The sequence below is a fragment of the Natrononativus sp. DTA114 genome (assembly GCF_059736515.1).
In genome coordinates, this window is record NZ_JCASSN010000003.1 from 326,065 (window position 1) to 540,705 (window position 214,641).

Consider the following 214,641-nt stretch of genomic DNA (forward strand, 5'->3'; position numbering starts at 1 on the left):
TCCCGCGCTGCTCGCGCCGCCGGTCTGGTACGGCGTCAGCCCCCACCACACATTCAAACCGGGAACGTTCACCGTTTCCACCGAGACGTTTCAGCGCTACTTGATCGACATCTGCGCTTCGGCGGGCGAATGGGGCGTCGAGCACGTCGTTCTGCTCAACGGTCACTACCTCGCACAGGATCCGGAGCTCGAGATCGTCGTTCGCGAACTCCGGTCGTCACACGGAATCGAGGCCTTTCACGCGCCGCTGGTGAACCTCTTCGCCGAGGTTGCCGCCGAGATTCGCACCGGCGAGATCTCGTTTCACGCCTCGGAGTTCGAGACGAGCATCATGCTCGAGCTGTTCCCCGAACTGGTCCGAATGGACAGCGCGGAGCGGGTCGACCCCCCGGACGAATCGCTGCCGTTGACCGACTACGACGCGCTGGGCGAGAACGCCGTAGGGTGGGCGCTCACCGCCGCGGAGATGGCCGAACTCACTCACACCGGGAACGTCGGCGATCCGACGGTTGCCACCGCCGAGAAGGGCGAGGCCCTCGTCGAGGCGGCGGTTTCGAGTCTCGTCTCGCTCGTCGAGGCGCTCGAGAACGAGTGATCGTCGGCGCGTGAAGCCGCTTTCGGTACCGACGACTGTCGGACCCTCGGCGCTGTCACGGGTAGCGGTCGGCCGGCTCAGTCGCTCTCGTCGCTGGCGGTGAGACAGTCGAGTCGATCCTGGTTGCGTCGTCGCCGCCGTTTCGTCTCTCCCCGAAGCGGTCGCGCGTCGGCGATCTCGCCGCCCTCGAGGGTCAGGAGGAAGACGCCCCTCTCTTCGAACACCGGATACTCGGCGAGCGTGACGACCAGCTGGTCGACGGTCTCACCGTCGTCCTCGAGAAGGAGGACGATATGTTCGCCGCCGACGATGCGATCGACGGCCGCGATATACGCGTCGTCGTCCCGCGCCAGTGCCTCGGTCGCGGCGGGCGGAGCGCCGTGGGCCTTCCGTTTGCAGCGACCGGGTGGCGTCTTGTCGGAACCGGCGGAGCCGACGGATGCCACGCCACCGAGACCGACCGCACAGAGCGTTTGTAACACCGTTCTACGGGGGACAGTTGGTTCTGCCATACGCCGGTTGGCCGCCCCTTCCGATATAAACTCTCGCGCGACCAGACCCTACACTGGTAGGCAGTCGCGTTGTCACCGATCGTACACTATACACGCCTGCCGTCCGCTGTCGGACGGCGGCCCCGGGGGCGCACGTGGAAAAACGACGGGGCCACTTTTACCACGCATCTCTCCGATACGGACGCCTTGCCGGTTTCCGGAGCGTAGTGTCGCTGCCGTCCGTACCTCCGCAGGTGACACCATCTCAGCTCCCCGAACCCGGTTTCGGCACGTCCGGTCACGAAGGCGATTCCTGTACCGAGAGCGTCGTTGCGGCGCTCGAGGCGGGCTACCGCCACGTCGACACCGCCCAGATGTACGACAACGAGGCGGCCGTCGGCGAGGCGCTCGAGCGCGCCGACGTCCCCCGGGAGGACGTCTTTCTCGCGACGAAAGTTCACCCGTCGAACCTCGCGCCGGAGGACGTCCTCGAGACGACCGAGGCGAGCCTCGACCGTCTCGGCGTCGATACCGTCGACCTGCTGTACGTCCACTGGCCGACCGACGCCTACGACGCCGCGGAGACGCTGCCCGCCTTCGACGAGGTTCGCGAGCGCGGACTGACCCGTCACGTCGGCGTGAGCAACTTCACGACCGAGTTGCTCGAGGAGGCGGCGGAGATCCTCGAGTCGCCGATCCGCGCCCACCAGGTCGAGAGCCACCCGTGGCTCCCACAGGACGACCTGGTGTCGTACGCCCGCGAGCGCGACATCACGACGGTCGCCTACTGCCCGCTGGCTCAGGGCGACGTCGTCGACAGCGACGAACTCGCCGAAATCGCCGAGAACTACGACGCCACGCCCGCGCAGGTGACGATGGCGTGGTTCGCCGCGCGCGAGGGCGTCGTCGCGATCCCGAAGGGGTCCAGCGAGCACATCACGGAGAACCTCGAGGGTCACGGCCTCGAACTCGACGCTGCGGATCTCGACCGGATTAACGCCCTCGCGGACGGGACGCGACTCGTCGACCCCGACAGGGCTGCCTGGAATCAGTAACCGGGGGGATTGATGGGTTCCCGACGGTTTATACGCCTCTCCACGAAGGATGGGGTATGGCAACGGAGCGCAGTGCCGACCCGGCCGGCGACGCCCGCGCGAACTACGACTACGCGAGCGACGACGTCGACCGGCCGGCGCTCGTCGAGGACCTGAACCGCCTCGTCGATGGCGAGGTTCGCTTCGATTCGTACTCGAGACAGCTGTACGCGACCGACGCGAGCGCCTACGAGGTGACCCCGATCGGCGTCGTTTTTCCCGAGTCCACGGCCGACGTCGTCGGCGTGATGGAATACTGCGCCGAGCGGGAGATCCCGGTCTTGCCCCGCGGCGGCGGCACGAGCCTGGCGGGCCAGACGGTTAACGAGGCGGTCGTCCTCGATTTCACGGCGGCGATGGACGAGATTCGATCGATCGATCCAGCGGAGAGGACCGCCACCGTCGAACCGGGGGTGATTCTCGGTGACCTGAACGAGGCGCTGTCGCCCCACGGACTGAAGTTCGCCCCGGATCCGGCCTGGGGCGACAAGAGCGCCATCGGTGGCGCGATCGGCAACAACTCGACGGGGTCTCACTCCCTGCAGTACGGCAAAACCGACGCCTACATCGAGGAGGTCGAGGTCATCCTCGCCGACGGCACCGTTACCCGATTCGGCGAGGCGAGCCTCGAGGAGATCCGCGAGCGGGCGAACCCGGAGGGTGACCTAGAGGCCCGCATCTACGCCGAGTTCGACCGCATTCTCGAGGAAGAGGCGGACGCGATCGACGCGGCGTACCCCGATCTCAAGCGCAACGTCTCGGGGTACAACCTCGACAGGCTCGTCGCTGAAGCCCGCGGCGAACCGCTCCCGGGCGGTGAGGGGACGGGTGAACCCGGGACGGTCAACCTCGCGCGGGTGCTCGCGGGCAGCGAGGGCACCCTCGCGATCGTTACCGAGGCGACGGTCTCACTCGAGACCATCCCGGAAACGAAGGCGGTCGCGCTGTGCTGTTACCGGGATCTCCACGACGCGATGGCCGACGTCGCGCCGATCCTCGCACACGACCCCGCGGCTGTCGAGGTGCTCGACGACGTGCTGATCGACCTCGCGCGGGGGACCGCCGAGTTCGCCCCGGTCACGGAGATCCTGCCGGAGGGGACGAACGCCGTTCTCCTCGTGGAGTTCTACGCCGACGATCGCGACGAGGGTCGCGAGCGGGTCGCGGGACTGCTCGCCGATCGAGTTCCGGGGGCCGAATCGGCCGGAGAGTCGGCGACAGACGCCCCGAAAACGGACGCGGAGACGAGCGCGCTCGAGGCGCTCGAGGCCTACGACGCCGAGGAACGCGCCCAGTTGTGGAAACTCCGGAAGTCCGGTCTGCCGATCCTGCTCTCGCGGACGACCGACGAGAAGCACATTTCCTTTATCGAGGATACGGCGATCCCACCCGAACGACTCCCGGAGTTCGTCGAGGCGTTCGAGGCGATTCTCGAGTCCCACGACACCTACGCCAGCTTCTACGCCCACGCCGGCCCCGGCGTCCTCCACGTCCGGCCGCTCGTGAACACGAAGACGGTGACGGGGATCGAACAGCTGTACGGCATTGCCGACGACGTCACCGACCTCGTGGTCGAACTCGGGGGATCGGTGTCGGGCGAACACGGCGACGGTCGCGCGCGCTCGCAGTGGAACCACAAGCTGTACGGCGACCGGGTCTGGGAGACGTTCCGATCGCTCAAATCGGCGTTCGATCCAGACTGGCTGCTCAATCCGGGGCAGATCTGCGGTTACGACGAAACGGAGGCTCGGCCGGACGACGCGCCGAAACACACCGAAGTCGCCGACCTCACCGAGAACCTGCGATTCGATCCCGACTACGCGTTCGAATCGGGGTTCGAACCGACCCTCGAGTGGGAGAACGACAACGGTTTCCAGGGGATGGCCGAACTCTGTCACGGCTGTGGGGGCTGTCGCGGCGGCCAGTCGACCACCGGCGGTGTGATGTGCCCGACCTACCGCGCCAGCGGCGAGGAGATCACGAGCACCCGCGGGCGGGCGAACGCGCTCCGTCAGGCGATGAGCGGCGGCCTCGAGCCCGGCGAAGCCTTCTCCGACGAGTTCGTCGAGGAGGTAATGGGCCTCTGCATCGGCTGTAAGGGCTGTGCGATCGACTGCCCGAGCGAGGTCGACATGGCCAAGCTCAAAGCCGAGGTGACCCACGAGTACCACCGGCGAAACGGTTCGACCATCCGGGACCGACTCTTCGCCCGGGTCGACGACCTCTCGCGGTGGGGAAGCGCGCTCGCGCCGCTCTCGAACCTCGCGCCGAAGGTTCCGGGCGCGCGGCGGGTACTCGAGGCCACCGTTGGAATCGCCGCCGACCGGCCGCTGCCGACCTTTCACGCCCACACGTTCCGCGACTGGTTTGACCGCCGTGGTGGTTCGATGGTCCCCGAGTCAGAGGCGACGCGCCGGGCGATCCTCTACCCCGACACGTACACCAACTACAGCCACCCCGAGGCCGGGAAGGCCGCCGTCCGGGTGCTCGAGGCGGCGGGCGTCCACGTCGACGTCCCCACTGACCTGGGCGATACGGGCCGGCCGGCGTTCTCGAAGGGCTTTCTCGACCGGGCGCGCGAGACGGCGAAGGACAACGTCGCGGGGCTCGAGCCGGCGATCAACGAGGGGTGGGACGTGGTCGTGATCGAACCCTCCGATGCGGTGATGTTCCAGTCGGATTACCTGGATCTGCTCGGTGAGAACGCCGCGGCGTTAGCGGCGAACAGCTACGGCGTCTGTGAGTACCTCGACACCTTCGGACTGGACGAGGGGATCGCCTACGATCCCGACGCGGCCGACGAGGCGCTGACCTACCACGGCCACTGCCATCAGAAAGCGACGGCGAAGGACCACCACGCCGTCGGCGTCCTCCGGCGGGCGGGGTACGCTGTCGATCCGCTCGATTCGGGCTGCTGTGGGATGGCCGGCTCCTTCGGCTACGAGGCTGAACACGCCTCGATGAGCGACGCCATCGCCAGCATCCTCTTCGAGCAGGTCGAGACGAGCGGCGGCGACCGTGTTATCGCACCGGGTGCGTCCTGTCGCACACAGCTCGAGGGCTACCACGGCCTCGAGGCGGCCCCCGAGACGCCGATCGAGCGGCTGGCGGCGACGCTCCCGGAGCGCGATCGGGGGGCGAGCCAAACCCGCGAATCGAAGTATTAAAGGCCGAATCGTGGGGAGTATCGTACAGGAATGATCGAGGTACCTCTCCAGACGATCGACAACATTCTACTCGAGTTGCACCTAGGGCACCTCCTGCTCGGCGGGCTCGTGCTGGCGATTCTGGGCTCGCTGCCCCTGAAGTCCATGAAGATCCTCGGGCTCAACATCATCCTGTTCGGAACGATTTTCCTGCTCGCGCCGGTGTCGATGACCGGCGACGACATCATGTATCGACTGATCGGCGTCGTGCTGATCGTTATCGGTCCGATGCTGTACGTCGCCGGTCGGTGAGGCCCGCGGCGACGTCGACGTATCGAACGAATCAGTATCTCGAGTCCGTTTCGCCTCGTTTTTAGAACCCGGTTCTCGGGCGCTCCCCGACTCACTCACCGCCGACGAGTTCGTCGTAGCGCGCGCCGGTCTGTTTCAGCGTCTCCGTAGAGTACAGGCGCTCGTGGGTGACCGGCAGGTAGTCGGCGGCCAGTTCGTCGATCTTCTCGTCGACTGCCTCCGGATCGCGCCCGTGAATCATCGTAAAGAGGTTGTACGGCCACTCCTGGTCGGGTCGGCGCGGCCGGTGATAACAGAGGGTGACGTACGGCAGCGATCCCGCCCGCTCGCCCCACTCGTCGAGGCGGTCGTCGGGAACGTCCCAGACCACCATACAGTTGGCGTCGAAGCCGGTGACGACGTGGTTGACGATGCAGCCGATGCGTTTGATGCAGCCGTCGTCCTGCAGTCGGGAGATCGCCTCGAGTACCTCGCTCGTCTCCGCCTCGAGGCTCTCCGCGAGGTCGCGGTAGGGCGTCACGGAGAGCGGGAAGCCGTCCTGGATCTCGAGCAGTAGCCCCGCGTCGAACTCGGAGAGGTCGCCCGCGGCGTCCTCGCTGATCCGGGTGGCGGAGGCGTCGGTGTCGGCCTCGAGGGATTGGCTCGCGGCGTCGCCGCTCGCTTTTTCCGCGGAACCGTGTTCCGCGCTCTCCCGCGCGAATCTGTCGGCGTTGACGACCGGAAACTCGAGGTCGATGTAGTAGTCCGTGAGCATCGGCAACACGAGCACGTCACAGCCCGTTTTCTCCTCGATTTCCTCGAGAATTCGGTCTCGAGTGTCCCTCGAGCCGGCGGTGACGACGAACCACATGTTCCACTCGTGGTCGCGCCGGTAGTTGTGGTTGACCTGTCGGTAGCCGTTGATCACGTCTGCGATCTCCTCGAACCGGTCTTCGGGAGCCGTGACGGCGGCCAGCGTCGAGGAGCCGATCACCGGCGGGTTGAGGACGGCACCGAAGCGCCGGAAGACACCGCTCTCGCGAAGCGCCGCAACGCGGTCGAACGCCTCGTTCTCGTCGATTCCCAGCGCCTCGCCGACGGTCCGGAACGGCCGTTCGGCGATCGGGAAGCCGCTCTGGTAGCCGTCGATGATCGCGGCGTCGACGTCGTCGATCTCCTCGCGCCAGTCGCCCGACAGGCTGCTCATTGGCGGCCCTAGGGAAAGGGGCAAGGAATCGCTTTCGGGTTTCAGGCTCGACGCGTCACGGTCGGCAGGATAGTTTATAGTGCTCGCGCCTCCGAAGCGACGGTATGGGTGAAAGGCTCGAGGAGTTCGTCGCCGAGGACCTCTGGCTGCTGGTCGCGATCGTCACCTTCGGCGCCATCAGCCTCGCCGGGTTAGCTGGACTCGAGGGTCTCGCGGGTGTGCTCGCGATCGTCGGCTGGTTCGTCCTCACACCGATCTTGCTCTTCTGGGGCGAGGAGATCGCGGAAATCGCCTTCGAGAGGGACGATGCGCCGTCGGTGTCGTCTGCAAACGACGAGGACGACGCGTTCGCCGAACTCAAGCGCCGGTACGCAGCCGGCGAGATCGGCGACGAGGAGTTCGAACGGCGCCTCGAGCGTCTCGTCGCCGTCGAGGACCTGCCTGAGGACCTCTTCATCGGTCGCGAGGGCGGCAGTGGTCGGGAGCGAACGCTGCGGGACGATCCGACCACGAACCGATCGACCGATCCCGGGTCGCGGGAGTTCGAACGCGAACGATAGCTCCGGCCGCCGACCTCGAGCCGGTCGCGACGCTCGTCGAACCGAAGCGAGGAAACCGCCCGTTCGTCCGGATATCGGACGGAAGCGGGACGTTTTTGCGCCCGCCGACCCAACCCACGTCCATGGCGAAGGCAACCCAGGAGTTCGGCGAGTGGCCGCTGAAACGCCTGATGACGGAGGTCGTCGGCTCGGGGCACAAGTCGGCCGACGACATGACCCGCGAGCAGGCTCGAGAGGCGTTCCAGCGTATCCTCGCGGACGAACCGGATCACACGACGCTGGGGGCGTTCTGGCTCGCGAACCGGTGGAAGCGAAACAACGCCGAAGAGCTCGCGGCGTACACCGACGTGATGCGCGAGGAGTCGGTACTCACCGCGGAACCGGACTGCGACCCCGTCGACTGCGGAGCGAACTACGACGGCAAGCACACTACCGCAGTGCTGGGCGTCGGCGCCGGCCTCGTCGCCGCCGCGGCGGGGACGCCGGTCGTCACCCACTCCGGGGACCGGGTTCCCACTCAGAAAGCGTGTGCGTACAAGCACGTCTTAGACGAACTCGGCGTCCGGACGGAACTCGAGCCCGCAGAGAGCGCCGAGATGGTCGACGAAACCGGCTTCGGCTTCTACTACCAGCCGAACTTCAACCCCGGGATCCACGCGCTGTGGGAGCGCCGGGACATGATGGGGGTCCGCACGTTCGTCAACACCATCGAGACGGTGGCGAACCCGGCCAACGCCGACGTTCACCTCGGCTCCTTTTACCACCTCGCGTTCGCGAAGAAGGTGAGCGATCTCGTCGCCGAGAGCGAGCAACTGCCGTTTTCCCGCGTGGTGATGTTCCAGGGAATGGAGGGCTACGACGACATCCGGCCGGGCTACACCAAGGTCGCGGAATGGGAAGATCACGACGGCGAGGAGACGTTCGAGGACTACGAGATCGAAACCGCGGAGTTCGGGATGGACCTCGAGAGCGAGGACCTCGAGGTCGAGGATCTCGAGGCCGACTCGGCGGCGATCACCGAAGCGGTTCTCGCGGGGGAGCGCGAGGACGGCTTCGCCGACGCCATCGCGCTCAACGGCGCGTTCCGGATGTACGTCAACCGCGATGTCGAGAGCCTGGAAGCGGGCCTCGAGCGCGCCCGCGAGGTCATCGCAGACGGGAGCGCCGAAGCGGTGCTCGAGGAGCTCCGGGCGTTCTGACCCTCGAATCGCACTACTCCTCGCGGATCAGCGCGACGTTTGCCAGCTTCCCACCCGCGGTGACCGTCGCCTCCTGCGTGAGCGCGTAGAGAAGCCCCTCGCGGTCGGCCGTCGCTTCCTGGAGCACCTCGTAGGTCGTCGGGTCGTAGAGGGTGCCGACGCCCAGCCCCTCGGGGACGAACTGGCCCATCTCGAGGTCGGGGTTCGCCCGGAACAGCCCCGACTCCGTCGCCGTGACCTTTCCGAGGTGATTACGCGCGAGGGTCTGGTCGTGGTCGGTCACCTCGCCGGGGAGCATCCCGAGGTGGCGCAACACGTTCAACAGGCCGTCCACACCCTCCTCGACGACATCCTCTATGATCTGCTTGTTGTAGGCGAGCTCGGGCGTGATCGACGGAATCCCCTCCTTTGCGGCGGCCACCCGCAGCTTACCGTCGAAACTGCGTTTGTGCCACTCCTCGGAGGCGTCGTCGTCGGCCTCCTCGGAGAGCAACAGCTCGGTGCCGAACGCCTCAGCGAGTCCCCGCGAGTCGGCGTCCCCCTCTAGGAAGACGACGTGGGGCCACATGTCGGGGCTCCCCGTGTGGAGATCGACCAACGCGTCGGCGTCCTCGACGTACTCCCAGAGGGTGGCAGCCATGCGTTCGTGGATGCTGCCGCCGTCGTCGCCGGGCCAGACGCGGTTCATGTTGGGGTTGACGCTGTCGATGATCTCCGGGGTGGTGTAGGAGACGTGATCGAAGGTGAGCGGATCGGCAACGGGGACGGCGATCACGGTGCCGGACAGCGAGTCGAGCGGGAGCCGGTCGTGAAAGCGCCGGAGCACTTCGGTGCCGTTGATCTCCCGGCCGTGTTGGGCGGCCTGGACGTACAGCGTCGGGCCGTCCTCGGTCCCGTCGTAGGTGTGGACAGTCGTGGAGATCGAGACGCCCGAGGGGAGCCGGGCGAGCTCGAGTTCGTTCGCGGTGTGTGTTCCCGATGGTGACATCGTTGCCCCGGGATTCGAGAGGGTCGCTAATGAAACTGCGGCAGGCGGCAGGCTGCCAGCACTCCGCCCGTGTCGTGTCCGCCGCCGACGGGCGATACCACCATCGTTTTCACGTCGCTCCCCGTCGACCCCCGTATGGGTAATCCGACTGCGACCCTGCACACGAGCGAGGGCGATATCGAGGTCGAACTGTTCGAAGAGCGCGCGCCGCGAACGGTCGGCAACTTCATCGGCCTCGCGACCGGCGACCGGGAGTGGACCGATCCCGAATCCGGGGACCGCGTCACCGACGAGCCGCTGTACGACGACGTGCTCTTTCACCGGATCATCGACGGCTTCATGATCCAGGGCGGGGACCCGACCGGAACCGGCCGCGGCGGCCCCGGTTACCAGTTCGACGACGAGTTCCACGACGAACTCACCCACGACGGCCCCGGCATCCTCTCGATGGCCAACTCGGGTCCGAACACGAACGGCTCGCAGTTCTTCATCACTCTCGACGCGACGCCTCACCTCGACGGCCGCCACGCCGTTTTCGGAGAGGTCGTCGATGGGATGGGCGTTGTCGAGGAGATCGGAAGCGTCGAAACCGGTCCCAACGACCGCCCGAAAGAGGACATCGTCCTCGAGTCGGTGACCGTCAACCGGGACGACTGAGACGGATCGGCGTACCGCTTTCCCGGTGATCGCTCGACCGGACAGTGATCACCAGGGAAAAACTCACAACAGACCGTGTGAACCGACTGCGAGGGTCGATAGAAATCTTCTTGATGGACTGTCGGAAACAGTGATAGCACCTGACACTCGTCAGGGGCGGGGGAATCGTGGAACCGATGGGGGTCGGTACGCCATCGATTCGCTTCGCCGACGGACAGAATCCGATGGGGAATTCGGATGGCGGCCTCCGGGGCCACCACCAGTATCGATCCGACGAGGCCGCCGCCGTCACGATTCGCGCCACTGGAACCGTAACCTGAAAGAGCGGTCGCCACCGACGACCGAGTAATGAGCGACGGCATCAAGCGGCCGAGCGACGTCGGCTCGAGCACGGGCGAGCCCTCCGTCGAGGAGAAACCGTACAAGATCATCTTCGAGGCGAACAAGTGCTTCGGCGCGGGCAAATGTGCGGAGGTCGCCGATAACTGGACGATGGACCTCGAGACGGGCCTCGCGCGGGCGGCCTCTTACTTCATCGGCGAGGACGAACTCGAGGAGAACGTGCGCGCGGCGGAGGTTTGCCCGGCGAAGAAAGGCGAGGGCTGTATCCACGTCGTCGACCGGCGGACCGACGAGGAGATCGCCCCCGACCCCCACGGCGACGGGACGTTGAGCGTCGACTGGTAGCCGCGCTGTCACGGGAGCACTCGAAACGGACACCGAAACGCACAACCCCACGGGGTGGCTACCCTCGAATGCATTCTGTGCGAGGGTAGCCAAGCAGGCCAACGGCGGTGGGCTTAAGACCCGCTCCCGTAGGGGTCCGAGGGTTCAAATCCCTTCCCTCGCATGTCACCGCGAACACTCGTGAGCGGTGACTGCGAGACGGGGAGATTTGAACGAGACTGAGGTTCTGCGCTCCGCGCAGGTTCTCGGACGTTGTTCAAATCCCTTCCCTCGCCCTCTAGATCCGTTTCACCCGGACCTCGAGTCTGCAGGTCCAACCGTTTTTGTGCTTGAGGCTCTCTAGCATATGGGGTGGGCAATCTGGAACGCGACCGCTCGCGGATCGAAGAGAACTGGCTGGCGATCAGCGTCGCTGCCGGTTCGCTGGCGGTTCTGTTCGCCCTCGTCGCGCTCTACTGGACGAGCGGACTCGAGGTCCTCGTACCGCCCGGCAGACCTGCGGCGGACTCCCTTCCGCTGTACCTCCTCTTCGGTGCGGTCCTGATCGGACTCGTCGTCTGGAGCTGGGGCCGCCTGCTCTCGTTTTTCGAGTGATCACGTGCGGATAGATCGACCCCGGTCAGAACGGGTATTCGCGGGGCTCGCGTTGAATCGAGATCCACTTGGTCGTCGTGAGTTCGTCGAGTATCTCCTCGCCGTTGTACCGTCCCAGTCCGGACTGTTTCGTCCCGCCGAAGGCGATGTGGGGTTCGTCGTTGAGCGGCTGGTCGTTGATGTGGACCATGCCCGTTTCGATGCCGTCGGCGATACGGCGGGCCTGTGCGAGGTCCTCCGAGTGAACGGAGCCGGAGAGGCCGTGGATCGTGTCGTTCGCCAGTTCGATCGCCTCCCCGTCGCTCGAGTAGGGGATCACCGGTGCCACGGGACCGAAGTGTTCGTTACAGGCGGCGGCCATGTCGTTGTCCGCATCCGAGAGCACCGTCGGCTCGACCACGAGGCCGTCGTGGTCGCCGCCGGTTTCGAGCGTCGCGCCCGCGTCGACGGTCTCATCGACGTACTCGAGGATCTGATCGCGCTGGCTCTCGTCGATGATCGGTCCGATGACGGTGTCGTCGTCGGTCGGATCGCCGGCCGGGAGTGACTCGGCGCGGTCGGCCAGCGCGCTCACGTAGTTGTCGTACAGCGACTCGTGGACGAGGTGGCGGTTGATCGAGATGCAGGCCTGTCCGGAGTGGAGAAAGGAACCGAAGACGCCGCCGTCGACGGCGCGCTCGAGGTCGGCGTTCTCGGTGACGACGTGGACGTTGTTCCCGCCGAGTTCGAGCGCCGGCAGCGCGCAGTTCTCTGCGGCCTGCTTTGCGACCTGTTGACCGATCTCGGTCGACCCCGTGAACGCCAGCACGCGCGCGGTCTCGTGGCCGGCGATCGCGTCGCCGATGTCCGAGCCGCTGCCGGTGACGACGTTGAGGACGCCGTCGGGGAGCCCCGCTTCCTCGAAGATCTTCGCGAGCAGGAGTCCGCCCGTGATCGGCGTGTTCGAGGCGGGTTTGAGGACGACGGCGTTGCCCGCGGCGATCGCCGGCGCGACGGCGCGCATCGAGAGGTGGAACGGGAAGTTCCACGGCGAGATGACGCCGACGACGCCGACGGGGACGCGCTCGACCACGTTCTCCTTGCCGGGGACGATCGAGTCGTCGTGCTCGCCGGCCATCCGGAAGGGGTAGCTCGCCGCCTGCTGCATCATCCCCTTCGCGGTCTGGAGTTCGGCGACGCCCTTGACCCGTGTGCTCCCCGACTCGAGGGCGAGCAACTCGAGGATCTCCTCCCAGTGTTCGCCGAGGGACTCGAGCGCCGAGTTGACGACGCCAGCCCGCCGCTGGGGCGGCTGGTTCGCCCAGTCGGCCTGTGCCTCGGCCGCGCTCTCGTAGGCCGCGTCGACGTCGTCCGCCGTCCCCGCGGGCACGGTCGCGATCTCTTCGCGCGCGTAGGGGTTCTCGACGCCGATCGGTTCCCGCTCGCCGGCGTCGACCCACTCTCCGTCGAGGAAGAGCGCGTTCCAGCCCGATTCCGGTGTCAGTGGTAGCTGGTCGGTCATGCGGGCGTGCTACGACCCCGAACTGAAAAATGGAGACACCCGCAGGTGCAACCCGCCCCGAGCGGGAACCGCCGGTGTTTTTCTCGCCGCCTTCGAACCGAAAGACCGTGACGGCCGAAATACAGATCCGTCCCGCAACGTCCGGGGACGCCCCCGATATCGCCGCCCTCTACCGCGGTGCCTACGAGAGCGCCGCCGCGCTCGGCTTCCCCTCCCGAATGACCGAGATCGACCCGGAGACGGTCGGAGAGTGGCTCGCGAACGACTCGACGACGCTCGTCGCCCTCGATGCGGACGACGACCTCGTCGGAACGGTGCGGCTACTCTACGAGCGCGAGGAGCCGTACCTCGAGCGGCTGGCGGTCGACCCCGACTGTCAGGGCGGCGGCGTCGGCAAGCGGTTGATGGATCGAATCGAACGTATCGCCCGTGAGAGGGAGTACGACTGCGTTCAGCTGACGACGTTCGACGATCACCCGTTCCTGCTCGAGTGGTACGAAGAGCGGGGGTACGAGCCGACGAAACACCACGAGCGGCCCGAGCGGCCGTACGACTTCGTCTCGATGGAGAAACGGTTGTAGTCTCGGTCGAGTCGTGTCAGAATCGCCCGCGTACAGCGGGACTCGAGCGACAGTACCGAGCGGGTGAGCGCCTACGGCTTCCCGGGCCGCTGCGGGTGCCGTGCACTCCTGATAGTGTAGACCCGCTATTAATTTCTGCATAGAATTGGTCTTCACGTCTCGTGCTGGTAACCGGGCGGTTTCGAAGATGGTAGACAGTCCGTTTGATTTTCACAGTGTCCCGACCGTCTGGACCGACCGAACGGGGAACTTAGATGTTTCCTATCGTAGAACGCACATGGCTCTCGAGGACTACTTCAGAGATTTCACCCGGCGCGACTGGGAGGAGGAATCGGTAGACGAGACGGTCCGCCTGGCGATCGTCGGCGTCGGCGGCTTCGCCCGCGACCGGGCGCTCCCCGGCATCCGGGCGGGATCGTACTGTGAGGCGACCGTGCTTGTCAGCGGCTCTCCCGAACGAGCGAACCGGACTGCCGCGACGTTCGGCGTCGACTACGTCATCGACTACGACGCCTTTCTCGAGGGGGAGTGTGCCGACTGCTACGACGCCGTTTACATCGCCGCACCCAACGCGCTCCACGGACAATACGCCACGAACGCGGCCGAACGAGGAAAACACGTCATCTGCGAGAAACCCCTCGAGATCACCGTCGACCGAGCACGGGAGGTCGTCGACGCCTGCGAGGACGCCGGCGTCACGCTGATGACCGCGTATCGGCTGCAGACGGAGCCGACGGTGCGTCGCACCCGCGAGATGCTTCGTGACGGGCTGATCGGAGAGATCGTCCAGGTCCACGGCGGATTCTCGAACCCCTTACTGGAGTACGCCGGCCCCGACTCCTGGCGGCTCGATCCCGATCTCGCCGGCGGCGGGGCGCTCGTCGACCTCGGCGTCTACCCGCTGAACACGACCCGGTTTCTGCTCGAGTGGGATCCGGTTTCGGTGTACGCTGCGACGCACTCGAGCGGCCCGCCGTTCGACTGCGTCGACGAACACGTCGCCTTCCAGCTCGAGTATCCCATCGGCGCGACCGGCTCGTGCACGGCGAGTTTCAACGCCCACGCGAGCAGCCAGCTCGAACTCGTCGGCACGGACGGGATGATTCGGATCGCCTCGCCCTTCGGCGGCGTCGTCCCCCACGAGATGGAAATCGAGAGCGGGGACATGCGGATGGAGTACACCGGCGCGCCCACCGACGAGGTGTGTGAGGAGTTCGACTACTTCGGCTACTGCGTGCTGACCGACGCCGAACCGGAACCCGACGGCGCGGACGCGCTCGCCGACCTGCACACGATCGAGGCGGCCTACGAATCCGCTGAGACGGGCGAGCGGATCACCCTCGAGTGAGTCCGGAACGGTCCGCCGGTGAGCCGCATTAGAGCCCCAGGATCTCTCGCGCCTGCGCCGGCGTCGCCACCTCCCGACCCAGTTGCCCGGCGATTCGGGCCGTCCGCTCGACTAGCTGGGCGTTGCTCTCGGCGAGTTCGCCCCGGCGGTAGTAGACGTTGTCCTCGAGGCCCACCCGGACGTGGCCGCCGAGAACGATTCCCATCGTCGTCAGTGGGAGTTGGTGGCGACCGAAGCCGAGCGTGTTGAACAGCGCGCCATCGGGGAGGTTCTCGACCGCGTTGAGCAGGTTCCGCGGGTGCGGCGGTGAGAGCGTGCCGCCGCCGAAGATGAGCGTCGCGTAGACGGGGTCGGCGAGGTCCCGACGCTCGAGCAATCCCAGCACCTCGTTCAGGTGGCCGTCGTTGAACACCTCGAGTTCGGGTTTGATTCCCAACTCCTGCATCTCGTCGTACAGTTCGTTCACCATTCCGCGAGTATTCTCGCTCGTCAGGTGGTCGTATCTGTTGAGCGGCCCCATGTCCAGCGACGCCATCTCCGGCGCGGGGTCGGTGTGAAGGGGCTGACGGCGGGCCTCGATCGGCGCCCCCGTCCCGCCGGTCGAGTGCTGGACGATCACGTTCTCAGTTCGCTCGCGGACCGCGTCGGTGACCTCCTGGAACCGCTCGGCCGAGAACGCCCGCTCGCCGTTTTCTTTCCGGGCGTGCAGGTGGACCACCGCAGCCCCCGCCGCCTCGGCCTCCGCGGCGGCTCGGCCGATTTCCGCGGGCGTCTCGGGGAGATTCGGGTTCGCCTCCTTCCCGTGGACGCCGCCGGTGAGTGCCGCGGTGATAATGACGGGGTCGCCCGCGAGGTAGTCCTCGTAAGCCATCTACGCCCCCTCGTTGTCGCCCCGCCCGTCCGCTCCTGGCCTCCCGCCCTCGTGGGTCAGGTAAATCTCGCAGTCACGCGAGTGCTCGAGGGCGAACCGGTCGGTGCAGACGTCGGCGCGCATCGGCTGGACGAACTCCTCGGCGGCGGTGCAGTAGGCGCGGGCGGCATCGAACGTCTTCCCGTCGCCGGCGTCGCGGTACTCGAGGTACGGGCAGGTCATACGCCGGCTACGACCGCCCGGGTCAAAGCCGTTGGTTCGCTCGAGGGAATGGCCGCGAGCACAAACGCCTTGGAACGAGAGTGAGACCACGAAGTATGACGAATTCGAACCCAGACGGCGTGGAACTCGAGACGTACACCTGGCCGGAGGTCGAGGCGGCTCTCGAAGAGGGGACCCGAACGGCGGTCGTCGGCGTCGGCTCGGTCGAGCAGCACGGCCCGCACCTCCCGCTAATCATGGATACCCTCGCGGGCGACGAACTCGCGCGCCGGATCGCCGCGAAACTCGGCGACGCGGTGGCCGCGCCAACGATTCGGCCCGGCTGTTCGGGTCACCACATGGCCTTCCCCGGGACGATCACGATCCCCGCCGAGACGCTGATGGACCTGATCCGCGGCTACTGCCGGTCGCTCGACGAACACGGCTTTGAGCACATCGTCCTCGTTCCCACTCACGGCGGGAACTTCGCACCCGTGGACACCGTCGCTCCCGAAATCGCCCGTGAGATCGACGCCACCGTGATCGCCCTCACCGATCTCGAGGAGAAGATGGGACTGATGAACGAGGCGATGGCCGAGGCCGGCGTCGAGTACGAGGAGCCGGTGGTCCACGCTGGGGCCGTCGAGACGGCGATCGTTCTCGCGGTGAACGAGGGGCTCGTCCGCACCGACGAACTCGAGGTCGGCCACGAGGGGCCGGTTTCGGTCACGCGGCTGTTGAGCGACGGCTTCGACGCGATCTCCGAAAACGGCGTGCTCGGCGATCCGCGGGAGGCGACGCCGGAAGCGGGGGAGGCGATCCTCGAGAAGATCACCGAGGCGTACGTCGAGCGGATCGAGACGGAGCGAGAGGCGATCTGAGTCGGGCGGGCTACCCGCTCGTCGTACCGGGACGGCTACCGGCCGTCGTAGACGACTTCGCCGTCGACCAGCGTCAGCGCGACGTCGATTTCGTCGATGCGATCCACGTCCCAGGGCGACTCCTCGAGCACCACCAGATCCGCCCTCTTTCCGACCTCGACGGTGCCCAGCCGATCCTCGTCGAAGCCGGCGTAGGCCGCCCCGTGCATGTACGCTCGGAGCGCCTCCGTCACCGAGAGCCGCTGGGCTTCCGTGGGTGCGGTGACGGCGTAGTGAACGCCGAGCAGTGGGTCCAGCGGCATGCAGTCCGAGCCGAAGGCGAGCGGGACGCCCGCCTCGAGCATCGTCCGCAGCCGGTTCGTCCGCGCGCTGCGCTCCTCGCCGAGGCGCTGATCGTAGAGCCCGCCCTCGGCGGCCCACTGGTGAAAGTTCGGCTGCATCGAGGCGACGATCTCGGCCTCGGCCATCCGCTCGATCTGTTCGTCGGTCGCGAGTTCGGCGTGCTCGACCCGGTGGCGGGCGGACTCGCAGTTCGGCGTCTCCTCGAAGGTGGCGATCGTTTCCTCGATCGCTTCGTCGCCGATGGCGTGGACCGTAAGCTGGAAGCCGGCATCCGTCGCCGGTTCCGCGATCTCGGCGAGTTCGTCGGGGTCGACGACCCACTGGCCGCGCCCGTCCTCGCTCGCGCCGTCTCCGTCCGCCGGTTCCGGCGCGTCCGCGTACGCCTCGAACAACTTTGCCGTCCGGCCGCCGAAGCTCCCGTCCGTGAAGGACTTGATCGCGCCCGTCTCGACGAACTCGCTGCCGGCGTTCGTGGCGAGTCCGACGTCGAGAACGCTCTCGAGGTGGTCCGCCCAGTAATCCAGTCGCACCCGGATGTCGAGGTCGTCGTCGGCCTCGAGATCGCGGTACACGCGCGGGGCGTGGGACTCGCGAACCTTGTCGTGGACGCCCGTCACCCCCAGGCTCGTCGCGTGATCGATCGCCGCGGTGACGAGTTCGCGGGTCTCGCCGTGGTCGGGTTCGATGGCGTCCCAGACCGCCTCAGTGGCCTCCTCGACGACGACGCCCGTCGGCTCGCCGTCCTCCGTTTCGACGTCGCCCTCGGGCATCGATCCGCGCAAGCGCTCGAGCGCGACCGAGTTCAGCGAGGCGGTGTGCATGTCGACGCGCATGGCGACGACTGGCCGCTCGCCGCTCACACGGTCGAGGTCTTCACGCGTGAGATATCGTTTCTCTCCCCACTCGCTCTCGTCGTAGCCGAAGCCCAGCAGCCACTCGCGGCCGCTCTCGGCCTGTTCTCCGAGAACGTCGACGGCCTCGTCGGGACCCTCGACGCTCGAGAGATCCGCGTGAACGAGGTACTGGCCCAGGTTCTCCATGTGGGTGTGAGCGTCAATGAACCCCGGCAGGAGAACTCGCCCCTGACAATCGATCACGTCGGTCTCGACGCCCTCGAGGAACTCGATCTCGTACTCTCGGTCGACGCGGACGATCTCGCCGTCGCGGACGGCGACGGCCTCGGCGGTTTCGTCCGGATCGGTGAGCGTGTGGACCTCCGCGTTCACGAGCAGGAGGTCGGCGGCTTCGGTCATGCGAGAGAGCGCGCGTGCGAGCGCCAAAACCGTTGGGAAAGCGGGTCGCGTGGACGGTGTGACGATCCGCCGTGTTCACGACGCGTTCGTGTTCGGATTCGCCGTCACGAGCGACGCCTTACTCGGCTTCGACGTCGGCCTGCCGTTCGTACTCCCGAACGTCGGTCTCGCGCGCCCAGACGGCGCTCAGGCCGGCACCGACGATCAGCCCGGCGACGAACCCGATTCCGCCGGCGACCGCCGCACCCGAGAACCCACCCAGAATCGCCGCGGCGATGACCACCAGGTCCTTGTAATCCATACCTCCTGTCTCTTCGCCGAACGTGATAAACATGTGCCATCTCCGCGGGTTACCGTTCCGGGAGACGGTGGAGCGAAGCCGGGAGCGAACTCCGGGTCCGTACGGTCCGAGTTCCGCCTCCCGTGATCCGTGATCGAATCAGCAACCCTTAGGAACCGCCGCCCTGACCTCTCGGCTATGACAGACGCCGACGCTCTCGCCGACCGGGTCCGAGACGGCGACCTTCGCCTGCACGAACTCGAGGACCACGCCGACCACGAGACAGCCGCCGCGGCCCGCCGCCGGCTGCTCGAGGACGAAACCGACGCCGGCCTCGAGACCGTCGGCGACTACGCCTTCGACGCGGCAGAGGCCGAGTCCGCCATCGAGAACATGATCGGCGCTGCCCAGGTGCCGATGGGCGTCGTGGGGCCGGTCGTCGTCAACGATGGGGCGGGCGAAGACGACGCTGACGATTCGGAGGGCGCCGGCGCCGCCGCTCGCGGCGAGTACTACCTCCCGCTTGCGACCACCGAGGGGGCCTTGCTCGCCTCCGTCAACCGCGGGCTGTCGGTGATCCGGTCGGCCGGCGGCGCCGACGCCAGGGTCACGAAGTCGGGGATGACCCGCGCCCCCGTCTTTCGGGTGCAGGGGGTCGCCGAGGCCGCGGAGACGGTCGAGTGGGTGGAGTCGAACCTCGAGGCGCTGCGCGAGGCCGCCGAGGCGACGACGAGCCACGGCGAACTGCTGGGGATCGAACCGTACGTCGTCGGCGACTCGGTCTACCTCCGGTTCGCCTACGACACGAAGGACGCGATGGGGATGAATATGGTCACCATCGCCACCGAGAACGCCTGTGAGGTCGTCGAAAGCGAGACGCCCGCGGACCTCATTGCGGTCTCCGGCAACCTCTGTTCGGACAAGAAGCCCGCCGCGATCAACGCCGTCGAGGGCCGCGGCCGCTCGGTGACGGCGGACGTGGTAGTCCCCGGGGAGGTCGTCGAGGAGCGACTACACACTACGGCGGAGGCGATCACGGAGGCCAACACGCGAAAGAACCTCATTGGGAGCGCGAAGGCCGGGAGCCTGGGCTTCAACGCCCACGCCGCGAACGTCGTTGGCGCGGCCTTCCTCGCGACGGGCCAGGACGAGGCCCAGGTCGTCGAGGGGGCCAACGCGATCACGACGATGGACGTTCGTCAGCGAAACGGGGCGAGCGCGGAGGGCGACGCCGACGACACCGGCTCCGGTGACCTCTATGCCTCCGTCTCGCTGGCCTCGCTCGAGGTCGGCACCGTCGGCGGCGGCACCAAACTGCCGACCCAGCGGGAGGCGCTCGAGGTGCTCGGCCTCCGCGGCGGCGGCGACCCTGCGGGGAGCAACGCCGACGCGCTGGCGGAAGTGATTGCGGTCGGCGCGCTCGCCGGCGAACTCTCGCTTCTGGCCGCACTGGCCTCGAGACACCTCGCGAGCGCCCACGAGGATCTCGGGCGGTAGCGAACCGCCTCTTACTCCTCCGTTTCCTCGTGGAACTCGACCAGCAGCGTGATGCCGTCGTGTTCGATGAACGTTCCGGTCGGATGCCCGCCGGTTCGTTCGGACGGAAGTGTTTCGATCGCGGCCTCGGCGTCCGACGCTTCGTCGGTTTCGTCGCGGGCGACGTCGCTCATAATCGTCTGGTACTCGCCGTGTTGGGTCAGGTACGTCGTGTCCCACTCTTCGACCGGTTTCGCCTCCGCTTGCTCGAACAATTCTTCGAAAAGCGCGACGCCGTCGAGTCGCTCGTCGTCGGAGGGAACGACCGTCGCGTCGTCCGGAACGGATCCGACGTGCAGGGCTCGGAGATAGACGTACGTCGTTCCCGACGGGGTCGAGTCCATCTGTTCGTCGTTACTCTCGTTCGTTTCGTTGCTTTCGTTCTCGTCGTTGGAGTGAGTGCGTTCCTCGTCGTCGGACGATAACTCGTCGAGACAGCCGGTAAGTAGCACCACGGCTACCACGATGATTGACCGACGGGTAGCAGCTTCCATCATAACAAATTGCGTGTTTTGTGTAATATATTTGTTGGACGGTTTCAGAACCTATCGAACTTCCACACCGAACTCGTCTTCGATGGCTCCAGCGAAAACACCACGTGCGTAGTGTTCTACTACCCCGTACTCAGGCCATCGTCTCGTTAATCCGGTACGGTGGATGCCGACGACGAGTCGCTCGCCGTTGTCCTCAACGAAGTATGGCCCACCAGAGTTTCCGCCGCCATCACTGTAACCCCGCACCATTTCAATGTGACCATTGTCTTCATTTAGCTCACTAATGAGCCCCTCACATCGTCCGGAACGGATTCCTTGACGACATATATAATCAAACTCATCTTTCAGTCGATCGAACCCGATTCGATCAGTTGCTAACTCTCCAGCTGACGCTCCTGCACTCTTCGCCGCCAATCTGTTGCTGGCATACACCGACGAGTTCATATCGATTGTGACCGCATCCATCGGCCAGTCTACGTTGCTGTCAGTGATATGAAATACGGCATCGTCAATCTCGCCAATATCGTACGGATCGTCGTGCTGATAAACTTCTCGTCCAATTGCGTCAGAACTGTGATCATCACCCTCTTCCTCATCAATTGGGCAGTGAGCATTAGTTACGAACTTCGTTTGTGTTCCATCCGAGACTCGGATACCTAGAGTACACGCACCGTATACGTCACTGCCACGGTTCCACCTGATCCTGCTACCGGTCATGACCCCGGATGGGAAGGAGCCGCTGCTGCTTTCGCGATATATTGAGTCGTAATGGTACGAATCGGAAAGGTAATCACACTGTTCGTCACCACAACCCTCTTGTACTTCGCTCCCTTCGGAAAGGACGATCGGTATATCCTCAACAGCACCGACAGTTTCTCCTTGGGACTCAACCGCTCCTTCTGCAGTATCAGGCAAAACGTCTTTTAGATCGTCGGTCGTTACTGCAAATTCTGTGTTTGGTTTATCAAGTCCTGTTACCGACACTGCATACCGCTCGTGGCCGCCTCGTTTTGTCTTTGTTACAGAAACATTTACTAATGTAGGATCGAGCTTATCTTCAAGCTGGTTCCGAATCCTCCGTGCGGCATCAAACGCGCTCTCAACTTGAATCCACTTATCCCGAGAAATTGTATAAAATTCCGGTTCACGTTCCTGTAGCTCTGATGGAAATGGCGGTTCGTTCCACCGGTCCGGATCGGGAACACGGAGAGCTCGCAGCCGAGGTACCTCTTCAGTTGGATCTCCTGTAAGATCCTGTAATCGATCCTTAGTCATATGCCGTACGGTTTCTCCGGAAAGGCCGATAGCCGATAGTGTTTGTAGGAATCGGCGACGACCCATTTTAGTCAATTTAGCAGTTTTATCCACCATAAAACACTATTTTCTGACACCAGTATATATATATTTTCTGTATTAACTTGATAACCTATAATAGTATAGTGGAATTTAGAGAGGTGATTTTGGCGCTTTCGGATATTAGCAGCCTCGGTATGATTTCGACTTGTCATATAGAACAACGTGATGAGAAATAGCTGCTTTAGTAACTGGTAATTGACGTACTGTCAGTAACCTGGTCTAGTAAGCTGAATTAGTATTCCTTCTCATATTCATGTCTGAAAATAATGTTGGCTGTTTACTCTGCTTACAGGAATAGCGCTAAAATGCGCCACAAATGTGTACCGTGCCTCGGACGTTGGACTCATCCAATTCCGATACGCACTATACATCGGACCGTTCATTCTTTGCGATTATGATGTAAACTCGATAGTATTCCGTGATATTCCGAAACGACGTTAATCCGTTCAAGAATCGGGAAATCGATTCGATGCCGGAGACATCTGTCGCCCGAGCGGATTCCGAGACGGTCCAGGCCGAGCACAACGAACGACTTGCGAGCGCGACGATTCCGGAATTCTTGGCCTGAAAGGATCGGTTGGAAGTCGGTGCATCCTCGATCGCGATACGTTGCTACGATCGAGTGGTAACTCGTTCCAACCGATCCCATGACTCAACGACGAAGACCAACTCCGCGGTAACCCTGACCGGCTGTTCGACTGTGGAATCCGGGCGACGGACGAATCTTACTGCTCGTCGGTGCTCTAGACACGTCCGTGCCCTGCCACACCTCCTCATTGAAGCGCGAATGTTCTGTCCAGCAAGTCTTCGCCCGTACGTTTAATCGAACGGGCGACCGGTCAGAAAACCACGGCTGTCTCGACGAAATGAGGACCTTATCTAGCAAATTCTGGCACTCCGTCTCGAGTCCGGATCGTCTTGACGGCGACGTATCCCTGCCCACGGCGAGCAACAGATCGCGCCGAGCATCTGCAGCCAGCCGGAACTGCTCGGCCTCCGCGGTGGCGGCGACCCGGCGGGGAGCAACGCCGACGCGTTAGCGGAAGTGATCGCCGTCGGCGCGCTCGCCGGCGAACTCTCGTTACTGGCCGCACTGGCCTCGAGACACCTCGCAAGCGCACACGAGGATCTCGGCCGCTAGCGCTAGATCACTTTCACTTCCGCTCCGGGGTGTTGGCAATGGTATTTGAACCGATAGCCGGTAGCCATTGGTGCGTCCGTTCGGCGAGCACCGGCGGACGCTCCAACCCATGTCGTCTGACTGCACCGATTCCTCGCTCGAGTCGCATCGCGCGTACCAGTACCTCCTGCTGGTCGAACTGCTGTTGACGATCTGTACGCTCGCGCTGTCGGTCGCGGCCGCGATGGGGCTCCTCTAGCCACCGCCTCCGCCCGTGCGTGCCCGCAGCGTCTTGACCGCGATGTAGCTCCCGGCTGTGACGAGCACGAGAAGCCCGACGGGGAGCAGTAGCGGAGAGCCCTGCAAAACGAGAACCAACCCGATCGCTGCCCCGCCGTGTGCCACAGCGAAGTCACGACGGCCGTACGCCCCGTGGAGGAGCCCGACGATCAGAAACGTCGCGGCGAACACCCACGTCGCCGCCGCCGTCGCCTCGAGGCCGAACACCGTCTCGCTGACGAACGAGCCGTACAGCAGTGCCCCGAGCGCGAGCAGGCCGCCGAGACCGATCACCGTTCCCTGTACGTCCACCGTTTCGTCCATTTCCACGGAATTTCGGCTGGCGGGTGAAAACTGTGGCGCTCACTGCTGTCGTGGCCCGTTGCGGTGTCTGTTTCCCACCCGCTCAGAGCTGCCGATACCGCCCGCCGCTCTCGCTGACCTCGCCGCTTCGCACGAGCTTTTCGAGCGCTTTTTCCGTATACCCCGCCGAGACGCCGCGGTCGCTCGCGTAGGCGATCACCTCGTCCTCGGTGGGCCGCTCGAGTTCCGAAAGCGCTGCCTCGACGATCTCCTTCTTGCTCCCGCCGCGGGCGGGCTGGCGGGGGTCGCGCTCGCCCGCCGCGTCGACCTCCTCGACGTCGAGTCCGGCGGCCTCGAGGTACTCCGCGTCGTCGACGACGCCGTCTTCGACCTGGGACTCGAGGTCGGCGAACGAGTCCACTGCGGCGAACGCGTCGCCGTGGCCCTGGCGGTTCGCGAGCATCGAGGCGCGGACCTCGCGGGCGTGGTCGGCGTCGTCGGTTTCGACGAACTTCTTTCGCTTCTCGTAGGCCTTCCGCGAGCCACAGCGGGGACACTGGGTCGTCTCCGAGCGCCCCTCGATGAGCCAGAGGTTCGAACAGTCCGAACAGCCGACGACGGCGTACATGTCCGTTTCTGAGTACCGCTCGCAAGTTAATCTTCGCCACCCGTGGCGTTCGGCTGGAGGCGCGGAGAGTCGTTCCTCGAGTCTCGTTCTATTCGGAAAAAACGTCCCGGCGGATCGATCAGGCGTTCTGTTCGGGCTCGAGCCGACAGACGGTGTGACGGCCGCGGTTTTCGGCGACATACTCGTACACTCGCTCGCCGACCGCTCTGACCGGTGGCAGCGCCATCACGAGCGTCAGCGGTGCGAAGATGCGGAACTGCCTGAACAGCTGTCTGAACGCCTCGTAGCCGCCGTAGGGCTCGCCGTCCCGGAGCAGGTACATCTCCGCCTCGAGGTCGACGTCGTCGTGCGTGAGTCGCTCCGGCAGCCCGTCGGACTGCGAGGAGAACTGCACCGAGTCGTTGATATCGAGGTGTTTGAAGAGGTAGAGACTCCGCGCACAGAAGTAACACCGCTCGTCGTACACCACCCGGACGCTGTCGTCGGCGTCGGCGGCGAGTCTGCGGTAGGCGACGTCCCAGGCGAGAAACAGCGAGAGGACGACGATCATGTCGATGAAGTAGAGCCCTAGCATCACGATCACGGCGACGTGGAAGCCGATCAGCCCGAGCACCGACGGCGTGATCGTCAGGCCGAGGACGGTCACGATGATGAGCGACACCTGGGCCAGTGCGGTGCCCACGAAGCCGATCCAGGCGAGTTCGCTGTGCTGGACGAACGGTTCCGCGAGCGGGCGGTCGACGCCGGTGATGACCTCGCTGAAGAGGATGTCTCGCTGGAGTTCCGCCCCGGAGAAGTAGATCTCGATCGGCCCGTGGAGCATCTTCCCCCAGGCGGCACCGAGATACATCAGCCCGACGATGAGCAGTCCCCATTTGAGCGGGCGCATCCGGAACTCCCGGTCGGTCCCCTCCTTCAGGAACGTGTTTAGCTGCTCGAGCGAGCGGTCCTTGGTCCGGATCACCGCGTCAGCAGACAGCACGTCGTCGTCGTAGAAGAACGCAAAGAGGAGGATGAAGTAGGCACAGACGAACAGCGACTCGACGGTGCCCGCCAGATAGATCGTCGACTTCACCGCGAGCATGTGCATCAGCGTCAGGCTGGCGATCCCGCCGGTCCAGCGGATCTTGTAGCCGAGAATGAACGGGATCAGTAACGCGGCCACGAGCCACTGCTGGTAGGGAAGCAGGGTCAGGAAGATGTCCTGGTGGAGGAACGCCAGCGGCGGGTTGAAGTGGCGAGGCCACTCCTGGTAGAACCCCCAGTCCAGCGAGACGACGCGCCAGAGGACGTACGTGCCCAGCAGGACGCGGACGACCGCGAGGTTGATCGGGGACGAACGAGCGTCGTCGGCGAAGTAGTTGATAAATACGTTCATGAATCGTCGTGCTCCGTGATACTGTCGTTAGCCACGTCCACCGTCAGTCGGAGTCGGTCCTCTATCGGCTCGAGTTCGGTGTTGTCGTCGGACGCCCGTATCGTCCGCTCGTAGATCCGTATCGATTCGAACTCTCCGAACTCCTCGAGTTCGTCGGCGGTCCACTGTGCGTCGTCGACGTAGCGCGGCGGCTGTAACCGTTCCGTCACGCTGCGATCACCCGACTCGACTTCCGTCCGATACTCCTTCGCGTTCTCGAGGTAGAACTCACCCATCTCCATTCGCTCCTCGTCGGAGTACTCGTCGACCATCAGTCGGGCGACCGTCGACGTTCGACTTCCGGTCGTCGGCGGTATTGCGCGCGTATCGTACGCGAGTTCGTTTCCGGCCCCGTCGACGACCCGGATCTCGTGGTGGATTCGCTCCTCCTCGTTCGGATGCGAGAACTTGTGCATGTCGACGACGGGCATCAACGGCATCCCCACGACGGTTACCGCTAACAGGGTAGCCATGAACGCCGCAACCCAGACCTGCCTCGCGATCCGTCGATTCGCGAGCACGAGAAGGAGGATCGTTCCGAGAAAGAACGCCACGTAGTAGGCGGGAAAGATGATATCGGTGAACTCCGAGAGAAACTCAAGCATGTCGACCCCGCAGTCTCACCGCTCCCAGTTGCGACTCAGCCATGTCGCTACTGTCTCTGCTAACCCGCTATAAATTTGTTTATATTGCCAGTTTCCGGCCACGTGAGCCTCGAGAACGTGTTCCACTCCGAGCACTCGGCGGATACTTTCGGATCAATACTTAGGTGGACTGCCCGCGTTCTCCCCCGCATGGAACGGACCGCACTCGAGGACCTCGAGTCCGCCGAAGCCGCAGATGGCGTCCACCTGGCGCTGATGGCCGGGACCGAATCGATGAACGTTCAGCACTTCGAAATCGAACCCGGCGCGTCGGTCGAGGAGCACAGCCATCCCCACGAGCAGACGGGATTCATCTACGAGGGAGAGCTGACCTTCCTCACGGACGGTGACGAGATCGTCTGTGGTCCCGGAGACGCCTACGGTCTGCCGAGTGACCAGCCCCACGCGGCGGAGAACCGTGGCGACGAAACCGTCAGGGGCGTCGACATCTTCAGCCCGCCGCGGGAGAACCCGAGCTGGCAGGAGTAGCTACTCCGGACGCGCCAGGTCGCCGGTCGACTCGCGGCTGACGACGTTTCCGACGAACTCCTTCGCCCGCAGGAGCAGTTCGTCCTCGTCCGCGTAGGCGTACACCGTCGCGTCCCAGCGACGCGTCACGCCGCCGAGCATCGCGCTTCGAACCCCCTCCTCGTGGATCAGCACGATCCGTTCGGCGCGGTCGGCGTCGTCGGACTGGTAGACGTCCTCGAGCACCGAGCCGACCTCGACGCCGACGCCCAGGTTGTCCCCGTCGAAGGGTAACACGAAGACGACCGCGTTGCTCGCGCGGGCGAAGGCGATGCTCTGGGTGGCGGCGTCGACCTCCTCGAGCGGAATCTCCGGATCGACGGCCATGAAGGCGTTGACGCCGGATTCCGTCCGGAGGCGCTCGCGAACCGTCACGAGGAGGTCGAACAGCGCCTCGTCCGCCTCGGAGCCGGTCGATTTGTACGGTCCCATGACGTAGACGAGGAACTCGTGGCGAGGGACGGGGGTGAGCTCGTCGAGCAACCGGTCGCGCATACGGCGAGTCACGGACGGGTGGTATTTAAATTGTAGTCCTTTCAGCGACTCTTGAGTCAATAACGACTAAGCCGCTGCCGACCGTAGCCGCTCCCATGGCAGGCGCACCCGACAGCGACGCCGGTCGGCGCGAGGAGCGATCGCTGCTCCCCGAACACAGCATCCTCCCGCTCGAGGCGTACCTGGAGATGCAACGGTCCATCGGGAACGAACACCGGTTTCGCATCCTGAACGCGCTCGTCGAAGGGGGCGACATGAGCGCGACCGAACTCCGGGAGGCGCTCGACCTGCGGGGGAACACGCTTCACTACCACCTCGAGGAACTGGTCGATGTCGGCCTCGTCGAGAACCGAAAGCGGAAGACGACCGACAGCCGCGGCCTGTACTCCTACTACCGGGCGAGCGCCATGGGCGAAGCGATCCTCGAGCACGGCATCCGCGAACTGCTCCGGCGAGAGTGGGAGTCACTCGAGGAGTACAGCCAGTAGCGCTCGTCGACGGCGCGGCGCTCTGCGTCTCCGACAGGGACGTCGTTCAACGACACCCCCGGGAACTCGTGGCAGCGGCCCTCTCCCGGCTCGAGTACGGCCTGCTGGACGGGCCACCCGGATCGGCGTTGGTGGGGTGGGCGTGCGCTCGAGTCCGCCCGGAAACGGCGGGCGGCCGCGATGAGTCGGCGTTCGATGTCCCGTTCCTGGTTTCGAGCTACGGAGCGTCGCGGTCCCGCTTTCGCCCGAGGCCGAGCGCCTGCGCCGTCGGAAGCGACCAGCCGCACGTGACCGCCGCGAGCCGCGTTCCGACCGTCACCGCCGCACACGCGGCCGCGGCGGTGCTTCCAGTGGCCCCGGCGGTTATCGCGAGCCAGTAGGCGGCGCCGCCCAGCACCGCACAGCTCGCGTAGATGTCCTCGAGCAGGACGAACGGCGAGCGGTTCAACAGGATGTCCGCCATCGCACCGCCGCCGACCGCGTTGATGGTCGCGACGGCGACGACGCCGAACCCCGAGACGCCGGTGTCGGTCGCGACGATTGCGCCCGCGGTGGCGAACGCCGCGAGCCCGACGGCGTCGGAGAACTGCACGATCGGATGCTCATCGGCGTCTGCGAGGAGCGCGCTCACCCCCACCGCCAGGCCAACACCGAGCAGTCCGAGTGTGATCTCGTCTGCGGATCTGAGCGCCAGCGGGACGCGGCCGACGAGGACGTCGCGGGTCACTCCGCCGGCGAACGCCGTCGCGAGTCCGACGACCGCGACGCCGAACAGATCGAACTCTTCGCGGACCGCTTTGGTCGCCCCGACTAACGCGAAGGCGACCAGCCCAACCGCGTTCATCACGGCGAACGGGTCGCCGAGCAACTCCTGAATCACTGCTGGCAGCCACGGGATGGCCCGTCTTGAGTACTGCGCATCGGCGTGAGTCGATGTCTATCCGATCGGTCCGCGAACGAAGCGCGGCCGGTCGAACTACCCTCCCGAAACGATGGGGCGACCGCTCAACGGTTGATTCCTCTAAAACGCGGGACGAGAAGGACGAAAACCGCGTCGGTTGAAAACCGCGTTTACCACAGTTTCCGAACGCGTCGGAACTGCGTTCCGACAGCCCGAGAAGCACTCTACGAGAGCTTCTCGAAAGCGTCAGGCCGCGGAGCGGCCTGACTGTCCGAAAAACTGGCTTATGCCAGTTTCTCGATATTGCTGACGACTTCGTCGGCGTACTCGCTCGTGGCGAGCTTCTCTGCGTCCTCGAGCTGGCGCTCTAAGTCGTAGGTGACTTTGCCCGAGGAGATGGTCTCCTCGACGGCGTCACGGACGAGGTCAGCGGCGTCGTTCCAGCCGAGGTACTCGAGCATCATGCGGCCCGAGAGGATCATCGCGGTCGGGTTGACCTTGTCCTGGCCCTCGTACTTGGGTGCGGAGCCGTGGACGGGTTCGGCGAGCATGCGGCCCTCACCGAAGTTTCCGCCGGGGGCGATGCCGAGGCCGCCGATCTGGGCGCCGGCGGCGTCGGACATGTAGTCCCCGTTCAGGTTCATCGTCGCGATGACGTCGTACTGGTCGGTGCGGGTGAGAAGCTGCTGGAGCATGTTGTCCGCGATGCGGTCGTTGACGACCACCGCGTCGTCGGGCGCGTCGCCGTCGCGCTCCTCCCAGAGGGTGTCCTCGGTGATGACCTCGTCGCCGTACTCCTCTTCGGCGACCTCGTAGCCCCAGTCGCGGAACTGGCCCTCGGTGAACTTCATGATGTTGCCCTTGTGGACGAGGGTAACGGAGTCGCGGTCGTTCTCGAGGGCGTAGTCGATGGCTTCACGGACGAGTCGCTTCGTTCCGAACTCCGTGATCGGCTTGACGCCGATGCCGACGGGACCGTCGTGGATGATGTCGGTCTCTCCCATCTCCTCTTCGACGAACGCCTTGACCTGCTCGACTTCGTCGGTGCCGGCTTCCCACTCGATGCCGGCGTAGACGTCCTCCGTGTTCTCGCGGAAGGTGATCATGTCCATCTGCTCGGGTTCGGAGACCGGCGAGGGGACGCCCTCTAAGTGGTAGGTCGGCCGGACGTTCGCGTAGAGGTCGAGCAGTTTGCGCAGTCCGACGTTCAGCGAGCGGAAGCCGGCGCCGACGGGCGTCGTCAGCGGCCCCTTGATCGCGACGCGGTGTTCCTTGATCGCCTCGACGGTGTCGTCGGGCAGGTTCTCGTCGTAGCGCTCGCGGGCGGACTCACCGGCGTAGACGCGCATCCAGTTAATCTCGCGGCCGGTTGCGCTGGCGGCGGCGTCGAGAACCTTCTGTGCGGCGGGGCCGACGTCGCTGCCGACTCCGTCGCCGTAGATGATCGGAATAATCGGGTTGTCGGGCACCTCGAGGGCGGTTTCCGAGCCCTCCTCGAGCGTGATCGTCTCCCCGTCGTCAGGAACCTCAACCTGGTCGTAATCGTAGCTCATCTCGTCTGTAGGGTTCTCAGTGAAGCCTAAAAGGGCTCTCATTTCCGATTCGAGATGGTCGCTATCGCGCGGCCGCTTTCCGGTCGGAGTGGCACGTGGTCATCACCAGCCCCGGGCGAGCATGACGATGCCACCGTAGCTGCTGAGCAGTCCCACGGCCGCGAGTACGGCGAGGGCGGCCGCGGGAATCTCGAGTTGGAGGGCGATCCAGATGAAGACGAACGTCGCGATAGCGAGGACGAGTAGCGTGGTTCCGATATCCACCGCCTGTCGTTCTTCCGCGAGTACCAGTCTAGACATGGCGAGAACTACCATGACCGTACAGAATCCCGCGAGCAGAACGACCGGCATCATCGTCGTCGCCGATACACAAGCCTGCGTGGTAAGTGTAGGGGTTCACCGCCGCGACCCGAACCGGGACGATTATCCCGACCCGGGAAAAGCCGTCTCTCATGCAGGTAATCGTCCACGGCGGTGCCGGTGGAGAGCCAGACGAACCGGAACCTCGACAGGAAGTCCTCGATGAGGCCGCGCAAACGGGTGCGAACGAATCGACGCCGGTCGATGCCGTCGAAACCGCGGTGATGGTCCTCGAGTCCTCACCCCGGTTCAACGCGGGCGTCGGCGGTGCAGTCCAGAGCGACGGCGTGATCCGTACCGACGCGGGAATCATGACCGACGACCGCGCGGCCGGCGCGGTGTGTTCGATGCCCGGCGTCGAACACGCGGTCAGTGCAGCACGAGTCGTGATGGAGGAGACGCCACACGTGTTCCTCGCCGGCGACCGCGCCGTCTCGCTCGCCGAGAGCTACGGCGTCGAGACCGAGGTGGATCTCTGGTCCGAACGCACCCGCGAGAAGTGGGGGGAGCTCGAGCCGCCGACGGGCGGTCCACGGAGCCAACTCGAGTGGATCCGCGAGGAGTTCGGCCGGACGGACCCGGGCGGGCGCGACGAGGAGGAGGCGGCCCCGGGCGTCGGCGACGAGATGGACCACGACACCGTCGGTGCCGTCGCCTTCGACGGCGATCGGTTAGCAGCAGCCACGTCGACCGGCGGGCGGTGGCTCGCTCTCGCCGGCCGGGTCGGCGACGTCCCCCAGATCGGTTCGGGCTACTACTGCTCGCCGGCCGCCGGCGTCAGTGCGACCGGTGCCGGCGAGGACATCGCCCGGGTCACCCTCTCGAGACGCGTCGCCCGCCACGTCGAACGGGGCCTCGAAGCGCAGGCGGCGACGGATCTCGCGATCGAGGAGTTCGCCGAACTGACGGGGTCGACTGCGGGTGTCATCGCGATCGACGCCCGCGGAACGCTCGGCTCGTCGTTCAACAGTTCGATGATGCAAACAGCACGCGCGAACAGGTGATCGAAAGCTGACGGGCTGCCGGCCGTACGCCGTCTGGCCGAAACGAACCGGGAACGGTGGCGCCTCTCGTTCCCCCGGTCCGTGCCGGTGTGCGATCGTTGCCCCGCCTGATCGCGACCGTCGATTCCGGTGTTCGGCTACCCGGATGGCGTCTCTCACGCCGAATAGGTGCTCTTCCGGCCGCCGTATAAACCATCCCTGCCGTTTCGTGACGTTACGGAGTCTATGACTCGTTTCTCCGGGAACGGTTGCACCGCTTTTTCCCGGTATGCGACGGCATCTCCTCCTGGTTTCGACGATCGTCGTAGTAATGTTTTATTATCGTCGATCCCCATGAGTGTGCCAATGCTCAGACAACCACAGTATGCTGCACGACGCTGTCCACACTGCCGGACGACGCTCTCGAACGTTCAGGGGGTCGCCGCCTGTCCGGAGTGTGCGTGGACGGCCGCCGAACGGGAGCGGTAAGACCGCTGGGCGTGGAGTCGGAGGCGCAACCTCTTTTTATCGACCCGGTCAACCCCGCTGTATGACCGAATCAGAGGTCGACCTCGAGGCCGAGAAGTACGAGAAACACCGCGAAGCGGGGGAGATCCTTTCGCAAGTCCGCGAAGAAACCGTCGAGCGCGTCGAGGTCGGCGCGAGTCACCTCGAGGTCGCCGAGTACGCCGAAGACCGCATCCGGGAACTCGGCGGCAAGCCGGCGTTTCCGGTCAACATCTCGATCGACGAGGAGGCCGCCCACGCGACGCCGTCGATCGACGACGAGTCGACGTTCGGCGAGGAGATGATCAACCTCGACATCGGCGTCCACGTCGACGGCTGGCTCGCTGACACCGCGATCACGGTCGATCTCTCGGGGAACCCCGAACTCGCCGAGGCCTCCGAACAGGCGCTCGAGGCCGCGATCGACGTCATCGAACCCGGCGTCGACACCGGCGACATCGGCGCCGAGATCGAGGACGTCATCGACGGCTACGGCTTCAACCCGGTCGTCAACCTCACGGGCCACGGGCTGGGCCACTGGGAACAACACACCAGCCCGAACATCCCGAACCGCGCGGTTTCACAGGGGACAACCCTCGAGACCGGCGACGTCGTCGCCATCGAACCGTTCGCGACCGACGGCGGGGGGAAGGTCACCGAGGGCGCGAGCGAGGAGATCTACTCCCTCGAGCGCGAGGGGTCGGTTCGCAACCGTCAGGCTCGCGAGGCGCTCTCACAGATCACCGAGGAGTTCCGCACGCTGCCGTTTGCGACCCGCTGGCTCGACACCGGTCGGCCGGAGGTCGCGCTTCGCCGACTGAAACGACAGAACATCGTCCACGGCTACCCGGTGCTCAAGGAGGACGATGGCTTCCTCGTCAGTCAGAAGGAACATACGATCATCGTCACCGAGAACGGGTGTGAAGTGACGACAGATTGAAAATGTAGAAGAGGTGGTGAATAGTGCGCCCTCGGTGGACCGGTTCGACGGTATCGGTTGGCGGCGAACTCAGGCGTTGTTCATCCGCTGGCTGTGACGGGTCCCACAGCGCTGGCACTCTGCGACGCGGTAGGGTTCGCGGGAAAACTGGGCGTTTTCCTCCTTGAGGCTCTCGGTTCGAATCTGTACCGTCACCTCGTGAAGGGTGTCGAGTCCGCACTCCTCACAGTGTTCGGTGAGGCCGTTAAACGAGTTATCGGTTGTTGCCATTATCAAGACATTCTTTCTACCACTACCTTAAATCCACCTATCACTTCTCAAGGGTGATAGCCAGACTCACGATCGTCCCCTCCCGAGCAGCCGCCCGCTTTCGGCGCTCGCTGCTCTGACACCGGCGGCGAAACCGCAGTCCGTGCCGAGTACACACGCTTTTGAATCCGCCTCGAGTCCATCCGGTATGGAGCAGGTGTTCGCCCCGTGGCGCATCGAGTGGATCAGGCGCGAAGAGAAGAACCCGGACGTCGAAGAGTGCGTCTTCTGTGAGCTTCCCGACTGGGAGGAAGACCGGGAGAACCTGCTGGTCGCCCGGAACGAGCACGCCTTCGTCCTGCTGAACAACGCGCCGTACAACCCCGGTCACGCCATGGTGATCCCCTTCCACCACACGGGCGACTACACCGACCTGACCGACGAGGAACTACTGGGTCACGCGCGACTGAAACAGCGAACTCTCGAGGCACTCGAGGTCGCCTTCGATCCGGCGGGGTTCAATACCGGGTTGAATCTCGGCGGCGGCGCCGCGGGCGGCTCGATCGACGACCACCTCCACACCCACGTCGTCCCGCGCTGGCAGGGCGACACGAACTTCATGCCGGTGATCAGCGAGACGACGGTGATCGTCGAGGCGCTCGAGGAAACCTACGACCAGTTACACGAGGCGTTCGCCGCTCAGAAGGGTGCCACGGTTCCGGACGACCGGAGCGCGGTCGCGTTCACCGATTCGTAACCGGGCGCCGGAGCGGTTGCCGGGCGAACTTTTGTACGACGGTCTGTGGTACCTTCGGCAATGGCAGTGGTCGTTCGCCTCGAACGCCTGTTCGTCGAGTACGCCGTGATACTCGAGGACCTGGCGGTTCTCGTCGTCACGTTCGCTCTCGCCTACGCTATCGGCCGGTACCTCCTCGAGCCGCTGGCGGGCTGGGCGCTCGACGTTCGGATGAGCGATCCGACGCTTCGTCGCGGGCTGCAGCAGGTCGTCGCCGCCGGAACCGTAGTTCTCGCGGTGCTCGTCGCACTCTCGGTAGCCGGGTTCGACCATCTGCTCCAGCGGTCCGCGATCATCGTCGCCGCGCTGACGGTCGCAGTCGGGTTTGCTGCCCAGAACGTCGTCGGAAACTTCGTCAGCGGGGCGTTCATCGTCACTGACCCGAAGTACAACATCGGCGACTGGATTCGGTGGAACGACCAGGAAGGCGTCATCGAGGACATCAGCTTTCGGACCACTCGCGTTCGGACCTTCGACAACGAAGTCGTGATGGTCCCCAACTCGACGCTGACTACGACGGCCGTTACGAACGCTGTGCTGAACGACCGAATCCGTCTCGAAGTTCCGGTCGAAATCGATTACGACGACGACCTCGAGACCGCCGTCCGCGTACTGGCGGACGTCGCGGCCGCCCACCCCGACATCCTGGAGGAGCCGGAACCGCAGGTGTTCGTCACGGATCTCGAGGGCGCGGTCCGGCTCTCCGCCAGGTTCTGGATCGCAGACCCGAGCAGACTGTCGTTCGCGAGGGTTCGTTCGACGTACGCCCGGCGCGTCCTCGAGCGCCTCGACGACAGTGGGATCGACCTCGGTGCACCCGCGACACAGGAGTTGCAGGGTGGACTCGAGGTAACCCCGCGTACCGGAGACGAGACGGTGCGATGATCGCGTTCGGATCAGATCGGTTCGCCGAAGGCGTACATCGTCTCGTGGGCCGTCACCTCGAGATCGACGAACTCGCCCGGCTCGAGACCGTACTCGCTCGCGTTTCGGACGATGAGCTGGCGGTAGGCCGAATCCCGGCACTTCACGGAGTCGGCGGTTCCCTCCTCGACCACCAGGACACCCTCCCGAACGTCGCCGACCATCTCGGCGTAGGCCTCGCCGACGATTTCACGCTTTACCTCGCTCATCTCCTTCGAGCGTTCCTTCTTGATCGTGCCGCCCAGGCCCTTCATTGTCGCGGCATCGGTGCCCGGCCGCTTCGAGAAGCGGGTGACGTTGAGCTTCTCGGGGCGGGTCTCCCGAAGGAGCGCCATCGACTGGGCGTGGTCGTGGTCGGTTTCGGTCGGGAAGCCGACGATGAAGTCCGTCGAGAGGGTCCAGTACTCGAGGGCCGCATCGAACGTTTCGATCACCTCGAGATACTCGCTTACCTGGTGCTGGCGGCGCATATCGCCGAGCACGTCGTCCGAGCCGGACTGGACGGGCGCGTGCAGGAAGTCGTACAGCTTCTCGTTGTCGGCGAACACCCGCGCCAGTTCCTCGCGGATGCCGTGGACGCCCTTCGGGTTCGCCATCCCCACCCGAACCCGGAACTCGCCGTCGATGGCGCAGATCTCCTCGAGCAGTTCCGGCAGTTTCCGCTTGCCCTGTTCCCAGCCGTAGACGCCGGTGTCCTGACCGGTGATGCGGATCTCCTTCGCCCCCGCGTGGACGAGCGCGCGGGCCTTCTCGACGTTTTCCTCGACCGGCGGGGAGTCGATCTTGCCGGTGGCGTGTTTGGTGATGCAGTACGAGCAGTCGGACATACAGCCCCGCGCGATGGGGAGAATGCCGACGACGCCGTCGAGCACCGGCGTCGCGTCGGGAGTCGTCGTCGGGCACTCGCCGTTCGTCACCGCCTCGGGGACCTCGTCCCAGTGGAGCACCTCGGCGTCCACGTCGGCTGCCGCGAACTCCTCGCCCTGGGCGAGGGCCATACAGCCAGTGACGTACAGATCCGCGGTCTCCTCGCTCAGCTCCTCGGCTCGCCGGAGCATGTTTCGCTCGGTCTTCTCGACGACGGTGCAGGTGTTGAGGATCGCCACGTCGGCTTCGTCGGGACCGTCGACCCGGTAGTGGCCCGCGTCACGGAGCCGTCGCTCGATCTCGCGGCTCTCGCCGCGGTTCGACGTACAGCCGTAGGTTTCGATGTGATACCGGGCCATCGCGTACCGTTTCGTGGGGGCCGGTCGGGGAAAAGCGCGACGGATTCCGCTGCGGAGCGAACCGGCTTCGGCGTTCAGCCGGCGGCACCCGAGCCGTCCTCGAGCCGGTGATAGTGTTCGTCGACGACCGAGAGGACGGCCTTGAACGCGCCGAGGACGACGGGACCGAAGAACAGCCCCATGATTCCGAAGGCGTAGATGCCGCCGAGAACCCCGAGGATGATCACCGCGGGACTGAGTTCGGCGTAGCGGTCGACGACGATCGGCCGCAGGTAGTCGTCGGCGACGCCGACCACGACCGCGCTGTAAATGAACAGCGCCACCGCGAGCACGGGTTCGCCGGTCAGTGCGAGATAGGCGACGGCCGGTCCCCAGACGAGGAACGCTCCGATCAGCGGCACCAGCGAGAGGATGACCATGATGAACGTCCAGAAGGCGGCGTTCGGTATTCCGGTCGCGAACAGTCCGAGACCGGCGATCACGCCCTCGATGAGCGCGATCAGTACGTGTCCCAGCAGGACGGCCCGCGTGACCTCGTCGAGTTCGCCGTAGAGGTCGTCCTGGACGTCCGATGGAAGGGGCGTCGTCTCCCTGATCCACCCCATCAACTCGGCCCCGTCCTTGAGCAGGTAGTAGATGAGGAACAACGCGAGTCCGAGACCAACGAGAACGTGGGTTAACGTGCTTATGACCTCTGTCGTCCGCTCGAGGACGAACATCCCCGCCTCCTGGCCGGCGTCGGCGGCGGTCGACGCAAGGTCGACCTCGAGCCCGGTGCGCTCCTCGAATTGACCCTCTATGTCGGCGAGTCCGATCGCGTCGGCGTCGAACTCCTGGAGCAACTCGAGGGCGTCTTCCGCGATGACCGCGATGACGACGAGAAAGGGGATCAGAAAGCCCGCGATCGCCAGCACCACCATCGCGAACGCCGATATCGTCGGCGAAATGCGGGGAGCCAGCCGCCTGTGGAGCGGGAAGAGAATGTAGGCGAGCAACACCGCCGCCAGAACGTACTGGAGAAAGGGAAGAACCAGTAACAGCGAGAGAACGGCGAAGAGCCCTACCAGAACGAGCAGGTACCCCTTGCTGAGATTCATACAGGCTGTTCAACGGATCGTCGTATAAGTCCGGGCGTTGCGTGAGACGGACCGACCTGTCTTCGGTGACGACAGTCGGTTCAGCCGCCCCACGGGTTCAAGTCGCTGGTTGGCCAAGTATGCCACTGAATGTCGACGCAACTCGACCCCCTCTCGGTTTCTGCTGACCTCCTCTACGTGGTCAAAACGGAGGGCACCGCGACCGAGTTGCGAGAGTATCTCGCGAGGTTCGATCGCTCCCGTCTGGAGCGGGCGCTGTCGGGGCACACCCAGCGACTATCGTTCTGGCTCAACTGTTACAACGCCTACGCCCAGTTGCTGCTCGAGGCGACGCCGACGCTCCTCGAGGGCGGCGTCCTCGATCGATGGAAGTTCTTCGCTCGCGATCGGATCCCCGTCGCGGGCGTCTGGCTGAGCCTCGACGACATCGAACACGGCATGCTCCGGGGGTCGAAGCACCCCTGGGGGATGGGGTATCTCCCCCGACCGTTCCCCTCCTCGTTCGAGCGAGCGTTCCGCCTCGAGCGCGTCGACCCCCGGATTCACTTCGCGCTGAGCTGTGGCTCCGAGAGCTGCCCGCCGATCGCCGTCTACAGCCCCCAGGACGTCGACGCCGAACTCGACGTCGCGACCGAGTGGTACCTGGAGGAAAACGTCTCCTACGATCCGTCGACGGAGGTCGCGACGGTTCCCCGTCTGTTTCTCTGGTACCGCGGCGACTTCGGCGGCAAACGCGGCATCGTCGACTTCCTCGAGCGCTACGGCGCCGTCCCGGAGGGGGTCACACCCTCGCTCGCGTACGACGAGTACGACTGGTCTGCCGACATCGGCGATTTCCGAAACTGAGTCCGTTGGTCAGTCCTCGAGCTGTTCGATCCGTGCGGTGGTTGCGCTCTTGCTGACGCTTCTGGCTGCACGCGTCGCGTTGTACCGCGAGGCGTATCCCTCGCCGCTGTCGGCGACGACGTTCCCGTTCCAGTGGACCAGCCGCCAGCGCCACTCCTCGGCCCGGTCGCGGTAGACCTCGAATCGGGCGGTCCGCCCCGCATCGGTCCCGTTTCCGGCGCTTCCCTCAGTACCGACGGTCGTCGAGTCGGCGGGCATCGTTGCTGAGGCGGGATCCGGCGTCTCGTCCGCATCCGCGTCGACGGGCGACGCGTCCGGCGGGAGTTCGGCGTCCTCGAGCAGAACGGTCGAGGACGCTGACGCCGGCCACTCGAGTTCCAGTTCCAGTTCGACCTCCTCCGCGTCGGCCTCGGCCTCGAGATCAACCTCGATCGTCTCGGGGAACGCGATCGACGCGGTTCCCTCGTTGACCGCGATACGAGCCGGTCGATCGCTCTCGAGCGCGCCAGCCAGTTCCGTGAACAGCGCCGCGAGTTCCGCGCGGTCGTGTGTCGCCTCGAGTTCGAACTGTGTGTGTTCGTCCGCCATACGACCCCTACGAGGGCCACGGGGCTGAGAATACGCGTGGCGCCTGCAAGCCGACCGTTTTGAGGCGCGGTCTCAGAGCCAGTACAGCGCTCCCAGGTATAGTAGTCGTTCGACAGCTGGTCGACCAATTATATACCAGCTGACGTGCTACGGTGAGACCGATGGGTGAGATTTTCGCAGTAGGATTTTTTCTCGCTGTCGCAGTGGTACTGTCCTTCCTCCCGAGCTGGGCCGGTAACTGGTGGCAGTCTCGAAACGAAGACGAAGATCGGACGGGACGGCGTTAGAGCCGAGTCGCCGCCTCGAGCGTGATGTCGATCGCTCGCCCGACGTTGTTCTTCGCCTTCTCGGGAAGTTCGTCGTCCTCGGTGTCGGTCCCCTTCTGGGTGCCCTTCACGAGGTTGCCGTCGACGGTACAGATCGCACCGGCGCGAAGCCCCTTGCGGCGAGTCAGCGAGAACACCGCGGCGGCCTCCATCTCCACCGAGAGCAGGCCGGCGGCCTCCCAGTCGGCGACGGCGTCGTCGCTCTCGGCGTAGTAGGCGTCGTCGCTCGCGATCGGGCCGACGTGAACGTCCTCATCGTTCGCTTCGGCCGAGTCGACCAGCGCCGAGAGCACGTCGTAGTCGGGGACGGCGGGGTACTCGACGGCCTCGTAGCGCTTCGAGGTCCCCTCGTTCTTTGCGGCGCCGGTCGCGACGACCATGTCGCCGATCTCGACGTCGGCCTGGAGCGCGCCGGTGGTGCCGACGCGGACGAACGTCTCGACGCCGACGTTCGAGAGCTCCTCGACCGCGATCGCTGCGGAGGGACAGCCGATACCCGTCGAACAGATCGTCAGCTCGCGGCCGTCGTAGGTGGCGTTGACGACCTTGTACTCGCGGTTCTGGGCGATCGTCTCGGCCTCGTCGCAGTGGCCGGCGATCCGATCCACCCGGCCGGGGTCGCCGGGGATGAGTGCGATGTCGTGAACGTCACCGTCGTCGACCAGCAGGTGGGGCTGAGTTGCCATACCCGCCGGTTCTGCGGGCGGTGGGAAAAAAGGTCCGTTCGGCCGCGGATCCGACCGTCAGGCGTTCGGATACACCTGGACGCTTTCGTCTCGGACCACGACGGTCAGCTCCTCGACGTCGAACCGGATCCGGCCACCGGTTCGGGACTGGCCGTCGTACCTGTCGGCGAACAGCGCGTCGAGGGCCTCCGGATCGATGTAATCGTACAATCGCGTACTCGAGGCCGTTACGTCGATACCACGGAACTGTGCGAGCGCGGAGGCGACGGCAATACTCGCCGGCTCGTCCTCGCTCCGCTCGTATCGGACCCGTCTCCGGAACTCGCCGCGTCCACCGTCGAATCCGCCAGTAGCTTGCTTGTTCATGGCTCTCCGTCACGTCTCCGTGACTGTCTATTCGAGTTACCAACGTCACCGCCCATATAGCTACCGTCAGACAACATCCGGTGAGAACGAGAGCCGCCGCTGGAGGCGTACGTATCATGATCCTCGGTAAGCCCGTTCCGATCAGTTTCGCTCAGTGAGAAACCCACGGACGTCCGCAGCGGTTGGTGCGCTCCGGGCGCCCTCTCGACTGGCGGCGAGCGCCCCGCAGGCGTTGGCGTACTCGAGGGCCGTCTCGACGTCGTCGGTGCGAAGCGTCGTCGCGATGAAGCCGGCCGCGAACGCGTCGCCGGCTCCCGTCGTGTCGACGGCGTCGATGTCGAACCCCGGGTGGACGGACGAGCCTCGAGGCGTGTGGACCTCCGCGCCGTCGCTGCCGTGTTTGACGACGACGATCCGGTTGCTGAAATCGGAGTCGGCGTACTCTTCCTCGAGCATCGCCTCGACCTCGAGCGTGTTGGCGAAGACTATGTCGGCGTATTCGAGAGCCCCGCTGTAATCGCGTTCGCCGAGGCGACGGCCGGGATCGAAGCTGACCGTAATTTCGGCCTCGGTCGCCGTGCGGGCGATTCGAGCGGCCGTATCCGGCCGCTGGCTGGTCAGGTGAACGTGAGACGCAGACCGGACCCAGTCGTCGTCGACGTGTTTCGGTTCGACGGCTTCGTTCACCCCGTCGTTACCGAGAACGGACACCTCTCCGTCGTCGTCAACGAGCAGGTACTTGACCGCGGTTTCGGCGTCGTCTACGACTCTGAGGCCGTCGAGAGAAACGTCCGCGGCCTCGAGTTCGCGTCTGGCGAGCAGGCCGCTGTCGTCGTCGCCGACGCTGCCGATGAGACCGGTTTCACACGAGAGGGAGGCGAGCGCAACGGCGACGTTGGCGGCGCTGCCGCCGCCGGACTGGCGCTGTGAGCGGATCGACGCTTCCCCATCGGGTTCGGGCAACCTGTCGACGCGGAGCGTCACGTCCCAGTTGACGTGGCCCGCAGTGAGCACGGTGACCATGCAGCGATACCTCGAGGGGTCTACCTCCGGAGCAAAAACGTTGACGTCTACGTGACCGTGAACAGGAGCACGTTGTGAACGCCGGGGCCGAGGCCCACGGCTGCGACCAGCGCGAGCAAGGCGCGCGCGCGGCGAGGCTCCTCCCGGACGAAGTCGGTGAACAGCCAGATGACGAACACCGCCAGACCGACTTTGAGCAGCGCGAACAGCCAGCCGGCGCCGATGTACTCGTAAGTCGGGAGCGATTCGGCGGCCTCGAGAACCAGCCGGGAGGCGGGTACCTCCTCGGCGGCACCGAGCCGATCGTAGCCGATCGCCGTCGAGACGCCGTCGAGGGCCTGTCCGAAGACGACGAGCGCACCCGTGAGGCTCGTGACGGCGGCGATCTCGGTCGCCCAGAGGCCGAGCGCGATCCAGACGAGCGCGGTAAGGATTCCGGCGACGACGACCGAAATCACCGGCCAGAACGGCGTGAACGACCCCATCTCCCAGCCGATGAACAGCACGAACATCGCGAACACCGAGAAGAAGCCGGTGCCGACGATGCCGACCACCCGCTCTATCGAGCGCTGGAGTCCCGCCGCGTACAGGAAACAGGCGAGTATCCAGACCAGTCCGGCGACGACCGCGGTCGTCAGATACACGGTCGGCGAGCCGAACAGGACCTCGAGATGCGATGGATAGGCCTCGAGGCGGTAGAGGACGTGTAACGCCGAGCCGAGCATCATCCAGGGGGCGAAGGCGATCACGGTCCGGTCGGTGATCGGCGGCTCGAGCACCCACAGCAGCGCGACGACCCCGATCAGCACCAGCACCAGCGGCACGAGGACGTACCACGGTGGGAGGAGAAACCCGTCAGGTAGCACCATAGGCCGGAATTGCTCAGGGCAGTGACTAACCGTTTCCGGTTACTCGTGGACCAGGCCGCCGAATACACCGCCAGCGTGTCCGGTCATCGCTCCCAGGGCTCTGCGGTCGTCTCCCCGAACAGTTCGCGCATGAGCATCACGATGCTCTCGGGCGGGAACTGCCCCCGTTCGGTGACGATGGCGTCGACGTGTCGCGGCGGGGTGACGTCGAAGGCGGGGTTCTCGACGACGAGGCCGTCCTCCTGGAGGTCACCGCCGGAGATCTCCCGTCGTTCGTCTTCCGAGAGCACCTCCCGCTCGTCGCGCATCTCGATCTCGACGGTGTGACCGGTCATCGTGTCGGGGTGGAGCTTGATCGTCTGGGCGGCGACCATCACCGGCACGCCCCGCTCGCGGGCGTTGACCGCCAGTCCGCTGGTGCCGATCTTGTTGATGACGCTGCCGTCCGCGGCGATGCTATCGGCACCGACGAGGACGTGATCGGCCTCGTCCAGGTACCGCCGGCCCGCGTTATCGACGATCAGGGTGACCGGGACACCCATCTCGCGGAGCTGTTCGGCCGTGATGTGACCCTGCTTTCTGGGCCGGGTTTCCTTGACGATCGCCTCGATGTGCTTGCCGTCCTCGAGGGCGGCTTCCACGCAGGAGAGGGCGTCCGTCGAGTGACAGTGGGTCATCACGACGTCGCCGTCCCGGAGGCGGTTCGCCCCGACCTCGCCGAGGGTTTCCTGGGCCTGCTCCAGATCCCGCTGGAACTGCTCGGCCCGTGTGATCGTGGTCGACCGGAGCCCCGAAACGGTGTCCCCCTCCATCCCGCGCAGGATGTACCGCAGCGCGTTGGGGAGACTTACCGCAGTCGGGCGGGTTTCGTACAGCGCCTTGGCGGCGGCACGCACCTCCGCGTGAAAGGCCGCCGGCGTTTCCGCCTCGCTCGCGGCGGCCTGCGTCGCGAGCGCTCCCGCGGCGGCGTCGGCGATCGTCGCCGCGCCGCGGACCTCCATCTCGGCGATATCCGTCGCTACCTCCCGAACCTCGGGTGCGATGGCGGGCTGGTCGTCGGTCATACTTCGGGGTTGGTCACCGAGGGGTATAGTAGCAACTGAAAGTCACGGAACACTCGCTCACGAATCCGGGCCTCGCGACTCGCGCTGGCCCCCTACGAGCGGATGTGATCCGTTTCAGCGGCTACTAAGAACAACCGGACGGATTTTTACCGGTCCGGTGAGTCGACAGCCACATGCACAGCGAGGAACTCGCGCCGATGATCGACCACACCGTTCTCGGGCCGGAGACGACGCCGGCGGACGTCGAGGCAGTTCTGGACGCCGCCGCCGGGTACGGGATGAACGCCTGTATCCCGCCGTGTTACCTCGAGGAAGTCGCCGAGTACGCCCCCGACGTAACCATTGCGACCGTGATCGGCTTTCCCCACGGCCAGAACGACCACGACGTCAAGCGCCGCGAGGGCGTCCTCGCCTGGAAGGCGGGCGCGGACGAACTCGACGTCGTGATCAACGTCGGCCGGCTCCGGGCGGGAGAGGACGAAGCCGTCGCAGCCGAACTCGAGGAACTGGTCGCCGCCGTACCGATCCCGGTGAAGGTGATCATCGAGACCGCACTGCTCTCCGACGACGAGAAGCACCGCGCGTGCGAGGCCGCGGTCGAGGCGGACGCGGCGATGGTCAAGACCTCGACCGGCTTCGCCGACGGCGGCGCAACCCTCGAGGACGTCTCCCTGATGAGCGAGTATCTCCCCGTGAAAGCCAGCGGCGGCGTCGGCAGCTACGAGGGGGCGCTCGAGATGATCGACGCCGGCGCCGAGCGGATCGGCGCCTCGAGCGGCGTCGCGATACTCGAGGGCGCTCCGGAGTAGCCACTCCGATCGCGTCTGCGGTCGCCCCGTTACTCGTCGCGCAGGAGGCTCGAGACCACCGGCGACTCGTCGGCCCCGAGTGCCGACTGTACGAGCAGGTGGCCGCCCAGCTCCGAGAGACTGATCACGTCGTCGGCACCCGCCCGCTCGAGTTTCCGGGTGTTCTCCCGATCCGTCGCGGCCGTGACGATGCGGACGTCGGGACGAAGTTCTCTGGCTGTCAGCACCGCGAGAGCGTCCTGGGCATCGTCGTCAGTCGCGACGAGCACCGCGCGAGCGGTCGCGATTTTCCCTCGACGAAGCGGCTCCTCGTCGCTCGGGTTCGCTCGCAGCACCTTGATGTCACGGTCGCCGAGTTCGGAGGCCGCCGTCTCGTCGCGGGTGACGACCAGAAACGGGACGTCGGCGTTGGAGAGTTCGTTCACGATCGGTTCGGTCAGGTCCCCGTAGCCGAGGACGAGGATGTGGTCGTCGAGGAGTTCGAGTTCTGAGTCGGTCATCATTCCGAGTGTTTTCGAGATCCGCGCCTGAATCGCCGGCCCGACGAGCGCCCCGATGGCGATACCGAAGCTGGCCACCCCGAGGACGACGACGGACATCGTAAACAGCTGCGCCACCTCGGTTTCGGGGCCGATATCGCCGTAGCCGACGGTGCTCGAGGTGATCAGCGTGAAGTAGAAGGCGTCGAGTAGGTGTTCGATGCCGTCGAACTGCTCCCGAAGCGCGAACGCGCCGAAGGTGCCGTAGGCCTGAACGCCGACGAGCGCGCCGCCCGCCGCGAGCTGGGTCGTCGTGAGCGAGAGCTGGCGGTCGAACCGCCGGCGTGTGAGCAGGAGCGTCGGCATCGAGATCAGCGAGAGAACGATCAGCGGGACCGAGTACGGACTCGCCTGAAGGAGCCCCTGTCCGGCCGTTATCGGTAACAACAGGAACGTCGCCCACCAGCCGGCTCGCAGCCCTCGCCTGAGTGCGAGCGCACTGCCGACCATCAGGAAGCCGGTCAGCGCACCCGTGAAGCCGACCGCCTCCTGGACGGCGATGGGGACGTGGGCCGCGACGGGACCGAAGTCGGCGGCTTCCTGCTCGATGTTGAGAACGCCGGTCGCCACCGAGAGCAGCGCGACGAGTAGCGCGAGCCCAACGACCGCGCGGGTCGTGGCGACCCACCGCCAGTTCTCGGGCAGCCGCTCGATCACCCGTTCGCCGACCATACCAACGACTCAAGCAGGGCGGCGGTAAACGTCTTCGCCTCCGACAATCCGCGAGATCATTCCGAGCCGCTCCGCGCCGTACCCGCTCGCGTCCGCGGTCGGTACTGGTTTACCGGTCGCCCGCGACCGACCCACAATGACTTCGCTTCCGGTCGAGGTGCTCCTCGGCATCTATCTCGGGCTGTTGACCGGCATCGTCCCGGCGCTGGTGGCCGGTGCGCTCGGCTTTCTCGTCCGCTACGTTACCGGCGTCTCTCTCCCCGGTTTCGGTGTGGTCGCGCTCGCGCTCTCGATCGCCAGCATCCAGGGCGGGCTGCTCGGCCTCGTCGAACCCACTGTGACCCAGTCGCCGCGGCTGCTGGTCGCCGTTCTCGTCGTGTTGATGCTCGCGCTGTACGCCCACAGCCAGGGCGACAGACTGGGCGCCGAACTCCCTCGCCGGGTGTCGCTCACCGAACTCCGCCGGCGGACCCTCTCGGCGGACGCCGTCGAGACCGTCGGCGGCATCGGTCAGGTGACGGTCCGTCCGCTCGGCGAGATCCGCGACGTCGAAGGGTATCCACCGCTGTCGCCCGGGCTCCGGGCGACCCTTCGTGAGGGGTCCTGGCGGCTGCCCGCCGACCTCCCGCTGTCGGAACTCGAGGTCCGCCTCGCCGAGCGGCTGCGGACGGATCACGACCTCGCCGACGTGTCGGTCTCGATCGACGAACGCGGGCGGGCGACGATCGCCGCGGCGCCGCCCTCGAGCGGTCTCTCGCGGCGAATTCCGGCGGACTCGCGCGCGGTCTCCATCGAAACGCAGATTCCGACGGGACTGGCTCGCGGGGACGAGGTGACCGTCCGCGGGGACGGCGGATCGGTAGACGGCACCGTCCTCGCTGCGCGCGCGGCGGCCGACAGCGAAGCGACGACCGGTTCCGGTTCGACGGCCGACGACGAACCGAGCGAGGAGCGCCCCGCTGCGGGAGACCGGCTTTCGGCCCGCACGACGGCATGCGTCGGCGGCCCCGGGCGACTGACCGTCGCCGTCGACGAACACGACGCGAAAGCGGTGCTCGCGTCGAACGCCGACCGAGTCGTCGTTCGCTCCCGCGGCACGAGCCCGGAGCTGCGGGCGCTCGCGCTGTTGAAACGGGGTGGCCGGCACGTCCGGCGCCTGACGGTCGGGGAGTCAGTTTCCGACGCCGACCGCTCTTCTCTCGAGGTGACGATTCTCGCCCGGAGACGTGCGAACCGATCGCCGGAAACCGACCGAGAGTGGTCGTTCGGTCGCGATTCGGCCGGCGCGCTCGAGTCCGGCGACGAACTCGTCGTCGCGGGGCGGCCGGCCGACCTCGCCGACGTCGCGGCGAGGTGGGGCCGGTGACGGTCGCCGCGGCGTCGTCGGTTGGCGCCCAGGTTCCGCCACTGCTGTTGGACGCGGCGGTTCGAATCCTCGGCTTCGGCCTTCTCTCGGCCGGAACGGCCGCTGGCGCGGCGATCGCCTACCGGTGGTACAGCGCCGAGGAGATCCCCGAGGGGATCGCGGTGCTGTTCGGCATCTCGACGGTCGCCCTCTGGCTGAATACGAAGAGCGCGCTCGGCGACGCGATCATCGGCGACACGCCGCTGCTCGACCCCGGAACCGCGGTGTACACGGTGGCGGCGTTCGCCGTAAGCGCCATCGCGGCCGACGGCGGCCGGCGGCTGGGGAGCGCCCTCGAGGCGGAGCTCCTGGCGGGGGGAGCCCCGCGAACGGTCGACGACGTGAACCAACTCGTCCGGTCGGCCGGTCGGGTCGTGGCCGTCGAACTGCCGCGGGTGATCGACGACGCCGACGGCTACGATCCGATCGACGACTCGCTGCGGACGACACTCGCCGGAAAGACACTCCTGTTCCCGCGCCGGCTCACCGACGAGGAGCGCCGGGAGCGGTTGGTCGCCCGCCTCGAGGGCGACTACGGGATCGACCACGTCGCGGTCGAGTTCGCGGCCGACGGAACGGTCGCCAGCCTCGCCGTCGGCAGCAAGCCGGCCGGGATCGGACCGACGCTCGCGCCGGGAACCGTCGCCGTCGCGCTCGAGGCGGACCCCTCGCCCGAGGCGAGTCCGGGCGATACCGTCGAGGTGTGGGCGCGGCGCGACGGCGACCTCGAGCGGCTGACGACCGCCGACCTCCGGGCGACAGCGGACGACGTCGCGACCGTCGTGATCGACGCCGCTGATGCGACCTCGCTCGAGCGAACGGACGCACTCGAACCGGAGCCGGCGACGACCGAGTCGTCCCCGCCGTACCGACTCGTCACCCGCCCCGACTCGAGGGGCGCCGGCCGCGAGTTCGTCTCCCTGCTCAGGGCGGCAGACGAGACGGTGACGGCGCTGACCGTCGGAGACTCGCTGGCTGGCTCGCCGATTGCCGACCTGCCGGCGGTCGTCCTCGCCGTCGAACGGAACGGGGATGCGCTCGCCCTTCCGGCTGGCGACGAGTGCCTCGAGCCGGGTGATACCGCGTTCGTGCTCTCCCGTCCTGCGGCGCTCGACGAGCTCCGAGAGCGGTAGCTACTTGCGGCGGGCGCGGGTAGCGCTGCCCATGGAGTGGAAGCTGTTCGCCGACCTCGCCGAACACGCCGGCGACCGCCACGTTACCGTCGACGTCGACCCCGGCGAGACGGTCGGAGACGCCCTCGAGGCGCTGCTCGAGGACCGGTCCGCCCTTCGAAACCGGGTGCTCGACGAGGAGGGAGAGTTGCGCTCGCAGATCAACGTTCTACGAAACGGCAAGGACGTGGGGAGCCAGGAGCAGGGTCTCGAGACCGAACTCGAGGCGGGCGACGAACTGGCGCTGTTCCCGCCGGTCAGCGGCGGGGCGGTCGCTACGAAAACTCGGTGACGACCTCGAACCCGCGAGTCTCGTACTCGCTCATCGCCGCCAGTCGGTCGGAGACGTCCGCGAGTCCCACCCGACGGGTGACGAGCGCGTCGGGCTCGAGCGCGCCGGACTCGAGCATTCGAAGTAACTCGTCGTAGCGCGACGGCGGCATGCCCCGCGAACCGAGAACGGAGACGTCCCAGCGGGTGATCTCGTCGATCGGGAGGGCGACCTCGCCGCGCTCGACACCGGTCGTCAGCCCCAGTTGCACGTGGGTACCGCGGGGGCGCAGGCAGTCGACGCTGTTGCGACAGGTTTCGGCGCGCCCGAGACAGTCGAGGGAGACGTGTGCGCCCCCGACTCTGCCCTCGTTGGTGATCGCCTCGATCGCCGCTGGCACGTCCTCGTCGGCGCCGTTCACCGTTTCGTCGGCACCAACGTCGGCGGCCAGCTCGAGCGGCTCCTCTCGAACGTCGACCGCGATCACGCGAGCGCCGAGGGCACTCGCGATCTGGACGGCTGCGAGGCCGAGGCCGCCGCAGCCGTGGACGGCGACCCAGTCGCCTCCCCGGAGATCGGTCCGGTGGGCCAGCGCGTGAAACGCCGTCACGTACCGGCAGCCGAGTGCGGCGACGGCCGCCGGGTCGACGCCGTCGGGGAGGTGAACCGCGTTGAACTCGGCGTGCGGGACGTGAACCCGCTCTGCGAACGCGCCCGGAACCGCGGGCTCGAAGCCGAGGGCGTAGCCGTCGGTACAGACGTTGCCGTGGCCGTTTCGGCAGTAGTGGCAGGTGCCGTCGCCGAGGTTGAACGGCACCGCGACCCGATCGCCGGGTGCCAGCCGGGCGGGGTCCACCCGCTCGCCGACCTCGCGCACCCGTCCGGCCGGTTCGTGGCCGAGGATCTGACCGAGGGGGACCCGGTCGTCGGCCCACTCGCCGTGGCCCTGCCAGACGTGCCAGTCGCTGCGGCAGATCCCGCAGGCCTCGACTTCGATCACCGCGCCGTCAGGGGCCGGTTCGGGCGGCGTTACCTCCTCGATCGAGAGCGGGTCGCCGTAGGACTCGAGGATCGCTGCGCGCATACGGTTCCCTCTCGGGGACTGAAGGTAACTGTTCGTGCGAGAGAGAAGTCGTCCGGGATCGTTACCGCTGGGTCAGGTCGATACCGAGCACGAAGTCCGGTTCCTCGGAGATGTCGCCCGCGGCCAGCGAGGCGTCGCTGACCCAGCGAGCCGTCTCGGGGATGAGGACCCGAATCCGGTCTGCCCCGAGCCCCGCGGCGTCCCGGCTCATCGCCGCAAACAGCGAGCGGGCCGACTCGAGGTCGTCCCAGGCGCCGACGCCGTACTCGACCCAGCGGACGGCCTCGCCGTCGTCTCCGGTCCGATCGTACTCGCGGGTGCGGTAGCCCATCCCTGAGACGCCGGCCTCACCCTCGACGGCGAAGACGGCCGTCTCGTCGGCCACCGCCGCGAGCGTTTCGCGGGTGAGTTCGCACGTCGCCCAGCTTTCCTCGGGCGAGAGCGCGAGTCCGCGGAGGTGATCGCGGGCCGGGCTGTCGATCCAGGAGCGCCAGGCCGCCGCGGGATCGTTCGAGACGGGCAGCGGCCCCTCGGCGTCGGCGCCCGGTTCGGGATGCGCCCAGCGGAACTCGGTGACGGGCTCGAAGCCCGCCGCCCGCGAGGCGCCCAGGGCGGCCACGTTCCAGGAGAAGACCATGATCCGGCCGACGGTCGCGCCGCGCTCGCGGGCCCACTCGAAGCAGGCCTCGTTGAGTTTGCGGCTGACGCCCTGGCGGCGGTAGTCGGCGTTGACCCGCATCCCCTGAAACCAGGCCTCGTCGGGCGAGAGCATCACCGCCTGGACGATGCCCGCGAGTTCGTCGCCCGCGTCGGCCACGAACGTCCGTTTTCCCGTCTCGCCCTCGTCCTCGAGCCAGTCGTGGTAGACGCGGTGGAGGTAGTCGCCGCCGCGGTCGGCCCAGATGGTCTCGGTGAACGCCTTCACTCCCTCGTAGTCGTCGGGGGTGGCCTGGCGGATCTCGATTCCGACCGACATCTCACACCCAGGGCCGCGAGCGGTCCTGAATCTCGCCGGCCAGCGAGGTCGACATCGCCTCCTCGACGTTCTCGGCGTTCGCGAGCGCCCACATCAGTTTGACTTTCGCGGTTCCGGGGAGAGTGTCCTCGCCCTCGAGGACGCCCGCCTCGAGCAGGTCGCGGCCGGTGTCGTACACCCGGTCGCAGACCCGACCGGAGAGACATTGACTCGTCATCACGATCGTCGTCCCGTTCGCGACCAGTTCCTCGACTCGCGGGATCAGGTCGGTGTGGACGTGGCCGAGGCCGGTTCCCTCGAGCACGAGGCCGGCTTTCCCCTCGACCGCGTCGAGGAAGGCGGGGTCCATCCCCGGCGTGAACTTCAGGAGTTCGACGTCGCCCTCGAGATCGGACTCGAGTGCGAGTTCGCTCTCGTCTCGCCGTCGGTATTCCCGGCGGAACGACACCTCGCCGGAATCGTAGTCGACCTCGCCCAGCGGCTCCGCGCCGACGGTTTCGAAGGCGTCTCGCCGGGAGGTGTGGTTCTTGCGGACGCGGGTGCCGCGGTGGAGCGCGCAGACGTCGTCGGACTCGCTCGCGTGCATACAGACGAGCACCTCCGCACAGTCGCTTTTCGCGGCCTCAACGGCGCAGACGGCGTTCATCACGTTGTCCGAGGAGGGCCGGTCGGCCGAGCGCTGGCTCCCTGTGAAGACGATGGGGACCGGCGTCTCGAGCATAAAGGAAAGGGCGGCGGCCGAGTACTGCATCGTGTCGGTGCCGTGCATGACGACGACGCCGTCGGCGCCGGCTTCGATCTCCTCGGCCACCGCGTCGGCGAGGTCCTGCCAGATCGGCGGCTCCATGTTCTCGGAGAGGATGTTCGCGACGACTCGGCCGCGGTAGTTCGCCCGTCCGGCGAGGTCTGGCACCGCGCGAAGGACGTCCTCGGCGTCGAACTGGGCCGTGACGGCGCCGGTGCGATAGTCGACCGTCGAGGCGATGGTGCCGCCGGTCGAGATGAGCGCGATCGTGGGGAGCTCGTCGTCGAACTCGACCGCAGAGCCGCTCTCGTCGGCCCCTGCGCCGTCGATCTCGTAGACGGTCTCCGCGAGCACCTCGAGGGAGACGTCGTCGCGGTCGACGCCGACGTTGTAGCCCCCCTCGAGTTTCACCACGAGGTGGTCGTCCGTGCTCGAGGGCAGCAACACGCCCTCGTAGGAGCGGTCCGCGCCCTCGAGACGGACGCGATCTCCGGGGTTCGCTGTCATGCGCTCCGGTTGCGCGCGGGCGGACTTGAAAGCACGCTTTCGGGCCGACGGTCAGCCACTGATCAGGCCGAACAGCGCGACGAGCAGCCCCAGCGTAATCGCGACGCCAGCGAGCAGTGCCGTCAGCAGTCGGATGTACCCGGCAACCCCGTCGGGAATCTCGGCCCGTGGAAGGAGATTCCGAGTGGCGTACAGGATCCCGACTGCGAGGAGGACGACGCTGATCCCGACGACGATCGCTCCGACGTTCATTGCCGGGTACGTACGGGCGGAGCGCGCAAAAGGGGAGGGGATCCCCGGCCGGCCCCACCGATCCGGTTAGTACGCCGAAAGGACCATGGGGGTCGCCCCCCTCGACTCGAGTATGAGCGATCGTTCGGAGGAGGCCACGACCACTCGAGAGCCGGGGTCGACCGACGCCCTCCTCGATGAGACGGATCGACTGCTCTCGGAGCCCGAATCGGGCCGAGAGTCCCGGCCGTCGCCGGCGACGGCCGAGGAGTCGACAGCCGAACAGTCGACGGCCGGGTTCGGCGCTCGGCTCCGGTCGCGACTCCCCGGGAACGGCGCCGGATCCTCCCTGTCCGACCGGCGTTCCCTGACGGAGTACTTCTCCCCGAAGGCGTTTCTCGCGCTCGCCGCCGCGTTCGGCGTCGGCCTGTTCGCGGGCGATCTCGTCGTGCCGCTAGCTGGCGGTCCACTCGGCGTGTTTTCGATCGCGTTTCTCGTCGGGCTGGTGGCCTCGAAGCGGCGCTACCTCGAGACCTCCCTCGCCGGTATCGCAGCCGGGGGCGTCGCGACGGTGTTCAACCACCTGATCCTCACGTTCGCCGGCTCGGGATGGGCCGTCTTCGTCGCCGGAGCGGCGATCGGTCTACTCGCGTCGCTCGTCGGCTACTACTTCGGCCGGGATCTCAGAGACGGGCTCTCGCGAGAGATTTAGGCGCCCGTCGCGAGCTCCCAGCCCCGTTCGGTTCGCGTTACGATCCCCTCGTCGGCCATGGTCTCGAGCAGGTCGGCGACGATCTCCCGTGGTGCATCGATGTCGCGACTGAGCGCCGTCACTCCCTTCGGCTCCTCGCGGACTTTTGCGAGAAGATCGGCGTAAATTCGGCTCTCGGGGCCGGTACCGACTGTTTCTGAGATCTGGTCGAGAACGTCACACAGCCGTCCCTGGACCCACCGCTGGGCCAGCGAGAGTTCGTTTTCGAGCTGTTCCATCCGCTCGAGCGTTTCCAACAGCTCGTCGAGTCCGTCCGTCTCGTCGTAGCTGACGTCGAGCGAGAGGTGTCGACAGGTGGTGATATCGAAGCTGTTGTTCGACGGGTAGGCGCTCTTGCTCGCGAACCCGTAGGGCGAGACGTTCACCTCGAGGCGGACGTTCCGGGCGATATGGAAGTACTTGCGGCGCTGGTCGTCGGTTCGACTCTCGATCAGTCCGGCGTCCTCGAGTTTTCGGAGGTGTTCGATGACCGCCTTTGGACTGACACTGAGATACTCAGATATCTCCGTGACGTAACAGGGTTTGCGTGCCAGTAACCGCAGAATTCGTCGCCGGTTTTCGTTCCCGAGTAGATCCAGCAACGCAGCGGAGTCCATCTATCCGACGTTAGTGATGAGTGCTGAAAAGGGTGTCTGCTCGCTCGTTCGCTGCGGCGGGCTCATAGGGTTGGCTGTAGTCTCTTACCGGTGATCGCATACTCGTGCCGCCGATCACCGGTACACAGTTACAGCCGACCCTATCAGTCGTCCTCCCCGTCGTCCGTCTCGTTACCGGCGTCGTCGTTCTCCTCGAGATCGGCGTCATCGTCCCCCGATTCGACCCCGAGACCGTCGTCGTCGAGACTGACGCCGTCGTCCGCATCGGGTTCGCTGCTATCGGGCGAGTCGTCGGTACCGGGCTGGCCGGGAGCGTCGTCGGTCTGTCCAGGCGGGGTCACCCCCTCGTCGAACGAGAACTCAACACCGATCAGCCCGCTGGCACGCTCTGCGACCTCGCCGTTCGCGAACGCTCCGATGCTCGCCCGGAGATCGACGAACGTCTCCGAGGCGACACCGTACTCGTTCGCCCGCAGTTCCGTCTGCTCGACTGCCTGCTGGAGGGCGCTGATCTGGACCGTCAGCCGAGTCATACGGGCGTCGTAGGCGACGGGGTTCATCTCGTCTTTACGCTCCTCGAGCTGGCTGTGTTCCTCCTCGAGGGACTCGAGGCGCTGTTCCAGGTGGGAGGTTCGGTCCGAAACCACGTCGGCTCGACGCTCGTCGTCGGCGTTCTCGTAGGCCGCGTCGAACATCCGCGTCTCCACTTCGTTATCGGTGGCGGCGGCGCTCGTCTGCATGAACTCCGAGACTTCGGCGCCCATCGACGTTTCTTCGTCCTGGTCGCTTTCGTTCGTCTGGTCGCCGAAACCGATCGGGATGGCTGCACCGCCGACGGAGGCGACGGTGAGCCCGAAAACGGCGACCACCACGACGAACGTCGTGGCGCGAATCGTACTCATTACTCACCTGCTACCGACGAACGTCGTAAAAAGGCAGACCTTCGTTCGGATCGTTTAGCACTTCGGTTCGACCGTTCAGATCCGTTTGAAGCGTTCACACCCCGCTCCCGTCGCCGGGTTCGGCGGATTGCGGTGCCGACAAACAGTCTTCTCTTCCCGAAAATCAGGAGTGAGAATCGGCCGAACCGGCTGCGAAACGAACGGCGATTGGGGAGGCGATAGCGAGTGAAACGGTCGGTTTCGAATGTGATAATCGGGGCGCGTTCCGATCGTCCTCGGTGATTCGGCGGGTGAATCCCGTGTAAACGTTGCCCGCGTCTATCGGGTTGTTGAAGACAGAATAGTTATGGTACTCTGTGACGTGGTTTCATACACCATGTTCGAAGTCTTTTCGAACAGCTACTATCTCGGTCGACTCTACGTCGCCCCGACCGATGGCCCCCACGCGGTGATACAGCGCGAACAACACGAACGCATCAACGAAGAGGTGTACACCACCGGTGAAGGGGTCGAACGCCTCGACGAGCCGCTGGTGATGAAACTCGAGTCGGGGCACTTCCCGGTTCACGGGGACGAATCGATCCCCGCAAACACCCTCGCCGTTCCCGACTCGATCCTCGAGGGAACCCGAATACGGAACCCGCCCACGCTGCGGGAGGTGTTTCTCGCTCGCCGCGAGCGAGCGAAACAACTGCTCGAGTTCGCCGGCGGCTGGGAGCCTCCCGAAGACGCCCTCGACGACTATCGCAACGCCGGAACCTAGAAGTAACCCCCGCGTCACGTTTCCGGTCGATGATCGACGAGCTGCTCGGCCGCGCCTCGCTCAAGGAGCGAGTCGCCGACCTCGAGGAGGAAAACGAGCGACTGCGCAACAGGTACGAGGCCGAGTCCGATCGCCGGTCCGACGCGGTGACCGCGAGACAGGAGGCCGAGGAGCGCCAGAACCGCCTCGAGGATCGGATCGCACAGCTCGAGGGGGAACTCGAGCGCCAGGAGGACGACGACTGTCGCCTCGAGTTCCGCCGGCACGAACGCCTCCGCGGAACGCGGTTGTCGGAGGTACTCGACCGCCTCGAGTCGTATCGAACCGGTCCGGAGGGGGCACTGACGGCAGCCGTTCGCGAGGAGGTACCCGACGAACTCGCGGAGGCGCTCGGCGAGCGAGCCGCGCTTCTCGAGGACGCCGGCCCCCGTCTCGTTTGCACTGACGACGCGGGCCTCCTCGCCGTCGCCCTGGCGCCCCCGCTGACGCCCGAGATCGAAGCCGCCTGGCGCGACCGGTTCGAACTCGAGCGCGAGTGGTTCGTCCCGACCGGGCGCCACGCGCTGGCCCTCGTTCGAGCGGATCTGTTCGCGCTCGGGATCTACGAGGACGACGAACGCGTCGAGTACCGTGGGTTCGAGAGCGACGTGAAGGGGAGCCACTCCAAGGGTGGGTTCTCCCAGGCCCGGTTCGAGCGCATCCGCGACGACCAGATCGACGACCATCTCGAGCGCTGCCGGGAGGCGATCGCGGAGTACGACGGCGACCGGCTGTACCTGGTCGGCCAGCGCGGCGTCGTCGACACGTTAGCTGAAGCGGTCGATCCCGCGGCGACCGCGGCCGTCGACGCGACCGGTGCGCCGAAATCCGCGCTCGAAGACGCGACCCGATCGTTCTGGACGGCTGACCTTTCGGTGTTCTAACCGGGGGCGGACAACGCTTCCGGTGCGTTTACCCTTAAGTGCCCACCCTGCTATGGGCAGATTATGAGTATCGCGATCCTCGCCCACGAACGGTTTCCGACCGGCGCCAAAACCGCACTCGGCGTGCTTAGATACGGTGAATACGACGTTCAGGCAGTTCTCGACCGTGAGTCTGCCGGAAAGCGGGTCTCCGACTTCGTGTCGGACGTCCAGGATGCGCCCATCGTCGCCGGCATGGACGAGGTCGGCGAGGTCGACGCGCTGCTGATCGGCATCGCACCGATCGGCGGCGGCTTCGAGGACAGTTGGCGCGATGACGTTCGGACCGCCCTCGAGCGCGGCTGTGACGTTATCTCGGGGCTGCACTACTTCCTCGAGGAGGACGAGGAGCTCGCCGCACTCGCCGCCGAGAACGGCTGCGAACTCCGCGACGTTCGCAAGCCGCCGGAGGACCTGACCGTGAGCCAGGGGATCGCCGGCGAGGTCGACGCCGAGGTAATTCTCACCGTCGGCACCGACTGCTCGGTCGGCAAGATGACCGTCTCGATGGAACTCGCCCGCGCGGCGAACGAGGCCGGCCACGACGCCGCCGTGATTCCGACCGGCCAGACCGGGATCATGATCGAGGGCTGGGGGACCCCCATCGACCGGGTTATCAGCGACTTTACCGCGGGCGCGGTCGAAGAGATGATCCTGGAGAAGGGCGACGAGCACGACTACCTCTTCGTCGAGGGACAGGGCAGCATCGTCCACCCCGCCTACTCCGCCGTGACCTGTGGCATTCTCCACGGGGCGATGGCCGACACGCTCGTGCTCTGCCACGAGGCCGGAAAGGAACAGATCCACGGCTACGAGTCGGTCCCGCTCCCGCCGATCGAGACCTACGTCGATCTCTACGAGGGACTCGCCGAGCCGGTCCACCCGGCCCGGGTCTACGCGGGTGCGCTCAACACCTACGGGCTGGACGAGGAGGAGGCCCGGGCGGCCGTCGACGAGTACGAGGCGGCGCTCGGCGCTCCCGCGACCGATCCGGTTCGCTACGGCTCGGAGAAGCTCCTGGAGGCGATCCTGTGACCCTCGAGACCTCCTTCGAGCGCGTCTCGCTTCCTCTCGAGTACCCGTTCACGATCTCTCGGGGCACCCAGACCGAGGCCGAGGTCGTCACCGTCGAGATCGAGGACGAGGCGGGGAACGTGGGAATCGGCGGCGCCGGCCCCTCCGCCCACTACGGCGAAACCGCGGCCACGGTCGAGGCCGTCATGCCGGATCTGCTTTCGGTCGTCGAAGAGGTCGACGACCCCCATCAACTCGAGCGGGTCGAACGGCGAATGCGGGAGACGATCGAGCGCAACCCGGCCGCCCGCTGTGCGGTGAGCATCGCCTTGCACGACCTCGTCGCCACGAAACTCGGAGTACCGCTGTACCGTTACTGGGGGCTCGATCCCACCGAGACCGTCGAGTCCTCCTACACGATCGGCATCGACGACACGGCGACAATGCGCGCAAAGACCGAGGAGGCCGTCGACAGGGGGTACGGCACCCTGAAGGTCAAACTCGGCACCGATCGCGACGAAGAAATTATTCGTACCATCCGCGACGTCGCTCCCGACGCCCGTCTCTACGTCGACGCCAACGAGGCGTGGACTCCGCGAGAGGCGGTGCGGACCATCGATCGACTCGCCCAGTACGACCTCGAGTTCGTCGAACAGCCGGTTCCCGCGGAGAATCCCGAGGGGCTGCGCTACGTCTACGAGCGCGCTGCGCTCCCGATCGCCGCCGACGAGTCCTGTATCACCCTCGAGGACATCCCGCGGATCGCCGACCGCTGTGACATCGCGAACCTCAAACTGATGAAGTGCGGGGGCCTGCGCGAGGCGCTGCGGATGATCCACGCCGCGCGAGCCCACGGCCTGCAGGTCATGTGCGGCTGTATGTCCGAGTCGAACGCCTCGATCGCGGGGGCGGCCCACCTCGCGCCGCTGCTCGACTACGCCGACCTCGACGGCTCGCTCCTGCTCGCCGAGGACGTCTACGACGGCGTCGCGATGCCCGGCGGCCGGATCGACCTCGCCGGCCTCGAGCGCGAGGGGACCGGCGCGGTCCCCGAGTGAACGGCTGAACCGCGATCGCGCTCGTTTCGGCCCGGAGCCCCGTGGGGACGCCTGTCTGACTACTCCGACCCGCTCGAGGCCGGACGCGAGCCGTCGTCGCCGCCGTACTCGACGTCGAACGGCCCCTCCTCGGGATCCTTCTGTGGCACCATCGGACCGGTCGACGCCGTGCGACGCGTCAGCGTCGCGGTTCGAAGGATAAACGCGGTCAGTAACGCCAGCGGTGAGATGATGACCGCGATGAGAGCGCTGACGACGAACGGCAGGTAGATGATGCTGATCGAGGGGCCGGTGATGTCGCCGTAGATGAACCCGATGAGCATCGCGGAGAGGATCGCTGGCACGCCGCAGTAGATCGTCAGCTGCGAGAATCGGGTGAGCTCTCGCTGCAGGTACGTCGTTTTGAAGTGTTCCCGCGCTACGTCGAGCATTTCTAACGCGTCGATAAGATTCTCGAGCGATTCGTAGGCCTCCTCGGACAGCTCGTCGCCGTGGCGCTCACGGAGGTGCTTGGCGACGTACAGGTGCCAGGACTCGTCGTAGCTGATCGTCGCCGAGACGGTGCTGAACGTTCCGAACGTCGACTCCTTCAGCACCCTGTCGATGTGTTCGGTGCTCTCCGTGACGCCCTCGACGTACTGCTGGATCGGCTCCCTGACGTCGTCATCGTGATCCTCGACGGCCGCTTCCAAAGAGGTGGCCCGGTCGTAGATCGCCGCCACGAGGAGCTCGAGGAGTCGCGTCGGCGACGCCGGACTCGCCGGGACTGACGAGACGTCCGCCACCTCTTCTCGGAAGGAGAGCACCCCTTTGAGTTGCTCTCTGGCTTCCCCGGCGGCGGTGAACTCCCGCGAGAGGATGAGCTGGTTGATCGAGACGACCAGCGTCACCAGCGAGAACGTGCCGGCGATCATGCCGCCGGCCAGCCGGGTGATCGAATCGTCGTTGACAAACGAGATGACCCCCAGTTCGCCGAGGCCGAGAAAGAGGAAAAACGTCGCAACCGAGATCACCGTCGCGACGAACAGTCGATCGGCTTTGACCAGTACCCAGTCCTGAACCCGAGAGAGCAGCGCCGGCTGTCCGCCGACGGTCGCCCCGTACGACCGCAACCCGCTATCGTCGTCGGACGAACTCATATTCCAACTTCGACGTATCCCGCAATAAGACCGGGCATTGCATACGTCAACCGCCGGACACGGCAGGGTTCAAACTGATATGTGTTCGCCGCATCGGTCCACGTATGTCCGGTACTGGTAACCGTTCTCGTCCGCCCTTTCGGTGGCGATGACCCGGCGCGAACTGTCCGGCCGTCGGCGCGTCCTCGGCCTACTCGCGACGGGAGTGGCCGCGGCTGCGGCCGGCTGTAGCGACGTCGTCGGCGACAATGCCCCGACGTACGAGGGGGGTGCTGCCGTCGAAGACGCCGACGGCGAGGAACGCTCGGCCGAGGAGATGGTTGCGGCGGAAGCGCTCGCCGAGCAGGAGGTCAACGAGGGCGTCACGGAGCTCGACGCCCTCTCGCTCGTCGAACACGAGTTCGTCCTCGAGGACGACTTCCGAGGACCGACCGTGCAGGGAACCGTGGAGAACGTCGGCGACGACCGAATCCAACTGCTCGAGGTCCGCGTCCGGGTGTACAACGACGACGGCGAACTCCTGGGTCGGTACCTGGACGTCGGCGGCGACCTCGACGCGGGCGATCGCTGGGCGTTCGAGGTCGTCCTCCTCGAGGCCCCGGCCGAGATCGATCGCTACGAGATCGCCGTCCTCGGAACGCCGGCCTGACCGCTCACCCCGTATCCGACGGGTTTCGGGCGCAGCACTCGGCTCTCAGGGAACGAACCCGGAATCGTCGTGTTCTTCCTCCAGCATCGAACGCACCCGCTCGTTGCGCTCCTCGAGCGCCGCAACCGCTTCCTCGGGGAGGTCGTCGTCCGGCGGCTCGAGCGCCGGCTCTTCGTCGGGGTCGGGCCAGGCGACGACGACGGTTCCGACCATCCCGCGCTCTTCGTGGCGCGTACAGGCGTAGTCGTAGACGCCCTCGACGTCGAAGACGCGGTCGAAGGTCTCACCGTCGGACAGCGGACCGCTCCCCCACGGATCGGCATCGTCGGGAATCCGTTGTTGTTCGCCGTGCGTCGCCGGGTGGTACGCGGTCGCATCGTGGTCGGCGCCCTCGGCGACCCACTCGATCGTTCCCCCCTCGACGAGGTGGACGACCGGCGGATCGATGCGGGGGTCGTCCGTGCCACCCTCCAGTCGGACTTCGACGTACGTCTCCGGATCGCCCAGGTAGGGGTCGTCCACCCCGGGATCGTCCTCGAGACAGCCTGCGGTGCCGGTTACGAGGAGAGCGGCACCGGTCCCTAGCAGTCCTCGACGGGTCGCCCGCGGTCCGTTCATCGGGTGATAGTTCACCGCCCTGCCGAAAAAGCACGCGGTCCAGCGCCGTCCGGTCGCCCACCGGCTCGTCCGTTCGGATCGGCGGACAGTCCTCGCAGTGGGAGCGCTTTTGTCGGTACGCGGTGTCGTCTCCGGCACGCTTGCCAGACTCCGACCATACCGACGGGGATTCCGACCGCGGGCTCGACCTCAAAGACGAGTACAGCGCGACGGTCAACGTCTTCTTGCACTTCTCCGTCCTCGGGCTGATCACGCTGGTGACCGGTCGTCCGTTTCTGTTTCCGAGCCTGGGGCCGTCGGCGTACCTGATGGCGACCGGCGAGCAGCCCAGGGCGCAAGGCGCCTACCACGTCATCGGCGGCCACGCGGTGGCGGTCGCCGCCGGGCTGATCGCGTACGCCCTCGTCGGCAACGAGGTCAGCGCGTACGTCGTGTTCGACCGGCCCGACATCGCGTTCAGCTGGGAACTCATCTACCTCTGGGCGAGCGCGACGCTCGCGATGATGCTGACGACGACCACGATGTTGCTGACGAAGACGAACCACGCCGCCGCGTGCGCGACGACGCTGATCATCGCGCTCGGCCTGATGGGCGGCCTCGAGGACGCCCTCATCATCGTCGTCGCCGTCGCCATCCTCTGGTACTTCCACGACCGGGTCATCTCGCCGCTGGCCGCCCGCTACGGGTTCAAGCCGCGCGATGCGAGGGGGGAGTGAGCGTCCCGTAACGCGGGGCCGTCAGCGATGGCCTGCCGCTCGAGACAGTCCGCCGTCGATCCGGCCATCGGTCCACGGTCGAAGCCGTTGCTGCGTGCGTCGTCGGTTGCGAGACGCAGAAACGCCCGTCGGCCGCGCACGCGATGCGCTTACGCGTTATCCTCTTCCTGCAGCTCCGCGAGTTCGGCTTCGACGTCCTCGTCGACCTCCGTCTCGAGATCCTCCAGTTCGGTCTCGACGTCCTCCGTCTCCTCGGCGTCGGCCTCCGTCTCCTCGCCCATCTCGGACTTCAGCGTCTCCAGTTCGGCCTCGACGCCGCTGTCGGTCGAGAGCTCCTCGAGTTCGCGGTCGATGGTGTCCTTGTCCGAGAGGACGTCCTCGAACGCGCCGGACTCGTGGAGTTCGTCGAGCGCGGCCGCGCGGGCTTCCATGTCCTCGGTGCGCTCCTCGGCGCGTTCGATGGCGCGGCCGACGTCCTCGAACTCCTCGCCGGTCGCGGTCATCGCTTCCGACACCGTGGAACTCGCTTCGGCGGCCTCGTAGCGCGCCTTCATCGTCTCCTTTTTGGTGCGGAACTCCTCGATGCGGCTCTGGAGTTCGTCTTTCTGCTCGATCAGCCGGTCCTGCTGGTTCTGGAGTTCTGAGATCTGGCGTTCGAGGTCCTCGATCTGGTTCATCTTCGTCTTCTTCTTCTCGAGGGCCTTGCGCGCCAGATCCTCGCGGCCCTGCTGGACCGCTGTGCGAGCCTGGCCGTTGTGTTTCTCGACGTTCTCCTCGAGGCGGCGTTTCTGCATCTCGAGGCGCTTTTTCTGCGTCGTGAGGTCGGCGATACCGCGTTTGACGTCCTGGAGCTGATCGCGCATCTGCTCGTAGGAGTAGTCGAGCGTCTGCGTCGGATCCTCCGCCCGGTTCAGGATCGAGTTGATCTTCGACCGGATGACGTAGGACGTCCGAGAGAGGATACCCATACTAGCTACGTGTCGTTCGTTCCCCTTAAAAACATCACTTCCTCAACAGTCCGCGTAGTGTCGTGTCCCGATCTCGAGTCGAAGGGATGATTCATACCGCCGGACCGTCGATGGTGGCACATGACCGATGTTGTCGTTCCCGGTGGACGGGACGTACGCGGAACGCTCGCGGACCCGGCCCTCGACGGTGAGTCATCGCCGTCCGAGTCCACGGGATCGGACGCAATCGTCGTCGCCTGCCCGCCCCACCCCCAGCACGGGGGCCACCGCGGCGACCGGCGGCTGGTGGCCGTCAGCGAAGCCGTGAACGAGCGCGAAATCGCCTGCCTGCGATTCGACTACGGCGAGTGGGACGAGGGCTACGGCGAGCGCGAGGACACCCGCAACGCGATCCGCTGGGCGGCCGACCGCTACGAGCAGGTGGGCGTCTTCGGGTTCAGCTTCGGCTCCGCGCAGGCGATCCTGGCGAGTGCGACCGTCGACCGGGAGGTTCGGGCCGTCTCCGCCCTCGCACTGCCCGATCGGCTTGGCGCGGATATCGAGGTCGTGCCGGCGCTCGAGGCGCTCGAGGCGCCGACGCAGATCTGCTACGGCGAGCGCGACTCGACGGTCGACTGGGAGCCGGTCGTCTCGCGGGCGCGGGAACTGGGTTTCGAGGTCCACGAGTTCTCGGCCGATCACTTCTTCGTCGGCCAGCACGGGAAAGTGGCGGAGACGGTGAGCGAGTTCTTCGAGGCTCGCCTCGAGTCCGTCTAGGATTCGTGGGGCTCAGGCCCGCTTCGAGTCCGCCGGATCGCCTCGAGCACCGCCTCGGGGTCGTCGATCGCCTCGCGGTCGCAGCGGAGGTTCCGGAACCGACGTTCTATGACGAGTTCCTCGTCGGTGAGTTCGACGCCGGATATCCGTTTCCAGGGGATCAGAGTGCTCGAGCGGCCGCGGTCGTGGCGAACGCCGTGTTCGTGGACACGCAGTTCGCCCTGCTGGGCCTGCTGGTCCATCTCGAGGGAAAACCGCGTTCCGTAGTACTTCTTCCCGCTGGCGTCGCCGGTGTTGATCATCCAGGACCAGACCGCCACGGCGACACCCATGAGAACGTAGACCAGCCCGACAGTGCTTCCGGTGGCGACGCTCACGCCGAGACCCATGGTCACGAAGACCACCAGTACGACCCAGATGCCGCCGTTCGCGAGCGCACTCGCCGGTTGGTAGGTCCACGTGGCGGCCGGCTCGTCGGCCGTGATCGCCTCGACGAATCGGTTTCGACACAGCCGCTCGAGGCCGAACCCCGCGACGCCGAGCAACAGGGCGAAGCCGACGGTCGCCAGGCCGTATCTGCCGGTGTACTCGAGCGGCGCCACGCGCGGTGCGAGTGCGGCCGCCACAAAAAAGGCGGCCGGTAGATAGCAGGCGACCCGCCATCGCCAGGTGCCGCCGATCCGTTCGGGAAGCCCGCGGGTGCGTTTGGCGAGGACGTGACCGACGAGCGTCGTCGCCGTCACGACGGTCGGGAAGGTTCCGAGCAGCGTCGCCGACGTCGCGTCGGCGAGCACGCCAGCGAGGAGACTGATTCCGCCGACCACGAGTCCCAGATAGAAGCCGAACGCCGCCTGAAAGCCGATATCCGGCGGTTCGACCTCGACAGAGGTCCCGCGGTACTCGAGTGACATAACCGACAGTACGCGGCGGGGGATGCTAAAAGGATACGGATTTGACGGTTTTACGGACAGGCTAACAGCCCGTCGCTTCGGGAGGTCGAGATCTCCTTCGGCTCCGTATCGTCTCCTGGCGATACTGACACTCCGTGTCGAAGCCCGGCCGGTCCCGAAATGGTTTTCAACCGTTCACACGGACAGTCGGTATGCCGACGGAACCGGACACTCATTATGATCCCTCGCTGGGGAACAAGTTCATCTTCGTCACCGGCGGGGTTATGTCGGGGCTGGGCAAGGGGATTACGGCCGCGAGCACCGGCCGACTCCTGAAAAACGCCGGGTTCGACGTGACCGCGGTGAAGATCGACCCGTATCTCAACGTCGACGCGGGCACGATGAACCCCTACCAGCACGGGGAGGTGTACGTGCTCAAAGACGGCGGCGAGGTCGACCTCGACCTGGGGAACTACGAGCGGTTCCTCGACATCGACATGACCTCCGACCACAACGTCACGACGGGGAAGACCTACCAGCACGTCATCGAGAAGGAGCGAGCGGGCGACTACCTGGGTAAGACGGTCCAGATCATCCCCCACATCACCGACGACATCAAACGGCGCATCCGCGAGGCCGCCGAGGGAACCGACGTCTGTATCGTCGAAGTCGGCGGCACCGTGGGTGACATCGAGGGGATGCCCTACCTCGAGGCGCTGCGCCAGTTCGCCCACGAGGAACCCGAGGAGAACGTGCTGTTCGCCCACGTCACCCTGGTTCCGTACTCGAAAAACGGCGAGCAGAAGACCAAACCCACGCAACACAGCGTCAAGGAGGTCCGCTCGATCGGCCTCCAGCCCGACGTGATCGTCGGCCGCTGTGACGACGAACTCGAGCCGGAGACGAAAGAGAAGATCGCGCTGTTCTGTGACATCCCCACGGAGGCGGTGTTCTCGAACCCCGACGTCGAGGACGTCTACCACGTCCCGCTCGTCGTCGAGGAGGAGGGGCTGGATCAGTACGTCCTGGAGCGGTTCGAACTCGAGGAGGCTGCGCTGCCCGCCGGCGAACGGGCCAACGAGTGGCGCGAGGTCGTCACCTCCGAGAAGGAGGGCAGCGTCGACATCGCACTCGTCGGCAAGTACGACCTGGAGGACGCCTACATGTCGATCCACGAGTCGCTGAAACACGCCGGCTTCGAACTCGGCGTCGACGTGAACGTCCGCTGGGTGGACGCCGACGAGATGAACGCCGACCACGAGGCGCGACTCGAGACCGCCGACGGGATCGTCGTTCCGGGCGGCTTCGGCATGCGCGGCACCCAGGGGAAGATCGACGCGGTGCGGTACGCCCGCGAGAACGACGTCCCGTTCCTCGGTCTCTGTCTCGGCTTCCAGATGGCCGTCGTCGAGTACGCCCGGAACGTGCTGGGACTCGAGGGCGCCCACTCCGCGGAGATGGAATCCGAAACCGCACACCCGGTGATCGACATCCTTCCCGAGCAGTACGAGGTCGAGGATATGGGCGGCACGATGCGCCTGGGCGCCCACGAAACCGAGATCGAGCCGGGAACGCTGGCCCACGAGATCTACGGGGACACCTCCTGTACGGAACGGCACCGCCACCGCTACGAGGTCAACCCGGAGTACTTCGACGCCTTCGCCGAGGAGTCGATGGTGTTCTCGGGGACGGCGGGCAACCGGATGGAGATCCTCGAACTCGAGGACCATCCCTTCTTTTTCGGCACGCAGTTCCACCCCGAGTACCGCTCCCGGCCCGGCCGTCCCAGCCCGCCGTTCGTCGGCTTGCTCGAGTCGGTACTCGAGGGGACCGACGCGGCCGAGAGCGCCCGCGCAGAACACGAAGAAACTGAGGTCACCTACTAATGGTTACGACGAACACGTTCGTTCCGGACGCAGTCGAAGAGATCGAAGACGAAATCGGCGACGCCAACGCCGTCATCGCGCTATCGGGCGGCGTCGACTCCTCGGTGGCCGCCGCGCTGGCTTACGAGGCCATCGGCGACCGTCTGACGCCCGTCTACGTCGACACCGGCCTGATGCGCAAGGGTGAGACGGCCCAGATCCGCGAGACGTTCGACTACATGGAGTCGCTGCGGGTCGTCGACGCGAAAGAGCGGTTCCTCGACGCGCTTTCCGGCGTCACCGACCCCGAGGAGAAGCGAGCGGTGATCGGCGAGCAGTTCATCCGCGAGTTCGAGCGCGAAGCACGCGATGCGGACGCCGACTACCTCGTCCAGGGGACGATCTACCCCGACCGCATCGAGAGCGAGGGCGGAATCAAGTCCCACCACAACGTGGGGGGGCTTCCCGACGTGGTCGACTTCGAGGGGATCGTCGAACCCGTCCGCGACCTCTACAAGGACGAGGTCCGCGAGGTCGCTCGCCACCTCGGTCTGGACGATCTGGTGGCCGAGCGGATGCCGTTCCCTGGTCCCGGACTCGCCGTTCGCGTCATCGGCGAGGTGACGGACGAGAAGCTCACGGTGGCTCGCGAGGCGTGTCACGTCGTCGAGGACGAACTCGAGGAGTACGACCCCTGGCAGGCGCTGGCCGCCGTGATCGGCAAGGCGACCGGCGTCAAGGGCGACAACCGCGTTCACGGCTGGGTGGTCTCGGTTCGGTCGGTCGACTCCCGCGACGGGATGACCGCCCGCGCCCAGGAGATCGACTGGGAGACCCTCCAGCGCATCCAGTCTCGTATCACCGGGGAGAACGAGACTGTCGCCCGCGTCGTCTACGACGTCACCCACAAACCGCCCGCGACCATCGAGTACGAGTGACCATGCAGGCTATCGTCGCCGGTCCGGACGAGGACGGCATCGCGGACGCGCTCGAGGCTGCAGGGGTCGACGTGACGCGGCTCACGGGCGTCCTCTCTCGACCTATCCTCGAGGAAGCGGGGATCGTCGACGCCGACCTCTACGTCCTCACCGACGTCGCGGAGGCGACGACGATTCCGATTGCCCGCGATCTCACCGACGAACTCAGGACGATCGTCTACGCCCGCGACACGGTTCCGGAGTTCGTTCGCGGCCAGCTCGACCTCGCGGTCGATCCGCGGCTGGTCGACCCGGAGATCGTCGCCGAGGAACTGGTCGACTGACGCTGTCGGATTGTTTGTAGGTTTTTCGCCGCTCTCGAGAAGCTGCCGCCGTGAACTATCTCCGTGCCGTTTTCGGTGGGTTGAACTGGAGTAAAGTGAAACGGAATCCGGAATAAGGGAGTGTAGCGTCTCCCCCGTTCAAGTAGTTCCCCCCGGTACGAAAGGATGGAGGTCGACGGGTACCACCGTCAGGCACCCCACGCCTATGTCGATCCCGTGACTTCCAGCAACCCCACCACAGCACCCTTCCCCCACCATTGCCACATCGCGCACCCCGGCGACGTGGGCCCACTGCACCGGCTCACGCCGCCGCCGCGGTGGCTTAGATCTCGGGGCCTCACCCTCCCCGGGATCGTAGCGGATTTCGTACCTGACCGCCGAGCGGCGGCGCCGCTCGACGCTCGTTCACCGATTTCCCGGAGCTACGGCTGTAGCGTCTCCAGAACCGGAATTTCCTCGAGTCGCTCCTCCTCGAGCAGCGACCAGTCGATTCCGTCGGGGCGTTCGCCCGCTTCGGGTCGAACGACGCGCTCGGGCGTGACAACGAGCGACAGCGCCACGTCGTGGGCGTCGGTTTCGACGCGGTCGACGACCTGCCGGTCGTGAACCGTCGTTACGACCGGCGTCTCGTCGTCGACGAGGTCGAGTTCCCGCAGGATTGCGTACTCGAGGTCGCTGTACCCTTCGCCCTTGCCGATTCGGCCGCCGTTCTCGCCGACGGCGACGCTGCCGGAGACGATCAGATCGATCCCCGAAACCGCATCGGGACCGACCTGGACGCCGTGTTTCGACGACCCAGAGACCGTCGTCGCCTCGTCGATATCCGCCACCTCGTCGGGATCTAGCCTGAGGAAACAGTCCTGATCCCGGAGCCGCGGCACCGCCATGTACACCGTCTTTCCCTCGCGCAGCGCTCGCCGGCGAACGGGAAGCTGCGGGGCGTCGGGGTTTGCCTTGATCGTCTTCGCAGCCTGCCACTCGGGTTGCTCGGCCAGTCTGTCGGCGGCATCCGTCGCCCCGGCGAAGTTGGGAATGCGTCCGTGTGGCGGGAACGGAAATCGGGCGACGCCGGACTCCTCGAGGTCGTCCCAGACGCGCTCGCGCAGGTCCTGTTTCTCCATACGCCGACTTCGAAGGCGACCGAGTTCAGGCTTCGTATGTCGGCTCGAACCGCCAGCGCGTCGCATCGGTCGGATACTCGGTCCAGGCGAAGACGGTCGTCGGATTGACGGCAAAGACGGGTGTGCCGTGGCGGATATCGTATTTCTCCTCGTAGCGGTCGTCGATCCGCTCGAGGTACTCGCCGTTCGCCGTCTCCGCGGTGAGTTTCTCTGCGACGCCCTCGACGATCACGACCGACTCCCCGTCCTCGGTGTGGACGGTGATCGCGGGGTTTCGCTCGAGGTTTCGAACCCAGCGCGTGCGGTCGCCGCCACCGCAGTGAAACCGCTTTTCGAGCCAGACGCCCCAGGTGGGGCGGGCGTGTGGCGCGTCGTCGGGACGGGTGGTCGTCACCCAGAAGGTCCGTTCGGCCTGCATGCGGTCTGTGACGGTCGACCAGGGAAGCAGTCCCTCGCGGTCGGCCGGAATACCGTAACTCGAGTCGGTTTCCGGCCGGTCTCGCCTCCGCCCGTGATCGTCTGGGTCCGACATTCTACACCACCGATGGTGCTGGATAGGGATACGGGTTCGGGGCGATTTCGGCGAGTGTACGGTGTGATGTCAGTGTACACGTATCATACTTATACATCCTCGAGGTGGACTCCGCCCATGAACCGCGAAACGGTCGCGTTCGGCGCGCCGCTCGTCGGACTCGCCGTCGGTGCCGTCGTCCTCATCGTCGGGATCTTTCTGGGTGGACTGACGACGGTTGCGGTCGTCGGCGGACTGGTTATGCTCGCCAGTATCTCCCTGCTGGCGTTTTCCGTCACACGAACCGTCTGAGCCGCCGTCGGCGTCAGTCGTCGCCGTTCGCCAGCGTCGTCAGCCGGTAGGCCTCGGGAGCGATGATCTCCTCGATCGCGAGCAGCGTCGCGCGCGTGTCGTCCGGCAGGCAGAAGATCGGAACGCCGCCGGCGATACCCGCCAGTGCACGGCTGCTAACGACGCCGACGCCGAGTTCCTCGTAGCACAACGTGTGAAACAGGTCGAGAAACGCCGGTAGCTCCTTGTCCAGCAGCGGGTCGACCGCTTCGAGCGTCGCGTCCGTCGGTGTAACGCCGGTTCCGCCGGCTGTCACGACGAGTTCGACGTCGTCCCGATCGACGAGTCGCGAAATCTCCCCCTGGACGTTGTCGTAGTCGCCGGCGATTAGCTCGCGCACTGCGATTCCGTGGCCGGCGCCCTCGAGCGAGGCGATTATCTTCTGGGCGACTTCGTCGTCCTCGAGTGGGCCGTCCGATCCGATTCGGACGACTGCGACCGGAACCTCGTTCCTCTCTGCTCGGTCCCCGTTCTCGGCTCCGTTCGTCGAGCTCTCGACCATACGAGTCGTTTTCCATCCGGACAGTAAAACGCTCACCCGTCAACTGAGTCGGCTGGCGCCGGGACGCCGCGACCGGGTCGAAATACGTGGCGTCGACTGTCGGTCTTTCACCATCGTTTTGGTGTGTCTCCCCGTTGGCCCGCGTATGCAGGCTGTCCACGTCACCGAACACGGCGATCCGTCAGTTCTCGAGTACGGCGAGCACCCCGACCCCGAGATCGGTCCCGACGAGGTGCTGGTCGACGTGAAAGCCGGCGCACTCAACCACCTCGACGTCTGGGTGCGCCGCGGGCTCCCGATTCTCGACCTCGAGATGCCCCACGTTCCGGGCAGCGACGGGGCGGGCGTCGTGACCGAGGTTGGCGCGGACGTTACCCGCTTTGCTGTCGGTGACCGGGTCGCTCTCTCGGCGGGGGTTCACTGCGGGGAGTGTGAGTTCTGTCGCGACGGGCAGGCGCCGCTCTGTGTCAACTACCACGTCATCGGCGAGCACGTCCCCGGCGTCCACGCCGAGTACGCCGCCGTTCCGGAGGCGAACCTGATCCCCGTCCCCGACGGGGTCGACTGGGTGACCGCCGGCTCTTCCACCCTCGTTTTCCAGACCGCCTGGCGGATGCTGATCGACCGAGCGGATCTCACCGCCGGCGAGAAGGTGCTGGTGCTGGGTGCAAGCGGCGGCGTCGGCCACGCGGCGCTCCAGATCGCGGATTACGCGGGCGCGGAGGTGTACGCGACCGGCAGCAGCGAGGAGAAACTCGCCTACGCCGAGGAGCACGGGGCGGACCACGTCGTCAACTACGAGGAGGAGGAGTTCGCCGACTGGGTCCGCGCGGAGACGGACAAACGCGGCGTCGACATCGTCGTCGACTACATCGGCGCCGGCACCTGGCGGGACTCGATCCGCAGCCTCGCGAAGGGCGGGCGGCTGGTCACCTGCGGGGGGACCGCCGGCCCGAACCCCGAAACCGACATCCCGCGAATCTTCTGGAATCAGCTCTCGATCATCGGCTCGACGATGGCGACCCCCGGGCAGGTCGACGACGTGATGGAACTCGTCTGGGACGGCACCTTCGAGCCCGCGATCCGGGACGTGCTCCCGATGAGCGAGTCCGCCCGCGCCCACGAGATGCTCGAGGGACGCGAGGGCTTTGGGAAGGTCGTGGTGCGGCCCGATAGCGAACTCGAGTGAGAGCCCGCAGGAAACGATTATTCCGCTCGAAACGGATGTGAAACACGCGCTCAGTACAGGCGGTGCAGGTAACGCTGCGGAAGAGCATCAAGCGCTGCACCCGCGAGCGACCAGCGGGAGCGAGCGGCCTTTTTAGCGTAGATTTTTGCAAGCGGTTCGAGCGACCGTAGGGAGCGAGGACCCGCAGTAAAAAGGTACGTTTGCAGGGAGACTTTGCAAATCACGGACTCGAGCCACTCCCGTTCGAGACGGCGAACCGAACCGTGAGGGCTTTGCCCTCCGGTTCGTAACTCCCGTACGTGACCTCGAGCGACGACCGCGGCTACGTCCACGATCCCGCGGCATTCGACGGGGACGAGCGGAAGGAGGAGGAGTCCGACGACGAGTGGCTCCGCGAGCCGATCCACCCGGAAGCGGGCGACCGCGAGTTCGGGTGGCGCGGCTGGGTGCTCGTGGGGGCGATCGTGCTCGCGTTCATCGTCGCGCCGCTCGCCATTTTGCTGTGGCCGCCTACCCTCAACTACTGGGTGGCGCTGTTGATCCTGCCGCTGTTTCCGGCCCTGGTCCTGGCGCTGACGGCCGTCTGGGCGACGACCCGTCCCTAAAGGGAGTCGAGGGCGGCGTCGAGGCGGTCGATGACGGCCGCTGCGACCGGGACGTCCTCCGCCGGCGCGTCCGCCGCGTTCGCGTACCCCGCCACCGCAGCTCTGAGCTCTCGAGCCTGTCGTACGGTCAGCGTTTCCTCGTCGGCCTCGATCACGTCGAACGACGTGAGAAGCCAGGCCGGCGGCTTTGTCCGGTCGTCGATCGCGTCGTCGGCTCGCGTGGTGAGCACGTAGTGGACGAGCCACCGCTGTTCTCTCGAGAGGTCGACGTCGAGCGTTCGCGTCTCCTGTGGTGGGGAACTCATATCGGGTTCGGGCCGAATTCTGTCGGCCCTCGAGCGACGCTACGTGGGTGGCAGTAATAACTGTTGCCCCGTGTTAACACGGGTCGTAACCCGAGGTAAATCAAACGCGGTGACGAACCGCCGGTGATCTATCGGACGTCCCGGCGCATCGCGATTTCGAACCAGGGACAGAGGCGGAGCTGGCGGTACCACTCTGGGTGGCTGTGCAGGCGTTCGTAGGGCGCCCACAGTAGCCCGGCGACCTCTGCCTCGTCCGGTTCGAGGGTCGTCTCCTCGAGGGTGAGCTTGAGGACCGCACACACCTCGTGTTCGACGCCCTCGTTCTCGAAGTAGCGTTTGTACTCGAAGCGGTCGGTCACCCGCAGGTCGTCGTACTGATCGGGGGTGATACCGAGTTCTTCCTCGAGGCGCTCGCGGGTGGCCTCCTCCTGGCTCTGTCCCTGGACCGGGTGGGAGGCGACGGTGCCGTCCCAGTAGGAGCCCCAGAGCCGCTTCTCGGGCGCGCGCTGGGCCAGCAGGATGTTATCGTCGCGGTCGAAGACGAGCGAGGTGAACGCGCGGTGGCGAACGCCGTCGCCGGTGTGAGCCTCGAGGCGGTTGACGACGTCGAGTTCGGTGTCGGATTCGTCGACCGCGATCACGTCCTGTCGGGCGTTTTTGTGCGGTAGGGACTCGCCCTCTGAGCTGCTCATACTCTCACAATCGGTCAGGTCCTTCAAACCAGTATCGACTCCAGCGCCTCACCAGGGTTCGCCGACACCCGCAACGTCCGGGTCCGGCTCGTACGCGTCACCGACGACGACGGCGAGCCGGCGGGGAACGGTTTCGAGTGAAAGTGTCGCCGTCTCGAGCATCTCGCCGTCGAGGCTGTACTCGACCGGCTGCTGTCCGAGACTTTCGACGGAGAGGGAGGGAACGCGGCGACGAACGATGTGGTCGGCATCCCGGCCGAACAGCCGCTCGAGAGCGGCTTCGCCGACCAGGTCGACCGTGGGTGCGCGCTCGACGATCGTCACTTCGAAGCGGCCGTCCTCGACGTTCGCCTGTGCTTGCCGCGTGTTCGAAAACCGGCGGGCGTTCCCGACGAGGACGAACAGCGCTTCGCCGGCCCACGTCTCCCCGTCCTCGCCGGTGTGCTCGTCGGTGAGGGCAACGCGTAACGGGAGGGGGTCGAACGCGGCCGCCGCCTCGAGCGTTTCACGAACGTAGGCGAGCACGCCCAGCGCCCGTTTCTCTTCAGAGGTCGTCGCGCCGCTCGCCTCGGCCGTGACGCCGCCGACACAGGAGTTGACGAACGCCCGGTCGTCGGCCAGTCCGAGATCGATCGTTCGCCGCTCGTCGCGTTCGATCGCCTCGAAGGCGGCCTCGACGTCGTCGATCCCGAGGTTCGACGCGAAGTTGTTCCCCGTCCCAGCGGGAACGACCGCGAGCGCCGCCTGTTCGAGACCGTTTCCCTCGCGGAGGCCGTTGACGACCTCGTTTACGGTGCCGTCGCCGCCGGCAGCGGCGACCAACGTCGCTCCCGACTCGACGGCCTCGCGGGCGAACTGCGTCGCGTCCCCCTCCCCGGCGGTCAGCCGGGTGACAAAGCCGTGTTCGCGCGCGAGCGCGATCACGCGATCCGCGTGATCCTCGCTCCCGCTCGTTGGGTTACATATCAGCACGCGGTCGCCGTCCCCGGTCCGGTCCATACCAACCATAGGCGGGAGAAGACCAAAACGTTCGGGCGTTCTCTCTCAAGGTATGTTCGCCGTCGACGTACATACTCACACTCGATTCTTTCACGGCCACCGCCGTCTCGGCGATCGGTTCGATCCGATCGGATTCCGTTTGCTCGCCGAAGCGGCCGCGACCCGCGGTCTCGACGGGGTCGCGACGACGAACCACGACTACGCGACTGCGTTCGACTCCGATCGGATTACGACGATTCCCGGTATCGAAGTGTCGACGACCCACGGCCACGTTCTCGTCGTCGGCCCCGACCCGCCGGCGGAGACCGTCCCGCTCGAGTACACCCCCATGGAGGTCGTCGAGATGGCTCACGACCGGGGTTGCGCCGCTATCGTCGCTCACCCGTTTCGAAACAGTACGGTGTCCGAACTGGCCGACCTCTCCTTCGACGCGATCGAGATCAACGGCAAACACCCCCGCACGCGGCCGCTGGTCGAGCGCCTCGCAGACGAGCGTGGGCTGCCGCTGGTCGGGGGGAGCGACGCTCACTATCCCTTCGAGGTCGGGCGGGCGTACACGCTGGTCGACGCCGACGAACTCACGCCCGCGTCGGTCGTCGCGGCGATCCGGGACGGCCGGGTCGAGGTCCGCGTCTCGAGGCGGCCGTTCGACCGCCTCCTTCGGCGAGGCTACCGCGCGTTACACGCTCGAAAACACTCCAACAGCATCCTCGCAGAGCCGTCGCCGGGCGTCGGGCGACCGCCGGGCGAGCCGGAGGGTGATGACGCCGATGCGGACTGATCGGCGAGCGGTGCGCCGCCGATCCCGTTCTGGCGCCGCGAGTCAGCCCAGTTCCTCGTCGAGGATCAGCCGGGTTTTCGTGCTCACGACCTCGTCCTGCTCGCGCGCCTGCGTGATGAGTTCGTTTACGCCGCGGGTGTCGGCGGCGTCGACGACGAGGACGATGTCCTGCTCGCCGGAGACCATCCAGACGAAGTCGACCTCCTCCCACTCGGCCATCCGCTCGGAGACGTTCGCGGTGTCGACGTCGACGGCGACGCTGATCTCGAGCATCGCCTTGACGTTCCCGGTGCGGGTGGCGACGGTGAAGCGCTCGATGACGTCCTCCTCGGTCATCCGCTCGACGCGGTTTCTGACCGTCCCCTCGCTCGTCCCAACTTCGGTCGCGATCTCGGTGTAGGGCGTGCGGGCGTCCCGCCGGAGAATGTTCAGGATGCGTCGGTCCAACTCGTCCATAGAGATCCGATAGTTCGGCTGACGTCTACTTGGTCGTTACGAATTTCGTAACCTGGCTTCGAAGACAACACTTATGACCGTCGATTGAATACGTTGTTCGTAATGACACCGGCCTACGTAGCGCTGGAGAGCGGCCACGTACTCGAGGGGCGTGGTCGCGCTCCGGGAACGGCTCGTGGGGAACTGGTTTTCACGACGGCGTACACGGGCTACGAGGAGAGCCTGACCGATCCTTCTTACGAGGAGCAGGTCTTGACCTTTTCGTACCCGCTGATCGGTAATTACGGCGTCCGTGACGAACGCTTCGAGTCCGACCGCGTTCACCCCCGAGCGGTGCTCGCCCGCGAACTGACAGACGACGTCGCAGAATGGCTCACCGACGAAGGCGTCCCCGCCGTCGACCACCTCGACACGCGGGACGTCGTCACCGACGTCCGCGAGGGCGGCGCGATGAAGTGCGGCATCGCCGTCGGCGAGAACGCCACGCCCGACGACGCCCGCGCCGAACTCGAGCGCTGCGTCGCCATGAGCGACCACACCGAGATCGGCGAGCAGGTCAGCGTCTCCGAACCCGCCACCTACGGCGCCGAAAACGACGGCCCCGACGTCGCGCTGATCGACTGCGGCGTCAAGGGCTCGATCGTCGACTCGCTGGTCGACCGCGACGCGACGGTCCACGTCCTGCCACACGACACGCCCCCGGCGAAGGTCGAGGGGATCGATCCCGACGTGCTGTTCGTTTCGAACGGCCCCGGCGATCCGAAAAACTACGACGAGGCCGTCTCGCTCGTCGAGACATTCGTCGAGGAGATTCCCGTCGCCGGCATCTGTCTCGGCCAGCAGATCGTCGCCCGCGCACTCGGCGGCACCACCGAGAAGATGGCCTTCGGCCACCGCGGCGTCAACCAGCCCGTCCTCGACCTCGAGTCGGACCGGGTCGTCATGACCACCCAGAACCACGGTTACACGGTCGCCGATCCGGGCGACCACCTCGAGGTCTCTCAGGTGAACGTCAACGACGACACCCCCGAAGGCCTCGACGGCACCGACTACGACGTTCTCACCCGCCAGTACCACCCCGAGGCCAACCCCGGCCCACAGGACACCCTCGGCTTCTTCGACGACGTTCTCGAAATGGCCCCTTCTCGGTCTCGCCGCCCTCGAGCCATCCCCGCTGACGACTGATCGGGGCGGCAGCTTCTACGGACGACTCGCAACCTTGAACAGCCGGTCGGCCGTCGACTCGAGACGATGAAGGTCCCGCTCGGGCTGGCCGCGTTCGACCACCAGTCCCGCCTTGCGCACGTCCTCACCGTCGTCGGTGGTCTGCTGGTCTTCGTGGTCGGATACTTCGGTGCCGTCGCGGTCGTCTACGGCGACCTCTCGGCGCTCGGACTCGAGACGAGCATCGACCAGCAGCGCCTGGGCGGCGCGGTCGGCGCCGTGGTGGTGTGGTCGTACTTCTCGCTGGCGTTCGTCCGCGGCTACGGCGGCCCCGTGTTGAACGCCATCGCGTACCCCCTCCTGATCGTCACCGTTACGCCACACCTCGCGCGGTGGGCGCTGTTCGGGATCGACACGACGGCGGTCGTCTCGCGGTTCGTCGGACTGTTCGTCCTCGAGCCGCTGGTGACGACGCTGATCGCCGTCGTTCCGGGATTCGGAGCGTTCACCGTCTTGCTGACGGTGTGGACGGCGCTGATCACTGAGACCGACCGTCGAGCGTGGGAGCGCCATCACCTCACCGATGAATTTTACGAGGCGTTCGTCGCTCAGGAGTACGAGTGAGCGCTCAGCCCGAGAAGCCGTACACCACCGTCACCGTCGCGGTCACGCTCACCGGCCCGGATTCGATGTCGGTGCTCGCTTCCGCGTCGTCAGCGGCGGTGTCGTAGGCGGCGTCGTACCGAACCGGGCTGACGCTGACGTCGCTGGTCGAGACGGACCGGGTTCCTGTAATCTCGACGCCGCGGTTCGCCGCGATGTGTTCGGCCTCCGCGTCGGCGTTCGCCAGCGCGTCGTCGAGCGCCTCGTTGCGAAGCGCCTCCCGCGTCTCCGGTTGCAGGGTGAAGTTCACCCGACCGACGTCGTCCGCGCCGGCGTCGACCGCCGCGTCGATGATCTCGCCGACGCGGTCGACGTCGTCGACCTCGATCGAAAACGCGTGACTCCCCTCGAACCCCGTTCCCTGGCGGCGCTCGCGGATGTTGTACCGGCTGGTCTGGACGTTCTCCTCGGGGATCTCGAGATCGGCGAACGTCTCCCGGAGGCGGTCGGCGCCCTCGGCGAGGTCGTCTCGCACCTCGTCTGCGGTGTCTCCGCGTGCTTCAACGCCGACGGTCGCGACCGCCCGGTTGGGTTCGGTTTCGGCGGTGCCGCTCGCGCTCACTTCGATCGTCCGCCCGTTCTCGCCGTCGGGTGCGCCGCCGATCGACTCCTCGTCGCCGCCGTCGGTGAACGCGCTCCCGACGCAGCCAGCCAGTGCAGTGACGGCGCCGACGCCCGATGCGATCAGCACGTGTCGTCTGTTCATACTTGTCGTACTCTCTACGCACACATGACACTTATCCAAGGTCAAACGCAAATTTGAGTTTGCGAGCGGACCAGTCACCCGTCGGGAACGTTTACGGTCCCGGTTCGCGTATCTCTGGTGATCGACGAATGCCCGACGACCGTCTACTCGTCCCCGTTGCAAACCCCGAAACGACCGACCGATTGCTGGACACCGCGATCGACCTTGCCCGCGACCGCGACCTCGAGATCCTCGTCCTGACCGTCGTCACCGTTCCGCCACAGTTGGCCCTGGAGCACGCGCGGGCGAACTTCGACGTTGAGGAGTCGGAGGCAGTTGTCCGGGACGCCGTCGAACGGGCGCGCGAAGCGGGCGTTTCAGCCACTGGTCGCGTTCGCTTCGGCCGCGGCGTCGCAACGGGTATCGTCAGCGTCGCCGAGAGCGAGGACGCCGAGACGATCCTGCTCGGCTGGCGGGGTCGACCGCGACGCCGGGAGATCGTCCTCGGGAGCTACATCGACGAGGTGCTCTCGGACGCCCCCTGCGACGTGCTCGTCAAGCGGATCGACCGCGACCCGGGGACGATCTCGTCGGTGCTCGTCCCGGTTGCGGGCGGGCCGAACACCGAGTACGCCGCGACGGTCGCCGGCGCGCTGGCGCGGGCGCACGACGCGGAGATCGAACTGCTGACGGTAGTTCCTGACACCGACGAGGAGACGATCGCCGACGCTCGGACGCTGCTCACCGAGACGTCGACCGCCCTCGGCGCGGTCTCCTCGGTCACGGAGACGGTGCTCACGGGACCGGTCGTCGAGACGGTGCTCGAGCGGACCGCCGAACACGACGTGACCATAATCGGGGCGGCCGAGAGCGGACTGCTCCGCCGGGTCCTCGTCGGCGACGTTCCCGAGACCATCAGCCGCGAGGCGTCGGGTGCGGTGCTCATGGCGAAGCGACACCAGCCCACGACCAGCAGGCTGTGGCGCCTGCTCAGGCGCCCGTGACGAACGGTTATTGCCGCTCGTCTGCTATGGTACCGTATGACTGACCTCAACAGCGAGATGGGAGACGTCCAGTCGGAACTCGACGAGGTTCGAACCCTCCTCAGAACCGAACTCCCCGAGTTCTTCGAGTTCGACGTCGTCGTCGGCAACATTTCCTACAACGCGAACAACAACAGCGTCTCGGCCACCGTCGAGCCCAGCTCCGAGGCGCGCACGCAGCTCTCTGACGAACTTGGCGGCGTGACGGTGAGCACCGAGGGCAGACTCGAGTTCGAGTTCGGCTTCGCGCCGAAGTAGCGACCACGCAGGGGGAGTCCCTGGCGCTCGGTCGTGCCGAAAACTCCGCTGGGCCGTAAACGCTATCACGACATCCACCTTTTTCGCCTCGGGTCCACTCGCTGCTCACGGCCGCGCCGTTCGCGTTCCGAGGCGGTTTCGCCGCCTCGCTGCGCTCGTTCACCGCTCTCGTAAAAATCCGGATCAAAAGTCGTTCGCTCGTTTCACGCGCTGCCGGCTCTCAGTCGTGTCTAAACCAACGAAAGACTCGCTTCGCTCTTCTTTCGAGTTTCAGACAGGCCTTCGCTCAATCGTGTCTGAAAGACCGCTGACCCGTAAACGCCATCGCCATTTCGTGGTCGTTCGCCGCCTGGATCACGTCGTCGTCGTTGACCGAACCACCTGGCTGGACGACGGCTTCGATGCCGGCTTTGGCGGCCTCGTCGATCCCGTCCGGGAACGGGAAGAAGGCGTCCGAAGCCATCACCGCACCCTCGGCGGACTTCCCCTCCGCGTGCTCGTCGGCTTTCATCGCCGCCAGTCGGACGGCGTCGACCCGCGACACCTGCCCCATCCCGATGCCGACCGTCTCGGTGCCTTTCGCGAAGAGTATCCCGTTGGACTTGACGTGTTTCAGCGTCTGCCAGGCGAACACCATCGATTCCAGTTGCTCGGGGGTTGGCTCGCGGTCGGTGACGACCTCGAGGTCGTCGACCGAAAGCGACTGGCTGTCGCGCTCCTGGACGAGGCGGCCGCCGACGAGCGGTTTTTCGGTGAACCGCTGTGGCCTCCCGTCGAGGTCGCCCACCGCGAGCACGCGCAGGTTCTCCTTTTCACGGAGGACCTCGAGCGCCCCGTCGCTGTACCCCGGGGCGACGACGACTTCCTTGAACGAGTCGACGATCGATTCGGCGCTCGCGGCGTCGCACTCCCGGTTGAGGGCGACGATACCGCCGAAAGCGCTCATGGGATCGGTCGACAGCGCCCGGTCGTAGGCGTCGGCGAGCGAGTCGGCCGTCGCACAGCCCGCCGGATTGGTGTGTTTGATCACCGCGGCGGCGGGGCGGTCGAACTCCTTGATCAGGTTCAGGGCGCCGTCGGCGTCGTTGTAGTTGTTGTACGACAGCGCTTTGGCTCCCTCGTTCAACTGGTCGGCGCCGACGACGCTGGCTTCCTCGCAGGCGTAGTCGACGTACACCGCGGCGTCCTGGTGAGGGTTCTCGCCGTAACGGAGGGTGTCGAGACGATCGCTCGAGGTCAGCCGCCGGGCGGCCAGGCCGCCGTCGTCCGCCCGATCGGCGACGACCGCGACCTCTCCGCTCGCACGGTCGATCTCGGCTGCGCCCGTAGCGACCCACTTCACCGCTCGCGGGTACGCCCGGAACTCGCCCTCGTAGAGCACGCGCTCCTTGAGGCTCGCCTCGTCGTCGCCCTCGTACACCGGCACCGGTTCCTGGGTGACGATCGGCCCCATGTCGACCTCCGCCTCGACCACCTCGCCGTCGTCGTCGGTCGCGTCCGTGACGACGTGGACCGTACAGCCCGTCACCGAGACGCCCGCCTCGAGGGCGTCACCCCAGGCGTCCATGCCGGGAAAGGCCGGCAGCAGCGACGGGTGGACGTTCAGGGTCGTCGGCTGGGCGTCGAGAAACGTGTCCGAGAGGATGCGCATGTAGCCGTCGAGACAGACGAGGTCGTACTCGTAGTCGGCGAGGGCGTCGTTGACCGCGCGTTCGTGCTCCCGGCGACTCGTTCCCTCGGCGAGCGGGACGACCTCGGTCGGAACCCCGCGGTCGGCGGCGGCTTCGAGCACCGGCGCGTCGGGATCGGTCGTCAGGACGACGCCGAGTTCCGCGCCGCCCGGTTCGCGCGCGTCGATGTTCAGCAGGTTTCGTCCGCGGTTTCCGGCCAGTCCGGCGAGTCTCGTCATAATCGACCCCGCGCCCGCGAGGGAGAAAGTGGTTGCGGTCTCGAGCGAGGATATATCCACAACCGTGTATCAACTTGCCGAGTTCTGCCGTTCTATGACTGGACGATGTGCACGCCTGTGGGTTGACGTTCCGACACGCTTTTCTCCTCCGCTCGAGCACCCTCGCACATGACAGACTCACTGTACTGCGTCTCGCCGCTCGACGGCCGGTACGGCCGACGAACGGAGCCGCTGGCGCCGTACGCCAGCGAGGCCGCGCTGATGCGCGCTCGCGTCCGCGTCGAAGTCGAGTACCTGCTCGCGCTCGCCGACCTCGGGGCGACGCCGCTGTCGATCGACGACGCCGACCGCGACCACCTCCGCGGGCTCTACGAGGCGTTCGACGCCGACGACGCCGCGCTGATCAAGAAACTCGAGGTGTCGGGCCACGAAGGGTTCGAGGCGACGAATCACGACGTCAAAGCCGTCGAGTACTTCGTTCGCCACCGCCTGCCCGAGGAAAGCGAGGCGTCGGCGTGGATCCACTTCGGGCTGACGAGCGAGGACGTGAACAACCTCGCCCACCGACTCCTCCTCGTCGGCGCCGTCGACGAGGTGCTCCTGCCCGCGCTGTACGACGTGCGCGACGAACTCGCGGAGATGGCCCGCGAGCACAGGGGGGTTCCGATGCTCGCGCGAACCCACGGCCAGCCCGCGACGCCGACCACGTTCGGCAAGGAGATGGCCGTCTACGCCGCCCGACTGGGCCGGGCGACGGGTCGGATTCGGACGGCGACCGACGATCTCAGCGGGAAACTCGGCGGCGCCTCCGGCACCTACGCCGCCCACGTCGCCGCCTACCCCGAGGTCGACTGGCCGGCGTTCGCCCGCGAGTTCGTCACGGGGCTGGGTCTCGAGTTTTCAGCCCTCACCACGCAGGTCAACTCCTGTGACGACCTCGCGGCGGTCTTCGACGCCTTCAGGGGCGCGAACAACGTCCTGATCGACCTCGACCGGGACGTCTGGCTCTACGTCTCGGATCGCTACCTCGGCCAGGAGACCGTCGCGGGCGAAACCGGCTCCTCGACGATGCCCCACAAGGTGAACCCGATCGACTTCGAGAACAGCGAGGGGAACCTCTCGAAGGCCAACTCGGATCTCGTCTTCCTGGCGGACTACGTCACCACCTCCCGACTCCAGCGCGACCTCTCCGATTCGACGGTCAAGCGAAACATCGGTGCCGCTTTCGCCCACTGTCTCATCGGCTACGGCAAGACGAGCGCCGGCCTCGAGAAGGTCGTTCCCAACGAACACGTCATGCGCGCGGAACTCGAGGACACCCCGGAGATCATCGGCGAAGCCGTCCAGACGATTCTCCGCCGCGAGGGCCAGGAGGACGCCTACGAGCGGGTCAAGGATCTGACGCGGGGGCGGGAGGTCACCCTCGCGGACTTCTACGACCTGTTCGACGACCTCGAGGTGAGCGACGAGGTTCGCGAGGAGCTTCGTGCGCTCGAGCCGTCGACGTACACCGGCGTCGCCGACGAGTTGGTCGACGAACTGGACTGAATCGGCTCGCCGCTTTTCGGTCCCGGCTAGGTAAAAAGGGCCTCGAGCGCTCGCTCTATCGCCGATCCCGCCCCGAGAACGTCCGCTTCTCTGACGTACTCCCGCGGTGCGTGGGCGACGGCACCCTCTTCGTCGGCCAGCACGCCCGGCCCGAAGACCACCGTCGGCGCGTACTCGGCGAAGTAGGAGGCCTCCGTCGCGGCGGTGAACGGCCGGATCGATCCACCCGAGGCGGCCGCCAGGGTGTCGACGATTTCGGCGTCCGCGCCCGTCGCCCAGGCCTCGAGAAACGGCGTCTCCCGTTCGGTAAAGGAAAAGTCGACGTCCACGTCGTCGGGGACTGCCGCCTCGAGGTGGGCGAGCAACGAGTCCCGGAAGACGGCGGCCGTCTCCGGCGGGACGCTCCGCCGGTCGATCGTCAGGGCGCAGTCCGCAGGGACCTGGTTGGTCGCATCGCCGCCGCGGACCACCGTCGGGGTGAGCGTCGCCGCCCCGAGATCCGGATGCACCGACGCGTCCGCCCGGTCGTCGAACGTCTCGAGCGCCTGTAGGACCGGCGCGAGCGCCGACACGGCGTTCGTTCCCGACTCCGGTTCGGCCGCGTGGGCGTTCGCTCCCGCGAGATGAATCGTCCCCTGGAAGCGCCCCTTCGCGGCGGTGCAGACGTCGAGGTTCGTGGGTTCGCCGACGACGACCGCGTCCGCGCGACGGACCGGCGAGTCGGGACCGGTTACCAGGGCGTGTGCGCCGGTCGAGAGCACCTCTTCGTCGGGTGTCACTGCGAGCGTGAGCCGATCCTCGCCGGGGTCGACCGCGAGGAAGGCGGCGAGCAGCGCCGCGAGCGGCCCCTTCGCGTCGCAGGAGCCGCGACCGCGGATGACCGACGCGGAATCGTCGCGCTCGAAGGGGACGTGGGGCGACACCGTGTCGATGTGCGTGTTGAGGAGGACGTGGGTGCCGTCGACGTCGGCGTCGCCGTCCGAACCGCCGCCTCGAGTCGCCACCACGTTTCCCGCCTCGTCCACTGCGGGGACGACGCCGTGGCGCTCGAGGGTTTCACACAGGAACGCGCGCATCGGGTCGATGTTCTCGTGGGAGGGGAGTTGGACGCCGGCCTCGAGGAAGGCGATCGGATCGAACCCCTCGGATCGACTCACGATTCGACCAGCGGCGGCAGCGAGCGAACCTCGCCGTCGAACTCGTGTTCGACGGGACCGATCAGAACGGCCCGCCCGCGGGAATTGAACTCGACTCGGAGGTTGCCGCCGGGTGGCCGAAGGTCGACCGAATCGGTTTCGACCAGCCCCAGTCGACGGGCGACGGCGGCGATGGCGACCGCGCCGGTGCCGCAGGCGTCGGTCTCGCCTTCCACGCCGCGCTCGTAGGTTCGCTGGCGGAAGCCGCCCTCGCCGTCGGGGCTCGCCAGGTTGACGTTGGCGCCGTCGAGGAACCGGTCGGCGTGGCGGATCGGCGGCGCGACGGACTCGAGGTCCACGTCGTCGATAGCGTCGGGTGCGACCCGACTGACCCCCGACTCGAAGAACTCGTCGGGAACGTCCTCGACGAACGCGACCGCGTGGGGAACGCCGGTGTCGACCGCGCTGACCTCGAGGCCCTCGATCTCTTCCTCGAGAACGGGGTCGCTCGCGATGACCGGGATCCGTTCGGGTTCGAACCTCGGGGCCCCCATCTCGACGGCGATCTCGCCGTCGTCGGTCCGACTCGCCCGGCGGGTTCCCGCCTGGGTGTCGATCATCACCGCGTCGCTGCCGGTACGGCGCATCGCCCACTCGGCCGCACACCGGGCGCCGTTGCCACACATCGCCGCGGTCCCGCCGTCGGGCTGGACCAGCGTCATCACGACTCTCGGGGGTGTGAACTGGGGCTCGAGGGCCAGAAAGAGGACGCCGTCGGCGCCCACGCCCTCCTCGCGGTCGCACTCGCGGGCGGCGAGCGCGCCGCGGTCGGGGACGCGTTCGGTCGCGTCGATTATCAGAAAGTCGTTGCCGGTGCCGTGGTACTTGTCGTATGGTACGTGTCCGTTCATGGTCGTTCGATCCTCGGTTGCGCGTTTCCCCCCGTTTCCCCCTCGGTCGGTTCTCGTGCGGTTCGTTCCGGCCTCGTGACGTCGGCTACCGTCTCCCGCAGGCGGGAGAGGCGAACGTCGCCGTCCTCAGCGACAACGGAGGCGGGACGGGGCCGGGAGTTGTAGTGGTTCGCCATCTCGTAGCCGTAGGCCCCCGCGTTGCCGATCGCGAGGACATCGCCTCGCTCGCTGTGAGGGAGCGGCCGGTTCTCACAGAAGACGTCCGAACTCTCGCAGATCGGGCCGGCGACGGTCTGGGGGGTCGTCTCTCGTTCGTCGGCGTCGTCGGCGAGGTTCCGGATCGGGTGGGCGGCATCGTACATCGCGGGCCGGAGCAGCGTCGTCATGCCGGCGTCGGTTCCGACCGCGAGCGTGTCGCGGGCCTCCTTGACGGTGTTCACCCGGGTCAGGAGCACCCCCGCGTCGGCGACCAGGTAGCGACCGGGCTCGATCGTCAACCGGGCGTCGACCTCGCCGATAGCGGTTCGAGTCGCCTCCGCGACGGCCTCGAGCTCCAGCGGCTCTTCGTCGTCGCTGTAGGGGACGCCGAAGCCCCCGCCGACGTCGACGAACTCGAGCTCGCCCACTTCGCGCGAAACGGTTCGCGCGAGCTCGCCCATCCGCGAGACGAACTCCCGGTGGGCCTCGAGCTGGTCGACGGAGACGCCGGAGCCGACGTGGGCGTGGACTCCGACGACGTCGAACCCGCGGTCGGCGGCGTCGGCGAGGACGGAGACGGCGCGCTCTGCGGGGACGCCGAACTTCGCGGTCGCGCCCGTTTCCACCTTCTCGTGGTGGCCGGCGCCGACGCCGGGGTTCACGCGGAGACAGAGCCGGCCGTCGTAGCCCCGTTCCTCGAGTCTATCGATCGTATCGTCGGCGCCCGCGGTGATCGTCAGTTCGGGGTACTCAGCGGCGGCTTCGACGGCGTACTCGAGGTCCCTGCTCGGCGGGTTGACCGCCGTGTAGTGGACGCGGGAGCCGTCCGCGCCTGCGCCGTCGGGGCCTTCTGGAACCGCCTCGGCGGCCGACAGCGCCCGTTCGAGTTCCCCCGCGGACGCACATTCGAGCCCCGTACCCGCGTCCAGCAGGGTCTCGAGGGCATCGCCCAGCGCGTTGGCTTTCACCGCGTACATGATCTCCGCGTCGGGGAACGCCGCCTCGAGGCGGGCGTAGTTCTCCCGAACTCGATCGAGGTCGAGAACGTACAGCGGGGAGCCGTAGCCCGCCTCGAGTTCGCGCAGGGCGGCGGCGTTCCAGTCGGCGAGCCGGCGGACCGGCGGATTGTCGCCCTCGCGTGCGGCGGGCGGGACGTCCGCGTCTCCGCTCTCGTCGTCTCCGCTCACGACCTGAGCACCTCCTCGCGTTCGGTCGCTTCGAGGGTGCGGTCCTCGAGAGCCGTCGCGACGACCGCGGGCTTGTATGCGCCGCCATCGAACAGGTCGTGGTCGCCGATCGAGGACTCGACGAACCGGGTGAACGCCCGCCGCTCGGCGGGGAGTTCGCCGTAGATGACCTCCTCCTCGACGAGGTCGTACACCGGAATCCGGGGCGTCAGCAGGGTGTTCTCGCCGACGACGCTGTCCTCGCCGACGACGAACCCGGAGGTGACTCGGCAACCGGCGCCCAGGGAGACGCCGTCCTCGACGACGACCGGGGCGGACTCGACGGGCTCGAGCACGCCGCCGATCAGCGTGTTCGCACCCAGCTTCACTCCGCGTCCGATCTGGGCGCAGGAGCCGACGGTGTCACAGGAGTCGACGAGCGTGCCGTCGCCGACGGACGCCCCGATATTGACGAACGCTGGGCTCATCAGGATACAGTCCGACCCGACGTGGGCGCCCCGCCGGACGACGGTGCCGTCGGGCGTGTTTCGGGAGCCGCGGCCGCCGTAATCGGCGGTGTCGGCCAGCGGGAGCACGTCGTTGTACGCGACGCCGCCGTACTCGCGGGCCTCGGTGTGGCGCAGGCCGAAGTTAAGCAGGATTCCCTGCTTGACCCACTCGTTGGCCTCCCAGGCGCCGTTTCGGTACTCGGCGGCGCGGATCTCGCCGGCCTCGAGGGCGTCCAGAAACGCCTCGAGGGTCGCGAGGTCGTCCTCGCCGACGCTGCCAGCGTCGACGTCGTCGGCTTCGTAGCGGCTCCACAGTTCGGAGATGTCGGTTTCCAGCGTACTCATGCGTCTACTACCTCCTCGAACCCGTACCAGCCCGCCTCTCGGCCGGCGAGCCAGACCGCGGCGTCCACCGCGCCGGCTGCGAACACCGCACGGTCCTCCGCGCGGTGGGTCAGCCGGATCTCCTCGTCGTTGCCGGCGAACAGAACCTCGTGTTCGCCCGTGACGTTCCCGGCGCGAACCGCGTGGACGCCGATCTCGCCCCTCTCTCGGGGGTCGTCGCCCTCGCGGCCGTGGGTGCGTCCCGAAAAGTCGCCGTTCGCTTCGATCTCCGCGAGCAGTCGGTTTGCGGTTCCGCTCGGAGCGTCGCGCTTCCCGCCGTGGTGGGTCTCGATCAGTTCGACGTCGTAGCCAGGCACCTGCCGGACGATCTCGCCGACGACGTTCACCAGCGCCTGCACGCCGCGGGCGAAGTTCGGTGCGTGGAGGACGGGCGCGACGTCGGCGGCGGCCCGTAGTTGCTCGAGCCCCTCGTCGTCGAAGCCGGTCGTGCCAGTCACGAACGCGACGCCCGCGTCCGTACAGGTCTCGGCGTAGCCGACGGCGGAGTCGGGACCGGTGAAATCGATCACCGCGTCGGGGTTGCGCTCTCCCACCAGCGGCTCGAACTCCGCCGCCGACTCGAGTTCGACGCCCTCGGCCACGTCCTCGGTCGGTGCGCGGTTCACCGCGAAGACGAGCTCGCAGTCTGTGCGGTCGCGAACGGCAGCGACCACTTCCTGTCCCATCCGCCCGGCGGCGCCGGTGACGCCGATCCGTACCATCTACTGATCCCCCTCCGCGGGGACGTTCGCGGCCTCCGACGAGGGCTCGTCGAGCGCGTCGAGGACGGCCTCGAGCCCCTCGCGATACTCCGCCGAGAGCCGCGAGAGCGGCGGGCGGAGCCTCGCGGGACCGTAGCCCCGGATTTCCATCGCCTCCTTCACGGGGATCGGGTTGGTCTCGACGAACAGCTCCCGCATCAGCGGGCCGAGTTCGTGGTGGATCGCGCGGGCGCGCTCGTAGTCGCCCTCGAGGGCGGCGCCGACCATCGCGACGGTGCGCTCGGGTTCGACGTTGGCGGCGACGCTGATCGCCCCGCTCGCGCCCACCGAGAGCATCGGCAGGGTGAGCGCGTCGTCGCCCGAGAGCACCGAAAAGTCGGCGTCGGCGGTGCGCTCGACGATCTCGCCGATAACGCCGAGGTCGCCTTCGGCGGCCTTGTAGCCCGCGATGTTCTCGTGTTCGGCGAGGGCGACGACCGTGTCGGGTTCGATCGTTTGGCCGGTTCTCGAGGGGACGTTGTAGACGATCTGGGGGACGTCGACGGCGTCGGCGAGCCGCCGATAGTGCTCGAGCAGGCCGCGCTGTTCGGGCTTGTTGTAGTACGGCGAAATCAGGAGCAGGCCGTCGGCGCCCGCGTCGGCGGCGCGTTCGGAGAGTTCGAGCGCCTCTCGCGTGTTGTTGGAGCCGGTGCCGGCGATGACGGGAACGTCCGAGACCGCGTCGACGACCGCCTCGACGACGCGGACGTGTTCGTCGTGGGTGAGGGTGGCGGACTCGCCGGTGGAGCCGACGGGGACGAGGCCGTCGACACCGGCCGTCTCGAGTCGCTGTGCGTCGGCGCGGAGCGTTTCGAAGTCGATTCGTTCGTCGGCGTCGAACGGCGTACACATCGCCGGGAAGACGCCGGTGAGGTCGAGGTCGTGTGTCATTGTGAGTTGGTGGTTTGTCTACGGGGTATGGTGAGTCCGGAGCCGGTTCCGGGAGCCAGTGCAGCGTGCGAGCGGAGTTGCGCCCGAAACGGGGATGCTACCCCCGCAACGAGCACTAATACACGCGTTTTTTGGCTGTAAAACGAGGTTTAGCCCCGCCGCTCGTGTCGGGTGAGCCGACGACGGAAGCGACGTGGCGCATATGGGGCAAAGGGAACCGGATCCTCTTATTCGTTCCGCCCCGCGGCAAACGCTGCCGAAAGGTGCGTGCCACGCCGCCGCATAGCGTTCCGCGTCATTTATGCCATCTTCTGACTAATATCAGGGCATGACAGACTTCGGACTCAAAGTTCGGATGGCGATCGTCGGCACCATCCTGTTCGCCTTCTACATCGGGGCGGCGACGGTGCTGGCGCTCATGTTCAACGTAAACGTCTTCCTGGTCGCCGGCGCGGGGATCATCATCCTGCCCGCGTTCCAGTACAAACTCGGCAAGTGGATGGCGCTCAGGGGGGCCGAAGAGATGCCCGAGGAGGGCCCCTACCAGGAGGTCCACATGATGACCGAGTCGCTCAGCCGCGATATGGGCGTCAAAAAGCCCAAACTGATGGTGATGGACATGGGCGTCCCCAACGCCTTCGCCGTCGGCCGGAAAGGTGCCGGCGTCGTCTGCGTCTCGACGGAGCTGATGCAACTGCTCTCGCGGGACGAACTCGAGGGCGTCATCGCCCACGAGATCGCCCATATCAAGAACCGGGACGTCATCACGATGGTGATCGGCCAGTCGATCGGGATGCTCGTCGGCTACGTCGCCTACTTCGCGGTGCTGTTCGGCGGCGAGCGCAACATCGGGACGTACATCATCGCCATCGCGGCCTCCTCGATCGCGAACATGCTCGTGATGATCTTCGTGCTCGCCATCTCCCGGTACCGCGAGTACGTCGCCGACGACGACGCCCGCCAGGCGATCGGCAGCGGCGACCCCCTCGCGCGCGCACTCGAGAAGATCTCTCAGGGTGCACAGGGTCGCGAGTCGAAGATGGACGACAGCATGAGCGCGCTCTGCATTCTGAACGTCGACAAGAGCGTCTTCGCGAAGCTGTTCTCGACCCACCCGCCGACCGAGAAGCGAATCGAGAAGCTCCGCAGCTAAGCTCACTTCGCTGTTTTTCATCGACGCGCCGAGGGAAGCCGTTTTGAGGGTTGCGCACACAGTCTCCGCCATGACTGAAATCCACCCGGGCCAGCGCGTGGCCATGTTAGTCGACGCGCAGAACCTGTATCACACGGCTCAGAGCATCTACAGTCGAAACATCGACTACTCGTCGTTACTCGAGGAGGGGGTCGACGGCCGCCAGCTGACCCGCGCGATCGCCTACGTGATCCGGGCGGATTCGCCCGAGGAGGAGAGCTTCTTCGAGGCGCTGGTCGATATCGGCTTCGAGCCGAAGATCAAGGATATCAAGACGTTCTCGGACGGGACGAAGAAGGCCGACTGGGACGTCGGGATGAGTCTCGACGCGGTGACGCTCGCGAACCACATCGACACGCTCGTGCTGTGTACTGGCGACGGCGACTTCTCGCGGCTCTGCTCGCACCTGCGCCACGAGGGCGTCCGCGTCGAGGTGATGGCGTTCGAATCGTCGACCGCCGAGGAACTCATCGACGCGGCGGACTCGTTTCTCGACCTGGGCGAGGAGTCGGATACCTTCCTGCTGTAACGACAGAATCCGCAACCGTGTGTGTCGCCTCGAGTGCTGACTCAGGGGCGAAGATCCGAAACGGTACCGACCAGTAACGCACCGCCACCGAGAAGCAACGCGGCCACCGAGAGCAAGGAGACGACGTAGCCGGAGTCGATCACGGCGGGGCCGGCGAACGTCAGACTGCTGATGCCGAGGAGTGCGATCCCGAGGGCGACTTGCGTTCCGTCCATTCGACTGACGGTATCCGGTCGATGACTATAATTTTCCTGGTTTTCGAACTCGAATGGTAGTTGCTGTCACGACGCGCGGACCGTCGAGGTCGAAGCGCTTTCCACCCGTCGCCGACAACCCCGAGCAATGAGCGGCGAATCCGACCCGGGGGGCGAGCGCGCGAACCTTCGCACGATTGCGGACTATCAGTTCGGCGCGGGAGCCGGCGCGGCGTTGTTCCCGCCGATGGAGAGCCCGACGATCAAGCGGACCTCCTCCGGTCGTCCCCAGCAGGTCCACGCCGACGACGGCCGACTCGTCTCCTTCGGGACCGACGGCCGGTTCACGCTCGGCCTCGAGGGCGGCCGTCGACTCCGGGATACGCTCGAAACGTCGGCCTACCGGGTGGTCGTCGACGACGAGAGCGAACCGTTCGTCCGCGACGGGAAGAACGTCTTCGCGAAGTTCGTCCTCGAGGCGGACCCCGAAATCCGACCGGGCGACGAGGTGATCGTCGTTCACGAGCGCGGCGACCTGCTCGCCGTCGGACGGGCGGAGCTCGACGGGGACGCGATCCTCGAGTTCGAGACGGGGATGGCGGTCCACGTGCGCGAGGGGGCCGGCGAGCGGTAGCCTCGGCTTCCCACCGCCGGACTACCGTCTCGCCAGGAGCACCTTCTTCCCAGGGCGATCGGGGCGGTAGGGCCGACTCTCGACGTCGTATCGAGGCTCGAGGATCGAGCGCAGTCGCTCGGCGGTCGCGCCGCGGGAGGGATGGGTCTCGCAGACGACCGTGTCGGGATACGCTCCCAGGTTCTCGAGGATGCTCACCTCCGCCCCTTCGCAGTCCAGGACGAGCGCGTCGGTACCGCCGATCGCCGACGGGTGAACCCTCGCCGCGGCGTCGGCGTCACCGTAGACGTCGATCCCGTCGCCGACGAGCGCGTGGCGGACGACGATCGTCCCGTCGCCGACCAGGTTCGCCTCGAGCGTGCGCCGCCCCAGTTCGATCATCTCCGCGGCCGCCTCGTAGGCGATCACGGCGTCGGCGCCCGCCTCGAGGCAGTGGACCGTCGAGACGCCTCTGCCGAAGCCGACGAGTTCGACGCGGTCGCCGCAGTCGATTCCCGCCGAAATGGCGTTCATCAGCCCGGCTTTGTACGCCGGCACGTCGACGGTCAGATCCAGCACCGCGGCGTCGTAGACGGCGACGCCGGCGAGCAGCCGGTACTTCCGCGGGAGGTGGTCGCGAACGGTGCGGTTGTACACCGTTCGCAACGCGTCGGCACCGCCGGGTATCGAGATCATCGGTGAGTGGGATACTCTCGACAACGAGTGCAATGAAGCGATCCCTGTCGTATTCAGGTCGCCGCCCTCACGTCGACGCGTGGCCTCGAGCCACGGCCCCGCTAACGCCGGTGTTCGGTAGCCTTTTTGCCGCGGGTAGCAACGTACTGCGTATGTTCGGAGGAGGCGGCGGACTCAACCCGCGAAAGATGGAACAGATGATGAAACAGATGGGGATCGACGTCGACGAACTCGACGCCGAGGAGGTCATTATCCGCACGGCGGACCACGACATCGTCTTCGACAGCCCCGACGTCACCAAGATGGACGCCCGCGGCCAGGAAACGTACCAGGTCATCGGCACCCCCGAGGAACGCGAGCGCGGCGGCGCCGGCGGTGCTGCGGGCGCGGACGCCGACGCGGGCGCAGGCGGAGCAGGCGGTGAGGCCGAAATCCCGGACGACGACGTCGAGATCGTCGCGATGCGAACCGGCGTCAGCGAGGACGAGGCGCGGGCAGCGCTCGAGGAGAACGACGGCGACCTCGCCGCGGCGGTCGAGGAACTCGAGTAGAGTGACGGATCGACGACTCCTGCTCGTCCGCGAGGACCGCGAGTTCCTCGTCTCACCGGGCGAGGAGATGGGGACGGATCTGGGGGTGCTCGAGGTTCCGGAAGACGCCGAACCCGGCGATACGATCGAGACGCATCTGGGCGAAGCGTTTCACATCCGCAAACTGCGCGGGCCGGACCTCTTCCACCAGTTCGAGCGAACGGGTGCGCCGATGGTACCCCGCGACATCGGTCTCGTGATCGGCGAGACCGGGATCGGCGTCGGCGACCGGGTGCTCGACGCGGGCACCGGCACGGGCGTGCTCGCGGCGTCGATGGCCCGGGCCGGTGCGTCGGTGCTCACCTACGAGCGAAACGCCGAGTTCGCCGACGTCGCTCGCGAGAACATGCACCTCGGCGGCGTCTCGGAGTCGGTCGAGGTCCGGACGGGTGACGTTCGCGACGACCTCGACTCCCTCTCCGAGCGCACCTTCGACGTGCTCACCCTCGATACGGGCGACGCGCCGGCGATGGTGTCCCACGCACCCGAACTCCTGGCCGACGGCGGGTTCGTCGCCGTCTACAGTCCGTTCGTCGAGTCGACTCGCGAGGTCGTCGAAGCGGCTCGAGCGGCGGGGCTCTCGGGGATCCGGTGCCGGGAAACGATCCAGCGGGCGATGGACTTCGACGAGCGCGGGTCGCGGCCGTCGACGGCGCCCGTCGGCCACACCGGCTATCTGACGATCGCGCGAAACGAGTAGACGCGTTTTTCAGTCCGTCGTTTCACCGGAAGCGGTGGTCGCTGCCGTACGCACTCTCGGAGTGTCGCGTAAAATTTCGCTAGTTGTCGTCCTCGCGCCACTTGTACTCGCACTCGCTGCAGATGAAAAAGCGCGTCTCGGACTCGTCGGCCGAGCGGATCTGCTGCATGTACCAGTAGGCCCTGTCGTTACCACACTCCGGACACCGGGCGTCGGTTTCGGGCAGCGACGTCTCCTCCGACGATTCGATGACCTCCGTGGCCTCCTGGTCCTGTGTGACGGTGTACTGGTCCGTGTTCCCTTTCGGTTTCGTAGAGCCACAGCTTCCACAGACCCAGCTGCCGTTCTCCGCTTTCATCATCGAACCGCAGTCGTCGCAGAACTCCATTGTGCCCGGAGTAGGCGGTCCGGGGGACTTAAACGGTGCGTTTGCCCCCGGCGGCTAGCCCTCGCCCTCCGACTGGTACGGCTCGCCGACGGCTTCCCGTGGGAGGACGTTGTACAGACTGTCTTCAAGGTCGTCGGCCGACTCGAACGACTCGCTTCTCATCCGCTCGAGCAGCGAACCGAGGTTCTCCTCGCCGTCGGCGAGCAACAGCGTGACGTCGTCGAGTTCTTCGGCCGCTTCGGCTCTCGAGAGCGGATACGAGAGACCCTCGAGAACGCCGTTGACCCGGCTGAGCTTGACCTCCTCGTCCATACTCGAGGTTCGACCGCAATCGTCTTGTAGCCCGCTGTCCGCTCGGAAGACCGTCCGCGAGCGCGTCATTTTCGATTCGAAATCGTCATTCGTGCGGGCCACGCAGACGTCAGTAGTCGAGATGGTCTCCGAACTCGTGAGTCGCGTGGCCGCTGCCTTCGCCGTCGACCGACGGGTGCTCGCGCTCGCGTTCGCGCGGATGGCCGACGGCGTCGGCAACTCGTTTCTGATCGTCGTCATCCCGCTGTACGTCGTCAGCGACGTCGTCGGCGGCGCCACGTTCGGCCTGGCGGAGGCGATGATCATCGGGATCATCCTCTCGCTGTTCGGCTTTCTGAACAGCATCTGCCAGCCGTTTACGGGCCGGCTCTCGGATCGCGCCGGCAAGCGAAAGCTGTTCATCCTGGTCGGTCTGGGCGGGCTAACGGTGACGAACCTCGCGTACGTGTTCGCCGACAGCTACGCCTCCCTGGTGCTCATCCGCGGACTGCAGGGGGTGAGCGTCGCGTTCATCGTCCCGACCTCGATCGCGCTCGTCAACGAACTCGCGACGAGCGAGGACCGCGGCGGCAATATGGGCGTCTACAACACCTTCCGGCTGGTCGGTTTCGGCGCCGGTCCGGTCGCCGCGGGGGCGGTCGTCAACGCCGGCCCATACGCGCTCCCGCTCGCGGACGGGATCACGGTCAGCGGCTTCGACGCGGCGTTTTACGTCGCGGCGATCACCGCTACACTCAGCTACCTCCTCGTCACTGCCCTGATCACCGACCCCGAAACGACGCAGGCGAGCGCGGGCGACGACCTGGCCATCGCGGTTCGGGACCCCTCGGGACGGAACCTGCTCGATCCGACGTTCACGCTCGGGGTCGCGACGCTGTTTATGGCGACCGGGATCGCCCTGTTCGCGACGATTCAACCGCAGGTCAACGCCCGCCTCGAGCAAGGGGCCACCTGGTTCGGTCTCCAGTTCGCCGCCTTCGTCATCGCACAGATCCTCCTCCAGACGCCGATCGGGCGGGCCTGCGACCGCTACGGCCGGCGCCCGTTCATCGTCGCGGGGATGGTGTTGCTGGTGCCGACGACGCTCGCCCAGGGGTTCGTCCTCACCTCCGAGACGATGTTCGCCGCCCGCCTGCTCCAGGGTGTCGCGGGCGCGATGGTGTTCGCCCCCGCGCTCGCCCTGGCCGGCGACCTGGCGGGCGAGGGCGAGTCCGGCACCAAACTCTCCGTGCTCACGATGGCGTTCGGCTTCGGTATCGCCGTCGGCCCGCTCACCTCCGGGGCGCTCGTCGGCTACGGCTTTCACGTCCCGTTCGCCTTCGGGGCGGCGCTGGCAGCCGTGGGTTTCGTCCTCGTCTACACCCAGATCGAGGAAACCCTCGAGTCCCCGGCGCCATCGCCGGTTCCGGGCGTCGGCGACGACTGAATCGAGGATGACGGACGATTCGGGCGCTACTCGAGGCGTGACGTAACGCAGAAATACCGCATTCACGTACGATCGGACAGACGATGACGCTCTCCGAGGAGGCCAGTGAACGGCTGGCAGACGTGGTTGAATTACAGCCGACGAAGAACGCGGAGCTACAGGACCGCTGGGGGATGGAAAGCGGCAGCGACGTTCACCAGTATCTCGAAAACGAACTCGGGGACTACTACTTTCGCGACGACAACAGCCTGATACGGGCGACCGCGGAAGCGGCGGAACTGGTCGACGTCGAACCCGGCGTCGAACTCACCGACGACGAGGGGCCGCCGTCGCGGATTCGCGTCCCGGAGCTTCAGGCCCGAATCGTCGAGGTGCTCGCGGGGCCGGATGAGGAGTCCCAGAGCGTCGTCTCCGTCCTCCACAGCCTCCGGGAAGCGTTCGAGATCGATCCTGCGAGCGAGGACGTCCGCTCTGGCCTCCAGAGCCTCCGCCGGAAGGACGTCGTCGAGGTCGAGTACCGAACCGTGCCGACGTTCCGGCTGGCCGTCGACCGCGACGACCTCGAGGTCGAGATCTCGGGCTGAACGGCCGGTTCCGCGCCACTCACTGCGTTACGGTCCCGGCCGCCGGTTCCGCCGTCGCGTCTCGAGCAGCCGTTTGCATCGCTTGCCGGGGCCGCCCTCGATCGGCCAGCCACGGGTTCGCCAGGCGGGCGGTTCTGGCTCGAACGCCGGACACGAACCGGAACACTCGCTCGCGGTCTGACAGCGCCCCTTCTCCGCACACCACGGGAGTAACTGGTCGCGGGCACGCAGTTCGAAGTGTCGACAGTCGGGGCGCATCGTGTCGACGAACGACCGCCAGCCCCGCTCGTAGGCGCGTTCGGCGATCTCGAGGCGGGTCCGGGCTTTCTCCCCCGGGTCGACGTACTCGAAGCGGGCGGCGGAGGCGTCCCTGGCGCCGCCGGAGGGGCGTTCAGTGATGCGCGTTCCGGGCTCGTCCGCGGCCAGTGTGCGGGGGTACCACGCGACGTCGGCCTCGAGCGCCTCGGGCTCGAGGGCCAGGATACCAGCCTCGACCGGCAGATCCTCCAACAGCGCGGGCTCGACGCGACCGCCCGTTTGCCGGGTGGCGACCCAGACCTCGTCGGCCAGCGCCACCGCGACGTCGTACTCGAGTTGCGGCCCCAGGACGCGGGCGGCGCTCGCGTCGAGATCCGGCTTGTTCTCGATGGCGATCACCCGGCGGAGCCAGTCGGGATAGGGCCACTTCCGCCGGATTTCGATCCGGTTGCCGCTTCTGCGAGTCTCGAGGACCTCTCGCTCCGTGAGTTCGTGAATCGTCTCTCGGACGTACCGCCAGGGGTAGCCGGGGTACGGGAGGACGTCACGGTAATAGGTCCACTCCTCGGGTGCGTACTGGAGCACGTCGAGGGCGTTCCCGTCGAGTCGCTTCGGACCGAACCGGGCGCGCTTCCGGAGGGCGTCGGGATCGCACTCGAGGACGATGGTGTCCCAGCGGCGGCGTTTCGTGCCGAGTTGGCGGGCGACGAACGCCTCGCTGTCGCTCGCCGGCCGCCAGTGGCGTTCCGCCCATCGACAGGTTCGAAGTTCGAAGCCGAACTCGGATTCCGCCGTCGTCACTGACCCCTGGTACGGACGGGAGCGGCAAGTGTACGTCGGTCCTCGCGTGAGTGTTCAACACCGTAATATATATTTACGTCATCTCGAAATCACCCGGCTATGGACAAACATCCGGCCCCGCGAAAGGGGACCGAAGGTGACGCCGTCCTCAAACGGTTCGCCGCGTTCATCCTCGACAGTATCATCCTGATGATCGTTGCGTTCGCGATCATCCTTCCCGGGGCGCTCATCGGGGAAACCGTGGCTGCACTGTTCGCGCTGGTCGCAGTCGTCGTCTCGCTCGTGTACGTGTTCATACTCGAGGGGCTCTACGGCTACACGCCGGGGAAGTACGCGATGGGGCTGGTCGTCGTCAAATCCGACGGCTCCCCGTGTACCGTCGGTGCGTCGGTGATCCGGAACCTGCTGTTGATCGTCGACCAGCTACCGTTCATGTACCTCATCGGGATCGTCCTGCTGTTCGTCACCGACAAGAGCCAGCGTGTCGGCGACCTCGCCGCTGATACGGTCGTCGTCGAACGGGCGTAAGCTGACGAAACCGGCGGCTCTCACCGCCGTGATCTGCCGTTTTCGAACCGCCTCTTCGAACCCGCTAGATTTCGCCCTCTGTCTCGAGTTCGTCCAGGTACTCGTGGGCCTGTTCCAGGATCTCCCGGGGGCCGTCCTGGGTGACGGTGTTGACCGCCTGCTCGTAGTCGCGCCACTGGAGATCGCGGTGTTCGTTCGAGAGTTCTGCACTCGCTTCGTAGGATTTCGCCACGAAGAGGTGAACGGTCTTGTGGATCGTCGTGCCGTTGGCCTCGAAGACGTAGCTGTAGTCCTCGCGGAAGCCGTCGAGTAGTCGGAACTGGTCTATACCTGCCTCTTCCTTTATTTCGCGGATCGCCGTCTGCTGAAGTTCTTCGCCTCCTTCGACACCGCCCTTCGGAAACTCCCAGTCGCCCGGGCGGCTCTTGAGTAGAAGATACTCGCGCCGGCCCCGCGTGTCGCGGAAGAGGATTGCGCCTGCGCTCGTAGCTTCGACTGCCATTACCCCAGATACCGCGTGGGGAGTTAAGAGAATATCGGACTGTTCGTCCGCCGTGACACCATCTCAGCAGGTTTTTACCGCGCGACCGTGGATACGTCACCATGACCTTCGTCACTCGCCTCACGCTCCAGAGCGGCGATCGAGCCGCTCTCGACGCCGTCGTCGAGGATATCAAGTCGGCCGCCGAGCGAAAGGGTGCCGTACTGAAGGGGCCACACTCGCGTCCCCCCGAACGACTCTCGGTCCCCCAGCACAAACGCCTCCACGCCGACGACGACCGCCGGTATTCCTCCTGGGAGTACACCGTCTTCACCCGCGAACTCGAGATCCACGGCTACGACGAGTTCGCCCGCGGGGTCGCCGCCCGGCAGTTCCCGTCCTCGTTGCACGTCGAAGCCGAGGTCGAGCAGATCCACGGCATGGGCCGAGGGCGCAACTGAGCCGTCAGCCGGTCGAGGCCGCCGGTTTCGGCACTTCTTTTACGGTTTCGTCCCTGGCACGAATATGAACGGCGACCTGCAGACCCTGCGTCGCGAGCTTCACCGCAAACCCGAACCCGCCTGGCGCGAGTTCTACACCACAGCACGAATCGTCGAGGAACTCGAGCGAATCGACCTCGACGAACTCCACATCGGCCGCGAGGCCATCGCCGGTGACCACCGGATGGGCGTCCCCGACGACGCCGAACTCGCCGAGTGGTACGAGCAGGCTCGCAGCTACGACGTCGACGAGGCGGTCCTCGACTCGCTCGAGGGTGGCTACACCGGCGCCGTTGCGGTGCTCGAGCGCGGCGACGGCCCCACCGTCGGCCTCCGCGTCGACATCGATGCGCTCCCCCGGCTCGAGTCCGACGACGACGACCACACCCCCACCGCGGAGGGCTTTCGCTCCGAACACGAGGGCGCCATGCACGCCTGCGGCCACGACGCCCACGCGACGATCGGGGTCGGCGTGCTCGAGGCGGTCGCCGAGAGCGATTTCGAGGGGACGCTGAAGGTGTTCTTCCAGCCCGCGGAGGAACTCGTCGGCGGCGGGAAGTCGATGGCCAAGAGCGACCACCTCGCGGACGTCGACTACCTGCTCGCGACCCACATCGGCCTCGACCACCCCACCGGCGAGGTCGTCGCGGGCGTCGACGGCTTTCTGGCGGTGTCGCACCTCGAGGCGACGTTCTCCGGCGAGCCCTCCCACGCAGGCGGGCGACCGGAGGAGGGACGGAACGCGATCCAGGCGGTCGCGACGGCGGTCCAGAACCTGTACGCGATCCCGAGAAACTCCGGCGGCGCGACCCGGATCAACGCCGGAATCGTCGAGGGCGGCAGCGCCGCCAACATCATCGCCGAGGAGGCACGCCTCGTGGCCGAAGTTCGCGGCGAGACGACCGAACTCATGGAGTATATGGACGAAAAGGCCCGGAACGTCCTCGAGACGGCCGCCGAGATGCACGACTGCGAGGTCGAGTTCGAAACCGGCGCCGAAGCGCCCAGCGCGACGAGCGATCAGGCGATCGTCGACGTCGTTAGCGAGGTCGCGGCGGGCGTCGACGGCGTCGAGACGGTCCTCGAGCGCGACGACCTCGGCGGGAGCGAGGACGCCACGTACCTGATGCGGGAGGTCCAGCAAAACGGCGGGAAGGCCTGCTACGTCGGCGTCGGCACCGATCACCCGGGCGGCCACCACACTTCGACGTTCGACGTCGACGAGGCGAGCATCGGTCACGGGATCGAGGTGCTCGCGGGTGCGATCGAAGAACTGAGTCGCGAGCGGCCGTAGAGCACCCGATTCGTCGTACCCGAATCGATCGAGACCGTTCAATTGTTTCTGGACTCGAGTCTACATTACCAAACAGCGGTGGCCGCGTGACTCGGGGGAGGGCAGGCTCCCGATATTGACCGTGAGCGAAGCCGCAGGCTGAGTGAACAGGCCGACGACCGATGTGAGCGAGCAAAATGAGCGAACGGAGGGAGGAGTGCTTTTGGTCCAGCTTTTACCGAGGGACGTTACGACGGCTTGGAGCCGTCGTGACAGACCGTAGTGTAAAAGGTGGGTGGCTAGTATTTGGGGTCCGCTCCCGTCGTCTCGTACACCGACTCCATCAGGTCGTCGCGCTGGCGCTGCCAGTGTTCGAGCGCGTCGGGTCTCGAGGGGTAGCCCTCGTACTGCTCCAGGATTTCGTCCGCGCGCCGCTTGGTCTGGTAGAGGTTCCAGATGGTGCCCCAGTGGCCGCGGCTCTTGAGCAGGGCCTCGAGCTTGAGCTTCATCCCGATGTCCGTACTTCCCGAATAGAGCGCCTCGGCGAGCTTGTCGCCGGGCATCGCCGCGAGCAGCCCCATCAGATCGTCGACGTCGACCGCGGTCGAGAGGATGTTGTAGACGTCGAGGGCGGCGTAGCGGGCTCCGTAGTGATCCATCACGCGCTCGTTGTACGCCCAGAGGGCGTGCTCGCTGACGTCCCCCGTCTCGATGGCCTCGATGGCCTGCTCGCCGGCGTACTTGCCGGCGTAGGCCGCCCCGGCGATGCCGCCGCCGGTGGTGGGGTTGACGTGGCCCGCGGCGTCGCCGACGGCCATGAAGCCGGGGGCGACGGCGGAGTCGTAGGGCCGACGGGTGGGGAGGGCGGCGCCGAGTTTGTTCTCGACGCGCGCGCCGGCGAACTCCGGGCGGTCCCGGAGGTCGCGTTTCAGGTCCTCGACGAGTTTCATCGGCTCTTCGTTCATCTGGAAGCCGAGTCCAGCGTTGATTTCGGTCTCGGTGCGCGGGAAGTACCAGAGGTAGCCCGCCGCGCGCTCGGTGGGCTTGAACACGAGCGCGTCGGACCACTCGACGGGCTCTTCGACGTGGACGATCTCGCGGTAGGCGGAGCAGAACTGCGAGTAGGTGACGTTGGTGTCGAACGTCGACTCCGAGAAGTCGACTTTGTCCTGGAGCAGCGAGAGCGAGCCAGCGCCGTCGATCACGATGTCGGCCTCGTACTCGAGCGGTTCGCCCCGACGCATCGCTTTGACGCCGGTGACGGTGCCGTCGTCGTCCTGGATGACGTCCTGGACGACGGTGTCGTAGTGGAACTCCGCGCCGGCGTTCGCGGCGCCCTCGATGATCAGCCGGCCGTACTCCCAGCGGTCGATGACGGCGAGTTCGCCGGGGACCGGAATCTCGAGGACGGTGTCCTCCTGGGGGATCTCGAAGCGGCCGTGATCGACGCCCGTGTTGGTGAACGCCGGCTGGATCTGGTCTTTGGGGATCGCCTCGGGGAAGGCGTCGGCGCCCTTCAGCGCGTCGCCGCAGGCGATGTGGCCGGCCTGCTCTTCGGTTTTGCGTTCGATGACGACGACGTCGTACCCCGCCCGCGCGATGGTCGCCGCGGCGTAACACCCTGCGGTTCCCGCGCCGACGACGGCGACGTCGGGGGACCGGGTCGAACCCGCCGCCGTCGCGTCGGTCGACTGCTCCTGGAGACTCATACCGCGTTCTCCTCGCCCGGACAGGAAAACGTTTTATGAACAATCTGTCGCCTTGCAGGGGCCACAACGTGCATAAAAAGTAAAGTCAGGGCTCTTCGTAGCCGACGCTATGACAGAGTACACGGTCGAGTTCGTCGGGACCGACGAAACCATCACCTGCTCGGACACGCAGACCATCCTCAGTCGGTGTCTCGAGGCGGGGATCGCCCAGGAGTACTCCTGCCGGGTCGGCATGTGTCTGGCCTGCTCGGCCGAGATCCTCGAGGGGGAGGTCACCCAGCCGGCGGCCCGCGGGCTTACCGAGGAGGAAGCCGAACGGTACGCCCTGACCTGTATGGCTCGGCCGCAGTCGGATCTGAAACTCGAGCGCGGCGTGTATCCGCCGAGTATCGAAGCCGACCTGGAGACCGAGGGGTCGGGCGACATCGCAGCCGCCGACGATTGAACGCTACTCAGTTCGTATGTCACGTTCCCCTGACTCCCTCGAACAACCCACGCCCGACCGGTCGACCGACACGCCCGAACCTGTCGAACAGCCCATTCAGGAGGACGAACGGCCGGATTCGATCCAGGACGCCGAGCCGCAGTTCGTTTCTCCGCCATCCCAGGAGCGGTTGTTCCTCATGGCCACGCTGTCCGCCGTCATCGGGTTCGGGCTCTACGTCGGAGTCCAGCCGGAGAGCGGTGGCCTCGTTCTCCTCTGTTCGCTCGTCGTCCTGCTGGCGCTGCTGGCCGTCGACGGCTATCAACAGCTCCAGTAACCGATCGAAGCCGTTCCGTTTCTTCTCACGGACGTTTCAGCCGCTTTCGGTGGCTCGAGAGTGTTCCGCTCTCTGCAACGGACAGCGTTCGGTATCCGCATCGCTCGGGACGATTCCACCTCGTGTCGCCCGACAAACGTAGCCCCGCGTCTCTCCGGCCGCGGTCAGTCGACGAAGTCGATATCCTCGCCCTGGGTCTGGACGGCGGCTTCTCCGTCCGGCTGACCGTAGATCTGGGGCGACTCGACGCCGGTGACGACGATCATGGTGCGCATGCTGCCCTCGAGGGACTCGTCGATCGAGGTCCCCCAGATGATGCGTGCGTCGGGGTCGATCCGGTCGTAGATCTCCTCGACGACGCCCTCTGCCTCCTCGATGGACATGTCGTTGCCACCGGTGACGTTGACGAGTGCGGAGCTCGCACCCGAGATGTCGACGTCGAGCAGCGGCGAGCGGAGCGCCGTTTTCACGGAGTCCTTCGCCTTCGCCTCGGAGTCGGACTCGCCGAGGCCGATCATGGCGACGCCGCCCCGTTCCATCACCGTGCGGACGTCGGCGAAGTCCAGGTTGACGAGGCCGGGTTTCGTGATCAGTTCGGTGATCCCCTTCACCGAGCGCATCAGCACTTCGTCAGAGACTTTGAACGCCTGCTTGACGGGCAGTTTTCCGACCGAATCGAGCAAGCGGTCGTTGGGAACGACGATCACGGTGTCGCTCACGTCGCGCAGGCGCTCGAGGCCCGCCTCGGCGTTCGTCCGTCGGACCTCGCCCTCCGCGGTAAACGGCGTGGTGACGATCGAGATGGTGAGCGCGCCCGACTCGCGGGCGGCCTTGGCGACGACGGGCGCCGAACCGGTGCCGGTCCCGCCACCGAGGCCCGCGGTGACGAACACCATATCCGAGCCGTCGATGGCGTCGTAGATGTCCTGCTGGCTCTCGAGGGCGGCCTCCTCGCCGACCTGCGGGAGCGAGCCGGCGCCGCGACCGCCGGTCTTCTGCTCGCCCATCAGGATCTTCGTGTCGGCTTCGATCTCGACCAGGTGCTGGACGTCGGTGTTCGCGGCGACGAGTTTCGCGCCGTGGATCCCCTCTTCTTCCATCCGGTTGACGGTGTTACCGCCGGCACCGCCACAGCCGACGACGGTAATGTCCGTCTGGAGGTCCTGAAGGACGTCCGCAAGTTCGTCGTCGGTCATCGTTCCGGACGGGTTCCCGCCGACCGTATCCCCCTCGTCGGCGAACCCCTCCGGATCCCCCTCTTCGGCCTCGTCGATAGCGTCTTCGACAATGGAGTCCATTCGTGGCCCACCATAAACGATGCAGTATTATTATCTTTCCCCTACTCGGCCGCCGTCGCCTGGAACTATAACGAGATATTACCTATCCGTGGACGTATGGCAGAAAAATAGAGCAAGCTGCCGGGTATGCAACGATTACACCCACATCGATGGCAACGACTGCAGCTGTCTCTTCACCAAGTGGGAGGGGGACGACCGGCATACGGCCCTCCCACTCAGAACGAGAACCGGTGCGTCCGCTCGGTGCTGACGTCGTCCGGCACGATCGTGTCGCCGTCGACGGTAACCGCGGTTCCGTTGGCGAGCGCGCCGAACTTCGGCCCCTCGGGGACGCCCGCCTCACGGGCCAGCGAGGGGTCGAACGCTGTGCGCTCGGCGACGACCTCGTCGTCCGCCACCGTCACCCGCTCGTACTTCGAATCGAGGACCGCCGCGAGCGCCTCGACGAGCACCGTTCGGACGTCGCTCGAGGAAACCGCCGCTCGGCCGCCGATACGACTGCCGCCGTTTTCGGTTTCGAACGCGATCGTGTGTTCCTCGAGGGCGTCACGAACAGCATCGGGGTCACAGCCCTCCGCGGCGGTGACCAGGTCGCTCGGTAGGCTGACGACGCACAACGACTCCGCGGGAGACCCATCGTCGCCGGCCGCCTCGCCGAAGCGGACCCCGTCGTCGACGCTCCCGAGTTCGGCCTCGACGGCGTCGACCAGTTCGCGGGGTCGGTCGCCGACCTCGCGAAGCCACGTCTCGCCGACGACGCGGTAGCCGAGTTCCTCGATGACTGCCTCGAGTTTCGGGCGCTCGTCGTCGATCACCGCGAGATCGGTCCCGCTCGTCTCGAAGGCGCGGGCGATGATCTCGCGGTGGTCGCGAGGGGCGCCCATCGCCTCGAGCGCCCAGTCGGCGCCGACGTGGCCGACGGCCCACGGCGTCTCCCGGACGATGCGGGTGAAGCGGGGGACGTAGTGGGTGCCGCCGAAGCCGACGAACTGCTGTGGTCGATGAGCCTCGGCTCTCCGGAGGTCGAGAATCGCTCTGGCGACGGCCTCGGCGCCGCCCGGATCGTCCCACTGTTCGTCGTCACTGCCCAGTTCGGCAAAGAGGGAGGGACAGCCGACCTCGGTGGGGCCGTGGTGGGTACACTCGAGGCCCGTCTCGTACTCCTCGGGGGCGTGTTCCTCGAACGCCTCGAGCAGCGCCGAGAGGGCGTTCGGACAGGTCTCGGCGAGAGAGCCGTCCTCGCCACCGAACTCGGCGGGGCCGAAGTTACCGGTGAAGTGGCCGGTGAGGAGCGGGCCGGTGTCCCCGGAGTGGCGGGAGGCGAACACCAGGAACGCGGGGTCGCAGTCGAAGGCGTCGGCGGGCGCCTCGAGGTCGAGGTGCAGGTCGTCGAAACTGCGGAGTTCCGCGCCGTCGGTTCGATAGTAGGTGCCGCCGCCCTCGGCGTCGGGGCGGGCGTCGTCCTGGAACTCGTCCCACTCCGCGAGGTTCCGGAGGCGGTCGCAGACGTGACTCGAGGCGCGGTCGGCGCGGCTTTCGACGATCGCGATCACGGGCGGCGATACACGGTCGGCCACCGAATAGACTCCGTTTTTCCTCGAGCCGTCGCTCACGGAAACAACAGGTAGAGAAAGACGACGTAGCCACAGACGAGCACCGCGCCGTCGACGCGCCCCAGTTCCCTCCCGCGGGCCATCATCCCGACGAGCAACAGGGTGAACCCGACCATGACGGGAAGTTCGAACCGGAGGGTGCTCGGGGCCACCTGGATCGGCACGACAATCGCGACGATACCGAGAACGGCGAGAATATTGTAGATGTTCGAGCCGACGACGTTGCCGATCGAGAAGGCGGTTTCGCCGCGGAGCGCGCCGACAACGGAGGCCGCCAGCTCCGGCAGCGAGGTCCCCAGCGCGAGCACGGTGAGCCCGATCACCAGATCGGGGACGTCCATCGCCGACAGCAGCCCGACCCCGCCGGTGACCAGCCAGCGGGAGCCGACGACGAGCGCGAGCAGCCCCGCGAGGACGAGCGCGACGGCTCGTGCGGAGATCCCGTTGTTCGCGTCGGGGCGGTCCGTTGCGGGTGCGGGGTCGGCGTTGACGTAGTACAGCAGGTAGACCGTGAAGCCGGCGAGAAGGAGCAAGAAGAGCGCGCCCTCGAGCCGGCCGATCCGGCCGTTCGCGCCGAAGACCAGCAGGAGGATCGCCGCGAGCAGCATGAAGGGGACGTGTCGGCGGAGGACGACCGGCGCCACCTGGAGCGGACGGATCAGCGCCGCCACGCCGAGGACGAGGCCGATGTTCGCGATGTTCGAGCCGACGATCGCGCCAAGGCCGATGTCGCCGGAGACGTCGAGCGCGCCGATCGTGGCGACGAACAGTTCGGGAGCGGTCGTCGCGAGGGCGATCACCGTCACGCCGACGGTCGCCGCCCGCAGGCCGAGGCCGAGGGCGAGTCGGCCGGCGCCCGCCACCAGGAGTTCCGCGCCGCCGTAGAGGGCGGCGACGCCCGCGAGGAGCAGCAGTACGTACAAACCGACGCCCTCGAGCATGGGCCGACGTTGTCCCGAGACCGGCATAAGCCGTCCGGGTTCGGTCCGATCGGCGAGGACGGATGGCCTGCGGGCACCGCTGGAGGCGGAAACGCTCTCGAGGGCGCCGGTACAGACTGGATCGACTCTCGAGGGCGCTGCCGCGGGCGGTTCGATTATACCGTCGCCGTTCCGATAGCGGGTATGGACGTCTACGGTCTACTCGGCAACCCCGTCGGTCACTCGCTGTCGCCGCCGATGCACGAGGCGGCGTACGACGAACTGGGACTCGAGGCCCGGTACGTCACGTTCGAACCCGAACCCGACGACCTCGAGGCGGCGCTCACGGGGGCGAACGCCCTCGGGATCGCGGGGCTGAACGTAACGATTCCGTTCAAGCGCGATATCCTCGTTCACGTCGATCCCGACGGTCTCGCCCGCCGGATCGGCGCGGTCAACACGATCGACTTCTCGGGAGCCGCACCCACCGGCCACAATACCGACGCCGCGGGGGCGACCCGCGCGCTCCGGGAGCACGACGTGGCCCTCGAGGGGGCGAGCGCCGTCGTCGTCGGCGCAGGCGGTGCCGGCCGCGCCGTCGCGTTCGGCCTGGCCGACGAGGGGGCGGACGTGGCGATTGCGAACCGCACTGTCGCACGCGCACGCGGCCTGGCCGAGGAGGTGCCCGGGGCGACGGGCCACGACCTCGAGTCGGTGGCGGAACTGCTCGCGGGCGCGGACCTGCTGGTGAACGCGACCAGCGTGGGGATGGAAGAAGACGCGTCGCCGGTTCCTGCCGAGGCGCTGCACGCCGACCTCGCGGTGATGGACGCGGTCTACCGCCCGCTCGAGACCCGACTGCTTCGGGACGCCGCGGCGGCCGGCGCGACGACGGTGGACGGCGCCTGGATGCTGCTCTACCAGGGAGTGGACGCCCTCGAGCGCTGGACCGGTGAGCGGGCGCCGGTCGCGGCGATGAACGGGGCGCTTCGGTCACGCCTCTGACGGTTTTGGCGCCCGAGGCGGCGCTACGGCGCCGTTTTGGCGTCGCTCTCGAGGATCAAACGACTTTAGGCCAATGACCGCACTACCTACGGGTAATGGCAATCCTCCAAAAGCTGAAATCGTTGCTGGGGATCGACGATTCAGAGTCGGAGCCACGGGAGTCTCGAGACGTCGGCGTCACCGTCGAACGCGAGCGAACGACGCCGGACGAGCCATCCGCCGAGCCGGAACCGTCCGCCGAACCGGAACCCTCGGGCGCAGCGGAGTCCGAGGACGACGAGGCGGAGCCTGCGGGCGACGAGGCGGCGGCCGCCGGCTCGAGCGCCGCGGCCTCGACCGATTCGATGACCGAGCCGACAGATGAGTCCGAGTCGGCCGCCGAGCCCGCCGAGGCGACGGGACCGACGGCGACCGACGCGGTCCCGGAGGCCGAGAAAGAACCCAACGAGGTCCAGAGCGAACCGGTGAACTCGATCAAGGGGATCGGTCCCGCCTACGCCGACCGGCTTGCTGCCGAAGGTGTCGAGACCGTCAGCGACCTCGCAACCGCCGACGCGGCGGCGCTCGCGGCGGGAACCGACATCTCCGAGACGCGCATCCAGGGCTGGATCGACCGCGCGAAGGTCCGGTAACTCACCGCCCGCGTTCTCTCCTGGCTCCATCACCGACGCGAGCGCGAATCGCAAGAGCGTTAGGCCGCTATCTCCTGTTTCCCGTATGAACGAGCCGCGCGTGGTGACGGACGTCGACGCCTTTCGACGCGCCGCCGGGGCCGCGTCCGCAGGGGCTCGAGTCCCCGTCGAGGTCCGCCTCACCGTCTCCGACCCGTTTCTCGCCTATCGCCGAGCCCGCGACGGCCCGGGTGGCGTCTTTCTCGAAACCACCGGCGGCCAGGCCGGCTGGGGATACTTCGGCTGCGACCCCGTCGATCGACTCACGGTCGGTCCGGACGCGATCAGTCGCGACTCCGAGTCGAACTCACCGTCGCTCGACGCCCTCGAGGGGCTGCTCGCCGGTGAGACGGTCGTCCGCGGGGACTGTGACGTCCCCTACCCCTGTGGCGCCGTGGGCTGGCTCTCCTACGACGTCGCCCGCGAACTCGAGACCCTGGAGGGACCGGCGGCGGCCGTCGACGACCGCGGGTTGCCCCGTCTCGAGGTCGGGGTCTACGACCGATTGGCGGCCTGGGAGGCCACTGACGCGAGCGGTGACGGGGTACTTCTGCGGATCACCGCCTGTCCCCGACTCGAGGCCCCCGACGATCCAGCATCGCTGGAGTCCGCTTACGAGCGGGGCACGAACCGTGCGCTCGAACTCGCCGAGCGCGCCATCGAGGGCGACCCGACGGTCGGCGAGCCGCCCGTTTCGGCGCCCGAGGCCACCTTCGAGAGCGCCTGCGGTCGCGAGGCGTTCGCCGACCGCGTCCGCCGGGTCAAGGAGTACATCCGCGAGGGCGACACCTTCCAGGCGAACATCTCCCAGCGCCTCGAGGCCCCGGCGGCGGTCCACCCCGTCGCCGCCTACGACGCCCTCCGGCGGGTGAACCCGGCACCCTACTCCGGGCTCTTCGAGTTCCGCTCGGCGGATCTGGTGAGTGCGAGCCCCGAGCTACTGCTGGAGTACGAGGAGCGACCGTCCTCGTACTCGAGCGCTGCGAGGTCCGGAGGGCGTGAGGACCTCGGTGACGCAAGCGGGGAGGAACGACCCGCGAGCGAACAGCCTCCGCGAGCGCGCGACGGCGACTTCGTTCGGACGGAACCGATCGCCGGGACTCGCCCCCGCGGACGGACGGCGGCGGAGGACGACGCCCTCGAGGCCGACCTGCTGGGCGACGAGAAGGAACGCGCCGAGCACGCGATGCTGGTCGACCTCGAGCGAAACGACCTCGGAAAGGTCTGTGCCTACGGCAGCGTCGACGTCGCGGAGTACCGCCGCGTGGACCGCTACTCCGAGGTGATGCACCTCGTCTCGAACGTTACCGGCAGGCTCCGGCCGGCGGCGACGCTTTCGGACGCGATCGCGGCGACCTTCCCCGGGGGGACGATTACGGGCGCACCCAAGCCCCGCACCATGGAGATCATCGACGAACTCGAGGAGACCCGGCGGGGGCCGTACACCGGCAGCATGGGGATCTTCGGTTTCGACGGGCGGGCGACCCTGAATATCGTGATTCGAACGCTCGTTCGCCACGGCGAGGAGTACCACCTGCGAGTAGGGGCGGGGATCGTCCACGACTCCGAGCCCGCTCGCGAGTACGACGAAACCCTTGACAAGGCTCGTGCGCTCATCACCGCGATCGACACCGCGCTCGGCGAGCGGGCGGGGATGGGGCTCGAGTCGGACGGCGGATCGAACGCGGCGGACGGTGGCTCCGGGGGTGACCCATGACGCCCGAAACGCGAATTCTCGTCGTGGACAACTACGACTCGTTCGTCTACAACCTCGTCCAGTACGTGGGCGAGGTCGCCGACGAGGTGATCGTCCGCCGCAACGACGTGATCACCCTCGAGGAGGTTCGCGCGCTCGAACCGACGGGCGTCGTGATCTCGCCGGGTCCCGGAACGCCCGCCGAGGCCGGGATCTCGATCCCGCTGTTCGACGAGTCCGAGCTGCCGATCCTCGGCGTCTGTCTGGGTCACCAGGCGCTGTGTGCCGCTGCCGGTGCACCCGTCAGACACGCACCCGATGTCGTCCACGGCAAGCCCTCGGTCGTCACCCACGACGGCGAGGGGATCTTCGCGGGACTGCCAGAGCGGATCCAGGTCGGCCGGTACCACTCGCTGTCTGTCGACCGGGCGGACCTCCCCGACTCGCTGGCGGAAACCGCGAGCACGGCCGACGAGCGGGACGTGTTGATGGCGGTGCGCCACCGCGAGAACCCCCACGTCGGCGTGCAGTTCCACCCCGAGAGCATCCTCACGCGCGAAGCGGAGACCGGATCGCGAACGGACGTTGAACGCTCGAGGGGCGAACTCGGCGAGGGTGAGCGGATCTCGCTGGCGGTCGGCAAACGGATGGTCGCGAACTTCTGTGACCTCGCGGCCGACCACGCGCGAACGGAGGCCGACGGGGCGTGACGGACCGACGCTATCACGTCGACGGCGAACTCGTCCCGGCCAGCGAGGCGACCGTCAGCGTCGACGACCGCGGTTTTCGCTACGGCGACGGCGCCTTCGAGACGCTTCGCGCCTACGGCGGCCGGCTCTTCGAGTGGGACGCCCACGCCGACCGCCTCGAGCGCACCTGTGACTCCCTCGGCCTCGAGCACGGACTCTCCCGTGGCGATCTCCGCGAACGAATCGACGAGACGCTGGCGGCGAACGATCTCGCCGACGCCTACGTGCGACTCTCGATCACGCGCGGGGTTCAGCCCGGCAAACTGACGCCGGCCCCGGAGGTCGACCCCACCGTCGTCGTCTACGCGAAGCCGCTTCCCCGGGGCGGGCTCGAGGGCGCATCGGTCTGGGACGACCCCGCGACGGTCCAGACGGTGAAAACTCGGCGAATCCCCGACGAATCGATCCCGTCCGACGCGAAGACCCACAACTACCTCAACGGGATTCTGGCCCGCCGGGAGCTGTACGACGCCGACGAGGCGCTCATGCGCGATCTCGAGGGCCACGTCGCGGAGGGGGCGACGAGCAACGTCTTCTTCGTCCGCGAGGACGGCCTCCATACGCCGACGACGGACGGTCCGGTGCTCCCGGGAATCACGCGCGAGGTCGTCCTCGAACTGGCCGCCGAAACCGAGATTCCGGTCCACGAGGGCTGGTACGGGCTGGCGGACGTCCGCGAGGCCGACGAGGTGTTTCTGACGAACACGACGTGGGAGCTCCGGCCCGTTACAGCGGTCGATGGCCTCGAGCTCGAGTCGGGCCCGGTAACGGCGCTCCTCTCGAAGCTGTACGATCGGCGCGTCGAGCAGCGCTGTTATCGCTGAGAATGGGCGTCGTGCTCGGCTCGATCAGTCGCTCGTGACGCGTTCGGACGGCGTCGGCCACTGCTGGGGCATCGACTCGGCCTCGAGCAGCGGGGCGTAGTCGTCGAGATCCATCGCGAACTCATAGCTCTCGAGTGCGTCGAGATCGATCCAGGAGTACGCGAACTCGCGGCCGCGTTCCTCGCCCGCGCCGGTGACGACGTGAGTCCAGGCGTCGCGCGGTTCGTGGACCGTCGTACGGAAGAAGTGCCGGACGTACCAGCGTCCCTCCCGTCGCCGCCAGACGTCGCTGGCAACGGGCTCGACGGCGGCCAGCGAGCCGAGACCGCTCTCCTCTGCGACCTCGCGAAACAGGGCTTCGCGAGGGGTTTCGTCGGTTTCGATCGTTCCTTTCGGCACCTGGAGGCGGTCGTCCGTGGGGCTCTCGAACACCAGCAGCTCGTCGTCGTTGCGTGTGATGTACGCACACGCCTTGGGAACATACGTAGAGTCAGAAGACATGCACTGTCCAATCACGAACTCGCATATAAGTGTTGTAGCCAAGGGATACTAGGGCATATTGAGGATTAACACGGACCCCCGGCCACAGCGGTTTCTGTCACGCCAGTAACTATAAGTTCCCTACGACGAAACTGTCAGTACGGAAGTCACTGTTTACGACACTACCGACCGCGTTCCGGGTGGGACGACACCCGAATCGTGGCTCGCACGCTTCGAAAGTCATGATCTGGTACATACCACCGGACAGTAACAGTCCCGAACGACCGTGGGTTCGCCGGCCAACTACAGCGCTGTCACTCGAGGCTCACTCGAGCGGTGACCGGCGATGAACGGCGATACCGGATCTCGGGAGGAGGAGTCGTCTCACCTGCGCTGTCCGGACTGTGGAGAGCGAATACTTACGATTTCGATGACCGGGCCGACCGAGCAGATCGCCGGCCCTTGTGGCTGTCGGTTCCCGCCGGGTCTCCTCGACTGAGAACTCCCGTGGCGGCCGATCGCCCGGCTCTCGAGTGTCGACCGACAGCGGACTATCCCCGGTCGGTGAACACCGCGATACTTTTCACCGCCACTCACTCGAGTACCACCAGTGACCTCCCTCCTCGTCTCCGCGGTTGCGGGCGTCGTTTTCGGCGTCGCCCTCGCCGCGCCGCCGGGTCCGATGAACGCGATCATCGCCGAGGAGAGCGTCCTTCGCGGGTGGCACGCAGGCTTCTGGGCCGGCGTCGGGGCGATGCTCGCCGACGCGCTGTTTTTCGTCCTCACGTTCGCGGGAGTCGCCGCGCTGCTGGGCGGGAACCGGACCGTTCAGCAGCTCCTCTTCCTCGTCGGCGGCGCGCTCATGCTCTACTTCGCGTACGGGGCCGCCCGCGACGCGAGAGCAGCGAGTTCGTTCACCGGCAGCGAGGTCGGCCGAACCGCGACGGGCTTTCAGAAGGCGTTCGCACTCTCGTTGACGAACCCCTACCAGCTCGCGTTCTGGCTGACCGTCGGGGTCGGTCTCGTGCGACCGGGGACGCTCTCGTTGACCGCACACCTCCCCGCGGGAATCGACTCGCTGGCCGGTGAACTGGTCGGCGATCTGGTCGTCCGGACTGGAAGCCCCGCGCTGCTCGCCGGCTTCTTCGGCGGCATCGCGCTGTGGGTCGTCGTCTACCCGGCCGCCCTCGTTCGGGCGGGCGAACGCGTCGACGCCGTCGCGCCGCTGGTCGCCGCGCTCAGCGCCGTCGTTCTCGGCGGCTTCGGTCTGCTGTTCGCCTGGATCGGGGCGACGGGCCTGCTCTAGTCGCCCATCCCGGCGATCTCGTCCTCGAGCCACTCGCTGAACCAGACCACGCGCTTGAGCCGCTGGTGGGCGATGCTCTCGGCAGTGTCGCTCTCGACGCGGGCGGCGGCGTCGCGCCCCCGTTCGAGGACGCGTTCGACCATCTCGTCGGACTCCATGTGCGTGCGGGCCTCGTACCCCATCCGCAGCAGCATCAGCGCGGTGCCGTTGGCGCCGATCTTGTCGAGCAGGTCCGCCTCGATGAGCGACTGGGTCTCGAGCGGGAGATCCGACAGCGTCCCCTGGTAGGAGTGGTGTTCGATCGCGCGGGTCACCTGCGAGACGAACGACTGGGGGTACTCCCCGCGGGACTCGAGATACTCGCGGGCGACGCGAGCGCCGGCCTCGGCGTGGAGTTCCTGGTCGGCCTCGAGCTTGGCGACGTCGTGAAAGAGGGCGGCGACGCGGGTGACGTCGACGTCGGCGCCCTCCTTCTCGGCGATCTCTTCGGCCAGCGAAACGACGTTTAAGATGTGGTTGTGGCGGTACTCCGCGGAGTGCCACGGATACCACCGCATCCGTCCGCCTTCGTCTTCGTTCTCGACGCTGGCGGCGAGATACTCGAAGACGAACCCTTTCATCGCCTCGAACTCGACGTCGCTGACGGTCGTTTCTTTTATCTCGACGCCCACGAGAGATCCCTCCGCAGTATACGAGCGATAGTCATTACAGGAATGTTGGTTCGTTCCACTCTTTAGCCTTTGGTTCGCCTGAAATCCCTGAGACGACGACCGCCAGCACGACCGCGATCGGCCGAATTATACCGCCTCGCCGCGTGCACTCGAGCGTGACCGAACCCCGGTATCTCACCGACTCCGATCGCCGCCGGTTCGAGGCGACGGTCGAGCGCGTCGTCGACGATCGTGTCGTTCTCGATCAGACCCTCTTCTACCCCGAGGGCGGCGGCCAGCCCGCGGATACGGGCGTGCTTCGCCTCGATGACCGGGAGTGGCGCGTCGAGAACGTCCAGAAACGCGACACGATCTATCACCACCTGTCGTGTGCGGAGGGCGAGGAGCCGCCCGCCGCGGGTGCGACCGTCGAGGGCGAACTCGACTGGGGGCGCCGCGAGGCGCACATGCGCTATCACACCGCCCAGCACCTGCTCTCTGCACACCTGCTCGAGCACTACGGGGCGGCCACGACCGGCAACCAGATCTACGCCGACCGGGCCCGCCTCGACTGCGCGTACGACCGCTTCGAGGAGCCGGATCTCGAGGCGATCGAGGGCGCGCTGAACGAACTGATCGCGGCCGACCTCCCCGTCAGGTGGTACGAACTCGACCGCGAGATCGCCGAGGCCGAACTCGACACCGAGCGCACGCGGATCGACCTGCTGCCCGACTCTATCACCGAACTCCGGATCGTCGAGATCGGCGACGCCGAGGAGCCGTTCGATCGGGTCGCCTGCGCCGGCACCCACGTCGCCTCGACCGGCGAGATCGGACCGCTCGAGATCACGGGCCGGGAGACGGCCGGCAGCGACGAGGAGCGGTTGCGTTTCCGCCTCGAGTAGGAGGCCGCGGTTCGGCTCGAGCGCTCGTTTCCGGGGCTCACCTCGAGCGTGTCTCTCCCTCGCAACCCCACAAACTTCCGTTACAGTCAAACAGCAGGCTGGTGAACGGAGGAGTATGAGCGAACAGGAACAGCGATCGATCCGGTGTCTCGTCGCGAAAGTCGGCCTCGACGGCCACGACCGCGGCGCACACGTCATCGCACGCGCCTTCCGGGATGCGGGCTTCGAGGTCATCTACTCCGGGCTTCACAAGGCACCCGAGGAGATCGTCCAGGCGACGGTCCAGGAGGACGTCGACGTCCTCGGGATCTCGATCCTCTCCGGGGCACACAGCACGCTCGTCCCGAAGATCATGGACGGTCTCGAGGAGTACGACGCCAAAGACGACACGCTCGTCCTCGTCGGCGGGGTCATCCCCGAGGAGGACCAGGCCGAACTGATGGAGCTGGGCGTCTCGGCCGTCTTCGGCCCCGGCACGTCGATCGAGGAGACGATCGAGTTCGTCCGCGAGAACGCGCCCGAGCGATGACCGGCGACCGAGAACTGAACGGGGACGACGAGCGCCTGCTCGAGGACCTGCTTTCGGGAAAACACCGCGCCCTGGCGCGAACGATCTCGAAGATCGAGAACCGCTCGCCGGGGTATCGGGCGCTGGTTTCCGAACTGTACGCCCACACCGGCAACGCCGAGGTGATCGGCGTCACGGGCAGTCCGGGCGCCGGAAAGTCGACGCTGGTCGACAAGCTCGCCGAAACCTACCGCGAGCGCGGCGAAACCGTCGGCGTGATCGCGATCGACCCCTCCTCGCCGTTTACGGGGGGCGCAGTGCTGGGCGACCGGATCCGGATGGCCTCCACCGTGGGCGACATGGACGTCTTCGTCCGCTCGATGAGCGCCCGGGGGACGCTCGGCGGGCTCTCGACCGCCACGGCAGATGCGGTCAAAGCGATGGACGCCTTCGGCAAGGACAAGATCATCATCGAAACCGTCGGCGCCGGCCAGAACGAGATCGACATCGTCCGCACGGCCGACACGGTGGCGGTGCTCGTCCCGCCGGGGTCGGGCGACTCCGTCCAGACGCTTAAGGCTGGAATCCTCGAGATCGCCGACGTCTTCGTCGTCAACAAGGCCGACCGTCCCGGCGCCGACCGAACCGTCCAGGAGCTCACCGAGATGATCGAACTCGGCGAGAGCGGCGGCTTCGGCGGCGGCTCGGGTCACCACGGTCCCGGTGTGATGGACGACCACGCGGACGAACCCGAGGAGCCGGCCGACGAAGCCGATCACTGGACGCCGCCGATCGTCGAAACCGTCGCGACGGAGGCGACGGGGGTCGACGAATTCATCGACGAACTCGCGAACCACTACGCGTACCTCGAGCGCTCGGGCGAACTCGCCGACCGGAGCCGCCGGCGCTACGCCGAGGAGATCCGCACCCTGCTCAGGGAGGACGTCCACGGGCTGCTCGAGGCCGAACTCGCGGCCGCCGGGGGCGTCGACGACCTCGCCGAGGCGGTGCGGGCCGGCGAGACGGACCCGTACACGCTCGTCTCGGACGTGTTGGCACCCGTCGAGGACTGTCTCGGGGAACTCGAGTCGGAGCCCCTCGAGTCGATGTCGAAATAGGTGCGAACGCCGAGCGAGTGTGACGAACCGCAGGACTAAGGCCGTCGCTGTTGAACCTCGGCTATGAGACTCCGAACTGCACTCGGGGCGGCCGTCGGCGCTGCCGGCGCCGCCGTTCTCGGAAACCGCCTGCTCGCGAACCGCGCGGGACCCCTCGACAACCCGCTCCCGGGGGTCGAACGAACCGACCGCTGGCGAGGGATGGACGTCCGGTACACGGTCGCGGGGGACCCCGAGGCTCCCGAAATCGTGTTGTTCCACGGAATCCACGCCGGGGCGAGCAGCCACGAGTTTGCGCCCATCTTCGAAGACCTGGCCGAAGAGTACCGCGTGATCGCCGTCGATCTTCCGGGCTTCGGGCGGTCGGATCGGCCGCCGCTCGTCTACTCGTCGGGGCTGTACGCCGAGTTCATCCGCGACTTCGCGAGCGACGTCGCCGACGAACCGATCGTGCTGGCCTCCTCGATCACCGGCGCGTTCGCCGTCGACGCGGCGGGAGAAACCGACTTCGAGCGACTGGTGCTCGTCTGCCCCACCGGCGAGACCTCCCAGTACCGCCCGTGGCTGCGGACGCTGCTCCGGACGCCCGTCCTCGGCACCGCGCTGTTCAACGCGCTCGCGAGCAAGCCCTCGATCCGGTACTTCTACGACCGCGACGGCTACTACGACCCCGCCAGAATCGACGAGGAGGAAGTCGAGTACGCCTGGCGCAGCGCCCACCAGCCCGGCGCCCGCTTCGCCCCCGCCTCCTTCGCCTCCGGGACCCTCGAGCCCGACTTCGACCTCCAGACCGAACTCGCGGCCCTCGAGACGCCGGTCACGCTCGTCTGGGGTCGCGACGCGCAACTCGTGCCCCTGCGAGAGGGCCGGGAGCTGGCCGACGCGGCCGACTGCGACCTCGTCGTCGTCGACTACGCGACGCTGCTCCCCCACGCCGAACACCCCGAGAAGTTCGTCGAGTACCTGCGGGCTGAGCTGCCTCGAGCCGAGGGTTGAGAGCGGCCAGAGGCCGCACAACCGTTATTCGATCGCCCGCCGAAGAGGCAGGTAGATGCCACGCTCGAACGTTCGGGGCCTCCACCACGTTACCGGCCTCGCTGCCGATTCGCAGGCGAACGTCGACTTCTACGCCGGCACGCTCGGCCTTCGGTTTCTCGTCCACACCGTCAACTTCGAGGACGTGCTGATGCGCCACCTCTACTACGGCGACGACGCGGGAGCGCCGGGCTCCGTCGTGACGTTCTTTCCGACGCCAGCGGCGGACCCGGGTCGGCTCGGAAAACCGCAGGTGGCGAGCATCGGTTTCGCCGTTCCCGAGGGCTCGCTGCAGTACTGGGCGGACCGACTCGAGGCCGCGGGACACGCCGTCGAAGGGCCGACCGACCGGTTCGACGAACGAGCGCTCTCGACGAGCGATCCGGACGGAACGCGAGTCGAACTCGTCGCCACGGCGGCGCCGCCGGAACCGCGACTCGAGGGGCCGATCCCCGATCACGCCTCGATCCGGGGGCTCGCCGGCGTGTCGGCGCTCTCTGCGAACCCGTACGCGACCGCGAGCGTCCTCGAGACGCTCGGATTCGACCGGGTCGGCCAGGAGGAAGACAGGGTTCGCTACCGCGTGCCGGGTGGTCGGGATGCGGTCGTCGACCTCCTCGACCGCGAAACCAGGTTCGGGCGCGAGGGTCCCGGAACGATCCACCACGTCGCCGTCGGCGCGTCGGACCGCGAGGAACTGCTCGAGTGGCACGACTACTTCCGCGACCGGGGGGAGGACGTCTCCCGGATCAAGGACCGGCACTTCTTTCACTCGCTGTACGTCCGCGAACCGGGCGGCGTCCTGATCGAACTCGCCACGGAGGGACCGGGACTCGAGGCGGCGACGCCCGCCCCCGAACGCTACCTCCCGCCGCGGTTCGAGGACGACCGCGAACTGATCGAATCGCAACTTCCGGCGCTTCGCTCGCCCCGAATCGACGGGCCTGACGACGAGCTAACCGGGTGAGTGAGTCGTGAGCCCCGATTTCACCGACGTGGACCCGCACGGGGGGCAGCAACTCCTGATCAGCGGCGCCCCTGCCCGCGCCGCCGAGGTCGCCGTCGTCGCCCTCCACGGCCGCGGCGCGACCGCCCAGGGCGTAACGAACCTGTTCGAGCCGCTGTACCGCCGCGGCGTCGCCGTGTTCGCCCCCGCCGCCGAGCGGGGTCGATGGTTCCCGCGAGCCGCGGACGCCCCGCTCGAGGCGAACGAGCCGTGGACCTCTTCGGCGGTCGAGGCGGTCGATCGGGCGCTCGAAAGCGCACGCGAGGCAGGCGTTCCCGCCGAGCGAACCCTGCTCGTCGGTTTCTCCCAGGGAGCGGCCGTCGCGGCGGAGACGGCGATCAGGCGGCCGAAACGGTACGGGGGGCTGGGGCTCGTCGCCGGAACCGCTCTCGGTCCCGATCCGAACAGCCGCAGTGAAGCGCGACACGGGGGGCTCGAGGGAACGCCGGTCCTGCTCGCCGCCGGCGAGGACGACCCACACGTCGACGAGGGGCGGTTCCGGGCGACCGGCGAGTGTCTCGAGCGACTCGGCGGGGACGTGACCGAACTGCGAAGCCCCGAGACGGGCCACGCGGTGAGCGAGGCGGCGTTTTCGGCGCTCGAGGACAGGGTAGAGCGGCTGCTCGAGCGGGCGTAACTCACCGGCCGACCGTTACCGGAACCGAATGGCCGTCCGATCGTTATTCGACGCGGAAGCAGACCACGCGGTCGCCGGTGGTTTCCGAGACGTCGACCGCCGGCGTGACCGTCAGACCGGCTTCGATCTCCTCGAGTTCGATTCCAGCGACCTGTCCAGTGATCCGAACCGGGCCGAACGCCGCGATGGCGGTCGCGTAGGGGGCGTCGTCCTCGAAGGAAGGGGTCGGGACGTGCGTGACGGTGAACGTCTCGATCTCGCCCGTCTCGGGGAGGGGTTCCTCCGAGAGCACCGTTGAACCGCACTCCGGGCAGACCTGCCGCGGCGGGAGCGAGCCGTGGCCCCGCTCGCACTCGAGGTAGTACGCCTCGCCCGCCTCGGTCGCGTCGAGCCAGTCGTCGAAGCCGGCGTTTCGGATACCCTCGCTCATTGTTGTACCTCCAGAACGTGGACCAGTGCAGAGGCAACCGTTCCGCCCGCGTTGTGGGCGACGCCCGTGGTCACGCCGTCGATGTGTTCGCTGTTGGGGTGATCACCGCGCAGCACTTTCGTGAGTTCGGCGACTTGGGAGGCACCGGTCGCGCCGACCGGGTGGCCCTTCGCCTTCAGTCCTCCCGAGAGGTTGATCGGGGTGTCGCCGCCGGCGGTGGTGCGGCCGTCTCGCGCCGCCGAGATCCCCTCGCCGACGGGTTCGAGGTCGAGCGCCTCGATCGCGAGCACCTCGGCGATGGTGAAGCAGTCGTGGACCTCGGCGACGTCGACGTCTCCCGCGGAGATCCCGGCGTCGGCATAGGCCTCCTCGCCGGCCTCGCGGGCAGCGGGCGAGCGCGCGAGGTGTTTCCGGTCGTGGAGGGCCATTCGGTCGCCGCCCTGGCCGGTGCCGGTGATCGAAACGGGTGCCTCGAGGCCGTGTTCCTCGGCGTACTCCTCGCTCGTCAACACGAGCGCGGCCGCGCCGTCGGAGATCGGACAGGAGTCGTAGAGACCGAGCGGGGTCGAGACGGTGGGTGCCTCGAGGACGTCGTCGACCTCGATGGCCCGCTGGTACTGCGCTTTGTCGTTGTTCAGGGCGTTCTCGTGGTTTTTCACCGCGACGTGGGCGAGGTCCTCGCGCTCGCCGCCGTAGGTTTCGAAGTACGCCTGGGCCATCAGCGCGTAGGCGCCGGGGAAGGTCATTCCCGCGCGGACTTCCCAGAGGTCGTCGGCGGCGATGGCGAGCGCCTCCGTCGCCCCCGCGGTGCCGAGGTTCGTCATCCGTTCTGCGCCGCCGACGAGGATAACGTCGCTCTCGCCGTTGCGGATGCGAAACACGGCGTCTCTGATGGCGGCGCCGCTCGAGGCGCAGGCGGCCTCGTACCGGGTCGCCGGCGCGGTGACGCCGGCGGCTTCGGCCATCAGCGGTCCCTGGTGGCCCTGGTGTTCGGACAGTTCACCCATGAAGTTGCCGTAGAGGACGGCCTCGACGTCCGCCCGCGACACCCCGCTGTCCTCGAAGGCTTCGATACTCGCCTCGCCGAAGAGGTCGCGGCCCGTCCGCTCGGGCGTGTTTCCGAACGGCGTGACACCGACACCGGCGACTCGTACGTCGCTCATACCTCCTTCTAGCCCATCGACCGCTTAATACTCCGCGGTTGACTGTCCAACCGGTCGATCGGCAATAACCACTGTTATCGGGGCGCAGCGCCGGTATCCGGGCGTTTATGAGGGCTGGTTTCACAGGTCCTACCATGACGGACACAGCGGTCGACTTCGACGACGAACTGCTCACGGAGCTAACCGAAGCGCGCGGCGTCCCCGGCTACGAGGACCAGGTGCGCGACCTCGTTCGACGGGAGTTCGAAGACAGCGTCGACCGCGTTCGCACCGACGCGATGGGCAACGTCGTCGGCACGCTCGAGGGCGAGGGCGACTACTCGGTCGCCATCGCCGCTCACATGGACGAGATCGGGTTCATGGTGCGCCACGTCCGCGGGAAGGACGACGGCGCGGGCTTTCTCGAACTCGACGCGCTGGGCGGCTGGGACGCCCGCGTGCTGAAGGCCCAGCGGGTGACGATTCACACCGAGGGCGGCGACCTGCCGGGAGTCATCGGCTCGCCGCCGCCGCACACCCTGGACGAGGAGGACCGGAACGAACCCCCCGAGGTCGAGGACGTCTACGTCGACGTCGGCCTCTCCCGGGAGGAGGCCCGCGAGCGGATCTCGCCGGGCGACCTCGTGACGATGGACCAGACCACCGAGCGGGTCGGCGAGACGGTGACCGGGAAGGCGCTCGACGACCGGGTCTGTCTGTTCGCCATGCTCGAGGCCGCCCGGCGTCTCGAAGACCCCGCGGTGACGATCCACTTCTGTGCGACGGTTCAGGAGGAAGTCGGCCTCCGCGGGGCACGCGCCCTCGGGGTCGACGTCGACCCCGACCTGGCGGTCGCGCTGGACGTTACCGTCGCCAACGACGTTCCGACGTTCAAGAAAGGTGAGTACGTCACCGAACTGGGCGCGGGAACCGCGATCAAGCTCAAGGACTCGAGCGTCATCACCAGCCCGAAGGTCCACCGGCGGATGAAAGCCGTCGCCGAGGAGGCGGGAATCGACTACCAGCTCGAGGTCCTCCCCGCGGGCGGCACCGACACTGCGGGGTTCCAGCACACCGCGGGCGCGAAGCCGGTCGGCGCGATTTCGATTCCGACGCGCTATCTTCACACCGTCACTGAGACGGCCCACGTCGACGACATCGCGGCGACGATCGACCTCCTCGAGGCGTTCCTGGCGAGCGAGGACGGCGAGCACGACTACATGCTGTAGCCGCCTGCGGGCGCTCTCGTGCTCCGACCGAGATCCCATCTCGAGACGGGTCGGCGAGCGAGAGTTACTAGCAACGCACACATTCGGAACGTTCAACTTGATCGCCTGAGAGGACGTGGCTATGAAAGTCGCCCTGATTGGTGTGGGTCAGGCAGGCGGTAAGGTAACGGAACGGCTGACGAAGTTCGACGCGGAGATGGGCTTCGACGCGGTGCAGGGAGCGCTCGCGATCAACTCCGCGACGGCCGACCTTTCCGGTCTCGAGTTCGCCGAGACGCAGTTGATCGGTCAGGATCGAGTGAACGGTCACGGCGTCGGCGCCGACAACGAACTCGGCGCGGAGATCATGAAATCGGACTCCCAGGAGGTTCTCGCCTCCCTCGACGGCCACGTCACCTCCCATGCGGAGGCGATCTGGGTGGTCGCCGGCCTCGGCGGCGGCACCGGCAGCGGCGGCGCACCGGTCCTGGTTCACGAACTCCAGCGCGTCTACGATATCCCGATCTACGCCCTGGGAATCCTGCCGGGACGAAACGAGGGCTCGCTGTACCAGGCCAACGCCGGGCGCTCGCTGAAGACCCTCGCTCGCGAGGCCGACTCCACCCTGCTGGTCGACAACGACGCCTGGCACGAACAGGGCGAGAGCGTCGACTCGGCGTTCGAATCGATCAACGCGAAGATCGCCCAGCGCGTCGGCCTGCTCTTTGCCTCCGGTGAGGCTATCGACGGCGTCGGCGAGAGTGTGGTCGACTCGAGCGAGGTCATCAACACCCTCCGTGCGGGCGGCATCTCGACGCTCGGGTACGCCAGCGCCGTTGGAGCGGAGGAGAGCTCCGAGAACGTCAATACAGTCATGTCCGTCTCGCGGCAGGCCCTGTTGACGGGAACCAGTCTGCCGGATGCGACGCGCGCCGAGGCCGCTCTACTGGTGATCGCCGGCCAGCCCGACCGGATCTCCCGGAAGGGCGTCGAGCGAGCCCGGCGCTGGCTCGAGGACGAAACTGGCAGCATGCAGGTCCGCGGCGGGGACTTCCCGCTCGAGAGCGACCGGCTCGCGGCGCTGGTGCTCCTCGGCGGGGCCGAGCGATCCGACCGGATCGACGAGTTCATGGAGCGTGCCCGCCGGGCACAGCGAGCCGAGGACGACGAGCGGGCGGATCCGGCCGAACAGTTCGCCGACGACCGCCTCGAGAACCTGTTCTGAGCTCGAAGTCAATTGCCGATGGTTGTGAGTGATGGCCGAGGTCCGATGCGCTACCCAGGTGGTTTATATTCTAACGCCGTTCTGTGTGAGTGCGTTACACACGAGAAGGAGCCGCCTGCTAACGGTTTTCACGGATTCGGCGACCGGTACATTTAAACATTGGGCGCCAGTAGTTACCGGTACCAGAACGCCGCCGGGGCGTGTATCGCTCGATGACCAATGACAGGAAATCTTACTCACCGAGGTTTCGCAGGTCACGAGCGAACGCTGTCACCGGTGCGGGTATGGAACAGAGGGTTTACTAACACATGGTAGACGAATCGAAAAACGTAGAACTCACAGAGGACGATCTCGAGAACAAATCGAAAGGACAGCTCATCAAGATGGCCGGTCAGCTGCGAGACCGGCGAAACGAGCTGAACCAGATGGCCTCCGAGCGCGCATCCAGCCGCGACGACCTGAACGCGAAAACACGCGAGAAGGTCGACAAGGCCCAGGAGCACCGCGAGAAGCGCGACGAGCTCAACGAGCAGGTCCAGGAGCACAAGGAGAGCCGCAACGAGCTCAACGCCGAGGCCAACAAGCTGTTCGACCGCGTCGAGAAGCTCAAATCGGATATGGAGCTCGACGAGGGCAAGGACCTGGAGGAGCTCGAAGAGGAGATCGAGCAACTCGAGTTCAAACAGCAGACCGAAGTGCTCTCGACCGAGGAGGAGCGCGAACTCATCGAGAAGATCGAGGCCAAGCGCGAGGAGTACGCCGACCGCAAGGGAAAGCTCGAGCAGAACGATGACCTCGAGGAGCTCGTCGAGGAGGCAGAAGAGGTACGCTCCGAGGCGTCCCAGCACCACCAGGAGGTCACCGAACTGGCGGACAAGGCCCAGGAACATCACAACCAGATGATCGAGGCCTACCGCGAGGCCGACGACGTCCGCGACGAGGCCGACGACATGCACGAGAGCTTCGTCGAGGCCCAGGAGGCCGCCGACCGCCACCACGAGGACTTCGTCCGCGTCCAGAAGCGCCTGCGCGAGATGGACAAGCAGGAGGAGAAGCAGCGCAAGTCCGCCCGCGACAAGAAGAAAGAGGAGGCCAAGGAGGAAGCCGAGGAAATCTATCAGAAGTTCAAGGAAGGCGAAACCCTCGACACCGAGGACCTGATGAAGCTCCAGAAGACGGGGCTGCTCTAAGTCGACAGTTCTTTTTCAATCTGCCTCGGTTTCGGTCCTCAATTTATCCTATTGAGCGAAGTGCAAAATGAACGTCTCTCAAGCAATTGTCCACTCCTTTATCGTTGAATTTGTTCCTGATAACGGCCTTTCGTCGTTCTACTCCGTTGTGAGACGCGGCAGACTGCTCTAACCATTGGCCACAACCATAATATATATATGATAACTATAGATATCTAACTGATGTCGAAGGATATCAAACGAAGAAAGGTGATTAGAAAAACAGGCGTTGGGATTGGGGCTCTCGGCACATTCCCATACGCAGCAGCCGCAAACGAGGCTGAAGCCACCGAAAACCGTGACGTAGAAGTCGTTCGGGAAACCGATGAATATCGCGTCACGGTACACAAACACGGCGACAACGCCTATATCGTGTGGGTCGAAAAGGACACTGGGTCTGTCTACATGGACACAGTGTCCACAGATTCGATTGACACGATGACGCCTCAAGCACTGGGCATCAACGGAGAAGAAATTAGCCCTGAGGGTCACGACGAAATCATTACACAGAGCGACGGCGGCCACGAGTGGGTCGGTGATTGTAGTAACATCCGCTACCAGATTCATCAGGAGATCTATCTGGCAATTGAACTCGGCGAAACCGTAGATGAGTTGACTGCTGGTGGACTAGAAGCTGCTATCTGTGCGATCGTAGGTTTCAAGTTTGGTGGTCCAGTGGGAGCCGTCGTAGGCGCTGTCGGTTGTCACGCAATCGCAGTTCTCTTCCTCGATCACATTAGCCCGTCTGGGACGCGAATGACGTGGGGAGCGTGGGACTGTCATCGTGGGTTCACTGGCTACTCGAATATCTGCCATGGTGTAACCAACGGCATGACCGACAATGTGGGGAGCATTCCTAGCCTGAAGCGTATTCCCCACACTCATATACAAGAATTCTATATACCCTGACCCATCACAAAATATGATGTGATTATAGACATGAACCGAGTACTTACCGCGGGCGCAGCTCTTGCAGCACTTCTCGCGAGCTACGGATGGGTGGTTACTGGTGGTGCCATCGCTCCGATTCCGGGAGTACTCGGTGCGTTTTCTGGAGCTATCGTGACGGTATTACATCGCAGCCCTTCGAGAAGAGGAACGGTGGCTGGAGTCGCAGTAGCTGTCGGTATTGTCGTGACACTTATCGTACTCGAAAATGAGGTCACACTGTTTTTTGGAGCGGTTGTGACTATCAGCATTGTCGTCACAAATCTCGCTCTGTGGCTATGGTCCAGACAGACGGGAAAGTAAGCAAGAAAGTGGTACCCTCTTCTCTGGTCGACGTACAACGTTACTTGAGAAATAGCCCGAAGTTATCGCGATAATATTCTACACCCGAAACCCGGACTTAAGCCGACTAAAACGGTGCATGCGATAGATCAGTTCAGTCAGGGCGTTTCGAGGGAAAACCTCAACGCTTAACAGTCGAACAACCGGAGAATTGGCATGCCTCGAGGTGTCAGCCGTGGTCAGTAGCCGTGGAATCGCCAGACTCGCACTCGTCCTGGGTGGGACGTTGCTACTCGCCGCCGTGATCGTCGGCCTGTTCGTCGTCTATCCGCAGGATCTCACCGATTTGATCGGGGTGCTCGTCGCACTCGTCGCACTGCTCGTCGGCATCCGTGTGGTCGGCAACCTCGCGTCGTCGGCCTTCCCCGGGTACGACGTCGCGGAAGTCGCCGTCGAGGGGCCGATCACGCGAAACGGCGGCGGCGGGCCGTTCCCTTCGAGCCCCCGATCGACGCCGGCCGACGACATCGTCGAGCAGATCGACCGGGCGAACGACGACGGCAGCGTCGAGGCGCTGTTGTTGAAACTCAACACGCCCGGCGGCGAGGTCGTCCCCAGCGACGACATCAAACTCGCCGCCGAGCGATTCGAGGGGCCGACCGTCGCGTACGCGACCGACCTCTGTGCGAGCGGCGGCTACTGGATCGCCAGCGGCTGTGACGAACTCTGGGCGCGGGACGCGAGCGTCGTCGGCTCCATCGGCGTCATCGGCTCGCGGGTCAACGCGAGCGAACTCGCCGAGAAAGTCGGCCTCGAGTACGAGCGCTTCGCCGCGGGGAAGTACAAGGACGCGGGCGTCCCGCTCAAGGAGATGGACGACGACGAGCGGGCGTATCTACAGGGGTTGACCGACGACTACTACGATCACTTCGTCGAGCGGGTGAGCGAGGGGCGAGATCTCGATCCCGAACTCGTTCGCGACACCGAGGCGCGGGTGTATCTCGGCGGTGAAGCCCACGATCTGGGGCTCGTCGACGAACTCGGAACGCGCAAGGAACTCGAGTCGGTTCTGGCCGATCGCCTCGACACCGAGGAGGTTACCGTCGAGTCCTTCGAGCCGTCGCGGCCGCTGGTGCAGCGCATGGGCGCTGGCGCCAGCGAGGTTGCCTACGCCTTCGGGGCCGGCATTTCGAGCGTCGCCGAAGACCGCGGGTTTCGACTTCGAACCTGAGCGGCGGAGCTGTCGTCCCCGCAGGATATCGCCGGGCAGTATCACGCAAGCTCAACCATTTAAGAAAGCCGTTCTCTAATCCAAGAGTGCTTCCATGGAGCGGAAGCGGCTGTGTGGTGAGTGGATGGTAGGTGGAACACCACCACACAGGCACACATCGACATGTGCATACGATCGTTCAGAGCCGATCCTCTTCAGTATGACTCTCGCGTGACTGCCAGCGATCGCCGGACGCAGCGTCGAACGAGTACGTGGTTTTATCGTCACGCGGAATGCATCGGACACCGTGACAACGCTGGTGGTCTGTCTCGACCGGACCGACGACGTCGGCCGGAAGACCGGTCTGCACTCGCCAGTCGTCGGCTGGGAGGCGGTCCGTGCACTCGTGACCGACGTCGGCCTCGCCGATCCGGAGGACTCGAGCGTCAATTCGCTGCTCGAGACACTTCGTGTCGCCCAGAGCCTTCGCGACGACGACGAGGAGACGGTCGTCGCCGTCGTCTCGGGCGACCGGGATTCGATGGTCAGCGCGGACCGGTCGGTCGCCCGCCAACTCGACGAGCTTATCAGCGAGTACGAACCCGAGTCGGCCGTCGTGGTGATCGACAGCGCGGAGGACGAGCGGCTGGTGCCGATCGTCGAGAGCCGCGTCCGGGTCGACAGCGTCGACCGGGTCGTCGTCCGCCAGGCGCGGGACATCGAGTCGACGTACTACCTGCTCAAACAGTTCCTCGCCGACGAGGAGCTGCGCCAGACCATCCTCGTTCCGCTCGGACTGACGCTGCTCGTGTTTCCGGTGCTTGCGATGCAGTTCGGCACCGCCGAGGGAGCGGCAACCATCACGACAGTCATCGGCCTCTTCTTACTCTACAAGGGCTTCAGCGTGGACGAACTGCTCACGGGACTGGCTCGACGGACCCGCGAGTCACTGTACACGGGGCAGGTGTCGGTCGTCACCTACGTCGTCGCGGCTGGGCTCACCTTCGTCGGGCTCTTCGCGGGTGCACTCGGCGTCTCCGGACTGACCGAAACGCAGACCGACGGCGTGGTGATCCCCGCCGTGAAGTTCGCCTTCGATAGCGTCCCGTGGCTGGCGATGGCCGCGCTCACCGCCAGCGCGGGGCGGCTGCTCGACGAACTCATCGGCGAGGGGCCGCTGCGGCGCTCCTATCTCAACCTGCCGTTTATCGTCGTCTCGATCGGCCTCGTCGTTCGCGGCTTCTCGGCGTACTTCCTCGAGGCCCAGAACGTCATCGAGCCGGTCGTCGTTCCCGACATCACGGTCGCGCCGCTATCAGTCGACAGCTTCACGCTCGCGCCCGGCAACCGCCTCGGTCTGTACGTCGCGGCGGCGGTGCTGTTGAGTCTCGTCGGCGTCCGGATCGCCTCCTACTTCGCTGGGGCGACGGCCGACGAGGAGGGGGTCAGCGACGGCGGTTCCGAGACGGAACTCGCGGCCCCGGAGTCGAGCGGCGGCTCGGAGTCGGAGGTTACCGACGGCGGTCGGGAGCCGGAGCACTGAGCCGGTTCGTTTCGTCCCGTTCTCGCGGCGCCGAGCGCTCGCTCGGACTCGTCACTCCTTTATTCGCGTCACCGTAGCTCATCACATGAACGACCCAGACGGTGCGTGGATCGGACTCTTTTCGGGCGGTAAGGACTCCTCGTGGGCGGTTCACCGGGCACTCGAGGCCGGCCTCGACGTCCGTCGGCTGGTCACCGTCCACCCCGCGGGCGACTCCTACATGTATCACGTCCCCGAGACGAAGCTGGCGGCGCTGGCCGCAGAGAGCATCGGGATTCCGCTCGTCGACGTCGAGCCGGACGACTTCGAGGCTGAGGCCGCGACGAACTCGAGCGACCAGGGCGACGCGGAACTCGAGCCCCTCGAGGCGGCTCTGAGAGAGCTCGACGCGGATCTCGAGGGCGGTATCGCGGGCGTGACGGCGGGCGCCGTCGAGAGCGAGTACCAGTCGAGCCGGATCGAGGGGATGTGCGAGCGCCTGGGCTGTGACCTCTACGCGCCGCTGTGGCGCGAGGAGCCGCGGGAACTCGCGGACGCGATGCTCGAGGCCGGATTCGAAATTCTGATCGTCCAGGTCGCGGCGGGCGGCCTCGACGAGTCCTGGCTCGGGCGCACCCTCGACGAGGCGGCGCTTTCGGAACTCGAGGAACTCAACGAGCGGTACGGGGTTCATATCCTCGGAGAGGGCGGCGAGTTCGAGACGCTGGTAGTGGACGGGCCGCACATGGAGAGGCGGCTCAATCTCGAGTACGAGACGGAGTGGGAGGGGACGCGAGGGCGGATTCGGGTGATCGAGGCGTGGCTCGAGTAACCGTACCGTTCATTCGTCGGAGCGCAGAAACGCCGGCTCGCGCGACTCCTCGAGTCCCGCCTCTCGCCAGGAGTGCGCCGGCTCCCAACCCAGTTCCGCGCGGGCTTTTGCGGTGGTGAACGCCGACTCGTCGCCCTCGAGCGCACACTCCTCGGGTAACTCGCCGAACACCGCCTCGATCACCTCCGTAGTGGGGCGGTCGAGAAAGTTCTCCGCGGCGGCCGCTAGGTAGACGTCATGGCCGTCGCGGTCCGCCTCGAGGGCGGACCGAACCATCGAGACCACGTCGCGTACGTCCACGTAGGTCCAGAAGTTACCGTTCTTCTCGGCGGTCTCTGGATCGAAGCGCTCGCGGGCCGCGGCGGTGCGCTGCTCGCCGGGGTAGGTGATCCACGACGGGCGGATCGAGGTCACCGAGACCCCGTGTTTGCGGACTGCCATCGCCGCGAGGTCCTCGCCGACGAGTTTGGAGGTCGCGTGGGGGTCTTCGGGCCGCCGCGGGTGAGCCTCGTCGACCGGGAGATAGTCGGGGAGCCACGGTTCGGCGGCGAACACCGAGCCGTAGATGCTCTCGCTCGAGGCCCAGACCACGTCCGCGTCGGCCCGGCCCGCGGCCTCGAGGACGTGGTAGGCGCTCGAGACGTTCGTCAGGAAGGTCTCGGCGTCGGTCGCGACTCCGGGCCGGGGGATCGCCGCGAAGTGAACCACCGCGTCGGGATCCGCCGTCTGGATCGCCTCCCAGGCCCGGCCCTGGTCGGTTAGATCGGCCTCGAGAAACGTTGCATCGGACGCGCGAGGGTTCGGCGGGCGCTCGAGGTCGACGCCGACGACCTCGTGATCGCTCGCGAGGTCCTCGACGATCCGGCTGCCGGCGCCGCCGGTCGCACCGGTTACGACGACTGTCATGGGTGGGCCTTTCCGACGCGGGGCGAAAACGGTGTGGCTTCCGGCGACCGGGAGCGAGCGGTACACTATTCCGAACCCGCGTCGCACTCGAGCGGTATGAAAACGATCGGACTGATCGGCGTCGGACGGATCGGCGCCCTGTTCGCGGAGTCGCTGACCGACGCGGGGTACGAGACCGTCGCGTACGATATCGACCGCTCGCGCCAGGAGGTTGCGGCGAATCGCGGCGCGGAACCGGCGGCGTCGGCGGCCGACGTCGCCGAGCGGGCCGACGCGGTGGTCCTCGCGCTGCCGGGGTCGCCGGAAGTCGAGGCGCTCCTGCTCGAGGGGTCGTTCCTCGAGACGTTCGAGGGCGAGTTGATCGTCGACGCGACGACGACTCACCCCGAGACGGGGGTTCGGTGCGCCGAGCGATGCGACGAGACGGGCGTAACGTACGTCGCGGCGCCGCTCACCCGCGGCGCACCGCGCGAGGGAACGCTCATGTGTATCGGCGCGACCGAACGCGGGTACGAACGCGCCGAGCCGCTGCTCGACGTCCTCTCGACGGACCACCGGCGGATCGGTCCCGTCGGTGCGGGCCGGCGGTTCAAACTCGCGTTACAGATCCGGTACGCGCTCAGGTCGGCGGTCGACGCGGAGGTCGTCGCGTTCGCCCGCGAGACGGGCGTCGCTCCGGCGCTGCTGAACGAGTTTCTCGGCATGGACGTCTCCGAGCGCTACCTCGAGGACGAGTACGCGACCGACAGGTACGGGATGGGCGGGCTGGGAATCTGGCACAAGGACCTGGGGTACGCCCTCGAGGTCGCCCGCGAGAACGATATCCCGCTCCCGCTGACGAGCAGCGGCCACGAACTGTACAAAGCGGGTCGGCGTGCCGCGACCCCTGACGAGAACTGTCCGGAGGCGGTGATGCGCTACTGGCAGGGTCTGAGCCCGGAACGGTAGCCGCGTCCCGGAGATTTTTGTAGCCTCTGCTCGCCCCTCATTCCATGGGAGACGCTCGCGAGTACCACGAGCGGACGAATCACGAGCCGGACCGGCTGCAGGGGTCGTCGCTCGACTACGAGAACAAACCGCGCCCGTACAAGCGCTATCGGGGTCTTCCCGTGGAGCCGCTCGGGGATGTCCGACCACCGGTGCAGCCGGCACTCTCGGTGATCGCGGAGTCGGTCGCCGACCCGCTGACTGACACCGCACAACCGTCCGCCGGCGACCTCGGCCGGCGGACGCTCGCCACGCTGCTCTACGAGGCGAGCGGGATCGTCAGCCGCGCCACGCGGGACGGCCAGGAGGTGCTGTATCGGGCCGCCTCCTGCACCGGCAAACTGTATCACATCGATTGCTACGCCGTCTGTGGCGACCTCGAGGGACTCGAGGCCGGGGTTTACCACTTCGATCCGCGGCGGTTCTCGCTGGACGTACTCCGACAGGGGGACTACCGGGGCGTGCTCGCCGAAGCGGTCGGTGAATCTGACGCGCAGGACGGCGGAACGGGTATGGCCGACGCACCCGTGACGGTCGTCGCCACCTCGACCTGGTGGCGAAACGCCTGGAAGTACCGCGAGCGGACGTACCGACACGCGTTCTGGGACGCGGGAACGGTTCTCGCGAACCTCCTGGGCGCAGCCCACGCGCTGGATACCCGGGCGGAGGTCGTCGCCGGCTTTGCGGACGATCCCGTCTCGAGGCTCGTCGGCATCGACCCGACCGAGGAGGCGCCGATCGCACTCGTCCCGCTGGGCGGCGGCGAGCCGGCTCCCGAACCTCGAGCGGTCGACCCGATCGATCCCGAGACGGCGCCGCTCTCTTCGGATCCGGTCGATTACCCGCCGATCCACGACGCCTGGGAGGGGAGCACCCTCGAGAGCGGCGACGAAGCGGCCGCGTGGCGAGAACGGTGTCTCGAGGTCGGCGGGATCGACGCGCTCGCGGCAGGTGCTGGCGCCGGCGGCTCCGGGTCGGGCGAGCGCATCGCACTCGAGCCGGTCGACCACGAAACCGCCTCCGCTCGGCCGCTCCACCACACGATCGTCCGGCGGGGCTCGCGACGGGAGTTCGCGGAGCGGGGGCCGACGCGCCGTCAGGTCGGCACGGTTCTCAATCGCGCGCTTCGCGGGATCCCCGGCGACTGGAACGGCGGCGAAGCGGGTGGACTCGCGTACAACGACGTGGTGGTGCTGGCGACGGACGTCGAGGGCGTCCCGGACGGCACCTACCGGTACGACCACGAGAGGGCGGCCCTCGAGCGCACCGGCGACGCGAACTCCGAACTGCAGACCGAACTCGCCCTCGAGCAGTCCTGGGCGGGCGACGCCCACGTCAACGTCTATCTGCTGGCCGATATCGACGCGGTCGTCGACCGGCTCGGAAATCGGGGGTATCGGTTAGCACAGCTCGAAGCCGGCGTCACTCTCGGACGGCTCTACCTCGCGACGTTCGCCCACCGGGCGCTCGGCGGGACCGGGCTCACGTTCTACGACGGGCTCGTCGCGGATCACTGTGCGCCGGAATCGGCGGCGATGCCGACCTGTCTGTTCGCGTTCGGCAGATCGGCGTGATCGGCGGCGAAAACGAGAGTGAAGTGCCGGCGGCTCAGTCGTCGGCCGGCGCGGCTCGCGAGGTGAGTTCGACGGGATCGGCGTCGACCTCGAGCTCGTCCAGGGCGACCTGGGCGGCGCGCTTGCCGGAGACGAGCATGGCACCGAAGGTCGGCCCCATGCGCGGCAGGCCGTAGGTCGTCGCAACGGACATCCCGGTCGCGATCAGGCCCTCGTGGACGAGACCGGTGTGCTCGACGATCGCGTCCTCGGACTTGCCGACCCACATCGAGTCGTGGCCGGGCGAGTCGTGGCCGGGGGCGCCGTAGGACTCCGAATCGGTCTGGTCCATGACCTGACCGCGCTCCTTCGCTGCACCGATGCCGGGGGCATCTAAGACGCCTCGTTCGTCGAGTTTCGTGATGGCCATCGCGTCGTGGCCGGTGGCGTCGATCACCAGATCGGCCTCGACGGCGATGGGGTCGACGCAGGTGATCTCGCGGGGCAGCGCGTGGACCGGCGTCCAGTTCATCACGATTCCCGAGACGCGGTGGTCCTCGCGGATGACGATGTCCGTGAACTCGGTCATGTTCTGCATCTTCGCACCCGCGTCGCAGGCGGCTTTGATCAGCGCCGAACAGGCGTGGGGGCCGTTGGCGACGTACAGTCCCTCGCTGTCCTGGGACCGCTTGTAGTCGACCTCGAGGTCCTCGAGAATCCGCTCGGCCGGGCTGCGAACGGTGACCTTGTTCATCAGGAAGCCGCCGAGCCAGAAGCCGCCGCCGAGGTAGTTGTTCTTCTCGACGACCATCGTCTTCACGCCGCGCTCGGCGAGTTCCTTCGCCGCGGTGAGCCCCGAGGGGCCGCCGCCGACGATGATCACGTCGGAATCCGAGAAGTCCATGAACTCCTCGGTCCACTCCTGCCCGATCGCTCGTGTGACGTCCGCTTCGCCGACCTCGCTGAACTGTTCGAACTCGCTCATACAACTGGGTAATATCTGTGGGTAGTGAAAAAGGTGTCGCGACGGCTGTCGGCCTGACCACCACGGCCAATATCGAGGTTCGGTCGGCGTGACACCCTCACAGACTCCTTGGAGGACGTACTCGCTCGCACCCACCTCGAGGGAGAGACCAACGGGCGCGAGGGCCGGAGAGGAGTCCGCGCTCGAGTGCGAACAGGGCGGCCAGGGGTCCCGAAACCGTCAGCGGAGCGCATACGAGCGTTACCGCGAACCCGAGGCCGCCTGCCCCCGCGGTGGTAGCGCTCGGCTCACGAGGAGAGACGCGAGCGTGAAGCAACGGCCGAAGTCGACGGCGGGGCCCCCTTCATCGCACTGCTACACAGACGACGGGGAAGTTAGTTGTTAGCCCTGGGCTCGTCCTGCGCTCCGGTACCCGATGAAAAAGTAGATAGTCGGCTACCCGAAGGGTGGAACACTGAGCCGGACGACGTACCCGTGTGTCGTCGCGGACCGTCTCGACTCCCGAACGCTCAATAGTCGTCCGTGCGAAATCACCCCAGAGAATGAAACGACGCGCGTTCCTCGCGGTCGCGGTGCTCACGCCGGGCTGTCTCGACTACTTCGAGGAGAACGGCGACGAGATCGAACTCACCGAGCCCGAGAACCTCGCGATCGTCTACGACGAACTCGTTCGCGACGATCCGGGGACCGAAGACGAGCGCGTCTACGTCTGGGGTGTCGTCCGTAACGAGGGCGAGCGGGAAGTCAGCTACGTCGAGATCCGGGCGACGTTCCTCGACGAGGAGGGCGAGGAACTCGACACGGTCATCGAGAACGTCCAGGACGTCACCTCCGGCGAGGAGTGGGAGTTCGAGATCGAGTTCCCGGACTTCGGCGAGCGCGCCGCCAGGGTGGCCGACTACGAACTCGAGCCGGCGACGAGCGTGTGAAACGCCGGTTCTCATCGACCCGCGTGCCGACTCCGCCGAGCGCTGCGGTGCGACGAACTCGAGTGACCCCCCGATAGGAAACCCAGATCCATGACAGACCACGACGAAGGCGTCTCCACGCTGGCCAGACAGGGCAGTATCACGTTCGTGGGGAACGTGATCAACGGTGCCTTCGGGTTCGCCATCGTGATGCTGATGACGCGGTTCGTCAGCCCCTCCGTCTACGGGCTGTTCGTGCTCGCGACGTCGGTGATCCTGTTCATGCAGGTGTTCGCGAACCTCGGCCTTCCGCTGGCGATCGACTACTTCGTCCCGCAGTATCTCGACGAGGGTGAACGCGGGAAGGCGAAGGGGGTGATCGTCCAAGTCACCGCCACGGTGCTCGTGACGTCGTCCCTCGTCGCGCTCGCGCTGGCGTTCAGCGCCTCGTACGTGAGCGACTTCTTCCAGGAGCCGTCGCTGCAGGTCGCGCTGTTGCTGTTGAGCATGACGATCCCCATGCTCGCGATCTACAACATCCTGCTCACCTCCTACTACAGCATCAAGAAGCTCCAGTATCGCGTCGTGATGCGCGATCTGGTTCGTCCGATCGTCCGGTTTTCGATCACGGCCGGAATGTTGCTGGCCGGCTTCGGGCTGCTCGGACTCATCACCGGTTACGTCGTCGGTCTCTTCGTCGCGATCACCGTCGGCTCGATCCTCTTTACGTACAAAGCCTGGTCGCTGCTCTCGGTGAAGATGGAGTTCGTCTCGCCGGGGCCGCTGCTCACCTACTCGGTTCCCCTGGCGATGACCAGCGTCGTCTACGTGCTGATGGGCCACGTCGACTATTTCGTACTCGGTTTTTTCCTCGACTCCGACGACGTCGGCATCTACCGCGTCGGCTACATGCTCGGCTCCGGGCTGATGATCATCTTCAACTCGCTGGCGCCGGTGTTCAAACCACTGATCGCGGAAACGCGCGACGACACCGAACTCGTCAAACAGCGGTTCAGGGTCGCCGCCCGCTGGATCGCCGGCATCACGCTCCCGATCGCGATCGTCCTCTCGCTGGGTGCCAGTGCGTACCTCTCGGTCATGTACACGCCACAGTACACCGAGGCGAGCGCGGTCGTCGCACTCCTCTGTGGCGCGTTCCTGTTCAACGTCACCTTCGGCGGTCCGGACGGGACGCTCCTCCAGGGGATGGGTTACTCGCGACTCGTCTTCGTCAACACGCTCGTCCTGTTCGGCGCGAACTTCGCCGTCTCGATGGCGCTCGTCCCGATCTTCGGCATCAACGGCGCCGCGATCGGCTCCGCGACGGCGCTGGTGCTGGTCGGCCTGCTCACCCTCGCCGAACTGTATCACGTCGATCGGGTCCACCCGTTCACCCGCGACTTCGGCAAGATCGTTCTCTCCGGAATCCCCGCGACGATCGCCGGTGTGCCGGTCGTCTACCTCATCGACTCGGCGACGATCACCGCGGCCGTCCTTCCCCTGGTCGTCCTCAGCGTCTACGTCGGCTCGCTGATCGCCACCGACGCGTTCACTGAGAACGACGCCCGGATGGTCGCCGAGTTCAGCCCGACTGCCCAGAAGTGGCTCCCCGCAAAGTTGCTCAACCGCTGAGCCCGTGAGTCGCGGGCTTTCCTCGTCACCTCGCGCTCACCACAGAGCCGAATCGGCCGATCTCACCGCTCGAGTAACGCTCATACGTGGTCGCGTTGTAGCGTCGCTATCGCCCATGGGTTACAGAGAGGACGCGATAAACGCCGTTCGACGGAGTTTCTATCCACAGATCCACTATCTCCTCCGCGGGACCTTCGGCGGCTACGCGGTGAGCCACACGACCGCAGACGAGTACGTGTTGACGGCACACTGCTCCGAAGAGGAGATCGAGGCCGCCCTCGAACAGCTCGGCTTCACCCGCAACCCGATCGCCGCGCTCAAGGTCCGGATGGACGGCAACACCGCCGAGGGGTCGTGGGTCTGGCGGCCCTCGCCGCTCGCCTCTTACCAGGTCCACGTCGTCCTCCACGCGCTGGCCGACCGGGAGGACTGCGTCGACGTCTACGCCCACTGGGAGTGTTCGTGGATCCGCCACCCCCTCAGACACTACGCCACCAGGGGGTACGACGCCGAGAAGGGCGTCGAACTGACCCGCCAGTGGCTCACCGAGTACGAGGGCGCCCCCTTCGACGACGGCCTCGAGTACGAAGTCGACGACGGCCTCGAGCGCCAACTCAGCGAGTACCTCTCCGTCTCCTATTACCGGGTGAAGGAACTCGAACTCGAGCTTCGGGATCGGCTGCCGTTCGTCGACGGCGAGGACGACTCACACGTCCTCGAGCGCGAAAACGGACGCGATAACGTCTCGCCAAGGATTACGGATCGGTTCTGAAACAGTGTTACTTGGCTCGGGTGATTCTTGGCCAGGGATTAGACGACCCCACCGGCTCCTGTTGAATGGTATCTATTTATGTACTTAGGCTGAACACTCTAGGCTGAACACTCCCGCTGTGATGTCGGTCACTCGCTCCTCCGGTCGCCGCTCGCTCGCCGTCTCCAGTGTGGTATATTTCGGTTCCGTCCTTGTAATCGGACTCCCGGTTATGTACGCTACGTACTGGGTTTTTGTAGGGGTGCTCACTGCCATTGGCCTCGGATGGTTCGTGGGCGCGCCGAGTGGAATCGTCGTGGTTGCTGCGGCGTTTTTGGTCGGAATGTGGGTTGCTGGGACCGTGGCAACTCGTATCATTCACGGACTATCGTAACTATCCGGGACAGTGTCGGCTTCACTGTGGCTGTCGGGGTGGCTCTCTACAAAAACGGCTTTTCACTCCGTTACTGCCCGCCGGTTCGAATCCGCTCCTCTGCGTCCTCGAGCGCCGCCTCCCGGTCGAACCCCTCGAGAATCTCCCGTAGTTCGGCCTCGTCTGCGTCCGCCAGCTCTCGAGCGTGTGCCGCAATTGTCGGCACCGCCCGGATCACGTTGTCGACGATCGGAATGTCGGCGGCCCGCGGCGAGCGCGAGAGCGGGTTGAGGTCGATCACGATTTCGATCTTCCCCATCGCCGACAGTGCCTGGGCGCGGTCGCCGTCCTCCAGGGGGACGAGCACCACGTCCGCCTCGTAAATACCGGCGGCGTCGACCTTCGCGCGCTCGTGCTCGAGGCCCGGAATCCGCGCATCGGCCTCGAGTCCCCTGACTTCCTCGGCACCGTGTTCTCGGAGGTGGTCCGCGATGGCCTCGAGGCGTTCGGGCGTGCGGTTGAAGAGGTTGATCTCGAGGTCGGCGTCGACGGCGTCGGCGAGTTCGACGATCTCGCCGGGAACGAGGGCAGCGACGTTGCCGTTGACCGAGAGCACCGGATCGTCGGCGAGCAGGAGCTGTGCCGCGGCCGCCCGCTCGGCTTCGTTTGCGCTGGGGATCGTCTCCTCGCCGAGCAGGTAGTCGAAGGCGCTGCCCCGCCCCTCGGCGTGCATCCCCTGGAGGTGGGTGATCCCCTTCTCGACGCCCGCCTCGATCCGGTGGCGGGTGAGGAGGTCCTGGTACCGCGGATGGTCCTCCGGAATCTCCTCCTCGTGGTCGACGGCCGCCGGAACGGTCTCGTGATCGTGGTCGCTCACGGGAGAATCCTCCTCTGCGCGGATAAAAAAGCCGATCGATAGCCCGCGGCAGTCCGCTCGAAACCGATCGTCGCTATTCGGTGAACGTGATCCAGCCGTCGGGAGCGTGGGCCTTGACCGCGTTCATCGCCTCCCGGGCCTCCGTTCGCGTCTCGTAGGTCCGGGTGCTCTCGGACATCGTGACGCCGTGCTGGTCGACCAGCTGCCACACCCAGCCGTCGTCGGCGGCGTGGAGTTCGAAGGAGACGCCGTCGATCTCGAGGATGCTCGCGCCGTCGATCAGCCCGCGGACGTCCTCGAGAGCGGCCGTCGCGGCCTCGCTCGAGGCGTAGGGCTCGCTGCTGGTCGCGACGGTTCGGCCGGTTTCGTCGAGCAGCCGCCAGCGCCAGCGGCCCTCGTCGTCGGTGAACAGCTCGAAGGAGGCGACGTCGAAGTCGACGCGGCCGGCCATCGGTGCGAGCCGACGAACGTCCTCGACGCCCGAAATCGCGTCTTTCCGGTCGGTCTCGGTGCCGACGGCGCTCGCGATCACCTCGCGGTCGGCGTCGATAAGCTCCCAGAGCCAGCCGCGGTCGTTGCGCAGGCGGATCGCCGTCTCCTCGATCGAGAACACCGGCGCGTCGTCGGCGTGGGCTCCGAGCCCCTGTGCGGCGTCGATCGCGGCCTCTCGATCGTCGTAGGAGACGGTCGCGTCGGCGATCACCTCGCGGTCGCGGTTGCGCAGTCGGAAGCTCCAGTCGCTGCCGCCGTACACCTGCACCGCCACGTCGCCGATCGTGTAGCTGCGTGCGGTCGTCGCGGCCTGACGGACCGACTCGAGGCTCTCGACGAGTTCGTTTCGCGTCGGGTGAGAGTCGTCACTCACCGCGACGACTGCGCCGTTCGGAAGGACGAACCGCCAGTGCCAGTCGCCCGCGGCGTAGGGCTGGAAGATCGCCTCCTCCATCGTCCGGACGCCCGATCCGAGGTGGGAGAGGAGCCGGTCCATGGCCGACTTGGCCGCGGCCCGCGTCGGGTGCGTCGCGGGGTCCTCCGCAACCATGGCGCCGGTTTCGTCGATCAGCCGCCAGCCCCAGCGGTCGTCCTCGCCAACGAAGATCTCGAAGGCGGCGGTGTCGATCTCGAGGAGTTCGGCGTCGGGGGCCTGCTCCTTGAGCGTCATCATCGCCTCGGCGGCGTCGCCCCGGGAGGTGTGTTCCTCGCCGCTGTCGGCGAGGACGTTGCCGTCCTCGTCGATCAGGCGCCAGCGCCACTCGCCGGAGTCGGCCTCGTACACCTGGAAGGCGGCGTTCTCGAACTCGATGAGGTCCGCCTCGCTCGCTTGCTCGCGAACGCGCTCGATCGCCGTGGTGGCCGCCTCGGCGCCCGCGTGTGGCTCCGTGCTCGCGGCGACGACCTCGCGGTCGTCGGTGACGAGCCGCCAGTGCCAGTCGGCAACCGGCTCGTTCTCACCGTCGGTTTCGGCGCCGGCGTCGACGGTATTGTCCGTGGGGTACACCTCGTACTCGGCGTCCTCGATCTCGACGACGGTCGCCTCCGCGGCGGCCTCTCCAAACTGGGTCGCACCTTCGGCGGCCTCGTCGTGGCGTTCGATCCCCGTCGGGCTCCGCGCGACGACGTGTTCGTTCGAGTCGACCAGTCGCCAGCGCCACGTCTCACCCGCGTCGTACAGTTCGTAGGTCGGCTCGCCGGCGACCGTCACCGAGGCCCCCTCGAGTTCGGGGAGCACCGCTTCGACGGCCGACTCGGCGTCCCGGCGCGACTCGAAGGCGTCCGCGCTCTCGGTGAGCACCTCGTCGTCGTGATCGACGAACCGCCACGCCCAGTCGGACGCCCCGCGCTCGTAGAGTTCGACGCCCATGTGGTCGATCGCGAGCAGTCGGCTCCTATCGAAGCGCTCGGCGAACGCCGTCGCGGCCTCCTCGGCCCGACTCTGGCTCGCGTAGCCGTCCTCGCTCGAGGCCAGCGGCGTGCGGTCGTCGTCGAGGAGCGTCCAGTGCCAGCTGTCGCGCTGCTCGGTGTAGGTGAAGGCGGCGCCGTCGATCTCGATGACGTCGGCCGTCGGGCCGCGGTCCTTGAGGAAGCTCACCGACTGCTCGACGCCGTCGCGCTCGGCGAACTCGTCCGCACAGGCTGCGACGACGCTGCCGTCGTCGCGAACGAGCGTCCACTGCCAGTCCCCGTCGCGGCCCTCGTACAGCCGGAACGCCGAGGTCGTCAGCTCGAGCAGCCCCGCCGAGCCGATCTTCGATTTGACCCGCTCGATTCCCGCCTCTGCCTCGGGACGGGTTAGCGAACTGTCCTCGCTCGCGGCGACCGCCTCGAGGTGGAGCACGTGCCACTGCCAGTCGCCGTTCTCGTCCCGGAAGACCGCGAACTGGGCGCCCTCGAGGGCGTCGCCGGTGAGCACCTCGGGGTCGTCGGTGGCCCCCTCCTCGGAGACGTACTTCCCCTTCTGGCCGGTGACGATCGGAACGAGGGCGGTGACGCCCGCGATGATCGCGACGCCGCCGGCGTAGATGGCCGTCACCTCGACGCTGTAATCGTTTCCGAACCCGTACCAGTCGCTCGGGTAGACGACGCCGAACGAACCGACGCCGACCAGCGAGACGAGCAGTCCGACCGCGCTCGCCTGTATTCCTCGTTTGCGAACGGGGAGCATGAGGACGATCCCGAATAGCAGGACCGCGAGGCCGCCGGCCGCCGTGACGCCGGAAACCCTGATCAGAAACAGCGAGTCGATCTCGCCCGCGTAGCCGACGACGAACGTGAAGATGCCGGCCGCGCCGACGACGTAACCGACGATGAACAGCCAGTAGCCGTAGACGTCCTTCGAGGAGTCCGGCTCGCCCACGTAGTGTTCGTACAGCCGGAACAGTGTCCCACGAAGATCTTTAATCGAAGACATTCTTTATTCGAGCACACAACTGGGATTCTATATAATAAAGTTTCGGCCACCGGTATCCGATCTGATAACACTGTGCGTCGGCCACGACCATCGGGGTACAGTCAGCGAGCGGCACTCGTCGCTTCCGTCGTTCGGGCTCGAGAACCGATCTATCGCCCGACCTCGACGAGAAGATTGAGCGTGGTCGGTGCGGATTGGCCGGGTCGCCCGGAAATTGCAGCGATCCGGACGAGACAGATCGGGCCGAGAGCCTCGAGAACAGTAATTTCCACTTCGAACAGATTCTAAAAGTGAGGGGTGTGCCGGCACTTAATTACTTCAGCATCGCGCCGGCGGGGTGGGTCGCACAGACCGCGGGTTCGTAGCCGGCATCGGAGAGTCCGGTGCCGAGTGCGAACACGGTGTCGCCGAGCATCGCCATCGACGCCTGGCCGTCGACGGCGGCGACGTCGGTCAGCGCCTTGCCCACCGACTCGGTCACCAGTTCCGCCTCGCGGGCGAACGCTCGCGAGGCGTAGATAAAGGAGGGAAGCGTCGGCTCTTCGACGACTCTCGAGAGCGCCTGTGTTCCCGCTTCCGTCAGTGCCTCGGTGTCCCCGGAGAGCACCGCTTCGGTCGAGAGTTCGCCGAAAGAAACGTACTCGACGCGAGCGCGCGCCGGAATGCCGTCGAGTTTGTTGGAGGCGGGCGCGCCCGGCTCGAGCCTGATCGGGATCCCCCCGCGAGCCTGGGCGACGACGTCACCCAGACCGGTCCCGGCCTGGACCTCCGCGCCGTGGGCGATCGTGACGAGTTCGTTCACCGAGAGTCGTCGGTCGAAGACGTGGTTGGCCGCGAGCGCTGCTCCCAGGGCGACTGCCCCCGAGACGCCGAACCCCGCTCCGAGGGGAAGGTCGGAGTCGGCCGTGACGCGGGCCGGCGCCTGCAGGGTCTCGAGCACCGTCCGAACCGGTTCGATCGCGGTCGATTCGCCGTCCAGTACGACCGCCGGCTCGTCGGCCGGCTCGACCGTCACCTCGACGCCGTCGGTGAGCGTGAGCCCCGTGCCTCGTGAACCCGCTTTTGTCGGATCGTCGTCCGGGTGGGTGCTGAAGAACCCGGTGATGTGGCCCGGAACGAACGCAGTCGCCTCCTCGCGCATACGGTCGAGTTTCGGCTCGGACGGTATAACGGTGAAGATTTCTCCGGCTCTGGCATATCCAGGCTCGTGGCTTTTCCGTCCACGTCACCTCCCTCGAGCAATGGGAACGTCGTCGACCGCCACCGGCCGCCAAGCGGGGGAGTCGGACGGCTTTCTCGCGTTCTTCCGTCGATACACCAAGACGTGGATCCACGGCGTCTCGACCGCAGGGCTGACCGGGTTCGGGATGCTAACGTTCGTTCACCGCTGGTTTGCCGTCCTGGCCATCGCGAGCTACGTCCTACCGCCGGTCGGCCTCTATTTCGCAGACCGGCGAGGGACTCGAGAGTCGGGCGCATCCGAGGAGCCGTCCGAACCCGTTTCGGACGACGGCGGTCGCCATCCCCCCGAATCGAGCGCAGATGGGGCCGTCGACGGTCGCGCTGCTGTGACCGACGATGCGCCGACGGCCACCGACGAACGGACGAGCGACGACGAGGGCAGCGAACCGAATCGGGACCGAGAACTCGAGTGGACGGCGGTCGACGTGCCGACCGACGCCGCCCTGTTCGACGTCGCGGTCGCCTCGATCGGGGCCGTTGCGGTCGGCGACGGCGGCGTCGTGATCGCGAGCGACGGCGAGGAGTGGACGACCGTCCTCGAGGACGGCCCCGGCGCGAACGGCGAGACCCTCTACGGGGTCGACGGCACCGCCGACGCGGGGATCGTCTGGATGGCCGGCGACAACGGCGCTGTCGGCCGACTCGAGGTCGACACCGGCCGCCACGTCGACCACTCGGCGCCAAACGACCTGACGGACAACCTGACCGGCGTCGCCGTCTCCGGCACCGAGGGCGACGAAACCGTCCTGCTGATCAACGGCTCCGGCGAGGTCCTTCGGGGGCGGTACCGCGACGGCGACCTCGCCTGGGGGGAACCGGTGAAACCGGGAAGCGGCTCGAGTCTGAGCGACGTCGCCCTCGCGGATGGCGTCGGCTACTGCTGTGATACGAACGGCGGCGTCTTCGTCACCGAAGACGGCGGGAAGAGCTTCGAGGCGGTCGGACTCGAGGGCGCCGACGGCACCCTCACGGCGCTCGCGCCGGCGGCGCCTGACGACTGCCTCGTCGCCACGGACGCGGGCACCGTTCACCGGGACGACGGGACCGCGTGGACGCCCGAGCGAGTCGGCGAGACGGCGTTGACGGGGATCGCTCGAGACGACGGCTGTGTCGCGGTCTGTGAGGAGACAGGGGGCATCGCTGAACGCCGCGATCCGGCCGCCGACTGGGAGCGGATCGCGACGAGCGCGCCAGGCCCCCTCCGGGGAGTCGCGCTCGAGGACGGTCGTGGACTCGTCGTCGGCGACGAGGGAACGGTACTCGAACGGCGGTGAGACCGATCGAGCACGACCGCCGAGCCCTCGCTACCGCTTGCCGGTGAGCCACCGCATCACCGGGGACGCGGCGATCCCGTGGACGACGACCGAGACGAGGACGACGAAGCCGACGATCGACCACAGCAACTCGGCGTTGCGAAACGGTGCGGTGTTCAGGGCCCACGAGAGGTAGTAGAACGAGCCGATGCCGCGGATCCCGAACGTCGAGATGACGGCGCGCTCGCGCCAGCCGTGATCGAAGCCGATCAGCCCGACCAGCCCGGCGAGCGGCCGGACGACGACGAGGATCCCGATGCCGACGAGGGCGCCCTCCCACGTCAGCGCCGAGAGCAAGCCGTCGGCCAGCGCCCCGCCGAACAGGACCATAATCGCCACCATCAGTAGCTGTTCGCCCATCTCGGCGACCCCGTGGAGCGCCTCGTGGTACTCGTGGTTGCGCTCGTACTCCCGGATCGTCACCGCGGCGACGAACACGGCGATGAAGCCGTAGCCGCCGACCAGCTCCACCGCCGCGTAGGCGATCAGCGTCCCGGCGACGGCCTCGAGTCCCTGCACCGATCTCGAGAGCGGCGAGTTCGCCGAGAACCGAAAGACGAGCCTCGCGAGCAGCCAACCGACGACGAGACCGCCGAGGAGCCCGACGACGAGCTTGTAGGCGACGAAGACGAGGAGCCACTCCCCGAGCCACCGTCCGGGGGCGTAGCCCACGAGCGCGAGGAGCACCGCGAGGTAGGAGAACGGAAAGGCGAGGCCGTCGTTGAGCCCCGCCTCGGAGGTGAGCGCGAAGCGAACCTCGTCCGAACCCTCGGACTCGGCCCCATAGCTGGTTTCTGCGTCGTTCGCGTCGGAACCGGACTCCGACTCGAGGGCGCGCTCTCGCTGCCGGTCGGGTGCCTCGACCTGTACCTCCGAGGCGAGGACGGGGTCGGTCGGCGCGATTACCGCCCCGAGCAAGACGGCCGTCGGGAGCAACAGGCCCCCGACGGCCCACCCGAGCGCCGCCGCGCCCGCGATCGACAGCGGCATCGTGATCGCGAGCAGTCGGGCGGTCGATTCCCAGGCGGGCCACCCCGGGGGGCGGCCGACCTTGAGTCCGGCCCCCATCAGCGCGACGATCACGCCGAGTTCGGTCAGCCGCTCGGCCTCGTCGGCGAACTCGATCGGGTCGGGATACGGAAGCGCCGGCGCCGCCGTAAAGGCCGCCGCGCCGAGGATGAGGTAGACGATCGGCAGCGAGAGCGGGCGCTCGTCGACGAGTCGCGTCAGGACGACGAGTGCGAGGATCGCGAGTCCCGCGACCAGCAACCCGACGACGAACCCCTCGAGCGCCATCCGGTGTCCTACCCCGGGCTGGCCGATAAACCGGCCGCTTGCGACGACCGGGGACGGGTTTTTGCGACGACTCGGCGTACGAGGCTGACGAATGACCTCCCCACGAGCGGCCGACCGACCCGATACCGACGCGTCCGCCACACGGCGGGCGCGGCCCGGAGTGACGCGTCGGGCGGTCCTCGCGCTCGCCGCCGTCGCACCGGTCGCGCTCGCGGGCTGTCCGACCGAGTACGACGAGGGGTACGAGGAGCGACCCGAACCAGTCGAGGAGCACATTCCGGTCGAACGCGTCCGCCCCGACCTTCCGGTCCGGGAGTTTTCCGAGGAGTACGAGCGGGGGATCGAAGCGGGACTCGACGCGCCCGTCGACGATCTCGAGTCGTTCGGTACGGCCCTCGAGTCAACCGGTCTCGACGTCGACCGACTCGAGCGCGACGACTCCTACCTCTATCTCGTCTACGTCGCCTCCCCGCCCGAGGACGGCGTCCTTCGCGACGTCGGCTTCGTCGCGGGGGCGTACGCGCCGTACGTCCTCGCGACGGCCGAGCCGCCGACGCTCGACGCGATCGTCCTCGAGGCCGAGGACGTCGACTTCGGCACTTTCACCGCGTACGTGAACTGGGTCCGCGCACTCGAGGCGGGCGAGGAGAGCGCCGCCATCTACGGCGAGCGGGTGTTCGCAACACTGAAGACGACGCGATAGCCGGGCGGGTCGAGATCCAGGTGCGGCCGCCCGAGGTCCGTGCCGTTTACTCGAGGCCGCTCTCGTCGTCTGGTGGCGCGACCCCGAGTCGCCCCTCGACGAACGCCGCGACGTCGGCGGCGAACGCGTCGACCTCCGCCCAGTCGGTGAACTCGACGTCGCCCGCCTCGTCCGCCGGTGGCATCTCCGAGATGGCCCGCCTGGCGATTCCCTTCATCACCAGCCGCTTGAGAAAGCCGTACTCCGAGTAGCGAAGCGCCCCGCCGAAGAGCCCGATCCGATCGGGGTGCCAGTCGGTCTCCTCGAGGAACCCCTCGGCGTAGCCCGCGGCCTGCTCTTCCCCGCTCTCCTCGGCCGAGGAGAGCGACACCTGGAAGAAGGCCGTCGGCTTCGTTCTCAGGGTGTCGCGATTGGTTTCGACGAACTCGCGGACCGCTTTCTGTTGTTTGCCGCCGTGGACGGACGCACCGACGAGTACCGCGTCGAAGGAGGCGGGCTCGAGGTCCGGCCTGATTTCGCTCGCATCGACGACCGTCGCGTCGTGGCCTCGAGCCGTCAGCACCTCGTCGATTCGGTCGGCAATTTTCGCCGTCTGCCCTTCACCGGTGCCGTAGGTCACGAGAAACGAAAGCATTCGCCGCTAGTAGGTGCGCAAACGCAATAAAACGGTGCCGAGACTCGTGTCGACGCGGAACCGGCAGTGACCGACGCGCTCGACCGGTCAGGCTGTGGTCGGGGACACCGAACCGAGCGCCGGAGAGCGGATCAGGTGACTCGACCCCGAGGCGGTTCCCGCAGTCGTCGTTGCTGCGGTTTCCCGACGATCTGGGCCGGTCCGAGAACGAGCCAGAGGACTCGCGGGCGGAACAGTTCGGACGGCGGCTGTTGCAGCGAGAAGACCCGAAACGCGACATCCGATACCCTGCTATCGGTGTGCGACCGGCGAACCATGCGGTTCAGGTACCAGTTGAGAACGGTCGTGCCCCGAGGTCGGGGACCGTCCGTCTGGGGGAACTCGAGGTCACTGCCGACCGTCAGGTCCCAGGCGACGTCCACGATCGCCGCGGCTCGGTCGAAAAACCGGAGGGCCAGTCCCGTTCGATCGCCCGCCGCCAGTTCGCGGTGTAACTCGAGCGCCTGGAGGGCAGCCACCGAGATGCCCTGGCCGTTGGTCGGGTTGTAGCTGGCGATGGCGTCGCCGATGACGAGCAGCCCCTCGGGGAACCGCTCGAGATCCTCGTACCGGTGTCGACGGTTCGAGGGGAACGGGTAGCTGACGATCTCCTCTGAGACCATCGGGTACTCCTCGAGCAGTTTCGCCACCGCAGGAGTGGGTATGCCGTCGGCGAACCGCACGAATCGCTCGGGGTCCGTCGGCGGGTGGTCCCCGTGTACGCCGTGTAGATTGACCAGCCACCGGTCTTCCTCGACTGGGAAGACGAAGGCGCCGCGGGTGTTCGGCGCCTCCGCGTCCACGGCGTACGCCAGGGTTTCGTCCGGCGGTCGCTCGACGAACGTCGAGCCGTACCCCAGGTCGATGTGAATCTCCTCGAGGGGCGGCGGCACGTACCCGTGCCCGTCTAACCAGGTCGGCGTTCGGCTCGTCCGGCCGGTGGCGTCGACGACCAGGTCGGCCGCGAGATCCTCGGGTTCGGTCGCCCGATTCCGGAGTTCGACTCCCTCGACGGTCGTCGCCTCTTCGTCGGTGAGATACCCCACGAGCCGACAGTGTGGCCGTACGTGGACTCGCTCGTGCCTCGAGAGGTGTCGGCGAACCAGATACTCGAACACCGGTCTCGTGGCGAAGTACATCACGTGGGGGTCCGTCCCCGGCGCCATGTACCCGCCCTGCAGAAAGATCTTGAAGTCGTTTCCGAGTTCGCTCGTCACGCCGCCGGCCGCGCGGAGGTCTTCGCTGAAGCCCGGGAACAGGCCCTCGAGCGTGGCTCGACCGCTCTCCCAGAGCGAGTGCGGATGGTTCCCCTGCGGGACGCCGCGTCGCGGCGTCGGCTCCTCCGGAAGCGCGTCTCGTTCGATCACCACGACTTCGTCGAACGCATCCGCGAGCACCCGAGCCGCCAGCAGTCCGGCCATACCTGCGCCGACCACGACCGCGCGTCCGTCACGGCTCTCGATCCTGTCACTATCGTACTGCGAAACGGTTGTCAGGGTCATCGCCGTCGGTCACCAGTTGTGCTACGCGCAGCTGTGTGTTAATTGCTACCATATATCAATAATGGACGAACTCGCGGCCGCTCGCCGGTCAGCGGCGAGCCCTACGGGCTCCCACTCGACGAACAGCGACCTCGCCTACGGCGAGAGTCGCTGTCGGTCTCGCGGGAAGAGAACAGCCTCTCGAATGTTCTCGAGGCCCAGGATCGTCATCACCAATCGCTCGCCGCCGAGGCCGAAGCCGGCGTGGGGCGGCATCCCGTACTTGAACATCTTGGTGTAGTACTCGAACTGGTCGGGGTCGAGTCCCTGCTGTTTGAACCCCTCGACGAGGTGGTCGTAGCGGTGTTCGCGCTGGCCACCCGAGACGAGTTCCATCCGCGGGTGCATCAGGTCGAAGCCGGTCGAGAGCTGCTCGTCGTCGTCGTGGTCCTTGATGTAGAAGGGCTTGATCTCGCTCGGCCAGTCGGTGATGAAGTAGTGACCGCCGACGTCGTCGCCAAGCGCTTTCTCCGCCTCCGTCGAGAGGTCGTCGCCCCACACCAGCTGTTCGTCGAGTTCGCCCGTGGCGTTGATACGCTCGATGGCCTCCTCGTAGGAGAGGCGGGGGAACGCCTCGGCGGGAATCTCGAACTCCTCGGCGAGGCCGAGGGTCTCGAGTTCCTCGCTGCAGTTCTCCGAAATCGCCTCGTAGGCGGCCTTCACCACGCCTTCAACGACGTCCATCGCGTCGTGGTGGTCGCAAAAGGCTCCCTCAAAGTCGATCGAAGTCGCCTCGTTCAGGTGTCGCGGCGTGTTGTGCTCCTCGGCGCGGAAGATCGGACCGATCTCGAAGACGCGCTCTAAGTTGGAGCCGGCCATCAGCTGCTTGAACAGCTGCGGGCTCTGGTTCATGAACGCCTCCTGGCCGAAGTAGGTGATCGGGAACAGCTCGGTGCCGCCCTCGGTCCCCGTCGCAACGATCTTCGGCGTGGTGATCTCGGTGCAGTCGTCGGCGCGGAACTGCTCGCGGGCGGCCCGTAGGATCTCGGCGCGGATGGTGAAGATCGCCTGGACCTCGTCCTTGCGCAGGTCGAGCGTGCGGTTGTCGAGTCGGGTGGAGATGTCGGCGTCGACCTTCCCCGAGGGGTCGAGGGGGAGTTCGGGATCTGCGGGGGCGACGACCTCGAGCGACTCCGGGGTAACCTCGACGCCAGTCGGCGCGCGGGGCTCCTCTTCGACGGCGCCCGAGACTTTCACGACGCTCTCGCGGGAGACGCCGAGGCCGGTTTCGACGAGCTCCTCGTCCATCTCGTCCTTCTCGAATTTGACCTGGATCTTCCCGGTCGTATCCCGGAGGATCAGGAAGGCGATGCCGCCGAGGTCCCGCACTTCGTGGACCCAGCCGGCGACGGTGACCTCGTCGCCGGGTTCGGCGTCGGCAGTGTAGGTTCTGTCCTGCATACCCACCGATTATCGCAGGCGTGACTTAAGCGCAATCGTTCTGGGTTGCCAGCTACCACGCTCGAGATACCTGGGTCGCGGCCGCCTCTCGAACGGTGGGATCTACGACCGTTCCCTGACCGTCATCGGAATCTCGTGTTTCGGTCGTGCCGTAATTGTCGCCAGCAGGTCGAGTTCGGTTCCTGGGACGAGCTCGAGGTGATACTGCTGGTAGATGGTCGCGAGGATCAGCTGGGCCTCGAGCATCGCGAACCGATCGCCGATACACCGCCGCGGCCCCGCCGCGAACGGGAAGTACGCCAGCTTCGGTAGGTCGGCTTCCATCTCGTCGGTCCAGCGGTCGGGCTCGAAGGCGAGCGGATCGTCGTACCACCGGGGGTCGCGGTGGACGACCCACTGGTGCATTCGAACGGTCGATCCGGGACGGATCTCGTAGCCCCCGATGATGTCCGGCTTGACCGGTTCGCGGACGATGCCGGGCACCGGCGGGTAGAGCCGCATCGACTCTTTGACCACCCGCTCGGTGTACCCGAGTTCCGGGAGGTCGCCCATCGTCGGGGTAGCGCCGTCGAGGACGTCCTCGAGTTCCTCGACCAGTTTCGCCTCCACCTGCGGGTTCCGTGCGAGGAGGTACGCGGTCATCGTCAGCGAGAGCGCCGTCGTCTCGTGGCCCGCGAGCAACAGCGTTACCACCTCGTCGCGGATCTCCTCGTCCGAGAGGCTGTTCCCGTTTTCGTCGGTGACCTCGAGCAGTTTCGAGATCACGTCCCGGTCGGTCGGGTTCCGGCGGCGCTCCTCGATCAGTCGGTAGACGACAGCGTCGAGGTCGTCGCGAGCCCCTTCGATCTGTCGACGGGTTCGCGTCGGTACCCACGCCGGCAGGACGAGGTGCGAGAGGCTCTCGGTCGCCAGCATAAACTCCTCGAGCGAGGAGCCGATCCGCTCGACGTGGTCGTCGATGTCGACGCCGAACAGCGCCCGGCTGACGATCCGTAACGTGAGTTCCATCATCTCCTCGTGGATCGGTCGTGTCTGACCGTCCGCCCAGGACTCGAGGGCGTCTTCGGTGAACGCCGTCATCATGGTCGCGTACTCCTGAATCCGATCGGGGTGGAACGCGGGCTGGAGCAGGTGGCGGTTGCGCCGCCAGACGGCCCCCTCGCTGTTCAGGATGCCGTTGCCCGTAACCGGCCGGAGGATGTGCTGAAACCGCTCGCCCTTAATGTAGCTCTCGTTGTTCGTGACGAGTACCTGCTCGATGTAGTCGGGGTGATTGAGCTGGTAGGTCGGCCCACTGGGATCTTCCCAGGCCGCGATGTCGCCGTACTCGCGGGCGGTTCGCGTCATGAAGTCGTACGGGTCGCGGAGAAACGCAAGCTGGTTGCCCACGAGCGGGAGGCCGTCGGGGCCGGGCGGGCGGTCGCCGGTAAGAGCAGGGGTGTCGTCGCTCATCGCGTCGGATAACGAGGGCCAGCCGCCTATGTGTGACGGCGAGCGATCGCCGCGAGTTCGAACTGACGGTCGAGTCAGTAACCGTTCGAACTTTTGTAGATCTACCGACTACACGGCGTATGGACGACCTCGAGGCCCTCGCCAGCGATATCCGCGGAGCCGAGACGACCGTCGCGCTCACCGGTGCCGGCATCTCCGCACCCTCCGGCGTGCCGACGTTTCGCGGCGACGACGGCGTCTGGGACCGGTTTGAGGAGGGACAGTTCACCCACGGGCGGTTCCGTCGCGATCCTGCGGGATTCTGGCGCGACCGCCTCGACCTCCAGCGCGCGATGTACGGCGAGGAGTACGAACCGAACGCAGCCCACGAGGCGCTGGCCGCCCTGGGCGAGTCGGGCGACCTCGAGGCGATCGTCACGCAGAACACCGACGGGCTTCACCTCGAGGCCGCCCGCGCCCTCTCGGGAGACGCCGACGGAAGCGGCGGGAGGAACAGGGACGGAACCGACGGCGCGGATGCCGGAGCGGGTGCGGACGTCCTCGAGATCCACGGCAACGCCCACCGCGTCGTCTGTACGACCTGCGGGAAGCGGACGGACGCCGAACCGGTCCTCGAGCGGGTCGAAACCGGCGAGGTGCCGCCCCGGTGTGACTGCGGCGGGGACAATGACGCGGGTGGGATCTACAAACCCGACGTCGTCCTCTTCGGCGAACGGCTGCCGGAACCCGTGCTCCAGCGCGCCCAGTCGCTCGCCAGGGAGAGCGACGTTCTCCTCGCCGTCGGCTCGTCGCTCGTCGTCGAACCCGCGGCCTCGCTGCCGCGAGTCGCCGCGAGAAACGGAGCCACCGTCGGTGTCGTCAACCTCGAGTCGACGCCTGTCGACGACGTCGCGGACGTTATCTGCCGGGAGGACGTCACCGATGCTCTCCCTCGCCTCCGGGCTGCCGTCGAGGCCAGCGACGGACCGCCGTGACCGCTGTCGCGATCGTCAGGACAGGTGCTCCCCGACCAGCCGGGACTGCCCCCGACGCAGCCGTTCGCTCACCGCCTGATCGGAGATGCCGAGTTCCGCCGCCAGTTCCTCGAGGGTCGTCTCGCGGGGAACGTCGAAGAACCCGCGTTCCCAGGCGAGCGCCACCGCCTCCCGCTGTGATGCGGTGAGGACGTCGGTGGCCGACGCGTCGGCGCCGTCGGACAGCCGGTGGAGATCGAAGACAGCCCCGGCGTCCTCGAGAAACGAGTAATAGGTCGTGAACGTCTCCCGGTCGGGAAAGCGCATCTCCACCTCCCAGCGGCGACCGCTACCACGGTACCGAAGCAGTTCCGCGCCGACGGCCATCCACTCCTCGTAGGCCTCGAGAACGTCCGTCTCGCTCCGGTGAATCCGGTACAGCGCTCGGCCGCCGACGTGTTCGATCCGTTCGAATCCGTCGACGGTCGGATCCGTCTCGAGTGCGGTATCAAGCTCCTCGAGCGCCTCGCGGGTGCCGTGGCTCTCGAGGGGACGATATCGGAGCCAGCAGAAGGCGACCGGCCGGGACGACTCGAGAGCGAACTGTCGCTCGAGTTCGATCTCGAGTTCCGGGACCGACTCGAGTGTCGGCGAGAGAAAGAGCGACGGCGCGGCAACCTTGTACTCCGCGAGGAGACTCATACACCCCCTGTACGACGGAGCACGAAAACCGTTTAGGCCATTACGTGACAGGTTCGGCCTCCCGGGTGGTTACGACGCGTCGTTCGCTGCCGCGACCGTTTCGCGGACGGCGTCGACGCCCTCGTCGTGGGCGAGGTTGCCGACGACGATCACGTCGGCGTGCTGGGCCATTCCGTAGGCGGAGTCGTAGTCGTGGATGCCGCCGCCGTAGAACAGCGTCGACTCCGAGAGGGAGTCGGCCGCGGCCGAGACGACCGACTCCTCGCCGTAGGTTCCCGAATATTCGACGTAGACGATCTCCTGGCCGAACATCCGCTCGGCGACTTTCGCGTAGGCGCCGACCTCCTCGGCGGTGAGGTCGCAGTCGGCCTCCGTGAGCGTGGCGACGTCGGCCTCCGGGTTCATCACGATGTAGGCCTCCATCCAGGTGCGGTCCCACTCGAGGTCGCCCTCCAGGCGAACCCACTCCTTGTGCGCCCCGGTGATCCAGAACGGGGAGCCGGCGTTGAACACCGTCGGGATGAGATAGCCCGCGAGCGCGTCGTTCTCGACGACGACGCTCGGATTCGAGGGTTCCTGGTAGAGCGGCACGTCGTGTTCGGCGCAGGCCTCGATGACGGCCGTCATGTTCTCCTCGGTCATTCCCATCGTACCGCCGACCTCGATGGCGTCGGTGCCGGTCGCACAGAGATCGCCGTAGGTCACTCCCTCGGGGAGTTCCTTGTCGGGATCGAGTTTGAGGATATGGTTCCAGTCGTCCCAGGGCGCAGTCATACCGCCCCGTTTCCCGACAACCGGCAAAAGCCCTGCGAATCGGCCCGTACCCCGGCGACTCGAGGTGTCCGCCTCGGTCGAGTGGCTCCATAAACCGGCGGCTGGACCGCTGACCTGGGCGGCGCGCGGCCGGTGGGCAAATAGCTATCTTGTCAGCCGTGGCAGTCAGTGTCATGGGGGTCGAGAACCCGCGAAAGAGCCGCCACGAAGAGATCGAAACGATCGTCGACGCGAGGGCGGGCGGCGTCGCGGAGACGCGAGACGAGGCCGACAAGTACACCGTCGTCGGCGCCGCCCGTCGGCGGACGTTTGCAAACTGGCTGACGCCCGTCGAGGAGCACTTCGTCTGTCACCGAAACGATATCCCGGACGCGGCCGCAGAGGACTGGACCGTCTCGCTCACCGGCCATCTCGAGGGGGAACTCTCGATCGCCGAGATCAGAGACGAGTATCCGACGGTGGCGGTCGCACACACGATGGAGTGTGCGGGCAACGGGCGCGGCCAGCACGACCCCGAAACGGGGAGCGTCCAGTGGGAGTACGAGGCCGCCGCCACCGCCTTCTGGACCGGCACCCCCGTGCGTTCGATCCTCCGCGAACACGGAATCGAATCGGCCGACGAGCGGTGGCTCACCGCGGTCGGCGGCGATGCCTCCGACGGCGACGACGTGTTCGCCCGCTCGATTCCGCTCTCGAAGGCGCTCGAGGACTGCATCCTCGCCTACGAGATGAACGGCGAGGCGCTTCCGCGAGAACACGGCTACCCGGTCCGGCTGATCGCTCCCGGCTGGTACGGCGTCAACAACGTCAAGTGGCTCTCGGAGCTGCGACTGATGAACTCGATGGTAACTCAGGGGGCGCTCGAGCGCCCCGGCGACCACGACTACTGGCAGCAGACCGCCTACCGGCTTCACCCCGAGGGGATCGACCCAGATTCGATCGAGACGGTCGAGACGGGCGACACCTGGGACCAGTTCGAGAGCGGCGTTGACTACCCGTACACGTTCGACGCAAACGTGATGTCACTAATCGGTGTGCCAGACGGTGAATCGCCCGTCGCACCGCGGGCGGACGGAACGGTCGAGGTCCGCGGCGTCGCCTGGGCGGGTGACGACCGGGTCGACCGCGTGGAAATTTCGACAAACGGCGGTGAAACGTGGGACGACGCGGAGCCGTTTGGCCCCACGTACGACGGCGCGTGGCGCCTGTTCCGGTACGAGTGGGACGCCGACCCGGGCCGACACGTGCTGTTCTCGCGGGCGTCGGACGAACACGGCCGACGGCAGCCCGCACGGATCTCCGATCCGAAGGACTGGCGTGACGCGCTCGAGAACGACGAGTTCCCCTGGAACGAGGGGGGCTACGCAGCGAACGCCTACGAGCCGAACGCCGTCGAGGTCCACATTGCCGACGGACGGTCGTCGCCCGGATCGGCGGAGTGAGCAGGGCGTTCGCGCCCGCCTCGCTCCGTCCGGCGAGCGCCGCTCACGCCGTCCGGCGAGCCGTCCACACCATCTCCTGGCTCGTCGACTCGAGGTCGTTGCCCTCGAACCCGCCTGAAACGGCCCACTCCTCGAACGGCGAGAGCCGGAACAGCAGGCCGAACTCGCGCCTCGAGAGCAGGGCGATCCGGGTTTCCCGCTCGAGGACGACCCGGTCGTCGGCGTCGAGGACGATGGAGCGGATGCGGGTGTGCTGCTCGACCTCGTCGGCCAGTTCCGACCGAACCCGGTAGGTGTACGACCGGCCGTCGATCTCGAGGTCGCTCTCGTCCCACTCGCCGTACCGCTCACAGATCACTTCGAAGTTCGGCGTGAAGGCGTTGAGCACCAGCCGGCCGCCGGGAGCCAGCGCGTCGTGGATCGACTCGAGCGCCGCTAGCTGGTCGTCCGTCTCGAGGAGGTGCAAGAACGCCCGGAACGGGACGATCACCAGCGCGTACTCGCGTTCGGGCTCGAACGACCTGACGTCGGCCGCCCGAACGCGGGGCTCGAGCCCCGCCTCGGCCGCGTTCTCCCGGAGCACCTCGAGCATTCCCGCCGAGACGTCGATGCCGTGAGCGTCGACGCCGTCACGGAGCAGTTCGAGGTAGATCCGACCCGTGCCACAGCCGACCTCGAGGACGGGGCCGTCGACCCCGCTGGCGAGGTCGCGGTAGAAGGCGACGTCGCCGCTGTCTGCCTGCTGGCGGTAGACCGCGTCGTAGAAGGCGGCCACGTCGTCGAAGTACTCCTCGGCGTTCATACGCGTGCCGACGGAGGGCTGGCGAAAAGCGTTTGGGGCGGTGTGCCAACGAGTTCCAGCCTGGAGACCCGCCGACGAGTTCCGGCTCAGATCCCCTTGCCCATCAGGTGGCTGCGCAACACGTCGGCGTCCTTGTTTCCGGTGCCCGTGTTGAGGATGACGACCGTCTCGTCGCCCTCGAACTCGCCGCGCTCGCCGAGTTCCCACGCGCCGCTGGCGGCCGCCGCGCAGGTGGGCGCCATCTCGAGGCCCTCGCCCTTCGCGACCGCAATTGCGGCCTCGAGGATCTCCTCGTCGTCGGTCGCGACGGCGCCGCCGCCGCTCTCGCGCAGGGCCTCCAGGATCCATGGACTCGCGCCGGGGTCGGGGATTTCGATGCCGCCGCAGATGGTATCCGGGTGCTCCACGACCTCGTGAACTGCGGAACCCGACTCGAAGGCCTCCACGATCGGCTGACAGCCAGTCGCCTGGGCGGCGTAGAGTGCGGGAAGCTCGTCGATCAGCCCGAGTTCGCGAAGCTCTTTGGCTGCCTTGTGCATTCCGACGAGGCCGACGCCGCCGCCGGTGGGGTAGACGATGGCGTCGGGCGTTTCCCACTCGAGCTGTTCGGCGATCTCGTAGAACATTGTCTTCTTGCCCTCGTGGCGGTAGGGGGTGACGAACGTCTTCACGGAGTACCAGTCGTCGTGTTCGGCCATCGCCTCGGTGTAGGCCGCGCCGGCGTCGCCGATCCGGCCGCCGACGACGGTCATGTCGCCCCCGTGGACGTTCACCATCGCCTTGTTCGTAAAGCCCGCGCGGGCGGGGAGGAAGACGTGCGAGTCGATGTCCGCCCGTCCTGCGTATGCCGCGGCGGCCTGGCCAGCGTTGCCGGCGGAGGCCAGCGCGACGTCGCTCGCGCCGTGCTGGGCGGCCGCCGTCATCGCGACGGTCTGGCCCCGATCCTTGAACGTCCCCGTCGGGTTCCGCCCCTCGTCTTTGAACACGACGCGCTCGACGCCGAGTTCCTCGGCGAGTTTGGGACACTCGACGAGGGGAGTCGCTCCCTCGTCCATCGTCACCGCCGACTCACGGGTGAACGGCAACAGCTCCTCGTAGCGCCACATCGAGTCGAACGGCCGCGAGGCGAGCGTCTCACGGTCGAGGTCGATCGCGTCGTAATCGTAGCACGGATCGAGGATCCCGTCACAGTCCGCACAGCGGTGGCTTCCCTCCGCCGCGGTAAACGTCGCGCCACAGTCGATGCACTCGAGGCCGGTAAAGGCGTCCGTCGTCTCCATACCGTCCGTTTCGTCCACGACGACTAATCGCTGTCCATCGCCACGATCCGCGCCGCGTTGCCTCGAGGCGACCGCCCTTTTACCCGCGCCTCGAAGGGTACCTATGAGACGCGATCCCGAAATCGCCGTCGCCGGCGCCGGACTCGCCGGCCTCGTCGCTTCCCGCCACCTCGCCGCGGCGGGTGCTGACGTAACCTGCTACGAACGTGCCGAAACCGTCGGCGGGCGGGTTCGGACCGTCGAGCGCGACGGCTACCGGTTCGACCGCGGGTTTCAGGTGCTGTTCACCGCCTATCCCGCCGTTCGGGACGAACTCGATCTGGAGGCCCTGGAGCTGCGCCGATTCGCACCCGGCGCCTGTCTCGCGCGTCCCGGCCACCGATCGACGCTGGGGGATCCGCGCCGCGAGCCGTCGACACTGCCGGCGACGCTGTTCAACCCCGATCTCACCGTCGGCGACAAACTCCGCGTGCTCCGACTGCAGCGCGAGCTCGCTCGAGCCGACCCGAACGACCTGTTTTCCGGGCCTGACCAGCCCATCGACGACGCCCTCCGCGACCGGGGGTTTTCCGAGAGGTTCATCGATAACTTCGCCGCCCCGTTCTACGGCGGGATCACGCTCGATCGATCGCTTTCGACCTCGAGTCACGTCTTCGAGTACACGTTTCGGACCCTCGGGGCGGGCGACATCGCCGTTCCCGCCGCCGGCATGGGTGCGATTCCCGCCCAACTCGCGGCGAAGGCGCGGGAAGCGGGGGCGGTACTCGAAACCGGCACGGAGGTGACGTCGGTCTCGCGTCGCGGCCACGGGGCGACGGTCACCACCGCGGAGGGCGCCGAACGGGACGTCGACGCGGTCGTCGTCGCGACTGACCCGCCGACCGCGGCCTCGCTGGCCGGCGTCGACGGGATCCCGACGGACGCCCGCGCGTGCGTCACCCAGTACTACCGGCTCGCGGGCGGGGCGGACCTCGAGACCGGCCCCCGGCTGGTGTTGAACGCCGCGGACGACGACGGCCCGAACCACGTCGCGCCGGTCACCGCGGTGGCATCCGAGTACGCACCCGACGACACCGCGGTCGTCAGTGCGACGTTCCTCGGCGAGCGGGCGGACAGCACCGACGAGGAGCTCGCCGAACGCACGCGCAGCGTCCTCGAGTCGTGGTTTCCCGAGCGCCGATTCGACGAGTTCGAGCCGCTGTACACCGCCCGGATCCCGTTCGCGCAGTTCGCTCAGCCGCCGGGGTTTCGCGACCGGTTGCCCGACACTCGCGCACCCGAGGGCGCCGTCTACCTCGCGGGCGACTACACCGAGTGGTCGTCGATCCAGGGCGCTCTCGAGAGCGGGCAAGCGGCGGCTCAAGCGGTCGTCGAGGATCTGTCCTGACTACAGCAGCCGACGGCAGTCGCCGAGCGGCGGGAACCAGAGCGGGTCGTCCGCGCCGGCGTCGTAGACCGCCGGATACCAGTCGTCGACCCCGCTCACGAGCGGCGACTGGAAATCGGCGTCACGCATCCGGTTGACCGTCGTTCCCCGTGCAAGTCGGGTGAACGCCGGCAGTACCAGAACGTCCGCACCGCGGTAGGCGTCCGGGCCGTATAGAAAACAGGGTCGCTTTCGCCCGTCGATCGACAGCGCAGGGTGGTCGTGGCCCACGACGTACCGCCTCGCATCGGATCTGGGCGGCTCGTGGCCGTGACAGACCACCGTCTCGCCGTCCGCGAGCCGGTACTCGTTGTGCCGGTCGCCGTCGAAGGCCGATTCGAGCATCGTGTCGTGGTTTCCGGGGGTGACCACCAGCCGCGCATCCGCGTCCGCGACGGTTTCTTCGAAGGCGCGCAGGTCCTCTCTGACACCTCGCGGAACGCGTGAAAAGGAGTGGAGCAGGTCGCCCGCAACGACGACCGTCTCGGGACCGGTGCGCTCGAGTAGCCCCGCGAGACGCTCGCGCACGTCGCCGCCGTCGTCGATCGGCGCCTCGACGCGCGAGGCGTCGGCCCGCCCGAGGTGGACGTCGGCCAGAACGAGGGTTGCCGGGTCGGGGAAGTAGACCGCGCGCTCGAGCAGATCGAACGGGACGGACAGGGCCGTCATGCCTCGTCGCGAGGCACGCCGTCCTCAGACCCCGGTGTCCCGCCATCGGCCCGAACCTCCGCCCCCACGGCGGTTTCGAGGTCGTACTCGTTGCCGGTGAGGACGAAGAGCACGTCCTCGAGGATCGCGAGCACTTCCGGAACGATCTTGATCACGAGGTAGGTGATGCCGATCAGCGCGAAGATCGAGAGGAACTGTGCGATGAAGTTGTGGGCGACGAGGAACGAGGTCCTGCTGGCGGGTTCGCCCATCCACTCGGTCGTCACGTAGATCAGCGGCTCGTACTGGAACCAGCCCCACGGCGAGGCCAGCCCGATGAAGACGTTCCGGAAGAAGTTGAGGATCCAGATGACGCCGACGGCCAGTCCGAACGCGGCGGCCTTCCGTCGGATCGGGGCCTTGACCGCGGCGGTGAGCCCGCCGAAGATCGCCATGCTCCCGATGCCGGTACAGGCCATGATGATGTAGGAGGTCCGCCCGGTGACGGTTTCGTCGGGGTCGAAGTCGAAGCGGCTCATGTAGCCGTAGTCGGGACCCTCGCTCAGGCCGGGGCTGTAGCCGAGTTGCTCCATCCCCCAGTGGGTCTGGGCGGCGGTCGTCTCGATCAGCCACTGGCGGACGAACGGGATCGTCTCCGCGGGAAGGTAGATCAGCCCCATGATCGCGACGGCCTTCGAGAGGAGGAGCAGCGACTCCCGACCCTGGACGAGCAGGTAGCCCGTATACAGACACAGCGGCAGCGCCGCGAGCGCGAGCATCGTCTGGAGCGGGCTCTGGGCCTCGCCGTAGTAGTACGGGACCATCGCGATCCAGAACGCACCGAACAGCACCCAGGCGGCCGCGGCGACGTAGCGCGCGGTGTCGGGAAGGTTCCGCCACTGGAAGAGGAAGGCGAGCGCGAACGTCCCGATGGCGACCCACGCGAGGGCGTCCACCGGCGAGAGCGAACTCGTCAGCGCCGGTGCGACGAGCGCCGCGACCGGCTCGAGGTCGGCGGCGACGGTGGGAGACGAGGGCGGGGACGGCATTCAGGGAATCCGACGAACTCTCGAGATATCAACCTGACGCCTCACCAGTGTCCCGTTTTAGTGGCCCGGCGTGAATCGCCCGGTCCAGCATCAGTTTTCGGCGCTCGAGACCGCGGCGTTTTTGCCCTGGGTCACGAACACGGTGGACATGGTCGACGTCCTCGACAACAAACGCGCCGCGACGCGGTTTCGCATTCTCGTCGAGATCGCCGAGCGCCAGCCCGCGGTCAGCCAGGGCGAGATCGCCGAGGAGGTCGGCGTCACGAGCCAGGCCGTCAGCGAGTACATCCGCTCGCTGGTCGACGACGACCTCGTCGAGAAGGAGGGGCGCTCGCGCTACCGGGTGACCAAGGAGGGCGTCGACTGGCTGTTCCAGGCGACCAGCGACGTCCGTCGCTACGCCGATCACGTCACCGAGGACGTTCTCGGAGCGATGGGTGAGGACGCCGCCATCGCCACTGCGGATCTCGAGGAGGGCGACGTCGTCTCCCTCTCCCTTCGGGACGGCCTGCTCCACGCCAGCCCCGGCGACGCGGGGCCGGCGACCGGCGTGGCGACGACCGACGCCGCCGAGGGAACTGACGTTGGCGTCACGAGCTTCGAGGGCGTGATCGACCTCGAACCGGGAACCGTCACCGTCCAGCAGGTGCCGAGCGTCCGCGCGGGCGGGAGCCGGTCCCTCGACGCCGACACCATCGTGAACGTTTGCAAGGACGCCGACATCGTCTGTGCGATCGGCGTCGAGGCGGTCGTCGCCTGTCGGGCGGCCGACGTCGAACCGACGACCACCTTCGCCGCCGGGGACGTCGCCGCCGACGCCGCCGAACGCGGGCTCTCCGTGACCGTGGTCGCGACGACCGACGCCGTCGGGCGAGTGACCGACGTGCTTCGCGACGGTGACGTGGCGTACGAAGTTCTCGAGGGCTCGAGCGCGTCGTCTCCTACTCCACGGGACGGCTGATTTTTCACTCGTTCACGAGCGTGCTATTAGACGTCGACTCCCCCAGCAGTCCGCTCGTCCGTGAGCGGTGAGACGCCCGCTCTCGTCCCCGAGCCCGGCTCAGTCGGCGTGTTCTTTCGCCGTCACGTACGCCTCCTGGACCCGCCGGAAGGACTCCTCGTCGCCGCCGTGGTCCGGGTGGACCTCCTTGATCCGTCGACGGTAGGCCGATTTAATCTCCTCGCGCGTCGCCGTCGTCGGCAGCTCGAGAGCCTCGTAGGCCCGCCGGATCGTCTCCTGAAAGTCGGTCGGCCCCCGCTGGATCTCGGGCACCTCGAAGGGGAGTCGGTCACCGAGGTGCGGGCCCGGCATCTCGTGTTCACAGAGGACGACGTAGGTGTCGGTGGTGTTCCCAATTCGGAAGAAGTCGTGGGCGTCGAACGTGACCGCGACGTCGCGCTCGGGGAGGTAAAAGGCGACCGTCGTCCCGGCGAGGGGGTGGTCCTCGGCGTAGCGCTCGCCGATCTCGTCCAGGTAGTCGCGGATCTCGGTTCGCCGGCGGTCCTCGCTCGAGTAGCTCCGGGTCGTCGCCGCAGTTCGGCTTGGAAACAGTCGCTCGCCCACGAGAAACAGCGCCGTAGCGAACACGGTAAAGACCGCACCGAGGACCAGCCCCGCGAGGACGGCCGGCGGAATCGCATCGACGACGCTCTCTGGCACGGCTCGAGATAGGGTGTCGGCGATAAAGAATCGTTCGCCGGCCGGTGATGTGACGACGACCGGGGACGCTCAGCCGATGTACCGAAGGTCGTCGTCAGTCGGCATCTCCGTCGCCTGCTGTTCCATCTCCTGGATCTTGCCGATGACGTCCTCCATCTCCTCGGCTCGCTCGTCGAGGGAGTCGTACTCGAGGGCGAACCCGAGTCGCTCCTCTAAGACTTCGAGGACGCCCCGCGCGCTCTTGGGATCGACCAGGTAGCCGCTGGTTTCGCCCATCAGACAGCTCCCCTCGAAGCCGCGGCGTTTGCCCAGGCCGAGCAGCAGCCCGGAGACGCCGACGATGCCGCCGGCGGGTTCGTCCTCGCGGAACTCGACGCCCGCGTCCTCGAGCGGTTCGATCAGCGACTCGTGGGTGACCGCCCCGAGGACGGCGTACTCGTCGATGAGTTCGCCGGTCGGGACGCCCCCGAGGGCGTACACCTCGCTCGCCCCGAACTCCTCGGCGATGTCGAGGAAGGCGTCGGTGAGCACGTAGTGACCCTCGTTGGTCTGTGCCTGGTGGTCGCCGGTCAACACCAGGAGGTCGCGGCCGTCGGGGATCGAGACCGCGTGAATCTCCGCGCAGGTGAGGTCGGTGACGCCCTCGTCGATGGTCACCTGCGGGGGGAACTCCTGGGAGTAGATACGTCGCACGAGCGTACTCTCCTCGCCGAGTTCCTCGAGTACGTGATCGGCTGCGAGCTTTCCGACGTGGCCGACGCCCGGCAGGCCCTCGACGAAAACGGGATCCTCGAGGTCGGCCTCCCCGACCGCCTCGATGTCGAGTTCGTCCATACCGTATCAGCGATTGCGACGCTTAAGAGCGCGTCGGTACTCGCCGTAGGGGTCGTCGGGGTTCAGCGGCGCCGGGGCGCTGTTCTCGGCGTCGGCTCCGCAGTCGGGACAGCTCTCAGAAAGGGTGTACACGGGACGGTCGTGGGCTTCGTGCCACGCCGAACAGACCCGAATATCCGATTTCATTCGTTAGTCGATCGGTGCCCGTTACTCGTCGTCAGTGTGGCGCTCGCGGTGGTACGCGCCGGAGCCCCCCCGGGCCTCGATCGCGCCGACCGCGCGGTCGGCGCTCGCCTCGAGCTGGGACTCGGCGGTCTTGTAGTTCGGCGCGCGAACCTTGATCCGGTACTCGGGTGCACCGACGTAGGTGACGTCGAGTTCGACCTCGTCGGGGATGTCGCCGTTTCCTTCCGCGGCCTCGAGCGCCTCGCGGATGCCGTCGACGCCGCTCGGGGAGGCGTTCTCCAGGTCGACGTACCCCGTAACGTTGACGTACGGCACCGAGACGTTCTCGCGAGCGGTTTCGACGATCGACGCGAGCTCCTCGTCGGTGAGGTCGGTCCCCTCGAGGGCCTCCTCGCCGTGGATGGCAGCCTGCTTGAAGCCGTCGTAGAGGCTGCCGTGGGCGCCGAGGAGTTCGTTCGCGATCGAGATGTACTCCTCGTCGTCGATCCCCTCGCCGAAGGCGAGTTCCATCCAGTTGTCTGCCTTCTGCTCGTTCTTCCAGTCCTGGATCTTATCGGAGCGCTGGTGGTCGTTGACGTCCTTCAGCGAGAGATCGATCTGCTGGGAGGATTCGTCGACGTCGAGCACCTTACAGACGACGATCTGGCCCTCGCGGACGTGGTCGCGGACGTTCTTGATCCATCCGCTGGCGACCTCCGAAATGTGGATGAGGCCGCGTTTGTCCTGGTACTCCTCGAGGTCGACGAAGACGCCGAAATCCTCGATCTCGTCGATCTTGCCGACGACGAGTTCGCCGTTGTCGGGCCAGCCGCTGTACTTCATCGTGCTTCGACTGTCTCCGTGATCTCGTGGTCGATTTCGGCTTTCCCGCCGGTCGGTCGGGCCAGCGTCGTCCCGCAGACGGCGCAGGCGACCTCGGTCGAGGCCTTGCCGAAGACGATCTGTTCGTTCTCGCAGTCACCGCAGCGGACGTTGTAGAAGTTTCCTGCCATTGTTTTACTCCTGGAACTCGAGTCGGCCGGCGCGCCATCCCGCACGGAGGTGGGCCTTGCCGCATTCGCCACAGCGGTACTTGAGGTCGGTCTTCTTCGTGGGTTTGTCGCCACCGGGAACCTTCGAGAAGCGACCGGCGTTCCCGATCACTTTCTTGTTCCGACGGGTGCGGCGAGCGTCCCACTTCATCCCCGAGGAGCGCCCCGAGCGGACCTTCTCGACTTCGTGCTCGTGGTGTTCGTTACAGTGTGGGCAGTACGTGTTGAATCGGCGTGGCATCTGCATGGGTATCTCTTGAGGTGGGCTAAGGTATGGCTGTTTAAAACCCGTTTGGTTCGTCGCCGGAGCCCCGTGGGCAAACTGCTGCGCTGTCGGGCTGCCCGAAGGACCGTCACTCGGTCTGGCCGGTCACGACAGCCCATCGTGAGACGCCCGGAGGGCGGTTCGCCCGCGTGCGCGCTACAGCACACCCTCTATCGTCGCCCTGATCTCGGCCTTCTCGACGGGTTTCTCGAGGATCGCCCGCGCGCCCTTGCTCATCGCCTTCTCTCGGACCGCTGGCGTGTGGTTCGAGGTCAACACCAGCGCGGGAACGCCGCGATCTTTGAGCTCCCGGCACCGGTCGAGCACCTCCTTCGAGAAGCCGTCGATGTCCAGGACGACGAGGGCGACGTCCTCCCTGTTCTCGAGGAGTTCGTCGAACTCCGCCATGTCCGTGGCGACGGGCACGCGATATCCGAACTGCTCCAGCAATTCCGCGAGCAGTTCGACGTTGCGCTCTCGCTTGCTGACGGCGAGGATGATCGCGAGGGTTCTGCCGTCGGAGTCGTTAGTGTCTGTCATCTGAATTCGTCTCCTGTTCGACTGCGTTTGGCTGTCCGGTAAGGATGTGCCGCAGGTTCGTGAGCGGTTCACCGACTTTCAGGCCGTGTCGAGAGATCGAGAACTGTCGTAGCGTCCGTTCGTAGTCGCTCGTCCGCTTTTTCAGGACACCGATCGCCTTCTGCATCTCCCCGTGCACCTCGAGATGACGCAAGAAAATAATGTTGTCGGCGAGATAGCTGATGTCCGCCTGGGTCACCTCGAACTCGCCCGTCACGGAGCCGACTTCCTCGACGAGGATGACGGTAACCCCCATGTTCCGCAGGTACCGACAGAGCGTGTGCAGCTTGCGGATGTGTTCGTCCTCGTCGCCGCGAAGCGAGAGCCGGTAACCGTTGATGCCGTCGATCATGACGACTGAGGTGTCGTTCTGTTCGACGTCGCCCTTGACGGTCTGGGCGAACTCCTGGGCCGACATGTCGAGCGATTCGACCTCCTCGGTGTACAGGTTCCCCTGCTCGAGAATCTGTTTGACCGGGAGGTTGATCGCCGTGTTTCGCTCCATGAAGGTTCGCTCGGTCTCTTCGAACATGTAGATGCTCGAGCGCTCTCCCCGGCCGGCCGCTTCCTTCATAAACTGGGTTCCGGTCGTCGTCTTGCCGACGCCGGTGGGGCCGGTGATGACGGTGATCGTCCCGCGCTCGAGGCCGCCGTGGAGGAGTTCGTCGAGTTCCGGCACACCCAGCGACAGCGTCTCCTGGTCGACGTCCCGATGATGCTTCTCAGGGTTGATCTCGGGATAGACGTGAATCCCGTCGTCGTTGATCTGCATCGCGTGGACACCGCTTATGGTGTCCGAACCCCGGAACTTGGGGACGGTGAGCTGGCGCCCGGTTGGCTCGTTCCGGAGGTCGATCGTGCCGTCGGTGAGAAACTGGAGATCGTCGTCGGACGAACTCGGCGTGTGCTGGGAGGTAAACAGCACCGTCGCGCCCTGATCTTTGATGTATCGCGTGAACGCGATCACCTGCTGGCGGAACTGGTACTCGTCGGACGTGATGTACCGCAGCCGCGTCATCGGATCGATGAACACGCGGTCGGGGTCGACGTCCTCGATCCGATCCGTGATCGACTCCGTCAACGAGGCCTGCTCGACTTCGCTGGGCTCGAAGATGTCGTAGGACTGGTCCTCGAGGAACACCTCCGAATCCGGACTCAGATCGAGGAAGTGGACGTCCTCGAGATCCATCCCGACCGCGGCCGCGTTCTGACGAACGTCACACTCGGCTTCCTCTAAATTGACGAACAGCGACGTTTCGTCGTTCTCGAGACCGGCACACAGGAAGTTTAACCCCAGCATCGTCTTCCCTGTTCCGGGATCACCGCGAACCAGATAGCTCCGGCCGGCAATCAATCCGCCGTGCAGTATCTCGTCGAGACCGTCCGTCCCCGTGGTTAGTCGATCGAGTGCTGATCTCGTCATTCTGACCGGGAGGACCATGAGGGGTGATTTTCTTATTACACTGATAACGCACCCCAACTCGGCGAAAGCGACGGGTTAAGCTCTTTCCAATGACTAATATCGGCCGATCGGTCCCGCTCGCGAAACCGGCGCTGCGGTTCTCACCTGCAGACCTTCGAAGCGCTTAATTTCCCGTCGTTCGAATCGCCAACCATGAAGCGGCTTATCATCCACGGGGATCCCGGTATCCGAAAGGACGCGATCATCGAACACGACGGCGAGGAACTGGTCTGTTTCGCCATCAGCCGCAACGGCGAGTGGCACGGTCCCGACCGCGTTCAGCTCTGGTGTACCGTCGGTACCGAGGACGAACGCGAGGATTTCGCCCACCGCAACTTCACGCCGCACTTTCTCGAGGTCGAACGCCTCGACGCCGCGGACGTGACCGTGATCAAATCGAAGGGCGATATGGCGATCTGAATCCGGGACCGTCACTCGAGTCCGCAACGGCCGTCAACGGCGCTGGCTATTGTCCCACGTCGGTTTCGGCTCAGTCCCCGGGAGACGCGGTTTCTGTCCCCTCTCGAGTCGCACCATCGAACCGACCACACCGGGCCCACGGCTCCGGAACGTTTTACCGCCCGGCTGGGGTGCATACAGCCACGATGAGCCCGACGGTGACGACGACGACGAACTGGAGGCCTCTACGGGACGCCGGTTCTCGCCGGTGTCGGGTACGATATGACTGATTCGTTTACCGCGGTCGTTCGATCCCGATTCCGAACGCTGCTCTCGAGCGAGCGGTTCGGCCAGTTCGCGTCGGTCGGTTTCGTCGGTGCAACCGTCGACAATCTCACGCTGTTCTTGCTGGTGGAGCTGACGGTTCTCGGGCCGGTCGCCGCGAAGGTGATCGCCTGGGAGCTCGCCATCGTCGTCATCTTCGTGATCAACGAACGGTGGACGTTCGAGACACACGGGAAGCCGGGTCACAGGGCGCTCGGACGCCGGTTCCTGCGGTCGAACGTGGTCCGGTTTGCAGGGTTTCTGGTGACCCTCAGCGTGCTCGCGATACTCGTCTACGGGTTCGGGATCTGGTATCTGGCGGCGAACGTGGTCGGGATGGGTGTTGGCTTCTTCGTCAACTACACCTGTGAGTCGCTCTACACCTGGAAAGTTCACCGCAGTGGGCGGTAGAAACCCGCATACGGTATCCGAATCACAACCCTTAACTACCGAACCGGGTTAGAAAGAGCCAGCGGGATGGGATAGCCAGGAGATTCCGGCGGGCTCATAACCCGCAGATCGGTAGTTCAAATCTACCTCCCGCTACTTTTCGAGGCGAACACTAGTTCCGAGCGAAGCGAGGGATCCGTGAGCCTCGAAAATAGTTTAGTGGTGGTTTGAACCAGACGACGAGGGAGCGAAGCGACCGAAGTCGGCGTGGTTCAAATCTACCTCCCGCAGTCACCGACGAACAATACATTCGAGAGTTCATCACTCGAGCCGCGCCGAGAACGGGACCAACAGCCGCTTTGCGACGCCGGCAGGAACCGCAAGCAGCAGACGTTCACCTCGGCGAGGCGAGTGACGATTCGTATGCAAACTGTTATCCACCTCCTCTCGGGGGACGAAACCGAACAGAACACGTCGCTCGCGATCGCAGAGAACCTGCTCGAGGACGAAACCGGAAGCATCGATGCCGTCGCGGTAGTCGTGCAAGCGAGTGGCATTCAGTCGATCGTCGCCGGCGAGGAGACCGAAGAGCAGGTGCGGTCGCTGATCGACGACGGCGTCTCGTTCAGAGCGTGCAGCAACACGCTCGCGAAGCACGATCTCGAGGAGAGCGACCTCGTCGAAGGTATCGAAACAGTCCCGGAGGGGGCGGTCGAAGTAACGAGGCTCCAGAGCGAGGGGTACGCCTACGTTCGTCCGTAGCAGCGCTGCTCGGTGCCAACGGGGAAATCAGTGTATTCGAGGGCGTTCGAACGTAGCCGGTCAGTCGTCGCCCTGGTCGTCGACGATGACGACCTCGCCGTCGACGACGTCGACGTTGATTAGCGTTTTCGCGTGGTAGCCCGCGTCGGCGACCTTGTTCTCGCCGCCCTCCTTCTTGATGACGGCGACGGTGTCGATGACCTCCGCACCGATCTCGTCGAGCGCTTCGAGCACCGCAGCCAGGGTGCCGCCGGTCGAGAGCACGTCGTCTAAGACGAGCACCTTCTCGCCCTCACGGACGTCGTTGATGTACATCTCGTTCTCCGAGTAGCCCGTCTGCTGGGAGATAGCGACCTCGTCGGGGAGGCCGTACTCGCGCTTTCGGATGACGGTGAGCGGGATGTCTGTCATCAGCGAGACGGCCGTCGAGATGTGAATGCCCATCGCCGCGGGGGTGACGATCCGGTCGACCTCCTCGAGTTCGGCCTTGCGGATGATGCGGATGACGATCTCGCGGAGCAGTCCGGGGTCGAGTTTGGGGACGCCGTCGCTGATCGGGTGGACGAAGTAGTGGTAGCCGTTTTTCTCGATAATGGGTGCCTCGAGCAGGGACTGCTTCAACTGATCCATGTCGTGGGTCGTGCGGTCGGAGAGTAAAAGCTGACGATACGCCCGGCAGCACGGGGTGTTCTGCCACGCTATCTGGTATCGACGCGGGCGCTGGCTGTCGGTGCCGTCCTCCTCAGTCCTCGCGGTAGCTGAGTTCCGGCGGCTGTTCGCCGTGGCCCAGGCGCATGTTCCGTTCGTGGTAGATGTGAGCGGCGGCGGTCGTCGTGATCGTGACGGCGATGAGCGACGCCCAGACTAGCTCCGACAGCAGCGTCAGTGGGTAGATGCCGATCCAGAGTGCCGCGACGAGGGCACAGCTGGTCGCGCCCAGCGAGAGGTACAGTTCGCGCCAGGCGAACTCGCGACCCGGAACGATCTCGAGGTAGACGCTGATGTCGTTGGTTCTGTCTGTCGATTCGATGATGCCGTGATCGGAGTCGAAGAGGAGAATGCCGGCCTCGTCCATTTTCGGAAGGTGAGTCTGCTGGAGCGTCGTGTAGACGCGCTTTCGCTGTGCGGGGGTGACCTTCTCGGGCATGGTGTCGTACTCCCAGGCGGCGACCTGCTGGGCGAGGTCGCCGAGTTCGATCGGCCGCCCGTCCTGTTTCAGAAACTGGAGGACGTACCGGCGTCGCTGGTTGCGAAGGACCTCGAAGATTTCGCCCTTCGAGAGCGGTTTCGACTGTGCCTGGGCGTTCGTACTCATCTTCGTCATCATCTCAACGTACGGGACGGTCCCGATACACGACTGGTTATCTCTGCGGAGGGTCGCCACCTATATAATTCCCTTGACGACCATGCACCGGCGCGGTCGAACCGCCTCACTCGAGGACGACGGCGATCGAGTCGGCAATCTCCGCCGCGAGTCCCGTCTTGGTCCCGTCGTAGGCCGCGACGTTGTTCGCGTGGATCAGCAGCGCCCTGGTTCGTTCGTCCCCCATCACGCTCGCGTCGTTGGCCACGACGAAGGCGAGATCGACCCGCTCTAACGTTTCCCTGGCCGCCTCGACCATCGCATCATCCTCGCCGGAGGTCTCGGCTTTGAAACCGACGATCGGCAACTCGGGGTGGCGATCGCGGATCTCGTCGATGAGCTTCGGCGCGGGGTCGAACTCGAGGGTCAACTCCTCGCCCGAGCGGATCTTCTCCGGGCTCGCCTCGATCGTGTAGTCGCTGATCGCTGCCGCGGAGACGAGCGCGTCGGCCTCCGTACAGGCGTCGGCAGTCGCCTCGAGCATCTCCGCGCCGGACTCGACGACTCGGACATCGGCGTACGGAACGTCGGGGCCGTCGTGGACCAGGGTGACATCGGCGCCGCGGACGTAACAGGCGCGGGCGACCGCCCGGCCCATCTTCCCCGACGAGCGGTTAGTCAGCACGCGAACGGGATCGATCGCTTCGGTGGTCGCCCCGCTCGTGACGACGACGTGTTCGCCCTCGAGTGGCTGTTCTCCCGCCGCCCGCGCGACCGCGGTGACGATGGCCTCCTCGGTTGCGATCTTCGCTTTCCCTTCCTCGAGTCTGGGATCGACGAATTCGACCCCCCAGGAGTCAACCCGATCGATGGCCTCGAGCACGCCGGGGTGGTCGTACATCGGCTCGTGCATCGCGGGGGCGATCACGACCGGCATCCCCGCCCCCAGGGCGGTCGTCGCACACGTCGACACCGGCGTATCGTCGACCGCGCCGGCGATCTTTCCCACCGTGTTCGCTGTCGCGGGCGCGATCAGCAACACGTCAGCCCAGCCCTCGTAGCCACAGAGTTCGACGTGTTCGACCGCACCCGTGATCTCGGTAACCACCGAGTTGTCGGTGGCGAACTCGAGCGCCCACGGGTGGATGATCCCCTGGGCACTGCCCGTCATTACGCCCCTGACCGACGCACCGTGTCGTCGCAGTTCGTGGGCGAGTTCGACCGTCTTGACGGCCGCGATCGACCCCGTCACCCCGAGCGCGACGTTGACTCCCTCGAGCATTCGTCGGATATTGCCCGCGCGGCGGCTTTAACGTTGGCGAGGCGAGCGGACGAGTCGAATCGACCCTGAACGGCTTTGTCGCTGGCGGGGGTGGATGCAACCCATGAGCATCTACCGCACCGAACGGGGCCTGCGCCACCAGCTCCGGGACGTCCTGAACTTCTACTATCCCGATTGTATCGACACCTCGATTGGGGGATACGCCGCCCAAATTGACGAGCAGGAGGGATACGTCTACGACCCGCGCTCGAGACACCTCGTCGCGACCGCCCGCGGCGTCCACAACTTCGCCCTCGGCGTGCTCGCCGACGGCCCCGGCTGGTGTCGCGCTGCCGCCGAACACGGGCTGAGCTTCCTCGAGGCCGCCCACTGGGACCCCGAGGAAGAGGGGTACGACTGGCTGCTCGAGGGCCGCGAGACGGTCGACGCGACCCGGTTCGCCTACGGCCACGCGTTCGTCGTCCTCGCTGGCGCCCGCGCATACCAGGCGGAGATTCCGGGCGGCCTCGAGACGCTCGAGCGAGCCGTTGGTGTGCTCGAAGACCGCTTCTGGGAGCCCGGGTACGACCGCTTCGCCGATCAGGCGACGGCCGACTGGGAAACCCTCGACCCCTACCGCGGCCAGAACGCGAACATGCACGCCTGCGAGGCGTACATCGCGGCCTACGAGGCGACGGGACGAGAGCGCTACCTCGAGCGTGCCCTCGCCGTCGCCGACGCCGTCGTCCGGGAGGGCGCGGCGGCCACGGACGGCCTCCTCTGGGAGCACTTCACGGAGGAGTGGGAGCCCGCCCTCGAGTACAACCGCGAGGAGCCCGACCACCGATTTCGCCCGTGGGGCTACCAGCCGGGCCACCACGCCGAGTGGGCGAAGCTGTTGCTGTTGCTGGCGGCACACCGCTCCGAAGAGTGGCTCGAGAGCCGGGCCCGCGACCTGTTCGACGCCGCGGTCGACCTCGGCTGGGACGACGACCACGGCGGGCTCTGCTATACCGTCGAGGCGAGCGGCGAGCCGGTCGTCGCCGACAAGTACGGCTGGGTCCACGCGGAGGCGATCGGCGCGAGCGCGCTGCTCGCGGCTCGAGACCCGGCGTACGGCGAGTGGTACGACCGCCTCTGGGAGTACGCGACGGCACACCTGATCAACCCGCGTTACGGCAACTGGTACGAGAAGGTGGCTCGAGACGGCTCCCGGGACGGGCCGAACCGGGGCGTCGAGGTCGAACCGGGCTATCACCCGATTTCTAACTGCTGGGTGGCGATGGAGGCGATTTCGGCGGGCGCGTTTTCGTCTTGAAGGCCGTCGACGGCTGTCTCAGCGTTCTCGAGGGTTCCACGACGTCGTGGGTCGCCTCCGCGGGGACTTCGCCGACGTCCGTCGGATCACCCGACGGAATTCAGTCGGGCCCCTGATCGTCCAGCGCTGCCCGGAGGAGCTTACGCTGGGCGCTCCGGAGGTGCTGGTGGTACGTCGCTGCGGAAATGCCGAGTGAGTCAGCCACTTCCTCGCCGGTGGTGTCTCGAGGCCACGCGAAGTAGCCAGCGTAGTAGGCTGCCTCGAGCGCCGTCCGCTGGCGGTCCGTGAGTCGCTCGAAGAAGGCGCTTTGCAGTCCCGCCGCGGACTCTCGATCGCGGTCTACCTGTCGCTGGCTAACGAGTTCGATCCCCGGATACGCCTCCGTAATCGAATCGACGATCCGGCGAACGTTCGTGCTCGGCGGAAGGTGGAGCCGCATGTAGTAGTCGCCGTCCTCGATCCGCGCCTCGTCGATAGAGCCACCGTACGCGACGATGGTCGAAAACATCGGCGGATCGACCAGCCGCAGTTCGAAGTGGATCGCGTCGCCGTCGGATCGGAGGGCGTGTACCGACTCCCAGTGAGGGACGTTCTCGGAGTTGACCAGCGTTTCGATCGCCGCCATCGCACCCCTCGTCGCGGTACCGTACTCGAGGAACACGCCGTCGCCGGCCGGGACCGCCCGGTCGTGCGTGATCGTCCCGTCGACGGCCTCGAGACCGTGTATCGCTCCGAAGAAGTCCCCGATCGTGAACTCGAGTTCGAGGACTTCGTCGCTCATCAGGGCGCGCTGGCGCTCGATGGCAGCGATCGCGTGACCGATGATCTCGCCGAGTTGACCGATCACCGACCGCTCGTCGTCGGTGAACGCGCTCGGTCGATCCGCGTAGACGGTCAACACGCCGTAGAGCGTGTCCTCGTGAGCGATCGGTATCGCCGCGGCCGCCTCGAGACGGTGCTCGCGGACGTGATCGGACAGGGAACCGCGACTGGCCTCGAGATCCCGAGTGACCTGCATCTCGCGCTGCAAGATCGCCTGCCCTTCCGGGTTTCGGCTCCGCCCGTCGTTCGGGTCTACCGGGATCGTACCATCAGCCAGGCAGCCGTCGACCCCCGCTTCAGTCCGCAGGTTCACGGTCTGGGCCTGTGCGTCCACGTCGCCGATCCACGCGACCGCGTACGAGTCGGACGCGGCGAGACGTTCACACACCGTTTCCTCGATCTCTTCGCGCGAGGACTGCTCGATGACCGCGTCCGTGATGTCGCGAACGACCTCGTTGAGGCTGTTCAGCGCCTCGAGCTGGTTGCGGTGTCGCTCGAGTTCCTTCTCGGCTCGTTTCCGCTCCGTGATGTCGACGAGCGCCCCGGGGAACGTCACGGGATTCCCGTCGTCGTCGCACTTGACGTAGCCGCGGGCCACCACCCATCGGATGTCGTCGTCGGCGTTCCGGACGCGGTACTCTTCCCTGAACTCTCCGCCAGCGGCTACGGCCTCCTCGACGCTGCGTTCGACTCGCTCGCGGTCGTCCCCGTGGATAGCGGAGGAGAACCGATCGAGCGGAACGCCGAGCCGGGCCGCCTCCGGGTCCACCCCGAACATTCGGGCGAACGAGGCGCCCGCGACGAACCGGTCCTCGGGGATGTGCCACTCCCAGGTGCCGACGGCGCCGGCCTCGGTCGCGGCCTCGAGTTGTGACTTGGTCTCCCAGAGGAGTTTTTCGCGCTCTTTCCGCCCGGTGACGTCCTGTGATATTGCCGTGGCGGCGAAGACGTCGCCGTCGTCGTCACGCACGGGGACGAAGTGAAACTGGTAGACCCTGTCGTCTATCGTGTCCTCGAACTCCGAGGGTTCGCCGTCGAGCGCGGCCTCGTAGCCTGGGGCGACGACGTCTTCGATCTCCGGCGGCAGGACGTCGCGAACGGGTTCGCCCTCGATTTCCGCTCTCAGCACGTCCGTATCGCCTTCCAGCCTGCCACCGAAAGAAACGTACCGACACTCCTCGTCGACGAGAGCGACCGCTCCGTTGGGGAAGTTATCGATGAGCGTCTGGTACTGCCGTCGGCTCTCTTCGAGGTCGCGCTCGCGGTCTTTTCGCTCCGTGACGTCTCGGACGGTTCCGACCGCGCGGACTGGGTCGCCCGCGTCGTCGAAGTGGAACTCGCCGTGGGCCTCGATCCACCGCTGGACGTCGTCGGTGCGAACGATTCGACACTCGAAGGCCCAGCGGCCCGTCTCGAACGCGTCCTCGAAACTCCGTTCGACGCGGTCTCGATCGTCCGGGTGGACGTGCTCGAGGAACCGCTCGAAACCCCAGTCGTCGATCCGCTCCTCGTAGCCGAAGATTCGGTCGTGTTGGGGCGATCGGACGGGCGACGCGTTGGTCCGCAGATCGAGTTCCCAGGCGCCGATGTCGCCGGCTTCCAGCGCGAGGCGTAGCCGCTCCTCGCTCTCGCGTAACTCCCCCTCGACACGCACCTGTTCGGTGGTTTCGATCGCAGTGGTACGGACGCCGACGACCGATCCGGCCTCGTCGCGCACGGGAACCGCGGAGATATCGAAGTACGCCTCTTTCGGCCGGTCGCGGTGTGCGAGCGTAACCGACACGGTATCGAAGCAGACCGCCTCGCCCGCGAGCACCTCCTCTACGGGGGAGCCTCCGCCGTCGGCCGACAGCCAGACCTCGTGAAAGGGCCGTCCGAGCGCCCCGGTGTTCTCGCCCAGGAGCCGGTCGTAGGCGTCGTTGTAGATGCAGGTGAGATCGGAACCCCACGCCAGAACGGTCGGAAACTCGCTGGAGACGACCATGTCGACCGCCGTTCGCAAGCTCTGTGGCCAGTCCGCCATCGGACCGAGAGGCGTCTCCGACCAGTCCATCTCGCGAACGCGAGCCCCCATCTCCCCACCGGACGGGAACTCGAGCGGCGGATCGTCTGCGGGGGCGGTTCTCGGGCCGTCTCCGCGGCTCCCGTTCCGGTGGCGATCACGCGGTGTTCGCCACCAGATTCGGGCGCTGGCGCCGGCTTTCTTGGTCTCGAGTTCGCCGTGATCGACGAGGCGTTCTAAGCGTTCGTAGGTGCTTCGCCGACCGAGATCGAGTCGATCCGCCGCTTCGGTCGTCGTCAGAGGGACGTCGGACCCGTCGAACAGGGTGAGGGTTTCACGAAGAGCATCCGTGAGAGAGCCCGAGGACATAGGGTGTCCAGCATCCCACCGCTCTTTAACCCTCCGGGAGCGGAGGCTCGTCGCGGACCGCACCTCGCTGGGGCCGGACCGAACCTGCGTCCGTCCTCACCGTGAACCCTCGCCGCGGCGGATTCGCACCAATCGATTTAGGGACGGCGGCTATCAGCGCGTTGCCCGTACGTGACGTATCCTCTCATCGGAGGAGCCAAGACATATGTCCCACTCATCGAGTAACTCTCCGCACGATCGATCTGAAACAGTTGTATTCGCCGAGTCGGAGTTTCACCGACTCCTCGCCTCGAAGCGTCGTCGAATTCTGCTCGAGGTTCTCGACGAGCGCCCTCCCCCCATCGACCTCGATACGCTGGCGCTGGCGGTCGCGGAGCGCGAAAGCGACACCGAGAGCGAACGGCCGCCGGACGTCGACCGGGTGGCAATCACGCTCCACCACCAGCATCTGCCCGCGCTGAGCGACGGCGGAGTCCTCGAGTACCGGCCAGCAGCCGCCCGCGTCGACTCGTTCGACGGCATGGTCCGGTAGCCGCCCGCCGCGAAGCGCCTGTCGTCTCCGTCGTCGTAGAGCACGGGAAGAGGCCGTCTCCCGATAGCGCCAGAGTACGGCGTCGCCTTCTCGCGAATACGTACGGGTATCAGTCGAGAGGGTGGGCGGCTGTCGGTACGCGGGACGTGTCACGGATCGGCAGCCCGTGCCGGCAGCCGTTACCGCTCGACGCTCGGATGCATCGTCGGCTCCTCCTCGAGTGGCTCTCGGAGCCACTCGAGCATCGTCTCGCGCGCTCGCCGGTCCCGCTCTTTGCGCTCGTCGTCGTCGATCTCTTCCGTTGCAGGTGGCACCTCCCGCTCGCGGCCGGTGAAGTAGCCCTCGGGAGTGACCCAGTCGTTGTAGTACGCGGTCTCGGAGTCGTGGATCGCCGCGAGGGCGACTTTCGCACCGTGGCCGGCCGCGACGACGGCCTGGTGGGGTTCGCCCGCCAGCCGCCCCGCCGCGTAGACGCCGTCGACGGCGGTGCGACCGGCCTCGTCGACGCTGACGAAGTGTTTGCTCCCGCGCTGAACGCGGCCGACGTCGAGGGGAACGAGATACTCGCTGTCGGCCCAGGAGGCGGCGATCACGCGGCGGGCCTCGAGCGGATCACCGCCCTCCGTCTGGGCGACGAACCCCGCCTCGAGGTCCTCCTCGTCTCTCGGCTCCACTGCGGTCACGCGCCCCAGTTCGAACTCCGCACCCGCGGTCGTCGCCTGCTCGCGGACCAGTTGCAGGTAGAGGCGGGCGTCGATCCCGTCGGGGAAGCCGGGGTAGTTCTCGAGGCTGGCGTTGCGCGCGAGGATCGATTCGCCCCCGTCGACGACGAGGGTGTCGAGGCCCGCGCGGGCGGTGAAGATCGCAGCGGCGAGGCCGGAGACGCCGCCGCCGACGATGAGTACGTCTCGCATGGGCGTTCGTTGACGGGGACGGATATAGAAGGCTGCCGACTCGCAGTCCCCGACCGCACCGGGGGCTGTCGGAACGGTAATCCTTACTGTGGATCCGCCCCTATCGGGGGTGTGGACCGAATCCTCGTCAGTACGGTCGTCTACCGCGAACCCGAGGCGGTGTTCCCGTACCTCGAGTCGTTTCCCGACTACCCCCGCTACAGCGAGCACCTGAAGGCGGTTCGGCGGGTCGATTCCGGGGCCAGAGACGCGGCTACCGGAGCCGACGGCGCCGTTAGCGAGCAGACCGACGGTGGCACGAGCGGCCCGGTCTACGACCTCCGGGTCGCCTGGTGGAAGCTCTCCTACACCGCCCGGTCGGAGGTCACGGCCATCACCGCGCCGACCTCCCTCGAGTGGCGGCTGATCAAGGACCTCGACGCCCGCGGGGAGTGGCGCGTCGAGCCGGAGCCGGAGTCGGCCCCCGAGGGCGAAGAAACCGCCAGTCGGGTCTACTTCGACGCCGTCTACGACCCACACTCCGCCGACACGGACGCGATCTCGCTGCCGCGGTTCGTCTCGATGGGGTGGGTGATCCGGAAGATCCAGCCGAAGCTGCTCGAGGAAGCCGAGCGGGTGGTTACCCGCCTGGTCGAAGACGTCGAGGGACGCTCGCGGCCCGTCGATCTCACGCTTCACGAGACGCCCTCGTAGGACGGCTCGCAGACGCCCTCGTAAGACTCTCGCGGTGAGTCCGATAGCAACTCACTTACTGCCCGCTCGAGAACGCTTACAGTATGTCGCGGGTGAATCCGCCGTGCGCGTAATAATCATCGGTGCGGGAGAGGTGGGATCGAGCATCGCCGAGAGTCTCGAAACCGATCACGACGTGGTCGTCATCGACCGCGATCACGAGCGCGTCGAATCGATCACCTACTCGCTCGACGTCCTCGCGCTCGAGGGCGACGGCACGGACCTCGAGGTGCTCGAGGAGGCCGGCCTCGAGCAGGCGGAGTTGGTGATCGCGAGCACGGACCGCGACGAGACGAACATCGTCGCCTGTGGCACCGCGAAAACCGTCGACGATCCGTTCACGATCGCGCGAGTGAAACGCCCGACGCTGTTGCGGACCTGGGAGCGCTCCGAGGAGGCGTTCGGCGTAGACTTCATGGTATGTACCGACCTGCACACGGCCGAGACGATCGTCCGGATCGCCGGGCTTCCCGGCGCACACGACGTCGAGACGTTCGCGAACGGACTCGTCCACATGGCGGAGTTCGACGTTAGTCCCGACAGCCCGATCGCCGGCGAGACGGTGTCGGAGGCCGACCGTTTCGAGTCACTGACGTTCGCCGCGATCATCCGCAACGGAGACGTCGTGATCCCGGCTGGAGAGACCGTGATCGAGCCACACGACAACGTCGTCGTCATCGGCTCGTCCGCCAGCGTTCGTGGCTTCGCGAGCGATCTCACCCCCGCGCCGACGCTCGAGGACGCGAACGAGATCGTGATCGTCGGCGGCAGCGAGATCGGATTCCAGGCGGCCCGCCTGTTCGAAGCCGAGGGGCTCTCCCCGCGGCTGGTCGAACGCGATCACGACCGGGCGCGGGAGATCGCGGAACGGCTACCCGACACGCTCGTTTTGGAGAGCGACGCGACCGACATCGACTTCCTCGTGCGCGAGCACGTCGACGAGTCCGATATCGTCATCGCCGCCCTCGACAGCGACGAGAAGAACCTGCTCATCTCGCTGCTCGCAAAACGCATCGGCGTCGAGCGCACCGTCGGCGTCGTCGAGTACGGCGAGTACGTCGACCTCTTCGAAACCGTCGGCGTCGACGTCGCGGTCAACCCGCGCGTGGTCACCGCCGAGGAGATCACCCGCTTCACCCGCGAGGAGCAGACGGAGAACGTCGCGATCCTCGAGTCCGACCGTGCGGAGGTCCTCGAGATCGAGATCGCTGGCGACAGTGTGCTCCGGGACAGCCGGATTCGAGACGTGGTGGCCGACTTACCCGACGGGGTCGTCATCGGCGCGATCACCCGCGACGGGGAGTTGATCACCCCCCGCGGAGAGACGGTGATCCACCGCGGCGACCACGTCGTGATCTTTCTCGATACCGAGGTGCTCGACGCGGTTTCGAAACTGCTCTGAGAGGATAGCGAACACCGCAACTGGGTGTGACGTTACTGCGATTCGCCGCCGTAGCGCATGAAGAAGTAGACGAGCGACAGCGTCGACACCATGCCGGCGACGGTCGCGATCACCAGCGTCCAGGCGGCGTCGGGGACGAGTTCTGCGGGACCTGCTGCGGCGCCGGCACCGCCGTCCGGGTCGACGATGACCGAACCGACCATCCCGACACCGACGTGGGGTTCGCAGACGTACTCGTACTCACCCTCGACGTCGAAAGTAAACTCGTACTCGCCGTCGGAGATCAGATCGGTGTGGCCGTCCCAGTCCGCTTCATCGGGCTGGCTGCCCGGCGCGATGTTGTGGTCGCGTTCGCCGACCCACTCCCAGACGACTGTCGTTCCGGGTTCGACGATCAGTTCTTCGGGCTCGAAGTAGTCGTCGCCGACCTCGACGTGTTCGGTGCCGCCACCATCGCCGTTTTCACCCTCGTCGCCGTTTTCTTCCTCCCCGTTCTCCTCGTCACCGTTCTCCGCTTCTTCCCCGTTCTCCTCGTCGCCGTTCTCCGCTTCCTCGCCGTTTTCTTCCTCCCCGTTCTCGTCGTCGCCCTCCTGTGCGAGCGCCGTCGCGCTCATTCCCGCTGCTGCGGCAGCGCTGGCGGTGCCGGCGAGAAACACCCGTCGCGAAAGTGGATCATCGTCCTCGAGTGGGTTCATAGTCGGGTTTGGGAACGACCGGTACTGAAATCTTCGGTTCCGATTCCGGCCGATGGTAACGCCTTTGAGCGCCTCTCCCCTCGCCTCGAGTATGTTCTACGAGCAGCGGATGACCGCGCCGGACTCCCCGGCGGCGCTGCGCCGGGAGTACGACGGGGAGTTGACCGAAATCGTCGAGTCACGCGGCATTGAGGAAACCGCCGCGGCGACGGGGATCGACGCCGACACCCTCGCGGCGCTCGCGGACGGCGACTCACCTGAGTTGACCCTCGAGGAGGCCGCCGAGATCCAGGCGCTCGAGGCGGGCGAACCCGAGCCCGACACGATCGTCGAGATCGCCTGCGAGCACCTGCTGCTGGGCATGACGACGGCGATTCTCGACGTCGACTCGCTGGCGAGCAACCTCGAGATCGATCTCGACTCGAAGGAGGTCCAGCAGAAGATCGAACGCCGCTCGCCGATGTCGTTCGACGAGTTCGTCCACATTCAGTACGTCATCGCCGAGGGCTCGCGCTGAGCCCGGAGTCGATAGCGGCCCCAAAGCCGGCGTATCAGTAGCTATTTCATGCGGCTGTGGGGAGGTGTTGTATGGACGTCTCGGAGCTTCCCTGGGGGTCGTTTGTCGTGCAGACGCTCGTGATGTTCGGCGTACTGCTCGGATTTCAGTACGTCGTTCGCGGCGAGTTCACGCTGTCGGTCGCGATCGTCGCCGCCGTCGGCTTCTTCCTCGCGCTGGCCGCGAGCTACTGGTACAAACACGAGAACTGATTCTCCTGTCGCGGCCGCCCGCCAGTGAAACACTGTTATGAGGGCTCGAGCCCGAGGTCGCGTATGCGCGTTGTAATTCTCGGCTGTGGCTACGTCGGCCTCGAACTCGGCCGCCAGCTGGCCGAAACCGGCCACGACGTAGTTGGCGTTCGGCGCTCGAGCGACGGCGTCGCGGCGATCGAAGCCCAGGGCTTCGAGGGCGTTCGAGCCGACGTCACCGAGGCGGCCGACCTCGAGACCGTTCCTGACGCCGAGGCGGTCGTCTTCGCGGCGAGCAGCGGCGGTCGTGGCGCCGACACAGCCCGCGAGGTGTACGTCGACGGCCTGGAGACGGCCATCGACGCCTTCGGGAGCCGCGAGTCGCCGCCCGACCGCTTCGTCTACACCTCCTCGACGGGCGTCCACGGCGATCACGGCGGCAACTGGGTCGACGAGGAGACGCCGGTAGAGCCGACGACCGACAAAACTGCGGTGCTCGCGGAAGCCGAGCGCATCGCCCTCGAGCGCCCGTCCGAGTACGGCTTTTCCGGCACGGTCGCCCGCTATGCCGGGCTGTACGGCCCCGACCGCTACCGCCTCGAACGCTACCTCGAGGGGCCGGTCACCGAGGGCTATCTGAACATGGTCCACCGCGACGACGCGGCGGGCGCTGTGGCGTTCCTGCTCGAGAACGATCTCGGCCGCGGGGAGGTCGTCCAGGTGGTCGACGACGAACCGGTTTCGAAGTGGGCGTTCGCGGACTGGCTCGCCGCCGAGTGCGGAGTCGAATCGCCGCCGAAACGAACGAAAGCGGAACGTCTCGAGGACGACGATCTGTCGGAGGCGACACGGCGGCGGATTCTGACGAGCAAGCGGTGTTCGAACGCGAAGCTCCGCGGACTGGGCTACGAGTTCGCGTATCCGACCTACCGAGAGGGGTATCGAGCGGCGATCGAGGCGTTTCGCGACGAGTCGCACTGAAACGGCTAGAAGTCGAGGAACGATTCTCTCGAGTTACAGTACGTGCGAGGGGAACCTTCATAGGTATTCGATTTGAGTGTGGGGGTATGGGCAATCGGGGCACACGGGTGATCAGTGTTCGCCTCGACGACGTGGCAGCGATTGAAGGGGGGATAGACGCGGTTCGGGGAACGGACCCGATCGTTCTCTCGCTGATCGTCGTGAGTCTGGCCGCAATCGTCGTCGGTAGCTGGTGGGCCGTCCGCTGGATTCGACGGCCGCCGGGGGTCAGACTACAGAACCTGCTGTCGAAACAGGACGACGTGGCGGTGTTGATGCACCCGAACCCCGATCCGGACGCGATGGCGTGTGCGATGGGTGTCGCAGCGATCGCACAGTCAGTCGAGACCGACGTCACGCTCCAGTATCCGGGCGAGATCCGCCACCAGGAGAACCGGGCGTTCCGCACGGTGCTCGGTCTCGAGTTCGAGCAGATCGAGTCGGCGTCCGAACTGGCGACGGACGCGGTCGTCCTCGTCGATCACAACACTGCACGGGGGTTCACCGGTGCACAGATGATCGAGCCACTCGTCGTCGTCGACCACCACCCCGGAAACGGGAGCGGAACGGCGTTCACCGACGTTAGAACGGAGTACGGCGCTGCGTCGACGATCGTCACGGAGTACCTCGCAGAGATCGACGCCGTCGTCGACCCCGAGGAACCGACCGACTCGATCGCCGTTTCGCCGGAGCTTGCGACCGGACTCGTCTACGGCATCCAGTCCGATACCAACCACCTGACCAAGGGGTGTTCTGCCGCCGAATTCGAGGCCTGTAGCTACCTGTTTCCGGGCATCGACGAGGACCTGCTCGACCGAATCGCGAACCCGCAGGTGAGCGACGACGTCCTACGGACGAAGGCCAGAGCGATCACCGAAAAGCGAATCGAGGGCCCCTTCGCGATCTGTGACGTCGGCGAGATCGGCAACGTCGACGCGATTCCGCAGGCGGCGGACGAACTGATGCAACTCGAGGGCGTCACCGCCGTCGTCGTCTACGGGAAACACGACGGCACGCTCCACCTATCGGGGCGCTCCCGCGACGACCGGGTTCACATGGGCGAAACCCTTCGCCACGCCGTCAGCGACATTCCGATGGCGAACGCCGGCGGCCACGCTCGAATGGGCGGCGGCCAGCTTTCCGTCGAACACATGAACGGGATCGGCCCCTCCGAGGGGGTCAGCACCGACGAGTTCGAGGAGCGCGTCTTTTCGGCGCTGGCGGGCGAGCGGTAGGAGCGCGTCTCTAGAGAACGCGTTGCATCACCTTCTGCCAAAATAAAAAACATATATGGTATGCGTCTTGACATTATCGTATGACCGGACTACCAATTTCCCGCCGTCACGTACTCGCTGTAACCAGTGCGTCAGTGATAGGAGGGTGTTCGAGTCGAAATAATACAGGAAATGATGCTGGTATACGGTTGGGTAGCGTTCGTATCAAAAATAGAACTGATACTGAGTACTCTATCGATGTTCGAATCGAACGAAATACTTCCGGGGTATTTCACCAGTCGAAAACGGTTGCAGGGAACAGTGAAATATGGATTGATCCAGCCTGGTCATCAGAGCCTGCGGAATACGATATTTATCACACTATCTCTGAGAGAGGGAAAATAAACCACAATATATTGAGAGAAGGCCATGGAGATGATAGTGAGGGGGAGTGTGCATTTGCTGATCTCCAGATAATCGGGCCAGACGGGTCAACATTCAGTATGCTTATTCCGGGAAACGTGGAGGAGCACGATGAAGCGGTGTGTGAAGCATAACTGACCCATCCAATACCGACACTCAGTTTACATAACCAGTAAGCCCGAAGAGCCTTGTTGACATCGCGTCGCTCGGAGACGTGGAACGAGACTCGGCAGTCGGACTGCGAGAGGACCGTCAGCGCCAGCGACACCGGGCGTTGCGTGAGGTGGCTCGTCTCGAGGCCGTGACCACCCGCCGAACTGCATTCGGTTGACGCGGCTGTCGAAGGCATTGTCGTTGCTGACCTGATGGCTTCGCCACGAGAGACGACCGCCGAGTTCGGCAGTCGGACTTTTGTTTCCGACCCGCCAACCCTCGAGCATGGCAACCGGCCCCGCAACCTGGGAGTACCGCGACGCCCACCACGAGAAGTTCGGCAAGACGTACTTCCGACGCTACGGCGACGGCCTCGTCTCGAGCATCGGCCTCGGTACCTACCTCGGCGAGCCGACCGACGCAGCCGACGAGGCCTACGAGGAGGCGATCCTGACGGCCCTCGAGTCGGGCTGTAACGTGCTCGACACGGCGATCAACTACCGCTGTCAGCGCAGCGAGCGCGTCGTCGGGCGGGCGCTCGAAGAAACCGACGTCGACCGCGACGCCGTTCTCGTGGCGACGAAAGGCGGCTTCGTCCCGTTCGACGGCGAGCGCCCCGATAATCCGGGGGAGTTCGTGAAGGAGGAGTACGTCGATACCGGGCTCGTTTCCCGCGAAGACCTGGTGGCGGGCAGCCACTGCATCGCGCCCGACTACATCGAGGACCAACTGGACCGGTCGCTCGACAACCTCGAGACCGAGATCGATCTCTACTACGTCCACAACCCCGAGACACAGCTCCGCGAGCACTCCGCAGAGCGGGTGTACGATCAGCTCGAGGCGACGTTTACGCGACTCGAGGAGCGCGCTGCGGCGGGCGACATCGGCCACTACGGGGTCGCCACCTGGGAGGCGTTTCGCGTATCGTCGGAACACCCGTCGTATCTCTCGTTACCCGAGGTCGTCGAGCGGGCCAGGGCGGCGAGCCGGGCGGCCGACACCGGTGGCACACACTTCCGGGCGATTCAGCTGCCGTTCAACGTCGTGATGGCCGACGCGTTCACCGTCGCGGCCCACGAGGGAGCTGACGGACCGACGAGCGCGCTCTGGTTCGCCGCCGACGCCGGGCTGAACGTCTTCACGAGCGCGAGCATCGCCCAGGGGGACCTCGCCGACGAGTTGCCCGAGGCGGTCGCGGCGCGACTCGAGGGCGATTCAGTGGTCCAGCGGGCGATCAACTTCGCCCGCTCGGCACCCGGCGTAACGTCGTCGCTGGTGGGGATGCGCGGACGCGCTCACGTCGAGGAGAACGTCGGGGCGGGAGCGTTCGACCCGCTCGGGGCGGAGGCGTTCGACGCCGTGTTCGAGTAATCGAACCCCTACGACCCGCGAGAGCGGCTACCGGAGCTCCTTCCACTCCGACTCGCAGTCGGGACAGGTTCGGATCGTCGTGATCGTGTCGGGATCGTTTTTCGTTTTCAGGGGTTTGTCACAGTCGCCGCAGGTGACCCGCTCGTAGGTGTCTTTGTCGAGTTCGCCGTCTCGGAGTGCCTTTCGGACAGATTTCATGTTCGCCCATTACGAAGGTAGGGGAGAAAAAGACCGGGGCTCGCGGGCGTGTCTCCGGGCAGACAGGTGCTCGAGGCGGGGCTGCCGGAGTCGTGGCCGTTTTCACCCTGCGGTCGAAGTACCCACCGATGGAGTACGTACAGGAGCGGATCACGACGCTCCACGACCTGGGTTCGGCAGGCCCGCCCGCCCGGTCCGCCGCCCTCAAGGAGACGGCCGTCGTCGTCCCGATGACCGCCCGCGAACACGGCAGCCCCGCCGCCGAACGGGTTCTCACGGAACTCGAGGCCGTCGACCCCGGCGCCGTCTTCGTTCCGGTCCGGGCGAGCGCCGAGCGCATCGGGCCGTTCCGGGCGTGGCTCGAGTCGTTCGACCTCTCGATCTGCGTGCTCTGGTGTACCGGCCCCGGCGTCGACGCCCTGTTGACCGAGGCCGGACTCGCGAACGGCTTCGGAAAGGGGCGAGACGTCTGGCTCGCGCTCGGGCCGGCGGCCGCCGACTTCGAGTACGTCGTCGTCCACGATGCCGACGCCCGCAGCTACGAAGGGGAACACGTCTCGCGGCTGCTCGCCCCGCTGACGATGAGCTTTGATTTCTCGAAGGGCTACTACGCCCGCGTCGAGAGCGGGCGGCTCTACGGCCGGCTCTGTCGGCTCCTCTACGAACCGCTGGTGCGAACGCTCGCGGATGCGCACGACGACCCGATCGTCGACTACCTCGGCGCGTTTCGCTACGCGCTGGCCGGCGAGTTCGCCGTTACCGCCGACCTCGCTCGCGAGCTTCGACCGCCGCGAGCGTGGGGCCTCGAGGTCGCCACGCTCGGTGACGCCTTCGCTCACGCCGGCTTCGCGGGCACCGCCCAGGTCGACCTCGGTCGCCACGAACACGACCACCGTGCAGTCGCCGGAGACAGTGGCCTCGAGGGGATGAGCCGCGAGGTCGCGGCGGCGCTCTTCCGGGTGCTCGAGTCCCGCGGCGTCGAGCCCGACTACGACCGCCTGCGGCGGCGATACCGTTCGACCGGCGAGCGCCTCATCGAGCAGTTCGCGGCCGACGCGACGTACAACGGCCTCGAGTACGACCTCGCGGCGGAACGCGACCAGCTCGACCGCTACGCCGGGGCGATCGCGCCTCCGGCAGACGATCGACGGCTGCCGCGGTGGACCGACGCCCCGTTCACCCCTGCTGACGTGCTCGCGGCCGCGACGCCCTGGCTCGAGGCGTAATCCCCCTACAGTTATTCCCGCCGGTCGCCTGTGTCCCGGTATGGGTGGCTCCGATGACGGCTACGATCTCACGGAGATCTTCATCGTCAAGTTCGTTCTTGCGGACATCGTGATCATCGCCGCGCTGCTCTTCGCCGGCCCGCTGTACGCCGTCGCGATCACCGCACTCCTGGTCTGTAGCGTCTTTCTCGTCTGGTATCTCACGCAACGGGTCGGTCCGGCGGAACCCGCTGGCGGCAGTCGGGCCGAGGATGTCGACCCCGTAACGACCCTCCAGGACCGCTACGCCGCGGGCGAACTCACGGAGGCGGAGTTCGAGGCGAAACTCGACGCGCTGCTCGACGCCGACGACCGGGCGGCGGAGGCGGGCGTCGAGACGAAGGATCTCTCCCTCGAGCGCTCGACGTAACCGCCCTGACCCGGTCCGTCGAGTACAAAGACTAATCCTCCCCGCGGTCGTTGCCACGGTCATGAACACGACCGCCGACGAACTCGCCGGCGTCGTCGATCTCTTCGGCGGATTGACCCGCGAGGAGCTGGAAACCGCACTCTCGGAGGCCGCCTTCCGTGCGGACGGCCAGGCCGTCGACGATGCGGCGGTCGACGAGGCGATCGAGGACGCCCTCGAGTCGTTCGCGCTCGTCCGGCACGAGCCGTCCGACGACGCCGTCTCCGATCCGCTGCTGGTCGCGGGGCCGACGGCGTTTCCGACCACGCCGGAACACGCGGAGGACGTTCCACACATCCTCGACGTCGAGCGGCGACGACTGGACCGTGAAGCGCTCGGCGACACCGCCAACGCTCGGTTCACCCAGGCTGTCGGCGAGGCGCTCGAGGCGGGCGATACCGCTCGCGCGGCGGAACTGCTCGACGTCAGCTACGACCTCGAGGCGTGGGCGCCCGTCGACCTCGCGGCCGAGCGGACCCGACTGGACGAGCGGCTGCAGGCGGACGACGACGCGCCGGAGGTCGAATGACGCGAATGAACCTCGAGGCGATCGCGGCACACGAGCCACGCGAGATCGACGACGAGGAACACGACGCCGCGGTCGTCGTGCCGCTGGTCGACCGCGACGGCGAGGACTACTTGCTCGTCACCAAGCGAGCGGACCACCTCGGCGAACACCCCGGCCAGATGAGCTTTCCAGGCGGCGGGGCGGAGCGACAGGACGAGACCATCCTCGACACCGCTCTCCGGGAGGCCTACGAGGAGATCGGCCTCGAGGGCGAGGAAGCCGAAATCGTCGGCCAACTCGACGATATCCGGACGGTCACCGAGTACGCGGTGACGCCGTTCGTCGCCCGGATTCCCGATCGGGAGTACGAACCCGACGAGCACGAGGTCGCCGAGATCGCGGTCCTGCCGGTTGCGGCGTTTCTCGATCCGAACAACTACGAGTACGACCGCCGCGACCACCCACACTACGGCGAGATCGTCATCCACTACTTCCACGTCGACGGCTACACGGTCTGGGGGGCGACCGGGCGTATTCTGGTTCAACTGCTCGAGTTGGGCACGACGTTCGAGGCGCCGGAGCGACTCGAGCGCTCGCAGTACTGATTCGACTCGTCGACCCGGACGTCCGTCCGCAGATGTGTGCCCCTTTCCGGACGGTTGCGATCTCCTTTCGGTCGGCGGCACTGTTTCCGACCGGGCCGTCCATCGTCCTCACGGTCTGCCGAAATGGATGCCCGCGAGGTTCTCACTGACCGGCCTTACGATCGGGACGCGTTCACACTGGCTCACGACCTGGCTTCCCTCTCGGGGACTTCCTTTGCGTACCGGACGATATCGTATCCCGTCTTTCGATCCTCCTCGTGCGCTGTCGCCTCGTAGTCGTGTTTCGCGTAGAGCGCCCGCGCGACGTCCAATCGTTCGTCGGTGGTGAAGACGATCCGCTCGTATCCCTCCTCTCGAGCGCGGGTTTCCAACTCGAGCAGGAACCGTTCGCCGTACCCCCGTCCCTGGTGGTCGGGGTCGACGCGCAGCCGTTCGAACGACACTGTCGTCCGGTCGACGCGCCGGTAGCCCCCGACGGCGACGATCGACCCGTCGACGAGACCGACCAGTAACTCGCTCCCGTCCGCTCGGTACGTCGCGCCGGGGCGGTCGATTTCGGGGGCGTCCGTCGCGTTCGCGACTTCCGAGGCACCGATCGCACGCTCGTGGACGTCCTGGACCGTGTCGTAGTCTGCCGGGCGATACTGGCGAATTTCGAGGGCGTCTATGGTCATTGGTGGATGTCGTGGTGGTCGTCCGCTGGTCCCCGGAGGGCCGCGATCAGGTGCGCGTAGCCGGGTTCGCCCCGACCGTTCGAAAGAACGGGAGCGATCTCGACGAACTCCGTCAGTACAGCAGCGAACTCGCGTTTTTCTTCGGTTTCGAATACGTGGCAAGGGAATAAAAGCACTCCCTGAAGCCCGTTTTTGTAATCCCACAGACGGATCTTCCTGAAACCGGCCCGACCCCTCGAGTGCGATCACCGGGGCGGGCGGTCGCGGCCCGGAACGCAGACCGTCCGGTACCTGTACGGGGGTCCCGGCGATTGACGCGTCGATCCTGACACCGGACTCGAGGCGTCCACGAGGACGAGCGGACCCGTGAGATAGCTGCGAGTCCTCGGGGGCCGACGCCTACTGGGATGGCCCGTTCGTGATCGTCGTATGGGCGCCGATCAGCGCCCCCGCGAGCGCCATCTCCTCGAGGTGCGTCCCCTCGTCGATGATCGAACGCCGGACCTCGGCGTTTCTGACCGTGGCGTTCGGGAAGATGACCGCGTGATCGAGGTGGGTGTTCTCGATGGTCGCGCCGGACATGACGTGGACGTTCTCGCCGATGGTGGCGTTCTCGATGGTCGCCGTCTCGTCGACGAGCGACTCGCCACCGAGGTGCCAGGCGACGGCCTCGAGGTAGCTCTCGGGGGTGCCGATGTCGAACCAGGCGCCCTCGAACGTGTAGGCGTGCGTCCGCTCGCGATTCTGGAGCCACTGGATGAACCAGCCGGGTTCGTCGGGGTTGTTCTCCTCCTCGAGGTACGTCGAGAGCAGCGACAGCGAGTCGCGCGGAAAGGCGTAGCAGGCGATCGAAACCAGCGTGCTCTTCGGGTCGTCGGGTTTCTCCTGGAAGTCGATCACCCGGTCGCCCTCGAGTTCGACCAGTCCGTAGGACTTGGCCTTCTCGCGCGAGCCGACGTCGTAGGCCGCGAGCGTCGGCGTCCCCGTCGACTCGAAGTAGTCGAGAAAGTCCGACACCGCGAAGCTGATCAGGTTGTCCCCGGCGATCACGAGCAGGTCGTCGTCGACGCCCTCTCGGTTGACCAGTTGGGCGAGCGCGCCGACGACGCCGAACTTGTCTTCCTCCTCGCTCGTGTCCTCGACCGAGAGCGTGGGCTTTTCGAACTCGCTGTCGGCGAGGTGGCTCTCGAAGTCGGCGGCGAAGCGCTCGTTGGTCGAGACGAACACCTCGTCGATCCGGTCGTCGGCCTCGAGTTCCGCGAAGATTCGGTCGATCACGGTCGACTCCCCGATAGGAAGGAACATCTTGGGCCGGTGTTTGGTAATCGGCCACATCCGGGTCGCGTATCCGCCAGCCAGAACGACGGCCTTCATACCTCGGCGTTCACCTGCGGTATGTAAGTCACTTGCCCTTTCAGCGGCGTCTCCGCCGGTGAGGACGGCGAACGATCCGGGTCACCACTCCGCGCCCAGCGCCGACTTCGCGCCGCCGTACTCCGAGGCGGTCCGCCAGACCCGCCCGCTCGAGACGTGCTCGACCTCGTAGTCGCGTCCGCACGAGCCACAGCGGTAGTTCTCGGGCGTCCGAACGGGTTTCGACGCCTGGTGGCGACGGCTCTCCCAGTCACAGCCCTCGCCGAGACACCGCAGCAGGTATCGGGGGTCGGTGAACGCCTCGCAGTGACGCGGGGCCTCGAGCCGACGCGCCTCCCGGCGAAACCGTTCGCCGTGGCCGGACTCCCCGTGGCGCTGGAACTCCCAGGCGTGGACGAGTTCGTGGCGGACGACTGCGGCGAACTCTGCCCAGTCGTAGGCCTCGTAGGCCCGCCGCGAGAGCACGATGGTCGCCGTTTCGCCGTCCCACCGACAGGCCCCCGCGCGGCGCTTCGCTCGCGCGGAGACGACCCACTCGAGGCGGTCCCGGTCGACGTCGATGTCGACCGTTCGAGCGTGGATTCGGGCGCGGGCGACGATCTCGTCGTCGATCGTCAGCGACTCGTCGGTCACGGGCTCGGGAACGGCGACGGGAAGTGAAGGTCTTGCGTTTTGACTCGAAAACCGGTCGGACCGCGTGGCTGTCATCCCGGAAAACATCCTGATTTATCGCCGCGAACAGGCTTTTTCTGCACTCGGCGAGTAGCGCGGATGCCATGACGCACCCCTCCTCGATTCCCGACCCAGACGCCAGAAAACGCGTGTTCTTCTGTCCCCGGTGCGGTCACGCCAGCCACGTCGACGGTGACTGGAACGTTCACGCCGAGGGCGGGCGGGACGTCTACACCTGTCCCGACTGCGAAGACGTCGTTACGACGCGTCCACGCCTCTCGCCTGACAGGGCCTGATCAGGCCTCGAGCGCCAGCCCCGCCTCCCGCAGCGCTTCTTCGACTTCGAGGTCGTCGTGGACGACCCCCGAGACGCCGCGCGTGATCGCCTCGGGTTCTTCGTGCTGGAAAATAGAGCGCCCCATCGAAACCCCCGCGCCGCCGGCGTCCATCACGCCGCGGACCATCTCGAGGGTCTCCCGATCCGTGCCTTTCGATCCACCGGCGATAACGACCGGCAGGCGGGTGGACTCGACGACGTGCTCGAAGCTCTCGGCGTCGCCGCTGTAGCCCGTTTTGACGACGTCGGCGCCCGCTTCCTCCGCGAACCTGACCGCGTGTCCGAGCGCCTCGGGGTCCGTGCTATCGACGCCCGGTCCGCGAGCGTAGGCCATCGCGAGCACGGGAATACCGAAGCGGCCCGCGTCCGCGGTGAGCGCCGCCAGGTCCTCGAGCTGTTTGGGCTCGTACTCGGAGCCGACGTTGATGTGCAGGGAGACGGCGTCGGCGCCGACGCGGATCGCCTCCTCGACGGTGGCGGTCATCCGTTTGTCGTTCTCGTCGGGGCCGATGGTCGTCGAGGCGTTGACGTGGACGACGTAGCCCGCACCGTTCTTGTTTGGGTGGACCCGGGGGGCGATCCCCTTCTGGGTGAGGACGGCGTCGGCGCCGCCGCGCGTTACCCCGTCGATCGTCGATTCGATGTCCTTGAGGCCCGTTACGGCCCCGAGTGTGATTCCGTGGTCCATCGGGACGATGAGGTATCGTCCGTCTGTGCCGATCCGCTCGAGTCGCGCGTCGATTCCGGTATTCATCGTGAGGGTGTGTAGCAAGCTTCCGACTAAGGCTGTTCTGGTTCCGGTACTTCTCTCTTCTCGCCACGAACGGCCCCGCGTTTGAGTTCGCGAGCCTTCGCCTCGAGGTCGTCAGCCGGCGTCTCGCTCGCCGCGATAATGTCCACCAGGGCGCTGCCGACGATGACGCCGTCGGCGCCGGCCTCGACGATCTCTGCGGCGTGGTCGCCCTCGCTGACGCCGAAGCCGACCGCCTTCGGAACGCCGGTGTCGTCGTACTCGCGGAGGCGCTCGAGGCTCTCGTGGGTCGCCGTCGAGACGTCGCCACGGGCGCCCGTGGTGCCGAGGCGAGCCTGGACGTACGCGAAGCCCGAGGCCTGCGACATGATCGTCTCCAGGCGCTCGCCCGCGGTCGTGGGCGCGACGATGAAGACGAGGTCGAGACCGTGCTCGTCGCAGGCCGTCCGAAGCGGCCCCGCTTCCTCCGCGGGGAGGTCCGGGACGATAATCCCCGAGAGTCCCGCGTCGGCGGCACGCTCGACGAACGGGCGGACGTCAGCGCCTGGTTCGGAACCGTGCTGCAGAATCATGTTGTAGTACGTCATCACCAGCAGCGGCGCCTCGACGTCGAGGGAGTCCACGAGGTCGAAAAAGCCCGCGGGCGTGGTGCCGGCCTCGAGCGCGCGGGTGATCGCCGCCTGGATCGTCGGCCCCTCGGCGATCGGCTCCGAGAAGGGAAGGCCGAGTTCGATCAGATCCGCCCCACCGCGGTCTACGGCCTCGACGTACTCCTTCGTCGCCTCGAGGGAGGGGTCGCCCGCGGTGACGTAGGCGATGAGCGCGGGGTGGTTCTCGCGGATGGCGCGCTCGATGTCACTCGCGGGTCGTGGTACTCCCCGCTCGTGGTCTCGAGGATCCCCTTCCTCCGGTCGTCGGTCCTCGCGGGTCACTGTTCGAACACCTCCACGTCCGGCGCGGCCTCGAGATCCCGCTTTTCGGTCTCCTCGAGCACCGTCTCCAGATCCTTATCTCCCCGCCCGGAGACGTTCACGACGACGAGGTCCCCCAGCTCCTCGTAACTCTCTTCTACGTAGGCGAGGGCGTGGGAGGACTCGAGGGCCGGAATGATCCCCTCGAGCCGGGAGAGCCGGTGAAAGGCGTTGAGCGCCGCGTCGTCGTCGACGCTCGTCGGCGTGACACGCCCGGAGTCGACCAGATACGAGAGCTCCGGCCCGACGCCGGCGTAATCCAGGCCGGCGCTCACGCTGTGGGATTCCATGATCTGCCCGTCCTCGCTCTGGAGGAGCTTGGTCATCGCACCGTGGAGGACGCCGTCGCTCCCGGTCGAAAGGGTCGCGGAGTTGGGCGCGACGCCCGCCTCGGCGTCGATCTCGAGGCTCGAGCCGCCGGCCTCGACGGCGTACAGCCCGACCGACTCATCGGGAACGAACGCGTGAAACGCCCCCATCGTGTTCGAGCCGCCGCCCGCGCAGGCGACGACGCTGTCGGGGAGTCGCCCCGCCTGCTCCTGAATCTGCTCGCGGGCCTCCTCGCCGATCACGGACTGGAACTCCCGGACCATCTCCGGAAACGGGTGCGGGCCGACCACGCTGCCGATCACGTAGTGGGTCGTCTCGACGCTTCCCGCCCAGTCGCGCATCGTCTCGTTGATCGCCTCCTTGAGCGTTCCGCGGCCCGCCTCGACCGGGTTCACGTCGGCGCCGTTCATCCGCATCCGGTAGACGTTCGGCCGCTGGCGGTTGACGTCGGTGCGGCCCATGTAGATTTCGCAGGGCATCTCGAGGTGAGCGGCGGCCATCGCCGTCGCGGTGCCGTGCTGGCCCGCGCCCGTCTCGGCGATGATCCGCTCTTTGCCCATGTACTTCGCGAGCAGCACCTGCCCGAGCGCGTTGTTCAGCTTGTGGGCGCCGCCGTGGACCAGATCCTCGCGCTTGAGGTAGATCTCCCGGTCGTAGCGCTCGCTCAGCCGATCCGCACGCTGGAGGGGCGTCGGTCGACCGCCGAACTCCCGCAGGCGCTCGCGGAACTCGTCCATAAACCCGTCCTCGTTCTCGAGGACGTAGCGCTCGTAGGCGTCTTCCAGTTCCTCGAGGGCGGGCATCACCGCCTCGGGAACGTACTGGCCGCCGTACCGGCCGAAACTCGCCTCACTCATCGTCGACCAGCCTCCGCGTGTTCTCGCGGACGTCCGCCGGGCTTGCAGCACCGTCGCCGCGGTCGTGACCCATGATCGCACTGCCGACGAGCAGGGCGTCAGCGCCGGCGTCGCGCATCCGCGAAACGTCTTCGGGAGCCGCGATTCCGCTCTCGGCGATCAGCGTGACGTCCTCCGGTACCGCGGGAGCCACCCGCTCGAACGTCTCGAGGTCGACCTCGAGACTCGTCAGGTTCCGGTTGTTCACCCCGATCACGTCCGCGCCGGCCTCGAGGGCGGCCGCGAGTTCGTCCTCGTCGTGAACCTCGACCAGCGGCTGAAAGCCGCGGTCGCGTGCGGCTTCGAGCAGGTCCTCGAGGTCGTCCGCCCCGTCGTCGGTCAGGAATCGCACGATCAGCAGGAGCAGGTCGGCTTCGACGACGTCCAGGTGCTCCTCCCGAAGGACGAAGTCCTTGCGGAGGACGGGGACGTCGACGGCCTCGCGGATCCGCCGCAGCGCCTCGGGTGAGCCGCCGAAGTGGGTCTGCTCCGTCAGCACCGAAATCGCGCTCGCGCCGCCGTCGACCATCGCCCGCGCGAGGGAGACGGGGTCGCCCTCGCGCGTTCCGTCGGTCGTCGGACTCGTCGGCTTTACTTCTGCGATCACCGGAACGCGGCCGTCGGCTTCCGCGTCGGCAACGGCATCGGTGAGCGACCGCGCGTCCACCGAGACGCGAGCGCCGCCGGTGCGCTCGGCTGCGGCCTCGAGAATGGAGCGGACCGCGGGGTCTATCTCCGTAGCAACTCTCATTGTTGTACACCAACGCACTAATCTGTACAAAAGGCTTGCGACGCGGGCGACCCGCTGGCGAATATTCAAGTCCGTACCGCGCTTTCGTCGCGGCATGGAGGACGTAACGGACGCGGGAATCTACGCGCGGGAGTCGCCGTATCTCGAATCGGTCGTCCAGATCGGCGTCGCGAGCGGTCGGGTGTTGAGCGTCTCGTTTCCGGAGGCGGCGGATCCGGATGCAGAGAACGGCCATCCAGTTCTCGAGCGGATCGACGAGTACCTCGAGGGCGTCACCGAAGTCGGGTTCGACGACGTCACGGTCGCGCTCACCGTTCCGACCGACCAGCGGCGGGTGCTCGAGCAGGTCCGAACGATTTCGTACGGTGAGGATACCGACGTACGGACCCTCGCGCGGATGGCCGGACTCGACCCCGAGAGCGACGAGGACCTCACGCTCGTTCGGACGGCGTTAGCGGAAAACCCCGCGCCGATCCTGATCCCCGACCACCGCGTTCGTGACGGCCCGAGCGCCGCACCGCCGGCGATCGAACAGAAACTGCGGTCGCTCGAGGAGTTGTAGCTACCGGTCGATCCAGACGGCGTAGATGTAGAGTACGATGCCGGCGATCACCGCGAGGGTGGCGACGACGTCGAACAGTTGCTCGGCGTTACCACTGAGAATCGTAACCACCCAGAGCAGTTGCGCGATCCCCCCGGAGATGAGACAGAGGCCCGCCGCGCCGATCGGTGCCAGCGTTCCGCGAGCCTGTGCGTATAGCGCACCGCCGATCGCGATAGCGATGACCCCGAACAGGAGGTACGCCGCCGTGAGCGCGAGTCCGCTCCCTGCCGTGTTTCCGTAGATGAGGAGGAAAAAGTAGAGTACGACTCCGGCGAGAATCGCCCTGTGCATCGACTGCGGAATCTCATTGATACCTGCCATGTGCCGACTGAAGCACCCTCGAGTCTTAGCTTCCGGTGGTTTCGCCCCACTTGAGGCCGACCCCCTCGTGGACGACGAACTCGAGGGCGTTGATCAGGTAGTGGGCGACGACGACGACCAGGAGGCTGCCGGTGTAGACGAACACGGCCGCGAGGACGAACCCGAGCGCGCCGGTGACGGCGATGCCGACCGGTCCCTGGACGCCGTGGCCGAGCGCGAACGCGACCGAGGAGAGCACCGCGAGCAGCCACGGGGAGAGATCGAAACCGACCGAAAGTGCACCGATCAGCGCCGCACGAAACAGCAACTCCTCGAAAAAAGCGATCAGCGGCAGCACGAGCAGGAGGAGGACGAGCCACCCTCCTTTCGAGTCGGGGGCCAGGAGCTCGCGTAACTCCTCGTCGTGGTCGAAGCCGAGTCGGGTCGCACCCGCCGAGCCGACCTCGTTGCACGCGTAGAGGACGAGGCCGGCGGCGGTGCCGAGGACGAGTCCCGTGAGGAGATACGGCTGCGAGAACTCGATTCCCAGCGCCGCCGCCGGCACCCCCGTGTACACCGCTGCGACGACCAGCACGACGGCGAACAGTCCCTGAGAGAGCGCGACGTTCGCCAGCATCATCCCCGTCGAGAGGTCGGTCTCGAGGCGTCGCTCGGTGGCGTCGTCGACCGACTGCGCCCCGAGGGCGCCGACACCCTCCTCGCGACTGGCCCCTGCTTCGTTCGAACCCCCTCGACTCGTGGTCGCTCCCTCGGCGCGTTCGGGATCTGTGATTTCGGTGTCCTCCGATTCGTCGGCCCGGTGGTCGGGCTCGGTGGAATCATCTCGAGGCGTCGTCTCGAGGCGGTCGGCTTCGCGGGAGGAGTCGGATCGAGCGAGGTCGTCGGTTCCGTCGAGTGCCGACTGGGTGAGATGAGAGAGTGCGAGTAAGAGCGCGAGGACGACGCCCGTGATCGCGGCGAACGTCGCCCACTGGGTCATCTACTGTGGGCTGGGGTTCGAACCGCCGGTGCCGACCTGGCCCTGCCCCTCGAAGGCGGAGCCGGTGATCGACTTCAGGCGGTCGAGCAGCGAGTCCTTCTCGGGTTCGCCGATGAGGGCGACCTCGAGCACCTCGCTGATGTTGTCACAGGGGATGATCTCGATCATCTCCTTGTACTCGTCTTCGATCATCACGTCCTGCTCGTTCGTCTTGGGGATGATGACCTTCGTACAGCCCGCCTTCGCGGCGGCCTCGATCTTGTGAGTCACCCCGCCGACGGGGAGGACGTCGCCGCGAACGGAGAGGGAGCCGGTCATGGCGACCGACTGATCGACCGGGATGTCCTCTAAGGCGCTGATGACGGCCGTCGCCACCGTGATGGAGGCGGAGTCGCCGTCGACGCCCTGCTGGCCCGCCTGGACGAACTGGATGTGAACGTCCTTCTCCGAGAGGTTCACGTCGGAGAACTTCTTGATGATCGCCGAGACGTTCTGCACCGACTCCTCGGCCATCTCCTTGAGCTGCCCCGTCGCGATAACCTGGCCCTGGCCCTGTGCCGGGGCGATTTCGGCCATCACGGGCAGCATGATACCGGAGTCCTCGCCCATGACCGCGAGGCCGTTGACCCGGCCCTCGACGCCGTCCTGGGTGACCTGCAGTTCGTAGTCCTTCCGGCGCTCGATGTAGTCGTCGGCGAGCTGTTGTTCGATCGACCGCGAGCGCTCCTTGGCCTGGAGGACGTCGTCGCGGGTCGTGAACTCCTGGTCCTCCGCGCGGGCGATGTCGCCGGCGACCCGGACGAGACCGCCGAGGTTGCGCAGTTCGAGCGTGAGGTGGTCCTTGCGGCCCGCCCGGCGCTGTGCCTCGAGGATGACCTCCTCGACGGCCTCCGCCGTGAAGTGGGGCAGGCGTCCGTCCTTCTCGACCTCCTGGGTGATGAACCGGGCGTACTTCCGGCGCATCTCGGGGGTGTCGTCGATGGTGTCGTCCATGTACACCTCGTAGCCGTAGCCCTTGATGCGGCTGCGGAGCGCGGGGTGCATGTTCTCCATCGCGTCCAGGTTCCCTGCGGCGATCATGATGAAGTCACAGGGGACGGGCTCGGTCTGGACCATCGCACCCGAGGAGCGCTCGGACTGGCCCGTGATGGCGAACTCGCCCTCCTGGATCGCGGTCATCAGCTTCTGCTGGGTGCGGACGTCGAGCGTGTTGATCTCGTCGACGAACAGCACGCCCTTGTTCGACTTGTGGATCGAACCCGGCTCGACGCGGTCGTGTGACGGCGTCTCCATCCCCCCGGACTGGAACGGGTCGTGGCGGACGTCGCCCAGCAGCGCGCCGGCGTGGGCGCCGGTCGCGTCCTCGAAGGGAGCGGTGCGCTGCTCGCCGTTGTTGACGATCATGTTCGGCACCATCGCGTCGGTGCCGCGGGAGGTATACCGGAAGATCAGCCAGACGATCCCCGCGGCGAGAATCCCGAGTAGAATGTTGGTCGTGAGGATGGCGTACCCGATGATGATCGCGATGATGATCCACATCAGGATCGAGCGCATCTGGTTGCGCTTTCGGGCCTCCTCCTTGTGGGCGTCGATGATCTGTTCGCCCTTGCCCGCCGGAACGGTACGAACCTTCGGCTCGTTACCGTCGTCGGGGTTGTGATAGACGAGAACGTCCTGGAGATCCTCCTTTGGCAGGAGCTGACTCATCGCCTTCGCGAGCATCGACTTCCCGGTCCCCGGCGAGCCGATCATCATCACGTGGCGGCGCTGTTTGGCCGCCTTGATGACGATATCGCGGGCCTCGTCCTGACCGATCACCTGATCGACCAGCCGGTCGGGCACCTCGATGTCTGCCGTCGAGTCGATCTGGAGGCCGCCCAGCAGGTCGTCCTCGGCGATCTCTTCGTCTATCTCTACTTCGGGGTCGACCTCGACCGTGCTGCCGAGATCGTCGACGGTTTCGATCTCGTCCTCGGCGTCGTCGTCTTCGGCTGCCTCGTCGACCTCTGCCTCGAGTCTGTCGAGCCGCTCGAGCGGATCGTCCCCGGACTCGGGCTCCGTGGGTGACTCGTCGCTATCGACGCCCGACTCGTCGAGTTGGTCGTCAACGTCGGTCCCGTCGCCGTCCTCCTCGAGCGGCGACCGGGAGTCTTCCGTCTGCTGTTCGGACTCCCCTTCGGGGGCGTCCGGGACAGCGTCCTCGGAAGTGTCGTCAACGTTCGTATCGTTACTCATAGAACTCTATTCAGTACCGGAACCGAAGGGATTGCGACTGATATACTTTCTCCCTTCGTAGTAGCGCCCTCGGCACGATAGCGTCCTCGAGGCGCCCGAAATCGGCGCTTCTGAGCATCGGAACAGCTCGCCAGTCTTAAGAGTCCCAGGCTCGAGCGTTCTGCCATGACGCGGGGGTTCTACATCGGACGCTTTCAGCCGTATCACAACGGCCACCACAACATGGTCGAACGCATCGCCGAAGACGTCGACGAACTCGTGCTCGGAATCGGGAGCGCCGGCGACTCGCACACGACGCGCAACCCGTTTACCGCCGGCGAGCGAATCATGATGATCACGAAGTCACTGGTCGACCACGACCTCGTGACCTACGCCGTTCCGATCGAGGACCTAGAGCGCAACTCGGTGTGGGTGAGCCACGTCCAGAGTATGAGCCCCGACTTCGACGTCGCCTACTCGAACAACCCCCTCGTGATCCAACTCTTTCGCGAGGCGGGCGTCGAGATCCGCCAGTCGCCGATGTTCAACCGCGAGGTGCTCGAGGGGACCGAAGTCCGCGAGCGGATGATCGAAAACGGCGACTGGGAGGCGCTCGTCCCCGACGCCGTCGTCGAGGTCGTCGAGGAAATCGACGGCATCGAGCGGATCCAGATGGTGAGCGATTCGGACACGAACGGGAAGTAGGTGCGGACGAATCGCCTTTATCGAATCGAACCGTACCGCCGGTCATGATCACGCTCTCCTCTGACTTCGGCACGCCGTACCCCGCCGCGATGAAAGGGGTGATCGCGGCGCGCACCGACGCTCGCCTGGTCGACGTCGCTCACGACTTTCCCCGCCAGGACGTCCGCGCGGCGGCGTTCTGGCTGCGCGAGGTGCTGCCGTACTTTCCACCGGCGACCCACCTCGTGGTCGTCGATCCGGGCGTGGGAACCGACAGACGGGCGCTCGCGGCTCGAGCGGGCGAGCACTGTCTCGTCGGTCCCGACAACGGGGTGTTGGTCCCCGCCGCGCGGCGCTTAGTTGCCCAGACCGCGACCGACGAGTCCGACTCGTGCGGCGCAATCGACCGGCACCTCGAGTGGTACGCAATCGACGACGCCGACGCGGCCAGTTCGACCTTTCACGGCCGGGACGTCTTCGCACCGGCGGCCGCGGCCGTCCACGACGCGGGTGCCGATGCCCTCGAGTCGCTTTCCGACCTCTCGCCGATCGGCGACCCGATCGATCTGACGCTGCCCGAGGCGGCGGTCGAGGCCGACCGCGCCGCCGGCGAGGTGCTCGTCGTCGACGACTTCGGCAACGCGATCACGAACGTCCCGGGGGCGTGGCTCGAGGACCGGACCGCCGTAGTCGCCAACGGCGAGCGGGTTCCGTCGGTGGAGACGTTCGCGTCGGTCGCCCCAGGCGAGCGCCTGGCGACCGTCGGCAGCCACGGCTACGTCGAACTCGACGTCAACCGGGAGCGGGGCGACCGCGCATTCGGTCTCGAGGCGGGTGACGAGGTCGTCCTCGAGTCGTCCTGATGCCGCCGCTCACGGCGGGTCGATGACGATTTCGCCGTCCCCGTACACCGTAACCGAACAGCCCGCGAACCGGAACGAGACCGACCGTGTCGCGGGGTTCTGGAGCTCTTCGTCGCGAAACAGCGCGTTCAACGCCTCGGGATCGATCCGGTCGGAGAGTCGCTCGAGCGACTCCGGGGAGACACCACGAACGCTCGAGACGCCGAACAGGAGGGCCGTACTCACCGGTTCGTACTCCCGCTCGTCGAACCAGAGGTGGTATGTCCCGCGAGAGTCGTCGCGGTAGAGCGGTCGGCCGGCCGTCTCCTCGACACGTGTTAACTCGTCTCTCGGAGACCGTTCTCCCATACTCCGTATGACCATTGGTAACTATTAACACTGTCGGCTTGCACGACAGTCTACGGGGCTAGTTCAAAAAAAACCGGAGGTGTCGCAGGATTACTCGGCGGCGATGACGTCGTCGATGCGGACGATCATCGTCGCGGCCTCGGTCGCGCTCTCGACGGCCTCGCGCTTGACGTCCGCGGGGTCGACGACGCCGAACTCGACGGGGTCGCCGATCGTGACGGTTTCGCCGTCGGTGATCAGGCCGGCGCGGCCCTCGGACTCGTGGGCGGCGCGGAGGTCGACCAGCGAGTCGATGGGGTCCTGGCCGGTGTTCGCGGCGAGCGTGCGCGGGACGATGTCCAGCGCGTCGGCGAACGCCGTTACGGCGAGCTGTTTGCGGCCCTGGATCGCGGCGGCTTCCGAGCGAATCTTGTCTGCGATGGCGATCTCGCTCGCGCCGGCGCCGGGGACGACCTCCCCAGACTCGAGGGCGGTCGCGACGACGTCTAAGGCGTCACCGATGGTGCGCTCGAGTTCGCTGACGACGTGTTCGGTGCCGCCGCGGACGAAGACGGTGACGGATTCCGCGGCCGCGCCGCCCTCGACGAACGCGAGGTCGTCGTCGCCGAAGCGCTCGGTGCGAATGCGGTCGGCGTGGCCGAAGTCGTCTTCCTCGAGGTCCTCGAGGGCGCCGACGCGGCGGGCGCCGGTCGCGGAGGCGATCTTGCGGGCGTCCTTGTTGCCGAGGTCCTCGAAGGTGAGAATGCCCTCGTTCGCGAGGAACGAGGCGACGCGGTCGTCGACGTCGTCGGTGGTGAACACGACGTCGACCCCGCTGTCGGCGAGCGTCTCGGCGTAGCCGCGGAGTTCGCTCTCCTCGGCGTCGAGGGCGGCGTTGAGCTGGTCGATCGAATCGATCGAGTACTCGGCGTCTATCTCGCCGGTGCGGACGCCGAGTTCGACGTCGAGAATCGCGATCGAGGCGTCCTCGACCGCGTTCGGCATCTCGTCGTGGGCCGGCTCCTCGTCGATGACGATGCCGGGGACGAGTTCGGTCGCGTTCGAGGAGGCGCCGACCTGCGTGTGGACGGTGACGTTGTCGCGTTTGACGCCCTCGTCGTCGGAGACGTGCTGGATGGCGTCGACGACCGTTTCGGCGAGCTGTTCGGCGGTGAGACCGCCGGTTCCCTTGCCGGTCATGCTCGACTCGGCGACCTGTCTGAGCACCTCGTCGTCGACGTCGGCCTCGAGAACGCCCTCGTCGATCGCCTCGAGCGCGATGCGGGCGGCCTCGTGGTAGCCCTCGACGATGGTGGTGGCGTGGACGTCCTGCTCGAGGAGGTCCTCGGCCTCGCCGAGGAGGTTGCCCGCGAGCACCGCAGCAGTCGTCGTTCCGTCACCGACCTCGTCCTCCTGGGTTTCCGAGACTTCGACGATCATCTGAGCGGCGGGGTGCTCGATGTCCATCTTGTTGAGGATGGTCGCGCCGTCGTTCGTGATGACGACGTCTCCGCTCGAGTCGACGAGCATCTTGTCCATGCCGCGCGGACCGAGTGTGGTCCGTACGGCCTCGGCGACGGCCTTGCCGGCCATGATGTTCGACGACTGGGCGTCGCGCCCCTGGGTTCGCTGGCTGTCCTCGCTCAGAATGAACATGGGCTGTCCGCCCATGCGTCGCTGTTGTGCCATGGTTGAATCCTCACTAAGGTATCGTCAGCACTTCTATATAAGCTTTTCGCGACCACCTCGCTTCCCTCTGGCGATTCCCGTGTGAACGATGAGCACACGGCGCGGGAAATCCGGCGGCGCGGCCGGTAGCACAATATGGGATCGGTCACAACCCCCGACCGAATGCTCGAGTTAGAACACGGGTTTCGTGTCGTCGACGTTCACGCCCGTCTCTCGCCCGACGAGCAAGGGCGGACGCGCGGTCGCGCGATCTCACCCGACAGGCTCGAGCGCGAGATGCACCAGGCGGGAATCGTCAAAGCCGTCGTCTTTCCCGACCCCGCGGCAGGCACGAGCTACGTCGCGGCTAACAACGGCGTCGCCCGACTCAGCGTCGACCGTCCGTTCGTCCCCTTCGCGCGCATCAACGGCACCCGGTCGACAGGGGGTGGTCCCGGAGGCCGACTTCGAGACGCCGTCCGTCGACGCGACGCGTACCACACGACTCCGCGAGACATCGAACAGTACGCCTACGACGATCGCTTTTGCGGGTTCGTCCTCGACCCGACGGTCGATGGGGTACCCGACCCGGCGGTACTCGCTCAACTCGAGGCAGTCGGCCTCCCGCTGCTGGTCCGGGGTGGTGTCGACGCGCCGCCGTCCCGCCTCGCCGACACGCTGTTCGAGCGCTCGTTTCCAGTCATCGTCGCCCACTTCGGCGGCTTCCCGCTCGAGCGCTCGCTGATGGACGAGATGATCGACCTGCTCGCCGACTACGACGACTGCTACCTCGACACGAGTTTCGTCCGGTACCGCGACCAGCTCGAGCGGGCGCTGCTCGAACACCCCGACCGGGTCTTCTTCGGCAGCGGCGCCCCCGCCTGCCATCCTGACGTCGCCGTTATGGAGGTGCTCACGCTCGACGTCTCCGAGGACAAACTCTGGCGGGCGTTCTCGAAGAACGCCTGCCGGGTGATCGACGCGCTCGCTCCCGACGGGTGAGCCTCCCCCGCTGCGCGACCCGCTCGAGAGTTATCGGCGATCGTACACCCTGACCGCCCGGTCGTGGCGGACCGAGATCCCGTTCGGATTGCGGCGTGACGTTCGGTCGGCGTACCGGGCTCGAAGACCGTCTTTGAACCCACCGAAAGCATTCGTGAGAACCGAACTCCCGTTGCCGAACCAGCCCGTCGGCGTCGCCTCTCCAGTGATGACCGCGCGCGTGCTGTCGAACCCGTTTCTGAGCGCGCTTCCCGTGGTTCGCCCGAACGTGGCCGGGCGGGGGCCGTAGTTCTTCGCCAGCCGGTAGGCCAGCGACCGGTAGCGAGCGCCCCAGTCGGTCGCCGACCGGCCGCCGTCGGTGCCGACGTCGCTCCGGACGGACATCTCCGCGTTCCAGGTGACGTCGAACCCCATGGCGGCGACGCGGTGGGCGCAGTCGCGGGCCCCACCGACGGTGAGGTACTCGTCGAAACCGTCGAGGGCCTCGAGCGCCTCACGTGAAAAGGCGACGTTCGATCCGTCGAAGTGCGTGACGCTCCGACCCGCGATGCACTGGGGGGTTCGGTCGCCGGGAGTTTGCGTTTCTCTCCCAACGGGACCGGTGACCACGTCGGTGCCGGCCTCGAGTGCGGTTTCGATCGCCTCGTACCACGACGAGCAGATCACGTACTCGTCACCCAGAAACGCGACCGCGTCGCCGGTCGCGTTCGAAACGCCCGCATTGCGCGAAACGTTCGGGTTCCGCTCGGAGATTTCGACGAGGACGTCGACGTCGTCGCGCGCCCGGACGGCACCCGTCGTCCCGTCAGAGGAGGGGCCGTTGACGACGACGACCTCCGTCCGCGCGGGCGTCCGTTCGTCGAGGCCATCGAGACACCCCAGCAAGTGCTCCCGGCCGTTCAACGTCGAAACGACTACCGAGAGCTTCATACTCACTGGTAGATCACCCCAACAGTAAAAAGGGGACGGGATTTACGACGGCTCCGCTCGGACTCAGCGAACCCGGGTGTTCCAGTAGGACACCGACGCCAGGTGGTCGCTGATCGGGGCCGCTCCCGCGGCACGGTCGAGCGCCCGGATCGGCGACGCGAGCACGTTCGGGATCGATCGGTAGGCGCCGTAGGGAACCAGAAAATCGTCCTCGACGTCGACCAGCGTCAGATCTGTTTTCGCGAGCAAGACCGCCACTTCGCTCTTCGAGTAGAGGCGCGAGCCCATCGGTAGCGCCCAGTTGTAGACGCTCCGGGCCGAAAATCGGTTGAACGTGTCGAAGACGATCTGGTCCTTCGAGACGCGTCGCATCTCGCTCAGGAACGCTTCGGGATCGTCCGCCAGATGGAAAAACCGCATCGCGACGACCGTGTCGAAGTGATCGTCGGGAAACGGCAGTCGGCCGGCGTCGCCTCGGAGGAACTCGAGATTCTCCGAGACGCCCGCGGCTCGCGCCTTCGTTCGCCCCTGCTGTAACATCGCAGCCGAAATGTCGAGTCCGACGACGTCCGCGCCGCGTTCGGCGAGCATCACCGTAAACCGCCCGGTACCACAGGCGATTTCGAGTACGTTCTTCTCCTCGAGGGGCATGATCGCGTCGAGAACCGCCGCCTTCTCCCGCCGGTCGATCAACTGCCCGCCCCGAGAGAACCGCTTTTCGTCGTACTCCTCGGCGACGTCGTCGGCCTGGTACCACTCCTGTCCTTTCACACTGGGCGCAACTACACTGTCCGGAGGATAAAACGATACTGGAGTCCGCTCGAGAAAGGCTTTGCCGATCGGTAACCTATGTCATAGTATGCCCACCTGTAAGCGCTGTGGCGCGACCTCGGCGACCGACGAACTCGTCAGACACGAGGATGCGGACCTCTTGCTGGTCCACTGCCCCGAGTGTCGGGGGCTAATGGGAACCTACCGCGAGCCGGGCCGATTCTGAGCTAACCCGCTCCTGCGCCGTCGGCGGGAACTACCGAGAACTCGTGACGACTCGGTCGGGACGGATTCGAAGGATCACGCGCTCGCCTCTCTCGTCACCGTGGTGTGGGTACTCCTCCTCCCCGAAATACCGCTGGGTGAGGCGGTCGATCTGTTCGATCGCACCGTCGGTCGTGACCTCCTCGACTTCGCCGCGGATCGAGAGATAGCGGTACGGGTCGTCGGGGTCGGGGATCGTGAGGCCGACCCTCGGCTCGCGCGTAACGTTCTTCTCCTTCCGTCGGTTTCGGGCGGTGTTGACGAGGACGTACCCCTCCTCGTCGCGGTCGATCCAGACGGGCGTCACCTGGGGCGTGCCGTCGGGCATGATCGTGGCGAACTGCGCGAACGTCTTTCGCTCGAACAGATCGTCGTACTCCGGTGGAATCTGCTCCATACCCGGTGGTCGGCGGCCGGTGAGATAGTCGCTGGGAAGCCGGGCTAGTATGGCATTTAAACACCTATTACAAACCCTATTGTATGTACCACCATATAGGGAAAGTTTACCAGTACGGTCTCACCTGAAAACGGTATGAGCATGAGTACCGCAGACGACCCGAACGCTGCCGCCGAACAAACGCTTTCCGAGGCCGAATACCGCGAGCGGCTCCGTGATCTCCCCCCGAGTGCGAAACTCGTCGCCAAGGTCCTCGAGTCCGACTCCCCGCTCTCGCAGGGCCAACTCGCCGAGGAGTCCCTGCTCCCCGACCGCACCGTCCGCTACGCGCTGAACCGCCTCGAGGACGTCGACCTCGTCGCCTCTCGCTACAGCTTCCGCGACGCGCGCAAGCAGGTGTACTACCTCGCCCGCTGAGCCGCCAACCGAGACCCGCACAATCCACGGCCGGCCGACATACACTTTTTCCCGCCCGCGAAACGGCGTCCATGGAGGTCACTCGCTGTCCGGTTCCCGTCGACACCTACGCCCCCGACGGCCACACAAACGCGTACGTGATCGGCTCGGCATCCGCCGTTCTCGTCGATCCCGCGAGCCGAACCGACGACCTCGACGCGCTGGTCGCCGACCGCGGCGTCGCCCACGTCGTCCTCACGCACACCCACCCCGACCACGTGGGGGCCGCCGCCGACTACGCCGCCGGCACCGGAGCGACCGTCTGGGCTCGGCGCGGTCGAACGGCGGCGTTCGCGGCGGCGACGGGACTCGAGCCCGACCGCTGCTACGGCCCCGACACGGAGATCCGGATCGGCGACGGCACGATTCAGCTCCTCGAAACACCGGGACACGCCCCCGATCACACGGCTCTCCGCGTGGGCGCTGGCGGTCCGATCCTCTGTGGAGACTGTGCCGTCGCCGAGGGGAGTGTCGTCGTCGGCGCGCCCGAGGGAGATATGCGCGCCTACCTTACGACCCTTCGACGACTGTGGGCGATGGACCCGCCGCGCCTCTATCCCGGTCACGGGCCGCCTATCGATGAACCGCGTGATACCTGCGAACGGCTCATCGGCCACCGCCTCGAGCGCGAGCGCCGGATTCGCCGCGCCGTCGAAAACGGTGCCCGAACGCTCGAGGAGGTCCTCGAGACGTCCTACGAGAAGGATCTCACCGGCGTCCGCGAATTGGCGCGGGCGACCGTCGTCGCCCACCTCGAGAAACTCGCCGTCGAGGGCGCCCTCGAGTGGGACGGCGACCGAGCGACCCCCCGGCCGTCCTGATCGGTCCGGAGAGCGGCGGACTTTTCCACGCCCGTCTCCGAGAAGCGGTGTGAATTCCCTCGAGACCGACCTCGAGCGAGCCCGCGAGCTCGCGGTCGACGACCTGGCCGACGCCATCGAGTCGATCGGCTTCGAGTGTACCCGCTGTGGGGCCTGCTGCAAGGGGTTCGAGGGTGAGGAGCACACCGCAACGGTGTTCCCCGACGAGGTCCGGGAACTCGGCGAGGCGACAGCCGAGGACGACGAGTACGACTGGCGCGACGTCGCTCGGCCGATGCCGTACGGACTCGCCGAGGGGGAGGACGGCTCGCTCAAGGGTGAGACGTTCGAGTGGGCGCTGCAGACCGACGCCTGTGGCGACTGTACGTTTTACGCGGAGAGCGAGGGCGGCACCGGCGCCTGCACCGCCCACGAGAACCGCCCGCTGATCTGTCGAACGTACCCGTTCAGCGTCGTACTGGATGGCACCAGCCAGCCGATGGGTGCGGCTGTCGACGAGGAAGGGAGCGTTCGCGCCCACGAGTGCGAGGGGCTCGGCCGGGACATCTCTCGCGCGGACGCCGAGGAGCTGGCCCGAACTCTCAGGAAACGGGCGATCCGGGAACTCGAGGAAGCGATCGCCGTCCGGGACGCGTATCGCCCGGCCGCTCCCGATCCGGGCGAGGTCGTCGTCCACGATTCGGAGGGCGCAAAACGGGAGGACGGAACGCCGCTGGAGAGGTAAGGAGGCGCGCCCTTCGCGTCGAAATCGACGCCTCGGCGACGGCCGCAGTCAGGCTACCGGGAGGGATTCGGCGACGGGATCACGCCCGGTGTCGACGCCTAGCTCGGACGCGACGAGCGTTTTGTACGCCCGACGTAATCGTTCGGAGACCGCCTGGTGGGAAACCTCGAGTTCGTCGGCCAACTCCTCCATGGTAACCTCGCGTGGAATCTCGAAGTAACCGTGTTCGACGGCGGTCGTGAGCGTCTCGTACTGCTCCCGGGTCAATCCGACTGCGCGCGCGGACTCGGTACCTCCGTCGCACAACCGTCCAACGGTGACAGTAAAGCCGCGTTTCTCGAGTTGCTCGTAGGTCTGGCAGACACCGTCACGTTCCGGGAATCGAAGGGAGAGCGTCCAGCGCCCGTGGGCCGCGGTGAAGTCGTAGACGGCCGCTCCGTTCTCGATGACGGTATCGAACAACCGGCAGAGTTCCACGATTCCTGTGAACTCGTACAACAGCCAGTCCTCCTGGGTAGTGACCAGCGAGTACGATTCGACGGACGATTCGACCTCCAGAGCCCTCTCGAGAGCGGACCGCGTGACGCCGGTAAACCACAGGGCCGGGAAGTCCCGAACGGCGGCCTGCTCCATCTCACACTCGAGTTGCGGTTCGCGCTCGAATACTGGCCCAGAGCGGTTCTTTCGTCGGAATTCGGAACTCCGTGATCGTAGCCATATTCCGTCACGGTCGGTACCACACCGTGACTACTAAGTTTATTTCTGATATGAGATAATTAACTACAAGTCGTAATATTTGGGAACACTACGGGTCGGTAGTATCGGGGGTCGCCAGCAGGTGAAGCGCCTCCCGAAGAAAATACTGCGTTTCGTCGTCGTCGCAGAGTTCGAGTGCCTGCTCGAGGTGTGTTTGGGCCCGAAGTATAGCCTCGGGTTCGACCGTTGAATCGGTGTCCGATGGTTCGCTCATTCTCTCCTCGGTGTGTCAATCTGCCAGTGATCACTCAAACGTGTTTCCAAAGTACTTTGGTAGTACTGTGTGGGATCATGATGTATTTTAGAAATTATGTTTCCTGTTGGAGGATCTCTGTTCTACGAGTGGCGGTCCGCGCCGGGGGACTCCGAGATTCTGTCCTTCGTGTGGCTAATCTCGCCGTCGTGTTTTTCCGTTAACGGTTAGGTTGATAGGCCGGAACGGGCTAGCTGGAGAGTATGGGCAACGGGGATCGCAACGGATGGAGGGAGACGCTCGCCACCTTCGATCGAACGTCCGAGCCGCACGTGCCGCTTACGACGACCGAGGTGGCCGACGCGCTCTCGATCAGCAGACGAACGGCGTACAATCGGCTCGATCGGCTCGTCGAGCGCGACGAACTCAGGACAAAAAAAGTCGGTGCCCGGGGGCGCGTCTGGTGGCGCCCCCCGGCCTCCGACGGCCGTGATCGCGACGTCGATGCCGATCGGATGCTCACCCGACTCGTCGACAACGTGCCGGGGATCGTCTACCGCTGTCGAAACGAGGCGGGCTGGCCGATGACGTTCGTGAGCGACGGCGTTCTCGAGGTTGCGGGGCACGATCCCGACGACATCGACTCGGCGGCCGAACTCGTTCACCCCGAAGACCTCGAGCGGGTCGAACGCGAGACCCGGACGCAGCTGGCGGAGACCGATCAGTACAGCACCCGGTTCCGGATCGTGACCGCCGACGACGAGATCCGCTGGGTCGAGGATCGCGGCTACGGTATCGTCGGCGATGGCTCAGAAACCATCGATGCTCTCGAGGGCGTCATGATCGACATCACCGAACAGGAGCGCGCGAAACAGGCGCTGGCCGAGCGGGAGCACCTGTTCCGGTCGATGGTCGACGCGACCGAGGAGTACGCGATCTTCATGCTCGACGCCGACGGGCGGGTTCAGACGTGGAACCGGGGGGCCGAACGCACGCTCGGATACGAGCGCGACGCGGTCCTCGGCGAACACGTCTCGACGTTCTACACCGACGACGCGATCGCTGCGGACATTCCCGAGCGAAACCTGACCGACGCCGTCGCGAACGGTTCGATCGAAGCCGAAGAGTGGCGGGTTCGAACGGACGGCTCGCGGTTCTGGGCGCGGACCACGATTACGGCGATCCAGGACCAGGGCGACTCGGTTGCGGGTTACGCGATGGTCACCCGGGATCTGACCGATCGTCGCGAGTACGAGCAGCGACTACACGCCCAGCGGGACGAACTCGAGCGTGAACTCGACGACGTGCTCGAACGGATCGACGACGGGTTCTTCGCCGCCGACGACGAACTCGCGTTCACCTACGTTAACGAGCGAGCGGAGACGCTGTTTCGGACCACCGCGAGCGCGCTCGTCGGCGAGTCCGCCTGGGAGGCGTTTCCGTCGTCGGTTCGAGGCCCCGTTCGCGACCACCTCCACCAGGCCCTCGACGCCCAGAAGCCGGTCAGCGACGAACTCTTCCTCGAGTCGCGTGCGCAGTGGATCGAGCTGCGGATCTACCCCTCCGAAACCGGGCTGTCGATCTACTTCCGCGACGTCACCGACCGCAGGGAGATGGAACAATCCCTCCGTGAGAGCGAGGCGAAGTTCCGGCAACTCGCCGAAAACGTCGCCGAGGTCGTCTGGATGAGCTCCCCCGAACTGGACGAGTTTCACTACGTCAATCCCGCCTACGAGGAGGTCTGGGAGCACAGTCTGGACCGGCTCTACGAGCAGCCGCGTTCGTTTCTCGAGCGCATCCATTCCGAGGACCGTCAGCGGGTGACCGACAGGATCCCCGATCGATCCAGCGGCGAGTACGAGGAGGAGTACCGGGTCGTCCATCCCGACGGCTCTGTTCGCTGGCTGCGAGACCGTTCCTACCCGATTCGCGACGAGGACGGTGCCGTCGTCAGAATCGTCGGCATCGCCAAGGACATCACCGAGCACAAGGAACGCGAGCGGGCGCTCGAGCGGTCCGAACGACGGTATCGAACGCTCGCGGAGAACTTCCCCAACGGAGCGGTCGCGCTGTTCGACGAGGACCTGGAGTTTACCCTCGTCGAGGGTAACATTTTCGACGAGATCGACCTCTCACCGGACTCGCTCCAGGGTGCACACGTCTCGGAGGCGTTCGACCCAGACGACGTCCCGACCGTCGTTCCGAAATACCGCGAGGCGCTCGAGGGAGCGCTGGATTCCTTCGAAGTCACGATCGACGGCCGTCACCTTCAGGTCTGGGTGCTGCCGGTAGATGACGAGGTCGGCGACGTCTTCGCCGGAATGGCCATGTCCCAGGACGTCACCGACCGGATTCGGTACGAAGAACAGCTCCGGGCGCTCAACGACACCGCGGGAGAGCTGCTCGAGGCGAGGACAAAGGGCGGAGTGAGCGACATTGTCGTCGACGCGACGACGAACGTCCTCGACCTCTCCGACGTCCTCCTCTACCGGTACGACGAGACGACGGAGCGACTGGTTCCCGACGCACGGTCGGTTCGGCCGGCGCTCGTCCCCGGTGAACTCCCGGAACTCCCGTCCGACGGGAGCAGTATCGTCGGTCGCACCTTCGCTGAGGGCGAACTGCACCACTACGAGGACGTCCACGAGTCGGCTCACCTGCTGTTCGACGAGACGGAGATGCGGGCCGGACTGTTCGTCCCGATCGCCGACCACGGCGTTCTTCTCGCCGGCTCGCGTGAGGTCGGACCTATCGACGATCGGACCCGGAAGCTCGTCGAAATCCTCGCGGCGGACGCCGAGGCGGCCTTCGACAGGGTAGATCGCGAACGAACTCTCGAGCACCAGCGCAGGCAGCTCACGGCGCTGAACGACCTCAACGACGCCGTCATGGAGACGATCGACGTCATCCTCGAGCAGTCGACACGGGCGGAGATCCAGCGAGCCGTCTGTGAGTCGGTCGTCGAGTCGACCTCCTACGAGTACGCCTGGCTCGCGGAGGTTGACTCGCCGGCGGGATCGGTCGACCCGGTCGTCGAGGCCGGCGCGGAGGGATACGCGTCGGCGATCTCGGTCTCGTTCGATCCGGAGGTCCCCAAGGGTCAGGGTCCGGCGGGTCGAGCGATCAGGACACGGGAGATGCAGGTCGTCGACGACGTGCTCGAAGACCCGATGTTCGAACCCTGGCGGGAACAGGCCGTCGACTTCGGGTTCCGATCCGTCGTTGCGATTCCGATCAGCCACGAGGAGACGCTGTACGGCGTTCTTCTCGTCTACGCCGGCCAAGCGGGTGCCTTCGCGTCCGAGGAGCGGACGGTGATCGGACGGCTCGGCGAGATCGTCGGCCACGCGATCGCCGCGGCCGAACGCAAGCACGCGCTGGCTGCGGACAACGTACTCGAACTCGAGATTCAGGTCCGAGACGTTCTCGAGACGGCCGAAGGGGCATCCGACGCGGGCCGACGGGTCGTCATCGATCACACCGTTTCGCTCCCGGACGAGGAGTTCCTCCAGTACGGAACGGTGACCGAAGGGGGGACCGGGGTGCTCGACGCGCTCGTCGAGCACCGCCCGTCCTGGACGAGTGTCCAGGCGGTCGGCGACGAACTGACCGCGGATCGATTCGAGGCGCGGCTGTCCCAGCCCCCGCTCCTCTCGACAACCGTCGCCCACGGCGGGTCGATCGAGCGTGTGGTTATCGAAGACGGTGACTATCGGCTGACAGTCCACCTTCCGATGGGGACGGACGTCAGGCGCGTCATCGAGTCGATGTGGGAGGCGTACGCCGACACGGAGGTGCTCGCACGCAGGCGCCGCTCGAGTTCGATGCCACCGTCCCAGCGGATCACGCAGACCTGGCTGAGCGACCTCACCCACAGGCAGCGAACGACCCTCGAGACGGCGTACGTCGCGGGTTTCTTCGAGTGGCCGCGACAGCAGTCCGGTGAGGAGGTCGCCGCTTCGCTCGATATCTCCGCACCGACGTTCTCCCAGCACATCCGCGCGGCGGAAAGAAAGCTCTTCAGCGCGTTGTTCGAGGACCCGGGGAGACCGTAGCGGGACTCAGCCGCTACTCGAGTTATCGCCGCGACGGGTCGTCCACGCCAGAAGTGGAGGGTTCAGAAGGTCTCTTCGATTATCTCGCCGACCGCGAAGTTCGATTTGACCTCGCTGACCTCTATCTTTACCCGGTCGCCGATGTCCGCGCCGGGGACGATGATCACGTAGCCCCGCTCAACGCGGGCGATGCCGTCGCCCTGTTTGCCGATGTCTTCGATTTCGACGTAGCGGGTTTCGCCGACGTCGACCGGTGGCTGGGGCTCCGAGGGCGTACTCGAGCGCTGTTTGGGCGTCGACACCGAGTCCGAATTCGACGGTCCGTTGGTGCTCTCCTCCGTCTCACGGGAGATGAGTGCGACGCGATAGACCTCGCCGGGATCGATATCGCCGGTTTCGATCTCTTGTTTAGGTATTTCGATGACGTATCGGTCGGCTTCTTCCGAAACATCCGTGCTGAACAGACACAGGAGTTTTTCAGATATTTCCACAGGTAGACCCTCAGGTTTCAGTCAGACTCTCATCCGTAATAGAACTACCGACAGTTGAACCCCCGATCCCGGGGTCTGGAGCGACTCGAGTACGGTCTCCGAGCCGTCTACCACCGGCCACGTCGATACGTTGTTGTGTCTGGTCATCGCTGTCGGGTATGCGCTGCTTGAGCGCCCTCGCGGACGGTCGCGAACCGCGAGAGGTCAACCTCGGCGTCGATCCCGACGTCGGCGACCGTCTCGTAGGGGCGGTTGACCACGACGTCACCCGCGCGGCGGGTACCGATACCGGGGATCGCGGTGAGTTCGTCGATCGACGCGGCGTTGAGATCGAGGGGGTAGGGGACGCCCGTGACGGAGCGGTAGCCGTGATCGACGACGGCGACGTCGACGATCTCGCCGAGCGGTCGCTCGCCGGGGATCGCCACCAGCAGCGGGTAGGTTCCGAGCTGTCGGCCGAAGGTCCTGCCGTCCTGGTGGTACTCGAGGTGGACGTCCGGCAGCACCGTTCCGGGCGGGGCGACCCGCGCCAGCATCGGGTTGTCGATCTCCTCGCGGACCTGCTGCTTGTAGCGTTTGAACAGCTTCTTGTGCTCCAGGGCGATGCTCGCGCCGGTGTCGGACATCTCGGTCCCCGAGAAAGCCATCACCTGCCGGATGTTCACCCGCCGGAGCATCAGCCCCTCGTCGTACACCCGCTGGAGGAACTCGCGGTTGTGCTCGTAGGTTTCTTCGCGCTCGCCCTTGAGGCCGTGCAGCAGGTTGATGCCGGGCAGCAGTTTCGGCAGCCTGTTGGGGACATCTGGCCCGAGTGCGGGGGCCGGTTCTCGATCGCCGCTCGCGCGTTCGGAGGACGTCGGATCCCCCGGGGCTCCCGGTCTCCATCCCGCCTCCTCGTTGACGATCCGGACCGCCTCGAAACACTCCTCGGCGGTGACGTTGAGGTTGTTCTCCGCCTGGACCACGGGGTCGGCGGACTCGAGTCCGAACGCCGCCGTGTCGCCGGGCGTGTTGTGCTCGGCGATGATCCGGATCCCCTCCCGGCTCGCCTCGGGCCAGTTGGCGATCGTGATCGGGTTCATATTGTCCAGATGCAGCGTCTCGAGCTCCGGCGCGACCTCGCGGATGCCGCCGTACAGTTCCCGGAGGGCGTCGGGGTTGGGCGCCTCCCCGTCGCCGCCGTAGGCGAGGATGTCGGCCTGGCGTCCGATCCGGAAGTGCCGAACCCCGTAGTCCGAGAGCGCGTCGACCTCGTTCACGACGCTCTCCGGCGGTCGGAACGAGGGATTGCCGTACAGCGGCTCCGTGCAGAACGAACAGCGGTAGGCACACCCCCGCGAGGTCTCGAGTTCCGCGATGAGGTACTCCGGGTGGTTCGGGTGCTGTTCGACCACGAAGGCACCCTGCTCGGCCCATCGGGAAACCTCCGCGACGTCCCGCATCCGGTTGTTGAAGCCCTCGAGGCCGCTCTCGACGAGGTCGTAGGCTGCGGCCTCGACGTCGCCTTTCGCGACGAAATCGAAGTCGAGATCCTGGCGCTCGGTTTCGGTCGCGCCCGCGTTCTCGTCGCCGACACCGAACTTGACGGGGCCGCCCATCAGGCTCGTGCCGCTCGCGGTCCAGGCCAGCTTTCTCACCTCGTCGGGCTCTGCCGGGGTGCCGCCGACGTACTTCCCCGGCACCGTCATCCCGCCGAGGTAGATGAGGAGGTCGGCCTCGTCGACGTCCTGCCAGCGGTTCGGCTCGTCGCGCAACCCGTCGATGGTGTGGTAGGTGATCCGCTCGGACGGAACGCCCGCGTCGACGAGCGCCCCGGCCGTGTAGCGCGGATACGTCGAGACGTACGGCGGAACCCCGAAGTGTGCCGGTTCGTCGACGTAGCCGTCGACCAGCGTCACCGAAAGCGAGTCGGGGTCGGTCATGACTCGCAGTAGCGCCTCGAGTCGTAAAACCGTGACTACACGGCGTCCGGGCACGGCCACTCCGTGCGATCCCCGGTACCGCCGCTCCGCACGGTCGATGGGACCGCCGCTACCCGTGCGTTGATGTGGCTCGTGCGACTACTGATGGCTATGCCCGCGACCGAAGAGATCGAGTGCACCGACGACGACTGCTTTCTCGATATGTTCGAGAACCACTACACCTACGACGTTCCGGACGATCACGACGTCTCGGCGCTCTCCTGTCCGGTCTGTGGGGGGACCGACTGTCTCGAACCGATCGAACTCTGACGATCGGTCACCGCGTGACGGCCGACCGTCTGACGTTTATTTTGCTCTGCCAAAACCAATAAGAAGCTGGCTCTCGTAGATGGTGATATATGTCCCTCGCGCACGCCCTCCCGCTCCGGAGTGACCGCCGATGAGCTTCAAAGACCTCACCGACTCCGTCGGCAACGCTCTCTACCGCCAGGTCGGCCGCGCGAGCAGCCAGTTCCAGCGACAGCGATCGCTCCCGGTCGACGTCCTCGAGAACGACGAGGCGTATCTGGTCGTGTTCGACGCCCCGGGCGTCGACCCCGAGAACGTGCAGGTTCGGTACGTGAACGGGACGGTCAAGATCCGTCTCGATCGGTTCCGCGAGTTCCACGAGGGCTTCGAGATGCGGTTTCCGGGCCGGTCGATGTCGCTCGAGGGGGAAACCGAACTCCCCGACGACGCGCTCGTCAACGCCAACGACGGCACCGCCCGCCTCGGCGAACACGGATCGTTACGGATCGAAATCCCCAAGGAGCCGTCGGCCGGGACGGACGCCGGTACGGACCAGATCACGATCGAAGACTGAGACGGTCTGCTGTGAGTCGGTTCCGATGATCGCGGACCCGGTCGGGCGACCACCGGCAAACCGTACAGCGATCCGTTTTCTCACTCGTCGACGACCATCCCTTCGACGATCTCGAACTCCTCGTCTCCGGAAAAGCGCGTCGGATCGAACGCCTCGATCGACTCGGCGCCGAGAACGTCCGCCGCGAGTCGCTGCCCGATCGCCGGCGCGCGCATGAAGCCGTGGCCCTGGAACCCGGTCGCGACGTACAGCCCCTCGCGAAGTTCGCCGACTAGCGGATCGCGGTCGGGCGTCGCCGTACACAGCCCCGCCCAGGCGCGCTCGAGGTCGGCCTCGAGTCCCGGCAGTCGGTGGTCGACCCGCGAGAGCAGGTCCGCGGCGAATCCGGCGTTCGCCTCCCGGTCGTACTCGTCGGGGTCGGCCTCGACCTCCTCGGTGCCGTTCCCCGCGAGGATGCCCGTCGGGTGGGGTCGACAGTAGAAGCCGGCGGTCGCGTCGTAACACATCGGCTCCGATAGGCTGGCGCTCGCGGTGAGCGCCTGCACGCGGTACGGTTTCATCGCGATCGAAATTCCAGCAGCCGCGAGTACCTGCTTCGTGTACGCGCCCGCCGCGAGGACGACGGCGTCGAACTCGCGTTCGGTTCCCTCGTGAACGACGCGTGCGGGGTCCGTTCGCACCGCGACCGCGGCGCCCGTCTCGACGGTCGCCCCTGCGCCGCTGGCCGCCGCGGCGAGGCAGGCCGTGTAGCTGGCGGGATCGGTGTAGCCCGCGGCGCCGGCGACGGCCGCGACCGCCACGTCGTCGGTCCGCAGCGCGGGAAACCGCTCGTCGAGTTCGTCGGGGGTCATCTCGAGGGCGATCACGCCCTCCGCCTGCATCCGAGTGACCTGCTCGCGGATCGCCTCTGCCCGGCGCTCGTCGCCCTCGCGGGCGAGCCAGACGTAGGGGCACTCGACGAACGGGAACGTCTCGTCGCCCGACAGCTGTCGGAACCGCTCGATCGACTCGCGGCCAATCTCCGCGTCGAGCGGGTCGGCGAACGCGTCGTAGCAGACGCCCGCGGCGCGGCCGCTCGAGCCCGCGGCGATCTGGCCCCGCTCGTACAGCGTGACTGCCGCGCCCTGGCGGGCGAGGTCGTAGGCCGCCGTCGCGCCGACGGCACCGCCGCCGACGACGGCGACCTCGAGGCCGGCTCCCCGATCTTCGAGCGCGTCGGTGCCGACGGCGAGCGCCGGTCCCTCGCCGCTCGGTTCCGGGTCGTTCGTGCTCATCTGTGCGAACGCGGCCAGCAGTCGTCGAGCGGCCGCTCGGCCAGCCAGTCGAGCAGCGCGTGGAGTTCCTCGCTCGCGGCCTCGAACAGCCGCTTGCCCTTCTCGGGATCGGCCTGCGTGGGTGACCCGACGGCCCCGCTCTCGGAGAAGTCGA

General features: G+C 66.4%; 238 protein-coding genes, 2 tRNA genes and 1 pseudogene (2 of these 241 cut by a window edge). 122 read left to right on the top strand and 119 right to left on the bottom strand.

The window, feature by feature from the left end:
• A protein-coding gene (locus tag AC6I6S_RS11620) for a creatininase family protein (RefSeq protein ID WP_497950274.1) crosses the window boundary here: on the top strand, positions 1–595 show its 3' portion. The gene continues 194 nt to the left of window position 1, outside the view; only the last 595 of its 789 coding nucleotides appear in the window; its start codon lies off the left edge, out of view; the stop codon is at positions 593–595.
• Between the two features lie 77 nt (positions 596–672).
• Here AC6I6S_RS11620 and AC6I6S_RS11625 read toward each other — a convergent pair whose 3' ends face one another.
• Positions 673–1,107 (bottom strand): hypothetical protein, encoded by a 435-nt coding sequence (locus AC6I6S_RS11625; RefSeq protein WP_497950275.1) that lies wholly within the window; start codon positions 1,105–1,107, stop codon positions 673–675.
• A 233-nt stretch (positions 1,108–1,340) separates the two neighbouring features.
• Between AC6I6S_RS11625 and AC6I6S_RS11630 the strand changes: the two genes are divergently transcribed.
• Genes AC6I6S_RS11630 through AC6I6S_RS11640 form a run of 3 tightly spaced genes read left to right on the top strand, consistent with a single transcriptional unit; the run spans position 1,341 to position 5,638 of the window.
• Positions 1,341–2,141, top strand: coding sequence for an aldo/keto reductase (locus AC6I6S_RS11630; RefSeq protein WP_497950276.1), 801 nt, complete (start codon positions 1,341–1,343; stop codon positions 2,139–2,141).
• A gap of 56 nt (positions 2,142–2,197) precedes the next feature.
• Positions 2,198–5,347: an FAD-binding and (Fe-S)-binding domain-containing protein gene (locus AC6I6S_RS11635; RefSeq protein ID WP_497950278.1), complete on the top strand. Its 3,150-nt coding sequence runs from the start codon at positions 2,198–2,200 to the stop codon at positions 5,345–5,347.
• Positions 5,348–5,377: 30 nt separating this feature from the next.
• Positions 5,378–5,638: a DUF8006 family protein gene (locus AC6I6S_RS11640; protein WP_497950279.1), complete on the top strand. Its 261-nt coding sequence runs from the start codon at positions 5,378–5,380 to the stop codon at positions 5,636–5,638.
• Between the two features lie 91 nt (positions 5,639–5,729).
• On the opposite strand, the gene ahbB is transcribed toward AC6I6S_RS11640, so the two are convergent.
• Positions 5,730–6,824 (bottom strand): siroheme decarboxylase subunit beta, encoded by a 1,095-nt coding sequence (ahbB, locus tag AC6I6S_RS11645; protein WP_497950280.1) that lies wholly within the window; start codon positions 6,822–6,824, stop codon positions 5,730–5,732.
• 104 nt (positions 6,825–6,928) lie between these two features.
• Between ahbB and AC6I6S_RS11650 the strand changes: the two genes are divergently transcribed.
• Positions 6,929–7,384, top strand: a complete 456-nt coding sequence (locus AC6I6S_RS11650; protein WP_497950281.1) for an SHOCT domain-containing protein — start codon at positions 6,929–6,931, stop codon at positions 7,382–7,384.
• A gap of 122 nt (positions 7,385–7,506) precedes the next feature.
• The gene (locus AC6I6S_RS11655) at positions 7,507–8,583 is read left to right on the top strand and encodes an anthranilate phosphoribosyltransferase (RefSeq protein ID WP_497950283.1); all 1,077 of its coding nucleotides are present in this window, start codon (positions 7,507–7,509) and stop codon (positions 8,581–8,583) included.
• 13 nt (positions 8,584–8,596) lie between these two features.
• On the opposite strand, the gene AC6I6S_RS11660 is transcribed toward AC6I6S_RS11655, so the two are convergent.
• Positions 8,597–9,571, bottom strand: a complete 975-nt coding sequence (locus tag AC6I6S_RS11660) for a succinylglutamate desuccinylase/aspartoacylase family protein (RefSeq protein WP_497950285.1) — start codon at positions 9,569–9,571, stop codon at positions 8,597–8,599.
• Positions 9,572–9,706: 135 nt separating this feature from the next.
• Between AC6I6S_RS11660 and AC6I6S_RS11665 the strand changes: the two genes are divergently transcribed.
• The 5 genes from AC6I6S_RS11665 (at position 9,707) to AC6I6S_RS11685 (ending at position 11,509) form a co-directional block, all read left to right on the top strand.
• Positions 9,707–10,228 carry a peptidylprolyl isomerase gene (locus AC6I6S_RS11665; protein WP_497950286.1) on the top strand — a complete coding sequence of 174 codons (522 nt, stop codon included), beginning with the start codon at positions 9,707–9,709 and terminating at the stop codon, positions 10,226–10,228.
• Positions 10,229–10,404: 176 nt separating this feature from the next.
• The gene (locus AC6I6S_RS11670; RefSeq protein ID WP_497950287.1) at positions 10,405–10,548 is read left to right on the top strand and encodes a hypothetical protein; all 144 of its coding nucleotides are present in this window, start codon (positions 10,405–10,407) and stop codon (positions 10,546–10,548) included.
• 28 nt (positions 10,549–10,576) lie between these two features.
• Positions 10,577–10,915, top strand: a complete 339-nt coding sequence (locus AC6I6S_RS11675) for a ferredoxin (protein WP_497950289.1) — start codon at positions 10,577–10,579, stop codon at positions 10,913–10,915.
• 79 nt (positions 10,916–10,994) lie between these two features.
• A tRNA-Leu gene (locus tag AC6I6S_RS11680) sits at positions 10,995–11,078 on the top strand.
• A gap of 188 nt (positions 11,079–11,266) precedes the next feature.
• Positions 11,267–11,509 carry a hypothetical protein gene (locus AC6I6S_RS11685; RefSeq protein ID WP_497950290.1) on the top strand — a complete coding sequence of 81 codons (243 nt, stop codon included), beginning with the start codon at positions 11,267–11,269 and terminating at the stop codon, positions 11,507–11,509.
• 25 nt (positions 11,510–11,534) lie between these two features.
• Here AC6I6S_RS11685 and AC6I6S_RS11690 read toward each other — a convergent pair whose 3' ends face one another.
• Complete coding sequence (locus tag AC6I6S_RS11690) at positions 11,535–13,010, bottom strand: aldehyde dehydrogenase family protein (RefSeq protein WP_497950292.1); 1,476 nt, start codon at positions 13,008–13,010, stop codon at positions 11,535–11,537.
• A 107-nt stretch (positions 13,011–13,117) separates the two neighbouring features.
• Here AC6I6S_RS11690 and AC6I6S_RS11695 point away from each other — a divergent pair, with 107 nt between their 5' ends.
• Positions 13,118–13,591, top strand: coding sequence for a GNAT family N-acetyltransferase (locus AC6I6S_RS11695; RefSeq protein WP_497950293.1), 474 nt, complete (start codon positions 13,118–13,120; stop codon positions 13,589–13,591).
• Positions 13,592–13,868: 277 nt separating this feature from the next.
• Positions 13,869–14,939 carry a D-xylose 1-dehydrogenase Gfo6 gene (gfo6, locus tag AC6I6S_RS11700; RefSeq protein WP_497950295.1) on the top strand — a complete coding sequence of 357 codons (1,071 nt, stop codon included), beginning with the start codon at positions 13,869–13,871 and terminating at the stop codon, positions 14,937–14,939.
• A gap of 28 nt (positions 14,940–14,967) precedes the next feature.
• On the opposite strand, the gene AC6I6S_RS11705 is transcribed toward gfo6, so the two are convergent.
• Both AC6I6S_RS11705 and AC6I6S_RS11710 read right to left on the bottom strand, forming a co-directional pair.
• A complete protein-coding gene (locus tag AC6I6S_RS11705) occupies positions 14,968–15,810 on the bottom strand; it encodes a beta-keto acid cleavage family enzyme (protein WP_497950296.1) in 843 nt (280 codons plus the stop codon).
• Positions 15,811–16,032 (bottom strand): hypothetical protein, encoded by a 222-nt coding sequence (locus AC6I6S_RS11710; RefSeq protein ID WP_497950297.1) that lies wholly within the window; start codon positions 16,030–16,032, stop codon positions 15,811–15,813. It lies immediately after the preceding gene.
• A 95-nt stretch (positions 16,033–16,127) separates the two neighbouring features.
• Here AC6I6S_RS11710 and AC6I6S_RS11715 point away from each other — a divergent pair, with 95 nt between their 5' ends.
• Positions 16,128–16,892 (top strand): creatininase family protein, encoded by a 765-nt coding sequence (locus AC6I6S_RS11715; RefSeq protein ID WP_497950299.1) that lies wholly within the window; start codon positions 16,128–16,130, stop codon positions 16,890–16,892.
• A gap of 35 nt (positions 16,893–16,927) precedes the next feature.
• Here the strand turns inward: AC6I6S_RS11715 and AC6I6S_RS11720 are convergent, their stop codons facing one another.
• The gene (locus AC6I6S_RS11720) at positions 16,928–18,487 is read right to left on the bottom strand and encodes an amidohydrolase (RefSeq protein ID WP_497950300.1); all 1,560 of its coding nucleotides are present in this window, start codon (positions 18,485–18,487) and stop codon (positions 16,928–16,930) included.
• A gap of 118 nt (positions 18,488–18,605) precedes the next feature.
• Entirely contained in the window at positions 18,606–18,788 is a 183-nt protein-coding gene (locus AC6I6S_RS11725; RefSeq protein WP_497950302.1) for a hypothetical protein, read from the bottom strand.
• Between the two features lie 177 nt (positions 18,789–18,965).
• Between AC6I6S_RS11725 and hmgA the strand changes: the two genes are divergently transcribed.
• Positions 18,966–20,264, top strand: coding sequence for a hydroxymethylglutaryl-CoA reductase (NADPH) (gene hmgA, locus AC6I6S_RS11730; protein WP_497950303.1), 1,299 nt, complete (start codon positions 18,966–18,968; stop codon positions 20,262–20,264).
• Positions 20,265–20,275: 11 nt separating this feature from the next.
• Here hmgA and AC6I6S_RS11735 read toward each other — a convergent pair whose 3' ends face one another.
• Positions 20,276–20,800 carry a hypothetical protein gene (locus AC6I6S_RS11735; protein WP_497950304.1) on the bottom strand — a complete coding sequence of 175 codons (525 nt, stop codon included), beginning with the start codon at positions 20,798–20,800 and terminating at the stop codon, positions 20,276–20,278.
• A gap of 48 nt (positions 20,801–20,848) precedes the next feature.
• The gene (locus AC6I6S_RS11740) at positions 20,849–22,168 is read right to left on the bottom strand and encodes a hypothetical protein (protein ID WP_497950306.1); all 1,320 of its coding nucleotides are present in this window, start codon (positions 22,166–22,168) and stop codon (positions 20,849–20,851) included.
• A gap of 967 nt (positions 22,169–23,135) precedes the next feature.
• Here AC6I6S_RS11740 and AC6I6S_RS11745 point away from each other — a divergent pair.
• Positions 23,136–23,294: pseudogene (locus tag AC6I6S_RS11745) on the top strand (hydroxymethylglutaryl-coenzyme A reductase family protein); the annotation flags it as partial.
• Between the two features lie 109 nt (positions 23,295–23,403).
• Complete coding sequence (locus AC6I6S_RS11750) at positions 23,404–23,532, top strand: hypothetical protein (protein WP_497950308.1); 129 nt, start codon at positions 23,404–23,406, stop codon at positions 23,530–23,532.
• Here AC6I6S_RS11750 and AC6I6S_RS11755 read toward each other — a convergent pair.
• From AC6I6S_RS11755 to AC6I6S_RS11770, 4 genes are all read right to left on the bottom strand, one after another.
• Positions 23,529–23,876, bottom strand: a complete 348-nt coding sequence (locus AC6I6S_RS11755; protein ID WP_497950310.1) for a hypothetical protein — start codon at positions 23,874–23,876, stop codon at positions 23,529–23,531. The two genes, AC6I6S_RS11750 and AC6I6S_RS11755, sit on opposite strands and share 4 nt — an antisense overlap.
• 82 nt (positions 23,877–23,958) lie before the next feature.
• A complete protein-coding gene (locus AC6I6S_RS11760; protein WP_497950312.1) occupies positions 23,959–24,483 on the bottom strand; it encodes a DUF5817 domain-containing protein in 525 nt (174 codons plus the stop codon).
• A 118-nt stretch (positions 24,484–24,601) separates the two neighbouring features.
• Complete coding sequence (locus AC6I6S_RS11765; protein WP_497950313.1) at positions 24,602–25,861, bottom strand: thiol-disulfide oxidoreductase DCC family protein; 1,260 nt, start codon at positions 25,859–25,861, stop codon at positions 24,602–24,604.
• Positions 25,858–26,505, bottom strand: a complete 648-nt coding sequence (locus tag AC6I6S_RS11770) for a hypothetical protein (RefSeq protein ID WP_497950314.1) — start codon at positions 26,503–26,505, stop codon at positions 25,858–25,860. Before AC6I6S_RS11770 ends, AC6I6S_RS11765 begins: the two co-directional genes overlap by 4 nt.
• Positions 26,506–26,694: 189 nt before the next feature.
• On the opposite strand from AC6I6S_RS11770, the gene AC6I6S_RS11775 reads away from it, so the two are divergent.
• Positions 26,695–27,033 carry a cupin domain-containing protein gene (locus AC6I6S_RS11775; protein WP_497950315.1) on the top strand — a complete coding sequence of 113 codons (339 nt, stop codon included), beginning with the start codon at positions 26,695–26,697 and terminating at the stop codon, positions 27,031–27,033.
• Here the strand turns inward: AC6I6S_RS11775 and AC6I6S_RS11780 are convergent, their stop codons facing one another.
• Positions 27,034–27,567, bottom strand: a complete 534-nt coding sequence (locus AC6I6S_RS11780; RefSeq protein WP_497950317.1) for a DUF7509 family protein — start codon at positions 27,565–27,567, stop codon at positions 27,034–27,036.
• A gap of 95 nt (positions 27,568–27,662) precedes the next feature.
• On the opposite strand from AC6I6S_RS11780, the gene AC6I6S_RS11785 reads away from it, so the two are divergent.
• Positions 27,663–28,055, top strand: a complete 393-nt coding sequence (locus tag AC6I6S_RS11785) for a helix-turn-helix domain-containing protein (protein ID WP_497950318.1) — start codon at positions 27,663–27,665, stop codon at positions 28,053–28,055.
• 217 nt (positions 28,056–28,272) lie between these two features.
• Here AC6I6S_RS11785 and AC6I6S_RS11790 read toward each other — a convergent pair whose 3' ends face one another.
• From AC6I6S_RS11790 to AC6I6S_RS11800, 3 genes are all read right to left on the bottom strand, one after another.
• Positions 28,273–28,899, bottom strand: a complete 627-nt coding sequence (locus tag AC6I6S_RS11790; RefSeq protein WP_497951475.1) for a trimeric intracellular cation channel family protein — start codon at positions 28,897–28,899, stop codon at positions 28,273–28,275.
• A 341-nt stretch (positions 28,900–29,240) separates the two neighbouring features.
• Positions 29,241–30,509, bottom strand: a complete 1,269-nt coding sequence (icd, locus tag AC6I6S_RS11795; protein WP_497950319.1) for an isocitrate dehydrogenase (NADP(+)) — start codon at positions 30,507–30,509, stop codon at positions 29,241–29,243.
• 102 nt (positions 30,510–30,611) lie between these two features.
• Entirely contained in the window at positions 30,612–30,863 is a 252-nt protein-coding gene (locus AC6I6S_RS11800; protein WP_497950321.1) for a hypothetical protein, read from the bottom strand.
• Positions 30,864–30,961: 98 nt separating this feature from the next.
• Here AC6I6S_RS11800 and AC6I6S_RS11805 point away from each other — a divergent pair, with 98 nt between their 5' ends.
• The 3 genes from AC6I6S_RS11805 (at position 30,962) to map (ending at position 33,299) form a co-directional block, all read left to right on the top strand.
• Positions 30,962–31,873 (top strand): isoaspartyl peptidase/L-asparaginase, encoded by a 912-nt coding sequence (locus AC6I6S_RS11805; RefSeq protein ID WP_497950322.1) that lies wholly within the window; start codon positions 30,962–30,964, stop codon positions 31,871–31,873.
• A gap of 345 nt (positions 31,874–32,218) precedes the next feature.
• Positions 32,219–32,341, top strand: a complete 123-nt coding sequence (locus tag AC6I6S_RS11810; RefSeq protein WP_497950324.1) for a hypothetical protein — start codon at positions 32,219–32,221, stop codon at positions 32,339–32,341.
• Between the two features lie 61 nt (positions 32,342–32,402).
• Positions 32,403–33,299, top strand: a complete 897-nt coding sequence (gene map, locus AC6I6S_RS11815) for a type II methionyl aminopeptidase (RefSeq protein ID WP_497950325.1) — start codon at positions 32,403–32,405, stop codon at positions 33,297–33,299.
• 69 nt (positions 33,300–33,368) lie between these two features.
• On the opposite strand, the gene AC6I6S_RS11820 is transcribed toward map, so the two are convergent.
• Positions 33,369–33,569, bottom strand: coding sequence for a DUF7835 family putative zinc beta-ribbon protein (locus AC6I6S_RS11820; RefSeq protein WP_497950326.1), 201 nt, complete (start codon positions 33,567–33,569; stop codon positions 33,369–33,371).
• Between the two features lie 187 nt (positions 33,570–33,756).
• On the opposite strand from AC6I6S_RS11820, the gene AC6I6S_RS11825 reads away from it, so the two are divergent.
• On the top strand, positions 33,757–34,305 hold the full coding sequence (locus tag AC6I6S_RS11825) for an HIT family protein (RefSeq protein ID WP_497950328.1): 549 nt from the start codon (positions 33,757–33,759) through the stop codon (positions 34,303–34,305).
• 60 nt (positions 34,306–34,365) lie between these two features.
• Positions 34,366–35,229 (top strand): mechanosensitive ion channel family protein, encoded by an 864-nt coding sequence (locus AC6I6S_RS11830; RefSeq protein ID WP_497950329.1) that lies wholly within the window; start codon positions 34,366–34,368, stop codon positions 35,227–35,229.
• Positions 35,230–35,240: 11 nt separating this feature from the next.
• On the opposite strand, the gene AC6I6S_RS11835 is transcribed toward AC6I6S_RS11830, so the two are convergent.
• Both AC6I6S_RS11835 and AC6I6S_RS11840 read right to left on the bottom strand, forming a co-directional pair.
• A complete protein-coding gene (locus AC6I6S_RS11835; RefSeq protein ID WP_497950330.1) occupies positions 35,241–36,494 on the bottom strand; it encodes a tRNA (N(6)-L-threonylcarbamoyladenosine(37)-C(2))-methylthiotransferase in 1,254 nt (417 codons plus the stop codon).
• Positions 36,495–36,568: 74 nt separating this feature from the next.
• The gene (locus AC6I6S_RS11840) at positions 36,569–37,591 is read right to left on the bottom strand and encodes an AI-2E family transporter (protein ID WP_497950332.1); all 1,023 of its coding nucleotides are present in this window, start codon (positions 37,589–37,591) and stop codon (positions 36,569–36,571) included.
• 129 nt (positions 37,592–37,720) lie between these two features.
• Between AC6I6S_RS11840 and AC6I6S_RS11845 the strand changes: the two genes are divergently transcribed.
• Positions 37,721–38,437, top strand: a complete 717-nt coding sequence (locus AC6I6S_RS11845; protein WP_497950333.1) for a DUF547 domain-containing protein — start codon at positions 37,721–37,723, stop codon at positions 38,435–38,437.
• A 9-nt stretch (positions 38,438–38,446) separates the two neighbouring features.
• Here AC6I6S_RS11845 and AC6I6S_RS11850 read toward each other — a convergent pair whose 3' ends face one another.
• The 6 genes from AC6I6S_RS11850 to AC6I6S_RS11875 form a co-directional block, all read right to left on the bottom strand.
• Positions 38,447–39,025, bottom strand: a complete 579-nt coding sequence (locus tag AC6I6S_RS11850) for a YegP family protein (RefSeq protein WP_497950334.1) — start codon at positions 39,023–39,025, stop codon at positions 38,447–38,449.
• Between the two features lie 283 nt (positions 39,026–39,308).
• Positions 39,309–40,037 (bottom strand): guanosine phosphorylase, encoded by a 729-nt coding sequence (locus tag AC6I6S_RS11855; protein ID WP_497950336.1) that lies wholly within the window; start codon positions 40,035–40,037, stop codon positions 39,309–39,311.
• A gap of 57 nt (positions 40,038–40,094) precedes the next feature.
• On the bottom strand, positions 40,095–40,403 hold the full coding sequence (locus AC6I6S_RS11860) for a HalOD1 output domain-containing protein (RefSeq protein WP_497950337.1): 309 nt from the start codon (positions 40,401–40,403) through the stop codon (positions 40,095–40,097).
• Positions 40,404–40,544: 141 nt separating this feature from the next.
• A complete protein-coding gene (locus tag AC6I6S_RS11865; protein ID WP_497950338.1) occupies positions 40,545–41,426 on the bottom strand; it encodes an ATP-dependent ribose-1-phosphate kinase in 882 nt (293 codons plus the stop codon).
• Between the two features lie 47 nt (positions 41,427–41,473).
• The gene (locus AC6I6S_RS11870; protein WP_497950340.1) at positions 41,474–42,295 is read right to left on the bottom strand and encodes a DUF63 family protein; all 822 of its coding nucleotides are present in this window, start codon (positions 42,293–42,295) and stop codon (positions 41,474–41,476) included.
• 83 nt (positions 42,296–42,378) lie between these two features.
• Positions 42,379–43,359, bottom strand: a complete 981-nt coding sequence (locus tag AC6I6S_RS11875; protein WP_497950342.1) for a ribose 1,5-bisphosphate isomerase — start codon at positions 43,357–43,359, stop codon at positions 42,379–42,381.
• A 173-nt stretch (positions 43,360–43,532) separates the two neighbouring features.
• On the opposite strand from AC6I6S_RS11875, the gene deoC reads away from it, so the two are divergent.
• A complete protein-coding gene (gene deoC / locus AC6I6S_RS11880) occupies positions 43,533–44,168 on the top strand; it encodes a deoxyribose-phosphate aldolase (protein ID WP_497950344.1) in 636 nt (211 codons plus the stop codon).
• 29 nt (positions 44,169–44,197) lie between these two features.
• Here deoC and AC6I6S_RS11885 read toward each other — a convergent pair whose 3' ends face one another.
• On the bottom strand, positions 44,198–45,379 hold the full coding sequence (locus AC6I6S_RS11885; RefSeq protein WP_497950345.1) for an NAD-binding protein: 1,182 nt from the start codon (positions 45,377–45,379) through the stop codon (positions 44,198–44,200).
• Positions 45,380–45,515: 136 nt separating this feature from the next.
• Here AC6I6S_RS11885 and AC6I6S_RS11890 point away from each other — a divergent pair, with 136 nt between their 5' ends.
• From AC6I6S_RS11890 to AC6I6S_RS11900, 3 genes are read left to right on the top strand one after another with little or no spacing between them, the layout of a single operon-like run.
• A complete protein-coding gene (locus AC6I6S_RS11890) occupies positions 45,516–46,745 on the top strand; it encodes a DUF8167 domain-containing protein (protein WP_497950346.1) in 1,230 nt (409 codons plus the stop codon).
• Positions 46,742–47,917 (top strand): DUF8167 domain-containing protein, encoded by a 1,176-nt coding sequence (locus AC6I6S_RS11895; protein WP_497950347.1) that lies wholly within the window; start codon positions 46,742–46,744, stop codon positions 47,915–47,917. Before AC6I6S_RS11890 ends, AC6I6S_RS11895 begins: the two co-directional genes overlap by 4 nt.
• Before the next feature lie 25 nt (positions 47,918–47,942).
• Complete coding sequence (locus AC6I6S_RS11900; protein WP_497951477.1) at positions 47,943–48,248, top strand: ubiquitin-like small modifier protein 1; 306 nt, start codon at positions 47,943–47,945, stop codon at positions 48,246–48,248.
• Here AC6I6S_RS11900 and AC6I6S_RS11905 read toward each other — a convergent pair.
• From AC6I6S_RS11905 to AC6I6S_RS11920, 4 genes are all read right to left on the bottom strand, one after another.
• Positions 48,232–49,311 (bottom strand): zinc-dependent alcohol dehydrogenase family protein, encoded by a 1,080-nt coding sequence (locus tag AC6I6S_RS11905; RefSeq protein WP_497950349.1) that lies wholly within the window; start codon positions 49,309–49,311, stop codon positions 48,232–48,234. The genes AC6I6S_RS11900 and AC6I6S_RS11905 overlap by 17 nt on opposite strands.
• Before the next feature lie 61 nt (positions 49,312–49,372).
• Positions 49,373–50,287, bottom strand: a complete 915-nt coding sequence (locus tag AC6I6S_RS11910; RefSeq protein ID WP_497950350.1) for a GNAT family N-acetyltransferase — start codon at positions 50,285–50,287, stop codon at positions 49,373–49,375.
• 1 nt (position 50,288) lies between these two features.
• Positions 50,289–51,539, bottom strand: a complete 1,251-nt coding sequence (gatD, locus tag AC6I6S_RS11915; RefSeq protein ID WP_497950352.1) for a Glu-tRNA(Gln) amidotransferase subunit GatD — start codon at positions 51,537–51,539, stop codon at positions 50,289–50,291.
• 51 nt (positions 51,540–51,590) lie between these two features.
• The gene (locus tag AC6I6S_RS11920) at positions 51,591–51,791 is read right to left on the bottom strand and encodes a hypothetical protein (RefSeq protein WP_497950353.1); all 201 of its coding nucleotides are present in this window, start codon (positions 51,789–51,791) and stop codon (positions 51,591–51,593) included.
• Between the two features lie 112 nt (positions 51,792–51,903).
• Between AC6I6S_RS11920 and AC6I6S_RS11925 the strand changes: the two genes are divergently transcribed.
• Complete coding sequence (locus tag AC6I6S_RS11925) at positions 51,904–52,482, top strand: DUF8526 domain-containing protein (RefSeq protein WP_497950354.1); 579 nt, start codon at positions 51,904–51,906, stop codon at positions 52,480–52,482.
• Here the strand turns inward: AC6I6S_RS11925 and AC6I6S_RS11930 are convergent.
• On the bottom strand, positions 52,479–53,138 hold the full coding sequence (locus AC6I6S_RS11930) for an ArsR/SmtB family transcription factor (protein ID WP_497950356.1): 660 nt from the start codon (positions 53,136–53,138) through the stop codon (positions 52,479–52,481). The two genes, AC6I6S_RS11925 and AC6I6S_RS11930, sit on opposite strands and share 4 nt — an antisense overlap.
• Positions 53,139–53,281: 143 nt before the next feature.
• On the bottom strand, positions 53,282–54,040 hold the full coding sequence (locus AC6I6S_RS11935; protein WP_497950357.1) for a hypothetical protein: 759 nt from the start codon (positions 54,038–54,040) through the stop codon (positions 53,282–53,284).
• Between the two features lie 376 nt (positions 54,041–54,416).
• Between AC6I6S_RS11935 and AC6I6S_RS11940 the strand changes: the two genes are divergently transcribed.
• The 4 genes from AC6I6S_RS11940 (at position 54,417) to AC6I6S_RS11955 (ending at position 57,837) form a co-directional block, all read left to right on the top strand.
• Positions 54,417–54,803, top strand: a complete 387-nt coding sequence (locus AC6I6S_RS11940; protein ID WP_497950358.1) for a DUF5802 family protein — start codon at positions 54,417–54,419, stop codon at positions 54,801–54,803.
• Positions 54,804–54,832: 29 nt separating this feature from the next.
• Positions 54,833–55,726 carry a Vms1/Ankzf1 family peptidyl-tRNA hydrolase gene (locus AC6I6S_RS11945; RefSeq protein WP_497950360.1) on the top strand — a complete coding sequence of 298 codons (894 nt, stop codon included), beginning with the start codon at positions 54,833–54,835 and terminating at the stop codon, positions 55,724–55,726.
• Between the two features lie 63 nt (positions 55,727–55,789).
• Positions 55,790–56,800, top strand: coding sequence for an N-acetyltransferase DgcN family protein (locus AC6I6S_RS11950; RefSeq protein WP_497950361.1), 1,011 nt, complete (start codon positions 55,790–55,792; stop codon positions 56,798–56,800).
• Positions 56,797–57,837, top strand: coding sequence for a dipeptide epimerase (locus AC6I6S_RS11955; RefSeq protein ID WP_497950363.1), 1,041 nt, complete (start codon positions 56,797–56,799; stop codon positions 57,835–57,837). Before AC6I6S_RS11950 ends, AC6I6S_RS11955 begins: the two co-directional genes overlap by 4 nt.
• A gap of 59 nt (positions 57,838–57,896) precedes the next feature.
• On the opposite strand, the gene AC6I6S_RS11960 is transcribed toward AC6I6S_RS11955, so the two are convergent.
• Positions 57,897–58,976 (bottom strand): DUF7972 family membrane protein, encoded by a 1,080-nt coding sequence (locus AC6I6S_RS11960; RefSeq protein WP_497950365.1) that lies wholly within the window; start codon positions 58,974–58,976, stop codon positions 57,897–57,899.
• A 148-nt stretch (positions 58,977–59,124) separates the two neighbouring features.
• Between AC6I6S_RS11960 and AC6I6S_RS11965 the strand changes: the two genes are divergently transcribed.
• Positions 59,125–59,625, top strand: coding sequence for an FxLYD domain-containing protein (locus AC6I6S_RS11965; protein ID WP_497950367.1), 501 nt, complete (start codon positions 59,125–59,127; stop codon positions 59,623–59,625).
• A gap of 45 nt (positions 59,626–59,670) precedes the next feature.
• Here AC6I6S_RS11965 and AC6I6S_RS11970 read toward each other — a convergent pair whose 3' ends face one another.
• Positions 59,671–60,243 (bottom strand): cupredoxin domain-containing protein, encoded by a 573-nt coding sequence (locus AC6I6S_RS11970; protein WP_497950369.1) that lies wholly within the window; start codon positions 60,241–60,243, stop codon positions 59,671–59,673.
• Between the two features lie 140 nt (positions 60,244–60,383).
• On the opposite strand from AC6I6S_RS11970, the gene AC6I6S_RS11975 reads away from it, so the two are divergent.
• On the top strand, positions 60,384–60,959 hold the full coding sequence (locus AC6I6S_RS11975) for an HPP family protein (RefSeq protein WP_497950371.1): 576 nt from the start codon (positions 60,384–60,386) through the stop codon (positions 60,957–60,959).
• 149 nt (positions 60,960–61,108) lie between these two features.
• On the opposite strand, the gene AC6I6S_RS11980 is transcribed toward AC6I6S_RS11975, so the two are convergent.
• Positions 61,109–61,927, bottom strand: a complete 819-nt coding sequence (locus AC6I6S_RS11980) for a PspA/IM30 family protein (RefSeq protein ID WP_497950373.1) — start codon at positions 61,925–61,927, stop codon at positions 61,109–61,111.
• 120 nt (positions 61,928–62,047) lie between these two features.
• Here AC6I6S_RS11980 and AC6I6S_RS11985 point away from each other — a divergent pair, with 120 nt between their 5' ends.
• Positions 62,048–62,683 carry an alpha/beta hydrolase gene (locus AC6I6S_RS11985; protein WP_497950374.1) on the top strand — a complete coding sequence of 212 codons (636 nt, stop codon included), beginning with the start codon at positions 62,048–62,050 and terminating at the stop codon, positions 62,681–62,683.
• On the opposite strand, the gene AC6I6S_RS11990 is transcribed toward AC6I6S_RS11985, so the two are convergent.
• A complete protein-coding gene (locus tag AC6I6S_RS11990; RefSeq protein WP_497950376.1) occupies positions 62,680–63,594 on the bottom strand; it encodes a hypothetical protein in 915 nt (304 codons plus the stop codon). The genes AC6I6S_RS11985 and AC6I6S_RS11990 overlap by 4 nt on opposite strands.
• 191 nt (positions 63,595–63,785) lie before the next feature.
• Here AC6I6S_RS11990 and pyrG point away from each other — a divergent pair, with 191 nt between their 5' ends.
• The 3 genes from pyrG to AC6I6S_RS12005 are packed head-to-tail and all read left to right on the top strand — an operon-like array spanning position 63,786 to position 66,699.
• Positions 63,786–65,459 carry a glutamine hydrolyzing CTP synthase gene (pyrG, locus tag AC6I6S_RS11995; RefSeq protein ID WP_497950378.1) on the top strand — a complete coding sequence of 558 codons (1,674 nt, stop codon included), beginning with the start codon at positions 63,786–63,788 and terminating at the stop codon, positions 65,457–65,459.
• Entirely contained in the window at positions 65,459–66,376 is a 918-nt protein-coding gene (gene guaA / locus AC6I6S_RS12000) for a glutamine-hydrolyzing GMP synthase (RefSeq protein WP_497950380.1), read from the top strand. Before pyrG ends, guaA begins: the two co-directional genes overlap by 1 nt.
• A gap of 2 nt (positions 66,377–66,378) precedes the next feature.
• Positions 66,379–66,699, top strand: a complete 321-nt coding sequence (locus AC6I6S_RS12005; protein WP_497950381.1) for a DUF7126 family protein — start codon at positions 66,379–66,381, stop codon at positions 66,697–66,699.
• A 422-nt stretch (positions 66,700–67,121) separates the two neighbouring features.
• Here AC6I6S_RS12005 and AC6I6S_RS12010 read toward each other — a convergent pair whose 3' ends face one another.
• Together AC6I6S_RS12010 and AC6I6S_RS12015 are read right to left on the bottom strand one after the other, a co-directional pair.
• Positions 67,122–67,820, bottom strand: coding sequence for a 5-formyltetrahydrofolate cyclo-ligase (locus tag AC6I6S_RS12010; protein WP_497950383.1), 699 nt, complete (start codon positions 67,818–67,820; stop codon positions 67,122–67,124).
• A gap of 25 nt (positions 67,821–67,845) precedes the next feature.
• Entirely contained in the window at positions 67,846–68,352 is a 507-nt protein-coding gene (locus AC6I6S_RS12015; RefSeq protein WP_497950385.1) for a pyridoxamine 5'-phosphate oxidase family protein, read from the bottom strand.
• A 117-nt stretch (positions 68,353–68,469) separates the two neighbouring features.
• Here AC6I6S_RS12015 and AC6I6S_RS12020 point away from each other — a divergent pair, with 117 nt between their 5' ends.
• Complete coding sequence (locus AC6I6S_RS12020; RefSeq protein ID WP_497950386.1) at positions 68,470–68,643, top strand: hypothetical protein; 174 nt, start codon at positions 68,470–68,472, stop codon at positions 68,641–68,643.
• A gap of 13 nt (positions 68,644–68,656) precedes the next feature.
• Here the strand turns inward: AC6I6S_RS12020 and AC6I6S_RS12025 are convergent, their stop codons facing one another.
• Positions 68,657–69,184 carry a MogA/MoaB family molybdenum cofactor biosynthesis protein gene (locus AC6I6S_RS12025; protein ID WP_497950388.1) on the bottom strand — a complete coding sequence of 176 codons (528 nt, stop codon included), beginning with the start codon at positions 69,182–69,184 and terminating at the stop codon, positions 68,657–68,659.
• A 145-nt stretch (positions 69,185–69,329) separates the two neighbouring features.
• Here AC6I6S_RS12025 and AC6I6S_RS12030 point away from each other — a divergent pair, with 145 nt between their 5' ends.
• Both AC6I6S_RS12030 and AC6I6S_RS12035 read left to right on the top strand, forming a co-directional pair.
• Positions 69,330–70,373: a zinc-binding dehydrogenase gene (locus AC6I6S_RS12030; protein ID WP_497950389.1), complete on the top strand. Its 1,044-nt coding sequence runs from the start codon at positions 69,330–69,332 to the stop codon at positions 70,371–70,373.
• 299 nt (positions 70,374–70,672) lie between these two features.
• Complete coding sequence (locus AC6I6S_RS12035; protein ID WP_497950390.1) at positions 70,673–70,978, top strand: DUF7977 family protein; 306 nt, start codon at positions 70,673–70,675, stop codon at positions 70,976–70,978.
• Here the strand turns inward: AC6I6S_RS12035 and AC6I6S_RS12040 are convergent.
• The 3 genes from AC6I6S_RS12040 to AC6I6S_RS12050 all read right to left on the bottom strand — a co-directional run bounded on the left by AC6I6S_RS12040 (position 70,975) and on the right by AC6I6S_RS12050 (position 72,974).
• Positions 70,975–71,283: a DUF7853 family protein gene (locus AC6I6S_RS12040; protein WP_497950392.1), complete on the bottom strand. Its 309-nt coding sequence runs from the start codon at positions 71,281–71,283 to the stop codon at positions 70,975–70,977. The two genes, AC6I6S_RS12035 and AC6I6S_RS12040, sit on opposite strands and share 4 nt — an antisense overlap.
• 128 nt (positions 71,284–71,411) lie before the next feature.
• Positions 71,412–71,975, bottom strand: coding sequence for an NUDIX hydrolase (locus AC6I6S_RS12045; RefSeq protein WP_497950393.1), 564 nt, complete (start codon positions 71,973–71,975; stop codon positions 71,412–71,414).
• Positions 71,976–72,023: 48 nt separating this feature from the next.
• A complete protein-coding gene (locus AC6I6S_RS12050) occupies positions 72,024–72,974 on the bottom strand; it encodes a diacylglycerol/lipid kinase family protein (RefSeq protein ID WP_497950395.1) in 951 nt (316 codons plus the stop codon).
• A 52-nt stretch (positions 72,975–73,026) separates the two neighbouring features.
• On the opposite strand from AC6I6S_RS12050, the gene AC6I6S_RS12055 reads away from it, so the two are divergent.
• A complete protein-coding gene (locus AC6I6S_RS12055; RefSeq protein WP_497950396.1) occupies positions 73,027–73,755 on the top strand; it encodes a PHP-associated domain-containing protein in 729 nt (242 codons plus the stop codon).
• Between the two features lie 42 nt (positions 73,756–73,797).
• Here the strand turns inward: AC6I6S_RS12055 and AC6I6S_RS12060 are convergent, their stop codons facing one another.
• Positions 73,798–74,211 (bottom strand): Lrp/AsnC family transcriptional regulator, encoded by a 414-nt coding sequence (locus tag AC6I6S_RS12060; RefSeq protein WP_497950397.1) that lies wholly within the window; start codon positions 74,209–74,211, stop codon positions 73,798–73,800.
• Positions 74,212–74,313: 102 nt separating this feature from the next.
• Here AC6I6S_RS12060 and carA point away from each other — a divergent pair, with 102 nt between their 5' ends.
• On the top strand, positions 74,314–75,396 hold the full coding sequence (carA, locus tag AC6I6S_RS12065; protein WP_497950399.1) for a glutamine-hydrolyzing carbamoyl-phosphate synthase small subunit: 1,083 nt from the start codon (positions 74,314–74,316) through the stop codon (positions 75,394–75,396).
• 66 nt (positions 75,397–75,462) lie between these two features.
• Positions 75,463–75,999: a hypothetical protein gene (locus AC6I6S_RS12070; RefSeq protein ID WP_497950400.1), complete on the top strand. Its 537-nt coding sequence runs from the start codon at positions 75,463–75,465 to the stop codon at positions 75,997–75,999.
• Between the two features lie 4 nt (positions 76,000–76,003).
• Here the strand turns inward: AC6I6S_RS12070 and AC6I6S_RS12075 are convergent, their stop codons facing one another.
• On the bottom strand, positions 76,004–76,744 hold the full coding sequence (locus AC6I6S_RS12075) for an SIMPL domain-containing protein (protein ID WP_497950401.1): 741 nt from the start codon (positions 76,742–76,744) through the stop codon (positions 76,004–76,006).
• Positions 76,745–76,872: 128 nt separating this feature from the next.
• On the opposite strand from AC6I6S_RS12075, the gene AC6I6S_RS12080 reads away from it, so the two are divergent.
• Together AC6I6S_RS12080 and AC6I6S_RS12085 are read left to right on the top strand one after the other, a co-directional pair.
• Positions 76,873–77,727 (top strand): universal stress protein, encoded by an 855-nt coding sequence (locus tag AC6I6S_RS12080; protein ID WP_497950403.1) that lies wholly within the window; start codon positions 76,873–76,875, stop codon positions 77,725–77,727.
• Between the two features lie 36 nt (positions 77,728–77,763).
• Positions 77,764–78,024 carry a hypothetical protein gene (locus tag AC6I6S_RS12085; protein ID WP_497950404.1) on the top strand — a complete coding sequence of 87 codons (261 nt, stop codon included), beginning with the start codon at positions 77,764–77,766 and terminating at the stop codon, positions 78,022–78,024.
• Positions 78,025–78,310: 286 nt separating this feature from the next.
• On the opposite strand, the gene AC6I6S_RS12090 is transcribed toward AC6I6S_RS12085, so the two are convergent.
• A complete protein-coding gene (locus tag AC6I6S_RS12090) occupies positions 78,311–79,933 on the bottom strand; it encodes a formyltransferase family protein (RefSeq protein WP_497950405.1) in 1,623 nt (540 codons plus the stop codon).
• A 168-nt stretch (positions 79,934–80,101) separates the two neighbouring features.
• On the opposite strand from AC6I6S_RS12090, the gene purB reads away from it, so the two are divergent.
• Positions 80,102–81,481 (top strand): adenylosuccinate lyase, encoded by a 1,380-nt coding sequence (purB, locus tag AC6I6S_RS12095; RefSeq protein ID WP_497950407.1) that lies wholly within the window; start codon positions 80,102–80,104, stop codon positions 81,479–81,481.
• Positions 81,482–81,507: 26 nt separating this feature from the next.
• On the opposite strand, the gene AC6I6S_RS12100 is transcribed toward purB, so the two are convergent.
• Genes AC6I6S_RS12100 through dapA form a run of 6 tightly spaced genes read right to left on the bottom strand, consistent with a single transcriptional unit; the run spans position 81,508 to position 87,437 of the window.
• The gene (locus AC6I6S_RS12100) at positions 81,508–82,638 is read right to left on the bottom strand and encodes a M20 family metallopeptidase (protein ID WP_497950409.1); all 1,131 of its coding nucleotides are present in this window, start codon (positions 82,636–82,638) and stop codon (positions 81,508–81,510) included.
• Positions 82,635–83,528: a diaminopimelate epimerase gene (gene dapF, locus AC6I6S_RS12105; protein WP_497950410.1), complete on the bottom strand. Its 894-nt coding sequence runs from the start codon at positions 83,526–83,528 to the stop codon at positions 82,635–82,637. Before dapF ends, AC6I6S_RS12100 begins: the two co-directional genes overlap by 4 nt.
• The gene (lysA, locus tag AC6I6S_RS12110; protein WP_497950411.1) at positions 83,525–84,913 is read right to left on the bottom strand and encodes a diaminopimelate decarboxylase; all 1,389 of its coding nucleotides are present in this window, start codon (positions 84,911–84,913) and stop codon (positions 83,525–83,527) included. The genes dapF and lysA overlap by 4 nt, the downstream gene beginning before the upstream one ends.
• Positions 84,910–85,746 carry a 2,3,4,5-tetrahydropyridine-2,6-dicarboxylate N-succinyltransferase gene (locus AC6I6S_RS12115; RefSeq protein WP_497950412.1) on the bottom strand — a complete coding sequence of 279 codons (837 nt, stop codon included), beginning with the start codon at positions 85,744–85,746 and terminating at the stop codon, positions 84,910–84,912. The genes lysA and AC6I6S_RS12115 overlap by 4 nt, the downstream gene beginning before the upstream one ends.
• Positions 85,743–86,507: a 4-hydroxy-tetrahydrodipicolinate reductase gene (dapB, locus tag AC6I6S_RS12120; protein ID WP_497950414.1), complete on the bottom strand. Its 765-nt coding sequence runs from the start codon at positions 86,505–86,507 to the stop codon at positions 85,743–85,745. Before dapB ends, AC6I6S_RS12115 begins: the two co-directional genes overlap by 4 nt.
• Positions 86,508–87,437, bottom strand: a complete 930-nt coding sequence (dapA, locus tag AC6I6S_RS12125; protein WP_497950415.1) for a 4-hydroxy-tetrahydrodipicolinate synthase — start codon at positions 87,435–87,437, stop codon at positions 86,508–86,510. It lies immediately after the preceding gene.
• Between the two features lie 328 nt (positions 87,438–87,765).
• Between dapA and AC6I6S_RS12130 the strand changes: the two genes are divergently transcribed.
• Both AC6I6S_RS12130 and AC6I6S_RS12135 read left to right on the top strand, forming a co-directional pair.
• Complete coding sequence (locus tag AC6I6S_RS12130; RefSeq protein ID WP_497950416.1) at positions 87,766–88,590, top strand: M48 family metallopeptidase; 825 nt, start codon at positions 87,766–87,768, stop codon at positions 88,588–88,590.
• Between the two features lie 70 nt (positions 88,591–88,660).
• Entirely contained in the window at positions 88,661–89,158 is a 498-nt protein-coding gene (locus AC6I6S_RS12135; RefSeq protein ID WP_497950417.1) for a LabA-like NYN domain-containing protein, read from the top strand.
• 41 nt (positions 89,159–89,199) lie between these two features.
• Here AC6I6S_RS12135 and AC6I6S_RS12140 read toward each other — a convergent pair whose 3' ends face one another.
• The gene (locus AC6I6S_RS12140) at positions 89,200–89,373 is read right to left on the bottom strand and encodes a hypothetical protein (RefSeq protein WP_497950419.1); all 174 of its coding nucleotides are present in this window, start codon (positions 89,371–89,373) and stop codon (positions 89,200–89,202) included.
• Between the two features lie 127 nt (positions 89,374–89,500).
• Between AC6I6S_RS12140 and AC6I6S_RS12145 the strand changes: the two genes are divergently transcribed.
• Entirely contained in the window at positions 89,501–89,986 is a 486-nt protein-coding gene (locus AC6I6S_RS12145) for a PUA domain-containing protein (RefSeq protein ID WP_497950420.1), read from the top strand.
• 21 nt (positions 89,987–90,007) lie between these two features.
• Here AC6I6S_RS12145 and AC6I6S_RS12150 read toward each other — a convergent pair whose 3' ends face one another.
• Positions 90,008–90,661, bottom strand: coding sequence for a hypothetical protein (locus AC6I6S_RS12150; protein WP_497950421.1), 654 nt, complete (start codon positions 90,659–90,661; stop codon positions 90,008–90,010).
• 152 nt (positions 90,662–90,813) lie between these two features.
• On the opposite strand from AC6I6S_RS12150, the gene AC6I6S_RS12155 reads away from it, so the two are divergent.
• Both AC6I6S_RS12155 and AC6I6S_RS12160 read left to right on the top strand, forming a co-directional pair.
• Positions 90,814–91,212 (top strand): nascent polypeptide-associated complex protein, encoded by a 399-nt coding sequence (locus AC6I6S_RS12155; RefSeq protein ID WP_497950422.1) that lies wholly within the window; start codon positions 90,814–90,816, stop codon positions 91,210–91,212.
• A gap of 1 nt (position 91,213) precedes the next feature.
• The gene (locus AC6I6S_RS12160) at positions 91,214–91,951 is read left to right on the top strand and encodes a methyltransferase domain-containing protein (protein WP_497950424.1); all 738 of its coding nucleotides are present in this window, start codon (positions 91,214–91,216) and stop codon (positions 91,949–91,951) included.
• A 79-nt stretch (positions 91,952–92,030) separates the two neighbouring features.
• On the opposite strand, the gene AC6I6S_RS12165 is transcribed toward AC6I6S_RS12160, so the two are convergent.
• Both AC6I6S_RS12165 and AC6I6S_RS12170 read right to left on the bottom strand, forming a co-directional pair.
• Positions 92,031–92,339, bottom strand: coding sequence for a transcription factor S (locus AC6I6S_RS12165; RefSeq protein ID WP_497950425.1), 309 nt, complete (start codon positions 92,337–92,339; stop codon positions 92,031–92,033).
• Positions 92,340–92,393: 54 nt separating this feature from the next.
• Positions 92,394–92,651 (bottom strand): DUF5789 family protein, encoded by a 258-nt coding sequence (locus AC6I6S_RS12170; RefSeq protein WP_497950426.1) that lies wholly within the window; start codon positions 92,649–92,651, stop codon positions 92,394–92,396.
• Between the two features lie 121 nt (positions 92,652–92,772).
• Between AC6I6S_RS12170 and AC6I6S_RS12175 the strand changes: the two genes are divergently transcribed.
• Both AC6I6S_RS12175 and AC6I6S_RS12180 read left to right on the top strand, forming a co-directional pair.
• A complete protein-coding gene (locus tag AC6I6S_RS12175) occupies positions 92,773–94,077 on the top strand; it encodes an MFS transporter (RefSeq protein ID WP_497950428.1) in 1,305 nt (434 codons plus the stop codon).
• Between the two features lie 83 nt (positions 94,078–94,160).
• Positions 94,161–94,661 (top strand): DUF5797 family protein, encoded by a 501-nt coding sequence (locus AC6I6S_RS12180; RefSeq protein WP_497950429.1) that lies wholly within the window; start codon positions 94,161–94,163, stop codon positions 94,659–94,661.
• A 27-nt stretch (positions 94,662–94,688) separates the two neighbouring features.
• On the opposite strand, the gene AC6I6S_RS12185 is transcribed toward AC6I6S_RS12180, so the two are convergent.
• Positions 94,689–95,720 carry a DUF5787 family protein gene (locus tag AC6I6S_RS12185; RefSeq protein ID WP_497950431.1) on the bottom strand — a complete coding sequence of 344 codons (1,032 nt, stop codon included), beginning with the start codon at positions 95,718–95,720 and terminating at the stop codon, positions 94,689–94,691.
• A gap of 99 nt (positions 95,721–95,819) precedes the next feature.
• Here AC6I6S_RS12185 and AC6I6S_RS12190 point away from each other — a divergent pair, with 99 nt between their 5' ends.
• Positions 95,820–96,248 (top strand): RDD family protein, encoded by a 429-nt coding sequence (locus AC6I6S_RS12190; RefSeq protein WP_497950432.1) that lies wholly within the window; start codon positions 95,820–95,822, stop codon positions 96,246–96,248.
• 64 nt (positions 96,249–96,312) lie between these two features.
• Here the strand turns inward: AC6I6S_RS12190 and AC6I6S_RS12195 are convergent, their stop codons facing one another.
• Positions 96,313–96,750 (bottom strand): bis(5'-nucleosyl)-tetraphosphatase, encoded by a 438-nt coding sequence (locus AC6I6S_RS12195; protein ID WP_497950433.1) that lies wholly within the window; start codon positions 96,748–96,750, stop codon positions 96,313–96,315.
• A 101-nt stretch (positions 96,751–96,851) separates the two neighbouring features.
• Between AC6I6S_RS12195 and AC6I6S_RS12200 the strand changes: the two genes are divergently transcribed.
• Complete coding sequence (locus AC6I6S_RS12200; RefSeq protein ID WP_497950434.1) at positions 96,852–97,190, top strand: 30S ribosomal protein S10; 339 nt, start codon at positions 96,852–96,854, stop codon at positions 97,188–97,190.
• A 64-nt stretch (positions 97,191–97,254) separates the two neighbouring features.
• Positions 97,255–98,523 carry an amidohydrolase gene (locus AC6I6S_RS12205; RefSeq protein WP_497950435.1) on the top strand — a complete coding sequence of 423 codons (1,269 nt, stop codon included), beginning with the start codon at positions 97,255–97,257 and terminating at the stop codon, positions 98,521–98,523.
• 278 nt (positions 98,524–98,801) lie between these two features.
• Here the strand turns inward: AC6I6S_RS12205 and AC6I6S_RS12210 are convergent, their stop codons facing one another.
• Entirely contained in the window at positions 98,802–100,211 is a 1,410-nt protein-coding gene (locus AC6I6S_RS12210) for a geranylgeranyl reductase family protein (RefSeq protein WP_497950436.1), read from the bottom strand.
• A 109-nt stretch (positions 100,212–100,320) separates the two neighbouring features.
• Here AC6I6S_RS12210 and AC6I6S_RS12215 point away from each other — a divergent pair, with 109 nt between their 5' ends.
• Entirely contained in the window at positions 100,321–100,656 is a 336-nt protein-coding gene (locus tag AC6I6S_RS12215) for a 2Fe-2S iron-sulfur cluster-binding protein (RefSeq protein WP_497950438.1), read from the top strand.
• 16 nt (positions 100,657–100,672) lie between these two features.
• Positions 100,673–100,972: a hypothetical protein gene (locus AC6I6S_RS12220; RefSeq protein WP_497950440.1), complete on the top strand. Its 300-nt coding sequence runs from the start codon at positions 100,673–100,675 to the stop codon at positions 100,970–100,972.
• Positions 100,973–101,136: 164 nt separating this feature from the next.
• Here the strand turns inward: AC6I6S_RS12220 and ftsZ are convergent, their stop codons facing one another.
• The 3 genes from ftsZ to AC6I6S_RS12235 all read right to left on the bottom strand — a co-directional run bounded on the left by ftsZ (position 101,137) and on the right by AC6I6S_RS12235 (position 104,824).
• Entirely contained in the window at positions 101,137–102,270 is a 1,134-nt protein-coding gene (ftsZ, locus tag AC6I6S_RS12225; RefSeq protein WP_497950442.1) for a cell division protein FtsZ, read from the bottom strand.
• A 215-nt stretch (positions 102,271–102,485) separates the two neighbouring features.
• Positions 102,486–103,847, bottom strand: a complete 1,362-nt coding sequence (locus tag AC6I6S_RS12230; RefSeq protein ID WP_497950444.1) for a D-aminoacyl-tRNA deacylase — start codon at positions 103,845–103,847, stop codon at positions 102,486–102,488.
• Positions 103,848–103,879: 32 nt separating this feature from the next.
• The gene (locus AC6I6S_RS12235; protein WP_497950446.1) at positions 103,880–104,824 is read right to left on the bottom strand and encodes a calcium/sodium antiporter; all 945 of its coding nucleotides are present in this window, start codon (positions 104,822–104,824) and stop codon (positions 103,880–103,882) included.
• Positions 104,825–105,007: 183 nt separating this feature from the next.
• Between AC6I6S_RS12235 and AC6I6S_RS12240 the strand changes: the two genes are divergently transcribed.
• The 5 genes from AC6I6S_RS12240 to AC6I6S_RS12260 all read left to right on the top strand — a co-directional run bounded on the left by AC6I6S_RS12240 (position 105,008) and on the right by AC6I6S_RS12260 (position 109,748).
• Complete coding sequence (locus AC6I6S_RS12240) at positions 105,008–105,808, top strand: shikimate dehydrogenase (RefSeq protein ID WP_497950448.1); 801 nt, start codon at positions 105,008–105,010, stop codon at positions 105,806–105,808.
• Between the two features lie 95 nt (positions 105,809–105,903).
• Complete coding sequence (locus tag AC6I6S_RS12245; RefSeq protein ID WP_497950450.1) at positions 105,904–106,440, top strand: helix-hairpin-helix domain-containing protein; 537 nt, start codon at positions 105,904–105,906, stop codon at positions 106,438–106,440.
• A gap of 85 nt (positions 106,441–106,525) precedes the next feature.
• Positions 106,526–108,196: an anthranilate synthase component I family protein gene (locus AC6I6S_RS12250; RefSeq protein WP_497950452.1), complete on the top strand. Its 1,671-nt coding sequence runs from the start codon at positions 106,526–106,528 to the stop codon at positions 108,194–108,196.
• Positions 108,193–108,885, top strand: a complete 693-nt coding sequence (locus AC6I6S_RS12255; RefSeq protein ID WP_497950454.1) for an anthranilate synthase component II — start codon at positions 108,193–108,195, stop codon at positions 108,883–108,885. Before AC6I6S_RS12250 ends, AC6I6S_RS12255 begins: the two co-directional genes overlap by 4 nt.
• A complete protein-coding gene (locus AC6I6S_RS12260) occupies positions 108,882–109,748 on the top strand; it encodes an aminotransferase class IV (RefSeq protein ID WP_497950456.1) in 867 nt (288 codons plus the stop codon). The genes AC6I6S_RS12255 and AC6I6S_RS12260 overlap by 4 nt, the downstream gene beginning before the upstream one ends.
• 24 nt (positions 109,749–109,772) lie before the next feature.
• On the opposite strand, the gene AC6I6S_RS12265 is transcribed toward AC6I6S_RS12260, so the two are convergent.
• Entirely contained in the window at positions 109,773–110,249 is a 477-nt protein-coding gene (locus AC6I6S_RS12265; protein WP_497950458.1) for an NUDIX hydrolase, read from the bottom strand.
• A 325-nt stretch (positions 110,250–110,574) separates the two neighbouring features.
• Here AC6I6S_RS12265 and AC6I6S_RS12270 point away from each other — a divergent pair, with 325 nt between their 5' ends.
• Both AC6I6S_RS12270 and AC6I6S_RS12275 read left to right on the top strand, forming a co-directional pair.
• Positions 110,575–110,727: a hypothetical protein gene (locus AC6I6S_RS12270; protein ID WP_497950459.1), complete on the top strand. Its 153-nt coding sequence runs from the start codon at positions 110,575–110,577 to the stop codon at positions 110,725–110,727.
• A 111-nt stretch (positions 110,728–110,838) separates the two neighbouring features.
• Complete coding sequence (locus AC6I6S_RS12275; protein WP_497950461.1) at positions 110,839–111,534, top strand: LysE family translocator; 696 nt, start codon at positions 110,839–110,841, stop codon at positions 111,532–111,534.
• Here AC6I6S_RS12275 and AC6I6S_RS12280 read toward each other — a convergent pair.
• Positions 111,531–112,205: an HD domain-containing protein gene (locus AC6I6S_RS12280; RefSeq protein ID WP_497950462.1), complete on the bottom strand. Its 675-nt coding sequence runs from the start codon at positions 112,203–112,205 to the stop codon at positions 111,531–111,533. The genes AC6I6S_RS12275 and AC6I6S_RS12280 overlap by 4 nt on opposite strands.
• A gap of 155 nt (positions 112,206–112,360) precedes the next feature.
• On the opposite strand from AC6I6S_RS12280, the gene AC6I6S_RS12285 reads away from it, so the two are divergent.
• From AC6I6S_RS12285 to AC6I6S_RS12310, 6 genes are all read left to right on the top strand, one after another.
• Complete coding sequence (locus tag AC6I6S_RS12285) at positions 112,361–113,089, top strand: alanyl-tRNA editing protein (RefSeq protein ID WP_497950463.1); 729 nt, start codon at positions 112,361–112,363, stop codon at positions 113,087–113,089.
• Positions 113,090–113,204: 115 nt separating this feature from the next.
• Positions 113,205–113,618 carry a cobalamin B12-binding domain-containing protein gene (locus AC6I6S_RS12290; protein ID WP_497950464.1) on the top strand — a complete coding sequence of 138 codons (414 nt, stop codon included), beginning with the start codon at positions 113,205–113,207 and terminating at the stop codon, positions 113,616–113,618.
• On the top strand, positions 113,615–114,715 hold the full coding sequence (gene meaB, locus AC6I6S_RS12295) for a methylmalonyl Co-A mutase-associated GTPase MeaB (RefSeq protein ID WP_497950466.1): 1,101 nt from the start codon (positions 113,615–113,617) through the stop codon (positions 114,713–114,715). Before AC6I6S_RS12290 ends, meaB begins: the two co-directional genes overlap by 4 nt.
• 63 nt (positions 114,716–114,778) lie before the next feature.
• The gene (locus tag AC6I6S_RS12300) at positions 114,779–115,711 is read left to right on the top strand and encodes an alpha/beta fold hydrolase (RefSeq protein ID WP_497950467.1); all 933 of its coding nucleotides are present in this window, start codon (positions 114,779–114,781) and stop codon (positions 115,709–115,711) included.
• Between the two features lie 55 nt (positions 115,712–115,766).
• Positions 115,767–116,717: a VOC family protein gene (locus AC6I6S_RS12305; RefSeq protein WP_497950468.1), complete on the top strand. Its 951-nt coding sequence runs from the start codon at positions 115,767–115,769 to the stop codon at positions 116,715–116,717.
• Between the two features lie 7 nt (positions 116,718–116,724).
• On the top strand, positions 116,725–117,393 hold the full coding sequence (locus AC6I6S_RS12310; RefSeq protein ID WP_497950469.1) for an alpha/beta hydrolase: 669 nt from the start codon (positions 116,725–116,727) through the stop codon (positions 117,391–117,393).
• A 43-nt stretch (positions 117,394–117,436) separates the two neighbouring features.
• Here the strand turns inward: AC6I6S_RS12310 and AC6I6S_RS12315 are convergent, their stop codons facing one another.
• Together AC6I6S_RS12315 and AC6I6S_RS12320 are read right to left on the bottom strand one after the other, a co-directional pair.
• Positions 117,437–117,823 (bottom strand): Zn-ribbon domain-containing OB-fold protein, encoded by a 387-nt coding sequence (locus tag AC6I6S_RS12315; protein WP_497950471.1) that lies wholly within the window; start codon positions 117,821–117,823, stop codon positions 117,437–117,439.
• Complete coding sequence (locus AC6I6S_RS12320) at positions 117,820–118,986, bottom strand: thiolase domain-containing protein (RefSeq protein ID WP_497950472.1); 1,167 nt, start codon at positions 118,984–118,986, stop codon at positions 117,820–117,822. Before AC6I6S_RS12320 ends, AC6I6S_RS12315 begins: the two co-directional genes overlap by 4 nt.
• A 134-nt stretch (positions 118,987–119,120) precedes the next feature.
• On the opposite strand from AC6I6S_RS12320, the gene AC6I6S_RS12325 reads away from it, so the two are divergent.
• The 7 genes from AC6I6S_RS12325 to AC6I6S_RS12355 all read left to right on the top strand — a co-directional run bounded on the left by AC6I6S_RS12325 (position 119,121) and on the right by AC6I6S_RS12355 (position 127,421).
• The gene (locus tag AC6I6S_RS12325) at positions 119,121–120,194 is read left to right on the top strand and encodes a M42 family metallopeptidase (RefSeq protein ID WP_497950473.1); all 1,074 of its coding nucleotides are present in this window, start codon (positions 119,121–119,123) and stop codon (positions 120,192–120,194) included.
• Positions 120,195–120,315: 121 nt separating this feature from the next.
• Positions 120,316–121,398 (top strand): tubulin/FtsZ family protein, encoded by a 1,083-nt coding sequence (locus AC6I6S_RS12330; protein ID WP_497950474.1) that lies wholly within the window; start codon positions 120,316–120,318, stop codon positions 121,396–121,398.
• A gap of 308 nt (positions 121,399–121,706) precedes the next feature.
• Positions 121,707–122,588 (top strand): coiled-coil protein, encoded by an 882-nt coding sequence (locus tag AC6I6S_RS12335; RefSeq protein ID WP_497950476.1) that lies wholly within the window; start codon positions 121,707–121,709, stop codon positions 122,586–122,588.
• A 222-nt stretch (positions 122,589–122,810) separates the two neighbouring features.
• Positions 122,811–123,536, top strand: coding sequence for a hypothetical protein (locus tag AC6I6S_RS12340; protein WP_497950477.1), 726 nt, complete (start codon positions 122,811–122,813; stop codon positions 123,534–123,536).
• Positions 123,537–124,092: 556 nt separating this feature from the next.
• Complete coding sequence (gene sppA / locus AC6I6S_RS12345) at positions 124,093–125,088, top strand: signal peptide peptidase SppA (RefSeq protein ID WP_497950478.1); 996 nt, start codon at positions 124,093–124,095, stop codon at positions 125,086–125,088.
• A 286-nt stretch (positions 125,089–125,374) separates the two neighbouring features.
• Positions 125,375–126,610, top strand: a complete 1,236-nt coding sequence (locus tag AC6I6S_RS12350) for a DUF373 family protein (RefSeq protein ID WP_497950480.1) — start codon at positions 125,375–125,377, stop codon at positions 126,608–126,610.
• 85 nt (positions 126,611–126,695) lie between these two features.
• Positions 126,696–127,421, top strand: a complete 726-nt coding sequence (locus tag AC6I6S_RS12355) for a diphthine--ammonia ligase (protein ID WP_497950482.1) — start codon at positions 126,696–126,698, stop codon at positions 127,419–127,421.
• Between the two features lie 9 nt (positions 127,422–127,430).
• Here AC6I6S_RS12355 and AC6I6S_RS12360 read toward each other — a convergent pair whose 3' ends face one another.
• On the bottom strand, positions 127,431–128,327 hold the full coding sequence (locus AC6I6S_RS12360; protein ID WP_497950484.1) for an NAD-dependent epimerase/dehydratase family protein: 897 nt from the start codon (positions 128,325–128,327) through the stop codon (positions 127,431–127,433).
• Positions 128,328–128,360: 33 nt separating this feature from the next.
• Between AC6I6S_RS12360 and AC6I6S_RS12365 the strand changes: the two genes are divergently transcribed.
• Entirely contained in the window at positions 128,361–129,275 is a 915-nt protein-coding gene (locus AC6I6S_RS12365; protein WP_497950486.1) for an NAD(P)-dependent oxidoreductase, read from the top strand.
• Positions 129,276–129,319: 44 nt separating this feature from the next.
• Positions 129,320–130,888, top strand: coding sequence for a SagB family peptide dehydrogenase (locus tag AC6I6S_RS12370; protein ID WP_497950488.1), 1,569 nt, complete (start codon positions 129,320–129,322; stop codon positions 130,886–130,888).
• A gap of 34 nt (positions 130,889–130,922) precedes the next feature.
• On the opposite strand, the gene AC6I6S_RS12375 is transcribed toward AC6I6S_RS12370, so the two are convergent.
• Positions 130,923–131,852: a sulfide-dependent adenosine diphosphate thiazole synthase gene (locus tag AC6I6S_RS12375; RefSeq protein ID WP_497950490.1), complete on the bottom strand. Its 930-nt coding sequence runs from the start codon at positions 131,850–131,852 to the stop codon at positions 130,923–130,925.
• 542 nt (positions 131,853–132,394) lie between these two features.
• Between AC6I6S_RS12375 and AC6I6S_RS12380 the strand changes: the two genes are divergently transcribed.
• From AC6I6S_RS12380 to AC6I6S_RS12390, 3 genes are all read left to right on the top strand, one after another.
• Positions 132,395–132,781 carry an FxLYD domain-containing protein gene (locus AC6I6S_RS12380; protein ID WP_497950492.1) on the top strand — a complete coding sequence of 129 codons (387 nt, stop codon included), beginning with the start codon at positions 132,395–132,397 and terminating at the stop codon, positions 132,779–132,781.
• Between the two features lie 90 nt (positions 132,782–132,871).
• Positions 132,872–134,392: a flippase gene (locus tag AC6I6S_RS12385; RefSeq protein ID WP_497950494.1), complete on the top strand. Its 1,521-nt coding sequence runs from the start codon at positions 132,872–132,874 to the stop codon at positions 134,390–134,392.
• A 115-nt stretch (positions 134,393–134,507) separates the two neighbouring features.
• Positions 134,508–135,164 (top strand): hypothetical protein, encoded by a 657-nt coding sequence (locus tag AC6I6S_RS12390; protein ID WP_497950495.1) that lies wholly within the window; start codon positions 134,508–134,510, stop codon positions 135,162–135,164.
• Positions 135,165–135,607: 443 nt separating this feature from the next.
• Here AC6I6S_RS12390 and AC6I6S_RS12395 read toward each other — a convergent pair whose 3' ends face one another.
• The 3 genes from AC6I6S_RS12395 to AC6I6S_RS12405 all read right to left on the bottom strand — a co-directional run bounded on the left by AC6I6S_RS12395 (position 135,608) and on the right by AC6I6S_RS12405 (position 140,442).
• Positions 135,608–136,393 (bottom strand): 4-phosphopantoate--beta-alanine ligase, encoded by a 786-nt coding sequence (locus AC6I6S_RS12395; protein WP_497950497.1) that lies wholly within the window; start codon positions 136,391–136,393, stop codon positions 135,608–135,610.
• 73 nt (positions 136,394–136,466) lie between these two features.
• Positions 136,467–139,301, bottom strand: a complete 2,835-nt coding sequence (locus tag AC6I6S_RS12400) for a DUF1508 domain-containing protein (RefSeq protein WP_497950499.1) — start codon at positions 139,299–139,301, stop codon at positions 136,467–136,469.
• Positions 139,302–139,614: 313 nt separating this feature from the next.
• Positions 139,615–140,442, bottom strand: coding sequence for a pantoate kinase (locus AC6I6S_RS12405; protein WP_497950501.1), 828 nt, complete (start codon positions 140,440–140,442; stop codon positions 139,615–139,617).
• A 100-nt stretch (positions 140,443–140,542) separates the two neighbouring features.
• On the opposite strand from AC6I6S_RS12405, the gene AC6I6S_RS12410 reads away from it, so the two are divergent.
• Positions 140,543–141,817, top strand: coding sequence for a WD40/YVTN/BNR-like repeat-containing protein (locus AC6I6S_RS12410; RefSeq protein ID WP_497950503.1), 1,275 nt, complete (start codon positions 140,543–140,545; stop codon positions 141,815–141,817).
• Positions 141,818–141,847: 30 nt separating this feature from the next.
• Here AC6I6S_RS12410 and AC6I6S_RS12415 read toward each other — a convergent pair whose 3' ends face one another.
• Positions 141,848–143,152, bottom strand: a complete 1,305-nt coding sequence (locus AC6I6S_RS12415; RefSeq protein ID WP_497950505.1) for a cation:proton antiporter — start codon at positions 143,150–143,152, stop codon at positions 141,848–141,850.
• 91 nt (positions 143,153–143,243) lie between these two features.
• Here AC6I6S_RS12415 and AC6I6S_RS12420 point away from each other — a divergent pair, with 91 nt between their 5' ends.
• Positions 143,244–143,855 carry a DUF8159 domain-containing protein gene (locus AC6I6S_RS12420; protein ID WP_497950507.1) on the top strand — a complete coding sequence of 204 codons (612 nt, stop codon included), beginning with the start codon at positions 143,244–143,246 and terminating at the stop codon, positions 143,853–143,855.
• Between the two features lie 46 nt (positions 143,856–143,901).
• On the opposite strand, the gene AC6I6S_RS12425 is transcribed toward AC6I6S_RS12420, so the two are convergent.
• The 4 genes from AC6I6S_RS12425 to AC6I6S_RS12440 form a co-directional block, all read right to left on the bottom strand.
• Positions 143,902–144,489, bottom strand: coding sequence for a flavodoxin domain-containing protein (locus AC6I6S_RS12425; protein ID WP_497950509.1), 588 nt, complete (start codon positions 144,487–144,489; stop codon positions 143,902–143,904).
• Between the two features lie 131 nt (positions 144,490–144,620).
• Positions 144,621–146,030: an NAD(P)/FAD-dependent oxidoreductase gene (locus AC6I6S_RS12430; protein ID WP_497950511.1), complete on the bottom strand. Its 1,410-nt coding sequence runs from the start codon at positions 146,028–146,030 to the stop codon at positions 144,621–144,623.
• Between the two features lie 135 nt (positions 146,031–146,165).
• Complete coding sequence (gene aspS / locus AC6I6S_RS12435) at positions 146,166–147,470, bottom strand: aspartate--tRNA(Asn) ligase (RefSeq protein WP_497950513.1); 1,305 nt, start codon at positions 147,468–147,470, stop codon at positions 146,166–146,168.
• A gap of 102 nt (positions 147,471–147,572) precedes the next feature.
• Positions 147,573–148,922 (bottom strand): cytochrome P450, encoded by a 1,350-nt coding sequence (locus AC6I6S_RS12440; protein WP_497950514.1) that lies wholly within the window; start codon positions 148,920–148,922, stop codon positions 147,573–147,575.
• Between the two features lie 119 nt (positions 148,923–149,041).
• Between AC6I6S_RS12440 and AC6I6S_RS12445 the strand changes: the two genes are divergently transcribed.
• Positions 149,042–149,896 (top strand): SIR2 family NAD-dependent protein deacylase, encoded by an 855-nt coding sequence (locus tag AC6I6S_RS12445; RefSeq protein ID WP_497950515.1) that lies wholly within the window; start codon positions 149,042–149,044, stop codon positions 149,894–149,896.
• A 15-nt stretch (positions 149,897–149,911) separates the two neighbouring features.
• On the opposite strand, the gene AC6I6S_RS12450 is transcribed toward AC6I6S_RS12445, so the two are convergent.
• Positions 149,912–150,577: a helix-turn-helix domain-containing protein gene (locus tag AC6I6S_RS12450; protein WP_497950516.1), complete on the bottom strand. Its 666-nt coding sequence runs from the start codon at positions 150,575–150,577 to the stop codon at positions 149,912–149,914.
• 69 nt (positions 150,578–150,646) lie between these two features.
• Positions 150,647–151,351: a phosphoglycerol geranylgeranyltransferase gene (locus AC6I6S_RS12455; RefSeq protein ID WP_497950518.1), complete on the bottom strand. Its 705-nt coding sequence runs from the start codon at positions 151,349–151,351 to the stop codon at positions 150,647–150,649.
• Positions 151,352–151,524: 173 nt separating this feature from the next.
• Between AC6I6S_RS12455 and AC6I6S_RS12460 the strand changes: the two genes are divergently transcribed.
• The gene (locus AC6I6S_RS12460) at positions 151,525–152,793 is read left to right on the top strand and encodes a sulfite oxidase (protein ID WP_497950519.1); all 1,269 of its coding nucleotides are present in this window, start codon (positions 151,525–151,527) and stop codon (positions 152,791–152,793) included.
• A 43-nt stretch (positions 152,794–152,836) separates the two neighbouring features.
• Here AC6I6S_RS12460 and AC6I6S_RS12465 read toward each other — a convergent pair whose 3' ends face one another.
• Both AC6I6S_RS12465 and AC6I6S_RS12470 read right to left on the bottom strand, forming a co-directional pair.
• Positions 152,837–153,595: a class I SAM-dependent methyltransferase gene (locus AC6I6S_RS12465; protein ID WP_497950520.1), complete on the bottom strand. Its 759-nt coding sequence runs from the start codon at positions 153,593–153,595 to the stop codon at positions 152,837–152,839.
• An 86-nt stretch (positions 153,596–153,681) separates the two neighbouring features.
• On the bottom strand, positions 153,682–154,875 hold the full coding sequence (locus AC6I6S_RS12470; RefSeq protein ID WP_497950522.1) for a threonine synthase: 1,194 nt from the start codon (positions 154,873–154,875) through the stop codon (positions 153,682–153,684).
• Positions 154,876–154,978: 103 nt separating this feature from the next.
• On the opposite strand from AC6I6S_RS12470, the gene AC6I6S_RS12475 reads away from it, so the two are divergent.
• Positions 154,979–156,262, top strand: coding sequence for an NAD(P)/FAD-dependent oxidoreductase (locus tag AC6I6S_RS12475; protein ID WP_497950523.1), 1,284 nt, complete (start codon positions 154,979–154,981; stop codon positions 156,260–156,262).
• Here the strand turns inward: AC6I6S_RS12475 and AC6I6S_RS12480 are convergent, their stop codons facing one another.
• Entirely contained in the window at positions 156,263–156,970 is a 708-nt protein-coding gene (locus tag AC6I6S_RS12480) for a metallophosphoesterase (protein WP_497950525.1), read from the bottom strand.
• Positions 156,967–157,998, bottom strand: a complete 1,032-nt coding sequence (artA, locus tag AC6I6S_RS12485; RefSeq protein ID WP_497950526.1) for an archaeosortase A — start codon at positions 157,996–157,998, stop codon at positions 156,967–156,969. The genes AC6I6S_RS12480 and artA overlap by 4 nt, the downstream gene beginning before the upstream one ends.
• 148 nt (positions 157,999–158,146) lie before the next feature.
• Here artA and AC6I6S_RS12490 point away from each other — a divergent pair, with 148 nt between their 5' ends.
• Complete coding sequence (locus tag AC6I6S_RS12490) at positions 158,147–158,959, top strand: DUF7839 domain-containing protein (protein ID WP_497950528.1); 813 nt, start codon at positions 158,147–158,149, stop codon at positions 158,957–158,959.
• A 99-nt stretch (positions 158,960–159,058) separates the two neighbouring features.
• Here the strand turns inward: AC6I6S_RS12490 and AC6I6S_RS12495 are convergent, their stop codons facing one another.
• From AC6I6S_RS12495 to AC6I6S_RS12530, 8 genes are all read right to left on the bottom strand, one after another.
• Positions 159,059–159,658 (bottom strand): J domain-containing protein, encoded by a 600-nt coding sequence (locus AC6I6S_RS12495; protein ID WP_497950529.1) that lies wholly within the window; start codon positions 159,656–159,658, stop codon positions 159,059–159,061.
• A 69-nt stretch (positions 159,659–159,727) separates the two neighbouring features.
• The gene (locus AC6I6S_RS12500; protein ID WP_497950530.1) at positions 159,728–160,492 is read right to left on the bottom strand and encodes a proteasome assembly chaperone family protein; all 765 of its coding nucleotides are present in this window, start codon (positions 160,490–160,492) and stop codon (positions 159,728–159,730) included.
• A 6-nt stretch (positions 160,493–160,498) separates the two neighbouring features.
• The gene (locus tag AC6I6S_RS12505; protein ID WP_497950532.1) at positions 160,499–160,678 is read right to left on the bottom strand and encodes an RNA-protein complex protein Nop10; all 180 of its coding nucleotides are present in this window, start codon (positions 160,676–160,678) and stop codon (positions 160,499–160,501) included.
• A gap of 21 nt (positions 160,679–160,699) precedes the next feature.
• Positions 160,700–161,500, bottom strand: coding sequence for a translation initiation factor IF-2 subunit alpha (locus AC6I6S_RS12510; protein WP_497950533.1), 801 nt, complete (start codon positions 161,498–161,500; stop codon positions 160,700–160,702).
• Complete coding sequence (locus AC6I6S_RS12515) at positions 161,497–161,670, bottom strand: 30S ribosomal protein S27e (protein WP_497950534.1); 174 nt, start codon at positions 161,668–161,670, stop codon at positions 161,497–161,499. The genes AC6I6S_RS12510 and AC6I6S_RS12515 overlap by 4 nt, the downstream gene beginning before the upstream one ends.
• Positions 161,671–161,674: 4 nt before the next feature.
• Positions 161,675–161,956, bottom strand: coding sequence for a 50S ribosomal protein L44e (locus AC6I6S_RS12520; RefSeq protein ID WP_497950536.1), 282 nt, complete (start codon positions 161,954–161,956; stop codon positions 161,675–161,677).
• A 174-nt stretch (positions 161,957–162,130) separates the two neighbouring features.
• The gene (locus AC6I6S_RS12525) at positions 162,131–162,514 is read right to left on the bottom strand and encodes a response regulator (RefSeq protein ID WP_497950537.1); all 384 of its coding nucleotides are present in this window, start codon (positions 162,512–162,514) and stop codon (positions 162,131–162,133) included.
• On the bottom strand, positions 162,501–163,976 hold the full coding sequence (locus AC6I6S_RS12530; protein ID WP_497950538.1) for an ATPase domain-containing protein: 1,476 nt from the start codon (positions 163,974–163,976) through the stop codon (positions 162,501–162,503). The genes AC6I6S_RS12525 and AC6I6S_RS12530 overlap by 14 nt, the downstream gene beginning before the upstream one ends.
• A 192-nt stretch (positions 163,977–164,168) precedes the next feature.
• On the opposite strand from AC6I6S_RS12530, the gene AC6I6S_RS12535 reads away from it, so the two are divergent.
• The 4 genes from AC6I6S_RS12535 to AC6I6S_RS12550 all read left to right on the top strand — a co-directional run bounded on the left by AC6I6S_RS12535 (position 164,169) and on the right by AC6I6S_RS12550 (position 165,890).
• Complete coding sequence (locus AC6I6S_RS12535) at positions 164,169–164,435, top strand: HAH_0734 family protein (protein WP_497950539.1); 267 nt, start codon at positions 164,169–164,171, stop codon at positions 164,433–164,435.
• Between the two features lie 261 nt (positions 164,436–164,696).
• Positions 164,697–165,149: a GtrA family protein gene (locus AC6I6S_RS12540; protein WP_497950541.1), complete on the top strand. Its 453-nt coding sequence runs from the start codon at positions 164,697–164,699 to the stop codon at positions 165,147–165,149.
• A gap of 60 nt (positions 165,150–165,209) precedes the next feature.
• Positions 165,210–165,284: transfer RNA gene (locus AC6I6S_RS12545), tRNA-Met, on the top strand.
• A 267-nt stretch (positions 165,285–165,551) separates the two neighbouring features.
• Positions 165,552–165,890: a DsrE family protein gene (locus AC6I6S_RS12550; RefSeq protein WP_497950542.1), complete on the top strand. Its 339-nt coding sequence runs from the start codon at positions 165,552–165,554 to the stop codon at positions 165,888–165,890.
• 60 nt (positions 165,891–165,950) lie between these two features.
• On the opposite strand, the gene hpt is transcribed toward AC6I6S_RS12550, so the two are convergent.
• From hpt to coaBC, 3 genes are all read right to left on the bottom strand, one after another.
• Positions 165,951–166,520 (bottom strand): hypoxanthine/guanine phosphoribosyltransferase, encoded by a 570-nt coding sequence (gene hpt / locus AC6I6S_RS12555; protein WP_497950543.1) that lies wholly within the window; start codon positions 166,518–166,520, stop codon positions 165,951–165,953.
• Positions 166,521–166,632: 112 nt separating this feature from the next.
• Positions 166,633–167,205, bottom strand: a complete 573-nt coding sequence (locus tag AC6I6S_RS12560) for a DUF7344 domain-containing protein (RefSeq protein ID WP_497950544.1) — start codon at positions 167,203–167,205, stop codon at positions 166,633–166,635.
• A gap of 115 nt (positions 167,206–167,320) precedes the next feature.
• The gene (coaBC, locus tag AC6I6S_RS12565; protein ID WP_497950546.1) at positions 167,321–168,475 is read right to left on the bottom strand and encodes a bifunctional phosphopantothenoylcysteine decarboxylase/phosphopantothenate--cysteine ligase CoaBC; all 1,155 of its coding nucleotides are present in this window, start codon (positions 168,473–168,475) and stop codon (positions 167,321–167,323) included.
• A gap of 103 nt (positions 168,476–168,578) precedes the next feature.
• Between coaBC and AC6I6S_RS12570 the strand changes: the two genes are divergently transcribed.
• Positions 168,579–169,772, top strand: coding sequence for an AGE family epimerase/isomerase (locus tag AC6I6S_RS12570; RefSeq protein ID WP_497950547.1), 1,194 nt, complete (start codon positions 168,579–168,581; stop codon positions 169,770–169,772).
• Between the two features lie 100 nt (positions 169,773–169,872).
• On the opposite strand, the gene AC6I6S_RS12575 is transcribed toward AC6I6S_RS12570, so the two are convergent.
• Positions 169,873–172,965 carry a bacterio-opsin activator domain-containing protein gene (locus tag AC6I6S_RS12575; protein ID WP_497950548.1) on the bottom strand — a complete coding sequence of 1,031 codons (3,093 nt, stop codon included), beginning with the start codon at positions 172,963–172,965 and terminating at the stop codon, positions 169,873–169,875.
• 205 nt (positions 172,966–173,170) lie between these two features.
• On the opposite strand from AC6I6S_RS12575, the gene AC6I6S_RS12580 reads away from it, so the two are divergent.
• Positions 173,171–173,497 (top strand): DUF7344 domain-containing protein, encoded by a 327-nt coding sequence (locus AC6I6S_RS12580; RefSeq protein WP_497950550.1) that lies wholly within the window; start codon positions 173,171–173,173, stop codon positions 173,495–173,497.
• Positions 173,498–173,676: 179 nt separating this feature from the next.
• Here AC6I6S_RS12580 and AC6I6S_RS12585 read toward each other — a convergent pair whose 3' ends face one another.
• Positions 173,677–174,621 (bottom strand): NAD(P)/FAD-dependent oxidoreductase, encoded by a 945-nt coding sequence (locus tag AC6I6S_RS12585; RefSeq protein WP_497950551.1) that lies wholly within the window; start codon positions 174,619–174,621, stop codon positions 173,677–173,679.
• On the opposite strand from AC6I6S_RS12585, the gene AC6I6S_RS12590 reads away from it, so the two are divergent.
• Complete coding sequence (locus AC6I6S_RS12590; protein ID WP_497950552.1) at positions 174,523–175,104, top strand: SRPBCC family protein; 582 nt, start codon at positions 174,523–174,525, stop codon at positions 175,102–175,104. The two genes, AC6I6S_RS12585 and AC6I6S_RS12590, sit on opposite strands and share 99 nt — an antisense overlap.
• Positions 175,105–175,207: 103 nt before the next feature.
• Positions 175,208–176,545, top strand: coding sequence for a Trk system potassium transporter TrkA (trkA, locus tag AC6I6S_RS12595; protein WP_497950554.1), 1,338 nt, complete (start codon positions 175,208–175,210; stop codon positions 176,543–176,545).
• A 32-nt stretch (positions 176,546–176,577) separates the two neighbouring features.
• Here trkA and AC6I6S_RS12600 read toward each other — a convergent pair whose 3' ends face one another.
• Positions 176,578–177,240, bottom strand: coding sequence for a plastocyanin/azurin family copper-binding protein (locus tag AC6I6S_RS12600; RefSeq protein WP_497950555.1), 663 nt, complete (start codon positions 177,238–177,240; stop codon positions 176,578–176,580).
• Positions 177,241–177,331: 91 nt separating this feature from the next.
• Here AC6I6S_RS12600 and AC6I6S_RS12605 point away from each other — a divergent pair, with 91 nt between their 5' ends.
• The 6 genes from AC6I6S_RS12605 to AC6I6S_RS12630 all read left to right on the top strand — a co-directional run bounded on the left by AC6I6S_RS12605 (position 177,332) and on the right by AC6I6S_RS12630 (position 182,168).
• On the top strand, positions 177,332–177,757 hold the full coding sequence (locus AC6I6S_RS12605; protein WP_497950556.1) for a DUF5791 family protein: 426 nt from the start codon (positions 177,332–177,334) through the stop codon (positions 177,755–177,757).
• Positions 177,758–177,828: 71 nt separating this feature from the next.
• The gene (locus tag AC6I6S_RS12610) at positions 177,829–178,008 is read left to right on the top strand and encodes a hypothetical protein (protein WP_497950558.1); all 180 of its coding nucleotides are present in this window, start codon (positions 177,829–177,831) and stop codon (positions 178,006–178,008) included.
• A gap of 63 nt (positions 178,009–178,071) precedes the next feature.
• Complete coding sequence (locus tag AC6I6S_RS12615) at positions 178,072–178,968, top strand: SDR family oxidoreductase (RefSeq protein ID WP_497950560.1); 897 nt, start codon at positions 178,072–178,074, stop codon at positions 178,966–178,968.
• A gap of 86 nt (positions 178,969–179,054) precedes the next feature.
• Positions 179,055–180,242 (top strand): DHH family phosphoesterase, encoded by a 1,188-nt coding sequence (locus AC6I6S_RS12620; RefSeq protein WP_497950562.1) that lies wholly within the window; start codon positions 179,055–179,057, stop codon positions 180,240–180,242.
• Positions 180,243–180,322: 80 nt separating this feature from the next.
• Positions 180,323–180,778 carry a hypothetical protein gene (locus tag AC6I6S_RS12625; RefSeq protein WP_497950563.1) on the top strand — a complete coding sequence of 152 codons (456 nt, stop codon included), beginning with the start codon at positions 180,323–180,325 and terminating at the stop codon, positions 180,776–180,778.
• Between the two features lie 304 nt (positions 180,779–181,082).
• On the top strand, positions 181,083–182,168 hold the full coding sequence (locus AC6I6S_RS12630; RefSeq protein ID WP_497950564.1) for an aldo/keto reductase: 1,086 nt from the start codon (positions 181,083–181,085) through the stop codon (positions 182,166–182,168).
• Positions 182,169–182,195: 27 nt separating this feature from the next.
• On the opposite strand, the gene AC6I6S_RS12635 is transcribed toward AC6I6S_RS12630, so the two are convergent.
• The gene (locus tag AC6I6S_RS12635) at positions 182,196–182,366 is read right to left on the bottom strand and encodes an HVO_0758 family zinc finger protein (protein WP_497950566.1); all 171 of its coding nucleotides are present in this window, start codon (positions 182,364–182,366) and stop codon (positions 182,196–182,198) included.
• Between the two features lie 128 nt (positions 182,367–182,494).
• Between AC6I6S_RS12635 and AC6I6S_RS12640 the strand changes: the two genes are divergently transcribed.
• The 4 genes from AC6I6S_RS12640 (at position 182,495) to AC6I6S_RS12655 (ending at position 185,153) form a co-directional block, all read left to right on the top strand.
• A complete protein-coding gene (locus AC6I6S_RS12640) occupies positions 182,495–183,592 on the top strand; it encodes a glycosyltransferase family protein (RefSeq protein WP_497950568.1) in 1,098 nt (365 codons plus the stop codon).
• 40 nt (positions 183,593–183,632) lie between these two features.
• A complete protein-coding gene (locus tag AC6I6S_RS12645; RefSeq protein ID WP_497950569.1) occupies positions 183,633–184,001 on the top strand; it encodes an SHOCT domain-containing protein in 369 nt (122 codons plus the stop codon).
• Between the two features lie 61 nt (positions 184,002–184,062).
• Positions 184,063–184,569: a DUF7109 family protein gene (locus AC6I6S_RS12650; protein WP_497950571.1), complete on the top strand. Its 507-nt coding sequence runs from the start codon at positions 184,063–184,065 to the stop codon at positions 184,567–184,569.
• Entirely contained in the window at positions 184,566–185,153 is a 588-nt protein-coding gene (locus tag AC6I6S_RS12655; protein WP_497950572.1) for an NUDIX hydrolase, read from the top strand. Before AC6I6S_RS12650 ends, AC6I6S_RS12655 begins: the two co-directional genes overlap by 4 nt.
• A 182-nt stretch (positions 185,154–185,335) precedes the next feature.
• Here AC6I6S_RS12655 and AC6I6S_RS12660 read toward each other — a convergent pair whose 3' ends face one another.
• From AC6I6S_RS12660 to AC6I6S_RS12670, 3 genes are all read right to left on the bottom strand, one after another.
• Positions 185,336–185,827 (bottom strand): GNAT family N-acetyltransferase, encoded by a 492-nt coding sequence (locus tag AC6I6S_RS12660; RefSeq protein ID WP_497950573.1) that lies wholly within the window; start codon positions 185,825–185,827, stop codon positions 185,336–185,338.
• 399 nt (positions 185,828–186,226) lie between these two features.
• Positions 186,227–187,201: a nucleotidyltransferase family protein gene (locus AC6I6S_RS12665; protein WP_497950574.1), complete on the bottom strand. Its 975-nt coding sequence runs from the start codon at positions 187,199–187,201 to the stop codon at positions 186,227–186,229.
• A gap of 81 nt (positions 187,202–187,282) precedes the next feature.
• On the bottom strand, positions 187,283–187,834 hold the full coding sequence (locus tag AC6I6S_RS12670; protein WP_497950576.1) for a SprT family zinc-dependent metalloprotease: 552 nt from the start codon (positions 187,832–187,834) through the stop codon (positions 187,283–187,285).
• A gap of 143 nt (positions 187,835–187,977) precedes the next feature.
• Between AC6I6S_RS12670 and AC6I6S_RS12675 the strand changes: the two genes are divergently transcribed.
• Positions 187,978–188,169, top strand: coding sequence for a DUF8106 domain-containing protein (locus AC6I6S_RS12675; protein ID WP_497950577.1), 192 nt, complete (start codon positions 187,978–187,980; stop codon positions 188,167–188,169).
• Here AC6I6S_RS12675 and AC6I6S_RS12680 read toward each other — a convergent pair whose 3' ends face one another.
• Genes AC6I6S_RS12680 through trpC form a run of 4 tightly spaced genes read right to left on the bottom strand, consistent with a single transcriptional unit; the run spans position 188,170 to position 191,909 of the window.
• On the bottom strand, positions 188,170–188,964 hold the full coding sequence (locus AC6I6S_RS12680; protein ID WP_497950579.1) for a 2-amino-3,7-dideoxy-D-threo-hept-6-ulosonate synthase: 795 nt from the start codon (positions 188,962–188,964) through the stop codon (positions 188,170–188,172).
• Positions 188,965–188,990: 26 nt separating this feature from the next.
• Positions 188,991–189,893 (bottom strand): tryptophan synthase subunit alpha, encoded by a 903-nt coding sequence (gene trpA, locus AC6I6S_RS12685; protein WP_497950580.1) that lies wholly within the window; start codon positions 189,891–189,893, stop codon positions 188,991–188,993.
• The gene (gene trpB, locus AC6I6S_RS12690) at positions 189,890–191,119 is read right to left on the bottom strand and encodes a tryptophan synthase subunit beta (protein WP_497950582.1); all 1,230 of its coding nucleotides are present in this window, start codon (positions 191,117–191,119) and stop codon (positions 189,890–189,892) included. Before trpB ends, trpA begins: the two co-directional genes overlap by 4 nt.
• The gene (trpC, locus tag AC6I6S_RS12695; protein WP_497950583.1) at positions 191,112–191,909 is read right to left on the bottom strand and encodes an indole-3-glycerol phosphate synthase; all 798 of its coding nucleotides are present in this window, start codon (positions 191,907–191,909) and stop codon (positions 191,112–191,114) included. The genes trpB and trpC overlap by 8 nt, the downstream gene beginning before the upstream one ends.
• A 94-nt stretch (positions 191,910–192,003) precedes the next feature.
• Here trpC and AC6I6S_RS12700 point away from each other — a divergent pair, with 94 nt between their 5' ends.
• Entirely contained in the window at positions 192,004–192,471 is a 468-nt protein-coding gene (locus tag AC6I6S_RS12700; protein WP_497950585.1) for an MGMT family protein, read from the top strand.
• On the opposite strand, the gene AC6I6S_RS12705 is transcribed toward AC6I6S_RS12700, so the two are convergent.
• Genes AC6I6S_RS12705 through lonB form a run of 3 tightly spaced genes read right to left on the bottom strand, consistent with a single transcriptional unit; the run spans position 192,472 to position 196,048 of the window.
• Complete coding sequence (locus tag AC6I6S_RS12705; protein WP_497950586.1) at positions 192,472–192,834, bottom strand: hypothetical protein; 363 nt, start codon at positions 192,832–192,834, stop codon at positions 192,472–192,474. It lies immediately after the preceding gene.
• Positions 192,835–192,859: 25 nt separating this feature from the next.
• On the bottom strand, positions 192,860–193,813 hold the full coding sequence (locus tag AC6I6S_RS12710; protein WP_497950587.1) for a CPBP family intramembrane glutamic endopeptidase: 954 nt from the start codon (positions 193,811–193,813) through the stop codon (positions 192,860–192,862).
• Entirely contained in the window at positions 193,814–196,048 is a 2,235-nt protein-coding gene (gene lonB / locus AC6I6S_RS12715; protein ID WP_497950589.1) for an ATP-dependent protease LonB, read from the bottom strand.
• 165 nt (positions 196,049–196,213) lie between these two features.
• Between lonB and AC6I6S_RS12720 the strand changes: the two genes are divergently transcribed.
• Both AC6I6S_RS12720 and AC6I6S_RS12725 read left to right on the top strand, forming a co-directional pair.
• Positions 196,214–196,732, top strand: coding sequence for a nicotinamide-nucleotide adenylyltransferase (locus tag AC6I6S_RS12720; RefSeq protein ID WP_497950590.1), 519 nt, complete (start codon positions 196,214–196,216; stop codon positions 196,730–196,732).
• A 44-nt stretch (positions 196,733–196,776) separates the two neighbouring features.
• Positions 196,777–197,574, top strand: coding sequence for an SAM hydrolase/SAM-dependent halogenase family protein (locus AC6I6S_RS12725; RefSeq protein WP_497950592.1), 798 nt, complete (start codon positions 196,777–196,779; stop codon positions 197,572–197,574).
• 9 nt (positions 197,575–197,583) lie between these two features.
• Here the strand turns inward: AC6I6S_RS12725 and AC6I6S_RS12730 are convergent, their stop codons facing one another.
• Positions 197,584–197,922, bottom strand: a complete 339-nt coding sequence (locus tag AC6I6S_RS12730; protein WP_497950593.1) for a HalOD1 output domain-containing protein — start codon at positions 197,920–197,922, stop codon at positions 197,584–197,586.
• Between the two features lie 90 nt (positions 197,923–198,012).
• Entirely contained in the window at positions 198,013–199,557 is a 1,545-nt protein-coding gene (thsA, locus tag AC6I6S_RS12735) for a thermosome subunit alpha (protein ID WP_497951478.1), read from the bottom strand.
• 195 nt (positions 199,558–199,752) lie between these two features.
• On the opposite strand from thsA, the gene AC6I6S_RS12740 reads away from it, so the two are divergent.
• Positions 199,753–200,571: an amidohydrolase family protein gene (locus AC6I6S_RS12740; protein WP_497951479.1), complete on the top strand. Its 819-nt coding sequence runs from the start codon at positions 199,753–199,755 to the stop codon at positions 200,569–200,571.
• Between the two features lie 30 nt (positions 200,572–200,601).
• Here AC6I6S_RS12740 and AC6I6S_RS12745 read toward each other — a convergent pair whose 3' ends face one another.
• Positions 200,602–201,501, bottom strand: a complete 900-nt coding sequence (locus tag AC6I6S_RS12745) for a glycosyltransferase family 2 protein (protein WP_497950594.1) — start codon at positions 201,499–201,501, stop codon at positions 200,602–200,604.
• Positions 201,502–201,564: 63 nt separating this feature from the next.
• Positions 201,565–202,272, bottom strand: a complete 708-nt coding sequence (locus AC6I6S_RS12750; RefSeq protein WP_497950595.1) for a class I SAM-dependent methyltransferase — start codon at positions 202,270–202,272, stop codon at positions 201,565–201,567.
• A gap of 88 nt (positions 202,273–202,360) precedes the next feature.
• Here AC6I6S_RS12750 and AC6I6S_RS12755 point away from each other — a divergent pair, with 88 nt between their 5' ends.
• Complete coding sequence (locus AC6I6S_RS12755; RefSeq protein WP_497950597.1) at positions 202,361–202,498, top strand: hypothetical protein; 138 nt, start codon at positions 202,361–202,363, stop codon at positions 202,496–202,498.
• 30 nt (positions 202,499–202,528) lie between these two features.
• On the opposite strand, the gene AC6I6S_RS12760 is transcribed toward AC6I6S_RS12755, so the two are convergent.
• Positions 202,529–202,933 carry a PPOX class F420-dependent oxidoreductase gene (locus AC6I6S_RS12760; RefSeq protein WP_497950598.1) on the bottom strand — a complete coding sequence of 135 codons (405 nt, stop codon included), beginning with the start codon at positions 202,931–202,933 and terminating at the stop codon, positions 202,529–202,531.
• Positions 202,934–203,068: 135 nt separating this feature from the next.
• Here AC6I6S_RS12760 and AC6I6S_RS12765 point away from each other — a divergent pair, with 135 nt between their 5' ends.
• From AC6I6S_RS12765 to AC6I6S_RS12775, 3 genes are all read left to right on the top strand, one after another.
• Positions 203,069–203,350, top strand: coding sequence for a helix-turn-helix domain-containing protein (locus tag AC6I6S_RS12765; RefSeq protein ID WP_497950599.1), 282 nt, complete (start codon positions 203,069–203,071; stop codon positions 203,348–203,350).
• Positions 203,351–203,421: 71 nt separating this feature from the next.
• Positions 203,422–204,210 (top strand): MBL fold metallo-hydrolase, encoded by a 789-nt coding sequence (locus AC6I6S_RS12770; RefSeq protein ID WP_497950600.1) that lies wholly within the window; start codon positions 203,422–203,424, stop codon positions 204,208–204,210.
• 49 nt (positions 204,211–204,259) lie between these two features.
• Positions 204,260–204,934, top strand: a complete 675-nt coding sequence (locus AC6I6S_RS12775; protein WP_497950602.1) for a YkgJ family cysteine cluster protein — start codon at positions 204,260–204,262, stop codon at positions 204,932–204,934.
• A gap of 48 nt (positions 204,935–204,982) precedes the next feature.
• On the opposite strand, the gene AC6I6S_RS12780 is transcribed toward AC6I6S_RS12775, so the two are convergent.
• Both AC6I6S_RS12780 and AC6I6S_RS12785 read right to left on the bottom strand, forming a co-directional pair.
• Entirely contained in the window at positions 204,983–205,567 is a 585-nt protein-coding gene (locus AC6I6S_RS12780; protein ID WP_497950603.1) for a helix-turn-helix domain-containing protein, read from the bottom strand.
• A gap of 172 nt (positions 205,568–205,739) precedes the next feature.
• Positions 205,740–205,904, bottom strand: coding sequence for a hypothetical protein (locus AC6I6S_RS12785; protein WP_497950605.1), 165 nt, complete (start codon positions 205,902–205,904; stop codon positions 205,740–205,742).
• A gap of 242 nt (positions 205,905–206,146) precedes the next feature.
• On the opposite strand from AC6I6S_RS12785, the gene AC6I6S_RS12790 reads away from it, so the two are divergent.
• Positions 206,147–209,938, top strand: a complete 3,792-nt coding sequence (locus AC6I6S_RS12790) for a PAS domain S-box protein (RefSeq protein ID WP_497950606.1) — start codon at positions 206,147–206,149, stop codon at positions 209,936–209,938.
• Between the two features lie 62 nt (positions 209,939–210,000).
• On the opposite strand, the gene AC6I6S_RS12795 is transcribed toward AC6I6S_RS12790, so the two are convergent.
• Positions 210,001–210,429: a TRAM domain-containing protein gene (locus AC6I6S_RS12795; RefSeq protein WP_497950607.1), complete on the bottom strand. Its 429-nt coding sequence runs from the start codon at positions 210,427–210,429 to the stop codon at positions 210,001–210,003.
• 143 nt (positions 210,430–210,572) lie between these two features.
• Positions 210,573–212,351 (bottom strand): radical SAM protein, encoded by a 1,779-nt coding sequence (locus tag AC6I6S_RS12800; protein WP_497950609.1) that lies wholly within the window; start codon positions 212,349–212,351, stop codon positions 210,573–210,575.
• A 150-nt stretch (positions 212,352–212,501) separates the two neighbouring features.
• On the opposite strand from AC6I6S_RS12800, the gene AC6I6S_RS12805 reads away from it, so the two are divergent.
• Positions 212,502–212,660, top strand: a complete 159-nt coding sequence (locus tag AC6I6S_RS12805) for a DUF7559 family protein (RefSeq protein ID WP_497950610.1) — start codon at positions 212,502–212,504, stop codon at positions 212,658–212,660.
• Positions 212,661–212,790: 130 nt separating this feature from the next.
• A complete protein-coding gene (locus AC6I6S_RS12810) occupies positions 212,791–213,213 on the top strand; it encodes an Hsp20/alpha crystallin family protein (RefSeq protein ID WP_497950611.1) in 423 nt (140 codons plus the stop codon).
• Positions 213,214–213,293: 80 nt separating this feature from the next.
• Here the strand turns inward: AC6I6S_RS12810 and AC6I6S_RS12815 are convergent, their stop codons facing one another.
• Together AC6I6S_RS12815 and AC6I6S_RS12820 are read right to left on the bottom strand one after the other, a co-directional pair.
• Positions 213,294–214,487 carry an NAD(P)/FAD-dependent oxidoreductase gene (locus tag AC6I6S_RS12815; protein ID WP_497950613.1) on the bottom strand — a complete coding sequence of 398 codons (1,194 nt, stop codon included), beginning with the start codon at positions 214,485–214,487 and terminating at the stop codon, positions 213,294–213,296.
• On the bottom strand, positions 214,484–214,641 hold the 3' end of the coding sequence (locus AC6I6S_RS12820) for a creatininase family protein (protein WP_497950615.1). The gene runs 607 nt beyond the window's last position; the window shows 158 of its 765 coding nt (coding positions 608–765); its start codon lies beyond the right edge, outside the window; it ends in the stop codon at positions 214,484–214,486. Before AC6I6S_RS12820 ends, AC6I6S_RS12815 begins: the two co-directional genes overlap by 4 nt.

What these genes read in the sequence shown, in the direction of transcription:
- AC6I6S_RS11625 (WP_497950275.1), bottom strand. Translation starts at nt 1,107, where the DNA reads ATGGCAGAACCAACTGTCCCCCGTAGAACGGTGTTACAAACGCTCTGT.
- AC6I6S_RS11635 (WP_497950278.1), top strand. Translation starts at nt 2,198, where the DNA reads ATGGCAACGGAGCGCAGTGCCGACCCGGCCGGCGACGCCCGCGCGAAC.
- AC6I6S_RS11640 (WP_497950279.1), top strand. Translation starts at nt 5,378, where the DNA reads ATGATCGAGGTACCTCTCCAGACGATCGACAACATTCTACTCGAGTTG.
- ahbB (WP_497950280.1), bottom strand. Translation starts at nt 6,824, where the DNA reads ATGAGCAGCCTGTCGGGCGACTGGCGCGAGGAGATCGACGACGTCGAC.
- AC6I6S_RS11650 (WP_497950281.1), top strand. Translation starts at nt 6,929, where the DNA reads ATGGGTGAAAGGCTCGAGGAGTTCGTCGCCGAGGACCTCTGGCTGCTG.
- AC6I6S_RS11655 (WP_497950283.1), top strand. Translation starts at nt 7,507, where the DNA reads ATGGCGAAGGCAACCCAGGAGTTCGGCGAGTGGCCGCTGAAACGCCTG.
- AC6I6S_RS11660 (WP_497950285.1), bottom strand. Translation starts at nt 9,571, where the DNA reads ATGTCACCATCGGGAACACACACCGCGAACGAACTCGAGCTCGCCCGG.
- AC6I6S_RS11665 (WP_497950286.1), top strand. Translation starts at nt 9,707, where the DNA reads ATGGGTAATCCGACTGCGACCCTGCACACGAGCGAGGGCGATATCGAG.
- AC6I6S_RS11670 (WP_497950287.1), top strand. Translation starts at nt 10,405, where the DNA reads ATGGGGGTCGGTACGCCATCGATTCGCTTCGCCGACGGACAGAATCCG.
- AC6I6S_RS11675 (WP_497950289.1), top strand. Translation starts at nt 10,577, where the DNA reads ATGAGCGACGGCATCAAGCGGCCGAGCGACGTCGGCTCGAGCACGGGC.
- AC6I6S_RS11690 (WP_497950292.1), bottom strand. Translation starts at nt 13,010, where the DNA reads ATGACCGACCAGCTACCACTGACACCGGAATCGGGCTGGAACGCGCTC.
- gfo6 (WP_497950295.1), top strand. Translation starts at nt 13,869, where the DNA reads ATGGCTCTCGAGGACTACTTCAGAGATTTCACCCGGCGCGACTGGGAG.
- AC6I6S_RS11705 (WP_497950296.1), bottom strand. Translation starts at nt 15,810, where the DNA reads ATGGCTTACGAGGACTACCTCGCGGGCGACCCCGTCATTATCACCGCG.
- AC6I6S_RS11710 (WP_497950297.1), bottom strand. Translation starts at nt 16,032, where the DNA reads ATGACCTGCCCGTACCTCGAGTACCGCGACGCCGGCGACGGGAAGACG.
- AC6I6S_RS11715 (WP_497950299.1), top strand. Translation starts at nt 16,128, where the DNA reads ATGACGAATTCGAACCCAGACGGCGTGGAACTCGAGACGTACACCTGG.
- AC6I6S_RS11720 (WP_497950300.1), bottom strand. Translation starts at nt 18,487, where the DNA reads ATGACCGAAGCCGCCGACCTCCTGCTCGTGAACGCGGAGGTCCACACG.
- AC6I6S_RS11725 (WP_497950302.1), bottom strand. Translation starts at nt 18,788, where the DNA reads ATGGATTACAAGGACCTGGTGGTCATCGCCGCGGCGATTCTGGGTGGG.
- hmgA (WP_497950303.1), top strand. Translation starts at nt 18,966, where the DNA reads ATGACAGACGCCGACGCTCTCGCCGACCGGGTCCGAGACGGCGACCTT.
- AC6I6S_RS11735 (WP_497950304.1), bottom strand. Translation starts at nt 20,800, where the DNA reads ATGATGGAAGCTGCTACCCGTCGGTCAATCATCGTGGTAGCCGTGGTG.
- AC6I6S_RS11740 (WP_497950306.1), bottom strand. Translation starts at nt 22,168, where the DNA reads ATGGTGGATAAAACTGCTAAATTGACTAAAATGGGTCGTCGCCGATTC.
- AC6I6S_RS11750 (WP_497950308.1), top strand. Translation starts at nt 23,404, where the DNA reads ATGTCGTCTGACTGCACCGATTCCTCGCTCGAGTCGCATCGCGCGTAC.
- AC6I6S_RS11755 (WP_497950310.1), bottom strand. Translation starts at nt 23,876, where the DNA reads ATGGACGAAACGGTGGACGTACAGGGAACGGTGATCGGTCTCGGCGGC.
- AC6I6S_RS11760 (WP_497950312.1), bottom strand. Translation starts at nt 24,483, where the DNA reads ATGTACGCCGTCGTCGGCTGTTCGGACTGTTCGAACCTCTGGCTCATC.
- AC6I6S_RS11765 (WP_497950313.1), bottom strand. Translation starts at nt 25,861, where the DNA reads ATGAACGTATTTATCAACTACTTCGCCGACGACGCTCGTTCGTCCCCG.
- AC6I6S_RS11770 (WP_497950314.1), bottom strand. Translation starts at nt 26,505, where the DNA reads ATGCTTGAGTTTCTCTCGGAGTTCACCGATATCATCTTTCCCGCCTAC.
- AC6I6S_RS11775 (WP_497950315.1), top strand. Translation starts at nt 26,695, where the DNA reads ATGGAACGGACCGCACTCGAGGACCTCGAGTCCGCCGAAGCCGCAGAT.
- AC6I6S_RS11780 (WP_497950317.1), bottom strand. Translation starts at nt 27,567, where the DNA reads ATGCGCGACCGGTTGCTCGACGAGCTCACCCCCGTCCCTCGCCACGAG.
- AC6I6S_RS11785 (WP_497950318.1), top strand. Translation starts at nt 27,663, where the DNA reads ATGGCAGGCGCACCCGACAGCGACGCCGGTCGGCGCGAGGAGCGATCG.
- AC6I6S_RS11790 (WP_497951475.1), bottom strand. Translation starts at nt 28,899, where the DNA reads ATGAACGCGGTTGGGCTGGTCGCCTTCGCGTTAGTCGGGGCGACCAAA.
- icd (WP_497950319.1), bottom strand. Translation starts at nt 30,509, where the DNA reads ATGAGCTACGATTACGACCAGGTTGAGGTTCCTGACGACGGGGAGACG.
- AC6I6S_RS11800 (WP_497950321.1), bottom strand. Translation starts at nt 30,863, where the DNA reads ATGATGCCGGTCGTTCTGCTCGCGGGATTCTGTACGGTCATGGTAGTT.
- AC6I6S_RS11805 (WP_497950322.1), top strand. Translation starts at nt 30,962, where the DNA reads ATGCAGGTAATCGTCCACGGCGGTGCCGGTGGAGAGCCAGACGAACCG.
- AC6I6S_RS11810 (WP_497950324.1), top strand. Translation starts at nt 32,219, where the DNA reads ATGCTCAGACAACCACAGTATGCTGCACGACGCTGTCCACACTGCCGG.
- map (WP_497950325.1), top strand. Translation starts at nt 32,403, where the DNA reads ATGACCGAATCAGAGGTCGACCTCGAGGCCGAGAAGTACGAGAAACAC.
- AC6I6S_RS11820 (WP_497950326.1), bottom strand. Translation starts at nt 33,569, where the DNA reads ATGGCAACAACCGATAACTCGTTTAACGGCCTCACCGAACACTGTGAG.
- AC6I6S_RS11825 (WP_497950328.1), top strand. Translation starts at nt 33,757, where the DNA reads ATGGAGCAGGTGTTCGCCCCGTGGCGCATCGAGTGGATCAGGCGCGAA.
- AC6I6S_RS11830 (WP_497950329.1), top strand. Translation starts at nt 34,366, where the DNA reads ATGGCAGTGGTCGTTCGCCTCGAACGCCTGTTCGTCGAGTACGCCGTG.
- AC6I6S_RS11835 (WP_497950330.1), bottom strand. Translation starts at nt 36,494, where the DNA reads ATGGCCCGGTATCACATCGAAACCTACGGCTGTACGTCGAACCGCGGC.
- AC6I6S_RS11840 (WP_497950332.1), bottom strand. Translation starts at nt 37,591, where the DNA reads ATGAATCTCAGCAAGGGGTACCTGCTCGTTCTGGTAGGGCTCTTCGCC.
- AC6I6S_RS11845 (WP_497950333.1), top strand. Translation starts at nt 37,721, where the DNA reads ATGTCGACGCAACTCGACCCCCTCTCGGTTTCTGCTGACCTCCTCTAC.
- AC6I6S_RS11850 (WP_497950334.1), bottom strand. Translation starts at nt 39,025, where the DNA reads ATGGCGGACGAACACACACAGTTCGAACTCGAGGCGACACACGACCGC.
- AC6I6S_RS11855 (WP_497950336.1), bottom strand. Translation starts at nt 40,037, where the DNA reads ATGGCAACTCAGCCCCACCTGCTGGTCGACGACGGTGACGTTCACGAC.
- AC6I6S_RS11860 (WP_497950337.1), bottom strand. Translation starts at nt 40,403, where the DNA reads ATGAACAAGCAAGCTACTGGCGGATTCGACGGTGGACGCGGCGAGTTC.
- AC6I6S_RS11865 (WP_497950338.1), bottom strand. Translation starts at nt 41,426, where the DNA reads ATGGTCACCGTGCTCACTGCGGGCCACGTCAACTGGGACGTGACGCTC.
- AC6I6S_RS11870 (WP_497950340.1), bottom strand. Translation starts at nt 42,295, where the DNA reads ATGGTGCTACCTGACGGGTTTCTCCTCCCACCGTGGTACGTCCTCGTG.
- AC6I6S_RS11875 (WP_497950342.1), bottom strand. Translation starts at nt 43,359, where the DNA reads ATGACCGACGACCAGCCCGCCATCGCACCCGAGGTTCGGGAGGTAGCG.
- deoC (WP_497950344.1), top strand. Translation starts at nt 43,533, where the DNA reads ATGCACAGCGAGGAACTCGCGCCGATGATCGACCACACCGTTCTCGGG.
- AC6I6S_RS11885 (WP_497950345.1), bottom strand. Translation starts at nt 45,379, where the DNA reads ATGGTCGGCGAACGGGTGATCGAGCGGCTGCCCGAGAACTGGCGGTGG.
- AC6I6S_RS11890 (WP_497950346.1), top strand. Translation starts at nt 45,516, where the DNA reads ATGACTTCGCTTCCGGTCGAGGTGCTCCTCGGCATCTATCTCGGGCTG.
- AC6I6S_RS11905 (WP_497950349.1), bottom strand. Translation starts at nt 49,311, where the DNA reads ATGCGCGCAGCGATCCTCGAGTCCTACGGCGACCCGCTCTCGATCGAG.
- AC6I6S_RS11910 (WP_497950350.1), bottom strand. Translation starts at nt 50,287, where the DNA reads ATGTCGGTCGGAATCGAGATCCGCCAGGCCACCCCCGACGACTACGAG.
- gatD (WP_497950352.1), bottom strand. Translation starts at nt 51,539, where the DNA reads ATGACAGCGAACCCCGGAGATCGCGTCCGTCTCGAGGGCGCGGACCGC.
- AC6I6S_RS11920 (WP_497950353.1), bottom strand. Translation starts at nt 51,791, where the DNA reads ATGAACGTCGGAGCGATCGTCGTCGGGATCAGCGTCGTCCTCCTCGCA.
- AC6I6S_RS11925 (WP_497950354.1), top strand. Translation starts at nt 51,904, where the DNA reads ATGAGCGATCGTTCGGAGGAGGCCACGACCACTCGAGAGCCGGGGTCG.
- AC6I6S_RS11930 (WP_497950356.1), bottom strand. Translation starts at nt 53,138, where the DNA reads ATGGACTCCGCTGCGTTGCTGGATCTACTCGGGAACGAAAACCGGCGA.
- AC6I6S_RS11935 (WP_497950357.1), bottom strand. Translation starts at nt 54,040, where the DNA reads ATGAGTACGATTCGCGCCACGACGTTCGTCGTGGTGGTCGCCGTTTTC.
- AC6I6S_RS11940 (WP_497950358.1), top strand. Translation starts at nt 54,417, where the DNA reads ATGTTCGAAGTCTTTTCGAACAGCTACTATCTCGGTCGACTCTACGTC.
- AC6I6S_RS11945 (WP_497950360.1), top strand. Translation starts at nt 54,833, where the DNA reads ATGATCGACGAGCTGCTCGGCCGCGCCTCGCTCAAGGAGCGAGTCGCC.
- AC6I6S_RS11950 (WP_497950361.1), top strand. Translation starts at nt 55,790, where the DNA reads ATGAGTATCGCGATCCTCGCCCACGAACGGTTTCCGACCGGCGCCAAA.
- AC6I6S_RS11960 (WP_497950365.1), bottom strand. Translation starts at nt 58,976, where the DNA reads ATGAGTTCGTCCGACGACGATAGCGGGTTGCGGTCGTACGGGGCGACC.
- AC6I6S_RS11965 (WP_497950367.1), top strand. Translation starts at nt 59,125, where the DNA reads ATGACCCGGCGCGAACTGTCCGGCCGTCGGCGCGTCCTCGGCCTACTC.
- AC6I6S_RS11970 (WP_497950369.1), bottom strand. Translation starts at nt 60,243, where the DNA reads ATGAACGGACCGCGGGCGACCCGTCGAGGACTGCTAGGGACCGGTGCC.
- AC6I6S_RS11980 (WP_497950373.1), bottom strand. Translation starts at nt 61,927, where the DNA reads ATGGGTATCCTCTCTCGGACGTCCTACGTCATCCGGTCGAAGATCAAC.
- AC6I6S_RS11985 (WP_497950374.1), top strand. Translation starts at nt 62,048, where the DNA reads ATGACCGATGTTGTCGTTCCCGGTGGACGGGACGTACGCGGAACGCTC.
- AC6I6S_RS11990 (WP_497950376.1), bottom strand. Translation starts at nt 63,594, where the DNA reads ATGTCACTCGAGTACCGCGGGACCTCTGTCGAGGTCGAACCGCCGGAT.
- pyrG (WP_497950378.1), top strand. Translation starts at nt 63,786, where the DNA reads ATGCCGACGGAACCGGACACTCATTATGATCCCTCGCTGGGGAACAAG.
- guaA (WP_497950380.1), top strand. Translation starts at nt 65,459, where the DNA reads ATGGTTACGACGAACACGTTCGTTCCGGACGCAGTCGAAGAGATCGAA.
- AC6I6S_RS12005 (WP_497950381.1), top strand. Translation starts at nt 66,379, where the DNA reads ATGCAGGCTATCGTCGCCGGTCCGGACGAGGACGGCATCGCGGACGCG.
- AC6I6S_RS12010 (WP_497950383.1), bottom strand. Translation starts at nt 67,820, where the DNA reads ATGGAGAAACAGGACCTGCGCGAGCGCGTCTGGGACGACCTCGAGGAG.
- AC6I6S_RS12015 (WP_497950385.1), bottom strand. Translation starts at nt 68,352, where the DNA reads ATGTCGGACCCAGACGATCACGGGCGGAGGCGAGACCGGCCGGAAACC.
- AC6I6S_RS12020 (WP_497950386.1), top strand. Translation starts at nt 68,470, where the DNA reads ATGAACCGCGAAACGGTCGCGTTCGGCGCGCCGCTCGTCGGACTCGCC.
- AC6I6S_RS12025 (WP_497950388.1), bottom strand. Translation starts at nt 69,184, where the DNA reads ATGGTCGAGAGCTCGACGAACGGAGCCGAGAACGGGGACCGAGCAGAG.
- AC6I6S_RS12030 (WP_497950389.1), top strand. Translation starts at nt 69,330, where the DNA reads ATGCAGGCTGTCCACGTCACCGAACACGGCGATCCGTCAGTTCTCGAG.
- AC6I6S_RS12040 (WP_497950392.1), bottom strand. Translation starts at nt 71,283, where the DNA reads ATGAGTTCCCCACCACAGGAGACGCGAACGCTCGACGTCGACCTCTCG.
- AC6I6S_RS12045 (WP_497950393.1), bottom strand. Translation starts at nt 71,975, where the DNA reads ATGAGCAGCTCAGAGGGCGAGTCCCTACCGCACAAAAACGCCCGACAG.
- AC6I6S_RS12050 (WP_497950395.1), bottom strand. Translation starts at nt 72,974, where the DNA reads ATGGACCGGACCGGGGACGGCGACCGCGTGCTGATATGTAACCCAACG.
- AC6I6S_RS12055 (WP_497950396.1), top strand. Translation starts at nt 73,027, where the DNA reads ATGTTCGCCGTCGACGTACATACTCACACTCGATTCTTTCACGGCCAC.
- AC6I6S_RS12060 (WP_497950397.1), bottom strand. Translation starts at nt 74,211, where the DNA reads ATGGACGAGTTGGACCGACGCATCCTGAACATTCTCCGGCGGGACGCC.
- carA (WP_497950399.1), top strand. Translation starts at nt 74,314, where the DNA reads ATGACACCGGCCTACGTAGCGCTGGAGAGCGGCCACGTACTCGAGGGG.
- AC6I6S_RS12070 (WP_497950400.1), top strand. Translation starts at nt 75,463, where the DNA reads ATGAAGGTCCCGCTCGGGCTGGCCGCGTTCGACCACCAGTCCCGCCTT.
- AC6I6S_RS12075 (WP_497950401.1), bottom strand. Translation starts at nt 76,744, where the DNA reads ATGAACAGACGACACGTGCTGATCGCATCGGGCGTCGGCGCCGTCACT.
- AC6I6S_RS12080 (WP_497950403.1), top strand. Translation starts at nt 76,873, where the DNA reads ATGCCCGACGACCGTCTACTCGTCCCCGTTGCAAACCCCGAAACGACC.
- AC6I6S_RS12085 (WP_497950404.1), top strand. Translation starts at nt 77,764, where the DNA reads ATGACTGACCTCAACAGCGAGATGGGAGACGTCCAGTCGGAACTCGAC.
- AC6I6S_RS12090 (WP_497950405.1), bottom strand. Translation starts at nt 79,933, where the DNA reads ATGACGAGACTCGCCGGACTGGCCGGAAACCGCGGACGAAACCTGCTG.
- purB (WP_497950407.1), top strand. Translation starts at nt 80,102, where the DNA reads ATGACAGACTCACTGTACTGCGTCTCGCCGCTCGACGGCCGGTACGGC.
- dapF (WP_497950410.1), bottom strand. Translation starts at nt 83,528, where the DNA reads ATGAACGGACACGTACCATACGACAAGTACCACGGCACCGGCAACGAC.
- AC6I6S_RS12115 (WP_497950412.1), bottom strand. Translation starts at nt 85,746, where the DNA reads ATGAGTACGCTGGAAACCGACATCTCCGAACTGTGGAGCCGCTACGAA.
- dapB (WP_497950414.1), bottom strand. Translation starts at nt 86,507, where the DNA reads ATGGTACGGATCGGCGTCACCGGCGCCGCCGGGCGGATGGGACAGGAA.
- dapA (WP_497950415.1), bottom strand. Translation starts at nt 87,437, where the DNA reads ATGACACACGACCTCGACCTCACCGGCGTCTTCCCGGCGATGTGTACG.
- AC6I6S_RS12130 (WP_497950416.1), top strand. Translation starts at nt 87,766, where the DNA reads ATGACAGACTTCGGACTCAAAGTTCGGATGGCGATCGTCGGCACCATC.
- AC6I6S_RS12135 (WP_497950417.1), top strand. Translation starts at nt 88,661, where the DNA reads ATGACTGAAATCCACCCGGGCCAGCGCGTGGCCATGTTAGTCGACGCG.
- AC6I6S_RS12140 (WP_497950419.1), bottom strand. Translation starts at nt 89,373, where the DNA reads ATGGACGGAACGCAAGTCGCCCTCGGGATCGCACTCCTCGGCATCAGC.
- AC6I6S_RS12145 (WP_497950420.1), top strand. Translation starts at nt 89,501, where the DNA reads ATGAGCGGCGAATCCGACCCGGGGGGCGAGCGCGCGAACCTTCGCACG.
- AC6I6S_RS12150 (WP_497950421.1), bottom strand. Translation starts at nt 90,661, where the DNA reads ATGATCTCGATACCCGGCGGTGCCGACGCGTTGCGAACGGTGTACAAC.
- AC6I6S_RS12155 (WP_497950422.1), top strand. Translation starts at nt 90,814, where the DNA reads ATGTTCGGAGGAGGCGGCGGACTCAACCCGCGAAAGATGGAACAGATG.
- AC6I6S_RS12165 (WP_497950425.1), bottom strand. Translation starts at nt 92,339, where the DNA reads ATGGAGTTCTGCGACGACTGCGGTTCGATGATGAAAGCGGAGAACGGC.
- AC6I6S_RS12170 (WP_497950426.1), bottom strand. Translation starts at nt 92,651, where the DNA reads ATGGACGAGGAGGTCAAGCTCAGCCGGGTCAACGGCGTTCTCGAGGGT.
- AC6I6S_RS12175 (WP_497950428.1), top strand. Translation starts at nt 92,773, where the DNA reads ATGGTCTCCGAACTCGTGAGTCGCGTGGCCGCTGCCTTCGCCGTCGAC.
- AC6I6S_RS12180 (WP_497950429.1), top strand. Translation starts at nt 94,161, where the DNA reads ATGACGCTCTCCGAGGAGGCCAGTGAACGGCTGGCAGACGTGGTTGAA.
- AC6I6S_RS12190 (WP_497950432.1), top strand. Translation starts at nt 95,820, where the DNA reads ATGGACAAACATCCGGCCCCGCGAAAGGGGACCGAAGGTGACGCCGTC.
- AC6I6S_RS12195 (WP_497950433.1), bottom strand. Translation starts at nt 96,750, where the DNA reads ATGGCAGTCGAAGCTACGAGCGCAGGCGCAATCCTCTTCCGCGACACG.
- AC6I6S_RS12200 (WP_497950434.1), top strand. Translation starts at nt 96,852, where the DNA reads ATGACCTTCGTCACTCGCCTCACGCTCCAGAGCGGCGATCGAGCCGCT.
- AC6I6S_RS12205 (WP_497950435.1), top strand. Translation starts at nt 97,255, where the DNA reads ATGAACGGCGACCTGCAGACCCTGCGTCGCGAGCTTCACCGCAAACCC.
- AC6I6S_RS12210 (WP_497950436.1), bottom strand. Translation starts at nt 100,211, where the DNA reads ATGAGTCTCCAGGAGCAGTCGACCGACGCGACGGCGGCGGGTTCGACC.
- AC6I6S_RS12215 (WP_497950438.1), top strand. Translation starts at nt 100,321, where the DNA reads ATGACAGAGTACACGGTCGAGTTCGTCGGGACCGACGAAACCATCACC.
- AC6I6S_RS12220 (WP_497950440.1), top strand. Translation starts at nt 100,673, where the DNA reads ATGTCACGTTCCCCTGACTCCCTCGAACAACCCACGCCCGACCGGTCG.
- ftsZ (WP_497950442.1), bottom strand. Translation starts at nt 102,270, where the DNA reads ATGGACTCCATTGTCGAAGACGCTATCGACGAGGCCGAAGAGGGGGAT.
- AC6I6S_RS12235 (WP_497950446.1), bottom strand. Translation starts at nt 104,824, where the DNA reads ATGCTCGAGGGCGTCGGTTTGTACGTACTGCTGCTCCTCGCGGGCGTC.
- AC6I6S_RS12240 (WP_497950448.1), top strand. Translation starts at nt 105,008, where the DNA reads ATGGACGTCTACGGTCTACTCGGCAACCCCGTCGGTCACTCGCTGTCG.
- AC6I6S_RS12245 (WP_497950450.1), top strand. Translation starts at nt 105,904, where the DNA reads ATGGCAATCCTCCAAAAGCTGAAATCGTTGCTGGGGATCGACGATTCA.
- AC6I6S_RS12250 (WP_497950452.1), top strand. Translation starts at nt 106,526, where the DNA reads ATGAACGAGCCGCGCGTGGTGACGGACGTCGACGCCTTTCGACGCGCC.
- AC6I6S_RS12255 (WP_497950454.1), top strand. Translation starts at nt 108,193, where the DNA reads ATGACGCCCGAAACGCGAATTCTCGTCGTGGACAACTACGACTCGTTC.
- AC6I6S_RS12265 (WP_497950458.1), bottom strand. Translation starts at nt 110,249, where the DNA reads ATGTCTTCTGACTCTACGTATGTTCCCAAGGCGTGTGCGTACATCACA.
- AC6I6S_RS12270 (WP_497950459.1), top strand. Translation starts at nt 110,575, where the DNA reads ATGAACGGCGATACCGGATCTCGGGAGGAGGAGTCGTCTCACCTGCGC.
- AC6I6S_RS12290 (WP_497950464.1), top strand. Translation starts at nt 113,205, where the DNA reads ATGAGCGAACAGGAACAGCGATCGATCCGGTGTCTCGTCGCGAAAGTC.
- meaB (WP_497950466.1), top strand. Translation starts at nt 113,615, where the DNA reads ATGACCGGCGACCGAGAACTGAACGGGGACGACGAGCGCCTGCTCGAG.
- AC6I6S_RS12300 (WP_497950467.1), top strand. Translation starts at nt 114,779, where the DNA reads ATGAGACTCCGAACTGCACTCGGGGCGGCCGTCGGCGCTGCCGGCGCC.
- AC6I6S_RS12305 (WP_497950468.1), top strand. Translation starts at nt 115,767, where the DNA reads ATGCCACGCTCGAACGTTCGGGGCCTCCACCACGTTACCGGCCTCGCT.
- AC6I6S_RS12315 (WP_497950471.1), bottom strand. Translation starts at nt 117,823, where the DNA reads ATGAGCGAGGGTATCCGAAACGCCGGCTTCGACGACTGGCTCGACGCG.
- AC6I6S_RS12320 (WP_497950472.1), bottom strand. Translation starts at nt 118,986, where the DNA reads ATGAGCGACGTACGAGTCGCCGGTGTCGGTGTCACGCCGTTCGGAAAC.
- AC6I6S_RS12325 (WP_497950473.1), top strand. Translation starts at nt 119,121, where the DNA reads ATGACGGACACAGCGGTCGACTTCGACGACGAACTGCTCACGGAGCTA.
- AC6I6S_RS12330 (WP_497950474.1), top strand. Translation starts at nt 120,316, where the DNA reads ATGAAAGTCGCCCTGATTGGTGTGGGTCAGGCAGGCGGTAAGGTAACG.
- AC6I6S_RS12335 (WP_497950476.1), top strand. Translation starts at nt 121,707, where the DNA reads ATGGTAGACGAATCGAAAAACGTAGAACTCACAGAGGACGATCTCGAG.
- AC6I6S_RS12340 (WP_497950477.1), top strand. Translation starts at nt 122,811, where the DNA reads ATGTCGAAGGATATCAAACGAAGAAAGGTGATTAGAAAAACAGGCGTT.
- AC6I6S_RS12355 (WP_497950482.1), top strand. Translation starts at nt 126,696, where the DNA reads ATGAACGACCCAGACGGTGCGTGGATCGGACTCTTTTCGGGCGGTAAG.
- AC6I6S_RS12360 (WP_497950484.1), bottom strand. Translation starts at nt 128,327, where the DNA reads ATGACAGTCGTCGTAACCGGTGCGACCGGCGGCGCCGGCAGCCGGATC.
- AC6I6S_RS12370 (WP_497950488.1), top strand. Translation starts at nt 129,320, where the DNA reads ATGGGAGACGCTCGCGAGTACCACGAGCGGACGAATCACGAGCCGGAC.
- AC6I6S_RS12375 (WP_497950490.1), bottom strand. Translation starts at nt 131,852, where the DNA reads ATGAGCGAGTTCGAACAGTTCAGCGAGGTCGGCGAAGCGGACGTCACA.
- AC6I6S_RS12380 (WP_497950492.1), top strand. Translation starts at nt 132,395, where the DNA reads ATGAAACGACGCGCGTTCCTCGCGGTCGCGGTGCTCACGCCGGGCTGT.
- AC6I6S_RS12385 (WP_497950494.1), top strand. Translation starts at nt 132,872, where the DNA reads ATGACAGACCACGACGAAGGCGTCTCCACGCTGGCCAGACAGGGCAGT.
- AC6I6S_RS12390 (WP_497950495.1), top strand. Translation starts at nt 134,508, where the DNA reads ATGGGTTACAGAGAGGACGCGATAAACGCCGTTCGACGGAGTTTCTAT.
- AC6I6S_RS12400 (WP_497950499.1), bottom strand. Translation starts at nt 139,301, where the DNA reads ATGTCTTCGATTAAAGATCTTCGTGGGACACTGTTCCGGCTGTACGAA.
- AC6I6S_RS12405 (WP_497950501.1), bottom strand. Translation starts at nt 140,442, where the DNA reads ATGCGCGAGGAGGCGACTGCGTTCGTTCCGGGCCACATCACCGGGTTC.
- AC6I6S_RS12410 (WP_497950503.1), top strand. Translation starts at nt 140,543, where the DNA reads ATGGGAACGTCGTCGACCGCCACCGGCCGCCAAGCGGGGGAGTCGGAC.
- AC6I6S_RS12415 (WP_497950505.1), bottom strand. Translation starts at nt 143,152, where the DNA reads ATGGCGCTCGAGGGGTTCGTCGTCGGGTTGCTGGTCGCGGGACTCGCG.
- AC6I6S_RS12420 (WP_497950507.1), top strand. Translation starts at nt 143,244, where the DNA reads ATGACCTCCCCACGAGCGGCCGACCGACCCGATACCGACGCGTCCGCC.
- AC6I6S_RS12425 (WP_497950509.1), bottom strand. Translation starts at nt 144,489, where the DNA reads ATGCTTTCGTTTCTCGTGACCTACGGCACCGGTGAAGGGCAGACGGCG.
- AC6I6S_RS12430 (WP_497950511.1), bottom strand. Translation starts at nt 146,030, where the DNA reads ATGACCCTGACAACCGTTTCGCAGTACGATAGTGACAGGATCGAGAGC.
- aspS (WP_497950513.1), bottom strand. Translation starts at nt 147,470, where the DNA reads ATGCAGGACAGAACCTACACTGCCGACGCCGAACCCGGCGACGAGGTC.
- AC6I6S_RS12440 (WP_497950514.1), bottom strand. Translation starts at nt 148,922, where the DNA reads ATGAGCGACGACACCCCTGCTCTTACCGGCGACCGCCCGCCCGGCCCC.
- AC6I6S_RS12445 (WP_497950515.1), top strand. Translation starts at nt 149,042, where the DNA reads ATGGACGACCTCGAGGCCCTCGCCAGCGATATCCGCGGAGCCGAGACG.
- AC6I6S_RS12450 (WP_497950516.1), bottom strand. Translation starts at nt 150,577, where the DNA reads ATGAGTCTCCTCGCGGAGTACAAGGTTGCCGCGCCGTCGCTCTTTCTC.
- AC6I6S_RS12455 (WP_497950518.1), bottom strand. Translation starts at nt 151,351, where the DNA reads ATGACTGCGCCCTGGGACGACTGGAACCATATCCTCAAACTCGATCCC.
- AC6I6S_RS12460 (WP_497950519.1), top strand. Translation starts at nt 151,525, where the DNA reads ATGGGGGTCGAGAACCCGCGAAAGAGCCGCCACGAAGAGATCGAAACG.
- AC6I6S_RS12465 (WP_497950520.1), bottom strand. Translation starts at nt 153,595, where the DNA reads ATGAACGCCGAGGAGTACTTCGACGACGTGGCCGCCTTCTACGACGCG.
- AC6I6S_RS12470 (WP_497950522.1), bottom strand. Translation starts at nt 154,875, where the DNA reads ATGGAGACGACGGACGCCTTTACCGGCCTCGAGTGCATCGACTGTGGC.
- AC6I6S_RS12475 (WP_497950523.1), top strand. Translation starts at nt 154,979, where the DNA reads ATGAGACGCGATCCCGAAATCGCCGTCGCCGGCGCCGGACTCGCCGGC.
- AC6I6S_RS12480 (WP_497950525.1), bottom strand. Translation starts at nt 156,970, where the DNA reads ATGACGGCCCTGTCCGTCCCGTTCGATCTGCTCGAGCGCGCGGTCTAC.
- artA (WP_497950526.1), bottom strand. Translation starts at nt 157,998, where the DNA reads ATGCCGTCCCCGCCCTCGTCTCCCACCGTCGCCGCCGACCTCGAGCCG.
- AC6I6S_RS12490 (WP_497950528.1), top strand. Translation starts at nt 158,147, where the DNA reads ATGGTCGACGTCCTCGACAACAAACGCGCCGCGACGCGGTTTCGCATT.
- AC6I6S_RS12500 (WP_497950530.1), bottom strand. Translation starts at nt 160,492, where the DNA reads ATGGACGAACTCGACATCGAGGCGGTCGGGGAGGCCGACCTCGAGGAT.
- AC6I6S_RS12505 (WP_497950532.1), bottom strand. Translation starts at nt 160,678, where the DNA reads ATGAAATCGGATATTCGGGTCTGTTCGGCGTGGCACGAAGCCCACGAC.
- AC6I6S_RS12510 (WP_497950533.1), bottom strand. Translation starts at nt 161,500, where the DNA reads ATGAAGTACAGCGGCTGGCCCGACAACGGCGAACTCGTCGTCGGCAAG.
- AC6I6S_RS12515 (WP_497950534.1), bottom strand. Translation starts at nt 161,670, where the DNA reads ATGGCAGGAAACTTCTACAACGTCCGCTGCGGTGACTGCGAGAACGAA.
- AC6I6S_RS12520 (WP_497950536.1), bottom strand. Translation starts at nt 161,956, where the DNA reads ATGCAGATGCCACGCCGATTCAACACGTACTGCCCACACTGTAACGAA.
- AC6I6S_RS12525 (WP_497950537.1), bottom strand. Translation starts at nt 162,514, where the DNA reads ATGACAGACACTAACGACTCCGACGGCAGAACCCTCGCGATCATCCTC.
- AC6I6S_RS12530 (WP_497950538.1), bottom strand. Translation starts at nt 163,976, where the DNA reads ATGACGAGATCAGCACTCGATCGACTAACCACGGGGACGGACGGTCTC.
- AC6I6S_RS12535 (WP_497950539.1), top strand. Translation starts at nt 164,169, where the DNA reads ATGAAGCGGCTTATCATCCACGGGGATCCCGGTATCCGAAAGGACGCG.
- AC6I6S_RS12540 (WP_497950541.1), top strand. Translation starts at nt 164,697, where the DNA reads ATGACTGATTCGTTTACCGCGGTCGTTCGATCCCGATTCCGAACGCTG.
- AC6I6S_RS12550 (WP_497950542.1), top strand. Translation starts at nt 165,552, where the DNA reads ATGCAAACTGTTATCCACCTCCTCTCGGGGGACGAAACCGAACAGAAC.
- hpt (WP_497950543.1), bottom strand. Translation starts at nt 166,520, where the DNA reads ATGGATCAGTTGAAGCAGTCCCTGCTCGAGGCACCCATTATCGAGAAA.
- AC6I6S_RS12560 (WP_497950544.1), bottom strand. Translation starts at nt 167,205, where the DNA reads ATGAGTACGAACGCCCAGGCACAGTCGAAACCGCTCTCGAAGGGCGAA.
- coaBC (WP_497950546.1), bottom strand. Translation starts at nt 168,475, where the DNA reads ATGCTCGAGGGAGTCAACGTCGCGCTCGGGGTGACGGGGTCGATCGCG.
- AC6I6S_RS12570 (WP_497950547.1), top strand. Translation starts at nt 168,579, where the DNA reads ATGAGCATCTACCGCACCGAACGGGGCCTGCGCCACCAGCTCCGGGAC.
- AC6I6S_RS12575 (WP_497950548.1), bottom strand. Translation starts at nt 172,965, where the DNA reads ATGTCCTCGGGCTCTCTCACGGATGCTCTTCGTGAAACCCTCACCCTG.
- AC6I6S_RS12580 (WP_497950550.1), top strand. Translation starts at nt 173,171, where the DNA reads ATGTCCCACTCATCGAGTAACTCTCCGCACGATCGATCTGAAACAGTT.
- AC6I6S_RS12600 (WP_497950555.1), bottom strand. Translation starts at nt 177,240, where the DNA reads ATGAACCCACTCGAGGACGATGATCCACTTTCGCGACGGGTGTTTCTC.
- AC6I6S_RS12605 (WP_497950556.1), top strand. Translation starts at nt 177,332, where the DNA reads ATGTTCTACGAGCAGCGGATGACCGCGCCGGACTCCCCGGCGGCGCTG.
- AC6I6S_RS12610 (WP_497950558.1), top strand. Translation starts at nt 177,829, where the DNA reads ATGGACGTCTCGGAGCTTCCCTGGGGGTCGTTTGTCGTGCAGACGCTC.
- AC6I6S_RS12615 (WP_497950560.1), top strand. Translation starts at nt 178,072, where the DNA reads ATGCGCGTTGTAATTCTCGGCTGTGGCTACGTCGGCCTCGAACTCGGC.
- AC6I6S_RS12620 (WP_497950562.1), top strand. Translation starts at nt 179,055, where the DNA reads ATGGGCAATCGGGGCACACGGGTGATCAGTGTTCGCCTCGACGACGTG.
- AC6I6S_RS12625 (WP_497950563.1), top strand. Translation starts at nt 180,323, where the DNA reads ATGACCGGACTACCAATTTCCCGCCGTCACGTACTCGCTGTAACCAGT.
- AC6I6S_RS12630 (WP_497950564.1), top strand. Translation starts at nt 181,083, where the DNA reads ATGGCAACCGGCCCCGCAACCTGGGAGTACCGCGACGCCCACCACGAG.
- AC6I6S_RS12635 (WP_497950566.1), bottom strand. Translation starts at nt 182,366, where the DNA reads ATGAAATCTGTCCGAAAGGCACTCCGAGACGGCGAACTCGACAAAGAC.
- AC6I6S_RS12640 (WP_497950568.1), top strand. Translation starts at nt 182,495, where the DNA reads ATGGAGTACGTACAGGAGCGGATCACGACGCTCCACGACCTGGGTTCG.
- AC6I6S_RS12645 (WP_497950569.1), top strand. Translation starts at nt 183,633, where the DNA reads ATGGGTGGCTCCGATGACGGCTACGATCTCACGGAGATCTTCATCGTC.
- AC6I6S_RS12650 (WP_497950571.1), top strand. Translation starts at nt 184,063, where the DNA reads ATGAACACGACCGCCGACGAACTCGCCGGCGTCGTCGATCTCTTCGGC.
- AC6I6S_RS12655 (WP_497950572.1), top strand. Translation starts at nt 184,566, where the DNA reads ATGACGCGAATGAACCTCGAGGCGATCGCGGCACACGAGCCACGCGAG.
- AC6I6S_RS12660 (WP_497950573.1), bottom strand. Translation starts at nt 185,827, where the DNA reads ATGACCATAGACGCCCTCGAAATTCGCCAGTATCGCCCGGCAGACTAC.
- AC6I6S_RS12665 (WP_497950574.1), bottom strand. Translation starts at nt 187,201, where the DNA reads ATGAAGGCCGTCGTTCTGGCTGGCGGATACGCGACCCGGATGTGGCCG.
- AC6I6S_RS12675 (WP_497950577.1), top strand. Translation starts at nt 187,978, where the DNA reads ATGACGCACCCCTCCTCGATTCCCGACCCAGACGCCAGAAAACGCGTG.
- AC6I6S_RS12680 (WP_497950579.1), bottom strand. Translation starts at nt 188,964, where the DNA reads ATGAATACCGGAATCGACGCGCGACTCGAGCGGATCGGCACAGACGGA.
- trpB (WP_497950582.1), bottom strand. Translation starts at nt 191,119, where the DNA reads ATGAGTGAGGCGAGTTTCGGCCGGTACGGCGGCCAGTACGTTCCCGAG.
- trpC (WP_497950583.1), bottom strand. Translation starts at nt 191,909, where the DNA reads ATGAGAGTTGCTACGGAGATAGACCCCGCGGTCCGCTCCATTCTCGAG.
- AC6I6S_RS12700 (WP_497950585.1), top strand. Translation starts at nt 192,004, where the DNA reads ATGGAGGACGTAACGGACGCGGGAATCTACGCGCGGGAGTCGCCGTAT.
- AC6I6S_RS12705 (WP_497950586.1), bottom strand. Translation starts at nt 192,834, where the DNA reads ATGGCAGGTATCAATGAGATTCCGCAGTCGATGCACAGGGCGATTCTC.
- AC6I6S_RS12710 (WP_497950587.1), bottom strand. Translation starts at nt 193,813, where the DNA reads ATGACCCAGTGGGCGACGTTCGCCGCGATCACGGGCGTCGTCCTCGCG.
- lonB (WP_497950589.1), bottom strand. Translation starts at nt 196,048, where the DNA reads ATGAGTAACGATACGAACGTTGACGACACTTCCGAGGACGCTGTCCCG.
- AC6I6S_RS12720 (WP_497950590.1), top strand. Translation starts at nt 196,214, where the DNA reads ATGACGCGGGGGTTCTACATCGGACGCTTTCAGCCGTATCACAACGGC.
- AC6I6S_RS12725 (WP_497950592.1), top strand. Translation starts at nt 196,777, where the DNA reads ATGATCACGCTCTCCTCTGACTTCGGCACGCCGTACCCCGCCGCGATG.
- AC6I6S_RS12730 (WP_497950593.1), bottom strand. Translation starts at nt 197,922, where the DNA reads ATGGGAGAACGGTCTCCGAGAGACGAGTTAACACGTGTCGAGGAGACG.
- thsA (WP_497951478.1), bottom strand. Translation starts at nt 199,557, where the DNA reads ATGTTCATTCTGAGCGAGGACAGCCAGCGAACCCAGGGGCGCGACGCC.
- AC6I6S_RS12740 (WP_497951479.1), top strand. Translation starts at nt 199,753, where the DNA reads ATGCTCGAGTTAGAACACGGGTTTCGTGTCGTCGACGTTCACGCCCGT.
- AC6I6S_RS12745 (WP_497950594.1), bottom strand. Translation starts at nt 201,501, where the DNA reads ATGAAGCTCTCGGTAGTCGTTTCGACGTTGAACGGCCGGGAGCACTTG.
- AC6I6S_RS12755 (WP_497950597.1), top strand. Translation starts at nt 202,361, where the DNA reads ATGCCCACCTGTAAGCGCTGTGGCGCGACCTCGGCGACCGACGAACTC.
- AC6I6S_RS12760 (WP_497950598.1), bottom strand. Translation starts at nt 202,933, where the DNA reads ATGGAGCAGATTCCACCGGAGTACGACGATCTGTTCGAGCGAAAGACG.
- AC6I6S_RS12765 (WP_497950599.1), top strand. Translation starts at nt 203,069, where the DNA reads ATGAGCATGAGTACCGCAGACGACCCGAACGCTGCCGCCGAACAAACG.
- AC6I6S_RS12770 (WP_497950600.1), top strand. Translation starts at nt 203,422, where the DNA reads ATGGAGGTCACTCGCTGTCCGGTTCCCGTCGACACCTACGCCCCCGAC.
- AC6I6S_RS12780 (WP_497950603.1), bottom strand. Translation starts at nt 205,567, where the DNA reads ATGGAGCAGGCCGCCGTTCGGGACTTCCCGGCCCTGTGGTTTACCGGC.
- AC6I6S_RS12785 (WP_497950605.1), bottom strand. Translation starts at nt 205,904, where the DNA reads ATGAGCGAACCATCGGACACCGATTCAACGGTCGAACCCGAGGCTATA.
- AC6I6S_RS12790 (WP_497950606.1), top strand. Translation starts at nt 206,147, where the DNA reads ATGGGCAACGGGGATCGCAACGGATGGAGGGAGACGCTCGCCACCTTC.
- AC6I6S_RS12800 (WP_497950609.1), bottom strand. Translation starts at nt 212,351, where the DNA reads ATGACCGACCCCGACTCGCTTTCGGTGACGCTGGTCGACGGCTACGTC.
- AC6I6S_RS12805 (WP_497950610.1), top strand. Translation starts at nt 212,502, where the DNA reads ATGCCCGCGACCGAAGAGATCGAGTGCACCGACGACGACTGCTTTCTC.
- AC6I6S_RS12810 (WP_497950611.1), top strand. Translation starts at nt 212,791, where the DNA reads ATGAGCTTCAAAGACCTCACCGACTCCGTCGGCAACGCTCTCTACCGC.
- AC6I6S_RS12815 (WP_497950613.1), bottom strand. Translation starts at nt 214,487, where the DNA reads ATGAGCACGAACGACCCGGAACCGAGCGGCGAGGGACCGGCGCTCGCC.